The organism is Rhodococcus sp. BP-241 (assembly GCF_019836145.1).
Classification (GTDB): Bacteria; Actinomycetota; Actinomycetes; order Mycobacteriales; family Mycobacteriaceae; genus Rhodococcoides.
On the sequence record NZ_JABUEI010000004.1, the window covers coordinates 1 to 226464 of the forward strand.

Below are 226464 nucleotides of genomic sequence, written 5' to 3' on the forward strand. Positions count from 1 at the left end.
CGGCCTGGCGGTGCGCCGCCCCGCACCCCGCCGCTACGAACACCCCGCCCCCGGCGACCTGATCCACATCGACATCAAGAAACTCGGCCGGATCCCCGACGGCGGCGGGCACCGCAAACTCGGCCGCACGATCGGCAACCGGCACAACAAGAAACATGGCCGCGGCTACGCGTTCGTCCACCACGCCGTCGACGACCACTCCCGCCTCGCCTACTCCGAGATCCTCGGTGACGAACGCAAGGAGACCGCCGCCGGGTTCTACCGGCGCGCCGCTGCGTACTTCACCGACCACGGCATCACCATCGCCAGAGTGCTCACGGACAACGGATCCTGTTACCGGTCAACACTGTTCGCCGAAGCACTCGGATCGGTGGTGCACAAGCGCACCCGCCCCTACCGACCGCAGACCAACGGCAAAGTCGAACGGTTCAACCGCACCCTGAACCAGGAATGGGCCTACGCCCACACCTACCTCTCCGACGAAGCCCGCGCAGCGACCTACCAGGACTGGGTCCATCACTACAATCACCACCGACCCCACACAGGCATCGACGGCAAGTCACCCATCGAGCGACTCACCGTCCACAACCTCCCCGCGAAGAACAACTAGGCCGGCACCCCTTCGGCCCCCTCGCGAGTACGCCCATGATGTCGTGATTCAGTGCTCCACCCACGGCACTGTGGACGTACTCGCCGGGGGCGGGGCTCAGGAACGGACGAGGCGAGCGATCGCCTCGGACGCCTCCCTGACCTTCGCGTCCGCTTCGGGTCCGCCCTCGCGGGCCGCGTCCACGACGCAGCCCGCGAGGTGGGCGTCCAGCAACTTCAGCGACACGGACTGCAGCGCCTTGGTGACGGCCGAGACCTGCGTCAACACGTCGATGCAGTACCGGTCGTCGGCCACCATGCGAGAGATGCCGGCCACCTGTCCCTCGATGCGGCGCAGGCGCTTGAGGAGGTCGTCCTGATCGAAACTGCTCATGCGTCCAGAGTACCCCCAGGGGGTAACGGGTAGAGGTCAGCGCCGCCGTACGACGCGCATCACCAGGTACACCGCGACGGCCGCCGCGACCACGGAGAGAGCCGCCCACGGCCCCGCGACACGGGTCGAGTCGTACGTGACCGAGAACCCCTCGAACGACGACGTGGTGGGAAACTGCTCGGTCACGGTGGTCGTGGTCCTCGACTGCACCCACAGCACCACGGCCACCACGGCGAGGACGACCGCGACCACCACCGGAGCGAACCGGCGCATCACGCGTCGGGCTCCGCGTCGGTGGCGGGCGCCACGAGTGCGAGCAGTTCCTCGCGGAGCGTCTCGTCGTCCTTCGCCCACGCCTGGACCAGGCCGTTGCCCCGCAGCTTCAGGCCGACGCCGGTCCGCTTTCGCGGCACCCCGGACAGCTCCCCCAGCACTCGCGCGGCCTGCCACTTCTCCAGGGTGTTCCCGTTGGCGTCGTAGTCGGGCTCCGGGTATACCTCGAGGATGTCCGCGATGGCGACGTTCTCCGTGCCCTGGCTCAGCGTCGTCGGCGTCAGGATCACCGTGGCGTGCCGACGGGCGGCCACGATCTGCACGTAGGTGAAGGCCATGAGAACCAGCGCGATCACGACGAGCGCCACGTAGTGCACGACGGGTCCCGTGTAGATCTCGACGCCGAGAGCGATGAGACAGAAGATCGGCCCCCAGGCCAGGGCGCGCCACTTCGCGCCGTACTCGGCGAAGATCACCGGTTCCGTCTCGTCGCTCACGGGGCCTCCGGTGCCGCGAACCACGGCGCCGCGGACGGTCGGTACACGAGCACGCAGGCCACGAAGAAGAGGATCGCCCCGAGCGTCGCCAGCAGGGGCACGATGGCGAAGCCGACGGTCACCGAGCCCAGGAGCACCAGCCCGAAGACGATCGACAGGACCGTCAGTGCCCGGCGGAACCGCGGATCGCCGCGTCGACACGCGGGCCCCGCGAGGAATCCGATGGCCAGTCCGACGATGATCTCGAGGACACCGACCGTGCGCAGCACCGTGATGACGCTCTCCACGGCATCCGGCTCGCCCCCGGTCTCGGTCAGCTGGGTCCGCAGCGAGTCGGCCGGGAACGTCAGCGAGATGAGGCCGAGCAGCACGACGAGGACGGCCCCGAGAACCCACACGGCGAACGCGACGGTGACGATCCGGGGACGGGCGGGCGACGCGGGCTCGGGCTTCTCGACGTTCACTCGACCATCCTGCCAAGACGCCTCCACACGGTGGAGTCCAGGCGTCTCTCGATCAGGTGAGGACGGCCGGCAGAAGCACCGCGGCAGCCATGAGGATGCCCGTGGTCAGCACGATGGCGAGCAACCACAACTCACGTCGGCCACTGCTGCACTCGACGGTCTGCATACGAGTGCGAGGCGCCGTGGAACCGGCGGAGGTGGAGGAGAAATCGGCGGGCAACACTGTCTCCGTACTGATCAGAATGCTTGTGACAGTGGTCACGATACACCGATCGATGTTTGACGCAAAAAGACAGCCTGACCAGGCAGGACGGGCGTCTCAGGCGCCCGAGAAGCCGCTGGCGACGACGAGGACGACCACCACCACGGCAGACGTCAGGAGCAGCAGGGCGAACACCTCGGCGAGAGGGTTGCGGCGGTCGTTGGCGTCGTGCCCGACCGTCTGTCGTGGGGTCATGAAGATCCTCCGATCAGGGTGTGTCCGATCGTCAGAACCATAACGCCACTTCTGTAACTCAGGTCACATCTGTCACGGCGTGTCGCAGGTCAGCGCGGTGATCTCCGGGAGAGGAAGTACTCCGACGACTCGCGTCGATGCATCAGGTACACCGCACCCGCGGCCGCGACGGCCTGCAGGATCCCGAGCACCGCGGTGACCAGGGCGATCGCGCCTCCGGAACCGAGGCCGAACAGCGTGGGAATCGTGGTGACGACGATGACCACGCCGATTGCCGTGAGAACCGCGCGCGCCCAGAGCTTCCCGGCCCGCATCTTCCGCACCACCAGGAGGACGAGCCCAGCGATCAGCACCCCGACGATCAACGACAACACCATGGCCACGACGAGCACGGTGTCCGCGGTCTCGGGCGGCAGTGCCAACGACGGGTCCTGCGCCTCGAGGTCCGTCAGGAACGCGTCGAGAAAGGCGTCACGATCGGTGAACAGGGAGTAGAGCCCGATGAGCATCGAGAGCAGACCGATGCCGATCACGCCGAACCACAGGTGGCGCGCCGTCTCGATGTCGACCGGCGCCTCGCTGTTCTCCGGTGACCGCATCGGCTGCATCGCGCTCGGGGGCAGACCCTCGGGGTGCCAGTTGCCCTGCGGCTGCTGACCCCACTGCGGCTTCTGACCCCACTGCGGCTGACCCTGCGGATCGTGGGGGTCGTGACGAGGGTCCTCCGGGTTGCCGCCCGGGCGCTGGTCGTTCACAGCCGCGTCGCGATCTCGGTGGCCCAGTAGGTGAGGACGATGTCGGCGCCTGCTCGGCGAATACTGGTGACGGACTCCATGATCGCCGCGTCGCGGTCGATCCACCCGTTCTGCGCGGCGGCGGTGATCATCGCGTACTCCCCCGAGATCTGATAAGCGGCGACGGGCACGGGTGACGCGTCGGCCACGTCGCGCAGGATGTCGAGGTAGCTCATCGCGGGCTTCACCATCACCATGTCGGCACCCTCGGCGATGTCGAGGTCGAGTTCGCGCATCGACTCGCGCCGATTGGCCGAATCCTGCTGATAGGTCCGGCGATCGCCGCGCAACGTCGACCCGACGGCCTCGCGGAACGGGCCGTAGAACGCGGAGGCGTACTTCGCCGTGTAGGCCAGCTGGCCCACGTCGGCGAATCCGGCGGTGTCGAGGCCCTCGCGGATCGCGCCGATCTGCCCGTCCATCATGCCGCTCGGGCCGAGCAGGTGAGCGCCCGATTCCGCCTGCGCCACAGCCATGTCCACGTAGCGCACCAGCGTCGCGTCGTTGTCGACGCTGCCGTCCGCGGCGAGGACGCCGCAGTGACCGTGGTCGGTGAACTCGTCGAGGCACGTGTCCGCCATCAGGACGGTGCTGTCGCCGAGGTCGTCCCGGAGCCGACGCAGACCTGTGTTCAGGATGCCGTCGGGATCCGAGGCCATCGACCCCTGTCCGTCCTTGTCCTCCGGACGCGGAACCCCGAAGAGCATCAGACCGCCGACTCCGGCCCGCACCGCCTCGTCGGCAGCGGCGGACAGCGAGTCCAGGGTGTGCTGGACGACGCCCGGCATGGAGCTGATCTCGCGCGGGGCATCGAGGCCGTCGGCCACGAACATCGGCAGCACGAGGTGCCGCGGTTCGAGCGACGTCTCCGCCACCAACCGGCGGATGGCTGGGGTACGACGCAGTCGCCGGGGACGGTCTACGGGGAACACGGAACCCTCACTTCGTTCGGCCGTGCGCCCTTTGCGTATCCCTGGATGCGCAAAGGGCGCACGGGCGGGTCAGCGCCTACGAGACTTCTTGCGCGGAGGCGGCAGTGCACCCTCGGCGCGCAGTCGTGCAGCGTGCTCGGCCAGTGCCTCGACCAGCGGTCCGACCTGAGCCGTCTCGGGCTGCACGTCGACACGCAGGCCGAACTCGACGGCCGTCTCGGCGGTCTTCGGTCCGATGCACGCCACGAGGGTGCGCGCGTGCGGCTTGCCGGCGATGCCGACGAGGTTGCGCACGGTGGAGCTCGACGTGAAGCACACGGCGTCGAAGCCGCCGGTCTTGATCATCTCGCGGGTCTCGGCGGCCGGCGGCGCAGCGCGCACCGTGCGGTACGCGGTGACGTCGTCGATCTCCCAGCCGCGCTCGCGGAGGCCCTCGGCGAGAGTCTCGGTCGCGATGTCGGCGCGCGGCAGCAGGACCCGGTTGACGGGGTCGAAGACCTCGTCGTACGGCGGGAAGTCCTCGAGCAGCCCGGTGGAACTCTGCTCGCCGGACGGGACGAGCTCGGGGTTGATGCCGAACGAGCGGACCTTCTCGGCCGTCGCTTCGCCGACGCAGGCGATCTTGACGCCGGAGAACGCGCGAGCGTCGAGTCCGAACTCCTCGAACTTCTCCCACACCGCGCGCACCGCGTTGGTGGAGGTGAAGACGACCCACTGGTAGCGGCCGTCCACGAGGCCCTTGACCGAGCGCTCCATCTGCGCGGGGCTGCGCGGCGGCTCGACGGCGATGGTCGGCACCTCGATGGGGATGGCGCCGTGCGTCACCAGGCGTTCGCTCATCTCGCCGGCCTGGTCCTTGGTGCGCGGCACGAGGACGGTCCAGCCGTACAGCGCGCGGCTCTCCCACCAGGACATCCGGCTGCGCTGCGAGACGACCTTGCCGACCGTGACGATGAGCGATCCCACGAGCTCGGATCCCGCGTCGTTCAGCGTCGCGAGGGTCGCCTCGACGGTGCGCTGCTGACGCGTCGTACCGCGGACGGTGATGGCGACAGGCGTCTGCGGGGCCAGGCCGTGCTCGACGAGCGCGCTGGCGGTCTCGGCGAGGTGGCCGGACGTCGCGTGCAGGACGAGCGGTCCGGGTGCCGCGGCGAGCGACGCCCAGTCGACGTCGCCCCGGACGTCCGCCTCGGTGTGCTCGGAGCCCAGTGCCATGCCGGCGTAGCTCGGCACCGCGGACCCCGCGGGAAGGCCGGGAACGACCTCGAACTGCACCTGGGTCCGCGCCACGGCGGTGACCTCGGCGATGACGGAGTCTGTGGTCAGCGGGTCACCCGAGACGAGCCGCACCACGTCGTGGCCGTTCTTCGCCTCGGCGACCAGCGTCTTGGCCACCTCGGCGGGCTCGCCGAGCGCCGGACGCACGTCCACGCCGTTCTCGCCCGTCTCGGCGTCGGCCGGGACTGCGGTGCCCACCAGGGCGATGACACCCTTGTCGACGTCGGGATCGGTGAAGGCCATCTCGGCGATCGCCAGCGCGTCCCTCGCCCGGACGGTGAGCAGGGCCGGGTCGCCCGGTCCGGAGCCCACGAACAGGATCCGTCCCGGGGTGTTCTTGCGGACTCGGCTCATGATTCGTTCTCCAGTGCAGTCTGTTCCGCGTACTTGTCGCGGATGCGGATCTCGATCTCGGTGGCGGGACCCCGCTTGGGGATCAACCGCGATGTGGCGATGCGCTCGTACCGTCCCGGACGGGGTGTCACGCGTCGCCCGGGCAGGCCGCCACGTCTGTGTCGGCTCGCGGTCCCGACGACGCTCAGCGCCCTCTGCTCACGCATCGATCGACTCGCCTTTCTCGGTACCGCCCGGTCTCTGGGTCGAGGCGGCGGTGGACGAACTGGAGGGCTCGGTGACGGCGACCAGGTCTCGGGCGCCGAGATCGAGAAGTTCACGGGCGACGCGGCGGCCGATGCCGTCGGCGTCGTCGACGGGCCCCACTGCGGAGGCTCGGATCACGTCGGAGCCGTCCACCGCGGCGGCGCAGCCGCGCAGGGACAGTTCCTCGAAGACTCGGCCGTCCTCGTCGATGGACTCGACGACCTCGGCGATGGCCCCGACCGGAGCGGTGCAGCCGGCCTCGAGCTCGGCGAGCAGGGCCCGCTCCGCCGTCACCGAGGCGCGGGCCGCGGGATCGTCGAGGGTCGCGAGCACGGAGGCCAGATCGTGGTCGTCGGAGCGGCACTCCACTGCGAGCGCCCCCTGAGCGGGAGCCGGCAGGAACTGCACCGGCTCGAGAGCCTCGGTGACGACGTCCAGACGGTCGATCCGCGCCAGTCCGGCACGGGCCACGACGACGGCGTCGAGCTCACCCTTGGTGACCTTGCCGATGCGGGTGTCGAGGTTGCCGCGCAGGGGCTGCACGTCCAGGCCGAGGCCGAGTGCGCGCAGCTGGGCGATACGCCGCGGTGCGGACGTGCCGACGGTGGAACCGGCGGGCAGTTCGCCGAGCACCAGTCCGTCGCGCGCCACCAGGGCGTCACGCGCGTCCTCGCGCTGCGGGATCGCGCCGATGGTGAAACGCTCGTCCTCCGCCGTCGGAAGATCCTTGTAGGAGTGCACGGCGACGTCGATGGTCTTGTCCGCCAATGCTTCCCGGAGGGCGGCGGTGAAGACGCCCACGCCGATCTCCTGCACCGGTGCGGCCGACTTGTCGCCCGCGGTGGTCACGACGACCAGCTCGGTGCGGACACCGGCGGCCGTGATGGCAGCGCGGACGGTCTCGGCCTGCGTCGTGGCGAGCAAGCTGCCGCGGGTACCGATACGCACCACGCGATCACCCAGCGCAGCGGCGTTCGCGATCATTCCGTACCCCGCTCGTGGGAGAGGGTGAAGTCGTCCGCGAGGGCGGCGGTGGGATTGTCCGTGTCGACGGCGGTGGCGACCTCCATCGGCGACGCGACGGCCTGCACCGTGCTCGGCGAGAGCTCGAAGAGCTCCCGGAGCGCCTCGGCGTAGGAGTCGCCGCCCGGCGTGGTGGCCAACTGCTTCACGCGCACAGTGGGCGCGTGCAGCAGCTTGTCGACGACGCGGCGCACGGTGCGGGCAACCTCGTCGCGCTGCGGGTCGGCCAGATCGGGCAGTCGCGAGTCGAGCCGCATGAGCTCCGACTCGACGACCTCGGCGGCCCGCTGACGCAGCGCCGTGACGGTCGGGGTGACCTCGGCGAGGCGCTGTCCGGACAGGTAGGAGGCGAGCTCGGCGGCCACGATGTCGCGGGCCGCACGCTCGTCGGACGCCGCGGCGCCGGCCGCGGGATCGTGCTGCAGCGACTCCATGTCCAGGACGGTCACGCCGGGCAGGCCGGCGACGGCGTGCTCGACGTCGCGGGGCAGGCCCAGGTCGCAGATCACCAGCGGGCGAGCCTGCGTGTCGCGCTGCGCGAGCGCACGATGGGCGTCGGCGATGGTCACGACGGCACCCACCGCACCGGTACAGGTGACGAGGATGTCGGCGTCCGCCACCGTCGCGGAGAGCTGGTCGAGTGTGATCGCGAAAGACGTCACGCCGCCCGCGGCCGCGGTCCCGGACAGGTGCTGCGCGCGGCTCTGGGTGCGGTTGGCGACCGCGATGCTGCCGATGCCGGTGCGCGTCAGATGAGCGACGGAGAGACCGCCCATCGCGCCGGCGCCGAGCACGACGGCCTTCTTGCCCGCGAGACCACCGAGCACGTCGGAGGCGCGATCGAGCGCGACGGAGACCACGGAGGCTCCCGCCTTGTCGATGCCCGTCTCGGAGTGGACCTTCTTGCCCACGCGCAGCGCCTGCTGCGCCAGCTCGTGGAGCGCGCGGCCCGATGCCTGCTGAGCGTCCGACGCCGCGTAGGCGGCACGGATCTGCCCGAGGATCTGCTGCTCACCGATCACCATCGAGTCGAGTCCGCCGGCGACGGCGAACAGGTGCTCGGCCGCGGCCTCGCTGTAGCGCACGTAGGCGTACTTCGTGAGCTCGGCGAGCTCGAGACCGGAGTGCTCGGACAACAGTGCACCGAGATCGGTCAGGGCGCCGTGGAAGGCGTCGACTACCGCGTACACCTCGACGCGGTTGCACGTCGAGACGATCATGACCTCGGAGACATGCGGCGACATCATGATCTCGTCGGTCAGTTTCGGGCGTTCCGTGTCGCTGACGGCGATACGTTCGAGCACCGAGACGGGAGCGCTTCGATGCGAAATCCCGAGGAGAAGGACACTCACGGTGCTATCACCGATCCGTTTCTACTAGCGGGGGTGACCGTCCGGGGATCACGACAGACCGGGCGGGCGGGACGGATGCGCGGTGCCTTGTGGGCGTTCGCGAACGAGAGGACCTGCAGCTCCACGGCGAGATCGACGCGGCGGAGATCGACGTACGGGGGGGTCACCGGATCGGTGGACGCGAAACTGAGGATGCAGTCGATGTCGGCCTCGACGAGGGCGTCGACGGCGGACTGGGCGGCAGCGTCCGGCGTGGCGACGACGCCGACGGTGGCGCCGAGCTCGGCAGCGACCTCGACCAGCCGATCGACGTGCAGAACGGTGAGCTGCGAGTAACCGTCGTCGGCGTTGCCGACGGTGATCTCGCGGCCCACGACGGCCGGATCGCTGTCGAACAGGGCGACCATCGTGAAACCGCGACGACTGAACCCGTCGTACCCGACCAGTGCGGTGCCGAGGTTGCCGGTGCCCACCAGCACGACGCGGTGACCGCGATCCAGACCGAGCGCCAGCTCGATGCGCGCCCGCAGGCGAGCGACGTCGTATCCCACTCCGCGCACACCCATCGGGCCGAGGAACGAGAGGTCCTTGCGCAGCGTGGCCGAACCGACCCCGGCGGCCGTCGCGAGGTCCTCGCTCGAGACGATCATCACTCGGGTGTCGGTCAGCGAACTCAGTACCCGGAGATACCCCGCGAATCGGGTGACCGTAGCCTGGGGCACAGCGCGAGAGACCGCACCACCGTCACGAGACACAGCACCACCGTCGCGGCCGGAGTCGGACACGGCGCCGGAGCGCGCGATACCGACGCCGGGCAGGCGGCGTTGTGAGGTCACGTCGAAGGCTCCTCGTCCGACGGCACGCCTGATGACAGGCATGCGGTCTCCACGGTCATCCGAGGATCGGCGGGCCACGCACAGGACCGTGGTACCTGTGACGCAGGGTTCGTCGCCGACCCCTTTCTTCTCTCCACGGTAACCTCTCGTGGAGGGATGAACAAAGTCGCCGACCCGTGTAGTACGATCCCGCGCCCGGCGATCCGACGGCCGCGCGCACCGACGGTGACGAGCGGCCCGGGTCAGTTCTCCAGATCGCGCCGCAGCCGGGGCACGTCGACGTCCCAGTAGCTGTGTTCGCGGCCGTCCAGCAGCACCACCGGCAGCCGGTCCCCGTACTCCGCCCGCAGGTCAGGGTCCTGCGCGGCCACCGCGTCGACGTCGACCGACTCGCAGGCCACGCCGTACTCCGCACACAGGGGAACGAGCACGCGCAGGGCGGCGTCGCACGCCCCGCATCCGGCGCGTGTCAGCAACGTCACGGTGCGTACCGGGCTGGTCATGAGTCGAGTGTCTCACCGCCTCGCGCACGCGGTTAGGGTGGATCGGCAGGACCGGGACGGCCCGCGCCCGTGGGACGACCGGTCGAGGTGGGGAGGTGCACCGTGCCCGATCAGCATGATCCGGACGACGCACATGCTGCTGTCACGCCCGATTCGGAACTCACCGAGTCGCCCGAGGTGATGGACGAGTCGCGGGAACGTCGACTCGTCGACCCGGAGGCGGCCGAGAAGCAGGTCCGTCGACGGATCCGCAATCCCCTCGGCCCCACCGCCGCCCAGATCCGCGCCAAGCTCGCCGGCGAGGCGAGCGCCGATGCCGCCATCGCGCTGCAGGCCGAGAGCGCCGAGGCCGCCGACGACCACGTCAGTACGGTTCCGCGTGATCTCACAGCCGCCGCGTTCTTCGACGTCGACAACACGATGGTGCAGGGCGCGTCGATCATCCACTTCGCCCGCGGGCTCGCGGCCCGCAAGTACTTCACGTCCAAGGACGTCTCCGAGTTCGCCTGGCAGCAGATCAAGTTCCGCGTGTCCGGCAAGGAGAACCTGGGCGACGTCAGCACCGGCCGCGAGAAGGCACTGTCCTTCGTCGAGGGCCGCTCGACCGCGGAGATCGTGCGGCTCGGCGAGGAGATCTTCGACGAGATCATCGCCGACCGCATCTGGGCCGGCACCCGTGCTCTCGCGCAGATGCACCTCGACGCCGGCCAGCAGGTGTGGCTCGTCACCGCCACCCCGGTGGAGCTGGCGTCCATCATCGCCAAACGCCTCGGCCTGACCGGCGCGTTGGGCACCGTCGCCGAGAGCAAGGACGGCGTCTTCACCGGGCGCCTCGTCGGCGACATCCTGCACGGTCGCGGCAAGGCCCACGCCGTGCGGACCCTCGCCGTGCGCGAGGGCCTCGACCTGCGACGCTGCACCGCCTACTCCGACAGCCACAACGACGTACCGATGCTGTCCCTCGTCGGGACGGCCGTCGCGGTCAATCCCGACGCGGACCTGCGCGAGCTCGCGAAGAACCGCGGGTGGGAGATCCGCGACTTCCGCACCGGCCGCAAGGCCGCCAAGATCGGCGTCCCCACCGCTCTCGCACTCGGTGCCGTCGGCGGCGGCGTCGCCGCGGTGCTCGGCCGACGCAACGTATGAACCGACCGGCCTCCGGCCTACCTGTGAGAGCAGTCGTCATCGGTGCGGGTGTCGGCGGACTCGCCACGGCCGCCCGCCTGGCCCACCGCGGTGTCGAGACCGTCGTGCTCGAGCAGTCGCACGATCTGGGCGGGAAGCTCGGCATCGTCCGGCGGGACGGCTTCTCGTTCGACACCGGGCCATCACTGGTCACCATGCCGCACGTGTTCGATGATCTCTTCGCGCAGACCGGTGGGCCGTCGGACCTCACGTTCGACCGGCTCCCGGTCGCGTGTCGCTACCGCTTTCCCGACGGCACCGAGCTGGACATGCCCGGTCGCGCGGAGGAGATCCCCGCCGCTCTGGACTCGGCGCTCGGAGCCGGTGCCGGTGCGCAGTGGTCCCGGTTCTCCGAGCGTGCCGAGCAGATCTGGGACGCCACCCACGAGGCGTTCCTCGAATCGCCCATCGGCCCCCGCGAACTGGTGTCGTTGTCGCGACGGGTGGGCGACCTCCGCACCATCAGCCCGTGGTCATCGTTGCGTGATCTGGGTCGGCAGTACCTCACCGATCCGCGACTCGCGATGATGCTCGACCGCTACGCCACCTACACCGGCTCGGATCCGCGGCGCGCCCCGGCGGCCCTCGCCACGGTGCCGCACGTCGAGCAGCGCTGGGGATCGTGGCACGTTCCCGGTGGGCTGCACCGCATCGCCGAGGCGATCGCCGACCGCGCGACATCGCTCGGAGCGGAGATCCGCACGGGTGTCACGGTGACCGGCGTGCGCGTCGAGAACGGACGCACCACCGGCGTCGACACCACACACGGACCCGTCGCGGCCGACATCGTCGTCGCGAACGCCGATGCCGAGCAGGTCTACCGGTCTCTGGTCCCCGCCACGCGGCGCACCGCGCTCGCCCGGCGGCGCCTCGACGCGACCACCGCGAGCCTGTCCGGCTTCGTGATCCTGCTGGCTCTGCGGGACCGCGACGCCGACACCCCGCACCACCGGGTGCTGTTCCCGGACGACTACGACGCCGAGTTCGACGCCGTCTTCGGCACCCGCACGCGGCCGGCGCACACTGCCGACGCCCCGACCGTGTACGTCAGCGCCCCCGACGATCCGGCTCTGCGCCCGAACGACGACACCGAGGCCTGGTTCGTCCTGGTGAACGCCGCGCGACACGGCACCGGTTCCTCGGCACTGGTCGACTGGGACGCTCCCGAACTGTCGGAGGGCTACGCCGACCGCATCCTCGACGTCATGGCGGCGCGCGGAGTGGACGTGCGCGAGCGGGTGCTGTGGCGGGAGATCATCTCGCCGGCAGATCTGATGCGCCGCACCATGACTCCGGGCGGGTCCATCTACGGAACGTCGTCCAACGGGGCGACGGCCGCGTTCCTGCGCCCCGCCAATCGCTCGCCGATCCCCGGCCTGTTCCTGGTCGGTGGATCGTCGCACCCCGGCGGTGGACTCCCGCTGGTGACACTCTCGGCACAGATCGTCGACGAGCTGATCGCCGACGCCCTCTAGCCGAGGAAGACGTTCCGGCGACGGGTCAGCAGCCGGTAGAGCGTCTGCTGGATCGTCTCGCGCACGCGGTCGGTGACCTCGAACAGTTCCATCGGGTCGTCGGCGGCGGACGGCTCGTAAGACGTGGTCTCGATGGGCTCGCCGAACTCGATGTACCACTTCGACGGCAGCGGGACGAGACCCAGCGGACCGAAGTGCGGGAACAGCGGCGTGACCGGGAAGTACGGCATGCCGAGGACGCGTGCGAGCGTCGTCAGGTCACCGATCTTCGGGTAGATCTCCTCGGACCCGACGATCGAGCACGGGATGATGGGCGTCTGGGTGCGCAGCGCGGCGGAGACGAAGCCACCGCGGCCGAAACGCTGCAGCTTGTAGCGCTCACTGAACGGCTTGCCGATGCCCTTGAACCCCTCCGGGAACACCGCCACGACCTCGCCGCCACGCAGCAGTCGCTCGGCGTCGGGTTGGCAGGCCAGGGTGTGGCCGGCGCGGCGCGCGATGCTGCCGACCAGCGGGGTCTCGAACGCGAGGTCCGCGGCGAGCATGCGCAGCGCGCGGTGCTGCGGGTGGTGATCCCGCATGGCGACCGAGGCCATGAGTCCGTCGATCGGGATGACACCCGCGTGGTTCGAGACCACCAGGGCTCCGCCCTCGGCGGGTACGTTCTCGATCCCACGCACCTCGACGCGGAACCACTTCTCGAACAGCGGTCGCAACGCCGGAAGCCAGACGGAATCGGCGAAGTGGGGATCGTAACCGAACTCGTCGACCTCGTAGTCGCCCGACAGGCGCGTCCGCAGGAAGTCCGCTCCCCCGGCGACACGGTCGACGAGCGCACGCCGTACCGACTCGACGGCCGACGGGAACTCGCCGACGTCCGGCGTCGCATGCGGTGCTGCCGTCTCGGGCACGACCAGAGGCGTCGGCGCCTCGACACTCGGCACCATCGAGGGCGAGGGCGACGGGGACGCGTAGGACGAGGGGTGCCGACCGCGGACGTCCGCCGGGTCACTGCCGGCGCGTGGCCCACCGTCGGGCGTGGACTGCCGGAGGCGATCGAACGACTTACCGTGCAGCGGAATCACTTTGGCCACGTCGTTCACCTTCCCGCTCCGGCCGGCAACGACACGGGCGACGGGTGCGCCCCGGAGGTTGCACCGCCCAACAGTCCGATGACGCGATTCTCGATCGCGTCGACCCATTCACGCCGGATCACCGGCGTCAGCGCGACTCCGCGCACGAAGTCGTCGAACGCCTGCACGGTGGTCCACCGTGGGGTGAATCCGAGGACGTTCTTCATCCGGGTGGTGTCCACCCCGCATCCGAAGTTGAAGTAGTCGAGCTGCTCCGCCGAGAAGTCGCGCATCAGCGATCCCATCACCGCCTTGCCGGTGGTGCGGAACAGGGCCATGGGCACCGGCAGCTCCACGCGGCCGGCTCGGCGGATGGCCTGCGACAGCATGATGATGCCGTCGGCCGCGATGTTGAAGGTGCCCGCGGGGCCGGCCAACGTGGCGCGTTCGAGTGCGGAGAGCGCGTCCTCCTCGTGCAGCAACTGCATGCGCGCATCGCGACCGAGGATCGACGGTGTGACCGGCGAGGTGAGGTAGCGCGAGACGGATCCGTTCAGCCGGGGTCCGATCATGGGGGCGTTGCGCAGGATGCTGACGTCGATGTCCGGACGACGACGGCCCAGCCCACGGGCGTAGCCCTCGGTCTCGATGGCGTCGCGGGCGAAGCCGCCCTGCGGACGTGACCGCGCGCCCATCTCCTCGGTGAACTGCGCCGGATCCTTCGCACTGCAGCCGTACACCGCCGTCGACGAGCGCAGCACCACGTGCCGCACCGTCGGCGACTTCTGGCAGACGGCGAACAGCTGCATCGCCCCGAGCACGTTGAGGTCCTTCATCACCGTGCGGCCACCGCCGCTGGGCGGCCGGGACAGCAGCGACGCGTGCACGACGGTGTCGACGCCCGCGCTGCGGATGACCTTGCCGATCAACGGGTTCCGGATGTCCGCCCGCACGAATTCGGCGCGACCCATCCGCCGGATCATGTCCTTGGTGGGTGCCACGGCATCGACGGCGACGACCCGCTCGATCGACGGGTTCTGCGCCAGTCGCATGGTGAGGTATCCGCCCAGGAATCGGCTCGCTCCCGTGACGAGCACGACGCGTGGAGCGTCGCGCCCGGTGTCGTCAGAGCTCACCAGACCCCCTCGGTTTCTCCCGTGGCCACCGCTCGCGCGGCGCCGCACACGCCATGGTGTCACGAACCCCGCGTGCGCGCTCCGGCACGAGAAGAACCGGCACGCGACACCCGCGGGACCGGATACGACAACGCCCGCGAGGTCGGTCGAAACTCGATCCTCACGGGCGGAAGTCGTCGCGATCCCTAGCGGATCACTTACCCAATTTCCTGCGCTGAACGCGGGTGCGGCGAAGCAGCTTGCGGTGCTTCTTCTTCGACATGCGCTTGCGACGCTTCTTGATCACTGAACCCATGCGGGTGTCCTCGCGTTCTTTCGTCTCTGTACAGCTGCACTGCTGATACCGCTGCTGGTGCTGTTCGGTCGTCGGCGGACACGGCAGTGACGGGACTGCGCGCTCACGCGACTCAGCCCCATCATACCCAGCTCACACGACCACCCTCGACCGGCCTCCGCAGCAGCGGCGCACGCCCGAACCGTCCGATTCCGGTGAACCGTGCCGATGCCCTTCCCCGGGCATGCACCGTTCCACGTGGAACAGACGGGACGAGGCGTGCGTCAGCCTGCGTCGAAGTAGGACGTCTCCAGGTAGTCGTGCACCGCCTTCGCATGCACTCGGAACGAACGGCCCACACGAACGGCGGGCAGCTCGCCACCGTGCACCAGGCGGTACACGGTCATCTTGGACACCCTCATCAGTGAGGCAACTTCTGCCACCGTGAGGAACTGGGTTCCGGCCACAGCCGGTTGGCCGTCGTGGGACGAGCTCTTGCTCGACCCGGACGGCTTGTTGACGGATTCCATAAATCCACATACCTCCGGCACGCCCGCGCTGCCGGCTTCCCCTCCGGCAGAACAGACACGCACGTGCTGCAGCGAGCTTAGCGGGACTCGAGTGACAAAAGCGACGGGTGGGGGGACCAATATTTATTCGACCGGTGAACCGAGAGCCGTTCCCCGCGCCTTGGCGGCGTCGATCGCGTCGAGAAGCGCAGCTCGGAAGCCCTTTCGCTCCAGCTGGGCGATGGCCGCCGCCGTGGTGCCGCCGGGAGACGTCACACCGGCGCGGAGCTCCTGCGGTGACTCGTCCGAGCGATCGAGCATCGCCGCGGAGCCCACCATCGTCTGGACGACCAGTGTCGTGGCGGTGTCGCGAGGCAGTCCGAGACCCACGGCGGCGTCGATCATGGCCTCGGCCATGAGGAAGAAGTAGGCGGGTCCGGATCCGGAGACGGCGGTGACCGCGTCGATCTTGTCCTCGGACACGACGGCCGTCTTCCCGACGGTGCCGAGCAGCTTGCGCACCGTCTCGATGTGCTCCGAGCGGGCATGGCGGCCGGGGGCCAGCACGCTCATCGCCTCGCCCACCAACATCGGGGTGTTGGGCATGACACGGACGATCGGGATGCCCGCGGGCAGCTTCGGCTCGTAGCGCGACGCGGTGACGCCGGCGGCCATCGTCACGATGATCTGCTCGCGCTCCCCGTTGAGCTCGGCCTTGGACATCTGGGTGATCACCGAGTCGACGTCGTCGGGCTTCACCGCGACGACGATGACGTCGGCGCCCTCGATCGCGTCGATCACGCTGGTGGTCCGAATGCCGAACTGGGTGGCCACCGCGTCCGCGCGGGCCGGGTACTTCTCCGCCAGCACCACGTTGCCGGTGGGCAACCCGCCCTCGATCAGTCCTGCGATCAACGCCTCACCGATCCGGCCGCCGCCGATCACCGCAATTCTCGTCATGCGCTCAGCGTGCCATGCCGCGGGTGGCGATCGGCAGGGTGTCGCGGTCCCTCGGTCGGGCTCAGGTCGCGAGCGGCACCATGGCCAGCTGTCGGCTCTGCACCACCACGGCACCGGTGGAGTCGACGATGGTGTGGTCCTCCTCGAACCAGGAACCGCCGAGCACGGTGCTCGACGACTTCACGCGCAGCCAGCCGGGTGCCGGGGTGTGACGCAGGTACGTCGTGAGCTGGACCGTCGGAGCCCAGCCGAAGAGGCCGCGATTCATCGTCACGGGCGGGCAGATGTCGCCGGCCATGATGGCGAACAGCGCCGCGGTGACGGGATCGTTCTCGTCGTCGGGCCGCGGCCGGACCCACATGCGGATCTCCGCCGACCCCTGCTCGCCGGTCAGGAAGTGCGCGGCGGTGGGATCGAGACGCATGTCGCAGCCCGTGGCGACGTGGACGACGTCCGCCATCGGGTGACCGGGCGCCACTCGAGCGGCCGAGTCCGGCGGCTCGACGGCCATGTCGAGGACCGACGCCAGGGACGACTCGTGCTCCTGGTGCACGGGCGCTCCGCTGTCCGGCGTGCCGAGCGTGACCACGCTCCGCACCGCGGGACGACCGTTCTGCAGCAACACCGCGTCGACGTGCACCACGCGCCGACCACGCTTGAGCACCGTCGTCTCGACCGTCACCGGGCCGGGATCGGGCGCCGCGAGGTAGCTGGCGCTGACGGCGAGCGGAGTGAGCTCGATCGGGTCGTCGTCCAGCGCGAGACGCTGAGTGGCGGCCGCGGCACAGACACTCATCATGGCGCCGCCGTGCACCTTGGGGCCGATGGTCCACGTCGGGTCGATGCTGCCCTCGAACAGATCCGTGTCGGTGCGATCGAGTGTGGTGAGGGTGCGGAACGGGGCGTCGGTCACTGGTCGCTCGAATCTGTCGTCGGGTGGGGCCGGTCGGGAAGGCCGGAGGCCGGCCGGGTGAGTTGGTCGGGAAGGCCGGAGGCCGGCCGGGTGAGTTGGTCGGGAAGGCCGGAGGCCGGCCGGGTGAGTCGGTCGGGAAGGCCGGTCGGGGCGAAGTGCTGCTGGGCTAGATCGTGGTGCGCGAGGCGGCGCAGGGCGGTGACCACCGGTTCGTAGAGCACCGTCCCGAGGACGGCGAAGCGCACGGCGTCGCGTGGCTCGGTGTGGTCGAGCACCCGCGCCCACTCCCCCTCCGCGATCACGCGGACGGCACGGGCGTACGCGACGACGTCGTCGTCGGATAGCGGGACGCCCGCAGCGTCGGCGGCGGCGAGGGAGTGGTCGAGCTGACGAGCTGCCGAACTGTCGGTCGGGAGATCGGCGGCGGCGTGGCCGAGCCGTTCCAGGATCCGCGAGGTACGCGGCGCCAGACCCGGGTCGAGTCCGTCGTGCCCCGCGTCGTCGAGGTAGGGCGGGAGCGCACCGAGTGCCCGGCTCATCGCGGGATGGACGTCGCCGGTCGCCTCGTCGAGGGCCGCGAGCACCGTCCTGATCCGTCCGAGAGGAAGGGAGGCGCCGGTCAGGGCCTTGATCAACCGGAGGCGGTCGAGGTGCTCGTCGGTGTACTCGGACACCGTCGCCGCGCCGACCCCGGGCATGAGGAGCCCTTCGCGGAGGTAGAACTTGATCGTGGGTCGCGGGACCCCGGATCGTTCGACCAGCTCGGACATGCGCACCGGTCGAACTCTAGACCACAGTGGATAGTGCCACTATCCGAGGGTGCGATCTTCCGAGAGTGCGGACTTCAGAGGTGAGGGACGTCAGAGGTGCTGCCGGGCGAACGCCAACGATCGTTCGAGTGCGGCCGACCGCTCGGTGGCGGTCCGCGCGTTCTGGGTGTTGATCTCGAGCACGGCCTGACCGTCGAAGCCTCGCGCGACCAGCGCCTGGCAGACCTCCGCGACCGGCTGCGTGCCGTCGCCGGGCACGAGGTGTTCGTCGACGGAGGCGCCGCGGCCGTCCGCGAGATGCAGATGCTTGAGCCCGGCGCCCATGCGCTCGGACAGCGCCACGGCATCGAGCCCGGACGTCGCGGTGTGCGAGAAGTCCAGCGTGTAGTGCTGGTGGCCCACGTCGGTCGGGTCGTAGGACGGCGCGAACGCGGTGAACCCGATGCCGGGCTTCCCGCCGCGCTTCTCGAGCCGCTTCACCGAGCCGGTGCCCGCACCGAAGAGCCGGTCCGCACGCATCGGGAACATGTTCTCGACGGCGACGACCATGCCCTCGTTGTCGGACTCGAGCTCGGCGACCTGGTCGGGAAAACCGTCGGCGTAGATGCGTTGCCACCGGAACGGCGGGTGCACCACCACGGTGGATGCGCCGAGCGCCTCGGCAGCGTGGACCGAGCGCACCAGCTTCGAGACCGGATCCGAACCCCACACCCGCTGGGTGATCAGCAGGCACGGTGCGTGCAGCGCCAGAACCGGAACGCCGTACGCGCGGCTGAGCTGCTTGATCGCACCGACGTCCTGGCTGATCGGCTCGGCCCACACCATGAGCTCGATCCCGTCGAAGCCGAGCTCCGCGGCGAAGCGGAACGCGGACTCGGTGTTCTGCGGATAGACCGAGGCCGTGGACAACCCCACCGGAACGTGCCGGCGACCGGGCGTCGTCACGTGGTGCTGAGCATGAAGGCCAGCGGGCCCAGAGTGACGAATCCGCCCACGACCACCGCCAGCAGGATCGACACGATGTCGTCGGTGCGGCGCAGCACACGCACCACGGCCACGAGTCCGACGATGACGAAGAACGCAAGGACCAGAGCGACCCAGGGGAGCATCTCCCACAGTCGCTCGAACCCCTTGAACAGGAGCGCGCCGAGCACGATAGCCACGATGCCCTGGCCGATCAGCGACAACCACTGCTTGACCGGGCTGCGGGACTTCGACGGCGCCACCGGTGCGTCCTCGACGGGTTCCGCATCGGTGGGGGTCGCGGGATCGGCCTCGTCGGCCGTGTCGGTGGCGATCGTGTCCGGGGTCTCGGAATCCTCGGTCACTGCCGGGACGATCGTGGTCACCGCGTCGTTCTCGGCCGTGACCTCGTCGGCGTCGACCTCCGGCTCGGCCGGCGTCGACCGCTGTTGCTCGGGAGTGCCGGGTCGATCGGAAGCGGGACGCTCCTGCGCCGGCCGCTCGGGTGCGAGCGCACGCTCCTCGGTGGAGGCGCGCAGGCGGTCGACCGCCACGGACGGAGCGCCGGAGAACAGCGCGGGTTCGGGCCGAGCGGAACGGGCGGCACCGAACGCAGGGGTCGGGCGGGCCTGCTGCTCACGGCGGCGGTCGTCGATCCGGGGCGTGGACCGTGTGGGCTCGGGTGCCGGGGCGGGCCGCTCGGGCTCGGCGCCGCGGGTCGACTCCTCGGCCTCGGCCTGCCGAGGCTGGTCCTGCGGCGACTCGGTCTCGGGCGACGCGTCGGTCTCGTCGTCGGGCGCCTCGGCCGGGGTCTCGTCGCGGACGATCGGGATCTCGCCGGTCAGCTCGGCGACGGAGATACCGCCGGCCATGCCGCGTCGACGTCGACCGCCACCGGACTGCGTGTCCACCTTGGCGCCGTTGCGCGCGAGCAGTTCCGCCACCGACACCTGTCCGGTGTCGGCCGCGCCACTTCCGTTGTTGTCGTCACTCATGTCTCTCGAGTCTCCACCACATCGCCGAACGTCTCCGTGTCCAGCTTGCGCAGGATCAATCCCTCACGCAGCGCCCACGGACAGATCTCCAACGAATCGATCGACAGCGCGCGCATGCTCGCCTCGGCGACCAGTGCTCCGGCCACCATCTGTCGTGATCGATCCGCGCTCACGCCTTCCAATTCTGCACGGTCCGCCGAGGTCATCCTCGAGATGAACGAGATGACCTGACGCAGACCGTCGGCCGTCAGGGTCCTGACGACACGGGGGCCGGCAGCCGACGGAGCGGCGCCGGTCAATCGAGCCAACGAGCGGAACGTCTTCGACGTTCCCACCGCCCGGTCGGGCAGCCCCGGCTCGAGCAGCTTCTTCGCCGGTTCGACGAGTTCCGCGTCGAGCCAGTCACGCAGCACGGCGACCCGCCGCTTGCCGGGAGGATCCTCGGCCAGCCAGTCGCGCGTCAGTCGGCCGGCCCCGAGGGGAAGCGACATCGCCACGTCCGGGTTCTCGTCGATCCCGGTGCTGAGCTCGAGGGATCCGCCGCCGATGTCGAGGTCGAGGATGCGCCCGGCACTCCAGCCGTACCACCGACGCACGGCCAGGAACGTCAGTCGCGACTCGTCCTCGCCGGAGAGAACCTGCAGGCTCACGCCGGTCTCGTCACGCACTCGGTTCAGCACGGCGGTCGAGTTGCGTGCGTCGCGGACGGCCGACGTGGCGAAGGCCATGAGCTCGCCGCAGCCCGACGATGTGGCGATCGACGAGAAGTCGGCGACCGTCCGCACCAGTCGATCGGAGCCGGACTGGGTGATGTCACCGGCGTCGTCGGTGTTCTCCGCCAGGCGCAGGGCAGCCTTGGTGGAGCTCATCGGTGTCGGGTGACCGCCGCGGTGAGCGTCGACCACGAGCAGATGAACCGTGTTGCTTCCGACGTCGAGCACCCCTAACCGCACAGGGAACACCGTACTGGGTCTAGCGTCGTGGCTTGTGACACGTGCTGAGAAGGCGGGTAGGCCGGAGGCCGGCCGGGCCGCAAAGCAGACGACGAGCGTGGGCGACGAGGCCGGACGGCGGTCGGGCGAGGCCACCGGACGGCCCGCGGACGTGCTAAAACCCGCGGCGACCCACAAACTCGATCCCGCACCCGAGGTGGCGCCGGACTTCCCGCGCGAGTGGGTCGAGTTCGTCGATCCGACCAACCCCGAGCACGTCGTCCGCGCGGATCTGACGTGGTTGCTGTCGAGTTGGACGTGCGTCTTCGGAACCCCCGCGTGCCAGGGAACGGTCCCCGATCGGCCCGACGACGGGTGCTGCTCGCACGGAGCGTTCCTGTCGGACGACGACGACCACGCCAAGCTCGTCGCCTCCGTCGAGATGCTCACGCCGGATGACTGGCAGTTCTTCGACAAGGGACACGGCAAGAAGGGCTTCGTGGAGGTCGACGATCTCGAGGGCGAGCAGGCGCTGCGCACCCGCAAGTACAAGGGTGCGTGCATCTTCCTCAACCGACCGGGCTTCGAGGGCGGCATCGGGTGCGCACTGCACCGGATGGCGCTGCGCACCGGCGTCGAACCTCTCGAGGTGAAGCCCGACGTCTGCTGGCAGCTGCCCATCCGCCGCACCCAGGACTGGGTGACCCGCCCCGACGGTGTCGAGATACTGCAGACCGTCGTCGGCGAGTACGACCGACGCGGCTGGGGTGAGGGCGGCGCCGACCTCAGTTGGTACTGCACCGCCTCCCCCGACGCACACGTCGGCTCGAAGGCGGTCTGGCAGTCATACGCGCCAGAGCTGACGGAGCTGCTCGGCAAGGACGTCTACACCGAACTCGCCGCGCTGTGTCGGCGTCGGCAAGGCTTGGGGTTGATCGCCGTGCACCCCGCGACCCGCGAGGCTCAGCGCACGTAGTCCCATCAATGCCCCGCGAGTACGTCGAAAGTGCCGTGATCTCGGCGCTCGCCGCAGCACTTTCGACGTACTCGCCGGGGCTTGGTCACGCTTCATCCACAGGCACCCCGTCATCCCCACGGCACTGGCGAGTTGCTCGATCGACGCGGCGCCTGTCGGTGCAGCTCGTGACGGTCTGCGCCATGGACCCCACACTCGTCGACGCAATGAGAGCCAACGGCGGCTTCCTGCACACGACCGATCTCCTCCGACGCATGTCCCCGAGCCGCGTGCGGTGGCTGGTGCACACTCGTCAGCTGACCCGCGTACGGCACGGGCTGTACGCGGTCGGAAAGCTCCCTGTTTCGGCGCGACTCGACGCTCTGAGCATCGAGCTCGGAACGCGGGTCGCCGCATCCATGGACACGGCGGCGGCGATACACGGTGTCGATCTCGACCAGACGCAGCAATTACATGTGGTGGAGCCGGACGATCGGCGCATCGAGAGCAGACCAGGGGTGGTGGTGCACCAGCGACGGGGTGCGCCGCTCATGGAGATCGGCACCCGACTCGTCGTGGAGCCCGCCTGGACTGCTGTCGAGGTCGCACGGCAACGTTCTCCCGGTCGCGCGCTCGCCGTTCTCGATGCCGCGGCCCGGGTGGGCTGCGAACCCGGATCGCTGGAACGAGCAGTCGATGCGCAACGGGGGCGGCGGGGCATCGTCGAGGTCCGCCGTCTGGCACCGCTCGTCGACCGAAGATCCGGCTCACCGATGGAGTCGGAGACTTGCCTGGTTCTGCACGACGGCCACCTTCCGGCACCCGAGTTGCAGTGGCCCGTGATGCACGGACTCGGCATCTTCTATCTCGACCTCGCTTGGCCAGCACGACGATTCGCGGTGGAATACGACGGCGACGAATTCCACGGAACGCCCGATAGCGTGCGACGCGACAAGGCGCGCCTTGCACTGCTCGCAGACGAGGGTTGGCGAGTTCTGCAGATCACGTCGGACGATGTACGGCGCGAACCCGATGTCCTGGTCGGTCGTGTCCGCCGGCTACTCGCCGCCTGATACCCCCGCGAGTACGCCGAAAGTGCCGTGATTCAGTCTCCGCCAGCGACGTTTTGGACGTACTCGCCGAAACCGAACGGCCTCACTCCTCGAGCTTGTACCCCAGTCCACGCACCGTGACGAGGTGCACGGGCTTCGCGGGGTCCGTCTCGATCTTCGAGCGCAACCGCTTCACGTGGACGTCCAGCGTCTTCGTGTCGCCCACGTAGTCGGCGCCCCACACGCGGTCGATCAACTGTCCGCGGGTGAGCACTCGACCAGAGTTGCGGAGCAGGTACTCCAACAGGTCGAACTCTTTGAGCGGCAACGTGATCTGCTGCCCGCCGACCATGACGACGTGGCGCTCCACGTCCATGCGTACCGGTCCGGCCTCGAGGATGCTGTTGTCGTCGATCTCCTCGGTGTCGGATCCACGGCGCAGGACCGCGCGGATGCGGGCGATGAGTTCGCGCGACGAGTACGGCTTGGTGACGTAGTCGTCGGCACCGAGCTCGAGGCCGACAACCTTGTCGATCTCGCTGTCGCGCGCGGTGACCATGATGACCGGCACACCGGAGCGGCTGCGCAGGTGCTTGCACACGTCGGTGCCGCTCATGCCCGGCAGCATGAGGTCGAGCAGGACGATGTCCGCTCCCACGCGATCGAACTCGGCGAGGGCGGAGGGGCCGTCGCCGACGACGGTCGCGTCGAAACCTTCCTTGCGGAGCAGGAACGCCAGCGGGTCGGCCAACGATTCTTCGTCTTCGACGATGAGCACGCTCGTCATGGGGTGTCCTTCTCGGTCATGACGGCTCGCCGTCGTCTTCGATGTGAGCAGGAATGAGGAGCGTGAAGGTCGAGCCCGTCCCGGGCTTGCTCCACAGCTCGATGCGGCCGTTGTGGTTGGCGGCGACGTGCTTGGCGATGGCCAGTCCCAGACCGGTACCGCCGGTGGCCCGCGACCGCGCCTTGTCGACGCGGAAGAAGCGCTCGAACACGCGCTCCTGGTCCTCCTTGGCGATGCCGATGCCGCGGTCGGTGACCGAGAAGGCCACCATGCTCTGTGGGCCCGTCGCATCGTCGTCACGCAGGGACCGCGTCACCGACACGGGAGACCCCTTCGGGGAGTACGCGATGGCGTTCTCGACGAGGTTGGACAGTGCGGTGACCAGCAAGGTCTGATCGCCGAGCACCTCGAGTCCGCTCGGTCGGTCCGTCGTGACGACGATGCCCGTGGCCTCGGCCTTGAGGGCCGAACGCGAGAGCGCGCTCTTGACCACGGTGTCGACGTCGACGACGTCGAGATCGGGGAGCTTCTCGGCACCCTGCAGCCGGGACAGCGAGATGAGTTCGCTGACCATGTTGCCCAGGCGCGTGGACTCGTCGAGCATCCGCTCACCGAAGCGCTGCACCGACTCGGGATCGTCGCGCGACTGCAGCAGCGCCTCGGCCAGCAGGCTGATGGCGCCGACGGGGGTCTTGAGTTCGTGGCTGACGTTCGCGACGAAGTCCCGCCGCGTGGCCTCCATGCGGACCTGCTCGGAGTCGTCGTCGGCGAACAGGACGACGAACCGGCGATCCTCCTGGGAGAGCAGCTGCGCGTGCCCCTTCACGGCGATGCCGGCGCGCCCGCGGGCGTCGAGAACCGTGAGGTCGACCTCGACGTGGTCACCGGTCTCGAGGACCCTGGTGGCGGCCTTCCAGGCCCGATCGTCGAGCGACCGACCGCGGACGAGACCGAGCTCCTCGGCGCGCGGATTGAACAGCACGACGTCGTGGAACTGGTCGACGACGGCGATACCGCTGTGCGCGGCCAGCACGATGAGGTCGAGGACCTGGGACATCGTCAGCCCGTTGTCGCGGGTCTGACGCAGGACGTGGCGGGAGTTCAGATACGGGATCAGCACTCCACCGACGAGGTACCCACCGAACGCCGCGACGGCGGCGATCAGTACGACGGTCGGAGTGGTCACGGGCCGATCGTACGGTCACACGACCGTGCACCGACGCACGGTGGGCCGGGTTTTCCGGCCGTCACCGCACGTCCGGCGCACGTTCGCACCGCGTTCATCGAGTCGTTACTTCTTGCCCTGGTTCGCCACTGCCGCGGCTCCGGCCGCAGCAGCCTCCGGGTCGAGGTAGGTGCCGCCCGGCACGGTGGGAACGAGCTTGTCGCCCGACTCCGTGAGGTCGTACTGCAGCGGGATGCCGGTGGGGATGTTGAGCCCCGCGATGTCCGCGTCGGAGATGCCGTCGAGGTACTTGACGAGGGCGCGCAGCGAGTTGCCGTGGGCGGCGATCATGACCGTCTTCCCTGCCCGCAGCTCGGGGACGATGACGTCCTCGTAGTACGGAACGAAGCGTTCGACGACGTCCTTCAGGCACTCGGTCAGCGGCACGCTGTCGAGATCGGCGTAGCGCGGATCGGCGTCCTGGCTGTACTCGGAGCCGACCTCGATGGGGGGCGGCGGGGTGTCGTAGCTACGACGCCACAGCATGAACTGCTCGTCGCCGTACTTCTCCTTGGTCGCCGCCTTGTCGAGACCCTGCAGTGCGCCGTAGTGCCGCTCGTTCAGACGCCAGTCGCGGACGACCGGGATCCAGTGCCGATCGGCAGCGTCGAGCGCGAGGTTCGCAGTGCTGATGGCGCGACGCAGAAGCGAGGTGTACAGCACGTCGGGAAGTACACCGGCCTCCTTGATCAGCTCGCCGGCACGCTTCCCCTCCGCCTCACCCTTGGCGGTCAGGCGCACGTCCTGCCATCCGGTGAACTGGTTGGACGCGTTCCACTCGCTCTCGCCGTGGCGGAGAAGGATCAGGGTTCCGATGCTCATGCCGCCCAGTTTCTCACGATGCCGTCGGCGGGACGACCGGTCGGGCGCGCCGCAGGTCGTGCGGGGTGCGCAGCGGGAACTGCGCTTCCGCCGAGCCGAACCGGCGTGACCGCTAGCCTCTGCTGATGAGAACCCGCTGGACAGTGGCGCTGGCGGCGTGCGCGTGGGTCGCGTGCGCGCCGACCGCCACGGCCGATCCGCTGCCCGTCGACTACAACTTCTTCAGTGGCTTCCCGGCGGAGATCGCGAACCCGGGCGGATCGCTGCCCGGAACCAACGACTTCTCGTGCGCGCCGACGGCGGAGTACCCGAATCCGGTGATCCTGGTGCACGGCACGGGGACCGGGCAGCAGACAGGGTGGGGCGTGTACGCGCCGCTGCTGAAGAACGAGGGGTACTGCGTCTTCGCTCCGACGTACGGTGCGCTGCCGGGTGCGTGGCCGATCAGCGCGATCGGTGGCCTCGGGCCGGTTCCCGAGAAGGGAGCACAGTTCGCGGCGTTCGTCGACGAGGTGCTGTCCGCGACGGGCGCCGAGAAGGTCGACATCGTCGGACACTCGCAGGGCACGGTGCTGCCCAACTACTACGCGCAGGTGCTCGGCGGAGCGGACGACATCGACAGGTACGTCTCGCTGGCCCCGCTGTGGAAGGGGTCGGGCCCGTCGCAGTTCGCGTGGCCCGACGCGTCGTACCGCTACGCGCCGGGCATCACGTACACCAACATCATGACGCGGTACGACGAGGTGGTCGTGCCGTACACGGACGGCTACGTCGAGGCTCCGAACGCGACCAACATCGTCGTACAGGACACGTGCGACGTCGACTTCTCCGAGCATGCCGGCATCGTCGGGTCGCCGAGGGCCGCGGCGTTCGTGCTGAACGCTCTCGACCCCGCGCACCCGCGACCCGTGCCCTGCGAGTTCGTCCCGCCCTTCACCGGCTAGCGCGCACCGTCCCACACCGTGCGGGTGTCGGGCCGCGGGTCGTTCACCACGGCCGACTCCGTCCCGAACATCTTCACCGTGCGCTCGGACCCGTACTGCGCCCAGCCGGGATCGCCGTCGCGCACGAAGTCGACCCAGACGCGGTGCATCTCGTCGGCGACCGCCTGCGGCGGGTTCGGCCCCGTGATGCGGGCGGTCTCGGGCTTGCCCAGCATGTCGAAGACGAACGGGATCTCGAGCGCGTGGCACGCGCCGAGGTTCCCGTCGAACAGCGGTGAGCGCCAGGTGAACTCGTAGACGTGGGCCGGGTGCACCTCGGCGACGCGCACGGCGGGGATGCGGAAGAACCAGTCGGTCATGACCGAAATCATGAGTTCGCCGGGCGAGGCGTCCGGATACCGATCGCGGTACGTGTCCAGCACCGACGGGTCCAGTCGATACCCGGCGAGCACCGTCCGCAGGTAGTCCTCGGTGATGTGCGGAACGATGCCGGCGGGCACGAGGAAGAACGCGTGCTCCTCACTGGTGGTGCCGAGCAGGAGTTCGACGTCGGCGCCTGCACCGTCGGCGATGCGCGAATACGGCAGCGCAGGAACGACATCACCGTCGATGCACGGCTCGAACGCCATCATGTTCAGTGCCACCTCACCCCACGCGCCGCTCGACGCCTCCGCGGCGATGCGATCGGACAGGGTGCGCTGGGCGTCGACGAGGGCGTCGACGGGTACCGAGCCGAGCCCCTCCACCGTCGCCGGAACGCCGAGGGCCGACGCCAGCGCGGCCGAGACGGTGCCCGCGGTCTCCGCCGAGATGACGTGATGGCCGGCGCCGCTCTGCAGGACCGCGCGGTGGAACAGCCCCTCGGCGCGGGGCATCGACAGCAGCGTGCCGACGCTCATGGCACCCGCGGACTCTCCCGCGACGGTCACCCGCGCCGGGTCGCCGCCGTACGACGCGATGTGGTCCCGGACCCATTCGAGCGCCGCGACCTGGTCCAGCAGACCACGATTGGCGGGAGCGCCCTCGATCTGCGCGAAGCCGTCCACGCCGAGCCGGTAGTTGATCACCACGGCGACGACGCCGTCCCGCGCGAAGGCGGTGCCGTCGTAGGCGGGTACTGCGTTGCTGCCGTTCACGAAGGCGCCGCCGTGGATCCACACGAACACGGGCGCGGAGCCGGCGACGTCCGGCGAGTACACGGCGACGTTCAGGCACTCCTCGCCGGGCACCACGGGCTCGCTGAGGATCTCGCTGGTGGGCGGCCGGTACCCGACCTTCGGGACGGTGGCGCCGTGCTCGAGGGCGTCGCGCGTGCCGAACCACCGCGGCGGCGCGGTCGGCGCTTGGAATCGGTGCGGTCCGAACGGCGCCTCGGCATAGGGAACTCCGAGGAACGAGGCGATGCCGTTGTCGGTGCGACCGCGCACCTGGCCCTGGGGTGTATCGACGGTGATCGTGTCCATGGCTCATGAGTACCACCCCGAGTGCCCCCACACCCCTCACATGACGCGAACACCCTCTCCAGCACGCTGGAGAGGGTGTTCGGGTGGTACGGGGAGTGTCAGCCGGCGGCAGGCTCGGCCGCGCGCAGATCCTTGCGCAGGATCTTGCCGGACGCCGACTTCGGCACCGTGTCGATGAACTGCACGCGGCGAACCTTCTTGTGCGGCGACACCTTCTCGGACACGAACGTCATGACGTCGTCCTCGGTGAGCTCGGCGCCCTGCTGCAGCACGACGAACGCCTTCGGTACCTCTTCGCCCTCGTCGTCGAGCACGCCGATGACGGCCGCGTCGGCGATCTGCGGGTGCGTGAGCAGCAGCGACTCGAGCTCGGCGGGCGGCACCTGGTAGCCCTTGTACTTGATCAGCTCCTTGAGCCGGTCCACGATGCTGACGCACCCACGACCGTCGACGACGGCGATGTCGCCGGTGTGCAGGTACCCGTCCGCGTCGAGCGTCTCGGCCGTCGCAGCGTCGTTGTTCAGGTATCCGGCCATGACGTTCGGGCCCTTGATCCACAGCTCACCGGGCTCGCTGACCTTGTCCGAGCCGGGCTCCGGGTAGGCCACCTCCTCGCCGGTGGCCGGATCGACGAGCTTGTTCTCCGAGTTGGCGACGGCGGTGCCGCAGCTGCTCAGCGGCATGTCGTCACCGTCGAACGGGATGGCGTGCGAGACGGGGCTCAGCTCGCTCATGCCGTAACCCTGACGCACCTTGGTCTTCAGTCGCTTCGCGACGGCGTTGCCCAGGTTCTCGTCGAGGGCGGCAGCACCGGAGAACACCATCCGCACGCTGGAGATGTCGTACTGGTCCACCATCGGGTGCTTGGCCAGTGCGACGGCGACGGGCGGCGCGATGAAGAGGTAGGTGATCTTCTTCTCGGTGGTGAGGCTCAGGAACTGTTCGAGATCGAAGCGCGGCATCGTGACCAGCGACGCGCGCACCTTGAGGCCGAGGTTGAGCAGCACGGTCATGCCGTAGATGTGGAAGAACGGCAGCACGGCGAGCAGGACGTCGTCCCGGTTCGCGCCCATGCGCGGCTCGATCTGCGACACGTTGGCCACCAGGTTGCGGTGCGTGAGCATGACGCCCTTCGGCCGTCCCGTGGTGCCCGAGGAGTAGGGCAGCACCGCGAGGTGGGTCGACGGGTCGAAGCTGACGTCGGGCGCCTGTGCACCCTCGGTGAGGAGGTCACGCAGCGATTCGTGGCCCTCCGCGCCGTCGAGCACGACGATGCGATCGGCCGACAGACCGACCTGCTCCGCAGCGGCCTTCGCCTGCGGGAGCAGCGGCGAGACCGTGAAGATCATGGTCGCGGACGAGTCCGTGAGCTGCTTCGCGATGTCCTCGGCGTTGTACAGAGCATTGATCGTCGTGGCGATCGCACCGGCGCGCAGGATGCCGTGGAACACCGACGCGAACGCCGGCACGTTGGGCGAGTGCACCGCGACCACGTCGCCGACCTTCACTCCGCGCGAGGCGAGTGCGCCTGCGACACCGTTGATCTGACCGACGAGAGTGCGGTAGTCGGTGACGGCGCCGCTCGGGCCGTCGATCAGGGCGGGGCGCGCGAGGTCGTCCTCGGTCAGGTCACCGAAGAGGAACTCGTAGACGCTCTGCTCGGGAATCTCGACGTCGGGGTACGGGCTGCGGAAACTCATGGAACTCCTCGTGGCAGAGCAGGGACTTGGCACAGCAGGGGCAGAAAGGCAACCTTAATGTGTCGGGCAGTCACATAAACATCCATCGGACGCTCCGGGTGACAGCCATCACACGAAAGAGAGTACCTGCACGGTGTCCGAATCAGTCCCGGTCGTCGTCGTCCGCTCGGTCCGCCGACTGCACCCAGGACGTGGGCCCGTCGTCCGGCCTGCCGTTCACCAGATGCTCGAACGCCTTCAGGTTGTTCAGCGACTCGCCGCGCGAGACGCGCCACGCCCACTCGCGGCGGATGGACTCGGCGAAGCCCAGTTCGAGCAACACGTTGAAATCGCCGTCGGCCGCCTCGAGCACCTGCCCGAGGATGCGGTCGATCTCGTCTCCCGTGACCGCGTGCGTCGACATCTTGCCGACGAGGTAGATGTCGCCGATCTTGTCGATCGTGTAGTGCACTCCGTACAGACGACGGTTGCGCCGCAACAAGTATCGGTACACACCCTCGAAGTTCTCGTCGGGCTTGCGGCACACGAAGGCCTCGATGCGCACACCGTGGTTGCCCACGGTCAGCATCGTCGAGGTCTTGAGCTTCTTCTCCCCGGGGAGGTCCACGACGAACTGGGTGTCGGTGGCCCGGGTGTAGTCCAACTCTCGATCGGCCAACACCGAGTCGATCAGTTCCGTCACCTGGTCGATCGTCGTCACAGCGCTCTCACCGGTCCTGTCCGTCGTAGTCGCCACAGACCGCGGGGTCTGCGCGGCGAGAACTCGCCCGTCGGTCTCTCGACACCCGCGGTACGGCCGAATCTCCACGCCGCACGGGCGTAGGTGTCCAGCAACGCGTCCGAGGTGTGTTCCCACGAGAAGTTCTCGGCATGTCGTGAGGCATTCGACGCCATCACGGTGCGCAGACGGTCGTCGGCGAGCAACGACTGCACCGCGGTGGCCCAGTCGGCCGGATCGTGGCCCTGCACCAGCACGCCGGTCTCCCCGTCCCGCACGGCCACACCGAGGCCCCCGACGTCCGCGGCGACCACCGGGACACCGCAGGCCTGAGCCTCGATGGCGACGAGGCCGAACGACTCCGAATAACTCGGCACAGCAACGAGATCCGACGCACGGTAGACGTCCGCCAGCCTGCCCGGCGGTTGCGGCGGCAGGAACGTCACCCGGTCCTCGACACCCAGCTGCCGACTGAGCTCGATGAGGGAGTCCGGCCGTTCCAGACCGGTGCCCGACGGGCCGCCGACCACCAGCACGCGCACGCGCGACGACGGGTCCCGCCGGTGGATCTCGGCGACGGCCGCGACGAGGACGTCCGGCGCCTTGAGGGGTTGGATCCGTCCCACGAAGGTCACGAGAGGGTCGTCGCCGTCCAGACCCAGGGAGCGTCGAGCGGCGGCGCGATCACCCGGCCGGAACATGCCGAGGTCCGCTCCCGGAGCGACGACGTCGATCTTGTCCTCGGCCGCGTCGTACAGATCGACGAGGGCGCGGGCCTCGTCGAGCGTGTTGGCCGTGAGCCGGTCGGCTTCCTCGACTACCTGCTTCTCACCGATGCGGCGCGCTGCCGGTTCCGGCCTGTCCCCCGCGGCCACCGACAGGTTCTTCACCGCGGCGAGCGTGTGTGCGGTGTGCACCAGGGGCACCTTCCACCGGTCGCGGGCGAGCCAGCCGACCTGCCCCGACAACCAGTAGTGCGAGTGGATCATGTCGTAGTGGCCCGGCTCGTGCCGTGCCTCCTCGCGCAGGACACCCGCGGCGAAGGCACAGAGCTGGGTGGGCAGGTCGTGCTTGTCGAGCCCTTCGAACGGGCCGGCCGCGATACTGCGCACCAGCACGCCGGGCGCGGCCTCGACCACGGGTTCGTCGCGGGAGGAGGTGGCGCGGGTGAAGATCTCCACCTCGACTCCGCGGGCCGCCATCTGCACGGCGGTCTGCAGGACGTACACGTTCATACCGCCCGCGTCCCCCGTGCCGGGCTGAGCCAGCGGGGACGTGTGCAGCGACAACACGGCTACCCGATGCGGGCTGTGACGGCGGACCACACACCCAGTGTGCCCTGTCCGATTGCGCCGCAGGCCCCCGCCTACCCGGCCATCCCCCTACGAGCGTGCCGACACATGCGCGGGAACCCGCCGACATTCACAGCGCCGGGAACACGTACGCCACTGCCCCGCGGGAGTCATGGAAACATGTCGGAGGACCCTGCTACCTTCGCACACATGTTCGAACAGGGGTGGGCGACGCAGGATCCGGAGGCCATGGGCCTACCCGGAACGCTCCTCGACGCACCCGTGAACACCCTCCTGTCCACGATGTCCTACGCCTCGGCCGGACTGTCCTATCTCGAATGGACCCGATACCGGGCCGCAGCGGAACTGCACACTCAACTCGTCGTTCCTCACGAGATGTCCGACCACCGCCGGATGGATGCGACGACTCACTGCGCCGCCCGCATCTCGGCCGTCCTGTCCGTCAGCCAGGGCGCCGGAGAAGGCATCCTGACCCGCGCAATTGCACTCCGAGACCGGCTTCCCCGCGTAGCCGAGTGCCTCCGCGACGGCCTCATCGCCCCCAAACACGTCCACACCATCATCGGCCGAACCGACCTCGTCGACGGCACCACGTACGTGCGGGAAGTCGACACCGAGATCGCCGCGGCCCTACAGCGACGCGGCTCGTGGTCGGACAAACGCATGCGGGACATGATCGACCGCATCGTCTACCGCCACGATCCCGACGCCGTCAGGGAACGACGTGTGCTCGCCGAGAACAACCGCAGCTTCTGGATCGACGCGGGACCCGACGGCATGGCATACCTGGGCGCAACCATGACAGCCGACAATGCCGTCGTCGTCGCTACCGCGGTGGAGGAGTTGGCCGGACGCGTGTGTCGCAAGGATCCTCGCAGCAAGGGCGCCCGTTCCAGCGACGCCCTGTTCGCCCTCGCCACCCGCACAGCGTACGAGTGCCAGTGCGACGATCCGGACTGCTCCGCGCCCGGGTGGACCGGTGAGGACGGCCTGCTCACGTCATTCATCGTGCACGTCGTCACGGACTCCACCACCATGGCCGGCGACACCGCCGCCGACGGCAATCCAGGGTTCCTCGTCGGCCACGGCGTCATCTCGCCCGACCACGTCGCCGACCTCGCCGATCGTGCCGACGCCGTCATCCGTCCCGTCTCGACCACCAACCCCGCATCACAGCCCGCCGATCCGTACCGCCCCTCCAGCGCCCTCGACACGTTCGTGCGCATTCGCGACCAGTACTGCACCTGGCCCGGCTGCAACCGTGGGGTGTGGACCGGCGATCTCGACCACATCGCGGAGTACGACCATGAGAATCCCGACGGCGGCGGCCAGACGACCGACGTCAACCTCGGCGGCAAATGCAGGTTCCACCACAACGTGAAGACGTTCGGCGACTTCGTCGACGATCAGTACACCGAGGACGACACGGGACGCGTCGTCTCCACCGTCACCACGCCCGAGGGCCTCGTCGTCCCGGGGCCGGCGCACAACGGATACGACATCCACCCCGGACTCGCCGACGTCACCTTCAAGACGCCCGATCCTCCACCACCGAGTCCGCCCCGCACTCCCCCCAGCAGACGCCGCACACGTCTGGCGGACAAACATGCCCGCCGGAGGAACGAACGCAACCGCAACCGACGGGCCCGCGAAGTCGCCGACACCGACGACCCCCCACCGTTCTGACATGCATCACGTGTGTGGACTAACCCAGAGAGTCGACGAAACCCGCCAGCTCGGACAGGAAGCGGGCCGGGTCCGCGACGAACGGACCGTGATCGACGCCCTCCCACCACGAGGTCGACGCACCGGGCACGACGGAGGCGGTGTGCCGACCCGCGCCGACGTCCACCACCGTGTCCGCCGTGCCGTGCATCACCAGGGTGGGGACGTCCAGCGCCGCCAGCGTCTCGTCGTGTCCCACGTCGCGCCGGAACACCGCGGACCGCACGCGTGGACGCGTCGCCAGGCTGGCGCCGAACAGTGCCTGAGCTGCGGCGCCGTGTCCTTTGCCGGGTCCGGTGAGGGCGTTGCCGAAACTCGCGAGCGCCCTGATGGCCACGCGCGAGTCCTCGCTCATCGCGCCGGGGATCGCCGCACGCATCGCCGTGCCGACGGCGCCGCCGGGTCGGTCCGGACCGATCGCGGTGATCGCCGCGACGAAGACGACACCCGCCACCGCACCGGTGCCGTACACCGACAGGTAGTCGCACAGCACCAGACCGCCGTAGGACCAGCCCAGCAGGACCGCACCCTAGCTTATGCCCTCCTGCTCGAGAACGGCGTGCACGTCCCCGGCCCACAGCGCGGACCGGTCGTAACCGACGTCGGGGGCACCGGACATGCCGTGCCCGCGCAGGTCCACCGCGATGACGCGGTACCGCTCGGACAGGTCGGCGAGGAGGTCGTCGCCCCAGCAGGCTCCGGTCTGGGCCCAGCCGTGCAGCAGCACCAACGGTCGAGCCGAGACGTCTCCCGTGACGCGGTAGACCAGGGATGTTCCGTCGCGCCCGAGCGCCTCTCGTATTGCCATGCCACCAACATATTGGGCGCACGTTGTGGGATCTCAGAAGGGCTCGTGCAGCGGCCTGAGCAGCGTCGACTCGTCGGTAAAGTTCCGTCGTGACCGAAACACACCAGCGCTCCATCTCGCCGAAGACGGGCGAATGGCGTGACCTCAACCGGTACTACTGGCCGTGGGCTCTCATCGCTCCGATGCTTCCGCTCATCTCCGTGGGCATCGTCTTCGGGCTGCAGTGGTGGGCACCGGGAGTGTCACAGGTCGCGTGGTGGTCGGGTCCCCTGTTCCTCTACGTCGTGGTCCCCATCGCGGATCGCATCGTCGTGCCGTTCGACGAGAATCCGCCCGAGGATCTGGTCGAGTCTCTCGAGGCCGACTTCTGGTATCGCGGCTGCGTCTACGCCTACATCCCCATGCAGTTCTTCGGCATCGGGCTGTCGTCCCATCTACTGACGGCCGACGACCTCTCGTGGCTCGGGCTCGAGAACGGCCTGTCACTCGCCTCGAAGATCGGCGTGGCGCTGACCATCGGACTCGTCGGCGGCATCGGCATCAACACGGCGCACGAGCTCGGTCACAAGAAGGTCGAGTACGAACAGTGGCTCTCGCGCATCGTGCTCGCGCAGAGCTTCTACGGGCACTTCTACGTCGAACACAATCGCGGGCATCACGTCCGGGTCGCCACTCCGGAGGATCCGGCGAGCTCGCGTCTCGGTGAGACCCTGTGGCAGTTCTACCCCCGCAGCGTTCTCGGCGGATTCCGTTCCGGGTGGGCACTCGAGCGTGATCGTCTGCACCGCACCGGGAAGCGCACCTTCTCCTTCTCGAACGCGAATCTCACCGCCTGGCTCATGAGCCTCGCCCTGTGGGGTGCGCTGGTCGGCGTGTTCGGTGTCGAACTGCTGCCGTTCCTGGTTCTGCAGGCGGTGTACGGGATCTCGCTGCTCGAGGCCGTCAACTACCTCGAGCACTACGGGCTGCTGCGGCGCACCAAGGAGAACGGACGCTACGAGCGCTGCACTCCGGAACACAGCTGGAACAGCGACTACGCCGTCTCCGACATCTTCCTCTACCACCTGCAACGACACAGCGACCATCACGCCAACCCCACGCGCCGGTACCAGGTGCTGCGGAGCATGCCCGAATCTCCGCAGCTCCCAGCGGGTTACGCGCCACTGATCCTCGTGTCGTACTTCCCGTTCCTGTGGCGGGCGCTGATGGACAAGCGCGTGGTCGCGCACTACGACGGCGACCTCCGGCGCTCCAACATCCAGCCCGCGAAGCGGGAGAAGTACCTCGCGAAGTTCCCCGCGCCGACGCGGTAGCTACTTCTTCCGGCGCCGACTACCGCCGTGCCAGTCCTGCTGCACGCCCGCCTCGTCCTCGCTCACACCGAGAGCCCGCAGCTGGGGTAGCTCCCGCAGACTGCGCTTCAGCTCCGCGAATCCCGGGAACCGTGCCAGTCCCACGACGTGGTCCCACAACTCCACCGCGTCGTCGTCCGACGGGAGCCGGCTGATGACCGGGCCGAAGAACGCCACGCCCTCGGGCGGCTCGACGTGGATGATCGGTGTTCCGACGTCCTTGCCCGTGAGCGACAGCGCCTCGTCTGTCGACGCCTGGATCTCCTCGTCGAACGACGTGTCGTCCAGTGCCCGGACGTGATGCTCGGGCAGGCCGAGGCCGGCGAGGATCGGTGCGAGGAACTCGGCCGTTCCGCGGTGCGCGTGAGCACCGGCCTCGTCGGGCACCGGCTCCGCATCGAAGATCCGCGCGCCGAGCGCGGCGTACAGCGGGCCCATCGCCTCCCGGCCGTGCTCGGCCCGCACGCTCGCGGCAGCCCGGAGCAGCCGGAGCCCCGCAGTGTGTCCCGCCTCGTACTCCGGCGGGAAGTGCGTCGCGTAGTCGATGTGCGCGTTGAGTTGTCGCAGGGAGATGAAGCTCCAGTCGACGGTGTAGTCCCGTTGCGCCTGGACGAGGCGGACCCACCTGCTGGTCATCCAGGCGAACGGGCACACCGGGTCGAAGTAGAACCGGAGATCGGGTGCTGTCATGTCCGCAGTATTCCCCGTGCGATCAGCGCTGAGCGTCGATCTTCCGCATCGTCACCACGGGATCGGCGTAGAGCGAGCCGAGGGACACCGCCGCCGCAGCGTGGTCCTGCACGCGCTTGCCGAAGCTGGTGACCCGCACTCGCCGCGACGTCGCGACCGAACTGGAGGACTCGAACGCGGCCTCGACGCGCTCCATCGCCGCCGGATACGCGGTGAACGCCTGACCGCCCACCTGCACGCTGTCGGGGTTGACGACATCGTGCACCAACGCCAGTGCGCGACCCAGCGCATCGGCGCGGTCGTTCAGAAGTCCCTGTGCCACAGTGGAACCCGTGCGCGCCGCCAGGTACACCGCAGCGATGGAACGCTCCGACTCGTCCAGCAGTCCGGCGCGCTGCGCCGCGGCCACGACGGCCCGATCGCTCACGGTCGCCTCGAGGCATCCCGTACGCCCGCAGTCGCACACGGCGTCCGAGCCGGTCGGTAGATGAGCGATCGACCCCGGGCCGCCCGCGGGGGTGTGCACCCGACCGTCGATGGTCAGCGCCAACCCCGTCATCTCCCGCGCATAGAAGTACAGCGACGTACCCGGCCGGCCGCCGACAGACCCACCGGCCTCCGGCCTTCCCGCATCCTCGGGGGCCGACTCCGTCGCGAGCAGCAACTCCGACGCCGCCATCGCCTCGACGTGGGGCGCCACGGCCACCACGGCGCCGAGCCGCTCGCCCAGGACCGCGCCCACCGGGGCGTCGGACCAGGCGAGGCGAGGGTGATCGACGGTGCCCTTCTGCACGTTCACGCGGCCACCGATGGCGACACCCACGAACAGGATGCGGCGCCGGTGCCACCGTGCGGCGAAGGACGCGGCACTCTCCGCGATGGAGCGCAGTGCGCCGGCGTGCGGGCCGGAGGGTGTGGCGATCTCGACGCCGCCGAGCACGGTGCCGCGCAGGTCGACGGCGACGATGCGCGTGGTGGTCGCGCCGATGTGCACCCCGAGGGTGCACTGCCCCTCGTGGTCCACCTCCACCGGAACGCGGGGACGCCCGACGGCGCCGGACGTGGACAGATCGGCACGCTCACGCAGCAGCCCTGCGGCGATGAGCGCACTGACGTGGCGATTGACGGTGGCGGTGCTGATGCCGGTGGCCGAGACGATGACGTCGCGCGACACGGGGCCGCGCTGCACCACGGCGCGCAGGACGACGGCGGCTGGAGTGTCACTGACGCGCAGTTCGGGCGCGACGACGCGCGCCGGCCTCGGCCGGTGGGGACGTCCGTACGGGGACCGCGTGGCGGAACCCGGCGTACGAGGAGCAGAATTCTGGGCGAGAACGGTGGGGGCAGACATGGGAATCCCTCGAAAGCGAGACGGATGGGCCGGGAGCCTGGGAACGAGGCCGGTCACACCCGATCGTCGGACCTCACATGGAGGTCGTCCGTCGACGCGCGATCAGACTCGTGAGAGACCGCGTCGACAACAGAGTTCGCGAGCGAGAGGCAGACGGGAACCGAGCGCGGCGGTCACATACGTGACCCGCGGTGCGGACTTCCTCGCTGGTGCCATGACCGAAAAGTAGCACCGATGTCGCCGCGCTGCAGAATCGCCTGTTTCGCTCGAGGTGATTCGAAGGGTGGACAACCTGCGACTTCGGCATCACAGTGAGCCCATGAAGACCGTGAAACTGGGCGCGAACATCGGCGCACGCATCGACGACGTGCAGATCGGCGGCGATCTCCCCGACGAGATCGTGCACGAGATCAACGAGGCGCTGCTCGAGCACGAGGTCGTGTTCTTCCGCGGCCAGCATCACGTGGACGAGAAGGCGCAGTACGCGTTCGCCGAGCGACTCGGGATCCCCACCACCCCGCACCCCACGGTCCGGTCGCGTGGAACCCGCACTCTCGCCATCGATTCCACGTACGACAAGGCGGACAGCTGGCACACGGACGTGACGTTCGTCGACCGCGTGCCGAAGGCGTCGATCCTGCGGGCCGTGCACCTGCCCCCGTACGGCGGCACCACCACGTGGGCGTCGGCGACCGCCGGCTACGAGCAGCTGCCGCCCGCGATGAAGGCCCTCGCGGAGTCGCTGTGGGCCGTGCACACCAACATCTACGACTACGCGGCGACCGCTGCCGAGAAGTCCGTCACGTCGACGGCCGAGCGCTACCGCGCGGAGTTCCGCAGCGAGTACTTCGAGGTCGAGCATCCCGTGGTGCGCGTGCATCCCGAGACGGGGAAGCGCGCTATCCTGCTGGGCCACTTCGCCAAGTCGTTCCCGGGCCTCTCCTCCAAGGAGTTCCGCGCACTCTTCGAGCTGCTGCAGGACCGGGTGACCCGCCTGGAGAACAGCATCCGGTGGTCGTGGGAGCTCGGCGACATCGCCATCTGGGACAACCGGTCGACCCAGCACTACGCCGTCTCCGACTACGACGACCAGTACCGCCGCCTCGAGCGCATCACCCTCGCGGGCGACGTTCCCGTCAGCGTGCAGGGCGAGTACTCGCGCGTCGTCGCCGGCGACGCGTCGGGCTACAGCGCGATCGCGAGCTGACGCGATCTAGCCTGGTTCCCATGACCAGCGTTCCGACGACACCGTCGACCCAGACCGACCGCCCCACCGCCGTCGTCACCGGAGCCAGCTCCGGGATCGGCGCCGCCACCGCGCGGACACTCGCCGCCGGCGGCTATCACGTGGTCGTGGGCGCCCGCCGCGTCGACCGCCTCGAGGCACTGGCCGAGGAGATCGACGGCACCGCCCTCGCCCTCGACGTGACCGACGAGGACTCCGTCGCGGCCTTCACCTCGGTGCTGCCGCGTGTGGACGTCCTGGTGAACAACGCGGGCGGCGCGAAGGGCCTCGCCCCGATCCTCGAGGCGGACCTCGACGACTGGCAGTGGATGTGGGAGACCAACGTCGTCGGCACGCTGCGCATGACCAAGGCGCTGCTGCCCAAACTGATCGAGTCCGGCAACGGTCTCGTCGTGACCATCACGTCCATCGCCGCCTTCGAGACGTACGACAACGGCGCCGGGTACACCACGGCCAAGCACGCACAGGGCGTGCTGCACCGGACGCTCCGCGGCGAATTGCTGGGCACGCCCGTGCGTCTGACCGAGATCGCTCCGGGCGCGGTGGAGACGGAGTTCTCCCTCGTCCGCTTCGACGGTGACGAGGAGAAGGCCGCGAAGGTCTACGAGGGCATCGACCCGTTGGTGGCCGCCGACATCGCCGAGGTCATCGGCTTCGTGGCGTCCCGCCCCTCGCACGTGAACCTCGACACCATCGTCGTGCGCCCGCGCGATCAGGCCCCGAACGGCCGTTTCAGCCGCCGGACCTGATTCTCACGCGGCAGCCCAACTCTCACGCGGCAGTCAGGGCGCTCATGCTCTGCCATGTGGGCCAGTCGATCGCCCAGTCGTAGATGTCGCCGTCCGCCGCCGAGAGATCGATGCGCGTGCCGGTGACCTCGACGGGGTCACCGTAGACGGCCATCTGGAAGTACGTCTGCGCATCCTCGGTGGAGAGGTTGATGCAGCCGTTGGTCACGTTGGACGAGCCCTGTACTCCCGTGGTCAGCGGATTGGCGTGGATGAACTCGCCGTTGTTCGAGATGCGGGTGGCCCACCGTTCCCGCACGTTCTCGTAGTACGGCGGGTTGGACATCAGGAAGTCCTCGTACTTCTCGGTGACGACGTGGATGCCGCTGCGCGTGACGTTGCGATCCTCGTTGCCCTCGCCGTAACTCACCGGGATGTCCATGACGGTCTGGCCGTCGCGCACCACCTGCATGCGGTGGCTGGTCGCATCGGCGACGACGACCTGGCTCCGACCGATGGTGAAGTTCACCGTGACGTCCGAGTCGCCGTAGGCGCCGCCGCCGTAGTTCACGCCGTAGAGCTTCGCCGACACGTCGACGGTGGTGCCGGGGGCCCAGTAGTTCTGCGGACGCCAGTGCACGCGGGACCCGCCGTCGTCGGGCAGCCAGGCCCACGAGCCGGCCGTCGGCGGGTTCGTGGTCACCGTCAGCGCCTTCTCGACCGCCTTCTTGTCGACGATCGCGTCGTCGAACTTCAGGATGATCGGCGCCGCGACACCGACCTCCTGGCCGTCACCGATGTTGGTGGAGACCGACGTGATCGACTGCGGTGCCACCGTGCCGAGAGTGCCCTCGACCGGCACCGGCTTGCCGTCGCTGCCGACTGCCGTCCCTGCCCACGTGTAGACCGCGTCGTACCCGAGGGGCTCGGTGACGGTGAACGTCGTCTTCGCCGGGTCCAGCGTTCCCGCGACGGCGCGGCCGTCGGCGGTGGTGAGCGACACGGCCTCGAAGGTGCCGTTCGCGACCGAGACGGAGATCGGAGCGGTGGGTGAGACGTCGGTCGCACCGGCCGCCGGTGCGTAGGTCACCGCCGCCACGGGCGCGGCCTCGGTGGTCGGCGCGGCGCTCTCCGAGGACCCGGGTGTGCCGGAGCACCCCGCGACCAGCGCGATCACGAGTGCCAGCACGGCCAGGACGGCTGCGTACGGTGTTCTCCCCTGCATCTTCACGGGGACGACGTTACCTGTGGCAACAGACCGATCAGTCGAGCGTGCAGTTCACCAGGCGGCACTCGGGGATCAGCGTGATGCCGTACTTCTCCTGCACACCCGCGCGCACGTGCGACGCGAGGGCGGTGACGTCCGCTGCACTCGCGCCGCCCCGGTTGGTGACGGCCAGGACGTGGCGGGTGGAGAGGGTGGCCCGTCCGGTGCCGACGCGCTCGCCGTACCCGCGGGAGAACCCGGCGTGCTCGATGAGCCAGGCAGCACTGAGCTTGATGCCCTTCGGGTCCGTGAACTGCGGCGATCCGAGTGCCTCGGGCGGTACGGACGACACGATCGGGTTCAGGAAGAAGGACCCGACACTCCACGAGTCGTGCTCCGCCTCGTCCCACACCATGCCGCGATCGGTCCGCAGAGCGATCACGGCATCGCGCACCTCGCGCGCCGAGACGCTCTCTCCGATGCGCACGCCGAGCCGCTCGGCGAGCGCCGCGTAACGCACCGGTGCCGACTCGTCGCTGCGTCGGAGCGCGAACGTGACATCCACCACGACGTAGCGATCGGTGTACTTGAAGGCCGACGACCGGTGCGAGCCGAAGCCGCAGCGTGCGTTGTCCCACACCTCGACCTCCCCGCTCTCCCGGTCGAGCACCGTCACCGACTCGAGCCAGTCCGAGGTGGAGGCGCCGTACGCGCCGACGTTCTGCACGGGCGTTCCGCCGGTGCTGCCCGGGATGCCGGAGAGTGCCTCGATGCCGGCGAGCCCGTGATCGAGCGCGGTGCGGACGACCAGATCCCACTCGACTCCGGCGTCCACGTGCATCCTGGTGCCCTCGACCCGGAGCCCGGACGTCGCGACGCGGACGACGGTGCCGTCGAAACCGGCGTCTCCGACCAGCAGGTTCGAGCCGCCGCCGATGACGAGCACCGGAGTTCCGGCCGCGTCGGCGCTGCGTACGGCGTCGACGAGCTCCTGCGAGGTGGTCGCCTCGACGAGACGTCCGACGGGGCCACCGACGTGGATCGTGGTGAGGTCGGCGAAGGACACGGGGCGGTGCGCGGCCGTCGCGGAGCCGGGATCGCCGGTCTCCGGAGCCGTCGCGGACTGGAGGGGACTGCTCGTCACGGGGGTGAACGCTACCCGGCGCTGCCCCCACCTCGTCGTGAGCACCGGGTGTGCACGCCTACCATGGTCACCGAACCAGGTTCCATATTTCGGGAGGATTCACGTGCAGGTCACCAGTGTCGGACACGCGGGATTTCACATCCAGACGTCTGCGGGGTCCATCCTGTGCGATCCGTGGGTCAACCCGGCGTACTTCACGTCCTGGTTCCCGTTCCCCGACAACTCCCAGCTCGACTGGGACGAGCTCGGCAACTGCGACTACCTGTACGTCTCGCATCTGCACAAGGACCACTTCGATCCGAAGCACCTGGCGAAGCACGTCAGCAAGGACGCGGTCGTGCTGCTCCCCGACTACCCGGTGCCGGACCTGCGCACGGAGCTGGAGAAGCTCGGTTTCACCACGTTCTTCGAGACGACCGACTCGGTCAAGCACACGGTGTCCGGCCCCAAGGGCGACCTCGACGTCATGATCGTGGCGCTGCGCGCTCCTGCCGACGGACCCATCGGCGACTCGGGTCTGGTGGTGAGCGACGGTGAGACCACCGCGTTCAACATGAACGACGCCCGGCCGGTCGACCTAGACATGATGACCGAGGCCTTCGGACACATCGACGTCCACATGCTGCAGTACTCCGGCGCCATCTGGTACCCGATGGTCTACGACATGCCGCAGCGCGCCAAGGACGCGTTCGGGACGCAGAAGCGGCAGCGTCAGATGGACCGGTGTCGGCAGTACATCGAGCAGGTCGGCGCCACGTGGGTCATTCCGTCCGCAGGTCCCCCGTGCTTCCTCGACGACGAGCTGCGCTCGCTCAACGACGTCTACGGCGATCCGGCGAACATCTTCCCCGACCAGATGGTGTTCCTCGACCAGATGCGCCGCCACGGCCACGACAAGGGCCTGCTGATGATGCCGGGAACCACGGCGGACTTCTCGGGTTCCGACCTGAACGAGCTGGCGCACCCGCTGCCCACCGACGAGGTGGAGGCCATCTTCACCACCGGCAAGGCCGACTACATCGAGGCGTACGCGCAGCGCCAGGCCGACGTCATCGCGGCCGAGAAGGCATCGTGGGCGACCGCGGCGGGCGAGCCGCTGCTAGGGCCGTTGCGCGCACTGTTCGAGCCGATCATGGCGCAGACCGACCAGATCTCCGACGGCATCGGCTACCCGGTGGAGCTGAATCTGACGGGCAGGCCGGAGGCCGGTCGACCTCCGGTGGCTGCCGACAGAGTGGTGCTCGATTTTCCGAAGCGGATCGTCCGCGAACCGATCCAGGACGAGAAGTTCCGCTACACGTTCGAGATCCCGGCCGAGCTGGTCCGCACGGTGCTGCGGGACGGCGAGTCCGACTGGGTCAACTCGATCTTCTTGTCGACGCGGTTCCGCGCGAAGCGGGTCGGTGGCTACAACGAGTTCCTGTACACGTTCTTCAAGTGCCTCACCGACGAGCGCATCGCCTACGCGGACGGCTGGTTCGCCGAGGCACACGACGACACGGCCACCATCGTCAAGGACGGCTGGGAGATCCAGCGGCGCTGCCCGCATCTCAAGGCGGATCTGTCGAAGTTCGGTGTCATCGAGGGCACCACGCTCACGTGCAATCTGCACGGCTGGGACTGGAACCTCGAGACGGGCAAGTGCCTCACGTCGAAGGGCCACCCGCTGCGGGCAGAGCGCGCCTGACCCGACGGTCAGTCGGCCACACCGAGAACCCGGTAGATGCGCCAGACAGGTTGGTCCGCACCGTCGTTGGGTACCTCGACCACGAGCGACCCGACTTCGGCGCCGTTCTCCCAGATCGTGGGGTAACGGCGATTCAGCGCATCGGACTCGCCGCGGCCACTGTTCGGCACCGTGAGCATCAGCCGCACACCCGCCTCGGCGGGATCGTTGAGAACGGTCGTGAAGTCCTCGTCGGAGGGCACCACGAACTGCTTCGGGTGACGTGACGCCGCGACGATCGCGAAACCGTAGACGGAGTCCACCAGAACCGAACCGTCGGGCAGATCCTGCGCGTCCAGATTGTCGGCCAGGCCTCGCTCCGTCGAGAACGACGCGATGATCCGCTGCGCCTCGTCCGATCTCTGCCGACTCAGCAACTGGCCCAGCGCGTACTGCTGCGGTGACAGCGACGGCTGCAGGAGCACATAGGTGGTCACGGGCAGGGACCCCACGCACAGGATCACCGTGCCCGTCGCCACGATGCGGCGGAACCGGGTGCGATCCGTGGGCGCCTCGGCTCGGCGCCGCGAGTGTGCGAACGTTCCGGGACGGCGGCTCGGGACGGCGCCGCGTGCGGACAGCACCTGGATGCACCCGACGAGTGCCAGCGGGATCGCAGCGATGAAGAAGCGCAGGAACCCGAACGTCGATCCGCCGATGTAGGTGAGTGCCTGGAAAGCGAGAACCGCGCCGAACAAGGCCGGGGCCACGAGGAATTCGAGGTCGCGTCGCCGCCAGGACAGTCCGGCCACGGTCGGCAGCAGCAGCGGAATCGCCGGTCCCAACGCGAGGACGGCAGTGGCCACGTATGCCGCGTTGCCGATCGGGTCCCCGGTGGGCCCACCGGACTGCGCGAGGATCGCCGCGTTGCCGTACGTCGAGGAGAACTGAGCGAACGCCTGCCCGGTGATGATCCAACTGATCGCCGCCCACACCAGGAACGCGATCAGACCCGGCCCCGCCACCAACACCGCATCGAGCGCTGCTTGTCGACGCATCTCCCGCCAGTGCGAACGGCCCCGGCGCCACAGGGTCACGCCGAAGACGAGGAAGGCCGCCGCCGCGATGGCCGCGACCGCGTCGTAGCGCGTGAGATACGCCAGTGCGAGGGCGATTCCGGCGACGAGTAGATCGTGGACGTCGTCGGTGCTGATCCAGCGCAGCAGGCGGCGCGCGGTCCAGCAGAGGAAGAACAGGAAGACGGCCTCGCTCATACCGTTCGCACCGTAGAACACGATCATCGGATTCACCGCGAACACCAGTGTGAGAGCAGTGGTCTGGACGGGACCGCATCCGCGATCCAGACAGATCCCGCGCACCGTCGTCACCGCGCCCGCCATGAACACGGCGGACACCGCGATGCCGGAGAGGTTCCACCGGGTGATGACGGGCAGCAGGTCCGAGAACGCGACCACGGGGAGCTGCAGCAGCGCTGTCAACGGCGTGAAGACGAAGCCGATGGCCGACACGTGCGGATCCCGGCTGTGCAGCACCGCCTGCGCGGCGTACGTCCGGCTGAGGGCATCGCCCAGCAGATACCCGAAGCGCAGCGACAGGACTGCTCCCACGAGCCCGTAGGCGGCGGCGACGCACGTGAACCACCGGAGCGCCGTCGACGGTCCGCGCGCGTTCACTGCGGCGTGTCCTCGGTGAGCGCGGCGTCCTTCGCTGGTGTCGATAGCCCGTGGAAGGTCTTCTCCCAGTAGGACGGATTCCGCAGCAGCTGCCAACATCCCTTCAGTGCAGCGACACTCATCATCACCCAGTAGAGCGGCATGGTGAGGCTCGGGACCAGCAGGTAGGCATTGCCGCTCTCCCGACTCGCGACGAGATACATGTAGATGGTGGCGACGTTGCCAAGTATCAGCGAGACGAGCGAGAAGTAGTAGATGTACGGCGGGAACAGTGCCACGATCACACTCGGCTGACCCAGGATCCAGGCTGCGGTGGTGAACCAGAACACCATGTTGATGCAGGCGGTGACGGGCGTGCCGGCGAGCAGCAGAGTGAACCGATAGGTGCCCACCCAGCCGAGAGCGCGCACGGTCCGGCGCGGACGTCGCATGTGCACCAGCCAGGTCTGCAGATAGCCCTTGTACCAACGGGATCGCTGCCGCACCCAGTTGATGGGATCGCTGTTGGCCTCCTCGAGGGTGGTCGAGTCGAGGACAGCGGTGGAGTATCCGGACGCTGCGATGCGCACACCGAGATCGGCGTCCTCGGTCACGTTGAAACCGTCCCAGGCACCCACCTCGGCGATGACGTCGGCACGCAGATGATTCGACGTGCCACCCAACGGGATCGGCGATCGACTCTTCATGAGACCGGGCAGCAGGTACCCGAACCACAGTGCGTAGTCGGCGGTGAACCAGCCGGTGAGCAGATTCTGAGATCCGTTGTGGAAGGCCAGCTTCGCCTGCACGCACGCCACCGTCGACGGCAGCCTCGCGAAGGCCGCCACGACGCGCCGCAGCTGCAGCGGTTCGGGGAGATCCTCGGCGTCGAAGATCGTCACGATGGTGCCGGTGGCGAAGTGCAGGCCGTAGTTGCAGGCCTTGGGCTTGGTCCGGGGATCACCGGCGGGAACGAGCACGACCTCCACCACCCGACTGACGCCGGCACGCCTGGCCGCCTCGATGGTGACGTCGTCGTCCTCCTCGAGCAACAGGAGGACCTGCAGCTTCTCCGGGGGATAGTCCAGCGCGGTCATGGCGGCGATCAGATCGCCCACCACCTCCGGTTCGTCGTACGCCGGGACGAGAATGGTGTATTCCGGCAGGTCGTCGTCGGGCACGGCGAGCGCCTCGGCGTCGGTGATCGTGACGATGGCCGAGGCGTCGAGACCGCGCACGAAGAGCAGTACCCGGTCCACCATCATCGCGATGTACCCGAGCGTGCAGACGACGCTGACGGCCACGAGTGTGGCGATCGGCGCGAGGACGAGAGCCGCCACGACCACCACGAGGAAGCCCAGCCCGAGGTTGCGCTGCCACGGGACGAACGCCACCGCGGCGGAGGCCAGAGGGTCCCGGCGCGCGAGACCGTCGATCGCGTCCTCCAGTGCGGCGGCGCGGAACTCGGCGGTCTCGGTACCGATCCGCGGCGGTCGCGCCCTACCGATCTCGGCTGTCACCGGGGATCCTCCGCGCCGGCGGGGAACTGGGCGTCGACCAGGGACGCGCCCACCGATGCCAGCAGACCTCGATCGTCGAAGTCGGGGTCGTCGTCCCCGACGATGGTGTTGCCTCGCAGGAAGACCGCGAACACCGCCGAGAGGTTCGATGCCATGGACGGGGTGGGTTCGGGGAACTCCGCGCCCGGCTCGTGGTTGTCCACGCTGATCGCGGTGATCCGCTGGAAGACACCGTCGCGCACCCAGTCGAAGACGAGCTTGGTCCAGGTGAGCAGCAGCGTGTCGTCCACCGAGGTGTAGAGCGAGGCCGTCACGCCGTGCCCGAGCTCGACGGGCAGCGCCGTGCTGGTGCGCGTGCTCGCCAGGCGGTAGAGCGTCCGCTCCGGGTAGACGGCGAGCGTCGCGGCGTTCGTGGTGGTCAGCGTGTCCACGACGACGGTGCGCGGGCGCCCGCGCACGTCCCACTCCGGCGTCGCCACCGCCGCCTGCAGTTCCTGACGCACGAGGGACGCGCTCTGTCCGAAGTACGACCGGACCCACGGATACGACTCGTCGTCGATGAGCCGCCATCCGGTGGGCACGGCCAGCGCGGCCGCGACGGCTCCGGACGGACCGACCGTGTCCACGGGCGGCGGCGGGGCGGGCAGCGGTCTGGTGACCAGCGCGACCGCGACGACCACGAGCGTGACCACGGCCGATCGTGTGGTCTTCACCGACGGCGCACCGACCGGGCGGCCGAGCACCCGCTTCGACCGTCCGCGCCGAGCGAGGAAATAGAACAGGGTCCCCGTCGAGGCCGCGGCGCCGACGGTCGGGATCAGTTGCAGCGCGACGATGTCGATCGTCGGATCCAGGAACAGCAGCAGCCGCAGCACGGCGGCGCCGACAGCCACGGTGGTGAGGAACCCGAGCGCTGCACGCCCTCGGGTCCGTCCCACCGCGATGGCACCGGCGACTCCCGCGACGAGCACGAGGACCATGCCGTAGGCGAAACGGCTGCCGCCCATCGACACCGCGACGAGACGGTAGAGCACCGGTGACATGGCGAAGGCGAGCAGCAGGATCGGCCAGAAACGACCCACCGGCCGCAGACCGAAGAGCATGATCGCGCCGCTGAGCGTGAACAGCACGACGGCCGCGACGTCGATGTGCAACAGCGCATATTGATCCGAGTACCGCGGGAGCCACAGGGCCTGGACCGCGAGGGACAGCAGTGCACCGATACCGCCCACGATGAGATCGGTCTGGCGGTCGTGGATCGGCAGCTCTCCTTCGCGTCGACGGGCTATCCCCTGCCCCGCGACCACGGCGAGAACGGGGAAGACGAAGACGTAGGCGGTGACGGCGCCGCTGCGCGCCTCCTCGGCGAGACGGATCCAGGTCGGAGCGAACGCGAACCCGACGCACACGACGAGCACCGCCCACCGCAGCGCGAGAGTGCGGACCGGTCGTGTCACGGTGTCTCCGACGGGCCGCCGCTCACGTCGGGTCTCGTCGGCGGCACCTCGTCCTGGCGACCTCGACTTCGCACGTACACGAGCACCGCCGCGCCCACCCCGACGAGCAAGGCGACCAGCCCCGCCACCAGGATCGCCGTGACGCCGGTGGGGGCGGTCGATCCGGCGGCCACCGGCTCCGCCTCCGCCACGTCGGCGGACGACGACAGCGACACCGGTTCCCGCTCGCCTGCACCGAGCACCACGTCGCCGGTCAGGCGATCCCAGCGTGTCGGGTCCTCACCCAGCCAGTTCACCAGGCCGTCGAGTTGGACAGGGTCGGACGCCGTGGCCACGAGCAGGGTCCGGTCGTCGTCGCGGGCCACCTGCACGGAGGCGAACGGTACGTCGCTGTCGACGGTCACCTGAGCGCTGTCGGTCTCACCCGCCGCGTCGCGCAGGGTCAGGATGCTGGTCCCGGTCGTGGCGAGCGGCAAGGTCAGCTCGGAATCGACACCGAGATCGTCGACACCGTCGGGCGCCACCAGCAACCCCGGACCCGAACCGGTCAGCAGCTGCTCCACGGGAACCACGGCCGGCGACAACGCGCGAGCCGACAACCGCTGCAGTCCGGTCAGGAGGGTCGCGGCGCGGACGGTGTTCGGCAGATCCTGCTGCGCCAGTGCGACGTCCACGGTCGGCATGAGCGCCTGCGGGACGGAGGCGAAGCCGCGTGCGTCCGGCGTTCCACCCGAGCTCTCGATCGTCGTACCGCCGTCGACGGTCAGGGTCAGCGACCCGCCCGTGGAGCACGCGTCCCCGTTACCCGAGGTCTGCATGGCGACGTCCAGTGACGTCACCCGGTCGACCAGGTCCGCGGGGACGTCGACCCACTGATCGATTCTCCCGGTGTCGTCGGCGGGCCAGGTGACCAGATCGTTCGAGCCGACGGAGATCCGGAGTGCACCCGCTATCTCCGAGGACAGCGGGGTGTAGTCGCCCAGGACGTGCACACGCAGATTCGACGCCGCCCGTCCCAGGCGCGTCTGATCGACCGGGACGGCCACCGTCACCTCGCCGGACCCCGACGCCGTCAGTGGGCCGAGCGACATGTCGCGGAGAGTCATCGAGTCCGCGGCGAGGGTGGGTTGTTCGCGGGCGGCGCCGGCCGACACTCGGGTCGAGACAGCGAGCGCGGACACGTCGCTGGTCAGCAGCGCGATCTGATCGACGAGGGTGGCCCCGTCACCCGAGACGAACAGCTGCGGCGGTGCGCCGGGAGTCTCGGGGTAGATCAGACGGGCGTCGGGATCGGTGTTCTGCGTGAGCACGACCGATCGCTCGAACAGGCCGTCGGGGGCCGCGACCCCGAGCGCGCTCGCCGGGACGACGGTCACTCGAACGGGCTGCGAACCGTAGAAGTCGACCACCGAGGTGGCCAGGGTGAGTGCGGCGGTGGACTGGTCCGCGGTGGGCTCGTCCGGCACGAAGATCCGCAGTCCGGACAGCACGGGCGGGAGGAAATCGGCCACGACCGTGGGATTCGCGGGCGTTCCGACGACGTCCATCACGGGTTCCTGGAGCCGCACGGTCGACGACTCACGGGAGTCGAGGCAGTAGCCGGCCGACGGCACCACGGTGGTCGCCATCTCGAGGGTCACGGTGTCGTCCACGACGTCGAGACCGGTCAGAGGAACCTCGACCGGGGCGGTGGGCACTCCGGTGGGCAGATCGACCCGCCCCACGATTCGGCCGCGGTGCGTGACGTCCAGCCACCCGCGCTCGAGTCCGGCCGGGACCTCGACGGTGCCCCGCAGCGTGGCGGGAACCGTCCCGGGCGGCACCGGCACGGTGACGACGGCGGATCCGCGCTGACCGGAGAGAGCGATGGAGCCGCCGAGCCCCATCGCTCCGAAGCTCAGAGGCGTCGACACCGGCGCGGGTTCCGAGTCCTCCTGCGCGACGGCCGGACCGGGGGAGGTGAGAAGCAGGGAGACCGCGACGACGGACGCGGCAACGGCGCGTCGACGACTGAGAACCACACGCATCGGCGCAGCACGTCTTTCTCGAGAACGATGGGGAACGGAAACCGCACAGAAGGGCGAATTCGGTCGATCATAAACGAGACCGCCCGTATTCTCGCGCCGGCGCCGTAATGGTTGCCGTACGGAATTCACAGTGTCGCAACGGTATTACGACACGCGCCGAACAACGATACGAACCGTGTGATTCGAGAATGGCAGAAAAGTCGTCGATCGACCCGGTTGTGACACCCCGAACAGGGCGCCCGTCGCGTGCCGCGTCGCCATTTCCGTGGACACGTCCGGAGATACAGTGTCGCAATGTCATCCGCAGGCGCCGTGCTGCGCGCGGCCGTGGTCGTGGTTCTCCTCCTGACGAGTTGCGCACAGGCCGTCCCTTCCGTCGCGGCACCGCCGCAGACCTCGGCGCGCGTCGCGGCATCGGCCGACGGTCTGACACTCGACGGCCGACCCTGGTGGCCGTCCGGATTCAATGCCTATCAACTGGCGACGGACTGGTCGGTCAATCAGGGATGTGGGGCGATGGTCGATCTCGACCGATACTTCGCCGCACTGCCGCCACGCTCCGTCACCCGATTCGACGCCTTCCAGGCACTCGCGATCGACCGCACCACGGGCACGCTGAACTTCGCCCCGCTGGACGCTGTCATGGACGCCGCCCGGACACACGGCCAACTGGTCATACCCGTGCTCGCCGCCCAGGACGGCGCGTGCGAGGACGAGCAGTTCAAGGACCGCTACTGGTACGCGGAAGGGTGGCGGGACGTCGCCGACGCCCGCGCTGTGGTCAGCTTCGAGGAGTGGGTGACGCGGGCGGTCGACCGCTGGCGCGGGGACGCGGCGCTCGCGGCCTGGGAGGTGGTCGGCGAACCGGAACCGGGTGTCTGCGGGGAGTCCTGCGACTGGACCGACCGGACGTGCCCCGCCGACGCCGCGTCGGTGCTGCGTCGTTTCGTCGACGACACCGGGGCGCTGATCCGCTCTCTCGACGACTCCACGCCGATCACGGCCGGTCTGACCGGCGGTGGCCAGTGCGGCACTCAGGGCGACGAGTACCGCGACATCGCCGCGTCGCCGTACGTCGACATCGTCCAATATCACGATTACGGTGCGGACGGCGTGCCGCTTCCCGGTGATCGGTGGAACGGGCTCGAACGCCGTCTCGCACAGGCATCGGAGGTGGGAAAACCGCTGCTGATGGGGGAAATCGGTCAGAACGCAGGATCCTGCTCCTCACTGGATCACCGGGCCGAGAACATCGAGACCAAGGTGTCCGGCCAGCGCGCGGCGGGCACCGCCGGATTCCTGCTCTGGGCGTTCGTTCCCGATCCACGACCGGGCGAGTGCACCTTCGACATCGGCTACGACGATCCGCTCTGGTCGACCGTCACACGACTCGGCTCCGGCTGACCCCCGCTCCCCGCGTCGAGGTCATGACTGTCGAGATCCGGGCTCGAGGTTCGAACGACGTGCCACAGGCTAATCTCAGCTCATGCCACGCAGGTTCGATCACACGGTCCCGTCCACGCTCGCCGCGTCCGACGTCCACGCCGCCCTCACCACCGAGCAGTACTGGACCGATCGGCTCGAGGCCGTCGGCGGCCCCAAGGCACAGCTGAACGACGTGACCGTCGCAGGCGACGACGCGGACAGCCGCACGGTGTCGGTGTCGATGACCCAGGCCATCGCGGAGGAGTTCCTGCCCGGCGCCATCACCAGCATCCGCCCGGGCGATCTGATCATCCACCGGACCGAGTCCTGGGGTTCTCTCGACGCGCAGGGTGCCTCGGGCACCTTCGAGGCCAAGGTCGAGGGCGCCCCGGCGTCCATCACGGGCACCCTGGCACTGCGCTCGAAGGGCTCCGCATCGAGCCTGACGGCGACGGGTCAGGCCGAGGTCAAGGTGCCGATCTTCGGCGGCAAGATCGAGCAGGCGGTCATCGAGCAGGTTCTCGCGCTGATCGACGCCGAGCAGGAGTTCACCGACACCTGGGCGCCGGAGCACCTCTGACTCACCGGTAATCTCATCGACCATGGCACGTCGCATGAACTACTCGGCTCGTCTCCCGTTCACCACAGAGCAGGTGTACGGGGCGCTGACGACGCGTGACTACTGGGACGCGGTGATCGAGGAGCTGCGCAAGTACTCGGAGAACGAGCTCACGCGCTTCGAGGTCACGGCGGACGGTGTCGACGTGGTCATGCGGCACATCATTCCGCGCGACACGCTGCCCGACGTCGCGCAGGCGGTGATGAAGAAGGACATGGTCATCACCCGCAACATCCATCACGACGCGTACTCGGAGACCACCGCCGGGAAGTACGACGCGTCGATTCCCGCCGGCCCGGGCAGCCTCACCGGCACGACGTCCCTCTTCGCCACCGAGGCCGGCTCCACGTTGCGCACCACGTCCGAGGCCAAGGTGTACATCCCCTTCATCGGCGGAAAGCTCGAACAGTTGATGCTCGTCAACCTCGTCGATCTGTGGCGGGGCGAGGGCGAGGTCACGCACGACTGGCTCACGAAGAACGCCTGACCGGCGGGTAGGCCGGAGGCCGGTCGGGATGAGCGGAACGAACTGCTGGGCACTGTGATCTCCCGGATCGGTCCGGAGGGTGTGGTCACTCGCGGGACGACCAACATCAACCGGCTGCGGCGCAGTGATCGCCGACTGGTGCACGATCCCGACGTCCGAGCGTTGCTCCGCGGCGCGACGCGTCCCCTGGTCGTCGACCTGGGCTACGGCGCCAGTCCGGTCACCACTCTGGAGTTGGCCGCGCGGCTGCGCACCGTCCGTGCGGACGTCGCCGTCGTCGGGCTGGAGATCGAGCCGTCCCGCGTCGTCCCCGATCGGGACGGTATCTCCTTCCGCCGCGGCGGCTTCGAACTCGCGGGACTGCGGCCACACCTGGTGCGCGCGTTCAACGTGCTGCGTCAGTATCCCGAGGACGCGGTACCGGGTGCGTGGGCACGCATCACCTCCGCTCTCGCGGACGGCGGCCTCCTCGTCGACGGCACGTGCGACGAACTGGGGCGTCGGGCCACGTGGGTCACCGTGGACGCGTCGGGACCGCGCAGTCTGACCATCGCGTGGGATCCGTTCACGGTGGAGCGGCCGTCGGACATCGCGGAGCGGCTGCCGAAGGTCCTGATCCACCGCAACGTCGCGGGCGAGCGCGTGCACGAGGTGCTGCGGGCGGCCGATCGGGCGTGGGACGTGGCGGCGCCGCTGGCACCGTTCGGACCCCGCGTGCGGTGGCGTGCGGCGCTGACAGCCCTGGCGGCACAGGGACTTCCGGTCACCGTGCCGCGCCGACGACTGCGGGACAACGTGCTCGCATTACCGTGGTCGGCCGTCGCTCCCGCCGAGGACACGCAGTAGCGCGTCGGCCTTGAGGTGCATCTCGTCCACCTCGTCCTGCGGGTCGGACAGCGAGACGACGGCGCCACCCGTTCCCACCGACGCCCGGCCGTCCGCGAGCACCACGGTCCGGATGACGATGGACAGGTCCGCCGCGCCGGTGAGCGAGAACCAGCCCAGCGCACCGGAGTACACGCCGCGCGGCCCGCCCTCGAGGCGGTCGATGATCTCCATCGTGCGGCGCTTCGGGGCGCCGGTCATCGATCCGCCCGGGAACGCCGCGCGCACACAGTCGACGGCCGAGAGCCCCGGGCGCACCCGACCCTCGACCGTCGAGACCAGTTGGTGCACATGGGTGTGGCTCTCCACGTCGAAGAGCACCGGCACGTGCACCGACCCGGGCACGCACACCTGATTCAGGTCGTTGCGGACGAGATCGACGATCATGACGTTCTCGGCGCGGTCCTTCTCGCTCGTCGCCAGGTCGAGGCGCGCGGCCGCGTCCTCCGCCGGCGTGCGCCCGCGAGCCCGAGTTCCCTTGATGGGCTTGGAGTCCACGACGCCCGACGCCGTGATCCGCAGGAAGCGCTCCGGTGACGCGCTGAGTATCGCCAGCCCGGGGAAACGCAGGTACGCCGCGTACGGGGCGGGACTGGCGCGCCGCACCGCGAGGTAGAGGTCGGCGGCGTCGCCGTCGAACGGCACGCTCATCTCGTTGGTCAGACAGATCTCGTAGCTCTCCCCCATCGTGATCTGCTCCAGGCAGTCCGCGATCGCCGCGCGATACGCGCCGTCGTCGTGCCGGGTGTCGGTCACCGACGGCAGCGCGCCGAGGGGGGTGTCGGACACGGCCGGGCGACCGCGCTCCGAGCGGGGCATCGCGGTCACGGCCGCGGCGGTCTCGTCCAACCATCCGAGCGCCGCGGTGTCGTCGCCACCGACGAGTGTGAGGGTGAGCAGATAGGTGCACCGATCGCGGTGGTCGAGTGCGATGAGTCTGTCCGCGAACATCATTCGCGCATCGGCCGTCGGCGACGCATGCGCCGCCGCTCCGCCCGTCTCGGCCTTGAGCTCGTAGCCGAGGTGACCGACGTAGCCGAGGGCGAAGTCGAAGGGCACCGCGGGCACCCGGTCGACGGCCCGCGCCGCGATCTGTTCCCCGAGGTGGTCGAGGAACGACGTGACCGTCTCCTCGGTCGTGCCGTCGGCGGTCGTCGTCGTCACGCACGAGGTGGCGACGTCGTACGACACGTCCTCCGCCAGTGGGCCGTCACCGGGTCCGAGATAGGAGAACCGGGCACTGCCGTCGAGCTCGGCGCTCGAGTCGAGCCAGAACGTGGACCGTCCGCGGAGTGGGCGCGCCACCTCCTCGGGGTCCGGCAGAACGTCGAGACGGCGCACGAGCACCCGGTAGCGGGGGTCGCGCACGACCGGGTCACGCGGCGCCTCGGTCGGCGCGGAGGTGTGGGTGCTCGGGCGGGCGTCCCGCGCGAGGTCGAGAAAGTTGGCGATCACCTGCAGTCCACGTTCCGTGCCGATCGACTCGGGATGGAACTGCACTCCCCACAGCGGCCGTGACCGATGACGCAGCGCCATCATCACCCCGTCGTCGGTCCACGCCGTCGCCTCGAGCTCGTCGGGCAGGGCCGTGACGGTGAGGGAGTGATACCGCACCACGCGCAGGGGCGACGGCAGGCCGGCGAAGAGATCGGTGCCGTCGTGCCGCACGTCGGACATCCGGCCGTGCATGGGCTCGGGTGCCAGATCGACGACGCCACCACAGCTGTCCGCGATGCCCTGATGCCCCAGACACACCCCGAGAAGCGGCAGACCACCGTCCCGGATCACCCTGCTGCTGACGCCCATGTCGGCCGGGCGACTCGGGCGGCCCGGGCCTGGCGAGACGACGACGGCGTCCACCCGGTCCAGCGGGAGGGAGGACCACGGCACGTCGTTGTGCACGACGATGGGGGCGGTGCCGGACACCTGCTCCAGGTACTGGGCCAGGTTGTGGGTGAACGAGTCGTAATTGTCGATCAGCAGCGTGCGCATGAGAGGAACATCCTCTCAGCGCAGCGCCGTCTCCACCCGCTCGGCCACCCGGTCACCGCACTCCACAGCCTGCTCGAAGAGATCGTCGACGACCAGTCGTCCGAGCACCAGACCGTCGGCGACCACTTCGTCGAGGGTGAACTGCGAGATGCCGCCCGCCGCGAGATCCAGCACGGTGCGGACCGGCGTCGTCATGCGGAAGGCACCGGAGAGCTCGATGTCCGCGCCCGTCAGGCGTCCCCGATGGATCGCGAGGCGCTGGTCGTGCGCTCGGGCCGTCCCACTGACCCGGACGTGGACGAACTGCGGGTGCAGGCTGCCCATGCCGTGCAGCTCGGCCGCGCTCTGGTGGGAGATCACCGCGGTGGCGCCCAGCCACACGCACCACTTCGAGTACTCCTCGAGATCGTGGCTCGGCCAGTCCGACAACCGCAGCAGATCGGTCTCGACCCGCGTCCAGGATCCGTCGGCGACGTGCGCCTCGATCTCGCACGGCAGATACCCGGCATCGAGCGCGTGAGCTGCGGTGAAGTACCCGTCCTGTTCGGCGACCACGCCGTCCAGACGTTCCGCCACATCGTCGCCCGCCATGCTCGAAGAGCCTACGTGGTTGTGTCACGCGTCACAGAGAAATGGCGCTGTCGCCGTGCACCCGATCGGCCGGTCCACAGAGGAACCTCAGAGATGTCGTCCACACTGTCTCTCATGACTCACGACACCGCACCCAGACGACGCTCCCGGGTGCCTCTCATCGCCGGAGTGCTGGTCATCGTCGTCATCGCGGCACTCGTCGGCGGCGAGTTCTATGCCCGCAACCGCGTCGAGAACTGCCTCACGACCCAGTTCGAGAGCGAACTCGGCTCACAGATCGACGTCGGCCTCGGCCTGCAGCCCGTCCTGTTCTCCCTCGCAACCGAGAAGTTCTCGTCCGTCGACATCTCGAGCGACGACACGAAGTTCGGGCCCGCACAGGACATGCAGGTCCAGGCGACCGTGAACGACGTCGACCTCACCTCCACGGACACCACGTCCGGTCAGATCGGCAGCAGTTCGGCCGACGTCACGTGGTCGACCGGCGGCATCCTCGCGACCCTGCAGGAGCAGGGCGTCGGCAGCGTCGTGTCCGGTGTGACCAGCGATCCCGCCGCCGGAACGCTGAAGTTCGCCATCGTCGGTGGACTCGCGGAACTCACCGTGAAGCCCGTGGTGCAGGGCGACACGATCGAGGTCCAGACCACGGACGCGTCGATCCTCGGCATCGGCATTCCCACCGACCTCGCGGACAGCGTCGTCTCGGTGCTCACGGACAGCCTGCAGGCGTACCCGCTCGGCATGACGCCGGACGCCCTCGAGGTGACCGACACCGGGATCCACATGACCCTCAGCGGCGGCCAGTACACGATCCCCGCCGCGCAGGGCGGTCAGCAGCAGGTCACCTGCTAGTCGGCGAAGCCGTCCAACACGCTGCGGGTCCCGGACAGGCCCAGTCGGGTGGCGCCGGCCTCGATCATCGCTCGGGCGGTGTCCGCATCGCGGATGCCGCCCGACGCCTTGACACCCAGGCGGCCACCGACGGTGCGGGCCATCAGACTCACTGCCTCCGTCGACGCTCCACCCGCGGGATGGAACCCCGTGGACGTCTTGACATAGTTCGCGCCGGCCCGCTCCGCCGCCCGGCAGCACTCGATCACCGCGCGCTCCCCGTCCGCCGACGCGAGCAGCGCCGCCGACTCGATGATCACCTTCAGGACGGCGTTCTCGCCCATCGCCTCCCGGACGGTGATGATGTCCGCCAGGACGGCGTTGAAGTCACCCTCCACCGCGGCGCCGACGTCGATCACCATGTCGACCTCGCGCGCCCCGTGCTGCACCGCCAGACGCGCCTCCGAACCCTTGATCAACGAGTGGTGCTTTCCGGACGGGAACCCCGCCACCGCGGCGACCACCAGGTCACCCGTGTCACGAACCGGGAGCATCGACGGCGACACGCAGACCGCGAGGACGCCCAGATCCTTCGCCTCCGCGACGAGCGCCCGGACGTCGGCGACCGTCGCCTCGGGCTTGAGCAGAGTGTGATCGACCATGCGGGCGACGTCGGTGCGCGTGAGGGTTGTCATGCGCTCCACCTTTCCAGACGGAGGCCGGTCGGGATCGGTCAGGAAGGGACGGGTGTCAGTGAGACAATGGCGGTCATGCCGCCCGAATCTCCACGTTCCGACTCTCGCCGCTACGTCCTCACCCTGGGCTGCCCCGACCGCACGGGCATCGTCGCGCGCATCTCGACCTTCCTGGCCGATCTCGGGGGCTCGATCGTCGAGGCCGCCTATCACGCCGACGCGGACAGTGGCTGGTTCTTCACCCGTCAGGCCGTCGCGGCCTCGTCGATCGACATCGGAGTCGACGAGCTGCGCGCACGGTTCGCGGCGGTCGCCGCGGAGATCGGCCCGGAATCCGAGTGGTCGCTTCACGATTCCGGAGAGCGCAAGAAGGTCGTGCTCCTGGTGAGCAAGGAGGGACACTGCCTCCACGATCTGCTCGGGCGCGCCGCCGGCGGAGAACTGCCGGCGACCATCGAAGCGGTCATCGGAAACCACCCCGATCTCGAATCCGTCACGCGCGCACACGGTGTGCAGTTCCACCATGTTCCGTTCCCCAAGCACCCCAGCGAGCGCGGGACCTCCTTCGACGCGCTCCGCGACCTCGTCGACGGCTACTCCCCCGACGCGGTGGTGCTGGCGCGCTTCATGCAGGTGCTGCCGGAGTCGTTGTGCGAGCACTGGTCCGGGCGCGCGATCAACATCCACCACAGCTTCCTGCCGTCGTTCGTCGGCGCCCGGCCGTATCACCAGGCGTTCGCACGAGGGGTCAAGCTCATCGGCGCGACGTGCCACTTCGTCACCGCCGAGCTCGATGCCGGACCCATCATCGAGCAGGACGTCATCCGCATCGACCATGCGGACGCGGTCGCCGACATGGTCCGTCAGGGCCGGGACATCGAGAAGATGGTGCTCGCGCGCGGACTGCGCTGGCACCTCGAGGACCGTGTGCTGGTGCACGGCCGCAAGACAGTGGTGTTCGACTAGACGGCTGGTCGTATCAGCCGGCTGGGGTTCGACCCACCACGACGGTCTCGTTGTAGACGAACAGCTTTCCCACCGGACGCGGGAACGGGAACGAGGCGGACGTCGTGCGCTCGATGCCGGCGGCAGCGCAGAGGGCGAGCAGGTCGGCGGCGTCCAACCAGCTCGTGTGCGTCGGGTCGCTGGCGAACCCGACTTCCTGTGGGCACACGATCATGACGACGGAGTCCGGCTGCAGACACGGCAGGTACTCCGTCAGCACCTCACCCTCCGCGCCCGGCGGCAGGTGCTCGAGCAGGTGGGCCATGAGCATGCCGTCGAAGCCCGTGTCGCCGAGGGCGTGGAACTCCTCGGGTGTGTACGCGGTCATGCCCTGCGAGCGGCAGAACTCGACGGACGCGACGTTGTGATCGACACCGACGCTGCCCGCGGGAAGGTTGCGCAGATTCCGGCCGATGCCGCAGCCGACGTCGAGAACGCGCCGCCCAGCGAGATGGCGTCGAATGTTCCACTGATACGGAGCCTGCACGCGCAGAACGCGTTTCCACCGCGCACCCTGCAGCTCGCGCAGCCGCTCGGTGTAGGCGTCCCCTCTGGTGTCGTCGCTCATGCCGGCAGCTCCGCGAGCCGGACCAGCTCGGAGTCGAACTCCGCGATCGATTCCACCGAGCTCATGTGTCCGACACCGTCGAGTTCGAGGAACCGGCCCAGCACTCCGGCGCGGGAGAGTTGATCGGCGAGCTTGCGGGCGTGCACCGGCGGCGTCAGGCGGTCGCGAGTACCGACGATCACCGACGTCGGGACGTCGATGTTCTCCAGCGCGTCGTGAATGTCCAACGCGGACAGCGCCGATCCCCACATGCCCCGCGTTCGAGGGGAGCACTCGCGCACGATGCGTTCGCAGAACGCCACCTGCGCCGGAGTGGACTCGGCGCCCATCGTCACGTACTTCAGAGCACGAGCGGAGAACGGACTCGACGGGATGGGCAGTGCCGATCCGAGCACGCTCGACGCCACCCGCGCCGGCACCTGAGCGACACCGGGTGGCAACGGGATGACAGTGGTCTCGCGGACCAGACTGTCGGTGGCCGTGTTGGCCAGCAATATCGCCTTCACGTAGTGGCGCACCTGCGCGGGATACTGTGCCGCCCAACTCATCACGGACATGCCGCCCATGCTGTGTCCGGCGACGACGGCCTTGGTGTCCGAGTCGACCGTCGCGTCGAGCACCGCGGCGAGATCGTCCCCCAGGACGTCGGCACCGAGTGGCCGGGTCCCCACCTCACTGGCTCCGTGCCCGCGCTGGTCGTACACGACGACGCGGTACCGTCCGGCGAGGTCGTTGATCTGCGGCGCCCAGAAGTCGGCGGAGCAGGTCCATCCGTGACTGAGGACGATCGGGGCGGCGTCCGGGTCGCCGTACTCGCGCACGTGCAGCGCGGCACCGTCCTCGGCGACGACCGTGCGCACCCGTGGGGTGAGCTCCGGACGCGCCAGCAGTACATCGGTGTCCGCCATCCGCGCCGAGGGCGGTGACGCCCGTCGAGTCGCCCGGATCGAGGCTGCACCGGCCACCGCGACCGCGGCCACGGCAGCGGTCACCACTGCACCACGAGTGTTCATCGGTCTCCTGTCCTGCTGCTCGAGCTGGTGCTCGCGCCGTTGCCGTCACTGTCGTCGGTGTCCGCCGTGGCGGCGTCGCCGCTGTCCTCCGTGGCGGCGTCGCCGCTGAGCGCCTTCTCCATCGCGTGCACGATCTCGGCGTCCATGGTCTCGGAGAAGAGCGCCTGCACGGCACGGCTGGCCAGCGGACGCAGGGTGGTGATGAGGTCCGCCATGGCCGAGAGCTCGCTGGGGTCGAGCGTGAACGGATCGGCGCCGCCCGGAACGAACCTGTCGACGACCAGACGCACGAACTGCTGGGACACGCTCGTCAGGTCCTGGTGGACGCGCTCGGTGCGGGACAGGATGTCCGGCAGCGCGAGACCCGCGTCGAACAGCACCTTGGCCGCGCGGACCAGGGCGGGGTTCTCGATGCGGTAGCCGTCCCCGTCGCGGGAGAAGACGTCGAGCGCTTCCGCACGCGTCAGATCGTCGTCGCTGATCCGTCCGTCGAACATGGTGTCGATCTCGTCGCGGGTCAGCCGCGCCGGGTGGTCGACGTTGGCGGCGCCGTCGGGATCCTCGGTGCCCAGGACGTCCTCGACGCGGAGTCCGTACTGCGCCGCGGTGAGGAGTTCGCTGATGGTGACGAAGGTGTAGCCACGGTCGAGCATGCGCGAGATCATCTGCAGCCGAGCGAGGTGCGACTCGTCGTACCAGCCCGTCCGACCCACCTTGCGCGGGGGCGGCAGCAGACCGCGGTCCTGATAGACGCGCACGTTGCGGACGCTCACGCCGGCTTCCCTGGCGAGGTCGTCGATCCGGTACTCGGTCAGGCCGACTCGGCGGAGATCCCGGGGATCACGCGAGCGAGCATCGTCGAGTGGGGAGTCCGGCACCCTCAGACCTTAACCCTGCCGCCCTCCCGCACCAGTACCTATTGATTTTCGATAGATCCTGACCGATACTCGATGCATGATCACGGAAAGACGCGTCGTCGCGACACTCAGGGTGTTCCTCGCCGGCCTGTTCGCCCTGCTCGTCCTGTTCCAGGTCATGGCGCTGCCGGGACAGTTCGCGCACATGGCCCGCGAGAACCCGGAATCCGCGTACCTCCGATGGCCCCTCACCGCGCTCACCATCTTCTGGGTGGTGTGCGTGCAGATCGTCGTCATCGCCACCTGGAAGCTGCTCACTCTCGTCCGCCGGGATCGCATCTTCTCCGGTGCCGCGTTCGTGTGGGTCGACGCGATCGTCCGCGCGATCGTGGCCGCCGGTGTGTCGCTCGGTGTCGTGTTCCTCGTCGTCGGGTTCCGCGCGGACGATCCGGGGCCCGTGCTCCTGCTGTTCCTGCTCTGCATGATCGTCGGCGTCGCCGCACTGCTGATGATGGTCATGCGTGCCCTGCTGCGGAAGGCGAGCGACCTGCGCGCCGACCTCGAGGGCGTCATCTGATGCCCATCGTCGTCCGCATCGACGTGGAGCTGGCCAAGCGCAAGATGAGCGTCGGCGAGTTCGCCGAGCGCGTCGGACTGACCCCGGCCAACGTCGCCGTACTCAAGAACGGGCGGGCCCGCGCGGTGCGGTTCAGCACCCTGGAGACCATGTGCCGGGTGCTGGAGTGCCAGCCGGGTGACCTGCTCGAATGGGTGGACGACGAGACATGATGCGGGTGCCCTAACTTATCGGTACGGCCCGGCGAACATGATCGCGCCGGGTGCCCTACACTTCCGTCATGGTCGACCGCATCGGAACTCTTCTACCCACATCCGGAGGCATCACTCCCGTCCGGCTGTTCACGCTGCTCGGCCCCGCGTTCGTCGCCGCCATCGCCTACGTCGACCCGGGCAACGTCGCCGCGAATCTCACCGCGGGCGCGCGCTACGGCTACCTCCTCGTGTGGGTACTCGTGGCCGCCAATGCGATGGCGGTACTGATCCAGTACCTCTCGGCCAAGCTGGGCCTGGTCTCCGGACGATCACTGCCGGAGATGCTCGGCGACCGCATGCGTCCCTGGCCCCGCCGGGCTTTCTGGGTGCAGGCCGAGGCCGTGGCGATCGCGACGGACCTCGCCGAGGTGATCGGCGGCGCCATCGCGCTCAACCTCCTGTTCGGCGTTCCGCTCTTCGTCGGCGGTCTCATCACCGGCGTCGTGTCGATGGTGATCCTGGCCGTCCAGTCACGGCGGGGTCAGCGCACCTTCGAGTTCGTCGTCATCGGCATGCTCGCCATCATCACGATCGGCTTCCTCACCGGCCTGCTGTTCACCGACATCGACGCGGGCGGTGTCGCCGGCGGTCTCGTACCGGGGTTCGACGGCTCCGGATCGGTCCTGCTCGCGGCCAGCATGCTGGGCGCGACGGTCATGCCGCACGCCATCTACCTGCACTCCGCGCTCGCCCGCGACCGCCACGGCGTCGAGAAGGACTCCGGCAAGCTCGACCGCCTGCTGCGCGCGACCAAGTGGGACGTCACGTTCGCGCTCATCATCGCCGGCAGCGTCAACATCGGCATGCTGCTGCTCGCCGCATCGGCGTTCCGCGGCGAGGAGGGCACCGACACCATCGACGGCGCGCACGCGGCCATCGAGAACAATCTCGGGCCCGCGGTCGCCGCGATCTTCGCCGTCGGCCTGCTCGCCTCGGGTCTCGCGTCGACCTCGGTGGGCTGCGCCGCCGGTGCCGAGATCATGAAGGGACTGCTGCAGAAGCGGATCCCGATCCAGGTGCGCCGCGTCGTCACGTTGATTCCCGCGCTGGTGGTCCTGGGTATCGGCGTCGATCCGACGCTGGCGCTGGTGCTGAGTCAGGTGGTGCTGAGCCTGTGCATTCCGTTCGCGCTGATCCCGCTGGTGCGCATGACCTCCAGCAGCGCGGTGATGGGCGCCCGCATCAACTCACGGACCACCGTGGTCCTTGCCGTCGTCACCACCGGCCTGATCGTGGCGCTCAACGCGGCACTGCTCTGGCTCACGGTCACCGGCCAGGGGTAGCTACCAGCGCGGTCCGCGCTGGATGTCGTCGACCTTGGGCCGCACGTCCACGAGGTACACACCGATGGCGACGACGGCGATGATGCCGACGAAGCCCACCACCGGGAAGACGAGCAGGATCAGCAGCGCGACCGCGAGAATGGCCACCCACCCCGGCTTGTTCAGCTTGTCCGCGGCGGTGAAGGCGTCGGGGCGCTGGCGGATGGCGTGGAAGAGCGCGAACGCCACACCCACCAGAGCGATGAGTTGCAGGATGTTCATGATCGCGCTGGTCGCGCTGTACGCCATGGGCATGCGGTCATCCTAAACGACACCGACCCCCGCGCTTCGTCAGCGCGGGGGTCGGAATTGTCGCGATCGACTAGCTGGTCGACTTCTTGGCCGGAGCCTTCTTGGCCGGGGTGGCCTTCTTGGCGGGGGCGGGAGTCGAGGCCTTGGCCGGGGTGGCCTTGGCGGGAGCCGACTTCGTGGCCGGGGTCTTCTTGATGGGCGAGCCCGCGTTGTTGCGCGTCTTGCCCTCGACCGTGCCGGCTGCACCCGAGGCGCGATCCGACGCCTTCTGGCCTGCGGTCTTCGCCTTCTGGCCGAGCTCGTCGATCTTCTCGCTCAGCTCGTCGGCAGCCTCGTCGACATTGTCGACGGCGTCCTCGGCGCCTTCCTTGATCGCGTCGGTGGCCTCGTCGGCACCTTCCTGCACACGATCGGACGCGCGGCCCGCGAGGGCTGCGGCGCGCTCACCGACGGCGCGGGTCTGCGAGGCGACGGTGCCGAGGGTCTGCTCGGTGAGGTCGACAGCGTCGTTGGCGACGGCGTTGGCGCGCTCGAGACCGTCCTCGACCGCCGGGTTCTTGCGGATGCGCTCGACCGTCTCCTCGCCGCGCTCGGCGAGTGCGGTGTAGAGGTCCGACGCCACCTTGAGGTAGGCCTCGGCGACCTTGCGGAGCTCCTCGGGGGTGAAACGCTCGCGGAGATCGGCGATCTCGTCCGGCAGCTCCTGCGGCAGCGCGTTCAGGCGTCCGCGGAGCGTCTCGACGCTCTCGGTGACGTCTTCCTGCAGGTCGGCGAGGCGGGCGCGGGCGGTGTCGACGCGGTCGTTGACGTCGGCCTGCGTGCTCTCGGCGCGGTGGCGGACCTGGGCGACGACGTCGGCCACGGCCTGGACCACGGCATCACCGGCGCCGACGGCGGCGAACAGCGGGGTCTTGACGGTGTCGAACTTCGGGTCGGTCATGTGTGAACTCCTGATGTCGTTTCGTGGTTGATCTCTGATCGCAGCGTGGGGGTGCCGGTCTCGTTCTCGCGGCGGAACGAGTAGTAGATCTCGAGGAGCACCTGCTTCTGACGCTCCGTGATGGAGTCGTCACCGTGCACCGCGTCGATGATGGGACTGTGCGGCCGTTCCTCGAGCAGACCGGCTTGCACGTACAGGACCTCCGAGGACACACGAAGACCCTTGGCGATCTGACTCAGAACCTCTGCCGACGGCTTGCGCAGGCCCCGCTCGATCTGGCTGAGGTAGGGATTGCTGACGCCGGCGGAGAGTGCGAGTTGCCGCAGGGACACCTGGGCCGACTCTCGCTGTGCCCGAATGAAACTCCCGATGTCCTGTGTCGCCGTGCTGACGACGCGGGCGGCGAGATCTCCGGCTGCCGACACCACTGTGGTGTCGTCGCCTTCCTTCTCCTCGGATGCCATCTCGAACACTCCTGACTCATGTCGAATGCGCCTCGCCAACGACGATAACCAAGGGTGCTAGCAATTGCAAGCACTGTGCTAGCACCCACACCCGAGGGCACGCGGTGGTGGTGTCGACCAGCCACACACCCTGCTCGGCGCTGCGCACCCCGACCAGTCGGCGGAAAGGGGTGGGCACCTCACGCACCCCGTGCACGGCCGCGGCGGCTACCCGAACAACAGGTGCGAGATCGAATAGATCGCCAGACCCGCGAGCGAGCCGACCACCGTGCCGTTGATGCGGATGAACTGCAGGTCCCGTCCCACCTGCAGCTCGATCTTGCGGCTGGCCTCGTCGGCGTCCCATCGGGCGACGGTGTCGGTGATGACGGTGGTGATCTCGTCGGTGTAGTTCTCGACGATGTAGCGCACGCCGGCCATCAGCCAGCCGTCCGCCTTGCCGCGCATCGCGTCGTCGTCGCGCAGGCGGAGCCCGAACTTCTGCACGTTCTCGCTGATCTTGGCGCGCAGGGTGCTCTTCGGGTCGTCCACCGAGTCGACGATGAGCCGCTTGGCCACCTTCCACGATGCCGCCGCGAGGCCGGTGACCTCGTCGCGGCCCATGATCTCCGACTTGATCGACTCGGCCTTGGCGATGGTGTCGGGGTCGTTCTGCAGGTCGTCGGCGAAGTCGGTGAGGAACTTGTCGGCCGCGAGCCGCAACTCGTGCTGCGGGTTCGACCGGACCTTCCACGTGAACTCCACGAGTTCGCGGTGGATGCGTTCTCCGAGAAGCACATCGACGAACTTCGGCGACCAGGACGGAGAGTCCCTCGACACGATCCGGTCGATGGTCGGCAGGCTGTTCTGGGCCCATTCGTGTGCGCGCTCGGCGAGCAGGTCGATCAGTGGCTTCTGCCGGTTGTCCTCGAGCAGCGAGCCCAGGACGCGTCCGATCGGCGGCCCCCACTGCGGATCACCGAGGCGCTTGACGATGGTGTTGTCGATGACCTGCTGGATGTCCTCGTCGTCGAGCACGTCGAGGAAGCCGCGCAGCACGGTCGCCGTCTCCTCCGCGACACGGTCGGCGTGGGCCGGGTCGGCGAGCCAGGTGCCGAGGCGCAGCGGGATGCGCGCGGACTCGACCTTCTGCGACACGACGTCGACGGCGAGGAAGTTCTGCCCGACGAACGATCCGAGGCTGGTGCCGAGCTGGTCCTTCTTCCGCTTGATGATCGCGGTGTGCGGGATCTTCAGACCCATGGGGTGCTTGAAGAGAGCGGTGACGGCGAACCAGTCGGCGAGCGCGCCGACCATGCCCGCCTCCGACGCCGCCCGGACGAAACCGACCCAGCCGCCGGCGCCGCGGGACTCCTGCCACCGGCAGAAGAGATAGACGATGGAGGCGAACACCAGGAAGCCGGTGGCGACGATCTTCATCTTGCGGAGGTCGCGTCGTTTGACGTCCTCGTCGAATGTCATGAGCTGCACCGACTCCATTGTGCAGGGTCGGCGCGCGACTCGTGCCCCGACCGGCGACGACGTCTCGCCCGGACGCGGGTCCGACGGCGCCGGGCACTACTGTTGGAGTGGGCGACGTGACATGCGCCGCCGCACACGAGTGCGCCAGAAGCGCAGTCGGACATCGGGACGGAGTACACGCGCGTGGCGAGCAGATCGGCAGCGAGGAAGAGCGACGGGGACACCGCCGACCAGGACGCCGACGAGACCGGGGCCCGGAAGACCGGGCGAACCCGTTCCGCCAGGGCCGAGACGGTGAAGCCGGATTCCGACGACACCGCGACCGACGCCCGCACGGACAAGCCGGACGGCCGCAAGCGACGCTGGCGCGAGCACAAGATCGCCCGTCGCGAGGAACTGGTGGACGGCACTCTCGCCGCCATCCGGCTGCGCGGCCGCAACATCGGCATGGACGAGATCGCCACCGAGATCGGTATCTCGAAGACCGTCCTGTACCGCTACTTCCACGACAAGAACGATCTGACCAACGCGACGCTCGAGCGATATGTGGAGACGACTCTCGCACCGCGGATCTACGACGCGATCAGCGTCGAGCTCGACGAGTACAACCTCACCCGCCAGGTGGTCGCCGCGTACGTGGAGACCGTCGCGGACGACCCCGAGGTCTACCTGTACGCGATGTCGAACAGCTCGGGGCCGAACCGCGACGTGGTCGCCGAGTCGGAGCGCATGATCGCCGAACTGCTGGCGACGGTGCTCGGTGAGCGCCTGCGCCGGATGGAGATGGACTCGGGCGGATCGCTGCCCTGGTCGTACGGGATCGTGGGCGGCGTCCAGTTGGCCACGCACTGGTGGATCTCGAACCGGTCGATGTCGGCAGCGGACCTCATCGACTACCTCACCATGATGGTGTGGGGCGGCATCCACGGTGTCGCGGAAGCGGGCGGTTCGCCCTCACGCTTCAACGCGGTCGACCACCCACTCGTCGACGAATAGAGGCGCCTAGCGGTCGTGCTCGTCGTCGAGCGGGACGTCGCGACTCTGCTCGAGCAGGTCCGCGTCGGAGGCGTCGTACGTCACGGCGACCGTGGGCGTGACCGCGTCGGTGTCGTCGTCCCGCACCGTGTCCCGCTCCTGCTCGAGAGCGTCCTCGACGGGAAGTTCCGGGCTCGTGAAATCGGGCATCTGTCGTTCCCTCCCTCGGTGAGTCTGCGTGGGCCGTTCCGAGGTTACCGGCGCTCGACCGGAACCAACACCACGGCCATACCGGCCATACCGATCATGAGGACACCGACCAGGGCTCCCAGGGCGAAGGAGTTCACCGCGGCCGCCACGAAGGCCGCCATCCCGGCGCACAGGGCGACCATCAGGACGATTCCCGCCGTGGTGTGCTCGAAGAGGCAGGTCATCACGGGTGCCTCGGCGGCATCGCCGGCGGTGTCGGGCACGACCGCTCCGGCCGCGTCCACTGTCGGTGTGCTCACTGGTGTTCCCCTCTCCCGCGTCACCTCTCGGTGAACGCAGCGGTGCCTCGATCGGACGTGCTCACCATCCGGTCGAAGGGCAGATACCCGCGCCCGGGCCGATCCAACCCGCCGAGGGTGTGCCGTTTCCCACCACCGGGTGCCGGGTAGATCGGGACAGCCGCATCGCGTCCCGCGACACGGCGAGAACGAGAGAGGTTCACGATGACTGACACCCCGAACACCGACTCCGGGTCGGCCCGCCGCACCGTGGCGTTCCTCGCGACGGACGGTGTCGAGCAGATCGAGCTCACCGCTCCCCGCGAGGCACTCGATCAGGCCGGAGCGACCACGGTGCTGCTCTCGCTGACCCACGGTGAGATCCAGGCCTTCGAGAACGACACCGAACCTGCCGACACCTTCGCCGTCGACCAGTTGGTCGCCGAGGCCTCCGTCGACGACTTCGACGCGCTGGTCCTGCCGGGTGGAACGACCAACCCCGACACGCTGCGCCTCGACACCGACGCGGTGTCGTTCGTCCGCGACTTCGTGAACTCCGGCAAGCCGGTGGGGGTGATCTGCCACGGCCCGTGGACGCTCGTCGAGGCCGACGTCGTACGCGGTCGCACGCTGACCTCGTACCCGAGCGTGCGTACCGACATCAGGAACGCCGGCGGCACGGTGGTGGACGAGGAGGTCGTCGTGGACGGCAACCTGATCTCCAGCCGCAACCCGGACGACATTCCCGCGTTCTGCGAGGCCGTGGTCCAGGCCGTCACCGCTCTCGACGCGGCCGAGTGAGCCGGGGTCAGCCGTTCGACTCGTCGGCCGGCTGATCCTGCGCGGGCGGCGGGAATCCGCCGGTCGCGATCGGTCCCCACGTGTCGATGGCGATCCGGATGATCGACTTGCCCTGCGTCACCATCGCCTGCCGGTACTCGTCCCAGTCGGGGTGCTCGCCCGCGATCGCCCGGTAGTAGTCCACGAGCGGCTCGACGGAGTCGGGCAGGTCGATGACCTCCGCGGTGCCGTCGATCTGCACGTAGGGGCCGTTCCAGTCGTCGGAGTGGATGCAGAGCGTGACGGCCGAGGACCGACGGATGTTCACGGTCTTCGCGCGCTGCGGGTACGTCGAGACGACGATGCGCCCCTGCGCGTCGAGCCCGCAGGTCACGGGTGAGATCTGCAGTCCACCGGACTGCTTCGTGGTGACCAGGGTGGCGTGATGCCGCTCGGCGACGAAGCGATGCAGGGCATCGAGATCGACTCGGTCGGCTGTTGCGTACGTCGGTGCCATGATTCGAGGGTAGGTGCTCGCCCGCCGGGGGCTAGAATCGGTGCCGACAGACGACACTCGGTCCGGACTCACCGGCCACGCGGTTCCGGGGGTGCCGCGGTCGACCTTCCGCCCTCAGGACAGACCGTGACCGTTCCACCTCGTCCCCCCTCGATCGCACCGCCGCCCTCCGCGCTCTCCACCTTCGACGCCGCGGGCGCGGCCGTCGTCGCGTATCTCGACAGCATCGTTCCCGCGACGGCCTGGGCCGTCTCGCGCGTCGTCGACGACAAGCAGATCTTCCTGCGCACCAACACCAACGGCCTGGGGATCGACACCGGCCTCGTCGTGGGGTGGAACGAGTCGCTGTGCCATTCGATGACCGAGGGCGAGATCCCGTCCGTCGTGGAGGACCTCGACGACGCGGGCATCCCGCGCATCGGCGTTCCCGGGCACGACCCGGTCCGGTCGTACATCGGTGTGCCCATCCGGCGGGCGGACGGCTCGCTGTTCGGCACGATGTGCGGTTTCGGCTCGCGGCCGATCAGCGGGCCGCTGCCCGCCGGCATGACCGCGCTGCTCGATCTTCTGTCCGGTCTGCTCACCACGGTGTTCGAGACCGACCACGCCCGTGCGGTCGCGGAGCGGTCCGCCGAACTGGCTCGGCGCGAGGCGGAGACCGACCCTCTCACCGGACTCTTCAACAGGCGGGGATGGAACCGGGTGCTCGAGCCCGAGGACGCGCGCTGGACTCGCTTCGCCGACCCCGGCGCCGTGGTGGTCGTCGACCTCGACGGGATGAAGCAGGTGAACGACCGGCACGGCCATGCCGCGGGAGATAGGGTGATCCGACGCGCCGCCGAACTGCTGCGGGCGTGGGCTCACGAGTCGGACGTCGTGGCCCGTCTCGGCGGCGACGAGTTCGGAGTCCTGGTGTTCGACCGCGACGCCACCGACGTCGACGGCATGCTCACGGCCCTGGAGTCCTCCGCCCACGCGGCGGACGTGCCGATGTCGGTCGGCTGGAGCACGGTCACCGAGGCCGGCAGCATCACCGCGTCGTGGTCGCTCGCGGACGAGAACATGTACGTGTCGAAGCGTCGGTCACCGAGCAGGTCCGGCATCGACATTCATCCGACCCCCGGACGCCACCAGGGCGGTCACGTCGCCCGGCGGTAGTGGTCGCGCCATCAGGTAGCCCTGGGCGTAGCCGCATCCGCACCGGACGAGGCTGTCGAGTTGGGCCGTGGTCTCCACACCCTCGCCCACCACGTCGAGACCGAACGCGTCGGCCACCGACACGACGGCGCGGATGACCGCCTCCGACTGCTCGGTCGGCAGGTCGGCGACGAACGATCGATCGATCTTGATGGCGTCGAGAATCGGGAAGCGCGTCAGGTAGTCCAGCGAGCTGTGGCCGACACCGAAGTCGTCCAGCAGGATCTTGATGCCCATCCGGTGCAGCTCGTCGAGATTGTTCTTCACGGCGGACGTGTCCTCGAGCCACAGGGTCTCGGTGATCTCGATGCCCAGCAGATCCGGGGCGAGACCGGTCCGCTCGAGCGTGTCGGCGAGGGACGACGCGAACGTGCGCTGACGAAGCTGCAGCGGACTGACGTTGACGCGAAGTTCCACCGGATCACCGGTCTGCCAGCGCGCGGCCTCGGTGCACGCCCGGCGCAGCACCCAGCTGCCGAGCGGCCCGATCAGGCCCGCGCGTTCGGCGGCGGGAACGAATTCGTCGGGCCCGACGACGCCGAGACTCGACGTGGTCCACCGCGCGAGCGCCTCGACCCCGGTCATGCGTCCGGATCGGATGTCGAACACGGGCTGGTACGCCACGTCGAGGTCGTCGTTCTCGATCGCGGACCGGAGCTCCGAGGCGATGGTCAAGCGCCGCAACGCTTCTCCGCCCTGCACCTTGTCGTACAGCTCGTAGCTCCCCGGCCCCTCCTTCTTCGCGCCGCCCATGGCGACGTCCGCCTGGCGGACCATCTCCGCGGCGGTGTGCTCGCCGTACCCGACCGAGATGCCCATGCAGGCGGTGACGGTCGTCGTCCGGTTCCCGATGGTGAGCGGACGGCGGAACATGGCCAGCACACCCTGGGCGACGCCGATGGCGTCGAAGGTGCTGCGCAGGCCCGGGCACACGAGCAGGAACTCGTCGCCGCCGAAGCGGGCGACGGTGTCGGAGGGCCTGACGGTGCGGGTGAGCATCGGCGCCACCGCCGTGAGCACCGCGTCCCCCGCCCCGTGGCCGAAGCTGTCGTTGATGGTGCGGAAGTCGTGGAGGTCCACCAGGATCACCGCGGTGAGCGTGCCGTCCTCGCGCGAGACTCCGAGCGCGGAATCGATGCGTTGGTACGCGAGCGTGCGATTCGCCAACTGCGTCAGCGGGTCGTGCAGGCTGCGGTATCGCAGCTCGCGTTCGAGGTCGGACCGGCGCACGGCGGACGCCAGCACCGCGGCCACCGTGACGACGAAGGACAACGTGTCGGCCGACGGCGTGTGCGGCTCGGTGCGATAGACGACGAGGACACCCCACGTGCCGTCGCCCCCGCGGACGGGAGCCGCGATACCGCTGCGGAGGTCGTGGTCCTCGAGCAGGGTGACGTCGAAGCGGGTCTCGTCGCGGGTGTCCGCGCACACGATCACCTCCTCGCGCTCGAGCGCGTAGCCGGCCAGCGTCGCGGTGCCCGAGGGCAGGGTCTCCTCGTCGGGCGGCTCGAAGGTGGCCGCGTGGACGGCCAGGCGGTCCGCACCGCGTCGGCGGAACACCACGGCGTGCGTGGCACCGACAAGGTCCACGATGGACTGCAGAGCGGTGGCCACGAGGTCGTCGAAGGATCCGGTGAGCGCCGCACGGTTGAGCCCGGCGACGATGCGCTGCTCGCGCGCTCGGCGGCGGACGGCGGTGAGGGCGTCGACGAGCTCCTCCTCGCGCTCCTGCCGCTCGGAGCCGTCCACGAGTGTCGCGACCACGACCTCGTGGCCGTCGGTGGGCCCGAGTACCCAGGCGGACACCAGGATCGGTCGGGCCGGAGTTCCCACCGCGATCCGACCGGTCCAGGCTCCCGTGGCGTTCAGCTCGGAGAGAATGAGGTCGAGTGTCGAGGCCGCCGTGTCCGCGACGAGGTCTCGCGCGGACGGGTTCTCGTGGGCCGGGAACTCGAGGATGGTGCGGGCGGCGGCGTTGGCGTACCGCACGGAGGTGTTGCGATCGAAGACCACGACACCGTCCTGGGACGACTCGGAGATCGCCGTCAGCGCTGCCAGAACGGTGCGCCTGTCGCCGGCGTCGCCCGAGTCCGAACCACCAGAGTTCAGGCCACCCGAGTTCAGGCTTCCCGTCACCACGTCTCCGCCCCCAGACCCGTTTCCGCCCCCAGCAACACCTCGCGATTGTTCCACCTTCGACGCACTCTGCCCGTTCTTTGCCCGCTTTTCCTCTCGGGGACCGGTACCTGCCCGCGTCACGCTCCGTCCGACGACGCCCAGTCCAGCAACCGGTCGACCGGCCAGGTGGTGACGATACGGTCCGGCGGAACGCCCACCGCGGTGGCACGCGCACAACCGTGGCCGAGCCAGTCGAGTTGGCCGGGGGCGTGCGCGTCGGTGTCGATGCTGAACAGGCAGCCGATCTCCAGAGCGAGCTCCATCAACCGCTCCGGCGGGTCCTGGCGCTCGGGACGCGCGTTGATCTCCACCGCGGTCCCGTGGTCACGGCACGCCTCGAACACGGCACGGGCGTCGAACGTCGACTCGGGGCGGGTGCCGCGTCCGCCCTCGACGAGACGGCCGGTGCAGTGGCCGAGAACGTCGACCTGCGGGTTCGTCACCGCGGCGATCATGCGCGCCGTCATCGTGGCGCTGTCCGCGCGCAGGTGGGAGTGGACGCTCGCGACGACGATGTCGAGGTCGTCGAGCAGCTCCGGCTCCTGGTCCAGCGACCCGTCGTCGAGGATGTCGACCTCGATGCCGGTCAGCACCCGCATCGGCCGCCCGCCGTCGGTCTCGAACCGTCGCTGCACCTCGTCCATGACCTCGAGCTGGGCGCGAAGTCGGTCGGCGGAGAGCCCGTGGGCGACGGTCAGACGCGGTGAATGGTCGGTGAGCACCCAGTACTCGTGCCCGATCCTGCGCGCGGTCTCCGCCATCTCCTCGATCGGACTTCCCCCGTCCGACCAGTCGGAGTGCGTGTGCAGATCCCCGCGCAGAGCTGTTCGCAGTTCCTCGCCGCCGACACCGATGGGCTGTGCCTCGGCGCGCAGTTGCAGGAGGTACTCGGGAACCTCGCCGGCCGCGGCCGCCGCGGCGACCGCGGAGGTCTTCGGACCGATGCCGCGCAGGGTGGTCCAGCCGTCGGTGCGAGCGAGCTCGGCCACCCTGTCGGCGTCCAGTGCGGCCAGGACGTCGGCGGCGGTGCGGTAGGCCTTGACCCGGCGCGTCTCGGCCCGCGACCGCTCGAGCCAGAACGCCACCTCTCGCAGTGCGGCAACAGGTTCCATGCCGTCAGAGCCTACGGCCCCGGACATGACACTGCCCCTGCCACCGGGAACCGGCGACAGGGGCAGGGGGGAGCGACGACCCGGACGAACCGGATCACGCCGAGTTTCGGTGCAGCGTGGTCAGCGGACCACGCGTGCGGTGGGCTCCCACCGAGCGGCACCCATGACGCGGGTGACCGCGTCGCCGACCACGAGGGTCAGGTGGGAACCGTTCGCCGCGCTGCGGTCGTCGAGACCCGCCACGACGGAAAGTGCTGCGGTGCCGAAGAAGTCGACTCCGGACAAATCGAGCACGATGCTTCGTCCCGCCTCGACGTCGTTGCTCACGACGTCCGAGAAAGTGGACGAGTTGGACAGGTCCACACTGCCGGTGACGCGGTACGTGGTCTCCGAGTCGGTGCGCACGACGGAGATGAGTCCGCCGAGCATGACGACGTCGTCGCCGAGAGTGGTGGTGGTGGATGCGTGTGAAGTCGAAACAGTCATGATTCTCCAAATGCCGATCTAGCTGGAGAAGCAGAGCAATGGTGCTGCAGGTGAAAGAACCCGTCCGCGACTGCAGAATGAGTGGCGGTTGGTGGAAAGGAGTCCGAGCGACCATCGACGGTGCTTCGTACGTCGGCTGCTGACTCAACCTGTCTATGAACCTACGCTACCCGGAGCGGTCTGCCAACCACTTCGGTGAGGATCCTGGTGAACATCGAGCGACGCCGCGGGAGACGCCGCCGGTACGGTGCACGTTTTGCGACGACGGCCCCCGGGTAATCTCGACCGGTCGAACACGTACGAGGTTCGTCTGAACCGACACGCGACACGAAGAAGTGGGAGACCTCATGACACGGGCCATCACGACGGAGCCGAACACGGAGGGGGCCGACGCCACCATCGAACTCGGTGTCCACGCCGACGCGAGCCAGCTGTCGGTCACTCGCGCCGTGGCCGCGACACTCGCCGCCCAGGACGACTTCGATCTGGACAGCATCGCCGACATCCGGCTCGCCATCGACGAGTCCTGCAGCCGCCTCATCGTGCGTGCCACCCCGGGTGCCCGCATGGTGTGCCGTTTCCTCACCGCGGACGACGCCCTCCACGTGTCGGTGACGACGACGACCGAGGCCGGCGCCGATCTGGACGCCAGCGGTTTCGGCTGGCACGTTCTCAACGCCCTGACCGACTCCGTGTCGACGTCGCAGTCCGAGGACGAGCACGGTGTCGTCTCGACCACCATCGAGTTCACCAAGAGCAAGCACGGCTGGGACGAGTGACGACAAGCGAACGCAAGCCGAAGTCACGGCGCTCGGCGGACGAGTACGCCGACGTCGCCGAGCGCTTCACCCGCATCCGCACGCTGCCCGAGGGCGATCCCCTGCGAGGCAAGCTGCGCGACGAGCTGGTGACGCGGTGCCTGCCCCTCGCCGAACACATCGCCCGCCGATTCGACGGCCGCGGTGAGGCGCACGACGATCTGGTGCAGGTCGCCCGCGTCGGGCTGGTCAACGCGGTCGATCGCTTCGACGTCGAACGCGGATCCGATTTCGTGTCCTTCGCGGTACCCACGATCATGGGCGAGGTACGCCGACACTTCCGTGACGCGGGATGGGCCGTCCGCGTCCCTCGGCGCATGAAGGAACTGCACCTGCAGCTCTCCCGTGCCATCGCGGATCTGTCGCAGACGCAGGGGCGGTCACCGACCGTCTCCGAGTTGGCCGAGTATCTCGACCTGGACCGCGACGAGGTCGCGATGGGGCTCACCGCCGGCAACGCCTACCAGACACTCTCGGTCGACAGTGCTTCCAGCGGAAGCGATTCCGAGGGCCTGTCGTTGGCGGACACCCTCGGCGACTACGACAAGGAGATGGAGAACGTCGAGAACCACGAGGCTCTCCGTCCCCTGCTCGAGAAGCTCCCCGAGCGTGAGCGCAACGTGCTGCTGCTGCGCTTCTTCGGAAACATGACGCAGACGCAGATCGCCGAGAAGATGGGGATCTCGCAGATGCACGTCTCGCGTCTCCTCGCCCGGACACTCGCCCAACTCCGCGAGGAACTGCACTAGAGAAGCGGGCCGTACGCCTACGCTCGCGGGATGAGCAGCTCACCGTCGCCCGGCTTCACCACGAATCTGCCCGCGGCCCTGGCCGCGTCGGTCAGGTCGTGGTCGACGGTGGACGCCGCGTCGACGCCCGGTTTCGATCGCGACAAGGACGCCGGCAAGGAGTTGATGTCGGCGCGCGGCAAGATCCTGTCGGAACTTCAGGAGCGTCTGTACGCCTGCGGCAAGAGCGGCGACCACCGGTCGGTCCTGCTCGTGCTGCAGGGGATGGACACCTCGGGCAAGGGCGGCATGGTCCGGCACGTGCTCGGCATGGTCGAGCCCCAGGGTGTCGATCACGCGACCTTCGGCACCCCGACGGAGGAGGAGCGGGCACACCCGTTCCTGTGGCGCGTGGAGAAGAAGCTGCCGCGACCGGGCCAGATCGGGGTCTTCGATCGGTCCCACTACGAGGACGTCCTCATCGTCCGTGTGAACGAACTCGCTCCTCCCAGCGTGTGGCGCACGCGCTACGACGAGATCAACGACTTCGAGCGCCGCGTGGTCGAGAGCGGCACCACCATCGTCAAGGTGGCCATGGCGCTGTCGTGGGAGCAGCAGGGCAAGCGTCTCGCTCGTCGACTGCGCCGGCCGGACAAGTACTGGAAGTACGACCCGAGCGACATCGAGGCGCGCGAGAAGTGGGTCGACTACCAGGAGGCGTACCAGGCGGTCCTGGATCGCACCGACACGGAGTGGGCGCCCTGGTACGTGGTGCCGTCCGATCACAAGTGGTACAGCCGCCTCGCCGTCACGGAGCTGCTGACAGGAGCACTGACGTCGTTGGACCTGCAGTGGCCGCCCGCGGACTTCGACGTGGAGCACGAGAAGCAGCGTCTGGCGTCCCTGCCGCGGCCGTGAACGCCGACGGGCGCCGACCGCGAGGTCGGCGCCCGAAGGTGGTGTTCGCAGCTGTGTCGCTGCGCCTGTGGATCAGAGGGTGGCGGTGTCGATCACGAAGCGGTAGCGCACGTCCGACTTGACGACGCGGTCGTACGCCTCGTTGATCTGGTCGCCGGAGATGACCTCGATCTCGGCGCCGATGTGGTGCTCGGCGCAGAAGTCCAGCATCTCCTGGGTCTCGGCGATGCCGCCGACCATGGAGCCCGCGAACGAACGACGGTTCGCCAGCAGGTTGAAGGCCGGGACCTCGAGGGGCTTCTCGGGAACGCCCAACTCGACGAGCGTGCCGTTACGGGCGAGCAGGCCGAGGTAGTCGCCCATCGGCAGGTTCGCGGAGACGGTGTTGAGGATGAGGTCGAACTTCCCGCGCAGGTCCTTCAGCGCGGTGGTGTCCTTCGTGGCGTAGTACTCGTCGGCTCCGAGTCGCTTGCCGTCCTCCTCCTTGCTCAGCGTCTGGCTGAGCACGGTGACGTGAGCGCCGAGCGCGTGGGCGATCTTGACGCCGACGTGGCCCAGTCCGCCCATGCCGATGATGGCGACCTTCTTGTCGGGGCCCGCGCCCCAGTGCTTCAGCGGCGAGTAGAGGGTGATGCCGGCGCACAGCAGCGGCGCGGCGACGTCGAGCTCGACGCCCTCGGGGATGCCCAGCACGAACTTCTCGGTGACGACGATCTGCGTCGAGTAGCCGCCGTGGGTGAACTCACCCTCGTACGTCTTCGAGTTGTACGTCTGGACGACGCCCTTGGTGCAGTACTGCTCGTCGCCGTCCTTGCAGGCCTCACAGGTGCCACAGGAGTCGACGAAGCAGCCGACGCCGACGCGATCGCCGACCTTGCGGCTGGTGACGTCGGAACCGACCTCGGCGACGATGCCGGCGATCTCGTGGCCGGGGACGACGGGGTACGTGGTGCCGCCCCACTCGTTGCGGGCGGTGTGGATGTCCGAGTGGCAGATACCGGCGAACTTGACGTCGATCAGGATGTCGTTCGGACCGAGCTCTCGTCGCTCGATGGTGGTCTTCTCGAGCGGTGCGTCGGGTGCGGTGGCGGCGTATGCGGTTGCTGTGGACATGTACACATGTCTACCCGTGCATCGTTGACTCGTAAACCATGTCCGGTTCGTCCCCGGCGACGGATCAGCGAGCGGTGGCCATCCGGTACCCGAGGAAGCCGAGGTACCCCGCGAGCGCGACGAGACCGACCTTGCGCGTGGCCGGGACGGCGATGGCGGTGCCGATCACGAGCTCCGACGCACCGTTGCGGTAGGTCCACGTACGAGTGTCCTTCGGGAACGCCGGCTCGGTGATCGAGCGGAAGGCGTCGGGCGCCACGAAGTGCGCGGCACCTGTTGCAGCGAGACCGATTCCAGCGATGGTGGGCACCGTGATCGAAGCCATGACGTGACGTCCTCCCCTGTACGCGAACGGGTCCGACCGGACCCCGTCGGTCACAGTAGCAACGTCCGCACCGCCGTGGGCGTGGTCGCGCTAGCGTGGTCGGTATGGCCGAGACACCCGCGGTACGGCGGACCCGAGAACTGCTCCGAACGGGTGTCGACGCGTCGTCGCCGATGCGCGGAGTGCTCGACGTCCGGGTGACGGACTCCACAGCGCGAGAGGCGTCCCCCGCCTCCGCATCGTCCGTCGCCGGGCGCCTGATGACCTTCTCCCCCCTCGCGGCCGTCTACGAACGCGCGTGGCGGCCTCTGTTCCGCCTGTGGATGGGCGCCGGCGGGCCCTCCGTGGAGGAACAGCGGGCCTACGCGGTGCGTGACCTCGGTCTCGTGTCCCCCGACGTGTCGGTCGTCCTGGACGTCGCGTGCGGACCCGGCAACTTCTCGCGATCGCTGGCCGAGGCCATGCTCACCGGAGCGCACGGTCGGCCTCTCGTGACCGGGCTCGACGTGTCGGAGCCTCTCGTGATCGGCCTGGACGCGTCGGAGCCGATGATCGCCCGCGCGTCGGCGGACACCGACGACGACGAGCACGTCGCCTACCTGCTCGGGGACGCGCGAGAGATCCCGTTCGAGGACGACGCCGTGGACGCGGTGTGCTGCTACGCCGCGCTGTACCTGGTGCCGGAGCCGTACCGGGTCCTCGACGAGATGATCCGGGTGCTGCGACCGGGCGGCCGCATCGCGCTCATGACGACGGTGCGGCGCGGCCCACAGCCGGTCGGGGCGGTCACCGCCGCGGCAGCGAGCACCGTGGGACTGGAGATGTTCCGACGCGACGACATCACCGACGTCCTGCGGGAACGCGGGGTCGAGCATGTGGAGCAGCGCATCCACGGCGCAGCCCAGTTCGTCACCGGGCGGCTGAGCCGCAGCGATCAGGACGTGCCGGTGTCGGCTCCGTAGTCCGAGACCAACCACTCGTCGCCGGTGTGCTCGACGGTCACCGTCAGAAGCGTCGGCACGGCACCGGGTTCGGGCTGCTGCAGGTTCTGCGTGGTCTGGGTCGCGAAGACCGACACCGTGTAGGTGTCGCCCTCCTGCGCCGTGACCGTCGCTGCGTTCACCCGACCCGACGCCACCACCTGCGAGTCGGTCATGATCTGCGTGAGCACCTCGCGCACACCGTCGAAGCGCTCACGCAGAGCGTCGGTGGTGCCCTCCTCTACGCCCCCGAAGAAGCCGTCGATGTCCGTGTGGTCGTAGGTCAACGACCGCTCCGTGTACGCCCGCGCCGTGTTCTCGGCGGTGGCGCGGTCGGCATCGGCTCCGCGTTCCGCGGCCAGGGCCGAGTGGGCGGACTGCCACTGCACTCCTGCCACCACGGCAGCGACGGTCGCGAGCACGGCGACCACGGTGGCGACGATCGCCACGAGGCGCGTCCGGGACGACACCGCGGGCACCGCCGTGTCCGGCGCCGCGTCGTCCTCGGTCGAGGTGGTGTCGAGTTCTGTTGTCATGATGGCCTTCTCGTCGTCCGTCTGATGCAGGAGGGGTACGTCAGTTGCCGGGCAGGGTCACGGCCACCCGAGCCGGTCCGCCGCGCGGGAAGACCTGCTCGAGCATCGTCACCAGGGCGCCGGCATCGACCCGGAGCGGGCGGATCGGCTGTGTGACCGGGCGCAGCACGGTGGCGATGAAGCCGAGGTCCGGCGACAACTGACTCAGGTACTCGTCGATCTTGGGCACCAACCGGGCCAGTTCGCCGTCCCACACGGTCTCGCCGACGTACGAGTAGTCCTGGTACGAACCGATCAGGTGGTCGAGACCTGCTCCGGAGGCGTTCAGTTCGGGAACCGCGTCCGCGAGCCGCGGGCCCAGCGCATCGGCGTACGCGTTCTCGCCGAGCACCTGCAGGTTGCGATACAGCCGCCGGATCTCGTCCTTCTTGTCGGCCAACGTGAGGGACAGCAGCCGCAACACCTCGACGACGTTGTCGATGTCCGACTCCCGGCCCCGCGTGGCGGTGTCGACCGTGTCGACGATGCCGCCCAACGCATCGGTGTCGATCTCGCGCGTGAGTGCCTCGGCGACCGCGAGGGTGTCGCTGACGCTGGGAGCGACCGAGACGTCCGCCGCGTCCACCACGTCCCCGTCCGCCAGGTACGGCCCGGAGTCCGAGTGCGGACGGAAGTCGAGGAACTGTTCGCCCGCCGCGGAGAGATTCGAGACCCGCACCTCGGTGTCGACCGGAATCTTCTGCGCGGCATCCACTCTGACGACGGCACGGAGTCCACCGCCCTCGACGTCGATCCGCTCGACCCTGCCGATGGCGAATCCTCGCAAGGTCACCTGAGAGGTGTCGATCAGGCCGCCGGACGTCGTGAGCGGCACGGTGATCTCGGCGTGGTCGCGTCGCGGATCGATGTCCAGGACGTTCAACGACAGGTATCCGACACCCAGCACGGCGACCGCCGCGAGCGCCGTGGCGGACAGGATCGAACCCCTCATCGCACGAATCCGATCGATCGCAGAACCTGAATCATCTCGTCGGCTCGATCGAGGCCGTCGGCCGGCCTCCGGCCTTCCCGGTCGGGTGCTTCTCCCGCGGGCGTGTCGCCCGAGACGGAGGCGATGCGGACGTTCGGCGACGACGTGAAGAACGGCACCAGCTTCTCGCGCAGCAGGGCGTCCATGCGGGACGCCAGCATCGGCGCCGTCAGATCGGCCGTGGCGAGAGTGCGGATCATGGGCTGCAGAGTGGCGATCACGTCGTGCAGATCTCCCGCCACCGGGTTGATCACGGCACCGATGTTCCGCGACATGTACCCCAGATCGATCAGGGCGTCGACCACGACCAACAGGGCGTCCGCGAGTCCCGCGACACGTTCCGGACCACTCGTCAGGATGGTGTCGAGCGTGTCCGTCTTCTCGGCGAACGACCGGGTCACCGCCTCGGCGCCGCCCAGGATGCGGTCGAGCTCCGTCGTGTTGGTCGCCAGGTCCCGCAACGCCTCTCGGGCCTTGTCGTTGATGAGGTCGACCGTCGCCGGATCCGGCGGGATCGCCCGGTTGAACCGATCGATGGACCGCTGGAAGTCGACGATGTGCCCGCCGGCCACCACCTCGGAGAGCCCGCGCAGCACGTCTTCGACGTTGTCCGCCGGCGTCGTCCGCTCGAGCGGGATGACATCGCCGTCCTGCAGGGTGGCACCCGAAGTGTCGGATCCGTCCTCCGGACGCTGCAACGCGACGTAGATCTCGCCCAGGATCGTGCCCTGGCGCAGTTCCGCTCGCGTGAGCGCCGGCAGTGCGACGGTGCGATCGACGTTCACGGCGGCGACGGCGGTCGAGCCGGTGAGGGTGACCGACTCCAGGAGCCCGACGTCCACACCGTCGAGGACCACCTTGGCCCGCGCCGGCAGATTCAGCACACTCGAGAACTCGATGTCGACCCGGTAGGTCGGGCCCGGAACGTAACTGCCCGGCACGGGCAGGTCGGCGATCGAGGCACCGCAGCCCGACGCCGTCACGGCCGCGGCCGCCACGGTCAGCGCCGCCAGGAGCCGCTTCACCGGGACCCTGCCGATCCGAGCACGAGCGGGACCAGATCGACGTTCACGGTGGACCCACCCGCGACGGGCACCGCGAACTGCGGAGGTGCGAACGTCAGCCGGGCGGCCTGCGTGTCCGGATCCTGGAGGGAGGCGAGCTGTTCCGTCTGCTTCGGCACCCGCGACAGGATGCTCGCGATGTCGCCGACTCTGCTGACGATGATCGCCACGATCGGGACGACGACGTCGAGCACGCGGTAGAGCGTGGGTGCGAACTTCGGCAGCGTCTTCTCGAGGACGGGGAGGAACTCGACCGTCAGGTCGATCGCCTGGGCGAACCGCTCCGAGAAGTCGCCCGCGGCCCCGAGCCCCTGCTTCAGGTTCTCGATCAGCAGGGTGATGTCCGGCCACCGGTCCACCAGGGTCGCCGTCAGCGTGTCGACGTTGTCGACCATGCGGCGCACCTGGGTGTCCTTGTTCGCCGGATTGCCGACCAGATCGGAGACCTGGGACAGCGCGGTCCCGAGTTGCTCCCCGCTGCCGTCGAGTGCGGTGTCGAGCGAGCGCAGGGTGTCGCCGAGAATCTCCTCGTCCGGCGGCCGCGGGTTGTCCGGATCGGTCGTCGACGTCGTTCCGAGAAGCTCCGCGCCGAGCTTGTTCACCGCCTCGAGGGTGTCGCTGATCCCGATGGGGGTGCGGGTGCGCTCGAGCGGGATGCACTCGTCGCGATCGAGGGGCACGCCGTCGCGATACGGCGTGGTCAGTTCGAGCCGGCGATCGGTGACGATGGAGTCCGACATCGTCACCGCACCCACGTCGGCCGGCAACGTGAGCGAGTCCTCGACGGACATCGTGACCCGGACGTGGTCGCCGCGAGGCTCGATGCCGGTCACCTCGCCCACGGGGATGCCGAGGAGCGTGACGTCGTTCCCCTCGTAGAGACCGACCGAATCGGTCATCTCGGCGCACAGATCCGAGCGCGGGGTCCCGACGAGCTGGGCTGCGGACGACGCCGCGGTCCCGGCGCCGACCAGGACGACGGCGGCGACGGCCACTGCCACCACCTTGCTGCGAGCGGTCACGTCAGCACACCTTTCCGGGAACCGGGACACACAGCGTCGATCCGGTGACGACGGCGGCACTGCGGTCGATGACGGGCCCGGCGCCGGTGTCGAGAAGGCCGGCCATGGACTCGGAGAACTCGCGGCCCGCGGAGATCGCGTCGTCGATGGACCCCGTGCGCTCCTTCAGCGACGCCACGAGATTCTCGACCTCGTCGATCGTGGGGCCGAGCCCCTCGTCGAGCGCCATGATCGGTCGGTGCAGGAGCGAGAACAGCCGGTAGAGCTTGTCGGCGGCCGCGGCGACGTCGGCGCGCTTCGCGCCCAGCTTGGAGGTGATGATGCCGATCTGCTTCAGCAGCCCCAGCAGGATCTCGCGATCGGTCGCCAGTTCGCCGATGTACTCGTCGGCCACGTCGAGGCTCCGGTCGAGATCGTCCTGGCGATCGGCGATCGCACCGGTCATGGACGTCAGGGTCGTGGTGATGTCACGGATCGACTCCGGCTGAGCCTGCACGGCCCGATCGATCTCGGCGATGTTCTGCCGCAACGACGTTCCGTCCAGATCGCGGAGGATCGGCGTCGCCGCCTCGACCGTGTCGGACAGCGAGAACGGCACGCGGGTGTGCTCGAGCGGGATCTCCCCGTCCTGCAGCTCTCCGGTACCGCCGGGAGTCAGCGAGAAGTAGTGGCCCCCCACCGGCGTCAGCAGGCGCACCCCGAGCGACGTCGCGTCGCCCAGTTCGACGTTCTCGTCCACCTCGAAGGCCACCTGGACGTGGTCGCCGTCCAGCTTCATCGACGTCACCGATCCCACCGAGATACCGGCGATGCGGACGTCGTCCCCGGCGTGCGCTCCGCCGGTCGTCTCGAATGCCGCTGTGTACGTGCGATGCCCGATGGGAAGCGAGTACACGACGACGGCGGCCACCACGGCGACGACGAGCGCGAGCACGCCCACGATTCCCCAGACGGTCTGGCTTCCCTGACGCACGGAGCTCATCGGCACACCACCAGGCGCTGGGTTCCGAGCACGACCGAGCCGATGCCGGGAATCTCGGTGTCGCCGGCCGAGCACGCGGAGACCTGCCCCTCGGGGGCGTTGCGCACCGTCTGGCCGACACCGCGCAGCAGACTGGGCACCATCGCGAGCAGGTCCACCAGTTGCTGAGCTCCCGGTACGAGCCGCCTGAACGCCGAATCCACCGGGCCATACTCGGAGTCGTAGGTGTCGCGCAACTGCTCTCCGATCGAGATGAACGGTCCCTGACCGGAATTGATGTCGTCGACGGACGAGAGCAGGGTGTCGGCCCTGTCGGCGAACGTCGACACCACGCGGTCGAGTTCGGCGAACAGTCGACCCAGTTGCTCCGAGCGCTCGGCCACCACACCGGAGATGGCGCCCAGGTTGCGGATGAGCAGCACGATGAGGTCCTCGCGCTGCGAGGCATAGGTGGTCAGCCCGTCCAGGTCGCGCAGGACCGGCCCGAGGCCCGACCCGTCGCCCTGCACGAGATCGAGCACGTTCTGCGCGAACCGGTTCACCTGGTCGGTGTCGATGGTCTCGAAGATGGGCTGGAACCCGTCGAAGAGCGTCGTGATGTCGAACGACGGCACGGTCATGTCGTCCGCCAGCGAGGACCCCGGTGCCAACTCGGATCCCGAGTCGTCGGTGCTGATGAGCTCGAGATACCGCTGACCCAACAGGTTCTGGTAGCGCACAGCAGCTTTCGTGGTCGTGAGCACCGGCCGGTCGGAGTCGACCTCGAAGGACACCCTGGCCCGGTTCCCGTCGAGTTCGATGTCGTTCACCGACCCCACGAGCACGCCCGAGAGGCGGACGTCGTCACCGGCGTAGAGACCGGAGACATCGTCGAAACGCGCGTCGAACGTCGACCGGTCGTCGCCGCCGCCGTTGCGCAGCGCGCCGCCCACGAGGACGAGACACAACACGGCCACGAGCGCGAACGCACCGAGCTTCACCAGGGTCGCCACCGGCGTCCCCACCACCGACGAGCGCGTCACAGCACACCGCCCAGTCGCGCCGCGAAGGCTTCCGCCGGACCGGCCATGGCGGGCATGTTCTTCACGATCACCTGAAGTTGCAGCTGGGTCCGGCCGTCGACGTTCGGGAAAGCGTCCTCGACGCCGGAGATCACGTCGGGCACACGCTGGTATGCCGGCGCGAGCGTTCCCGCCGAGAGCGCCACCGGCAGCAACACGTCCAGCAGGGTGTCGAGCAGCGGGCGGAGGTACGGACCGTTGTCGCGCAACAGATCTCCCAGTGGGATCGAGAGGCCGGATCCGAGTCCGGACATGGCCTTGATCGCCCGCGCACTGTTCTCCGGATTCTCGAAGTACTTACTGCTGGTGACGACCTGGTCGATCACGTCGGTGACCGGTCCGATGGAGGCGCCCAGCCCGTCCGCCAACTCACCACCGCGGTGCAGCTTCCAGGCGAGCGGCGCACGCTGGGTCTCGGCCATCATCTGCGCGGTGTCGAAGAAGGGCTTCAGGCTGTCGCCGAACTCCGACGACACGCGGGACGCCAGGTCGAGCACCCGCTCGGTGTTGTCCGCGTCCAGCACGTCGGTCAGATCGGCGAGTCGGCGGAAGACGCCGGTGACCGTCGCCGTCTCGGTGTCGTCGCCCAGTGCCAGGACGGTGTCCTCGCGCAGCGGGGATCCCTGTCCCTCCGAGTACAATTCGATGACCGTCGCTCCGAAGACAGTCGCGGAGGAGAACCGCGCGGTGACGTCGTCGGTCAGGACCGAGGCGACGGCCGGCTCGATGTGGGCGTGCACTCGCTGCGATCCGAACCCGAGCGGCTCGATCTCGTCGACACGGCCTATGGGTAGTCCGCGGTACTTGATGTCCGACCCGACCGCGAGGCCGTCACCGACGGCGGTGCTGTCGATCGTGAGATCGAAACGGGACTCGAAGTCACCGGTGGCGTACTTGCCGAGCACCACACCGAGGACCACGAGCACGACGGCCACCACGAGGCCACGTACCCGGAGCGAGCGAGGGCCCGCGGATCTGCGGGACAGATCGTCGAAGACTGCCATGGTCCCCTACCCCGAGATCCTGATGCCGACGTCGACTCCCCAGATGACCACGGTGAGGATCATGTCGAGGACGACGATGACGATGAGCGACGCGCGGATCGCGCGGCCCGACGCACGGCCGACACCCTCGGGTCCGCCCGTCGCGTAGTAGCCCTGGTAGCCGTGGATCATGATGACGGCGCCGACGAAGATGGTGGCCTTGAGCAGCGAGTACAGCAGATCCGACGGCTGCAGGAACGCCGAGAAGTAGTGGTCGTACGTCCCCGACGACTGATCGCCGAACGCGGCGACGATGAACGCACACGAGACGTAGCTCAGGATCAGCGTGAGCAGGTACAGTGGGATGATCGTGACCACGCCGGCGATGACGCGCGTGGTGACGACGAACGGGATCGAGCGGATCCCCACCACCTCGAGCGCGTCGATCTCCTCGGAGATGCGCATCGCACCGATCTCCGCCGTCATGCGGCATCCCGCCTGGGAGGCGAACCCGATCGCGGCGATCATCGGGGCGAGTTCCCGCGTGCTGGCGTAGGCCGAGATGAAGCCCGTGAGAGGACCCATGCCGACGAGATTCAGGGCGTTGTAACCCTCGATCCCGATGGACGACCCCACGGCCACGCCGAGGATGACCAGCACCGAGACGGTACCGCCGCCGACCACGAGATTACCGCTGCCCCAGGTGATGTCGGTGAGCACGATCATGGTCTGGCGCCGGTAGGCACGCAGGGTGTGCGGGATCGCGACGAGCACCTGCCACACGAAGGTGAGCTGATGCCCGAGGTGCTCGACCAGCCCGAGCGGTACGCGAGCGATGCGCTTGCCGCCGCGGACGAGCGGCGCGGTGCCGGGCGGGGTGTAGCGGGCGACGGTCATGGCGTCACCCGAGCCGCTGCGGAAGGAACATCGACACCAACTGGGTGGCGAGGACGTTGACGATGAAGGCCGACAGCACACCGACGACGACCGAGGCGTTCACCGCGTTCGCGACACCGCGAGGGCCCGACGTGGCCTCGAATCCGCGCTGGCACGCGACGAGAACCACGATGATGCCGAAGATCTCGGCCTTCACCATCGCGACGACCAGATCGGTGGTCGAGGCGAAGGACGCGAAGGAGGACAGGTAGCTGCCCGGCGTACCGCCCTGGAACCCGACGTTGACGACGTACCCGGACACCAGACCCATGAAGATGACCAGCGAGCACAGCAGCGGTGCGACGACGAGCATGGCGGCGAGCCGGGGAGTCGCGAGCCGACGCACCGGGTCGATGCCCATGACGCGCATCGCGTCGATCTCCTCGCGCACCGTGCGGGCACCGAGATCGGCCGCGATCGCGGATCCTGCTGCGCCGCCCAGCAACAGCGCGGTCACGATGGGCGCTCCCTGGCGGATGACTCCGAGGCCGCCCGCGGCGCCCGCGATGGACGTGGCACCGATCTGATTGGTCAGGCTGCCCACCTGGACCGAGACGATGACACCGAACGGCACCGAGACGAGCACGGCGGGAAGCACGGTGACCGTGACCATGAACCACGCCTGGTCGAGGAACTCGCGCCAGGCGAAGCGCAGGCCCGCCAGGTCCCGCACCAGGTGACCGAACGCAGCGACCACGAGGTCGGCGAAACGACCCAGCGTGCGGGTGCCCGTGGTGACGCGGGAGACGAGCGGCATGCTGCGCGCCATGTCGATCCCCCCGTACGTCTCGAGTCAGTCGGACGCAGGTGGTGCGCCGCGCTGAAAACTAGCGCGGCAGAACGGGGATCGAGTCGGTTTCTCGGGAGTTCAGTGACGCCTGACAAACATCGGGCCCCGGACTAGGTCGCGATGCGACCGTTGACGTACTCGTAGAACCCGGCACTGGTCTTCTTGCCCAGCAGGCCGGCCTCGACCATGCGGAGCAGGAGAGGCGGCGGCGCGTACAGCGGTTCCTTGTACTCGGCGTACATCGAGTCGGCGATCGACTTCACGGTGTCGAGCCCGATGAGGTCCGACAGTGCGAGCGGGCCCATGGGATGCGCGAGGCCCAGCACCGTGGCCTTGTCGATGTCGTCGCGCGTGGCGAAGCCCGACTCGACCATGCGGATCGCCGAGAGGAGGTACGGCACCAGCAGAGCGTTGACGACGAAGCCGGACCTGTCCGCCGCGCGGACGACCTGCTTGCCGAGGACGTCCGCCGCGAAACGTTCCGCGCGTGCCAGGACGGCATCGGACGTCTTCAGCGACGAGATGAGTTCCACGAGAGGAAGAACCGGCACCGGGTTGAAGAAGTGCATGCCGATGACCCGCTCGGGGCGGGTCGTGGCCACGCCGAGCTTCATGATCGGGATCGACGAGGTGTTGGAGGCGAGCACCGCGTCGGGATCCGTGACCACCCTGTCGAGCTCGACGAAGAGGGCCGTCTTGATCCCCTCGTCCTCGAGCACGGCCTCGACGACGATCTCGCGATCGGCGAAGTCGGACAGCTCGGACGTGAAGGTCAACCGTGCGGCGGCCTGCTCACGTTCGCGCTCGGTGATCTTGCCGCTGCTGACGCCGCGGTCGAGCGACTTCAGGATGCGCGCCTTGCCCGCGGCAGCCAGTTCCCGTGTCTGCTCGAACACGATCACGTCGACGTGGGCGCGTGCGCACACCTCGGCGATTCCGGCCCCCATCTGTCCAGCGCCGACGATCCCGACACGTTCGATCTTCTCGCTGCTCACGTTTCTCCTTCACGATGCACGACTCCCCGCGCGGAGGCGAGGCGAGGGTGACTCTGCTGGGGCACGGGCGAAGCCGGGCCGATACGAGACAGGCGGCCCGCAACGAATGTCGCGAGCCGCCTGACTAGTGCGCAGAAAGCGCCGAGTGGGGGTTAATGAAACTGGCCCTCTTCGGTGGAGCCCTTCAGGGCTGCGGTCGACGTGTTGGGGTCGACGGTGGTGGCGATGCGGTCGAAGTAGCCGGCGCCGACCTCACGCTGGTGCTTGATGGCGGTGAAGCCACGCTCCTCGGCCGCCTTGAACTCGCGCTCCTGCAGGTCGACGAACGCCGTCATGCCCTCGCGGGCGTAGCCGTGCGCCAGATCGAACATGCCGTAGTTGAGCGAGTGGAAGCCGGCGAGGGTGATGAACTGGAACTTGAAGCCCATCGCGCCGAGCTCCTTCTGGAACTTCGCGATGGTCGCGTCGTCCAGGTGCGCCTTCCAGTTGAAGGAGGGCGAGCAGTTGTAGGCGAGCAGCTGGTCGGGGAACTCGCTGCGGACCGACTCGGAGAACTTCTTGGCGACCTCGAGATCCGGCACGCCGGTCTCCATCCAGATGAGGTCGGCGTACGGGGCGTAGGCCTTCGCACGGGCGATGCAGGGCTCGATGCCGTTCTTCACGCCGAAGAAGCCCTCGGCGGTGCGGGTTCCGTCCAGGAACTCCTGGTCGCGCTCGTCGACGTCCGAGGTGATCAGCGTGGCTGCCTCGGCGTCGGTGCGGGCGATGATGACGGACGGCACGTCGGCCACGTCCGACGCGAGACGCGCGGAGGTCAGGGTGCGGATGTGCTGCTGGGTGGGGATGAGCACCTTGCCACCGAGGTGGCCGCACTTCTTCTCCGAGGCGAGCTGGTCCTCCCAGTGCACGCCTGCGGCGCCGGCCGCGATCATGGCCTTCTGCAGCTCGTAGGCGTTGAGCGCGCCACCGAAGCCGGCCTCGGCGTCCGCGACGACGGGCGCGAGCCAGTTCTTCACGGACGAGTCACCCTCGACCTTGGCGATCTCGTCGGCGCGCAGAAGAGCGTTGTTGATGCGACGCACGACGCTCGGAACCGAGTTGGCCGGGTAGAGGCTCTGGTCCGGGTAGGTGTGGCCGGAGAGGTTGGCATCACCGGCGACCTGCCAGCCGGAGAGGTAGATGGCCTGGAGGCCGGCGCGCACCTGCTGCACGGCCTGGTTGCCGGTGAGGGCGCCCAGCGAGTTGATGTAGTCCTCGTTGTTCACGAGATCCCAGAGGATCTCCGAGCCGCGACGCGCGAGCGTGGCTTCCTCCACGACGCTGCCCTGCAGGTCGGACACCTGCTGTGCGGTGAAGTTGCGGGTGACGCCCTTCCAGCGGGGATTGGTGTCCCAGTCCTTCTGGATCTCTTCCGTGGTCTTCGGTGTGCCGGTGGTCGACATCGAAAAGCTCCGTCTCTGTTGCGTCTGCGTCGGCAGCGTGCTCGTGCTTCGCAGGCTTGCCAGGCATATCGGATGTACGACCCCACGATGGCACAGAGAAAAAGTGGTGTCTACCTGCTGAGACTGTAAATCTACGCTAAGCAGTACGCGCGTTCTGCGAATATTGCGAAGAACGTCGCGAGTGTCGTGGCGGCTCCGTACCCGTCAGTAACCTGATAACCGCAGTTCGGGAACGAAATGCACGCAATGCCGAACACCGACGAGATCGCCGTGCGACACGCTCACTCCCGGCGTCGCCCGCGGCCGGCTGTGACCACCGTCACCGTACGTTCGTACTGTTTTCTGGTGCGTCAGGCTGTCGCAGCGACCCGACGACGCTCGGTCAGCACTCCCAGGACACCCATCGCCGCGATCACGACGCCGCCGACGAGCGCGTAGTAGTCCGCCGTGCTCGCACCGGCGGGGAATGCGAGGACGACGGGTGACGTCGCCAGCACGACACCGAGTACGACGTGGGCCCAATGGCTCGAGCGCGATGCACTGCCCATGGCCCACAGCGCCGAGAATGCCGCCAGCAGACCCAGCACGAGGATGGCGCCGGCCACCTCGCTGCGGTGGGGCACCGGGAGCCAGAGCGTCGACAACACCAGAACGGTGCCTGCCACCAGCACCACCGCGTCGCGGGCAATTTCCTGTCGTACCGAGTGGGCCATCTCGCTTCTCCTCACAGTCGTCTCTCACGTGCACTGCACATCTGCCCCCTGCAACGCCCAGTGTGCGCCCGTCTTCCCCGGCGCGCCCGTGTGTGACAGACCAGACCTGAAACCCGTCTCACCTGCAAGGACCTGGCAAAGACGGGGAAATGCCGGGGGCGTCCTAGACTGTCCGCATGGCACGGACCTACGTCGGCGGCCGGCTTCGCCAACTGAGGGTCGAGCGAGGGTTGAGCCAAGCGGCGCTCGCCAAGCAGCTCGCGATCTCGGCCAGCTACCTCAACCAGATCGAGCACGACGTCCGACCGCTGTCGTCAGCGGTGTTGACGCGCATCACCGCAGTGTTCGGAGTCGACACCACGTTCTTCTCCACCCAGGACGACACGAGGCTCGTCGCCGAACTCCGCGAGGTGACCCTGGACCAGGACGTCCAGGTCGACGCGGACATCGACGAACTCGCCGACCTCGTGGCGGCGCACCCTGCGATGGCACGCGCGATGGTGAACATGCATCGCCGGTACCGCAACACCACCGCCCAACTCGCGGCGGCGACCGAGGACCGCTTCGCCGACGGCAGCGGCAGCGGATCCATCTCGAAACCGCACGAGGAGGTCCGCGACTACTTCTACCAACGCCAGAACTACCTCGACGCACTCGATCGTGCGGCCGAGGACCTGGCGAACCGATTGCGCTTCCACCGGGCGGACGTCGCGGCCGAGATAGCCAAACGGCTCCGCAATCTGTACGACGTCCAGGTCATCGAGCGCATCGACCTGGGCGAGAACGTCCTGCACCGCTTCGACGCGCGGACCCGTGTTCTCGAGATCTCCCCGCGACTGTCGGCCGGCCAGAAGGTGTTCCGCTTCGCGGCCGAACTCGCGTACCTGGAGAACGGCGACCTGATCCGCAGCATGGTCGAGGACGGGGGCTTCACCGGCGCGGAGTCGCGGGCACTCGCACGACTCGGCTTCGCCAACTACTTCGCCGCGGCGACCGTGCTGCCGTACGCGCGCTTCCACGAGGTGGCGGAGGATTTCCGGTACGACATCGAACGACTCTCCGCCTACTACGCGGTGAGTTACGAGACCATCTGTCACCGGCTCTCGACGCTGCAGCGGCCGTCGCTCCGCGGGGTCCCGTTCTCGTTCGTCCGGGTCGACCGTGCCGGCAACATGTCCAAACGCCAGTCGGCCACCGGGTTCCACTTCTCGTCGAGCGGCGGCACGTGCCCGCTGTGGAACGTGTACGAGACGTTCGCCTACCCGGGCAAGATCATGACCCAGATCGCCGAGATGCCCGACGGTCGGCGCTACCTGTGGATCGCGCGCACGGTGGAGCGGCGAGCGGCGCGCTACGGCGAACCCGGCAAGACCTTCGCCATCGGTCTGGGATGCGAAGTGCGTCACGGAAATAGGTTGGTCTACGCCGACGGCCTGGAGTTGGACGGATCCTCCGTGGCGACGCCGATCGGCGCCGGATGCCGCGTGTGCGAGCGTGCCCACTGCCCGCAGCGTGCGTTCCCGCCGCTGGGCAAGGAACTCGACATCGACGAACATCGAAGCTCGGTGTCGCCGTACACCATTCGCTGACTCAGCCCTCTTCGGTCTCGAACTGCTGCTTGCGACGGCGGCTGCGCCGGATCATCAGCGCCACCGCTCCGCCGCCGACGATCCCCCCGACCACCAGGCCCGCCCACGTGTCGGCTCCCGCGCGGCTCGGCAGGTACTTGTCGGGAGCGAGCGTCACGCCGATGCCGACGAATGCGACGAGCATCAACGCGGCAGTCACGTTGGCGCGCGCCGTGAACCACCGCGACTCTGCGAACAGGTCGACGTTCTTGGACTTGGCGTACCCGATGGTCGCGTAGTTCACGACCGCACCGAAGACGATGATGCCCAACGCGATCCACGCACCTGTCGGACCGGCAACCCATGGGAGGACGGCGGCGGCGATCAGCCCGCCGAAGATGTGCAATTGCAGACCCACGGCGGCTGCCTCGTTCCACACGTCTCTCTGACGCTCGTCGTCATAGAACTCGCTGTCCAGATCGCCGACCATTCGCATTGACGAGGTGAAGATGCTCATGTCGATTCCTCCTCAGGTTCGAGCCGATCATCGGGGGTGAGCGGGAAGAGATCCTCGACCGTCGAGTCGAGCGCTCCCGCCAGCTTCAGGGCCAGGTACACGCTGGGCGAATAGTCGCCACCCTCGACCGAGACGATCGACTGCCGGCTCACTCCGCACGCCCGCCCCAGTTCCGCCTGGGTCAGGCGCGACGACTTACGGAACTCCCGCACCCGGTTCGTCACGACCATGATCCGAGTCAACTCCACTTGTCATTACGTGTCAAGAGCTCTTGACATCAGACCACCGAGCGGGGGACGACTCGGGTGTTAGCCTCAGCGACGTGACAGGACACCGCACCCCTCCGGCCACCCTCCGCTCGCTGCGTCCCGTCAACTGGGGCATCGCCCGACTGGCCGGCGCGGTCACCCGCACCGGCGACATGCACCTGTTCTCCACTCTGGGACAGACGGGCGGCCTGTTCCGCGCCTGGCTGTTCTACAGCGGCCGCCTGATGCCGTTCGGTGGGTTGCCCCGCAAGGACACCGAGACGGTGATCCTGCGGGTCGCCGCACTCCGCGACTGCCGGTACGAACAGGACCATCACCTCCGTCTGGGCGCGCGCGCCGGCATCGACGACGCCCTCGCCGACGCCATCGCCGCCGGTCCCGACGCTCCGGGTCTCGACAGTCGGACCGCCCTGATCCTGCGGGCGGTGGACGAGCTGGTGTCGAACCGCGATCTGTCCGACGCCACGTGGACCGAGCTGACGACGGTCTGGTCGTCCCGATCGCTCATCGAGTTCGTGCTGCTGGTGACCCAGTACGACGGACTCGCCACCACGATCACGACACTGCGCATCCCCCGCGACTACCAGTAGCTGCGCAGACGAGAACACCCCGGTCGCTCGTGAGCGGCCGGGGTGTTCTCGTCGGGAGATCAGAAGTTGATCATGTGCCCTGCGAGGCCGTGGATGGCCTCCTGCAGTGCCTCGGACAGCGTCGGGTGCGTGTGCACGTTGCGCGCGAGTTCGGTGGCCGTCAGGTCCCACTTCTGCGCGAGCGTCAGCTCCGGGAGGAGCTCCGAGACGTCGGGTCCGATGAGGTGCCCGCCGAGCAGCTCGCCGTGCTTCGTGTCGGCGATGAGCTTGACGAAGCCTGTGGGATCGCCGAGTCCGTGTGCCTTGCCGTTCGCCGTCATGGGGAACGTCGCGACCTTGATGTCGTGGCCGGCGTCCTTGGCCTGCTGCTCGGTGAGACCGAAGCTGGCCACCTGGGGCTGGCAGAAGGTCGCGCGCGGCATGAAGCGGTAATCGTCGATGGGAAGCGTCTCGGCGCCGCCGATGGTCTCGGCCGCCACGACACCCTGTGCCTCGGCGACGTGGGCGAGCTGCAGCTTCGCCGTCACGTCACCGATCGCGTAGATGTGCGGCACGTTGGTGCGCATGACCGAGTCGATGGCGATGGCCCCGCGATCGGTGACCTCGACGCCCGTCTTGTCGAGCCCGAATCCCTCGACACGAGGAGCGAATCCGACGGACTGCATGACCTTGTCGACGGTGACCGTCTCGGTCTCGCCGCTCTTGTTGTTCTTGATCGCGACGGTGACCTTGCTGCCGTCGTCGTCGATGCTCTGCACCGCGGCGCCGGTCATGATCTTCACGCCGAGCTTCTTGTACTGCTTGGCGATCTCCTTGGAGACGTCCTCGTCCTCGTTCGGGAGCGCGCGATCGAGGAACTCGACGATGGTGACGTCGACGCCGTAATTCTTCAGGACGTACCCGAACTCCATGCCGATGGCGCCCGCGCCGACGATGAGGATGGAGCCCGGGAGCTCCTTCGTCATGATCTGCTCCTCGTACGTCACGACGTTCTCGCTCAGCGACGTTCCGGGCAGCAGCTTCGTGGTGCTGCCGGTGGAGATGATCGCATTGTCGAAGGTGACGGTCTCGCTGCCACCCTTCGTCAACTCCACCTCGATGGTGTTGGCGTCGGTGAACGACCCCTTGCCGTCGAGCTGGTCGATCTTGTTCTTCTTCATCAGGAAGTGGATGCCCTTGACGCGACCGTCCGCGACCTTGCGGCTGCGATCGTAGGCAGCGCCGAAGTCGAACGACACGTCACCGGAGATGCCGAACTGCTTGGCTTCCTTGGTGAACAGGTGCGCCAGTTCGGCGTTGCGCAGCAAAGCCTTGGACGGGATGCAGCCCACGTTGAGGCAGACACCGCCCCAGTACTTCTGCTCGATGATGGCGGTCTTCAGGCCCAGCTGCGCCGCGCGGATGGCTGCGACGTACCCACCGGGTCCGGCTCCGAGAACGACGACGTCATAGTGTGAGGTCACGGTTGCCCACCTTAGTCCCGTCGATCCGGACACACACCGAAAGGTCCGGCTACTGGCTGGTAACCGGACCTTTCGTGTCTTTATTTCAGCGGCTCTATTCAGTCGGGGATCATGTCGAACGTATCGGGGTTGGGGCCGGTGCGGCCGTCCTCACCCTTGTCCAGCGCCGAGATGTCGGCGATCTGACGGTCGTCGAGTTCGAAGTCGAAGATGTCGAAGTTCGCCTCGACGCGCTCCCGCGTGACCGACTTCGGGAAGATGATGTCGCCGCGCTGGATGTGCCAGCGGAGGGTGACCTGCGCGGTGGTCTTGCCGACGTCCTTCGCGATGCGCTCGAGCTCGGGGTCACCGAGAACCTTGCCCTGCGCGATGGGTGACCACGCCTCGGTGGCGATTCCGTGCTCCGCGCCGTACGCGCGCACCTGGTAGTTCGAGAAGTACGGGTGGACCTCGATCTGGTTGACCGACGGGACGGTCTCCGTCTCCCGCGCCAACTTCTGGAGGTGCGGCACCTGGAAGTTCGAGACACCGATGCTGCGCGCCCGTCCGTCCTTCGTGAACTCCTCGAGCACCTTCCAGGTGGAGACGTAGTCACCGTCGTACTGCGTCGGCAGCGGCCAGTGGATGAGGAACAGGTCGATGTAGTCGGTGCCCAACTTCTCGAGTGTCTCGTCGAACGAGCGACGGGCGTCGTCGGGGCGGTGGAAGCCGTTGTTCAGCTTGCTGGTGATCCAGACGTCGTCACGGGAGACGCCCGAGTCCTTCACTCCCTGGCCGGTCTCCTTCTCGTTGCCGTACATCTGCGCGGTGTCCAGGTGGCGGTAGCCCACCTCGATCGCGGTGCGGACGGCATCGGCGGTCTTCTCCGGCTCGATCTGGAAGACGCCGAAACCCAGCTGGGGGATGGACCGGCCGTCGTTGAGGGAGAGGGAAGGAACGTGGCTCATGTGCGTGAACTCCTGTTCGTTGTTCGTGATCCGAGTTCGTGCTCGTGTGCGCGGAGTACCCCGCGACGGGGGCGGTGAAGCCACCCGCGGGCGCCCCGCTCCTCTGGTGCAACGGGTGTGTCGAACCGTTATTCCGGATCGATGGTCGTCGCGACGACGAGGACACCAGAATGACCACCATGAGCGACTTCAACTCGATGGTCATCGCGGAGTTCCGCGACAACGGTGGACACGTGGCGACAGCCGGGTTCGGCGACAACCTCGTGGTGCTGCACTCGATCGGTGCACGTAGTGGCGAGGTGCGGCTGAACCCGCTCTTCGCGATCTCCGAGAACGGCACCTGGTTGGTGGTGGGCTCCGCGGCGGGGGCGGTGAAGGATCCCGCATGGGTGCACAACCTCCGGGCTCACCCACGCATCGACATGGAGGTCCCCGGCGACGACGCGACCGTACGCACCATCGCCGTCGACGTCACCGAGGTGCCCGACGACGACTGGGAGACTCACTGGGCGAAGTTCACCTCGGCGTCCCCCGGCTTCCTCGAGTACACGACGACGGCGGAGGGGCGACAGTTCCCGATCTTCCGCCTGACGCCCGCCTGACAGGGTCGGGTCCAGCCGGCGTCAGGTCCACACGGCGTCGGCCACGCGGCGGAAGTTGCCGCCGAACACAGCCGCCACCGCACTCTCGTCCCAGCCGCGCTCGGCGAGCACGGCCGGGAGCGTGTGGGTGTCCTCGGGCGGAACCCACTGCAGTGCCCCGTATCTCGTGTACTCCTCGGAGAACGCCTCGGGGTGGAGCGCCAACTCGGTGTTGAAGTCCTCGTGGTCGAAGGAGTAGTCGCTGCCGACACCGATGTGATCGATCCCGACCAGGTCGACTCCGTACTCGACGTGGTCGGCCATGGCGCGCACCCGATCCGCGCGACGTTCGGGTTCGTTGACGCCGAGGAAGATGCCCACCCCGTTGATGCCGACCACGCCGCCGGTGTCGGCGCACGCACGCGCCTGCTCGTCGGTGATGTTCCGCAGATGTTCCCACAGCGCAGCGAAATTGGAATGACTGTAGATCATCGGCCGGGACGTCGTCGCGGCGATGTCGAGCCCCGTCCGCCGGGAACAGTGCGACCCGTCCGCTGCCATGCCCGCCTCGTTCATCGCCCGGATCAGGTCGCGTCCGTGGGCGGTGAGACCCGTGTCGACGGCGTCGAGGCATCCGCATCCCGCGGCGTTCGCATGGTTGTAGGTGGGCAGCATCGAGCGCACGCCCAGTTCGACGAAGTAGCGCACGTTGTCGAGGTCGCCGTCCAGAGGAGCGGAGTCCTCGAGGTCGAAGGCGAGGGCACGCAGTCCCCGTCGTCGGGCCTCGTCGATGTCGGCCACGCTCCGGGCCGGAAGGAAGCGACCGTCCGCGAGTGCCCGCGCACTCCACGTCGTGGCCAACTCCGTCGCCGACGCCTTCGTGTGGGGCGAGTAGCCGACGTTGACGGAGAGGTAACTCCCCGCCTCGTACCGCGCCAGTTCGGTGATGTCGGTGTCCGCGTACAGCGGCAGGCAGGTGTGCTGCTCCCACAGCGCTGTCACCGCGCACCCCCGGCCAGCGCGCGAGAGAGCAACGGGGCGAACAGCATCGCGAGCAGTGCGTAGAGGCCCACCGACGGGACGAGCAGCGCCACCGCGGAGACCACCAGGAACAGAGCGACCGGAACCCAGGGCACCGCCGCGCCGCGCACACCGGGACGCAGATCTCCACGCAGGAAGCCCGCAGCGCGCACGCGTGCTGCGAGGAGACGGGACACGATCATGGTCACGGCGATGACCCCGAGGTACAGCCCCACCGACAACGGGTCCCCGTGGGGAGCCGCGACCTCCAGCACGGTCGCCACGGGCATCAGCACGATGCCGGCGAGCCACAGGAGGTTGAGCCGCACGACGACCTCGTCGTACCCCGTGACACGAGTGAAGAGCGCGTGATGATCGCGCCAGAACCCCGCGATGACCGCGAAACTGATGCCCGCGGCGACGAGTGCGTAGCCGTTCTCCCGCAGGAACGCTCCCGCACCCTCCGGGGTGTCGCGGGCACTGTCCACGAGGGGGAGCACGACGAGCGTGATGGCGATCGCCACCACCGCGTCGGAGAAGAACACGATGCGGTCCAGCCCCTGCTGAGAGCGCACCTCGGTGTCGGGTTCGGTCACCTCGACACTGTAGGTGCGCCGTCCTGCTCGCGCGAGGGCGACCGCGGGCAGAATGGGCGACGTGACCGACAAGTACGAGTGGCTCGAAGACGTGACCGGCGACGCCGCCCTCGTGTGGGTGCGCGCCCGTAACGAGCGCACGGTCGACGAGTTCACCGCGAACGACGAGTTCCGGACGCTCGAGACCGACATCCGGAGCATTCTCGACACCGACGCGCGCATTCCGTACGCGCGCAAGCGCGGCGACCACCTCTACAACTTCTGGAAGGACGCGTCGCACCCCCGCGGGCTGTGGCGGCGCACCACCATGGAGGAGTACCGGAAGGACAGTCCCGCCTGGGACGTCATCATCGATCTCGATGCTCTCGCCGAGGCCGAGGGCGAGAACTGGGTGTGGAAGAGCGCGCAGGTGCTCCGTCCGTCGTTCGACCGCGCGCTGATCTCCCTGTCGCGCGGCGGCGCGGACGCATCGGTGATCCGCGAGTACTCGCTCACGTCCCGCTCCTTCGTCGCACCCGACGAGGGTGGCTTCGTCGTCCCCGAGGCCAAGACGGACATCGACTGGATCGACGCGGACACGGTCTTCGTCGGCACAGATCTCGGACCCGGGTCGCTCACCGATTCCGGGTACCCCCGGCGCGCACACCGGTGGCTCCGTGGAACTCCTCTCGCGGAGGCTCCCGTCGTGTACGAGGGTGAGCAGACCGACGTCGCGGTGTCCGCCTCGCACGATGCGACGCCCGGCTTCGAGCGCAGCCTGGTCCAGCGCGCCACCGACTTCTTCAATGCCGTCACCTCCATTCTTCACGACGACGGATCGACCACGGTCCTCGAGGTGCCCACCGATGCCTCGGTGTCCCTGCACGAGAACTGGTTGACCGTTCGCCTGACGACCGCATGGACCGTCGACGGCACCGAGTACGCCGCAGGGTCGCTGGTGGCCGCGAAGATCGACGAGTTTCTCTCCGGTGCAAGGGATCTGATCGTCGTCTTTGCTCCCGACGCCCGCACGTCGCTGCACCAGTACGCGTGGACCGAGAACCATCTGCTGATGGTGCTGCTCGAGGACGTCCGTTCCAGCGTCCACGTGGTGACGCTGGGCGACACGGTCACCTCCGAACGCCTGCAGGGACTCCCGGACGCAGTCGACGTCACCGTCATCGGCACCGACCCCGAGTTCGGCGGTGACGAGTACTTCCTCGACGCGAGCGGCCACCTCACTCCGTCCACTCTTCTGGTGGGCACCGTCGGGACCGATCCCGAGGTCCTGAAGTCCGCTCCCGCGTTCTTCGACACCACGGGCCTCGCGGTCGAGCAGTACTTCGCCACCTCACTCGACGGCACACGCGTGCCCTACTTCGTCGTACGGAACCCCGGAACGCAGGACCGTCCGACGGCCGCAGGCCCCACCCTCCTCTACGGATACGGCGGTTTCGAGGTCTCACTCACCCCCTCGTACAGCGGCGTGGTCGGCGCGGCCTGGCTGGCTCGGGGCGGTACCTACGTGGTGGCGAACATCCGCGGCGGCGGCGAGTACGGGCCGTCGTGGCACACCGAGGTGCTGAAGTCCGGTCGACACAAGGTGCACGAGGACTTCGCGGCGGTCGCGAGCGATCTGGTGGAGCGCGGCATCACCACCCCGGACCAGTTGGGCGCGCAGGGCGGCAGCAACGGCGGCCTGCTCATGGGCATCATGCTCACCAAGTACCCGGAGTCGTTCGGCGCCATCGTGTGTCAGGTGCCGCTCCTGGACATGAAGCGGTATCACCGCCTGCTGGCCGGGGCGTCGTGGATGGCCGAGTACGGAGATCCCGACGATCCCGACGAGTGGGCCTTCATCTCCGAGTACAGCCCGTACCAGAACGTCTCACCGCCGGGGAACTCGATCGGTGTGTATCCGCCGATCCTCATCACGACGTCGACGAGGGACGACCGTGTGCACCCCGGGCACGCGCGCAAGATGGACGCCCTCCTCGAGGAGTACGGGTACGACGTCTCCTACTACGAGAACATCGAGGGCGGCCACGGCGGTGCGGCCGACAACGCGCAGGCCGCATTCAAGTCCGCGCTGGCGTACACGTTCCTGTGGCGGACGCTCGGGGGCGGTACCCGCTAGGTCAGTCGGTGTCCGGTTCCGCAAGTCCGACGATGGACGGATCCGGGCGCCCCACCACCTCGTGGTCCTTGTTCGAGTAGTCGAAGCTGTTCAGCACGAAGCGCATCGCCTCGAGGCGGGCGCGTTTCTTGTCGTTGCTCTTCACCGTCGTCCAGGGGGCGTGATCGGTGTGGGTGAACCGGATCATGTCCTCCTTGGCCCTCGTGTACGCGTCCCACTTGTCCAGGGAGGCAAGGTCCATGGGCGAGAGCTTCCACTGCCGTACCGGATCGACCTGGCGGATGGCGAAGCGCGTCCGCTGTTCGAGCTGGGACACCGAGAACCAGAACTTGGTCAGCTGCACTCCGTCGTCGACGAGCATCTGCTCGAACAACGGTGCCTGGTGGAGGAATCGGTGATACTGCTCGTCGCTGCAGAATCCCATCACACGTTCCACGCCGGCCCGGTTGTACCAGGAGCGGTCGAACAGGACCAGCTCTCCGGCAGCCGGTAGGTGGGTGACGTACCTCTGGAAGTACCACTCCGTCGACTCGCGTGGCGACGGCTTCTCGAGTGCCACCACCCGCGCGCCGCGAGGGTTGAGATGCTCCATGAAGCGCTTGATCGTGCCGCCCTTGCCGGCGGCGTCGCGACCTTCGAAGACGATGACGTGGCGGCCACCGGTCTCCTTGATCCACATCTGCAGCTTCAGCAACTCGATCTGCAGAAGACGTTTCGTACCTTCGTATTCCGCGCGCGGCATCCGTTCGTCGTACGGGTACGCCTGGCGCCAGGTGTCCACCGGGACTCCGTCACCGGTCAGCAACACGGGGTCGTCGTCGTCGTCCCGCACGCTGAACGACGAGGTGTCCGAGAGGTCCACGATCCGGGACAGGGCGAAGTCATCGAGAGCGGTCACGCCAGGAACCTACGAGCCGCCGGAGACGGGACGGTGATCACGGGGTGAACAGCAGATGCCGTGACAGGCGGAGTTTCAGGGTACGTCTCGGGGTGGTCACCGATGGTGCAGCGCCCGGGCGGAACTCAGGATGGAGACATGACATTCCACGAGAGCAACTCCACCGTCCACCCGAACCCGAACCACACCACGCAGCTGACGCGAAGCCGAGACGACGCCTGGATCGCCGGGGTCTGCGGCGGTGTCGCCGCCTACACCGGATGGGATCCCAGCCTGGTGCGCGCCCTCACCGTGGTCGGCGCCCTCGTCTCGTTCGGCACCGTCGCCCTGCTCTACCTCGCGATGGTCATGCTCGTTCCCCGAGCATGACCATCGCGGGGCGTCGCGGAGATCAGCTGCCGCTACCGGTCCCGCCGGTTCCGAGAAGACCGTCGAGCAGTCCTCCCACACCGTCGAGCACAGAATCCAGTGCGCCACCGAGCAGTCCACCACTCAGCAGGCCACCGTCGGTCCCACCACCGAGAATCAGATCGAGAAACATCCGTCGTCCCTTCTCCTACACCGCGCCAGGAATGACGGCGACGGCCCCGATGGCCGTGGGCTGGACTGTAAATGCCCGCGACCGTGAAAGGAATGGTTTCCTGCCGTAAAAGTCCGGATTCTCGGGAGCGGTCGACCTTACCGTCGAGTCACTTGTCTCCGGTCACCAACCAACCACAGGGAGAGGCCAAGTCGTTCGCTGCCTCGGGTCCCATCGAGCCGGGCTCGTACGGGAGCACGGCCGGCGGAGAGGTCAACAACGGTGCGGCGACCTCCCACACGTGAGCCAGTCCGTCGGGACGGGTGAACAACGACCGGTCACCGTCGAGTACGTCGAGAATGAGTCGTGAATAGGGCGACAGCGGCTCGGCGTCCGACACCGTCGACAGGTCGAGCGACATCCGACCGATCCCGAGGTCCTCGCCGGGGCCGGGCTCCTTGACCGTCATGGCGATGTCCACTCGGCCGTCGCCCGACAGGTCGAACGTCAGCACGGCGCCGTCGGCCGGCAGGTGCTTCACCGGTCCCTCGGGGCGACGGAACACCAGCGACACCCGCTGCGTGCTGGTTCCCAGCATCTTGCCGGTGCGCAGGACGAAGGGAACGTCGCGCCACCGGTCGGTGTCGACCCACATGCGTGCGGCGACGAACGTGTCGGTCGACGAATCGTCCGCGATCCCCTCGACGTCCTGGTAGCCGCGGTACTGACCGAGGACCACCTCGGACGTGTCGAGCGGGCGGAACGCCGCGATGACCGACTCGCGGGCAGTCTGCAGGTCGTCCGCACCGAGGCTGAGTGGGGGCTCCATGGCCACCTCCGCCGCGACCTGGAACAGGTGCGTCACCAACATGTCGAGCACGGCACCCGTGGCGTCGTAGAACTCGGCACGGTCGTCGATGTCCAGCGTCTCCGGCACGTCGATCTGCACCTGCTCCACGTGTTCCCGGTTCCAGATCCCCTCGATCATCCCGTTCGCGAAGCGCAGGATGTGCAGGTTCTGGGTGTTCTCCTTGCCGAGGAAGTGGTCGATCCGATAGACCTGCTTCTCGTCGACGATGGCATGGACCGCCTCGTCGAGCTTCTCGAAGTTCTCCTGCGACGTGCCGAACGGCTTCTCGTAGACCACCCGCGCGCCCTCGGCGAGATCGTGTGCGCCGAGCGCCTCGGTGTAGTCGATGAAGGTCGAGGGCGGCAGCGCGATGTAGTGCACGAGCTGCACGTCGCCGCCCAGCTCGTCCTTCACGTCTCCGATGACCGACGGCAGGTCACCCGGATCGTCGGCGGTGAATCCGTTGCCCGCGAAGCGAACACGGTCCGCGAACGACGACCACACCTTCTCGTCGATGCTGTCGACACCCTCCCCGGGACCGAACTCCTCGAGCGCCGCGCGGATGTGCTCGCGGAACTCGTCGTCGGTCTTTTCACCTCGACCGTTGCCCACCAACGCCCACTGCTCGGGCAGCAGTCCTTCCTGCGCAAGTTCGTAGAACGCCGGCAGCACCATGCGCTTGGCAAGGTCTCCCGTCGCCCCGAAGAGCACGAAGATGGTCGGAGCCCCGCCGGATTCGGATGTCGCAGTGTCAGCCATGCCTCCATGATGCCCAGTCGGGGGCTCCCCCGAACCTCGATCGCCTCACAGTGCCGCGTCGACGCTACTGTCGAGCCGGTGACACGATCGATCTTCGACGGCGACATCGCCGGTCTCGGGACCTCCAGCGGAACCAGGATCGTCGTCGGCCACTGGACGTCGTCGCCGCTGGGCGACTTCACCGATGTCATGGTCGAGTTCGCGGACGGCGAGCGCCTTCTGCTGGCACCGTCCGACGCGGTCCGCGAGTTCGTCACCGCGACCTACCACTTCGACACGACGACCATCACCGACGTCTCGTATCACCGCCGAGGTGACCGAGTCGGCGTCTCCGCGGGTGATCTCGAGGTGTCCTTCCAGATCGGCGGCCCGACCCTGCTGGGTCGACTGCTCACCCTCGCACCGACGTCGGTGGTCACCGCACCCTGGTTCTGTACGGTGAGCGACCCGATCGCGCGGGTCGTGATGCGCGGCGTGCGGACCAGGGGCACCGCCGGCGGTGGGCGGCGCGAATACTACGGAGCGCGAGGGCAGCGCAGCATCGTCGGCGCGACGGCATCGTGGAAGGGCGACGATCTGGGACACCTGTCGCCGGTGGAGCCGCCGGTGCGGTTCGGATTCGGGTCCACACCCGCGGCCCCGTCGACGACGCGGATACGCACGACGATCGACCACCGCTGACCGAGGTCACCGCAGGGTGGTGTTCTCGTCACGGGAGAGGAAGAACGCGTTCGAGCCGACGCGGGCGCACGCGACTCCGTCCTCCCGAGAGACGCAGAAGCTCTGCCCCGTGTTGATCACCTCGCCGTACTGCAGTGTGCGGATGTTCTCCGAGCCGGTGAAATAGCCCTGATTCGTGCAGTAGTGGATCGGCCCGGTGCTCTCCACGCGGACGGCGTACCTGCTGGTGGCACCGTTCGAGCAGACCTCGCCCTCGTCGGGAGCGACACTGGACACGGCCTGGCATCCCAGGAATCCGACCGAGGTTCCGTTCGGGAAGAGCCCGCACGACACATTCCCCGACGGTGTCCAGAAGTAGTACCCCTCACCCGCCCCGCCACTGTCGCGGAAGAGCTCGGGATCCACCGACACCTCCTGCGACCCCGGACGCGGAAGTGCGTCCGCCGGGTCTGCCGACTCTGCCGACGGCGACTGCTCGACCGGCTGTTCCTCTGCGCCCGGCTGATCCGACGCTGCACCGGTGGGCGGCTCGATCGGCGCCACGACCGATGTCCCCGTCGGCGTCACGACCGAGGTGTCAGCGGGCGCCGGAACCGCCGTCGCCGACGTCACCTGGTCCGGAGCCGAACATGCCCCCAGCACCGCGGCGCCGGCGACCAGGGTGGCCGCGACGGCAGCCCGTGTGCTCATCGAGAACGACATGTCGACTCCTGTCCGGAGCCGGCCGATCGCCGCCCCCTCTGACATACCCATCGGTCTCTTTCGTGGCGTCGTTACCTGTACTCACGTCACGATCAGGACACGAGCCGGCTAACTGCCGTCGAGGGGTGCGATGCCGGCGATGAGTTGGTACGGAGTCAGCGAGAAACCACGCTGAGGTCCGAACCAGCGAATGCAGTCGACCAGGATCGTGGTGCCCTTGGCGCGCTCCGCAGCAGCGACGTCCGGACACGTGGGGAAGATCCCCGGCACCACCTCGTAGTACAGCGGCCCGACGTAGGTCGGCTCCGCGGAGGCGGTTCCCGCCCCTGCCAGCACCGATCCCGCCGTGATGGCTCCGGCGGCGAGCACTCCACCGACCACTCGCCGTAGTCCGATTCGCACCATGACACACACCTTCCGATGGGAGAGCCCCGGCCTTCGAAAACCGTACCGTGCGGACTGTTACGGGGGAAGAGGCATGCGGGAACGCAGGCACGGTTGCCGTAAAATACGAGGGTCCACCAGGCACTTGTTTCGATCAGGGGAGTCACGTGACCGCGCACGTCGAAGAAATGCAGTTCCAGGCCGAGACCCGGCAGCTGTTGGATCTGATGATCCACTCGGTCTACTCCAACAAGGACTCGTTCCTCCGCGAGTTGGTGTCCAACTCGTCGGACGCGCTGGACAAGCTGCGACTCGAGTCGTTCCAGAACAAGGATCTCGGCGCCGACACCTCCGATCTCCACATCGACCTGGAGATCGACAAGGAGAACCGCACCCTCACCGTGCGGGACAACGGCATTGGCATGTCGCGCGACGAGGTCGTCGATCTCATCGGCACGCTCGCGAAGTCGGGCACCGCCGAGGTCCGCGCGAAGCTGAAGGAAGCGAAGGACGCGGCCGCGTCCGAGGAGCTCATCGGCCAGTTCGGCATCGGCTTCTACTCCACGTTCATGGTGGCCGACAAGGTCACCCTCGTGACCCGGCGCGCGGGTGAGGACTCCGCGACGCGCTGGGAGTCCAGCGGTGAGGGCACGTACACCATCGAGGAGGTGTCCGACGCGCCTCAGGGCAGCGCCGTGACCCTGCACCTGAAGCCGGCCGACGATGAAGACCACCTCTACGACTACACGTCCGAGCACAAGATCCGCGAACTGGTGAAGCGGTACTCGGACTTCATCGCGTGGCCCATCCGCATGCAGGTCGAGAAGACCACCGGCGAGGGCGACGACGCCACGACGGTGCTCGAGGACGAGACGGTCAACTCGATGAAGGCGCTGTGGACGCGCTCGAAGGACGAGGTCTCGGACGAGGAGTACACCGAGTTCTACCGCCACGTCAGCCATGCATGGGACGAGCCGCTCGAGGTCATCCCCATGAAGGCCGAGGGCACCTTCGAATACCAAGCGCTGCTGTTCATTCCGTCGCGCGCACCGTTCGACCTCTTCATGCGGGAGTCGAAGATCGGCATCCAGCTGTACGTGAAGCGCGTGTTCATCATGGACGACTGCGAGGAGCTGGTGCCCGAGTACCTGCGCTTCGTCAAGGGTGTCGTCGACGCGGCGGACCTGTCCCTCAACGTCTCTCGCGAGATCCTGCAGCAGGATCGCCAGATCCGCGCCATCCGGCGCCGCCTGACGAAGAAGGTGCTGAGCACAGTCAAGGATCTCCAGGCGAACCAGCCGGAGAAGTACAGCACGTTCTGGACCGAGTTCGGCCGCGCCCTCAAGGAGGGCCTGCTCTCCGACCACGACAACCAGTCCACTCTCCTCGAGCTGTCGTCCTTCGCCAGCACCCACAGCGACGAGAAGCCGACCACGTTGGCGGAGTACGTCTCTCGCATGAAGGACGGCCAGGACGCGATCTACTACATGACCGGTGAGTCGCGTCAGCAGGTGGAGAACTCTCCGCACATGGAGGCGTTCACCGCCAAGGGGCTCGAGGTGCTGATCCTCACCGACGCCGTCGACGAAATGTGGACCGGGTCCGTCCCCGAGTTCGACGGGAAGCCGTTCCGCTCCATCGCGAAGGGTGCCGTGGACCTGGGTGACGACGAGGCGGAGACCGAGGAGAAGGACGCACGAAAGGCGCAGTTCGCCGACCTCACCTCGTGGATGGCCGAGACGCTGTCCGACGACGTGAAGGAGGTCCGCCTGTCCTCACGCCTGACCACCTCACCCGCGTGCATCGTGGGCGACGACTTCTCCCTGAGCCCGCAGCTCGAGAAGATGTACCGCGCCTCCGGCCAGCCGGTCCCCAAGACCAAGCGCATCCTCGAGCTCAACCCGGACCACGCGCTGGTCACCGCGCTGGAGAAGGCCCATGCGGAGAAGAAGGACGAGATGGCGCTGGCCGAGACCGCCAAGCTGCTCTACGGCACAGCCCTGCTCGCCGAGGGTGGCGAGCTGGACGACCCGGCGTCGTTCGCGAAGTTGTTGGCGGAGAGGCTGACACGCACGATGTGACCTGAGGACATATGCCCACCCGTAGGGTGGGCATATGTCGGGGGACGTGGTCGTGATCGGGGCGGGGCTCAGCGGGTTGGTGGCAGCACGGGAGCTCGAGCGAGCGGGTCGGTCCGTCACGGTGCTCGAAGCTGCCGATCGCATCGGCGGGAAGGTGCTCACCCGAGATGTCGACGGGCACCACGTCGACTACGGCGCGCACTGGGTCGGCGGGGACCAGACGGCTGTCCTGGACCTCGCCGACGAACTCGGCATCGCCACCGCACCCGAACCGCGTCGTCGACGTGGTGCCGACGAGCTCTTCGCTGCCGCTGGACGCGTCCACCGATATCACGGGCAAGTGCCACCGATACCGGCACGGGAGTGGCTGCCGGTGGGACTCGGAATCGCAGGACTTGACGTGGCAGTGCGACGCAGCCGCAGTACCCCGGTCCCCGTACTCGACGCCTGGCGTCCCGGCGAGCACGACATGTCGAACGCGATCGGCGATCGACTGTTCCGGTCCGCGTACGGGCGCGACATCCTCACCTGCTTCTATCGCCTGATCTTCGGAGCCGACCCCGACGAGGTCCCTGCCCGCGCCGCGCTCGAATACTTGCGGGCGGCCGGCAGCCTGCGCGCAATCGCGGAAGTACGCGACGGCGCGCAGGAACGCTACTTCGTGGGCGGCGCCGGGGCTCTCGTCGCCGCTGTGGCACAGCAACTCTCGTCGGAGCCTCGTCTACGGACACCCGTCACCGCCGTCCGCGCCGATGGGTCGGGAGTCGACGTCGTCACCGAGGACGGAACTCTACGAGCGTCCGCCGTGGTGATCGCGGTACCCCTGCCCCGCGCTGCGGACATAGACGGCGCACTCCCTGCCGGCGCCGGTGATCGGATGCGGAACTCACGCATGGGCGAGTACGCGAAGACCATCGTGGTGTACGACGAGCCGTGGTGGCGCGAGGACGGGCTCACCGGAACCGTCCTCGACGTCGACGGACCCGTGCAGATGGTCGTCGACGGTAACCCCGGCGCGGACGATCCCGGCGTCCTCGTCGCCTTCAGCGGTGGGCGAGCGGCGTCGGACCTGTTCTCCCGCAGTGACCGTCGTGAGACCGTCGTCGCGGAGCTGGTCCGCCTGTTCGGCGCGCATGCGGCGTCCCCACACCTGGTCGACGACATCACCTGGTCGGAGCAACCGTGGCTGGGCGGCGCACCCACCGCCATCCCCCCGTACGGCGGCATCTTCGAGGCCGCCGACCTGACCACCGGCCGAGTGCACTGGGCGGGAACGGATCTGGCGGATCGGTGGCCGGGCTACCTCGACGGAGCCGTGCGGTCCGGTCGGCGAGCGGCCCGCGAGATCATTCGTCCGGTTCGGTGAGCCCCGCCCGCTCGTCGCGCTCGGCCCACTCGATCAGCGGGGCGATCGAGTACACGGCATCGTCGATTCCTGCGTGCAGATCACCGAGATCCGCGAATCGGGACGGCACCGTGTACATGGTGAGGTCCCGCGGCTCCACGTCGGCGATCTCGTCCCACGTGATCGGCGTCGACACCGTCGCGTCCTGATTGCCGCGCACGGAGTACGCGCTCGCGATGGTGTGGTCGCGGGCGTTCTGGTTGTAGTCGACGAACAACTTCGTCGGGTCGCGGTCCTTGCGCCACCACGTCGTGGTCACGTCGTCCGGCGCGCGCCGCTCCACTTCCCGAGCGAACGCCAGTGCGGCCCTGCGGACATCGGCGAAGCCCTGCTCCGGCGCGATACGCACGTACACGTGCAACCCGTTGCCGCCCGACGTCTTCGGCCACCCGACGGCACCGAGTTCGTCGAGCACCTCGCGCGTCACCGCCGCCACCCGGCGCACCCGGTCGAAGGAGCAGTCCGGCATCGGATCCAGATCGATGCGCCACTCGTCCGGACTCTCCACGTCGGCGCGCCGGCTGTTCCACGGATGGAACTCCACCGTCGACATCTGCACGGCCCAGATCACGTGCGCCAGTTCGGTGACGCAGAGTTCGTCCGCGGTGCGGTTGTAGCGCGGGAAGGTGACCCGCACCGTCTCCATCCAGTCCGGAGCGCCTTTCGGCAACCGCTTCTGGTGCACCTTCTCCCCGGCGAGACCGTCGGGGAACCGGTGCATCATGCAGGGCCGCTCCCGCAGCGCGCGCACGATTCCGTCGCCGACAGACAGGTAGTACTCGACCAGATCGCGCTTGGTGGCTCCGCTCGCCGGGAAGTACACGCGGTCGGGGTTAGACACCCGCACCGTGCGTCCGCTGACCTCGAGTTCGATCGCCGGTGACGTGGCTGCCATGACGCGATACTAGTGCGGCCCGAGGGGGTACACAGGAACACGTCGGAGTTCGTACGAGCGAAGGAGCACCCCTTGATCTTCATCACCGCCAAGTTCCGAGTGAAGGCAGAGCACGCGGACGACTGGCCCGAGATCTCGCGGGCCTTCACCGAGGCCTGCCAGGCGGAGGAGGGATGCCTCTGGTACTTCTGGTCGCGCACACTCGACGATCCCACCGAGTACGTCCTCGTCGAGGCCTTCCGCGACCCGGATGCCGGCGCGGCGCACGTTCAGTCGGACCACTTCAAGCAGGCGCAGAAGGATCTCCCGCCCTACCTGCAGGAGACCCCGAAGATCATCAGTCAGGAAGTGGACGGGACCGACTGGAACGAGCTGGGAGAGCTCGCGGTCGACTAGTTCTCCGCCAGCGTCCGTACGGCGTCGGCGAACTGTCCCGGGAGTTCCTGGGGCGGATTGTGCCCGGCGTCGACGGCGCGGACGTCGATCAGATCGGTGAAGTGCGCCGAGTGGTCGGATGTTCCGTACAGCGCCGCCACGGTGTCCTCCGTCGGATCGACAACGATGGTGGGCACCGTGATTCGCGGCTGTTCCGCCAACAGCTGTTCGGTCTCGGCGTAGGCGTCGTCGCCAAGTACCAGGCCGTACCGGTGGCGGTACGAATGGACTGCCACGTCCACGAAATCTGGATTGTCGAACGACGGTGCCGTGGCGGCGAACTCGGAGTCACCGAACCTCCACGTCGGCGACCAGTCGGTCCACAGCGTCTGCGCGATCTCTGCGCGGTAATCGGCCAGACCGGCGCGACCTCGCTCGGAATGGAGGTAGTACTGGTACCAGTAGCGCTTCTCCAGATGCGGTGGGGCCGGCGTCGTGGCGGCCGCCGCACGGTCCTGCACCAGGTATCCGGACACGCTGACAAGACCCGACACCGACTCCGGCCAGACAGCGGCGACGACGCACGCAGCCCGGCCGCCCCAGTCGTACCCGGCGACGAGTGGCCGATCGAGGCCCAGCGCCGCGATCAGTTCACGCAGGTCGTGACCGAGCGCCGCCTGCTCACCCGAACGCATCGTTCCGGCGTCGGCAAAGCGTGTCGGGCCGAAGCCGCGCAGATACGGAACGACCACATCGAATCCCTGCTTCGCCAGGATGCGCGCGACGTCGTCGTAGCAGCGGGGGTCGTACGGGAAGCCGTGCAGCAGCACCACGGCCCGGCCGGCCGGATCGCCGTAGCGCTCGTAGGCGACGTCGAGCACCCCGGCCCTGACGGCGCTGATCACTGGTGCCATGGGTCCATCATGCCCGTCGACCACCGCGGCCGGCGGAGGTAACGACACCGATGCAGTGGTCGACGAACCGCTGCCGATCGACCTCGATTCCGCCGTCGAGGTACATCGTGAACAGAGCCGTGAGCGCCCCCACGACCCCGGTCGCCGTCAACTGCCGGTCCACCTCGTCGGACTCGAGCTGCTCGCCCACCACCGACACGAAGACGGGCATCGTCGTCATGCCCAGCGTGCTCAACGCGGGATCGACGAACGGCGCTGTCAGAAGCACTCGGCCACGAGCCGGTTCGTCGATCATCAACTCCACGAACGCCGTGACGGCACGGCGGGCGCGCTCGTCCGGGCGACGGGCCTGACCCACGGCTGTGACCAGTGCCTCGCGCGCACCCTCGGCGACATCGCGATAGACGGTGCGCACGAAAGTATCCCGATCGGTGAAGTTCTCGTAGAAGTAGCGTTCGGTGAGCGACGCGCGCGAACACACCGAGCGCACGGTGACTGCGGGCCGACCGACCGAGCCGAGAAGTTCCACCCCGACCGCCAGCAAGGTTGCGCGCCGCTGCTCCCGCCGCGCCTCGAGCGTGGTCACGTTGCGACACCTCACTGTTGACGACCGTCCACCCTGCACCTTACGGTGACAACATGCGTAGTCAGTCGTTGGGGCCGGAGTCACTCACCTGGCGATACTTCGGGGACTGGCGCGGCATGCTGCAGGGGCCCTGGGCCGGCTCCATGCAGAACATGCACCCGGCACTCGGCGCTGCCGTGACCGAGCACTCGACCTTCGAGTCCGAGCGATGGCAGCGCGTGATGCGGTCGCTGTACCCCATCGGCGGCGTGGTCTTCGACGGCGACCGTGCGGCGGACACCGGCGCCCGAATCCGCAACTATCACAAGGACATCAGCGGTTTCGACGCCCACGGGAAGCCGTACCACGCCCTCGATCCCGATGTCTTCTACTGGGCGCACGCCACGTTCTTCGTCGGCACGATGCTCACCGCCGACTACTTCATGGGCGGGATCAGCGAGGCCGAGCGTGAGCAACTGTTCGTCGAACACCGGCAGTGGTACTCCCTGTACGGCATGAGCATGCGCCCGGTTCCCGACACCTGGCCCGACTTCCAGCGCTACTGGGACCACATGTGCCGCGAGGTACTCGAGGACACCGCCGCCGCACGCTCGGTCCTCGACATGTCGGCCCTCCCCCGGCCGCCCTTCCTCCCCTGGTTGCCCCAGCGAGTGTGGGCCCTTCTGCTCCCCGGCATCGAGAAGTCCGCGGTGCGGATGACCGTCGGTCTCTACGACCCGGCGGTCCGAGATCTCCTGGGCTACACCTGGACCGACAGGGACGAGCGGTGGCTTCGCCGTGTCGGCACGCTGGTGAACCTCGCCTTCCGCATGGTCCCGGCGCGCCGGCGTATGCATCCCCGGGCCCGAGCCGGCGTCGACATTGCTGCCGGTCGGCAGCCCGCGAACTCGCCGCTCGCGGAGACCCCCGACCGCAACCTGCCGCCTCTCGGGCGTCGGGACAACCCCCGGCATTACGTACCCGGCCGCTGATTGCACGTCAGTGCACCCGATCGCGGACGAATCGGCGGAATGGCAGATTCCGGCACCATAATGTGGCTCCAGATGCAACAGCCGCTGGAGGGCTCTTGATGAGCGATCGGTAGTCCACAGGGGCACCTCCTAGTTGGACTACCGCCACTACGGGCGTCGCGACACTGTTGCGATGGACGTATTCACCTGGCACCAGCTCATCGCCGGCGGAATCGACGGCTCGACGGTGAGCCGGCGGGCGGCACGCGGCGCCCTTCACCGTGTGCTTCCCGGTGTCTACTCGTCGGAAGTGCCTACGTACACCACACGATGCGAGGCAGTGAGGCTCTGGAAGCCCGACGCAGTGTTCAGCCACGACACCGCGGCGTGGATGTAGGACCTTCTCCCCGAGGAGCCGGCCCTGGTGCACGCCACTGTTCCGAGGACCGGCACCACGAGGGGTCCCGACTGGGTGAGGTTGCATCGTCGAACCCTGACGAACGTCAGATGGTTGGGGGACATACCTGTCGTGTCCCTCGAACACGCGATCCTCGACGTCGCCGGCACGTTGACCCGGCCGCAGTTCGAGAAGGTGATCGACAGTGCGCTCTCACGAGCGGTGAGCTGGCGTTCCCTGGCTCAGCTGTGCGACGAGGCTGCCGGGAAGACAGGCATGCGGATGCTGCGCGAACAGTTGCGTCGAGCCTGCCCGCACACACTGTCCGAACCCGAGCGCATGGTGGCGCGAGCTCTCACCGCCCGCAACATGCACCTGGAGATCAATGGCAAGGTCGGCCCGTACTACGGAGATCTGGTGGACCGGCGCGGGCGCGTGGTGGTGGAGATCGATGGGCGTGAGTTCCACACGGCTGCAGACGTCTTCACCAGCGATCGTCGCCGACAGAACGCACTGGTGTTGGACGGCTGGCTGGTTCTGCGGTACTCCGCTGCCACGGTGAAGGCGAGCGTGGCTGCAGTCGCGGACGAGATCGTTCAGACGGTACGCCGACGACGATCGCTCGCGCGAGGGTGAGCACACACGATCACCGGTGATTCTGCGGATGCGCGGGATCGTCGACGATCGTGTGGCTACAGGCGCATCGACGCCACCACCTCCCCGACGGCACCCTCGAACTGGTGCCCACCCCGCTGGTGCTCGACCACCCGAGCGCCCGGGAGCCGCGCGGAGGCCAGTGCCAGGTGCGCGAACGGCACCACGTCGTCGTCGCGGCAGTGGTGCAGCGTCAGGGAGACCTCCGGCGGGACGGTCGGCCACTCGTACTGGCGGACGTCCCAGCCCGCGGCACTCCAGTCGGGCATCGCGAGCAACGTGGCGGCGGGAACCCGGAGCGAGGCGAGCACGTGCAGCAGGACGGTGGCGCCGAAGGAGTGGGCGATCACGACGTCGGGACTCGCCTCGAGGCCGCGGCGTATCGGTCCTGCCCACGCCTCGACGCTCATGTCGTCGCTCGGGATGCGGGGCATGTCGACCGTCGCGCCGAGCAGCGCGCCGAACTCCTCCGCCATCGGCTCGTCGTCGTCCTCGCCGCCGGCGCCGTGGACGAACAGCAGTCTCGTCATACCGATATCGACTCGACGGGGCGCCGGAACTCACCGCGGAACGCCGAGAGCCGGCCACCCGTGAGGGTGACCGGCTCTCGTGCGATCAGGGAGCGGGACTCAGAAGTCCATGCCGCCCATGCCGCCGGTCGGATCGCCCGCGGGCGCTCCGGCCTTCTCCGGCTTGTCGGCGACGACGGCCTCGGTGGTGAGGAACAGAGCCGCGATCGACGCTGCGTTCTGCAGTGCCGAGCGGGTGACCTTGACCGGGTCGTTGATGCCGGCGGCGAGCAGGTCCTCGTACTCGTTGGTCGCGGCGTTGAGGCCGTGGCCGAGGGGGAGGTTGCGCACCTTCTCCGCGACGACGCCGGGCTCGAGGCCGGCGTTGAACGCGATCTGCTTCAGCGGTGCCTCGAGGGCGACGCGAACGATGTTCGCGCCGGTGGCCTCGTCGCCCGTGAGGTTGAGGTTCTCGAGTGCGGGAGCCGACTGCAGCAGCGCGACGCCACCACCGGCGACGATGCCCTCCTCGACTGCTGCCTTGGCGTTGCGCACGGCATCTTCGATGCGGTGCTTGCGCTCCTTGAGCTCGACCTCGGTGGCGGCACCGGCCTTGATGACTGCAACGCCACCGGCCAGCTTGGCCAGGCGCTCCTGCAGCTTCTCACGGTCGTAGTCCGAGTCGGAGTTCTCGATCTCGGAGCGGATCTGCGAGACACGACCCGCGATGGCGTCGGCGTCGCCGGAGCCCTCGATGATGGTGGTCTCGTCCTTGGTCACGACGACCTTGCGAGCCTGGCCGAGCAGCTCGAGTCCGGCACCCTCGAGGGAGAGGCCGACCTCTTCGCTGATGACCTCGCCACCGGTGAGGATGGCGATGTCGGCGAGCTGCGCCTTGCGACGGTCACCGAAGCCCGGTGCCTTGACGGCGACGGACTTGAAGGTGCCACGGATCTTGTTCACGACGAGGGTGGAGAGCGCTTCGCCCTCGACGTCCTCGGCGATGATCAGGAGCGGCTTGCCGGACTGGATGACCTTCTCCAGCAGGGGCAGCAGGTCCTTGACGGTGGAGACCTTCGAGCTGACGAGCAGGATGTACGCGTCTTCGAGGACGGCTTCCTGACGCTCGGCGTCGGTGACGAAGTATCCCGAGATGTAGCCCTTGTCGAAGCGCATGCCCTCGGTGAGCTCGAGCTGCAGGCCGAAGGTGTTGGACTCCTCGACCGTGATGACGCCTTCCTTGCCGACCTTGTCCATGGCCTCGGCGATGAGCTCGCCGATGGACGCGTCGCCTGCGGAGATACCAGCGGTCGCAGCGATCTGCTCCTTGGTGTCGATCTCCTTGGCGGACTTCAGCAGGGACTCGGTGACAGCGGCGACGGCTGCCTCGATGCCGCGCTTGAGGCCGAGCGGGTTCGCGCCGGCTGCGACGTTGCGCAGGCCTTCGCGGACGAGTGCCTGAGCGAGAACGGTCGCGGTGGTGGTGCCGTCACCTGCGACGTCGTCGGTCTTCTTGGCGACCTCTTTGACCAGCTCTGCGCCGATCTTCTCGTACGGGTCCTCCAGCTCGATCTCCTTGGCGATGGACACACCATCGTTGGTGATCGTGGGGGCGCCCCACTTCTTCTCGAGTACGACGTTGCGACCCTTGGGGCCCAACGTCACCTTGACTGCGTCGGCGAGGCTGTTCAAGCCCCGTTCGAGGCCACGGCGTGCCTCTTCGTCGAACGCGATGATCTTGGCCATTGCGAAGTGATCCTCCGGATTGGGGGTGACACACGAAGCGACCGCGGGTGGGTCGCTCCCTTTCCACATCCGGCCGAGTCGGTGCCCGCGACGGACGACCAGGGGTGTCGATGATTCCCGATCTCACCTCTTCGACCTGGCACTCACAGTACGCGAGTGCCAACCAGATTTCTAGCAGTCGAGGTGGTCGAGTGCAAGGTCGTCGTCGAGTGGTCGCGATTCACACGGTGTTCACGTGCCGGAACGACGACCGACTCACGCGTGAGAAGAATGTGTGACGCGACCAGTTGTCGCGCGCCACAACAGAATCCACGCGAATCGGACCTATACACCCGCCCACCCCTGCGGACGAAAGGACCACATCGTGTCCGATGCAGTCGACACCGGTTACGACAACTCGGCGATGGCACACGAGGAGGAGGGCTACGACAAGGGCCTGAAGCCTCGGCAACTGCAGATGATCGCCATCGGCGGCGCGATCGGCACCGGCCTGTTCCTCGGCGCGGGCGGCCGCCTCGAGTCCGCGGGCCCGGGCCTGTTCATCATCTACGCCGTCTGCGGCGTCTTCGTCTTCTTCATCCTCCGAGCGCTCGGCGAGCTGGTGCTCCACCGCCCGTCCTCCGGATCGTTCGTCTCCTACGCCCGCGAGTTCTACGGCGAGAAGGCCGCCTACGCGGCCGGGTGGATGTACTTCCTCAACTGGGCGATGACGGCGATCGTCGACGTCACGGCCGTCGCGACGTACATGCACTACTGGGGCGCCTTCAAGGGCATCCCGCAATGGACCATCGCCCTGATCGCACTGGCCATCGTGCTCGCCGTGAACCTGGTGTCGGTGAAGTGGTTCGGCGAGATGGAGTTCTGGGCGGCCATGATCAAGGTCGCGGCGCTGGTGACGTTCCTGGTCGTCGGCACCGTCTTCCTCGCCGGTCGTTTCGACGTCGACGGCCAGTCGACCGGCTTCGGCGTCATCTCGGGCAACGGCGGCCTCTTCCCCACAGGGGCGTGGCCGCTGGTCATCGTCACGTCGGGTGTCGTCTTCGCCTACGCGGCCGTCGAGCTGGTGGGGACCGCGGCCGGAGAGACCGAGAACCCGGCGAAGGTCATGCCGCGGGCCATCAACTCCGTCATCTTCCGCATCGCGGTGTTCTACGTGGGATCGCTGATCCTGCTGGCGCTGCTGCTGCCGTACACGACCTACCGGGCCGGGGAGAGCCCCTTCGTCACGTTCTTCTCCCGTATCGGCGTCGACGGCGCCGGCACGATCATGAACATCGTCGTGGTCACCGCGGCGCTGTCCAGCCTCAACGCCGGGCTGTACTCGACGGGCCGCATCCTGCGGTTGATGGCGATGAACGGCAGCGCGCCGTCGTTCACGGCGCGGATGAGCCGGAACGGTGTCCCCTACGGCGGCATCCAGCTCACCGGCGCCCTGACACTGCTCGGCGTGGCGCTCAACGCGTTCAAGCCCGGCGAGGCGTTCGAGATCGTGCTCAACATGTCGGCCCTCGGCATCATCGCCTCGTGGGCGACCATCGTGCTCTGCCAGCTGCAGCTCTACCGGTGGAGCCGCAAGGGCATCCTCGAACGGCCGTCGTTCCGGCTCTTCGGGGCGCCGTACACGAGCTACGCGACGCTCGCGTTCCTCGCCGCGGTGCTGGTTCTCATGGCGCTCGACGCGCCGATCGGGACGTGGACCGTCGCCACACTCGTCGTCATCGTGCCGATGCTCATCGGCGGCTGGTTCCTCGTCCGGGCCCGCGTCCTCAGCGTCGCCGAGGAGCGGATGGGCTACACGGGCAAGTACCCCGTCGTCGCGAACCGGCCGACGGATCCCGAGACGCCGAGCGACTAGCGACGTCGGTACCAGGGCCGGCCGGGCTCAGGTGGCGGGGAGGCCGGAGGCCGGCCGGGCTCAGGTGGCGTGTGGTCCCTCAGGGCCCGCGCCACCGCCACGCTCAGGTCGTGGCACGACGCGAACCGGTCCGGCGGCTCCTTGGCCAGCGCGCGCTGCACGACGGCGTCGAGGCGGGTCGGCAGGTCGCCCCGACGCGAGCTGACGGACGGCGGGGTCCGCCTCAGCTGGGCGTCCATGACGGCGAACGGAGTGGCCAGCGGGAACGGCGGCCGTCCCGTGAGCAGTTCGACGAGGGTGGCACCGAGCGCGTAGATGTCGGTGCGGGCGGTGAGCGTGCCGCCCCGCAGCAGTTCGGGTGCCGCGTAGCCGATCGATGTCAGCACCGTCCCGTCGTCCGACACCAGCGGTGTCGGCGAGGTCGTCAGCCGCGCGATTCCCCAGTCGGACAGCAGAACCTGCTCCCGGGTGTCCGCATCGGCGACACTCGCGAGCAGGATGTTGGCCGGCTTGACGTCCCGGTGGACGATCCCGAGCCCGTGCGCGTGATCGAGGGCTCTCGCCACGCCGTCGACGATGCGGGCGGCTCGGTGGACGTCGAGTGGGATCTGTCCGCGCGCGACGAGGCGGGCGGCGCTGTACCCGTCGACGTGCGACATCGACATCCACGGCCGCCCGCGGAACTCGCCGTGATCGTGCGCCGCGACGATGTTCGGGTGCTGCAGCAGGGCCCCGATCCGCACCTCGGCCGCGAACGCGTCCCGCGGGGCGTCCGCACGCAGGATCTTCAGGGTCTCCGGCGGTGCCGATCCACGTCGGGCGAGATACACCTCGGCGGTGCCGCCGTGACCGAGCAGTCTCTCGATGCGGAACCCCGCGAACTCGGATCCCGGCCGCAGGACCACTACCGACCGATCTCCAGCACCGCCGGCAGGTCCGCGACGGAGTCGACGACGAACGCCGGTTGCATCGCGTACTGGTCGCGTGCGTGCCGGTCGAGGCGTTCCTGACGGAACTTGCCCGTGCGGACCAACATGCCGCGCATGCCGACGACCTGGGCGGCGAGCACGTCGTTGTCGAGATCGTCCCCGACCATCACCACCAGGTCCGGATCGACGCCCATGCGTTCCGCCGACGTCTGGAAACCGAGCGGCGCCGGCTTGCCGACGGCCGTCGCCGTGCGGCCGGACGCCGATTCCATGCCCGTCAGATACATGCCCGTGTCGATGCGCAGCCCCTCGGCCGTGGTCCACATGAGGCTGCGGTGCATCGCGACGACGGGCACGCCCTGACACATCCAGTCGTAGACCCGGCTGAGCGCCTCGTGAGTGAACTGCTCGCCGGCGCCGCCGAGCACCACCACGTCCGGATCGCTGTCGACCCACTCCACGCCGGGCAGATCGTCGGCGATCCGGCCGCTGTTGAGGAGGACGCACCGCGCACCGGGGTACCGCGTCCTCAGGTGGTCGGCGGTGAGAGTGGCCGCGGTGACGATCTCGTCGGCGTGCACCTCGATGCCCGCATCGGTGAGCGCGTCGGAGATCTGCTCCCGCGTCTTCGACGTCGTGTTGGTCAGGAACGCGCACGCCACGTCGTTGCTGCGCAGCGTGCTCACCGTCTCCGCGGCCCCGGGCACGGGACGCCAACTGGTCATGAGCACACCGTCGATGTCGAACAGCACCCCACCGATCGGACTCATGCGACGAGCCTAGTGCCGCTACGGGTTCGGGGCAGGATGGGCGGGTTCGACGTCCTCGGCCGCGCCCGCGGACCGGGCCAGGGCCACCGCCGAGACCACCACGAGAATCAGGGCGGCGACCAGCACCACCGTGACCTCACGATCGGCGTCGAGGTACTCGCCCAGCACGACGAATCCCAGCAGCGACGCGACCATCGGTTCCATCACGGTCGTCGCGGGCAGCGAGGCCTGCAACGCACCCACCTGGAAGGCCGACTGCTGCAGCGAGATCGCGACCACGGCCACGGCGACGAGCGCGTACGGCTCGACCGAGGTCAGCAGCGGCTGCGGTCCGCGTCCGGCGAGGTGGACGACACTCTTCGTCAGCACGGCCGCGACGCCGAACAGCGCACCGCCGGCCAGTCCCAGCAGTAGGGCGCGCCGGGACCGGGAGCCGCTGCGCGCGCCGAGAACACAGGCGAGAACGAACGGGATTCCCACGCAGAGAACGACGACCCAGTGCCGCGTCTCGGCGCGTTCCACGCCGGGCCGCGGATCGCCCACGACGACGAGGACCGCGATGGCTGCCGTCAGCGCCGCAGCCCACAGCCAGTCCTTCGCCGGCACGGTGCGGCCGGAGAACCGAGCACCCAGCGGCAGCGCGAACAGCAGGGACAACACGAGGAGCGGCTGCACCAGGAGAAGAGATCCGAGCCCCAACGCCGCCGCCTGCAGGCCGTAGCCGCCGATGCCGACGACCGTGCCGATCCACCACAGCGGCTCGCGGATCAGCGTGGTGATGGGTCCCAGCCGACCGACGGACTCGTCGGGAATCGACGCCGCCGACCGCTGGCGGACGACGGTACCGACAGCGATGCACACCGCCGCCCCGACGGCGCAGAGCACCGCCAGGACGGTGGCGTTCACGACGGTTACAGACCGGCGATGCAGGACCGCCCGGTGGAGAGGTCGAGAGCGAAGGAGTTGAGACCGGCGCAGTTCACGCCCGTGACCGTGCTGGCCGTCGCGCCGCCGCCGTACCCGGCGATGGCGACGGAGGTGGCTCCGTTCGTGGCGAAGGACTGCGAGATGCCGCCACCGAGGGAGTACGAGTACGAGGTACCCGCTCCCAGAACGGCACTCAGCGCGGTGCCGAAGCCGGTGGCGTTCGACGTCGAGCGCCCGCCGTCGGCGACGCTGACCGCGGTACCGCTCTCGGACGCCGACGACGTGGCGACGCCGGCGCCGGTGGCCTTGGCTCCGCAGCTGGCCGTGTCGCTCACCTGGATGTCGTTGGCCGCGGGCGGGGACACGCAGGTGACCGGAGCCGCGGACGCCACCCCGGTACCGAGGATCGCCCCTGCGGCGATGGTGGCGCCGACCGCGACGGCCGCGCCGAATCGCGTTGCACGAGAGGAACTTCGATCCGAGCGCGTGGCGTTGGAGAAGAAGGACGAGGTGGGGATGAACGACACGGACGGCTCCTGAGGCTGTGCGAGAGAATGCATCGTGCAATGCACCGCAGACCTTACCGCCCGCTCGTCCCTACCGGCGGGTAACTCCATAACGATTCGATGTTGGGTTCAGCGGACGTGGCGCTGCCAGTCCCAGGGGACCCGAGACGACGGTCCGGGCACCGTCTGGTCCATCGGATGATGCTGCGGCGCAGCGAGTTCGGGACCGTCGAAGCCCTCCTCGGTGACGTAGTTCCAGAACCACGTCTCGCCGGGTTCGAACGACTGCACGACGGGGTGATTGCTGGTCGCGGCATGGGCACTCGCGTGCTGCGACGGTGAGGAGTCACAGCATCCGACGTGGCCGCACTGAGCGCACCGGCGCAGGTGCACCCACCACCCGTCGGTGGCGTCGCACTCCACGCAGCCCGTGCCGCTGGGCGGTACCGCGGTGTCGATTCCGTTCGTGCTCATCCGACTTCCTCCTCTGCGGTCGGCATCGGCGCCCCGGCCGGGCCGTCGATCGGTATTCGTACCTGGAACCGGGTGTCTCCCGGCTCCGACAGCAACCGTAGGTCGCCGCCGTGCTTCTTCACCACGATCCGCCACGAGATGTCGAGGCCCAGACCGGTGCCCTCGCCCACAGGCTTGGTGGTGAAGAACGGTTCGAAGATGCGGGACCGGATCGCCTCGGGAACCCCCGGGCCGGTGTCCCCGATCTCGATGAGGGCCGTGTCGTTCTCCCGCGCGGTGCGCAGAGTGAGCGTTCCGTGGCCGTCCATGGCCTGTACGGCGTTGTCGATGAGGTTGGTCCACACCTGGTTGAGCTCCGCGGCGTACGCCGCGACGGGAGGCAGCGCCGGGTCGAAGTCCTTTACCACCGTGATGTCGTCGCCGATCTTGCGACCGAGCATCACCAGGGTGCTCTTGAGGAGGACCCGCAGATCCACCTTCTGGAACGGCGCACGGTCCATCTGCGAGTACTGCTTCGCGGCGTTGACCAGCGTCGACACCCGTGTGGTGGAATCGGAGATCTCGTTCATGAGCAGTTCGGTCTCGATGGTGTAGTTCAGCCAGCGGATCGTGCTCTCGAGAAGCTCCGCCCCCGTGTCCGCGGCGACGCGCTCGAGCCAGTCGGCCTCGATGCCGGCCTGCACGAAGGTCGGGGCGAGGTCCCACCCGTCGGAGATGCCGTGGTCCTCGAACCACTCCCCCAGCGCGTCCTCCCGGTCGGAGGCCTCCATGGGAGTGAGCTCCGGCGCTTTACCCACCAGTTCGGCGGCCTCGTCCTGCAGGCGGATCAGACCCGTCAGGGAGTCGGTGTCGTAGACGCCCGACGCGATGACGCCGAGTTTGCGGCGCATGTGCGACACCCGGTCCCGCAGCGCCGCCGTCGCACGGACCGCCGCGGCGGCCGGGTTGTTCAGCTCATGTGTCAGACCGGCCGACAGCGACCCCAGCGCCAGCAACCGCTCCCGCTGGTCGATGACCTGCTTGCTGCTCTGCTGACCGAAGAACAGTCCCTCGAGCATGTGGACCGCCATGGGGAACCACTCTCGAACCAGGTCTCCGAACCGCTCGGCGTCGAGCACGAAGAACCGGGACGGACGCGTCACGTCCATGCCCGACATGTACTTCTGCGGGGCGCGGTCCCCGAGGTACGCCTGCCACGCACCCGCGTAGACGCCCCGCGACGACGTGCGGTTCACCTCGATCTTCTCGCCGCCGGACATCTTGGTCAGCACCAGTTCCCCGTCGAGGAGCACGTAGAAGCACGTGGCGTCGTCGCCCTCCGCGAACACGGGACCGGCCTCGATCATCTCCACGTGCCCGTTGGCACACAGTTGCTCGAGCTGCTCGTCGTCGAGCGACTCGAAGAGGAACAGCGTCTTCAGTTCCTCGGTGCTGCAGTCGAGTTCGGTCATGATGATCCAGCTTCCGGGACGCGTGCGGGGGTCAGGGTTGGGCGAGATAGCGGTGGACGAGCATGACGGCCATCGCACCCTCACCGACGGCCGACGCGACGCGCTTGGCGGAGTCCGCGCGCACGTCGCCCGCCGCGAAGATGCCGGGCACGCTGGTCTCGAGATGGTGCGGTGCGCGGTCGACCGACCAGCCCGGCGGGCGGGCCCCGTCGACCGTGAGGTCCTGACCCGAGACGACGAAGCCGTGGCGGTCGCGCACCACCACGCCGTCCAGCCACTCGGTCCGCGGCGCCGCCCCGATGAAGAGGAACAGGTAGCCCGTGTCGACGGTCTCTTCGTCGCCGGAGACCTTGTCGCGCAGGGTGATCTGTTCGAGGTGGCCGTCGCCGTGCGCGGCGGTCACCTCGGTGCAGGGGCGGACGGAGATGACGGGGTTCTTCTCGATCTGCTGCACGAGGTAGTACGACATGGAGGCCTCCAGCGACTCGGCGCGCACCACGATGGTCACCGACCGCGCCCACTTCGACAGGTACATCGCTGCCTGACCGGCGGAGTTCGCGCCGCCCACGATGTACACGTCCTGATCGGTACAGCCGACCGCCTCGGTGACCGCGGAGCCGTAGAAGACGCCGCGACCGGCGAACTCGTCGACCCCCGGCGCCGGATGCCGGCGGTAGGAGACACCCGTGGCGAGGATGATCGAGTGCGCGGCGATCGCACTGCCGTCGGTCAGACGCACCACGCGCGCCGGCCCGTCGACCTCGACACCCGCGACCTCGCGGGTGGTGACGAGTTCGGCGCCGAACTTCTCGGCCTGCCGACGTGCACGCTCGGCCAGCTGTGCGCCGGACACCCCGTCCGGGAAACCGAGGTAGTTCTCGATGCGCGAGCTCTGGCCCGCCTGCCCACCCGTCGCGGTGCGCTCGACGAGGACCGTCCGGAGACCCTCGGACGCGCCGTAGACGGCCGCGCCCAGGCCGGCGGGCCCGCCGCCCACGACGACGAGGTCGTAGAAGTCCTCCGTCGGCGTGGTGCCCAGACCGAAGTACTCGGCCAACTCGGTGTCGGTGGGGTCGAGCAGACACGACCCGTCCGCGCACACCACCACCGGCAGCGTGCGATCGTCGTGACCCGCCGCCGCCAACAGACGCGCTCCCTCGGGCTCGTCCGCGAGGAACCACCGGTACGGCAGCCTGTTGCGGGCGAGGAACTCGCGCATCTCCGACGATCGAGACGCCCACCGACCCGCGATGATCTTGGTCTCCAGGATGGGCCGGATGTCGGCGGCGTGCCACGCGTCGAGCAGCGTGTCCACCACCGGGTACAGCTTCTCCTCCGGCGGATCCCACGGCTTGAGCAGGTAGTAGTCGAGGTCGACGACATTGATCGCCTCGATGGCGGCGTCGGTGTCCGCGTACGCCGTGAGGAGCACGCGGCGCGCGAACGGGAAGATGTCCATGGCCTGCTCGAGGAACTCGAGACCGCTCATCGACGGCATGCGGTAGTCCGCGAGCAATACCGCGACCTGGTCACCGCGCAACGCGATCTCTCGCAACGCCTCCAGGGCGGACTCGCCGGACTCCGCCCGGATGATGCGGTACTTCTCGCCGTACTTGCGCCGCAGATCGCGGGCGACGGCGCGGGACACCCCGGGATCGTCGTCCACGGTGAGGATGGCCGGCTTGCTCGCGCCGGCCGAACTTCGGGGAGCTGGGTCGCTCACGAACCCGCCTTTCCACTCGTCACGACGGCGACAGTATGTCAGCGTCGTCGGCGGGGCACCTGACTTCGCTTGGCGGCCGGCCCCGGAGCAGCTGCCTTCTTCTTCTTCCTCGGCGGTGTCCCGCGTTCGGACTCGGTACGCGAGCTGTGCGCGGCCCGTCCGCGCACCACCCCCAGGAACTCCTGCGGCAGGTCGAGTGTTCCCTCCTCGGGTGCGGCGACCGATGTGGGCCAGGCCAGGAAGATCCGGGTGGGGTCCGCGTCGGTGACGGGCCGGTAGAGCAGGTCCTTGCGACTGTGCAGTCGGGCCAACGAGTGCGGCACGAGCACCGGGCCGACACCTGCGGCCACCATCTCGAGCGTCGTCGGCAGCGTCGCCTCGGATCGGTCGGAGCCGTCCTGCAGCGACTCGCCCTCGAGATCACCGAGCGTGACGGCGTCGTAGGCCGCGGCCGGATGGTCCTTGGGCACCACCACGACGGCGACCTCGGAGTACAGCGGGACGCAGTGCAGCCCCTCCCGCTCGGCGGGCTCCCGCACGAAGCACATGTCGACCACACCCGTCCGCAGCGCGTGGAGCTGGTCCGACTCCTCGACGACGACCGTCTGCAGGTCGGTGCCGGGGTGGCGATCCGCCCAGATCCGGGTCCATTTCGTGACTGTCACTCCCGGAACGAAACCGACCCGCAGCGTCGGCCGCGCCGGCGCTGCCGCAGCCTCCTCGGCGCGGCGGCGATCGTCCTCCGCCACGATGTCGCGGGCCCGGTCGAGCAGAGCCCGTCCGGCCTCGGTGAGTTCGGTGGGCCCGTCGCCCGGAACGAACAGGGGTTCGCCGACCTCGTCCTGCAGTTCCTTGACCGCGGCACTCAGTCGGAGCCGGGAGATGTTCAGCGCCTTCGCCGCGCGCCCGAACGCGAGCGTCTCGGCGACCTCGATGTACCAGCGCAGGACGGTCGCATCGTTCACCGGGCCAGCGTAGTCCCCGCTGCGCTCGGCCGACTTCCCGCTGCGCTCGGCCGACTTCCCGCTGCGCTCGGCCGTGGTCGGCCGTGCGGGCGCTACGCTGGCGCGGTGAGCCAGGACCTGAACGCCCAGACGATGAAGCCTCTGACGGCTGCTGCCAAGCTCGGGATCTTCCTGCCGGCGGCGCCGGAGGAGTTCCGCTCCCAGCCCATCACGCGAGGCGACCTCGAGGCTCTGCGCCAGAACCCGCCGCAGTGGTTGAGCGATCTGTGGACGGCGGGGCCGTTCCCCCGCGACGTCGTGGCGCGCAAACTCGGCGTCACCAACACCGCACTGGCGCGCAACGACGTGTCCGACTCGATGACGCAGGCCGAGATCGACGCGCTGTCCGCCGAGGAACCGGACTGGCTGAAGGCCGAACGCGAGAACTACGCGGAGGTGCAGCGCGAGGCCGTCCGCGTGAAGGAGAAGGAAGAGGCGCGCCGGGCGCAGACCAACAGGCCCCCGAAGAACCGCTGACGGACGCGCGGCCCGGCGAGCCGGGTCAGCCGACGAAGCGCTGGGCGACCACGTCGACCTGCGGAGCCTGATGTGCCGAGCGGCGCCGCCCGACCTCGTCGATGCCGCCCATGAGCGCGGCGACCAGACCTGCGGGGTCGGTGTTCCACTGGCGCTCGATGGCCTCGATCTCACCCGGCAGGAACAGGCCGGTGAACCGCAGATCGGACACCCACTGCCCGATGTCGCCGCACGATATGGTGGTCAGGACGTCCTGGTCCACGCCGATCTCGAACTCGTCGCAGAAGACCGCGCGGATCATCTCGGTGTGGCCGGTGTTGACCGCGTGTGAGCGGTGCGCCAGAAGGTCGTGCATGTGGTTCTCCCCGACACGAGGGGCGTCGACACGACGCCGAATCTGTGTGTAACGAAGCGGGATCGTGGAGCGATACGCCATCTCGTCCGTGGGCCGAAGCGTACGCGCCGGACGAGGGTCCCGGGGCTCCTGTGACAACTTCGTGAGAAAACACAACTGGTGCTGGTCCCGTGCCGTGTGGCAGGTGCGGCGCATACTGACCGGCATGACCGCCGTCGCTGCTGTTCTGGCCGCTCTCGCCGCCGCGCTCCACGTGTACATCTTCGTTCTGGAGTCCTTGGTCTTCCGCACCAAGGGCCGTCACGTCTTCGGCGTGCGGGAGGACTCCCACGTCGACGTCGTCGAGCGGTGGGCCTTCAACCAGGGCTTCTACAACCTGTTCCTCGCGGTGGGTGCCGCGGTCGGCGCGGTGAACCTGGCGGCGGGGAATCACACCGTCGGCGCCGTCCTGGTGTTCGTGTCCGCGGGATCGATGGTCGGCGCCGGCAGTGTTCTGCTCGGCACCGACCGTCGGATGATGAAGGGCGCGCTCGTGCAGATCGTCCCGGCAGGACTGGCCGTCGTGGCCACCGCACTCGCGCTCTGAGCCGCGAGGGTCAGGCCGAGAGCAGTACCCGAACGCCGACGGCACCGTCGCCGACGACCGACGCGACCGCGCTGCGCACGTCCGTCAACTTCTCCGCCACGGTGCGCAGCGATGCGGACTCCTCGGCCCGCACCACCACGGTGATCACCGGGACACGGCGACCGTCGGACCGCTCGTGACGCAGACGCGCACGCGCGGACTTCACCCCGTCGACCTCGCGGGCGGTGTCGGCCGCCCTGTGAGCGACCGATCGCAGATCGACGGTCACGCGGCCGTCGGGATCGCCGGTGACCGGCAGCGACAGGGTGCGCCCCGCTGAGGACGGCAGCCTTCGTACCAGTGAGAACACCACGAGCAGCGCGATCAGCACTCCGGCGCCGAGGAGAGCCCACGGCCACCACTGCTGGTCCTGCGCGTCGGTCACCACCGACGCGTCGACCTCGGTGAGTTCGAACGGGAGTCGATCGCGCTGCCACAGTGCGGCGCCACCGCCGACGGCCACGAGCGCGAGTCCGATGATCAGGACACCGAGGCGGTCGAAGAACACCGTGGTCCGCTTCATTTCTCGCCTCCTGCGACAGTCGGGGTGGCCGTGGTCTCGGGTGCGGCCGCCACCGTGGGTTCCGGCTCGGTCACCTTCGCCAGGTCGGCCTTGTGCACCCACACGTCGTCCGCGATCCCGCTGGACCGGTACCGACGGGCGCGCCACTTGAGCGAGGCCAGGACGACCAGAACTCCGACGACCGCCACGGCGATGCCCGCGGGGAACATCCAGGACAGGGGTGTGAGTCCGTCGATCCAGTCGAGTGCGCTCGCCGTCCACTCTCGACCGCTGATGACGGAGAATCCGACCAGCGCGTCGCGGATCAGCACACCCGCCCCGGCGAGGAGCAGCAGCGACACCACGATCGCGATCGGGGTCGCGGCCGGAGCCGCGAGCGGCCGGGTGGTCGGCGCCGGAGTCGCGCCCGACGCCGGCGCGGCGGACGAGGACACGGAACCGAAGTCGCCGACGTGTACGTCGACGGAATCCGTGCGCAGGCCCGAGTCGGTCATGCCGCGCGCGATGTCGCGGCGGAGATCGTCGGCCACGGACGCCGCCGAGCGCGGCCACGCCACGGTCACGTCGACGGCGGCGCGTACGCGGTCGTCCTGCTTCGTCACCTTCACACGGGACGGTTTACGGCCGAAGCTCCCGCCGGAGGTGACGACACCGTCGGTGCGACCGAGGGAGGCGTCGGCGATGGACTCCACCGCGCGATCGAGGACTGTGAGCGACCCACGCTGCGCGGGGTCGATCGTCCCGGGGTCGGGCCTGTCGGACAGGTCTTTCGAGACGGTGTCCGCCGCGTCCGCCGTGTCGCTCGGGGCGGTGTCAGCCACGGCCGCGACCTCGCAGGAGTGCCTCGGGGTCGAAGTTTCCGTCGCGGTACGCGCCGACGGCGAACCCGATCGCACCCAGGACGAGAGCGACGAGGAATCCGGTGAATCCGCCGGCTGCGGCAGCGACTGCCAGAAGGAGGCCGGCGAGAAGGCCGATGGTCGAGGAAGTCATGGTGCTCCGATCGTGGAGAGCGGTCAGTTCTCCCGGGAGGGAGAACGTGGGTCCGTGGGTCTGGGTGGCCGGTCGGCCGAGCTCGTGGGCAGGTCGACGTAAGTGCGCCGCGTGGGCAGCAGTCGCCGGACCCGGGACAGGCGGCGAGCGGCGAGCCGTCGTCGGGAGACGCCGACGACCACCTGCGTCGCGACGGTCCCGCGGGAGAACTTCGCGTCGATGTCGCGCAACGCACGGATGAGCGACTCGGCGTCGCCCCCGGCGTCGGGATGGTGCGCTCTCGCCGCCGCACGCCGAGCCTCGCGATAGGCGGGGTCGGCGTGCGGCGGACGAGGCTGGGTCACGGGCGGAGAGTACCCCCGGGAGCCGAGGTCGACCCCGGCTCGGAGGACTCGGTCGGTTCCGGTCCGGAGGACCCTGTGTCGGCGCCGCCGTCCGACGGCGACGCCACGTCCTCGACCACGACGTGCACCGGGGCATCGACCACCGCACGGACGGCGCGGCGAACCGCGTCGGCCGTCTCGCGTACGACGGCGTCCGGGGTCACGGCGATGTGGATCTCGGTCCCGTCGTCCCGGATCGCGACCCCGGCGACGCGCCTACCGGGAAGGTAGGTGCCGATCTCGCCGAACATCCCGCCGTGCAACGAGGCGACTCCGTCCACCGCGACGACCGCGTCCGCGACGAGATCGGCGCGATCGCTGCCCGACGGTGCCGCGGGGCTCATCGAACGCGTGCGGGTGCTGCGTCGTCGCGCTCGTCTTCTTCCTCGAACAGGAAGACGTCGTGCACGGTGATGTTGACCTCGGTGACCTGCAGGCCGGTCATCCGCTCGACCGCGTCGATCACGTTGCGACGGATGCCCGCCGCGAGATCCGCGATGGACACGCCGTAATCGGCCACGATGTCGATGTCGACGGCTGCCTGACTCTCGCCGACCTCCACGGACACGCCCTGCGAGTGGTTGACCCGGGCGCCGGGGATGCGCTCGCGCAGTGCACCGATGGCGCGGGTCGCGCCGCCGCCCACGTCGTGCACGCCCTGGACCTCACGGGTGGCGATGCCGGCGATCTTGGACACGACGACGTCCGCGATGGTGGTGCGGCCGTCGGACGCGACCAGTGCACCGGTGGAGTCGGTCTTCTTGTCCAGCGCACCGTTCGAGCCGGTGGCGGTGGTGGACGTGGTGGATCCCTGTGCTGTCGTCATCTACGTCATCCTTTCGGGTTCGTTGTGTCGGGAGTAGGTCGAGGCGGACCGAGGAAAACGTATGCGGATGTGATGTATGCCACACCACTGTCGTTTCACACCCGCTGGTTCGAATCTGCTCCGTGGACAGCGATGCGGCTCTCGTCGACGCTGCGGTCATCGGTGACCGCAACGCGTTCGAGGAGATCGTCCGCACGCACGGTCCCGCGATGTTCCGGTACGCCCGCAACATGTTGCGTGACGACGGCGTCGCGGAGGAGGTGGTCCAGGACGCGTTCGTCGCGGCCTGGAAGAGCCTCGGCAACTACCGGTCCGACTCGGCGCTGCGCACATGGCTGTTCGGTATCACCGCACACAAGGCCATCGACGCCACGCGGCGCCGCATCCCCCGTCCGCACGAGGAGTGGCTGTTCGACGACGCCGTCAGCGACGTGTCGGACGATCCGGAGGTACGGGCGACGGAATCGGGGTTCCTCGCCGAGCTGCGCGTGGCCCTCGGGGCACTGCCACAGATGCAGCGCTCGTGCTGGTTGCTCCGCGAGGTCGAGGGAATGACTCATGTCGAGATCGGGGAGATCCTGTCCATGTCGCCGTCCGCGGTGCGCGGTCAGGTCACCCGCGCACGAACCACTCTGAGCGAGAGGATGGCGTCATGGCGTTAGACACGGCGGACGAGCCGGACGATCCCGTGCTCAGCCGCGCCGCACAGGAACTGCGCGATGAGGAGGTGCCGTCCTGGGTCGAGGCCAGCACGGCGATCCTCGCCGCACTCCGCGCGACGGCTCGGCGGACACGCGCGCTGGACGCCTCGCACCCGGGTTTCGTCGACGGCGACTCGCTGCGGGTGGGCGACCACCTGGTGCTCCTGTCCATCGCCCACGCCCTGTCGGAACTGCCCTGCGGGGTCAAGGGCATCGAGCTCGACGTCGACGGACGCCGGTGTACCGGGGTGTCCCTGGACATCGCCGTGACGTACGGCCAGGACATGGCCGCGCTGGCGGTGACACTGACCGGGAGGACGGCCGACGCGGTGAACACCACGCTCGGCACCGCTCTCACGGCGGAGGACGTCGCGGTGCACGTCGTGGACGTCCTACTACCCTGACGGCGACACCACCCAGCCTGCCTGAACACACCGGGAGAACTCCATGGCCACACCCCTGTCCGTCAGCGTCGACATCGATGCACCGCCGAGCGCGGTCTGGTCCGTGGTGTCCGACCTGAAGCGCATGGGTGAGTGGAGCCCCCAGTGCGCGGTGATGAAGGTGTTCGGCCCACTGCGCGTGGGCACCCGCACGCTCAACGTCAATCGGCGCGGACCCCTCGTGTGGCCCACGACGTCGCGGGTCGTGCGCCTCGAGCCCGAGCGACTGCTCGCGTTCCGCATCACCGAGAACCACACGGTGTGGTCCTACTTCCTGGAACCGACCGAGACGGGCACACGCGTGACCGAGCGTCGCGAGGCACCCGGCGGCACCACCAAGGTCTCCGACACCGCGGTGCGACTGGTGCTGGGCGGCACACGCAACTTCGAGGCCGAACTCGAGCGGGGCATGGCGTCCACCCTGGCGAAGATCAAGGACGCGGCCGAGAGTTCTGCTCGTACCGTGAAGTGATGACCCCTCGCGCCCGCACGACCCGCGCCCTCGCCGGCCTCGCCCTGTCCGCTGCTCTGGCGACGACGGCGTGCTCGACCACGACCGAGTCCGACGCCTCCCCCGCGGCCGGCACCCCCGAATCGCCGACATCGCAGGCAACGACACCGGGACCGATGTCCGCGGACGCCGCGAGCGCCGTCCCGAACGTCGTCGTCTCCTCACTGGCCACCGGGCTCGATCACCCGTGGGACGTGGTCCGGGCGCCGGACGGCACCGTGATCTTCGACGAGCGCCCCGGCCGCTTCACCGCGATCCGGCCCGGTGGTGAGCCGACACCGATCAGCGCCGATCTCGGCGATCTGTTCGTCGGATCGGAGACCGGTCTGATGGGCCTCGCACTGTCACCGACCTTCGAGACCGATCGGACCCTGTACTCCTGCCAGGGCATTCGAGGCGACGACCCCACCATCGGCGTGGTCGCATGGACCGTGGCCGACGACTACGCGAGCCTCACGCGTGAGCGCACCGTCGTCTCCGGGTTCCCGGTCACCTCCGGTCGCCACGGCGGATGCCGGGTGCTGGCGAACGCCGACGGCACCCTGTTCATCGGCACCGGCGACTCGGCTCAGGGCACCGTTCCGCAGGACCCGACGTCGCTCGGCGGCAAGGTCCTCCGGGTCGACGCCGCCACGGGCGCACCGGCCGCAGGCAATCCCGACCCCGCGAGCCCGGTCTTCACACTCGGCCACCGCAACGTCCAGGGACTGGCCGCCCGGCCCGGCACCGATCAGATCTTCTCCGTCGAACAGGGCACGTCGCGGGACGACGAGGTGAACCTCCTCGCGGCGGGCGGCAACTACGGGTACCGCCCGGACCGCGGCGGCGGCTACGACGAGTCCGTCGCGATGACCGATCCGGAGCGTGTACCCGGCGCCCGGAACGCGGTGTGGAGCTCGGGCCCGAGCACCATCGCCACCGCGTCGGCCACGTTCCTCGACGGTGACGCCTGGGGCGCGTGGAACGGCATGCTCGCCGTCGGCGTGCAGAAGGGTCAGGAGGTCCTGCTCCTCGACCTCTCCGACGACGGCACCACGGTGGACGCGCAGTCGACGATTCCCGCTCTCAGCGAGTACGGCCGCATCCGCACGGTGTCGGCACAACCGGACGGGACGCTGCTCGTGACGACCGACAACGGCGACACCGATCAGATCCTGCTGGTCACGCCGCAGTAGGCCCGCCGTCACGCAGTCGAGGCCGGATCGTGATGTGCCGTCGTCCGACTTAACGTTTGCTGAGTATCGGGGCCGGGTACAGAAGGTCAGTAGTCATGCCCGGTCCACGGGCAGCAAAGCTGATCTGAAAGAGGTTCCATCATGTTGGGTCTGGGCATCATCGGTTGGATCATCATCGGCGGACTCGCCGGATGGATCGGCAGCAAGATCATGAAGACGGATGCGCAGCAGGGCATCATCCTCAACATCGTCGTCGGCATCATCGGCGGCCTGCTGGGTGGATTCCTGCTCCGCGCGTTCGGTGTCGACGTCCAGGGCGGCGGCATCATCTTCAGCTTCGTCACGTGCCTCGTCGGCGCGATCATCCTGCTGTTCATCGTCAAGGCAGTCACGGGACGCGGTTCGCGCGTCTGACGCAGACCCCACCTCTCGGGGCCCCTCACGTAATCTGTGAGGGGCCCCGAGTCGTGTCCGCACATCCCTCGGGCCGTGAGAGTGTGCCCGAATCGACGTAAGAGGAGCCCGTGGCCCGCAGACCTGTCCCCCCTGGTACGCCTGAACCGACCGGAGCAGGACACATCGTGGACCTGGTGCGGCGCAGCATTCCGCCGCTGCATCCCGCCGGTGCCCCGTTCGTCGCGGTGCCGTTGGCGCTCGCCGGACTCGGCCGCCGCCACCGGGTCGTCCGCACCGCCTCGCTGCTCACCGCCGGAGCCATGGCGGGCTTCTTCCGCCACCCTCCGCGCGTCCCGCCGAATCGGGCCGGGGTTGTCGTGGCCCCCGCCGACGGTGAGGTCGCACTCGTCGACCACGCGGTGCCGCCCGCCGAGTTGAACCTCGGCACCGCTCCGCTGCCGCGGGTCAGCATCTTCCTGTCCGTGCTCGACGTCCACGTCCAGCGCGTCCCGGTGTCCGGCACGGTCGAGGCCGTGGTGCACAAGGCCGGACAGTTCCTGTCGGCCGACCTCGCCGACGCCAGCGAGGTCAACGAACGCACCAGCATGCATCTGCGCACACCATCGGGTCACGACCTGGCGGTCGTACAGATCGCCGGACTGCTCGCGCGACGCATCGTCAACACCACGTCCGTGGGCGATTCGCTCACCATCGGCGACACCTACGGACTGATCCGCTTCGGTTCGCGCGTCGACACCTACTTCCCGGAGGGGTCGCGGACGGCGGTGATCGTCGGGCAGCGCGCCATCGGAGCCGAGACGGTTCTGGCCGAGCTTCCGTGAGCGCGGCACGCGAGCAGGCCGACGAGTCCACCGGCCGCCAGGGCGCGGTCCGCCTGTTGCCCAGCGCCGTCACGGTGCTGGCGATGTGCGCAGGACTGTCCGCCGTGAAGTTCGCGCTCGACGGTCGACTCGGGTTGTCGCTGGCCATGATCGGCGCAGCCGCCGTCTTCGACGCCCTCGACGGTCGCATCGCACGCATGCTCGACGCGACCAGCCGGATGGGAGCCGAGCTCGACTCGCTCGCCGACGCCATCTCCTTCGGCGTCGCGCCGGCCCTGGTGCTGTACGTGACGCTCCTCGAGGGCAGCAGCGGCGGGTGGGTCATCGCCCTCATCTACGCGGTGAGCATCGTGCTGCGCCTCGCCCGGTTCAACACACTTCTCGACGACGACTCCCGGCCCGCGTTCGCCGGCGAGTACTTCGTGGGTGTCCCCGCTCCGGCGGGGGCCCTGGTCACACTCCTCCCGCTCGCTGCGGAGGAGCAGTGGGGCAACGGCTGGTGGTCCTCGTACTACGTCGTCGCCACCTGGGTGGTGCTGTCGGCCCTACTCATCGTCAGCCGTATCCCGACGATGGCGTTCAAGACCGTCTCGGTTCCGCCGAGAATGGCGACGTTGCTGCTGATCCTCGTCGGCCTGGCGGGCGCGGCACTGATCACGTTCCCGTTCGTGCTGCTCATGGTACTGATCGTGTTGTATCTGCTCCACATCCCGTTCGCGGTGCGGTCGCAGCGATGGGTGGCCGCGCGGCCCGAGACGTGGGAGGCCAAGCCCGCCGAGCGACGGGCCGTACGACGAGCGATGCGCAAGGACCGCCCGGCACGCACCGGTATCGCGCGGCGGCGGCGTCCCGCCCGCGCCACGGCGAGTTCGGCTCGGCTCCGACTTCGGTCACCGAGCGCCCGAGCAGCCGACGTCCCGCCCCGCGACGAGATCTAGCTGGACACTCCCGCACGAGCGAGGACCGCGTCGATCAACCGGGAGCAGGCCTCGATGGAGGCCTGCTCCCGGCGCGCGACCTCCGCGCGGATCGCGGGGACGTCCACACTCGCCTCCACCTCCGCCCGCACTCCCCGTGCGTCCCACCCCTCGATCCACGACTCGAACACGTCGACCGTGATCTCCGGGTGGAACTGCAGACCGATGTGCGGTCCCGAGACGAAGGCCTGCAGTGCGGCCGCCGTGGTCGCGAGCGGCTCGGCGCCCGGCGGGAGCGTGAACGTGTCGTCGTGGAACTGCATCCAGGGACCCTGCGGGATCAGCTCGTCGGACTCCGTCCGTACGGTCACGAATCCGTGCTCCGACTCGGCCGCACGTGTGACGGTCCCGCCGAGCACCCGCGCGAGCAGCTGACCACCGAAGCACACACCGAGAACCGGAACGCGCTGCGCGACAGCATCACCGAGCCAGGTGATCTCCTCCGCCAGCCACGGGAGCGCATCGTCGTAGGCGGCGTCGGGTGAGCCCATCAGCACGATCAGGTCGAACGACGAGGCCGTGGGCCGGTCCGCATCGCGGCTGTCACCCTCGAACGAGAAGGTCGTCGTCTCGAACCCACGATCGCGGAGAGCCGGGCCGATCGAGCCGACGTTCCGGACGCCGAGGGCGTGATCACGTTCGTGGAAGACGAGGGCGGCACGGGTCATGCGCGCAGCATAAACGGGCCAGGCTGCACACGCTGGAGCGAGAGCCCGGGCCGGTCGGCTCGATAGGCTCGGGGAGTGAGCACCCCCGATCTCGCCCTGACCGTTCGCCTCACCACCTCCGCCGCCGATGCCCGCCGCGGGGTGGTCCGCGTGCACGCGGAGGTGCTCACCGCGCTCGGACTGCGCGAGTGGGACGCCGTCGAGTTGATCGGCGCGAGGCGTACCGCCACCGTGGTGGCACAGGCACCGGCCGGAACGCCCACGGGGATCGTGCTGCTCGACGACGTGACGATGTCGAACGCGGGACTGACGGAGAACGCGTCGGTCGTCGTCGCTCCCGTCTCGGTGCAGGCGGCACGCACCGTCCTGGTGCACGGATCCGCGACGACCACCGCGCTCGACGACGCGACGCTGCGCCGAGCACTGCTGGGAAAGGTGGTCGTCGCGGGCGACGCCGTGTCGCTCCTGCCCCGCGACCTGGGGCCGGGCACCTCCACCGCGTCGGTCTCGCAGACGCTCTCGCGCACGGTCGGTGTCGCGTGGACCACCGAACTGCTCACCGTCACGTCGACCGACCCGGCCGGCATCGTCAGCATCCAGCCCACGACGGCCGTGACGCGCGGCGCCGCTGCCCGCGGACAGTCGCACGACCGCGCGACACCCCAACCTGTCGAGGCTCCGCCCCAGCCCGTGATTCCGGTGGACGACCTGGTCGGTGTGCGCGACCAGGCGGCGAAACTGACGGAGTGGCTAGAACTCTCGCTCGATCGCCCCGAGCTGCTCCGCACTCTCGGCGCGTCGGCCCAGCTCGGCGTCCTGGTCACCGGGCCGGGCGGCGTGGGCAAGTCCACCTTCGTCCGCGCCGTCGCCGCCGGTCGCAGGCTGGTGGAGATCGACGGTCCGTCGGTCGGGTCGCTCGCCCCCGAGGACCGGTTGGCCGCAGTGGTCGCCGCGGCCGATCGACTGACCGACAGTCCCACCGGTGCAGTGCTTCTCGTCGGTAACGTGGATGCGCTGCTCCCCCTGTCCGCCGACGGACGGGGCTCTGCGGCGGATCCGGTGTCGACTCTCGTCCTCGATCGCCTGCGACAGGTGGTGCAGACACCGGGAACCGTCCTGATCTGCACGACGTCACGGCCGGACGCCGCTGATCCGCGTCTGCGCGGACCTGATCTGTGCGATCGCGAGCTCGCACTCCCGCTTCCGGGGTCGGTCGAGCGCGCCGCGTTGCTCGAAGCGCTGCTACGTGATGTTCCGACCCGGAAGATCACCCCTGCCGAGATCGCCCTGCGCACACCCGGATTCGTCGTCGCGGACCTCGCTGCCCTGTGCCGGGAGGCAGCCGTCCGGGCCGCGGTGCGTGCCCACCGGGACTCGGCCGAGCCCGTTCTCACACAGGACGATCTGGTCGGGGCCTTGTCGGTGATCCGGCCACTCTCCCGGTCGGGCACCGAGGAACTCGCGGTCGGCAGCCTGACCCTCGACGACGTCGGCGACATGGTGGAGACGAAGCGGGCGCTGACCGAAGCGGTGTTGTGGCCGCTACGCCATCCCGACTCCTTCGCGCGGCTCGGTGTCGAGCCGCCGCGGGGCGTGTTGCTCTACGGCCCGCCGGGGTGCGGCAAGACGTTCGTCGTCCGGGCACTCGCCAGCTCGGGGCAACTCAGCGTGCACGCCGTCAAAGGCGCGGAGTTGATGGACAAGTGGGTCGGCTCGTCGGAGAAGGCCGTCCGCGAACTGTTCCGGCGAGCACGAGACTCGGCACCGTCGCTCATCTTTCTCGACGAGGTCGACGCCCTGGCACCGCGCCGCGGGCAGAGCAGCGATTCCGGCGTCGGCGATCGCGTGGTGGCCGCGTTGCTCACGGAGATGGACGGTGTCGAGCCGCTGCAGGACGTCGTGATCCTCGGCGCGACCAACAGGCCCGAGCTCATCGACCCGGCACTTCTGAGGCCCGGACGACTGGAGAAGTTGGTGTTCGTACCGCCGCCCGACGCCGAGGCACGTCGCGCGATCCTCGCGACGGCCGGAGCCTCGGTGCCGCTGGCGGACGACGTCGATCTCGACTCCCTGGCCGAGAATCTCGACGGGTACTCCGCCGCGGACTGTGCGGCACTGCTGCGCGAGGCGGCTCTCGCCGCGATGCGCCGCGACGTCGACACCGCCGTCGTGACAGCGGACGACGTCGCGACCGCGCGCGACGCCGTCCGGCCGTCACTCGATCCGGTGCAGGTGGCCGCTCTTGAGGCCTACAGCACGAGGGACTAGGTCACGCCCAGTCGGCGAGCACCTCGTTCGCGCGCTCGGCGAGCACCATCTGGAAGATCGGGCCGAAGCTGACACGGCCGACACCCAGCTGCGCGAGGGCGGACTTCGAGTTCTTCACAGGGTGGCCGATGGCGTTGACCGGCAACGGGAGCTCCGCGGTGAGTCGCTTCTGATCGTCGTCGCTGTGGAAGCCGACCGGGTAGAGCACGTCGGCACCGGCAGCGGCCGCCAGCTTCAGGCGGGCGATGGCGCGATCCACGCGATCGTTCTCGTCACCGATCTGCTTGACGAAGAGGTCGGTACGGGCATTGATCACCACGTGGACGTCGGTGGCATCCGAGGCTGCGCGCAGTGCACCGACGAAGTCGGCGTGCTCCTGCGCCTCACGCAGACGGCCGCCCTCGCTGTGCACGGTGTCCTCGATGTTCAGGCCCACCGCACCCGCGTCGATCAGTCCCTCGATGAGACGCTTCGGGTCCTCGCCGTAGCCCGACTCGATGTCGACGGAGATCGGCACGTCGACGGCGGCAGTGATCTGGCGGATGCGAGTGAGCAACTCGTCGAAGGTGATGCCCTCGTTGTCCGGCTTGCCGATCGAGTCGGACACCGGGTGCGAGCCGACGGTCAGGGCAGTGAAACCCGCGCTCACCGCGAGGTTCGCCGACCAGGCGTCCCAGACGGTCGGAAGGATCACCGGGTTTCCGGGGACGTGCAGTTCGAGGAGGGTCGTGGCCTTCGTTGCGAGTGTCATGCTCGGGGCAACCGAGGGGGGCCGCTGTCGATTCCCGAAACCGGATGAAGACCGATAGGTTCGCCGCGTGAGCGCATCCGGTGGACGTCTCGACGCCGTGTCGACGCCGATCGCCCTCGTCGTCGGTGCGGGCACCGCCGTGCATGCCGTGACGTCGCCCGATCTCGTCGCCGACACCGGCAACGGCCCCGCAGCGGTGGTGGCAGCCGTGGCCGTGGCCGCGCTGCTCACGGGGCGATCGAGCAGAGCCGCACCCGCGGTCCTCGCTGCCGTCGGCGGCGCAGCGCTGGTTCTGGGCACTCTCGGATCCTCGGCCGCCCTGTCCCTGCTGGGGGCGCTCGGCAGTGGCGTCGTCCTCGGCGTGCTCGCGGTCCTCGCCTCGGTCCGACGCCTGTGGGTCGCCGCGTTCGGAGTCGCGTCGACCGTCTCTCTGGTCCTGAGCATCACCGTCGTCGCGATACCGCGGCGCTACGCCTCCTACGTCGACACCGACACGACGACGTCCCGCACCATCGCACTCGTCGCCGCGATGGTGGTGACAGTGCTCGCGATCGGTCTGCAGTCGAGGACGCAGCGCTCGTCCCGGAGTTCCTCGACTCGCACCGCCCTGACGGCAGTGATCGTCGCCCTCGTCGGACTCGTCCCGGTGCTGGTCACGAACCTGACGGCCGCCGCCGGAGCAGCCGGGCTGGGCGCGGTGACCACGACGGCCGCGTGGTCGGTGTCGACGATCGTCGTCACGCTGGTGCTCGTCGGTGTCGCTCTGGCACTGCCGAGCGGCGGCGTCCTCGTCGTCGCGGGCACCGTGCTGTGGTTGTCGACGCGGCCGGCCTCCGTCGTCGTCCTCACGACGGCGGGCACCACGGCCCTCCCCCTTCTCCTCGTCGTCGGGGTCGCACTCGCCTGCGCCGTGGGCGCCGCGGCAGGCGCCCGTGCACGACCCGCGGTGGGCACACCGCTGGCCCTCCTGTGCTGCGCGGCCGTGGTGGCGGCGATCCACCTCGGGACGTCCTTCACCGGAGTGGCCGTCATCGCGGCGGCGCTCGCGACCGGCGCCGTCGTCGGGGCCGGCGCCGCGTCCGTCGACGTGCCGTCACCCGCCGCCGTCGTCGGCGCCGGCCTGCTCGTCCCCCTCGCTCTGACGACCATGCCCTCGTCCCCGATCTCGGCGGACTTCGGCTGGACGGCGTACACGCCCCTCACCCTGCAGTCGGGGTCCGTCACCCTCACCGAGCCCACGGCAGGGACACTGGTGACGGTGACCTGCCTCGCTCTGTGCGCCGTCGGCGCCGAACTGATCCGACGGCGCCGCGGGTGAGACACCACATCGCCGTCGCCGCCTCACTCCTCGCAGCCGCGCTCGTCGGAGCTCTCGGCGCTCTCGCGTGGTCCGGCCCCCGCAGCGACACGTGGCCGTTCGCGGCCACCGTCGACGATCTGATCGGGTGGTCGTCCACCCAGTCCACCGCCACCGTGGTCGGGCAGGTGCTGGTGGTGGTCACCGTCGCGCTGGCCGTCGGACTGCGGATGCCGACACGCATCGCCCCCTGGGTGTGTGCGGCCCTGCTGGTCGTGGTGCTCGCCTTCACCAAGGTGGCGATTCCCGAAGCGGCGAGCCTGGCCGTCTTCACCGCACTGCACATTCTCAAGTCGTGCGTGGCCGGCGTCCTGGTCGGCCTCGTCCTGCACGCCACCCGGCGATCCGCCGCCGGATGGGTGGCCCTCGCGACCGGCGTGCTCGGCGGAACGCTGCTCGCCTCCGTCGGAACGACTGCCGCGTCCGCCGCCTTCGTGGCGACGCGTCTCGACAGCACCAGTGTGTTCGGCGAACCGGCCTGGTGGTTGATCGGCTCCGCGTTCGCGGCGTGCATCGTCGCCGCCGTTCTGCATCGACCGGCCGCTGATGCCGACGAGGACCCGACCGCCCGCGAACTGGTGCGGCTCACCGTCTACGCGGTGATCGTCGCCGTCGTCTGCCGCGTGGGTGTCGAGATCGTCGGCACCGGCGAGTACGCACTGTGGAAGGCGATCGTCGTGCTGATCGTGGCACTCGTCGTCGTGGACCGCGTCGCCGCACGGTGGGAGTCCGCCGATGCACGAACGGTGCTGGTCGCGATCCTCGTCACCGCCGCTGCCGTCGCGATGTGGAACGTGGGCGCCCGCACCCTGCTCGACTCCCGGCTGCTCACCGTGGTGGGCGTGGGCGGACTGGTCCTCGGCGCCGTCCTGGCCTGGCGGCTCCCGGTCGGACGCATCACGTCCTGGCTCGCGGCCCTGGCACTCACCGCGCTGCCGATGGGCGCTGCCCTCGTGAGCGTCGACGAGGTGTCCGCGGCAGCACTCGGGGTGGTGGCCGCGCTCGTTCCGATCGCCGTCACCGCGGATCCGCACGCGACGGTGCGGCCATTGGCGGCGGCGCTGCCCGGGATCGCGATCCTCTTCAGTGCGGCGGCGCCGGTACCGGCGCAGACACTCGACCCCGAGTGGCTGAATCAGCTGTCGATCGGGTCCGACCAGTCCACCGGGACCACCGGCAGCGTGTCCGTGCTCGGTTACGACAACCTCGACAGACTGCTGTCGGAGAACACGTCCACCGACCTCGTCTCCGCCTACCTCCTGCTCGGGGTGGCCGCGCTCTGCACGCTCCGCATCGTGTGGCTGTCCCGGCGCACAGATGCCCCCGAGCCGGACGCCGAGCCCCCTCCACCCCATGCGTGAGCACAGGTTCCTCAGATCACCAGGCCCCGCGCCTGGAGGTGCCGGAAGACCCGCAGCGATCCCGGCGCGACGTCCGGCATGGCGGCGTACTCGGCGACGGTGAACCACCGCAGATCAGCGATCTCGCTGGTGGCCCGAGGTTCGCCGGTGAGGTCGGCGGAGAAGCACGTCATGTGCAGATCACGGCCGAGGGGGTCGCCGAACGCCGGGCACTCGACGACGCACAGCAGGTGCACCGACGACTCGACGACGTCGACACCCAGTTCCTCCCGCACCTCGCGGTGCAGCGCCTGGAGTGGTGTCTCACCGGGATCGATCTTGCCGCCGACCATGTAGAACGCACGCTTGCCGACCGACCGGGCCTGCAGCATCCGGCCGTCACGGACGAGGGCGAGGGCGGCGGTGCGCAGTGGTTCGGTCATCGCCCGGAGACCATACCCGTACCGGGGGTGGGTATCGCTGACTGAGAGGGCGTGGACCCGCACCGGTAGTATGGAGTGGACGACGTCTCGTGCGTCCGACACCCCGCCGCCCCGACGTCCACGACGGAGTGCCTCTTGCTTTCCATTCTCGTTGCCCACACGGTGGCCGCGCTGATCGCGCCGCTTCTCGTGCGTCTGTGGGGACGACAGGCTTTTCTTCCGCTCGCCGCGGTGCCGGCCGCCTCGCTCGTGTGGGTGGCCGCGAACTGGAACACCGAGCAGCGACTGTCCATCGAGTGGGTCCCCGGACTCTCCATGAACATCGATCTGCGCTTCGATTCCCTGGCCGCGGTCATGTCCACGCTGGTGCTCGGCATCGGCGCACTGATCCTGCTCTACTGCGCTCGCTACTTCGAGGACGACGAGCCCCGTCTGGGCATCTTCGCCGCGGAGCTCGTCGCGTTCGCCGGAGTCATGTTCGCGCTGGTCACCAGCGACAACATGCTGATGCTCTACATCTTCTGGGAACTGACGACGGTGCTGTCGTTCCTGTTGGTCGGGCACTACGCCGAGCGCGCCTCGAGTCGACGTGCCGCGACGCAGGCTCTGCTGGTCACCACGGCCGGCGGTCTCGCCATGCTGGTCGGCATCATCGTGCTGGGCCAGATGGTGGGCAGCTACAACCTCTCCGACGTCATCGAGGCGGCTCCGCGCGGCTGGTTGGCGGGCACCGCCCTGGTCCTGGTCCTGGTCGGTGCGCTGAGCAAATCGGCCATCGTTCCTCTGCACTTCTGGTTGCCCGGCGCCATGGCCGCGCCGACACCCGTCAGCGGGTACCTGCACGCCGCGGCGATGGTCAAGGCCGGCATCTACCTGGTGGCGCGTCTCGCACCGGGCTTCGCCGACGCCGGGCCCTGGCGCTTCACCATCCTCACGCTCGGTCTGGCGTCGATGCTCGTCGGCGGCTACCGCGCACTGCGTGCATACGACCTCAAGCTCGTGCTCGCCTTCGGCACGGTGAGCCAGCTCGGCTTCCTCGTCGCCATCGTCGGCATCGGTTCGCGGACGGCGATGCTCGCGGGCCTCGCGATGGTCCTCGCCCACGGCTTCTTCAAGGCCGCGCTGTTCATGGTGGTGGGCATCATCGACCACTCGACCGGCACCCGAGACGTGCGCAAGCTCGCGCATCTCGGGGACCGGTCACCCGTTCTCGCCGCGACGGCCGTGATCGCAGCGGCGAGCATGGCGGGCCTTCCGCCGTTCCTCGGTTTCATCGGCAAGGAGACCGCGTTCGAGTCGACGCTCGACTCGGACGCGATGGGTCCGCTCTCGTCTGCGCTGGTGCTGGCCGCGATGGTCGTCGGCTCGATCCTGACCGTCGCCTACAGCCTGCGCTTCGTGTGGGGCGCCTTCGGTCGCAAGAAGCTGCGGCAGCCCAGCGCCGCCGTCGCCTCGATGCACGCACCGGGATGGTTCTTCCTCTTCCCGCCCGTGCTGCTCGCCGTCCTCGGACTGGTGGCCGGCCTCGCCGCGCCGGTCGTCGACACCCTGATCGCGCCGTACAGCAAGACCCTGCCGTCCTACGGCGCGGAGGACTACCACCTCGCGCTGTGGCACGGCGTCAACCTCCCGCTGGGTCTGACCGTCGTCGTCATCCTCGTCGGCGTCTTGCTCTACCGAGTGCACAAGGCGATCGCGCGAACGGTCCCGGCCGTGCCGCTGAACGCCGACCGGGTGTACGACCGCGTCCTCTACCTGATGGACCTGCTGTCGCTGCGCCTCACCGGAACCACCCAGCGCGGTTCGCTTCCCGGCACGCAGGCGACCATCCTCGCCACCCTCGCTCTGTTCCCGCTCGTGTCGCTGATCGTCTACACCCGTACCGGCGTCGAGAGTCGTCTCGCCGACTCCCCGATCCAGCTCATCGTGGGCGCCATCATGGTCGCGGCCGCGATCGGCGCCGTGGTGATGAGGAACCGTCTGGCAGCGGTGCTGCTCGTCGGTGTCACCGGCTACGGCTGCGGTGTGCTGTTCGCGGTGCACGGTGCGCCTGACCTCGCGCTGACCCAGTTCCTCGTCGAGACGCTCACGCTGGTCGTGTTCGTTCTCGTGTTGCGCAAGCTGCCGGCGGAGATCGACGAGGGGCGCGCGTTCGGCCGCAAGCCGGCACGCGCTGCCCTGGCCGTGCTCGTCGGCATCACGGTCACGCTGGTGGGAGCGTTCGCGATGAACGCACGTAGCACCCGCCCCATCGCGGAGTTGCTCCCGGACGCCGCATACAACTTCGGTGACGGCAGCAACGTGGTCAACGTGATCCTGGTCGACATCCGCGCCTGGGACACCCTCGGCGAGATCTCGGTGCTGCTCGTCGCGGCCACCGGCGTCGCCAGCCTGGTGTTCCGCAATCGTCGCTTCGGCAGTGCGCCGCGCGTGTCCGACGCCCCGTCGGCGATGGACGGCCAGCAGGTCGCGTCCGAGATCACGTGGCTCAGCGGCAGCGATCTCATCGACCCCAAGCACCGCGTCCTGGTCCTCGAGATCACCACTCGCCTGGTGTTCCCGACGGTCATGATGCTGTCCATCTACTTCTTCTTCGCCGGCCACAACGCGCCCGGCGGCGGCTTCGCGGGTGGACTCACCGCCGGCCTCGCCCTCGTGCTGCGCTACCTCGCCGGTGGCCGCTACGAGCTCGGCGAGACGGTGCCGTTCGACGCCGGGAAGATTCTCGGCATCGGCCTCCTGTTCGCCGGCGGTACGGCCCTCGCCTCGTTGTTCCTCGGAGCACCGGTGCTGTCGTCCGCCACCTTCGAGGTGACGCTCCCGATCCTCGGCGACATCAAGATGGTGACCGCCCTGTTCTTCGACCTGGGTGTCTATCTCATCGTCGTCGGACTGGTTCTCGACGTCCTTCGAAGCCTCGGAGCGCGCCTCGACGCGCAGATCGAAATGAGCCGCCAGTGACCGCGAACATCGGAATGCTCGTGGTCGTCGCCGCGCTGATCGCGGCCGGGGTCTACCTGCTGATCGAACGCAGCATCATCCGGATGCTGCTCGGCGTGCTGCTGATGGGCAACGGGCTGAACCTGCTGATCCTCACCTCCGGCGGTGGGTCGGGCAATCCACCCGTGGTCGGACGCGTGTCCGAGGTCGCCGACGGTGACGCGGATCCGTTGGCGCAGGCCCTGATCCTCACGGCCATCGTCATCACGATGGGCATCGCCGCCTTCGTGCTGGCCCTGGCGTACCGGTCGTACACGATCAACATCGCGGACGTCGTCGAGAACGACCCCGAGGACACCAAGGTGCTCACGCGTCGCAGCCTCGCGGACGCTCCGGACCGCGACAAGTCCGACGATCCGATCACCGGCGAGCCCGGCGAGGCCGGAGACGCCTTCGACAAGGACGGAAACCCGATTCCTCTCGACCAGATCGCCAACCGCGAGGACCTCGAGTGCTACGAGGATCTCCACGAGGGCAAGTTCCGTGACCGGGACGACGTCTCCACGCCGGCGGGTGACTCCTGATGACGCTGTCGCCGACCATCATCGGAACCCTCACCCCGCTCCCGGTCCTCATCCCGCTGCTCGCGGCCGCCCTGTGCCTCGTGCTCGGTCGGAAGCCACGCGCGCAGCGGGCGGTCACCATCGTCGCGCTCGTCGCCGTGACCGCCGTCTCGTGCGTCCTGCTCTACCTGGCGGACCGGGACGGCACCACCGCGCTGCAGGTCGGCGGGTGGGAGGCGCCGATGGGCATCACCCTGGTGGTCGACCGCCTGTCCGCTCTGATGCTGGTGGTCTCGTCGATCGTGCTGCTGGCCGTCATCGTCTACGCCGTCGGGCAGGGCATCCGCGACGGTGACGCCAATCAGCCGGTGTCGATCTTTCTACCGACGTACCTGGCGCTCACGGCGGGTGTGTGCAACGCGTTCCTCGCCGGTGACCTGTTCAACCTGTACGTGGGGTTCGAGGTCCTGCTCGTCGCGTCGTTCGTGTTGCTGACGCTCGGTGCCAGCGCCGAACGGGTGCGTGCCGGCGTCTCGTACGTCATGGTCTCCGTCGTCTCGTCGATGATCTTCCTGGCGGGCATCGCCGCCACGTACGCGGCCACGGGCACTCTGAACTTCGCCCAGCTCGCGCTGCGTTTCGACGACATCCCGCAGGGCACGCGGCTCGCGATCTTCTCGATCCTGCTCGTCGCGTTCGGCATCAAGGCCGCGGTCTTCCCGCTGTCGGCCTGGCTCCCCGACTCCTACCCGACGGCGCCCGCGCCGGTCACCGCCGTGTTCGCGGGCCTGCTCACCAAAGTGGGTGTGTACGCGATCATCCGGACCCACACGCTGCTCTTCCCGGACGGCGCCATGGACAACGTGCTGCTGGTCGCCGGTCTGCTCACGATGGTCATCGGCATCTTCGGTGCCATCGCCCAGAGCGAGATCAAGCGTCTGCTCTCGTTCACGCTGGTCTCGCACATCGGCTACATGATCTTCGGTGTCGCGCTGTCGACGAAGGCCGGTCTCTCCGGGTCCGTGTACTACGTGGCCCACCACATCCTGGTGCAGACCACGCTGTTCCTCGTGGTCGGTCTCATCGAGCGCCAGGCCGGGTCGTCGTCGCTGCGCCGGCTCGGTGGTCTCGCCGCGGCCAGCCCGCTCCTGGCCATCCTGTTCCTCGTTCCCGCGCTCAACCTCGGCGGCATCCCCCCGTTCTCCGGCTTCATCGGCAAGGTGGCGCTGCTGCAGGCCGGTGCGGACAAGGCGAGCGTGCTGGCCTGGGTCCTCGTCGCGGGCGGCACGATCACCAGCCTGCTCACGCTCTACGTCGTCGCCCGTGTGTGGACGAAGGCGTTCTGGCGCGCCCGCGCCGACGCCCCGGACGGCGAGATGTCGGACGACTCCCCCACCGCGCTGCTCGACAACGCCAACGACGTCGACTTCGACAGCCGCGTCGATCCGGGCCGGATGCCGGTCGGGATGCTCGTCCCCACGGTGGGACTGGTGCTCGTCGGACTGTCGCTCACCGTGTTCGCCGGACCGTTCATCGGGATCAGCGACCGCGCCGCCGACGACCTGCGTGACCGCAACGTCTACATCTCGGCCGTGCTGGGCACCGTCGACGATCCCGTCACCTACGCGGACGGACGCGACGCACCGGCGGAGGGAGGACGATGACCCTCATGAGTCGCGACGTCGCCCTCAAGGCCGCGTTGCTCGCATGGCTCACCGGCGTGTGGGTGCTGTTGTGGGGCAACGTCTCCGCGGCCAACATCCTGGGCGGTCTCGCGGTCGGCACGTTCGTGATGACCGTGCTCGCGCTCCCGCGCGTTCCGGTCGAGGGCCGGGTGCACCCCCTGTCGGTGGTGCGACTGATCGGCGTGCTCGTCTGGTACGCGGCGGTGTCCAGCGTCCAGGTCGCCTGGGCCGCGATCCGTCCCGGACCGTCACCCGTCAACGCGGTGCTGCGCTACCCGGTGCAGATCAAGTCCGACCTGGTGCTGACGTTCATGGTGGACGCGCTGAACATGGTGCCCGGCACCATGGTGCTCGACATCGACCGCGAGGATCGGGTGCTGTACATCCACGTCCTGGACGTCGCGAAACCCGATGCGGTGGACCAGTTCCGCACCATCGTGCGTGCCTACGAGACGGCCTTCATCTCCGCGTTCGAGCGCGACCCGGAATGGCACCCGGCCACCGAGATCGAATCGATGGCGGACACCGACGTGGACAGCGTGGCCGACACCGTCGACGACATCAGCACCGACTACTCCGACAAGTCCGGCGACGAGAGTTCGTCCGCCCGCAGGTCGGACCGGAAGGAGGACCGGTCGTGACCGTCGTCCTGATCGTCTCCGGCGTGATGCTGCTGTCCGCCGCCGTCATCACCGCGTATCGCCTTCTCGCCGGCCCCAACTCGCTCGACCGCCTCGTCGCCGTCGACACGCTCATCGCGCTCACGGTCTGCGGGGTGATGGTGTGGGCGGTGTACTCCCGCGACACCACGCTGGTGCCGTCCATCGTCGCGCTGTCGGTGGTGGGCTTCGTCGGGTCGGTGAGCGTGGCGCGGTTCCGCGTCGCCGACACACCCGAGACCCGGCGCGCCGCGGCCGCCGCCACGGCGCGGACCCCGCACCCACCCCGCGGAGACGAGTCCCGCGACCGACGGCAGGGGAAGTCATGACACTCGTCCTCGACATCATCAGCGGCACGATGATCATCCTGGGATCGATCCTCGCGCTCACGGCGGCCATCGGAGTCGTCCGCTTCCCGGACACGTTGTCCCGCATGCACGCCGCCACCAAGCCTCAGGTGGTGGGGTTGATCCTGATTCTCATCGGCGCGTTCATCAGCCTGCGCGGCAACGTCGACATCTGGATGATCTTCCTCGTCGGCGTCTTCACGGTGCTCACGGCGCCGATCATCGCGCACACCGTGGGCCAGGTCGCCTATCGCGAGCAGAGCAGCCGTGACGACCTCTTCATGGTCGACGAGCTGCGCGCGGACGAGCGCAACGACCGAGCCTGATCAGCGACGTTCTGGTCAGCGAAGTTCGGAGATGAGCGAGTCGACGACGGCGATGAGGTCGCCCCCCGACCTCTCCGCCACGGCACGCTGACGCTGATACGACGCACCCTGGCGCGGGATGTCCGCGACGCGGCCCAGCTCGTCCGCACAACCGAGCCGTACGGCGATCGGGGTGAGCTTCTCCAGGAGGTCGAACAGGTCGTCGGTCATGAGCCGCTCGTTGCTGTCGGCGTCGAGCACGATCTCGGCGTCCAGGCCGTATCGCGCGGCGCGCCACTTGTTCTCCTGCACGTGCCACGGCGGGATCGTGAGCAACGGCTCGCCGGCATCGAGCCGTTCGTCGAGATACACCACGAGGCAGTGGATCAGGGCGACCAGGGCACCGAGCTCACGCTTGGTGGACACCCCGTCGCACACTCTGATCTCGATGGTGCCGAGCCGCGGCACGGGACGGATGTCCCAGTGCATGCCGCCGAGCTGCGAGATGACGCCGGTCTTCATCTGGTCGTGCACGAAACCCTCGAACTGCGACCAGGTCTCGAACTGGAACGGCAGTCCCGCGGTGGGGAGCTGCTGGAACATGAGCGCGCGGTTGCTGGCGTAGCCGGTGTCCGACCCGGCCCACATCGGGGACGACGCGGACAGCGCGAGCAGGTGCGGGTACTGCAGCAGGATCGAGTTGAGAATCGGGAAGACCCGGTCGGCCGAGCGGAGTCCGACGTGGACGTGGACGCCCCAGATCAGCATCTGCCGACCCCACCACTGTGTGCGCTCGATCAGCTCGTCGTAGTGCGGGGCCGCGGTGAGCTGTTGCGACGACCACTCGGCGAACGGGTGTGTCCCGGCGCAGAACAGGTCGACTCCCAACGGATCCGCGGCGCGGCGCACCAGATCCAGCGACTCGCTCAGATCGTCGATCGCTTCACCGACGGTGTCGCAGATGTCGGTCACCAACTCGACCGTGTTGCGCAGGAGTTCCTTCGTCACGCGCGGAGTGTGCGCTCCAGCGAGTTCCACGACGCCGTCCATCACCTCGGACGCGGTGTTCGACAGATCCCGCGACACGCGGTCGACGAGCGCGATCTCCCACTCGACGCCGATGGTCGGACGCTCCGACCCGGCGAACGGCACCGTGGTCGATCTCGACTCGTTCTTCAGGGGGACGTGCCCGTCTACTCGGACTCGACGACCGCGCAGGCGACGCGGCTGCCGGCGTCGCCCGTGCTGAGGGTCGTCGCGTCGGGAACGGGCTGGCCGTCGGGCAGCGTGTAGCGCGTCGGGATGTTGGCGAAGTTGTCGGCGCCCGAATGGACGATGACGGCCACGCCGCCGCGCAGGTCGTCGAGCGTGACCGAGTCGGTCGTCGTCGTGAGGTCGGCGGTGCCGTCCTCACGCACCTGCAGCGAGGTCAGGTCGCCGCTGGCCGGATGGCCGGTGTTGCCGTTCACCTGCAGGTGACCGCCGGCGGACAGGAATGCGCCGGGCTCGCCGCCTGTGGGAGCGACCGAATCGGGCTCGCACACGGGGTTCTGATGCATGTGCAGGCCGTGGAAGCCGGGGGTCAGACCCTCAGCCTCGACGGTGACCTCGAGGTGTCCGTCGACCTCGGCGAAGGAGACCGTGCCCATGGTCTCGCCCTCGGGGCTGCGCAGGTCGCCGGTCATCGCGGCCTCGGTCGCCGAGCCCCCGCCCTCGGAACCCTCGCCGCCCGCGCTGTGGGACTCCTCGCCGTGCTCGGAACCCGCGGGCGCGGCGGAGCTGGTGAAGACGGGCGGGGTCGTGCCGGCGACGTCGCTGGCTTCCTCGCCGTTGCTGCAGGCCACCATGCCGAACAGGGCTACTGCGGCGAGAGGCGCCACGACGAGGGTGCGAGGTGCGACTCGGCTGCGCTTCCAGCTGGCCATGGTGAAGGTCTCCTAGATGTGTGGGGACGTGCTGACCTGAACTGTAGTCACCCGGTGACGATGACGATGATGCCGGGCGTGGAGGACTCGATGCCCTCGAAACGTGGTTCGACACCGAAGCCCAGTGTGGTCGCGATGCGTTCGGCCTCAGCCTGCTGACCGGACACCGACGGGTCGTAGTAGACCGTGGAGGCCGCGATGGTGCCGCTGCTGTAGTTGCCGGTCTCGCCGACCGTGAATCCGGCCGACTCGAGCGTCTGCGCCACCTCGGCGGCCAGTCCGCTGACATTGCTGTTGTTGAGGACGCGCAACGACTGTGCCGCGGCCGTGGTGGAGGACGGCGCACTGGTCGTCGTCGTGGCGGCCGACCCGGCGCTCGCGTCGGACTGCGGCGCGGCGGGTGCTGCGGCAGCGGCGGTGGTGGTCACGGCCGCTGCGGTGGAGGTGGGCGTGTCCTCGCCCGAGCCCGTGAGGGAGAAGAAGCCGAGACCTGCGAAGACGACGGCCAGCGACAGCAGAACCATGGCCAGCGCTCGCAACGGTGGGCCGGACGAGTCCGGGGTCGGAGTGCTCGCGGGGGTCTGATCAGTCACGCTGCGAGCCTAGCGACTCGGCCGAACCGTGTGACCCGGGGCGGCGCGGGACGACACCCGTCAGATCTCGAAGCCGAGTCGACGCGCAGCGCGTGCCTTCTGCCGGCTCGCGCGCAGACGTCGCAGGCGCTTCACGAGCATCGGGTCCGCGGCCAGCGCCTCCGGCTTGTCCACCAGGGCGTTGAGCACCTGGTAGTAGCGGGTCGCCGACATGTCGAACAGTTCCTTGATCGCTTCTTCCTTCGCGCCGGCGTACTTCCACCATTGGCGCTCGAACGAGAGAATGTCGTGTTCCCGGCGGGAGAGTCCGTCACTCGGCTCGTCGGCCCCGTCGGCTCGCCCGTGACTTCGCGCTGCAGCGCTGTCCATCTCACTCCTGTCGTCTGTGCCGCCCTCGGCATCGCGTCTCGCGAGCTCTGCCGTCGACCTCGGGCTGTGCCGTGTGAACCCGGCCGTGACCGTGTTCTCGCGCGTCCCCCGGACCCGAAGAGGTCCGCGCACGGCGGTGAATCACATCCGTGTCGTTCGCCGCCAATCTAACCACGGACCGGGCTCCGGGATGCGGCGACACCGCGGCGCGTCTCGGCCCGGCCGACCGGACCAGAAATCGTCCACCGGGCGGGCAGTATCCTTCTGGACCATGGCAATTCTCCCCATCCGTATCGTCGGTGACCCGGTGCTGCACACCCCCACCCAGCAGGTCACGGCGTCGCCCGCGGAACTCGAGACGTTGATCGCGGACATGTACGACACGCTCGAGGCCGCCAAGGGTGTCGGACTGGCCGCCAACCAGGTGGGTGAACCGCTCCGACTGTTCATCTACGACTGCCCCGACCACAGCGAGGACGGCACGGTGACGCGCCGCCGCGGCGAGGTGATCAACCCGGTTCTCGAGACGTCGGAGATTCCCGAGACGATGCCCGATCCGGACGACGACGACGAGGGGTGCCTCTCGGTTCCCGGCGAGCAGCACCCGACGGGTCGGGCCGAGTGGGCGCGTGTCACCGGAACCGATGCGAAGGGTGAGCCCGTCGACATCGAGGGGCACGGTTTCTTCGCGCGCATGCTGCAGCACGAGGTGGGCCACCTCGACGGTTTCCTCTACGTCGACGTGCTGGTCGGACGCAACGCGCGGGCGGCGAAGAAGGCCATCAAGAAGAACGGGTGGGGCGTACCCGGGCTGAGCTGGATCCCCGGCACCGTCGCGGATCCGTTCGGCCACGACGACGAGTGACTCGGGACGCCCCGGTTCCGGGCTCGCGGGTGGTGCTGCGGTACCGCCTGCCGGACGGGTCGACCCCGCCGTTCACCGACGTGATCGGCATCCTCGCGGCGTCCGGCACCGCGGTGACCGTGCAGCCGGAGTCCGGTGACCCGGTGACCGTGCCGGCCGAGCGCATCGTCGCACTCAAGGCGTTGGCACCTCGGCCCGTCCGCAATTCGGAGATCCGCGGTCTCGAGAGTGCGGCGGCCGATGCGTGGCCGGGCCTCGAGCAGGAGTGGATCGGTGGATGGCTGCTCCGCGCCGGCGCCGGCGTGACACGACGAGGCAATTCGGCGAGCCCCCTGCGTCCCGACGCGTCCGCCGTCGACCTGCCGGCCGTCGCCGCCTGGTACCGCGACCGGGACCTGCAACCCTCACTGTCGTTGCCGGACCGACTTCTCCGGGCGCCGGCGGGATGGAGCCTGTCGGCCGAGGCACTGGTGCTGACGCTGCCGATCCCGTCGTCGACCGGGCCGGACACGGACACGGACACGGACACCGAGCGCATCGCCGCGCCCGACGACCGATGGCTGGCGCACCATCCCCGCTACCGGGATCGTCCGGACCTTCTCATCGCGGTCCACGACGGTGTCGTGATCTTTCTCCGACGAGGCGACACGGCGGTCGCCCGCGCTGCCGTCACCGCATCGCCGACCGGACGACGCTGGGTCGGCATCACCGCGGTGGCCACTCGACCCGACGAGCGTCGGCGCGGTCACGGGTCCGCGGTGTGTGCCGAAGCGATGCGGTGGGGAGCCGACCACGGCGCGACGCACGCCTACGTCCAGGTCGAGGTGGACAACGACGAGGCGCGATCGCTGTACGAGCGCCTCGGCTTCACCGAGCATCATCGCTACCGCTACGCGAGCCCGGAGGGTGTCACCGCCCCGGGCTAGGGTCGCTCACCGTGCGCCTGGCTACCTGGAACGTGAACTCCGTCCGCTCGCGAGTCGACCGCATCGTCGACTGGCTCGAGCGCTCCGACGTCGACGTTCTCGCGATTCAAGAGACGAAGTGCAAGGACGAGCAGTTCCCGTACCAGCGCTTCACCGACATCGGGTACCAGGTCGCGCACGTGGGCACGAGTCAGTGGAACGGTGTCGCCATCGCGTCACGCGTCGGGCTCGACGACGTGCAGATCGGGTTCGAGAACCAGCCGGGGTTCAGCAAGGACCCGGAGGTCCCGCCCGCCGACGAGGCCCGGGCCATCGGCGCGACCTGCGGGGGCGTACGCGTCTGGAGCCTGTACGTCCCCAACGGACGGTCCCTCGAGGACCCGCACTACCGCTACAAGCTCGACTGGCTCGCGACCCTGCGCGACGACGCCCGGTCGTGGCTCGCCGCCGATCCGCAGGCACGCATCGCGTTGGTCGGTGACTGGAACGTGGCCCCCACCGACGACGACGTCTGGGACCCGGCGCTGTTCGAGGGCCGCACGCACACCTCGGGACCGGAGCGCGACGCGTTCCGAGCCATCGTCGACGAAGGATTCGCGGACGTGGTGCGACCGTTCACCCCCGGCCCCGGTGTCTACACCTACTGGGACTACACGCAGCTGCGTTTCCCGCGCCGCGAAGGTCTCCGCATCGACTTCGTGCTGGCCTCACCCGCACTCGCGGCGCAGGTCACCGACGCCTCGATCGATCGTCAGGAGCGCAAGGGGAAGGGCGCCAGCGACCACGCGCCGGTCGTCGTCGAGCTGGGCGGGGACGCCGCGGTGACCGAGCCGGCCGGGGCCTGATCGGCCACCATGGCGAGGTACTCGATATTCGCGCCGATGAATCGACGCACGTAGGAACACTGGGGCCAGATCGACAGGTCACCGATACGCAGGATGTCGAGGGCGCCGCGCACGAGGACCGCTGCCCACCCGTGGTCGCCGAACTCCTCCTTGACGACGGTGTGCTGGAGCACGACCGTGTCGCTGTCGGGGGCGACCTCGTACGCGAGGATGCCGACGAGCGCATCGCCGACGGTCAGGACGAAGCGCGAGTTGCTCGGATCGTCCGACACGAGACTGGTGTCCATGACAACAGTTCATCACCGATGTTGTGACGGATGGTGTTCCTGTGATTGTTGATGCGCAATCGCGACGAAGTCGTCACGGTGTCGAGATCAGTCGGCGGTCACCATGTCGCGGTACTCGGGGTTCTCGGCGACGAAGCGCTGCACGTAGGTGCAGACCGGCTTCACCTTCCAGCCGTAGCCGCGAGCAGCGTCGAGGGAGTTGCGGACCATGATGGCGGCGAGGCCGCGATGCCCGAAGTCCTCGGTGATGACGGCGTGCATGAAGCTGACGACGGGCTGACGACGCGCACCGCGTCCGACGGAGTCGACGGGGAAGTACCCGACGATCCCGACGAGGTCACCGTTGAGCCGGAGCTCGAACCGGTTCTGGTGCGGGTTGTCTGTCACATCGGTGACGGGCGCATCCGACAGCATCATTCTTCTCCTGGCGGCCGTGGGGCTCACCCGGTTCCTGTGCGAACCCGGGCGCGGGGCGGGACACGAGCAGCCTCGTCGCCGCGGTCGTGTGCATCACATGGGTGCATGTGACGTAGACCACTATTGCACAGGATTCGCGTCTTCGCCGGGGGAGCGGGTGAATATGTGGCGAACTCACGGGAAAAGCGCTCGAGTACAGTTCGGCGTGTGACAACGCTGCCTCTGGCACCTTCCGGGACGACGCCACTGCGCGTCCTCACCATCGCCGGCACCGACTCCGGCGGCGGCGCCGGAATCCAGGCCGACTCGCGCACCATCGCTCTGTGCGGACTGCACGCCTGCGTCGCGGTCGCCGCCGTGACGGTGCAGAACACGGTGGGAGTCAGTGGTTTTCACGAGATCCCGCCCGCCGTGGTGGCCGACCAGGTACGAACGGTGGTGTCGGACATCGGCATCGGCGCGGCCAAGACCGGCATGCTGGCGTCCACCGCTATCATCGAGGCCGTCACCGACGTGTGCACCGAGGTCGGGATCGGCCGCGGTGGCTCGGTACCGCTCGTCGTGGACCCGGTCTCGGCGTCGATGCACGGCGATTCCCTCCTGCACGCCGATGCGCTGGATGCGTTGCGCACCAGACTCATTCCCCTCGCCACGATCGTCACGCCCAACCTCGACGAGGTCCGACTGCTCACCGGCATCGACGTCGAGGACGAGGTGACGGCGCGACGGGCCGCCGAGGCACTGCACGCTCTCGGCGCCCAGTGGGCCGTCGTCAAGGGTGGGCACCTGCGGACCTCGTCGTCGAGCACCGATCTGCTCTTCGACGGTGAGCGGATGCTCGAGTTCACGAACCCTCGTATCGACACGGGCAACGATCACGGCGGCGGCGACACCCTCGCCGCAGCGCTGGCGTGCGCCCTCGCCCACGGCTACGCGGTGCCGGACGCGTTCGAGTTCGCGAAGGAGTGGGTCACGAAGTCGCTCGAGGCCGCGTACGACCTCGGCCATGGGCACGGCCCGGTCTCACCGCTCTGGCGACTGCACCAGTCGGCTGATGCGTAGATCCTCGGGCACACCGGTCAGCTTCGGCGAGAACAACCCGCGCCGGTAGGGCTTGGTGGCCAGCCCGACGGTGTCCAGCACCTCGGGTGACACCAGATCCAGCGCGGCGTTCGAGATCATGACGTTGCCGTCGGCACCGGTCTGCATGACGCGCGCGGCCACGGTGACGTCGACGCCGAGCCAGTCCGACCCGACGGCGCGCGGGCAGCCGGTGTGGATGCCGACGCGCATCCGCGGGGTGTAGCCGTTCACGTCGACACGGGCCAGAGCGACCTGTGCCTCGAAGACGGCCCGCACCGCGTTGTCTGCGCTGGGGAAGACAGCCATCAGCCCGTCTCCCAGGCGTTTGACGATGTGACCGCCGCGATCGAGCATGGGCCGCTCGACCGCACGGGCCACCTGCTTGAGCAGCACCAGCGTGGTGGCGTCACCGGCGGACAGCGACCACGTGGAGAAGCCGACGAGATCGGTGAAGACGATGGTGACCTCGCGCTCGCCCCGCCCGCGACCCGCGCGTTCGAGCACCGCCTGCCACACCTGCAGCGCACCCAGCGAGAGTTCCTTCGACGCGCCGGGAGCGTCGCCCTGCAGCCGGTCGGTGACCCGCGCGACCATGCGCGCGGCTCCGGGTCCGGCCGTCGAGAGCGGATCGCCGAACGACGGATCACCGGGCAGCACTCCGCGTACGCGGCGGACCAGTTCGACGACCCGCGGCGTCCGATTGACGGTGCGGGCAGCGTCGGCGGCCCGACGGGCGGCGTCACCTGCGCTGATCTTCACCACTCGACCATATCTTGTCGTTACTCCGAGTGACAGTAAACGTCACTCGGCCTGACGGGCGGCGTCTCGATCGGCACCCACGGGGACGCCGTTCGGGCCCGTCACCGACTCGGCGTACGTGCCGATGCCGTAGGCGACGGCCTTCGAGTTGATGCCGAGAGCCTCCCGGTCGACGTTTTCGAGCGTGTCCTCGGCGGTGTGGTAATTCGGGTCGAAGGGCTCGTTCGCCGTCCCGCCCCAGCGCGCGGCCTGCTCCTCGGTCTTCACGTCGTCCGCGCCGCTGAAGACGCCGCCCGAGGGGATGCCGACCTCGATGAAGGGGCCGTAGTCCGAGCGCCCGTCGAAGTCGGTGCCGTCGGCGTCCTGCGTCGTGAGCTGCTCCTCGAAGACTCGCTCGATCGCGTCCGAGCCGGTGGGGCCGGCGGGCTCGCCGACCTGATCCGAGTCGTCTCCGTCGTAGACGAGGTAGCCGGCGTTGTTCGACCCGACCATGTCGAAGTTCAGGTAGAGCGCGATCGCGGCCTTGTCCTCGTCGGACAGTCCCTCGACGTACTTCGTGGATCCGACCAGACCGAGTTCTTCCGCGCCCCAGAACCCGAACCGCACGGCGTTGGTCACGTCCGGCGAGCCACCCATCTGCAGAGCAGACTCGAGCACGGCGGCGGTACCGGTGCCGTTGTCGTTGATGCCCGGGCCCTCGGGAACCGAGTCGAGATGCGCTCCTGCCATGACGACGTTCTCGGTGGATCCCGTCGTGGTCTGCGCGAGAATGTTGCGGCTGGTCGTGGTCTCGGTCTCCGCGGCGAGCGTGATCTGCGCGGTGGTCGGGGCCGCGGCCAGAGAGGCACCGTCCTCGCGGCTGACACCCACCGACGGGATGCGGGCATCCTCCTTCGCGCCGAGCGTGCCGGCGTCGAGCGGACCGTCCTCGTTGTTGGACACGATGATCGCGGCGGCGCCGCGCTCGGCGGCGATCTGCCCCTTCTGCGCGAAAGAGCACACCCCGCGGGGGACCAGAGCGACCGCGCCGGTCAGCGTGAGGCCGTCGTAGTCGGTGGCCTCGCAGCCGGGTGAGTCGTCGGCAGGTGCTGCCACGATCGGACCGGAGACCCCACCGGCGGGCGTGGCCGGTGAGTACGTGAACGCGCTCACCGGCACGTCGCGGTCGGCAGCGCGCAGCGCCACCGAGTCGAGGGTGTAGCTGTCGAACGAGAACTCGGGCGTCTCGACGTCGAAGCCCGCGTCCCGCAGTGTGCCGGCCACGTAGTCGACGCTGGCGTCGTATCCGGCGGTGCCGGCGGCGCGATTCCCGTCGTGCGCGTCGGCGATGTCGGAGAGCTCCTGCAGGTGGCTCACCACCGCGTCGAGGGTGACGGCCTCGGACAGCGAGGAACCCGTGACCGGTGCGGCCACGGGTTCCTCGGACGGGGTGGCTTCCTCACCGGACGAGCCGGAGGAGCAGGACGACAGCGCGAGCACTCCCGCCGCACAGATCGCGATGGACAGGGTCGATCGTGTCGTCCGCATGAACGTCACCCTAACGAAAGAGCGGTCACGCGTCTCGCTTGTTCACCACCACCACTGCGGCGCCGAAGACGACGGCGACGAAGGCCGCGAAGTAGGCCAGGCTGCCCCACGGTCCCCAGTGGTACTCCACTCCACCGGGCGAACCGAGGAAGTTGTTCGCGTTCATGAACGGGAGGAAGGGCATGATGTCGCGCCCGATGCTGCCGAACAGGTTGAACAGCGACTCGATCAACAGCGGCCACAGGAGCAGCAGTGCGATCGCGGCGGCCGACTGTCGCAGCAGCGCACCGACTCCCACGGCGAGGACGACGCACAGGAAGGCGTAGATCGGGACACCGTAGATGGCACGCCACGCGTCCGAACCCTCGAGCACGAGTGCGGCGCCCGCATCGGGACCGGCCGTGGCCTTCGCGATGTAGAACGCGCCCAGCGTGAGCACCAGGGACAACACCGCACCGAAGACGCCGATGAGCAGTGCTTTCACGCCGAGTACCGAGGCACGGCTGGGGATGGCCTGGAACGTGGTCCGGATGATGCCGAAGCGATACTCGCTTGTGATCGACAGCGCCGCGAGAATCATGAGCACGAGAACACCGAACCCGCTGACGCCGGCAACGGCGTCCGCGAGGGTCGGCAGGTACGGCTCGAAGCCGGGGTCGTTTCCGGCGGCGATGTCGTTCTGCACGGTGGTGACCGTCGACTTGGCCGTGATGCCGATGACGGCACCGATGCCCAGCCCGAGCGCCACGATGATGACGGTGCACCACCACGGCGACTTCGTCGAGGTGAGTTTGATTCGTTCCGCTGCAAGCACACTCATCGCAGTGCCCCTCCCATCACGTCAGTATCGGTACCGGTACCGGCGCCGTGGTACTGCACGTCGTCACCGGTGAGTTTCATGAACGCGTCCTCGAGCGAACCGTGCTGGGACGCCAGCTCGTGCAGGACGATGTTGTGGCGCGCGGCGATCTCGCCGATCGCCTCCGTGGTGGACTCGGCCACCACGAGGGTCGGATGCACCTGATCGAGGCTGCTGGGCTCCTTGACCGTCAGACCTGCCGACGTGAGCGCGCTGCGCAGGGCGTCGAGCTGGGGGCTGCGGACGCGGACCGACGCCTCCGAGGCGCGGTCGACGAACTCCTGCACGGACGAGTCCGAGATGAGCCGACCGCGGCCGATGACGATCAGTTGTTCTGCGGTGAGCGCCATCTCGGAGAGCAGGTGCGAGGACACCAGCACGGTCCGCCCCTCGGCGGCGAGGCGCTGCATGAACTTGCGGATCCAGACGATGCCCTCGGGATCGAGTCCGTTGACCGGCTCGTCGAACATCAGGACCTTCGGGTCACCGAGCAACGCACCGGCCAGACCGAGTCGCTGCGACATGCCGAGGGAGAACCCGCCGGCCTTCTGCTTGGCCACCTCGGACAGACCGACGAGGCGGAGCACCTCGTCGACGCGGGACGAGGCGATGCCGTTGGAGGCCGCCATCCACTGCAGGTGAGCGCGCGCGGATCTGTTGGGGTGCACCCACTTCGCGTCGAGCAGAGCGCCGACGGTGCGAATGGGATTCTTCAGCTCACGGTAGGGCCGACCCTCGATGAGTGCCGTTCCGGACGTGGGCTGATCGAGCCCGAGGATCATCCGCATCGTGGTGGACTTGCCGGCACCGTTGGGGCCGAGGAAGCCCGTCACGATACCCGGGCGCACCGTGAAGGAGAGATCGTCCACGGCTTTCTTCGCGCCGAACTGTTTGGTCAAACCTGTCACTTCGATCATGTGCATCAGGATGCCCGAGCGGGACCACCGACCACATCGCTCCCGGGTCTCGACCCGGGTCATCCGAAGGGATGACGCGACCCTGAGCCGCCCCCGGGGTGGTCAGTCGACGTCGGGCGAGGACGCCTGCGCCCAGAACCGTTTCGGGATCCGGCCCGCCAGCGCCGCCGATCGTCCGCCGCGCACCGCATCGGCCATGGCGGAGGCCATCATTCGCGGATCACGAGCGCGTGTCACCGCGGTGGCGAGCAGCACCGCCGAGCACCCCAGCTCCATGGCGAGTGCCGCGTCGCTCGCCGTGCCGATGCCGGCGTCGAGCACCACGGGAACCCCTGCGGCCGAGGTGATCATCTCGATGTTGTGCGGATTCGCGATGCCCAGTCCCGTCCCGATGGGCGATCCGAGCGGCATGACCGCAGCGCACCCCACGTCCTCGAGGCGACGCGCGAGCACCGGATCGTCGGTGGTGTAGGGCAACACGACGAAATCGTCGTCGACGAGTTGCTCCGCGGCGCGCACCAGCTCGATGGCGTCGGGCAGGAGGGTCCGCTCGTCCGCGATCACCTCGAGTTTGATCCAGTCGGTCTCCAGCGCCTCTCGCGCCAACTGCGCGGTGAGCACGGCCTCGGCGGCGCCGCGACATCCCGCCGTGTTGGGCAGCAGGGCGATGCCGAGGCGCGTGAGGAGATCGAGCACCCCGGTGCCGCCCGAGGCGTCGACACGGCGCAGAGCGACGGTGGTGAGTTCCGTCCCCGATGCGACGAGGGCCTCCTCCAGCACTGCGAGGTTGGCCGCGCCCCCGGTCCCCATGATCAGGCGAGACGTGAAGGTACGGTCGGCGATGGTCAGCTGATCAGCCACCCTGCACCGCCGTCAGCACCTCGATGGTCCAGCCGCGGCCCACGTCCTCGCCCCACCGCGAGCGCGGCAGCACGATTCCGTCCACCGCCACGGCGATGCCCTTCTCGGGAAGACCCAGCTGGGTCAGCATGTCCTGCACCGTCGTGCCGGGCTCGAGGTCGTGATCCGCACCGTTGACGGTGACACCCACTGCGGTCATGTTCGTCTCCTACCGTGCCCGAGTCCGCGTGAGACTCGAAAACCGTTCGGGGAGAGCGCATGCCGCTTCCGTCAACGGCTCGCCCTCCAGTTCTGCCACCACGGCGTCCGCCGTGACGGGCGCGAGCAGCACCCCGTTGCGACCGTGCCCGGCGGCGACGATCACGCGGTCGTCCAGCCGCCCGACCACGGGGATGTTGTCGGGGCTCCCCGGCCGCAGGCCCGCCGCCGTCTCCGCCAACTCGTAGTCACCGACGGCCGGGAACACGGCCTCGGCGTCCGCGAGGAGGTCGCGGACGCCGGCGACGGTCACGGCGGTGTCGTCACCGTGCTCGTACTGCGTCGCACCGACCACCAGACCGTCGCCACGGGGGACCAGGTACACCGCGCGACCGTTGACGCTCGCGCGGACGGTACGCGTCGGCGCACTCGCCGAGCCGGGTCGCGCACGCAGGCGCAGGATCTCGCCCTTCACCGGCCGCACCGGGACGTCCGGCAGCAGACGGGACGTCGACCACCCCGCGGCGACCACCACACGATCGGTGGCGAGCGCGTCGAGGTCGGTGACGGGAGCACGCTCGATCCGCACTCCCCGGTCGCGGACCGCGGACTCCAACGCGAGCACCAACGCCCGGTTGTCCACTGACAACTCCCCCGGCGCCGACAGGCCCAGACGAACGCGCGGCGAGAGTGACGGCTCCAGGGTGCGCACCTCGCTGCGCGAGAGGATCTCGAGATCGTGGCCCTGCGCACCCACCCAGTCGGCGACAGTGCGCAGGTCCGCAGCGTCGGCCGAGTCGAACGCGACGGTCAACGATCCACTCGACACGACGACGCCCCGACCCTCCAGGTCCGCGCGCAGCACCGGATCGTGCCACCGCCGCAGCGACGCGGAACCGAGTGCCAAGAGTGCGTGTTCGCCGGGCCAGCCCTCGGACAGCGGCGCGAGCATGCCGCCCGCCACCCAGCTGGCGGCGCCGTCGCCGACAGCGCGTGCACCGAACGTCGGGTCGTGCAGGGTGACGGACCATCCCGCCGCCGCGGCGGCGCGGGCGCAGAAGAGGCCGATCACCCCACCGCCCACGACGGAGACGGATCGCTGCATGAAACTCACTTCCTCCGCCGGCATGACCCGGGTCAGGTGGTTACGGTCTGGGCGGCCTCGCCCACTCTCAGCCCCGTCCGGGACTCCCGTGTTCGTTCCCCTTCACCCTAACCGGCTGATGACCCGACCGGCCTCCGGCCTTCCCGCCATCACCCGACCGGCCTCCGGCCTTCCCGCAGAAAATGTGGGTACTACATTCACACTCGTGACGACTTCGAGGACCACCGCCCGCGAGCGGCTCGCCACCGCCCGTCTGTACCTCTGCACCGACGCCCGCCGAGACACCGGCGACCTGGCCAAGTTCGTGGACGCGGCGCTGTCCGGGGGCGTCGACATCGTGCAGCTCCGCGACAAGGGGTCGGCGGGCGAGAAGAAGTACGGCGCCATCGAGGCGAAGGACGAGCTCGCCGCTCTCGCGGTCATCTCCGCCGCGTGCCGCCGTCACGGCGCGCTGATGGCCGTCAACGATCGTGCCGATCTGGCGCTCGCCTCGGGCGCCGACGTGCTGCACCTCGGCCAGAACGATCTGCCGGTGCACTACGCGCGCCGCATCGTGGGCCCGGACGTCGTCATCGGGCGCTCCACGCAGAACCGGGCACAGGCCACGCTCGCCGACATCGAGGACGGCGTCGACTACTTCGCCACGGGACCGGTGTGGGCGACTCCCACCAAGCCGAACCGTTCGGCCGCGGGCCTGGACGTCGTGCGTGAGGTCGCCGAATCGCATCCCACCCGGCCGTGGTTCGTCATCGGCGGGGTCGAGGAGAACAACGTCGCGCAGGCGCTCGAGGCGGGCGCGTCCCGCATCGCGGTGGTGCGGGCGATCACGCAGGCTCGCGACCCCGAGGCGGCGGCCCGTCGACTGCTCGATCTGCTGCCGTCGGTCTGACCGTCAGAGTCCGTCCGGCGACAGGACGGTGACGTCGGCGGGAACCGCCGAGCGCACCGCGTCGTCGGCCGTCACGACGACGACGCGCAGGTCGGTGTCGTTCCGGACGGCGGCGAGCGCCGCGTCCACGTTCTCGGCCCGTACGGTGTCGACGATCCACCCGAAGCTGCCGACGGCGAGTCGTACGGTGCGCGCCGGGAGATCGTCGGGGGCGTCGGCGGCCAGGACGGCGCGGACGGGCACGGTGCGCAGCGACGGCCAACTCTCGGCGAAGGCGGGGTGCAGCGGCAGCGAGTCCACCTCGTGCTCGGCGACCCAGCGCAGTTCGGTGCTCTCACCGTTGGGAACCGTGTCGAGTTCGCGCTCCGCGTCGGCGATCACAGTGGTGTAGGACCACCCTGAGTCCTCGATCTTGGTGACGTGCTCGTCCCGCACGGTCAGCAGGTCGTCCGTGATGCCCGCCTCCTCGCCGGCCTCGCGTACGGCCGCGTGGACGGCGCTCTCGTGACTGTCCCTGGCACCACCGGGCAGCGCCCACGTCCCGCCCTGATGACTCCAGGCCGCACGGTGCTGCAGCAACACCACGGAGCCCGCCGACCCGGTCGGAGCCCGCAACAGCAGACCGGCCGCGCCGTGTCGTCCCCAGTGCCGGCTCCCGTCGCTGCTGAAGACCCAGCCGTCCCCGTCACCGCGCATGGTTCACCGTCCGCATTCCCCCACCTTATTGCTCCTCGCGTTGCCTGTGCTCGGACCACGGTGGGCCTATGCTCGAATCCGGACATGAGGGCGACCGATCGCGCGGGAAGGGGTCGAGGTGTCACAGCAGACGAGTGCGCTGACTCTGCGCGCGCCCGTCGACACCCGCTCCGAACGGTCGGAGTTCCTCCGTTCCACTCCCGTCCGGCTGTTGGCGGTGGGTCTACTGGTGGTCGCGACGCTCGTGACCACCGCTCTCGTGACGACGCTGTCGGTGTCGGACCGCCAGCGCACCCTCGAACTTCTGCTCGCGCGCACCGAGCCGCTGTCCGATGCGGCGCAGAACCTGTACGTGCAGCTGTCGGTCGCGGACGCGACGGCGGCGACGGCCTTCCTCTCGGGCGGTCTGGAACCCGGTGACGTCCGTGGTCGGTACACGGACTCGCTCGGAGCGGCGGCGGGCGAGGTGGTCCGCGCGTCCACCGGACTCGCGAGCGACGACGCGACGTCGCGGCAACTGCTGGCGACGATCTCCACGAACCTGCCGCTGTACGCCGGCATCATCGAGACCGCGCGGACGAACAACCGCGTCGGCAATCCGGTGGGTTCCGCGTATCTGGCCGAGGCGTCGACCCTCATGCAGAACACGATCCTGCCGTGGGCCGAGGAACTGCACGCGGAGAAGTCCGGTGACGTGTCGGATGCGCAGCGCCAGTTCGCGACACCGCCCTGGTCGGCGTTCGTCGTGCTGGGCATCACCGTGCTCGTGCTCGTCGGCGCGCAGATGTTCCTGAGCCGGAAGACCAAGCGCACCGTCAACGTCGGTTTCGCGGGTGCCACGGTGGGCGTCGTACTGCTGCTCGGCTGGATGCTCGTCGCCGGGCTCATCTCCTCGACCGCCACCGACCGCGCTCTGGTGCGCGGCGCGGAGCCCCTGGACCTGCTCACCACCAGCCGGATCCTCGCCCAGCAGGCACGCGCCGACGAGACCATCGGCATGACGCGGCGCGGCGGCTTCGCCGACTACGAGAAGTCGTACTCCGACGCGGTGTCCGGCCTCGCCGACACCCTCGGCACACTCGCGCACGACGACGACACGCACAGTCCCCGGATGGACGACGCCCGTGCGCTGGTGTCGCTCTGGACCAGCTCGCACGACCGGATGAACGCGTCGCTGGACGTCGGCGACTTCGACACTGCCGTCACCATCGCCACCGGAACGGCTGCCGGCGACTCCAGCGACGTGTTCGGTCGGCTCGACTCGGCTCTCGTCGAGGAGATCGAGGCGTCCCGCGCGTCCCTGCGGGACGACGTCCAGCGTGCGTCGGGCGTGCTGGCCGGCCTCACCGTGGGCACCGGCATCGTGTGCGGCCTGGCCGTGCTCGCCGTCGTGGGCGGTATGTGGTCGCGTATCCGGGAGTACCTGTGATGCGCCGCGCGGCCGTGATCGCCGCCGCGCTCCTCCTCGTCCTGACCGGCTGCGCGGACACCACGCCGGTGCCGGAGGCGCCGGACCGCGCCACCGTCGCCGAACCGCTGCCCGACGGGGCCACCGGCGTCACCCCGGGCGCACCGATGCCACCGGCAGAGGACTGCGGCGACCCCCGCGCGAGCCTGCGGCCCAACTACGCGGCTCCCGACGGCGCACCCGTGCCCGCTCCGAACGTCGACGCGATCCGTGCCCGCGGGCGCCTCGTCGTCGGGCTGGACACCGGCAGCAATCTGTTCAGCTTCCGCGATCCCGTGAGCGGTGAGATCGTCGGCTTCGACGTCGACATCGCCCGCGAGGTCGCCCGCGATCTGTTCGGGGACCCGGACCGGCTGGAGTACCGCATCCTCGCGTCCGCCGAGCGGATCGACGCCCTGGCCGAGGGCGAGGTCGACATCGTCGTCAAGACCATGACCATCACGTGTGCCCGGCGCGAACGGGTGACCTTCTCCACCGTGTACTACCAGGCGGATCAACGAGTCCTGGCCGTCAAGGGCTCGGGCATCACGGGTGTCGGTGACCTCGGCGGTCGGCGCGTGTGCGCCGCGGCGGGCACCACGTCGTTGCTGCGCATCCAGCGTCTGCAGCCCAGTGCCCAGATCGTCAGCGTGCCCAGCTGGGCGGACTGTCTCGTGGTGCTGCAGCAGGGCGGTGTCGACGCCGTCAGCACCGACGACGCGATCCTCGCCGGACTCGCCGCCCAGGATCCGTACCTGGAGATCGTCGGGTTCTCCATCGCCGCGGAGCCGTACGGGATCGGCGTGACGCTGGGTCACGACGACCTCGTGCGCGTCGTCAACAGGACGCTCGAACGCATTCGCGGCGACGGCACCTGGAACCGCATCTACACCCAGTGGTTGTCCGTCCTCGGCCCGTCTCCCGGCGCGCCCTTTCCCGTCTACAACGGCTGATCATGAGTACCGAACCCGATCTCGAGGCGACCCGGGCCTCGTTGCGCGACGAGGATCCCGACGCCACCCGCGCCGCCCTGCGCGAGCAGGACTCCGACGCGACGAGGGCCTCGGTGCGCCCCGAGGAGGACGACGCCACGCGGGCCGCGCTGCGCGAGGACACCACCGGGCGCACCTCCCGGCCGAGCCGCCGCGTACGAACCGGAAAGCGTCGTCGCCTCGGTGGTGGGCTGGTGGAACTGCCGCGCATTCCCGAGGTCGATCCCGCGACCGCTGTCATGTCGGACCCCCGCGTCCCGGAGAGCAAGCGGTTCTGCTGGAAGTGCAACGCCCCCGTCGGGCGGAGCGTCGACGGCCGGCCCGCCCACCCGTCAGGTGACTGCGACAGGTGCGGAACGCATTTCGACTTCTCCCCGCTACTCGAACCCGGTGAGATGGTGGCCGGGCAGTACGAGGTGCAAGGGTGTATCGCGCACGGCGGACTCGGGTGGATCTACCTCGCCATCGATCGCAACGTCAGCGATCGCTGGGTCGTGCTCAAGGGCCTGCTGCACTTCGGCAACGCCGAGGCACACGCGGTGGCGATGGCGGAACGCCAGTTCCTCGCCGAGGTGACCCACCCCGGCATCGTCAAGATCTACAACTTCGTGGAGCACCCCCGCCCCCTCGCGCCCGGTTCGCAGGAGGTGCCGTCGTCGACGGGGTACATCGTCATGGAGTACGTCGGCGGTCGCACGCTGCGCCAGATCATGACCGACAACCCGGCGCGCACGAAACTGCCTGTGCAGGAAGCCATCGCCTACCTCCTCGAGGTGATGCCCGCGCTGGCCTACCTGCACTCCATCGGTCTGGCGTACAACGATCTGAAACCCGAGAACGTCATGGTGACGCAGGACCAGATCAAGCTGATCGACCTGGGCGCGGTGAGCCAGCTCGAGGACTACGGGTACCTCTACGGCACGGCCGGATACCAGGCACCGGAGATCGTGCGGACCGGACCCACGGTGGCGTCCGACATCTTCACCGTGGGGCGCACTCTCGCGGTCCTGACGCTCGAGATCGCCTCGGAGCACGGGCGGTACGTGGACGGCATCCCGGAGGACGCGCCCGTCCTGCAGGAGTACCAGTTCTTCGCCCGGCTTCTCCGACGCGCGACGGCCGCCGACCCGCTCACCCGGTTCCGCAGCGCCGACGAGGCGGCGAGTCAGCTCAGTGGTGTTCTGCGCGAGATCCTCTCGCAGCAGACGGGTGACAGCCACCCGTCGCTCTCGTCGGTGTTCAGCCCGCAGCGCACCACCTTCGGCACCGACGAGCAGGTCGCCGTCACCGACGTGTACATCGACGGACGGCACCGCGTGGCCAGGCTGGATCCGCGCGACGTGGTGGCCGCGCTTCCGGTTCCCCTGATCGACACGTCGGACCCGAGCGCGCAGCTCATCGCCGCGGCCGTGCACAGCGAACCGCACCAGACGCTCGACTCGCTGCGCCTCGCTCGCGAGAACGGCCTCGATCGCACCGTGGGCGACGACTCCATCGGGTCCGTGGAAGCGGTGCTGACCGAGGCCCGCGCGTATCTCGATCTGGGCGAGGGAGATTCGGCCGCGGAGGTGATGCGCAGGCTGGACGACGTGACGGGCAACTGGCGTGTCGACTGGCACCGCGGCACCATCGCGCTGCTGTGCCGTAACTTCGTCGACGCCGCCGACAAGTTCGACTCGGTGCTCTCCGCGATGCCCGGCGAGGTCGCACCCAAGCTCGCGCTCGCGGCGACGGCGGAACTGTTGGCGCAGCAGACCTCCGACGACGGCCACGACACGTGGTGCGCCCTGGCCGAGACGATGTACACCACGGTGTGGCGGACCGATCGCACCATCGTCAGCGCCGCGTTCGGTCTCGCCCGCAGACTCGCGGAACGGGGTGCGCTGCTCGACGCCATCATGACTCTCGATCTGGTGCCCGCCACGTCACGGCACTACTCGATGGCACGGATGACCGGCGTACTCACACTGCTCTCCGGCTCCGCGGCCGACATGGACGAGGGTGCGCTCTACGAGGCGGCGCGGCGCGTCGAGGCGCTGCCGGCGCGCGAACCCCGTGCGCTGCAACTGCGGACGGTCGTCCTGGGCACCGCGCTCGAATGGATGGAATCCGGGCACACGCCCGAGTCCACGGTGCCGCTGCTCGGCGTGCCCTTCACGCGGGACGGCCTCCGGACGGGCGCCGAGACCGCCCTGCGATCCCTCGCCCGGACCGCGCGGACCCGGTCGCACCGCTTCGCCCTGGTGGACCTGGCCAACGCGGTGCGGCCCAAGTCCCTCTTCTGATCAGCCGATCAGGGCCACCGCGGCGCGGGCGATGGCCAACTCCTCGTTGGTGGGCACCACGAGGACCGTCACCGGGGAATCGTCCGTCGAGATGACCCGGATTCCCTTGCCGCGCTCGGCATTGCGCTCCTCGTCCAGTTCGATCCCGTACATCTCGAGGTCCGCCAGGGCCGCTGCGCGCACCTCGGCCGAATTCTCGCCCACGCCGGCGGTGAACGTGACGACGTCCACGTGGCCCAGCTCGATCATGTACGCGCCGAGGTAGCGCCGCAGGCGATGGACGTACACGTCGAAGGCCAGGGCCGCGGCCTCGTCACCGTCGTCGATGAGGCGCCGGAGCTCACGGAAGTCGGTGACACCACTCAGTCCCTTGATACCGGAGCGGCGGTTGAGCAGTTCGTCGATGGCATCGACATCCATGTCGGCACTGCGCCGCAGGTGCATCACGATGCCGGGATCGATGTCGCCGCTGCGGGTTCCCATCACGAGCCCCTCGAGCGGGGTGAGGCCCATGGACGTGTCCACCGCGACGCCGCCGCGCACGGCCGATGCCGAGGCGCCGTTGCCGAGGTGCAGCACGATCTGGTTCACGTCCGACGGCGACCGTCCCAGATGCTCTGCCACGCGGCCACTCACGTACTCGTGGGACGTGCCGTGCATCCCGTACCGCTTGATGTCGTGTTCGGCGGCGGTGGCCGCATCGATGGCGTACGTCGAGGCGGCGGCGGGGAGGGTGTGGAAGAACGCCGTGTCGAACACGGCGACCTGCGGCACGTCGGGCAGCTCCCGGCGCGCCACCTCGATCCCACGCAGGTTGGCCGGATTGTGCAGGGGCGCCAGCGCACTGAGCTCGTCGATGGTGGCCACGACCGAGTCGTCGATGAGGGTGGGCTCGCTGAAGACGGTGCCGCCGTGCACCACTCGATGCCCCACTGCCGTGATGCCCGCCTCCGCCAGGGGCAGTCCCGCGTCGGCCATCATCTCGAACGCCAGCCGGAGGCCCGTGACGTGATCGGGGATATCGGTCGTCTTCTCCGTCGTGTCGTCGCCGCGGGTGACGGCCACGCGCCCGTCGGCGTCCCCGATGCGCTCGACGATGCCCTGCAGGACGCTGTGTCCCGAGTCGGGGTCCACCACCTGGAACTTCACCGACGACGATCCCGAGTTGACGACCAGCACCGTGCTCACTTCGCGACCTCCAGACCGTCGGTACCGGACTGGGCCTGGATGGCGGTGATCGCCACGGTGTTCACGATGTCCTGCACCAGGGCTCCTCGACTGAGATCGTTGACGGGCTTGCGCAGTCCCTGCAGGACCGGTCCCACCGCCACGGCGTTGGCGCTGCGCTGCACCGCCTTGTACGTGTTGTTGCCGGTGTTGAGGTCGGGGAAGACGAACACGGTCGCCCGGCCCGCCACCTCGGAGTCGGGCAGCTTGGACTTCGCCACCGACGGGTCGATGGCCGCGTCGTACTGGATCGGCCCCTCCACCAGCAGATCCGGCGCCCGGTCGCGGACGAGGTCGGTCGCCGTCCGGACCTTGTCCACGTCGGCACCCGATCCGGAATCGCCGGTGGAGTAGCTCAGCATCGCCACCCGCGGCTCGATGCCGAACATCGACGCGGTGGCCGCGGACGAGACGGCGATGTCGGCGAGCTGCTCCGACGTGGGATCGGGAACCACGGCGCAGTCGCCGTAGGCGAGCACCTTGTCCGCGAGACACATCAGGAAGATGCTCGAGACCGTCGAGACCCCGTCCATGGTCTTGATGATCTCGAAGGACGGCTTGATGGTGTGCGCCGTGGTGTGCGCGGCGCCCGAGACCATACCGTCGGCAATACCCTTGTGCACCATCATGGTTCCGAAGTACGAGATGTCGGACATGATGTCGCGGGCCTTGTCCTCGGTCATGCCCTTGTGCTTGCGCAGCTCGACGTACTCCGCGACGAAGTCGTCCGTGTACTCCGAGTTCGTCGGATCCAGCACGGTGGCCTCGGACAGGTCCACCCCCAGTTCCCCGGCCCTGCGCGTGATCGCCGCCTCGTCGCCGAGGATGGTCAGATCCGCGACCTGCCGTTGCAGCAGTCGTCCGGCCGCGCGCAGGATCCGGTCGTCCGACCCCTCGGGCAACACGATGTGCTTGCGGTCGGCGCGGGCCCGGTCGATGAGCTGGTACTCGAACATCTGCGGCGTCACCACCGACGGCATCGCGACGTCGAGGCGGCCCAGGATCTCGGCGGCGTCGACGTGGCGCTCCATGAGCGCCAGCGCCGTGTCGACCTTGCGTTGCGATCCGACGGCCACCCGCCCGCGAGTGGACGCGGCCACACTCGCGGTGTCGAAGGTTCCGAGTTCGGTGGTGAGGATCGGTAGTCGGGGCTGCAGACCCTCGATGAGCTTGGCGATCATGGGATGCGGTGTCAGTCCGCCGTTCATGACGATGCCGGCGAGCGACGGAAACCCCTCGGCCTCGTGGGCGTTGACGAGCGCGAGCACGACGTCGGAGCGGTCGGCCGGAGCGATGACGACGACTCCCTCGGTGAGTCGCTCGAGAATGTGCTCGGCCGTCATGCCGCCGACCATCACGCGCAGGGCCTCCCGTTGCAGCAGTTCGGCGTCGCCGCTGTAGAGCTCGCCCTTCATCGCGTGCAGCAGTTCGTCCATGGTCGGTGCGACCAGCAGCGGTACCTCGGGCAGAGCCCACGCCGGCACGTCCTCGGTCGAGAGCTGCGCGATGACGTCGTCCAACGCGTCGGGATCGCACCGGTTGGCGACGATGCCGGCCAGATGGGCGCGGTGCGTCGACAGTTCCGATCGACACACGTCGGCGAGGTGGGCGATCTCCTCGGGCGTGCGTTCGGAGCCACGCAGCGCGAGGAGCACCGGGGCGCCCAGGTTCACGGCGACGCGCGCGTTGAATCCCAGCTCGCTGGGACTGGCGATGTCGGTGTAGTCGCTGCCCACGATCACCACGGCATCGCACTGGGACGCGACGTCGTGGTAGCGGCGCACGATCTCGGCGAGCGCGGCGTCGGGATCCGCGTGCACCTCGTCGTAGGTGACGCCGAGCGACTGCTCGTACGTGGTGTCCGCGGTGGTGTGGTCGATCATGAGCTCGAGGATGTAGTCGGTCTCGGACGACGACCGAGCGATCGGCCGGAACACACCGACCCGAGCCGTCGAGGCACCGAGCATGCGCAGCAGCCCCAACGCGATGGTCGACTTGCCGGTGTCCCCCTCGGGCGACGCGATGTAGATGCTGGAGACGGGCGAACTGGGCGTGTCTGCGGGCGCGGCGACCATGGTCTCAGCCTAATGGGCGCGCCGCCGCGGTCGTCCGAGACGATGTCCCGCGGTCGGGCTGTGATCCCGGGAACAACTCCGCACTTTCTTAGCCTACGCAAGCATAATACTTGTGTGCCCACAACTGTCGCGTCAGGCGGTCTCGACCAGCGTCACAAGATGATCGTGCTGGCCACGTGCTGCCTCAGCCTGCTCATCGTGTCGATGGACGCCACCATCGTGAACGTCGCGCTGCCCGCCGTCCGCACCGAACTCGGCGCATCCGTGTCCCAGCTCCAGTGGACCATCGACGTCTACACACTGGTGCTCGCCAGTCTGCTGCTGCTGTCCGGCACCACCGCGGACCGTGTGGGGCGGCGCCGTGTCTTCCAGATCGGACTCGTCAGCTTCGCCGTCGGCTCGCTGCTCTGCAGCCTCGCCCCCACCGCCCCGGTCCTCATCCTCGCGCGCATGATCCAGGCGATCGGTGGGTCGATGCTCAACCCCGTCGCCATGTCGATCATCACGCAGGTCTTCACCGGGAAGGCCGAGCGTGCCCGGGCGATCGGTATGTGGGGCGCCGTGGTCGGCATCTCCATGGCCCTCGGTCCCATGCTCGGCGGACTGTTGATCGAGATCTCCGGGTGGCGGTCCGTCTTCTGGATCAACATCCCGGTCTGCCTCGCAGCGTTCGTTCTCGCCGCCGTGTTCGTCCCCGAGTCGCGGTCGCCCGTCGTGCGCGCGTTCGATCCGGTCGGTCAGCTGCTCGGTGTCGTCATGCTGGCCTCCCTGGTGTTCGGCCTCATCGAGGGTCCCTCGCTCGGATGGTCGTCGCCCATCACCCTCGCGGTGTTCGCCCTGTCCGCCGGCTCGTTCGTCGCGTTCGTCCGCTACGAGAACAGGCGCGTCGATCCGTTCATCGATCTGCGCTTCTTCCGCAGCATCCCGTTCTCGTCGGCGACGATCGTGGCCGTGTGCGCCTTCGGCGGATACGGAGCGTTCCTGTTCCTCATGTCTCTGTACCTGCAGGAGGTGCGCGGCTTCAGCGCGATCGGCACGGGAGCGTCCTTCCTTCCGCTCGCACTCGCCTCGCTGATCTGCTCGCCGCTGTCCGGGCGGATGGTGGCGCGGTGGGGTGCCCGCCCCTCGATGACCATCGCCGGTGTGGTCATCGCCGTCGCCGGCCTGACCCTCACCCGCCTCTCCGCCACCACCCACGTCAGCGCACTGCTGGTCATGTTCGCGATCTTCGGGGTCGGCTTCGGGCTGGTCAACGCCCCCATCACCAACGCGGCCGTCGGCGGGATGCCCCGCGATCGCGCGGGTGCGGCGTCGGCGGTCGCATCGACCAGCCGCCAGATCGGTGTCAGCATCGGCGTCGCGCTGTGCGGGAGCCTCACCACCGCGGGCGCCGCGTCCGGCATCGACGCGGGGTTCGCCGCCTCCACACACACGGTCTGGTGGGCTCTGGCCGCCATCGGTGTGATCGTCGCGGGCCTCGGGCTGGTCAGCGCCAGCAGACGGGCCACGCGGACCGCGGACGACGTGGCCGCACTGTTCCGCACACCGGAGCCCGCCCGTGCCTGACCGCCGGAGCCGACCGATAGACGAGGCCTGGGCCGCGATGACCTCGCTGGTCTTCGAGAACCGCGACACCTGGCGCCGACGGGTGGCGGCCGAGGTCGACATGCCGTTCAGCCGGGTGCGGGTGCTACGGCGCCTGGTCGACGGACCGCTGACGATGAGCGCGGTGGCCACCGCGGCGACGATGGACGCACCGGCGACCACGGTGTGCGTCAACGAACTCGAGTCTCGCGGCTACGTCCGCCGCACCGTCGACGACAGCGATCGTCGCAGCAAGCGCGTCACGATCACCGACGACGGCCGCGCCCTTATGGACCGCGTGCACACGATCACCGACCCGGTACCCGACTCGCTCGCCGACCTCGGCGACGAGGACGCCGCGGTGCTGCACCGGATCCTGTCGGGCGCGGTGTCCTCCGGCGTCGTCAGCCCAGTCGGCGCAGACGGGGCTCCAGATCGGTCTTGAACAACTCCAGGAACCGACGCTGATCGTGACCCGGCGCGTGAAAGACAAGGTGGTTCAGGCCTGCATCGACGTACGGCTTGACCTTCTCCACCGCCTCGTCCGGATCGGAGGCGACGATCCACCGCTTCGCCACCTGCTCGATCGGCAGCTCGTCCGCGGCCTTCTCCATCTCGATCGGATCGTCGATGGAGTGCTTCTGCTCCGGCGTCAGTGACAGCGGCGCCCAGAAGCGCGTGTTCTCCAGCGCCGCATCAGCATCGGTGTCGTACGAGATCTTGATCTCGATCATGTGGTCGATGTCGCCCACGGACCGGTTCATCTTCTCCGCACCTTCCGCCACCGCGGGGATCAACTTGTCGGTGTAGAGCTCCATACCCTTGCCGGACGTACAGATGAAGCCGTCGCCGCTGCGTCCGGCGTAGCGCGCGACCACGGGACCGCCGGCCGCCACGTACACCGGGACCCCACCCTCGGGAACGTCGTAGATCGAGGCGCCCTTGGTCTTGTAGTACTCGCCCTCGAAGTCGACGCGATCGCCCAGCCACAGCTCGCGCATCAGCGACACAGCCTCGCGCAGACGCGCGAACCGCTCCTTGAACTCCGGCCACTCACCGTCGAATCCGGTGGCGATCTCGTTCAGAGCCTCACCCGTACCCACTCCGAGCATGATCCGGTTCGGGTACAGGCACGCCATCGTCGCGAAGGCCTGCGCGATGACGGCCGGGTTGTAGCGGAACGTCGGGGTCATCACCGACGTGCCCAGCTGCAGAGTCTTCGTGCGCTCACCGACCGCAGTCATCCACGCCAGCGAGAACGGTGCGTGGCCGCCCTCGTGGCGCCAGGGCTGGAAGTGGTCGCTCACGGTCGCCGAGTCCATGCCCGACGCCTCCGCCTGCACCGCGATCTCGACGAGCTCACGTGGACCGAACTGCTCGGCCGACGCCTTGTATCCCAGCTTCAGTTCCTGTGCCACGCCGAACTCCCTCGTCTACCGCCGAACCCCGGTCACCGTCATGTCTATCAGTCGGGGCCTCCGATCCGCCCGAGGCCTTCGAATCGCAGTGCGCGCAACCCTGTCACCGAGGCGGGCGGCCCGGCACCGTGGGAGGTTGCACGAGCGCGAGGAGGCTGTGGTGCGCTTTCAGGTCCTGGACATCGTCTTCAATCCGCCCCACCCCGTCACCGGGGAGGTGGTACCCGCTGCCGAGCGGCTCGACCGAGTGGTCGACCTCGCCGTGCTCGCGGACCAGCTGGGAATCGACTCCTTCGCGGTCGGCGAGCGTCACGCCGGGGACGTCCTGTCGTCGAGCCCCACGGTGATCCTCGGCGCGCTGGCACAGGCCACGAACCGGATTCTGCTGTCGACCGGCGTCACGGTGCTCTCGGTACTCGACCCCGTGCGTCTCGCGGAGGACCTCGCGACCGTCGACCAGCTGAGCCAGGGGCGGCTCGAGATCGTCGTCGGCAAGGGCAACGAGGCGTGGCAGTACCCATTGTTCGGGAAGGACATCGCGCGCCAGTACGAGTACCTGACCGAGAACTACGAGTTGTTCCGTCGACTGATCCGCGAGGAGAACGTCACGTGGTCCGGGCAGCACCGGACTCCGCTCGAGAACGCCACCACTCTGCCGCGGCCGTTCGCCGGTCCCTTCCGCGTCTGGCACGGGTCGGCGACGTCGACACACGCCGTCGACCTCGCGGCCCGGTGGGGTGACCCCCTCGTCACGGCCAACGCATTCCAGCCGCGGGAGAACTACGCCGTCCTCGTCGACCGCTACCGGGAGAAGTACGCCGAGGCCGGGCACGATCCCCGGTTCGCCTTCGTCGGGTCCGGCTCGGGAGGGCTGTTCCTCGCGGAGACGACCGATCAGGCCGTCGAGCAGTACCGCCCGCTCTACGAGGGTGCGGTGGCACAGGCCGACCAGCGTCGGCACGATCCCGGGGCGGTGGGCAAGGTGACGAGCTTCCGCTCGATCGAGGAGGCCGTGGATCGCGGTCCCGCGCTCGTCGGGTCGTCGGAGCGCGTCGCCGAGAAGATCGTGGACTACCACCACGCATACGGGCATGTCCTGCAGTCGGTGTCGATCAACCACCTGCTCGAACCGGAGCACCAGAAGGACATCCTCCGCCAGTTCGCCGAGGAGGTGGTGCCGCGAGTGCGCAAGGAACTTCCCGAACCACTGCTGTGGGGCGAGGACGATTCCCGGCGCGCTGCGGGCTTCACGGCGGGACCGTACTCGTGATCATCGCGTTCGTGGGCGGAGGACCCCGCGCGACCGGCATCCTCGAGCGGATCGTCGGCCGGGCCGACGAGCTGACCGAACCGATCGACGTCCATGTCGTCGACCCCCACCCGCCGGGTGCAGGGCGGATCTGGCGACGGAACCAGGACCCCCTGCTCTGGATGAACTCCGTCGCGGCGGACGTGGCCATGCTGCCCGACGGGTCGGGCGGTCCCACCCTCGCGGAGTGGGTGACGGCGAACCGGGACACCCTCGTCACGGATCCGGCTCTGCGGGAGGAGATTCTCCGTTTCACCCCGTCGTCGTTCGCGTCCCGGTCGCTGCAGTCCCACTATCTCGCTCACGTCTTCGAGAGCGCGGTGAAGGCGCGGCCGGATCGTGTTCGAGTGCACGTGCACCGGGCCTGCGTCGTCGACATCGAGGATCGGGGTGCCCACCAGCGCCTGATCCTCGACGACGGCATCGTGCTCGAGGTGACCGATGTCGTTCTGGCGCAGGGCCAACCCGACACTCTGCCGCCGGCGGACGTCCAGGCATTCACCGCCCATGCCGAGACCCACGGTCTCCGGTACATCGGGCCGGGATACACAGCCGACCTCGATCCGGCGCTGGTTCCCGAGGCCGAACCCGTCCTGATCTCGGGCCTCGGTCTCGCCTTCGTGGACTGGATGGTGCTGCTCGCGGAGTCACGCGGCGGCACCTTCTCGCGCTCCGGTGACGGCACCCTGGTGTACACGGCCTCCGGCCGGGAACCCCTGGTGTACGCCGGATCTCGACGCGGGGTTCCGTACCACGCCAAGATCTCGTACTCCATCGCCGATGCGGCACCGCCTCTCCCGAGGTTCTTCGTACCCGAGGCTTTTCCCGGGACGGAGACGCTCGACTTCCGTACGGCGGTCTGGCCTCTCGCGGTCGCGGAACTTGCGTGGGCGCACTATCACGAGCTGTTCCGCTCCCACCCCGACCGTGTCCGCGGGCCGTTCATCGAACTCGAGGCCGCCCTGGGCCGTGACGGCGCCCGTGCAGTCGGTGAACTGGTCGAACGAATGGTCCCCGATCCCGAGGACCACTTCGACATCGACACGCTCGACCGACCGCTGCGGCACGCCCGATTCGACTCAGCGGCCGATGCCGCAGAGCAGGTGCACCGCTACATCGAGGCAGACCTGGCACGACGGCGCGACCCCCGCTTCAGCGCGGACGCCGCCGTGTTCTCGGCCCTGCTGTCGGTGTATCGGACTGTGGGAGAGCTCGTTCGGACAGAGCGACTGCGCCCGGACGACGTCGCGTCGCAGGTGGAGGGACAGCTGCATTCCTTCTTCAGCTTCCTCGCGAGCGGTCCCCCGCCCGAGCGCCTGGAGCAGCTGCTCGCACTCGGCCGCGCCGGAGTCATTCGCTACCTCGGCCCCGAGGTGCGGTTCGAGGCGGACGGTGACGGCTTCCGGGCGACCTCGCACGTGCACCACGACGTGGTGCGAGCGAGGACGCTCATCGAAGCCCGACTGCCCAGCGCGTCCATCTCGCGCAGCGCCGACGCCCTGCTGCGATCGCTGCACGAGCGCGGTGAGGTCCGCGAGGTGAGTGCGTCTCCGACGAGTCCGGCCAAACTGGCCGTCGACGGCTCGTCCCGCGTGATCGACGCATCGGGCACGGCGCACCCCCATCGGTACGCGGTGGGAATGTGGGTGGCGGGCCACGCCTGGTCCGGCGCCTTCGCCCGGCCCGGCATCGACGCCGGCTTCTTCCGGCACAACGACGCGATCGCCGCGGATCTCGTGGCCGGCCACCGTGCCGTGTCTCACCCGGCTCGACGCTGAACGAGCAGCTCGTACAGCTGCGTCTCCACCATCGTGGTGGGAAGCGGCAACGGTACTGCCGGCGGAGCCGAGTCGTAGGTGTGGCCCGTCGGCGTCCGGAATCTGACGATGTGGCCGCCGTCGACGTGCTCGACGACCCGCTGGGCCTCCCACCCCTCCGCGTCCTTCGCGTAATTGCAGGCGGCGCACAGTCCCATGCCGTTCTCCGCCGTCGTCGGGCCACCGAACCTGAAGGGGCGTATGTGGTCGTGGTGTCGGATCGGCGCATCGCACCACGGTGTGCGGCACGCCCGGTCGCGGACGTCGATGTAGTGACCGAGTCCCGCCGGGAACACACGCGCCGTCGAGTCCATCGCCGTGAGCTGTCCCGTCGACGGGACGGCGTAGAGCCGCCGCAGGGTCGCACCGACACTCCCGCCGTCGATGCGGTCGGCCACCGCACGGCGGGCCACTTCGGCGGGAACCATGCCGTAGCCGGGAACGTGCGCGGCCTCGTCACCGCCGGCGAGCAACGACTCGTCGGACATGACCAGCTGCACCGCCACCGGGGGACCCGCCGCTGCATCTCCCCCGGTCACGCGCTCGAACAACAGGTCCGCCATCACCTGATCACGCGTTCGACCCTCGGCACGGCCGGCTGCGACGAGCGCGTCCGCGTCTCGGCGCAACGTGGCGTACACGCACACCGCCTTGTCCATCGGCAGCAGCGCCGTCGCGTATCCCATGAAATCCGGAGCCGGACGCACGCTCACGCGGCGCTGCGCAGCCGCACGCGCGTTCCTCCGCACCACGGCCGCGGCATCGAGCTCGACCGCCGCGGCCACCGCGAGCGCGACCACCTGCTTGTCGCCCTTCCCTTCCAACGTCGAGGCGTCGGCGCACAACCGGCGATCGACCTCCCGCCGGTCCGCCACGGTGAGGTGCGCCGTCTCCCGCACCAGCAGCATCGCGCGGTACTCGCTCAGGCGGCCTTCGCGCATCGACTGCAGGGTGTACGGCATCTCGTGCACCAGTGCCCGTGCGAGTCCGAGGTATGTGCCACCACGCCGGTGTGACTCGCGACGTGCCAGACCCACCTGTGACGCGATCCCGAGATCCCACTGCTTCCTCGGCAGCCCGCGATCACGCCTATCGGCTCGGACGCTCGCCGCCACCCCGGCGGTCACTACCGCCTGCGTCGCCGCGCCCACGCACTTCAGGGCTTCGATGGCCGTCACGGCATCGATTCCTTCCCGCGCCGACCCGCCGTCCTCCACCAGCCCCAAACGCGCTGTGAACAGCCGTATCTCGTCCACCGACGGTGGGTGCAGCTCTACCGTGTCGTTCATCGATCTCCCCCCGGATCCTCGATTCCTGCAGAAGGTAACTCGAGGGTCCGACACCCTCCGCGCGCCGTAGAGTCGAGCCCATGAGCCCGCTCCGCGCCTGGTCCGACCCGCTCGCCGAGCACATCGTCGGCACGTATTTCGCGTTGCGCGCGGCGATGGCGATCATGGCCGTCGGGTTGCCTCTCCTGCTCGTCGCCTGGTCGCTGCTCGATCCCGACCTTCCCGTGCTCGGATCGATGAGCGAGTACTACTACAGCCCGGCCCGCGACGTGTTCGTCGGAGTGCTCTCCGGGACCGGTATCGCGTTGATCTGCTACCGCGGTCACGGGCCGCTCGAGAACAGACTGCTGAACGCGGCCGGCGCCTTCCTCGTCGTCGTCGCGCTCGTGCCCACGGATCCACCGGGGCAGAGCGACTTCGGCCTGCGTATGACGGTCCACGCCGTCGCCGCCGTGGCCTTCTTCGTCAGCTTCGCGGTGTCGGTCTGGCGGTGCGCGGACGACACCCTGGATCCGTCCCGGGACTCCGAACGGCGAATCCGCCGTTACCGCAGGGCCTATCGAGTCGTGGCGGTCGTGGTCGTCGTCGCTCCGGCGTCGGCGCTCGCCCTGGTGCTCGTCCTCCGCCAGGGCGCGCTCGCGGTACTGGTGGTGGAAGCGGTCGCAGTGATCACCTTCGGCGCGTACTGGACACTGAAGTCCTACGAGCTGCGGGGCACCGAGCTGGCCGAGCAGCCGTGAACCCCGAGCACCGTCAGCGGCGACATCGCACCCGGGTGGACTGGGGCCTGCGCGGAGCCGAGGCGATCGCGTCGGACGCCGACATCGCCGTGATCGTGGACGTCCTGTCGTTCACCACCACGGTGAGTGTCGCTCTCGACCGAGGGATCGGCGTCGTCCCGCACGCGGGCGCCGACACCGAGGAGGTCGCCCGACGTCACGACGCGTCCGTGGCGTTCCGCCGCTCGCAATCGGCTCCGGGCCGCATCACATTGTCCCCCGGATCGATCCGGTCCGCGCGCGACGTGCCCGCCCGGCTCGTTCTTCCGTCACCCAACGGATCGACCATCGCCGAGGCGCTGGCGGCGACACCCGTCCTGGCAGCGGCGTCCCTGCGCACGGCGACGGCGATCGCGCACTGGATCGCGCGCACCGCGGGACCGGACGACTCCGTGGCGATCATCGCTGCGGGCGAGAGATGGCCGGACGGATCGCTACGCCCCGCGATCGAGGACTTCTGGGGAGCGGGTGCAGTCGTCGCGGCACTCGCCGCCGTCGGGCGTCTTCTCGACCCGTCTCCCGAGGCCGACGCGGCGCAGGCAGCCTGGACGGCGGTGGCCGATGATCCGTCGACGGCACTGCGTGACTGCAGTTCCGGTCGCGAGCTGATCGCCCTCGGATTCGACGGCGATGTCGCGGTGGCAGCGGAGGTCGGGGAGAGCGCCGGCGTTCCGATTCTCCGTCAGGGGATCTTCGTCGATGCTGCGAGCGGCGGCCTCAGCGCCTGATCCCGTGGTGCTTCTCGGCCACGTCCGGGTGTGCACGGGTACGCGATTTCCACGCGTTCTCGCCGTAGGTCCGGAAGAGGTGGTTGTCCGGATCAGTGTCGACGCCCCGGGACCGCGCCGCCAACTCGGGTGGAAGGTCGATGAGCGGCACGCGCGCATCCAGTGCGGGGCTGAGGAAGTAGGGAACGGACACCCGGTCCGTGCCAGGCGTCGGCGCGAGGACGCGATGCCGAGTGGCACGCAGGTACCCACCCGTCGCGACCTCGAGCAGTTCCCCGACGTTGACGATGAACGCGCCGGCCACGGGCGGTACGTCGATCCACTCGCCGCCGCGCAGCTCCACCTGCAAGCCGGTCGACTCCGGCTCCACGAGAAGCAACGTCAGCACCCCCGAGTCCTTGTGCGCGCCCACCCCCTGCGGGTTCTCGGTGCTGCCGGGATACCGCACCACCTTGATCAACGTCGCGGGGAGCTCGGCGAAGGCGGCATCGAATGTGTCCTCGGCCGCGCCGAGGGAGACTGCCCAGTGTCGGAGCAGCCGCAGCCCGACGTCCGACAGGGCGGCGTCCCAGGCCTCGAACGCGGGACGCAGTTCGGGTAGCGCGGACGGCCACTGGTTGGGGCCCTGCAGGTTCCAGTATCCCTGCGCCGCGGGAATCACCTCGCGCTCCGGACCGATGTCGATCTGCTCTCGCCAATCGACGGCGCCGTTGGTCAGCTCGCCGCCGAGCCGACTGTAGCCGCGGAACTGGGGCGAGTTCAGTTGACTGATATCGTCTTTGGCGTCTGCCGGCAGCGCGAAGAAGGTGCGCGCCAGCGACAGGACCGTCGACACGAGCTCGGGGTCGACACCATGACCGGTCAGGTGGAAGAAGCCGTGGTCGTGGGTGGCCTCGCGCAATGCCGAACGAAACCCGTCGACATCCGCGGTCGACATGTCGAGAACGGGCAGCGCTGTCACCTGATCGGAAGCTTCTCGCCGGCCTCCACCGCGACGGTCAGCCGGTTCTCGGGAGGCGCCACCGGGCACGTCGCGTAGTCGGTGAGGGCGCACGGCAGGTTGGACGCGCGGTTGAAGTCCAGTGTCACCAGGCCGTCGGCGTCCGCATCGCCGACCGCGAGGGACCGGCACGCGGGGTAGGTGCTCACGCCGCTGGTCTCGTCGGTGAAGAGGATGTGGAAGCCGCCCGCCTTCCCTCGGAATGCGACGAACTGTTGCGGTGCGTTCCCGAGCGTGAAGTCGATGACGCCCAGCCCGGCGTGGTGGTGCTCCAGACCCTCGACGACGGCCGCGGTGGTGACCGTGCGCTCGGAGTCATACGGCGTGAACGTGCCACTCACGCGCCACTTCTCGTCGGGTGCGAAGGTGGGGATCCCGCCGAACGACGCCAAGGTGGGGGCCGCGGGGTCGTGCACGCGCAGGGCCACCGAGCCGGTACGGCGAATCACCTCGACGCGCCGCTCACCGGCGGCCACGAGGAGGCCGGGAGCCCCCTCGACGGGGTGCAGAGCGACAGTCCCGTCCACGACCACCCCGTCGACCGACAACCCGTCGCCCGTGCTCGCGGTGACGTGCAGAGTGTCGTCGTCGGCGCGCCACACACCGGGCAGATCTCCCACGGCCGCGTCGGTCTCGGTCAACCAGTACAGACCTGTGAGCGCGACCCAGCCCAACGGATCGCGGAAGTACTCCTCGCGATCGGAATGCCATGCAGCCCAGTCCTTCTCGAACGTGGTGACGGATGTTGTCATGATGCGTACTCCTTCTCGGACGGTGACGATGCGATTCTGCCGAGGACACCGTCGCCGACGTGACGTGCCTCCTCGAGATGGGGGTACCCCGACAGGATGATCTCGTCGACACCTGCCTCGCGATACTCCTCGATGCGGGCCACCACCTCGTCGTGGCTGCCGACCAGCGCGGTGCCGGCGCCGCCGCGGACGAGACCGATGCCCGCCCACAGGTTGGGGCCCACCACCAGGTTCCGACGATCACCGCCGTGCAACGCCAGCATGCGTCGCTGGCCTTCCGATCCCACGGCGCCCAGTTGCGCCTGTCGGGTCCGGACGGTCGCGTCGTCGACATCGGCGATCAGGTCCTCGGCTCGAGCCCACGCATCTTTCGCGCGCTCGCGGGTGATCACGTGCATCCGCAGTCCGAAACGCAGGGTGCGGCCGCGGGCAGCCGCCCGCTCCCGCACGTGGGAAATCTTCTCGGCCACCGCCTCGGGAGACTCGCCCCACGTGAGAAAGACGTCGGCATGCTCGGCGGCGACATCCAGTGCAGCGTCCGATGATCCGCCGAGATAGACGTCGGGAAGCGGCACCGGAGGATGCCCGCCGAAACCGCCGCCGTTCGGTCGGTCCACAGCGTAGTGGTCGCCGGACGGCCGCACCGGCCGGCCGTCGGAGACGGCGCGCGCGATGCCGAGGAACTCACCCGCCCGCGCGTAGCGGCCCTCCTTCGCCAGACGGTCGCCGTAGGACCGCTGCTCGACGTCGTCGCCCCCGACCACCACGTTGAGGAGCACTCGGCCACCGGACAGTCGATGGAATGTACTGACCATCTGCGCCGACGTCACGGGCGAGACCTGGCCCGGCCGGAAAGCCACCAGGAACTTCAGACGAGTGGTCGCCGGGATCAGCGCCGCGGTGACCAACCACGCGTCCTCGCAGTGTCCGCCCGTCGGAGTGAGCACTGCCTCGAAACCGAGTTCCTCGACGGTCACGGCCAATTCGGTCAGGTAGTCGAGTGTCGCGTCCCGATGTCCCGCACCCGCTGCCGAGGCGCCCCCACCGCCGATGGCGACTCCGTGCGAGCGCGCACCGAGCCTCTCGTCGTCACCCCCGGTGGGGAGGAACCAGTGGAATCTCACTCGCCGATGCGGGGTCGACGCAGCCCGAGGTGCTCCCGCAAGGTCGACCCCTCGTAGGCGGCCGGGTACGAACCACGTTCCTGCAGTTCGGGAACCAGCTTGTCGACGATGTCGTCGAGCCCGCTCGGCACGAGGTACGGCGTGATGTTGAAGCCGTCGCTCGCCCCTCCGCGGACCCACCGGGTGAGCTCGTCCGCGACCTGGCTCGGCGTACCCGCGAATCCGGTACGCGCCGACGTCTCGATGACGACCTGCCGCAGCGACAAGTTCTTCGCCTCGGCGAGCGACCGCCACTCTCGTACACGCGCATCCACGTCGATGCCGTTGAACGCCGACCCGCGAGCGCCGACGACACCACTGACGATCGGGTCCTCGGTGGGGAGTGGTCCGTCGGGATCACGATCGGACAGATCGCGCCCCCACACCTGGCCGGCGATCGACAGCGTCGTCGGGCCGGTGAACTGACCCTCCTTGACCCAGCGCACCTTCTCGTCCACGTCCCGCTCGTGGTCCGCGAGGACGATCTGGGTGCCGGGCAGGATCTTGATGTCGTCGTCCGGTCTCCCTCGGGCCACGAGTCGCGCGCGGATGTCGTTCGCGAAGTCGAGTGCGTCGTCGAAGTGGGTGCCGTGCGCGGAGAAGATCACGTCGGCGTGCTGGGCGGCGAAGTCGCGACCGGTGCTGGAATCTCCCGCCTGGAAGATCACCGGGTGGTCCTGAGGACTGCGGGGAATCGGTGCAGCAGAGGCGATGTCGAACTGCGAGGACTGGATGCGCACGGAGTCGGGCGTGCCTCCTGCGTTCCACAGGGCTCTGGCGGCGTCGAGGAACTCTCCGGCGCGCACGTAGCGGTCCGCGTGGTCGAGGTAGCCACCGCGTCGGAAATTCTCGCCCGTCCACGCGTTGTCCGTCGTCACGACGTTCCAGCCGGCGCGACCACCGGACAGCACGTCCAGTCCCGACAGTCGACGCGCGAGGTCCACCGGTTCGTTGTAGGTGGTGTTCTGGGTGGCCACCAGTCCGATGTTCGTGGTGATGCCGGCCAGCGCCGCCAACTGTGTGATGGCGTCGGGACGACCGGCGATGTCCAGGTCGAGGATCTTGCCGCCCTGCTCGCGCAGTCGGAGCCCCTCACCGAGGAAGAAGGCGTCGAACAGTCCGCGCTCGGCGGTCGTGATCAGCCGACGGAACGTCTCGAAGTCGATCTGCGAGCCACTGGCCGGGTCCGACCAGATCGTCGTGTGGTTGACGCCCTGGAAGAAGACACCCAGGTGGACGGTGGCGTCGGGACGGAAGAGAGCGGTCATCGCGCAGCCTCGAATCGGTTGACCGGGCGGGCCAGGCCCAGAGTGGAACGCAGCGTCGTGGCCGGGACCGGCCGATGGGCCAGGTCCCGCTCGAACAGTTGAGGAAGGACGTAGCGTGCGGCGACGCGGAGATCGTCGTCGATCAGGTCAGGACGCAACCTGATCCCGCCGATCGCGTCGTCGAGGGCAGCAATGCGCTCGACGAGAGCCGCTGCGGCCGTCGGGCTTCCGGGGGCCTCGACGTCGAGAACGACGTGCGCCCCGGTCACCGCGCGCGCGTCCGCTTCGTTCTCCACCAGGACGACGTCGAGCAGGTCGGTGTCGATCTCGCCGAACCGGCCGAACACCACCACCTGACCCTGCGGCGGGCGAGGCACGATCGCGGGGCCCTTCACCGAGTACTTCTCCCCGGCGAAGTCGACGTAGTGCAGCTTCTGCTGGTTCAGGAACCGGCCCGTCGGGAAGTCGCGGATCACCGCGTCGTCCTCCCACGAGTCCCACAGTCCACGCGCCACGGTCACCGAATCACGCTGTTCACGAACCAGATCGGTATCGGCCGAGACGACTTCGCGACCCCATGCTGCCGCGACGTCGGGTGCCAGCGACCGGGATGCCACCCAACCCGCCCGGCCGCGGGACGCGTAGTCCAACGACGCGAGCTGCGACGACAGGTGGAACGGCTCCGAGTAGGTGGTGCTGGCGGTGGCGACGAGGCCCACCGTGCTGGTGGTCGCGGCGACGAAGGCCGCGCGCGTGACGGCGTCGACACCACCCGTCGCCAGATCGCCGTCGTCGAACGTGACGTAGCCGAATCCTGCGTTCTCGGCCGCGGTCACCGTGGCGGCCACGGCTCGTCCGTCGGCCGAACCGACCCCGACGTCGAAGCCGAGTGTCACCGTCCTGGTCATCGTGCGCTCCCTCGTATCGCCCCCGGACACCCGAGGTTAGGAGGGATCCGCACCCGGCACACGGGTTGGAATCGCAGAGATCGGAGGGGAATGTGCGTCAGAAACCGACGCCGGCGAAGGGCGCCGACGCGGTCCGGAACAGAGCATCGGCCGCCGCGGGGTCGCCCTGCGCCAGGCCCGCGGTCACCAGAGCGGACCACGACGTCCCGCCGAGCAGCACCGACGCCAGATCTCGGACGTGCACCGTCAGATCCGGCGCCGCGTCGACCACCCGCACGCCGTCCGGTGCGACGGCGTAGGTCCCGGCGTTCTCCGGCAGGTCCGGGTCCTGCACGGCGATGGTCACAGCGTCCCCGGGCCCGTACGTGCGCGCGGACAGTGCCGCGGACACGTCGAGGATGCGCAGCCAGGTCTCGTCCTCGGTGCGATCGAGCCGTACGGATCGGCGATCGTGCATCAGCAGTGGCAGCACGGTGTCGACGGGCAGTGCGGGAAACGTGATGCGGTCGACGAGGTCGAGTCGCAGGAGGAAGCGGACCAGGTCGGCGAACACCGCGTCGTCGGGCGCATGGAGGTCCTCGACGACCACCCGGCGGTCGTTCCCGGACCACCACGTCCGCGGGTCGCGCGGGCGGTACCGGACGTATCCATCGTCGACCCCGCCGGTGGAGTGCACCGCGTTCCACACCGGATCGGTGTCGGTCCGCCCGCGCAGCCTCGACGCGTTCCACCAGACGGGCAGTCGGGTGATGGTGCCCGGTCGACTCGACGGGTGCGACGCGACGATGCCGGCCTGCACGTCGAACACGTCCCCGTCGTCGACGAGGCGGACGGTGCCGCTGGACACGGCCTCGTCCCGCACCGACGCACGCGCGGTGACGACCTCGGCGGACACGGACGAGGTGGCGACGCCGTAGCCGTAGCGGCCGTAGATGACAGCCTCAGACGCACGGAGCGAGGCGACGACGTCCCCGGCATCGCGCGCGTCCCGCAGCTGGCGTCGCAGCAGAGCGGACACCACACCGCGGCGGGTGTGGGTCGGCAACACCCCGACGTGGGTGACGGCCAGGTGGGAAACCCGAGCACCGCCCGGCAGCGTCAGGGTTCCGCGGGCCGAATCGGTGGTCCCGACGAGTCGATCGCCGTCGAAGGCGCCGTAGGTCCGACCGGGCTCGCGCAGACTCGCGATCTCGTCCTCGGTGACCTGCTGCGTGGGCAGTCCCACCATCGCGGCACGGAAGACGCGCTGCGATTCCAGCAGATCCGACCGCGACTCGAGAATGCGGATGTCGACCATCAGGCGACCTCGGCGATCGTCAGGGTGGTCTGTCGGCGGAGTACGAATCCGAGGGTGTCGTAGAGCGCGACGGCGCGGGTGTTGGTCACACTCGTGTGCAGGAACGGCATCTCGCCCCGCTCCCGGATGCCGTACCCGACAGCGCGGATGAGGCGGGTCGCCAGGCCCTGCCCTCGGTACTCGGGGTCGGTGCACACGGCGCTGATCTCGGTCCAGCCGTCGGGATGCATGCGCTCCCCGGCCATGGCGACGAGCCGCGACCCGTCCCGGACGCCCAGGTACGTGCCCATCTCGACGGTCCGCGAGCGGAACGGTCCCGGCCGGGTGCGGTGCACGAGATCGAGCATCTCCGGCACGTCGTCGGCGGTGAGCACCTGCGCGGCCGGTTCCGGCTCGACCACCAGCGCGGATCCGTCGAACTGCAGCAGCCCGATGCGGTCGAGAACACGCCACCCGGCGGGCGGGGTGATGCCGTCGCCCCGCAGTGCAGCCTGCTCACCCACCGGGAGCAGGGCGCCGAGATCCGCCCAGTCCTCCGCCGTCATGTCCTCGGGGTGACCGAAGAACCCGGCCACCTCGGGGTGGTAACGCGCGATCCGGCCCCGCCATTCGGCGAACCGGGAGTGGGCGCCGACGAGGGACGATCGGATGGGATCGTCCAGCGGATGCGCGTCGGGGAGGGTCGGGATCACCGGAACTCGGTCGTCGCACTGCACCAGGCCACTGTAAGGGTCGGCTCCGACGCCGCGGCGCGTTGTACTCGCGACGATTCCGGAGGGGCAGAATGGTGTCGTGAGCCCCGACAGAGTGAGTCCTGACGACGCCGTGCGACCTGACGATGCTCCGTCCACGACGGGGACACCCCCGTGGACGTACCTGATGGACATGGACGGTGTCCTGGTGCACGAGGAGCACCTTGTCCCCGGAGCGGACCGCTTCCTGAAGGAACTCCAGGACACGAACACCCCGTTCATCGTCCTGACGAACAACTCGATCCGCACCCGTCGCGACCTGCAGGCACGCCTGCGACGGACCGGCCTCGAGATCCCCGAGGAGTCGATCTGGACGTCGGCACTCGCCACCGCCACCTTCCTGGGGAACCAGCGGCCGAACGGTACCGCCTACGTGGTCGGGGAGTCCGGCCTGACGACGGCCCTGCACGACATCGGCTACATCATCACGGACATCGATCCCGACTACGTGGTGCTCGGCGAGACCCGCACGTACTCCTTCGAGGCCATCACCACCGCCATTCGGCTGGTCGAACGCGGAGCCCGTTTCATCGCCACCAATCCCGACGCCACCGGCCCGTCACGCGAGGGATCGCTGCCCGCCACCGGATCCGTCGCCGCGCTCATCACGCGCGCGACCGGACGTGAGCCGTACTACGTGGGCAAGCCGAACGCGCTGATGATGCGGTCCGCTCTGCGGGCCATCGGCGCGCACTCGGAGAACACGCTGATGATCGGTGACCGCATGGACACCGACATCGTGTCCGGGCTCGAAGCCGGTCTCCAGACCATCCTCGTGCTCACCGGTATCTCGACCCCCGCCAGCGTCGAGATGTTCCCGTTCCGCCCCACCCGTGTCATCGAGTCGGTCGCCGACCTCATCGGGCACACCGCGAACCCGTTCGGATGAGATTCGTCTACTCCCGGCCCGACCGCAGCGTCGAGGCGACGGGCACCCGGCAGGCGTTCGATCACATCGACGACGCGCGCGAGGCTCTCGAGGACGGGTCGGCGCGGGTTCTCGTGGGGGCCATCGGGTTCGATGCGTCCACGCGGTGTGCACTCGTCGAACCGTCGACGTTCGACCGGCGCGACAAGCCGCGCACACCGGAGCAGAGCACCCTGCCCGGAGCTGTGATCGCCTCCCAGAACCCACCACCCGACAAACACGTCGCGCGGGTGCAGCGTGCCCTGACGGTGCTGAACCATCCCGGATCCGCACTACGCAAAGTGGTTCTCGCGCGGTCGATCACGCTGGTGTTCGATGCCGCGCTGTCCCCGACGGCGTTCGCGGACACGCTCATCGAGGCGAATCCGATGCACAACGGTTTCGCCGTCGATCTCACCGCGGCGGGTGGTCCGTACTTCGGCCGCCATCTGGTGGGCTCGAGCCCGGAACTCCTCGTGCGGCGCACCGGAACCCAGGTGATCTGCCGACCGTTCGCCGGAACTGCTGCACGACAACAGGATCCGGTGGCGGACGAGCAGGCGGGCGCCGACCTGCTCGCCAGCGCCAAGAACCTGGCCGAGCACCGCTTCGTCGTCGACGCCATCGCCGAGGCCCTGGCGCCACTGTGCTCGGAGGTGTCCGTCCCCGACGGGCCGACGCTGACCAGCACGCCAGCCGTGTGGCATCTGGCGACCCCGATCACCGCGACACTGGCCGACCCCGCCACCACGGCACTGGATCTCGCGCTCGCACTGCACCCGACACCCGCGGTCGCGGGCAGCCCCACCGACCTGGCGCTCCAGACCATCGATCTGCTGGAGTCCGGACGCAACCGCGACTTCTACGCCGGCATGGTGGGGTGGTGCGACGCGTCGGGCGACGGTGAGTGGATGGTGGCCATCCGCTGCCTGGACATCGCCGCCGACGGCCTCAGCGGGGTCGCGACCGCGGGTGGCGGCATCGTCGCCGCCTCGGACGCGAGCGCCGAGCTGGAGGAGACGACAGCGAAGTTCGCGACGGTGCTCAGGCCCTTCGGCCTCTGACGTCGATCCGGTGCGCCGAGCCGCGGATACCGCGGCTCAGCGCACCGAAGCCGGCCGTTGATGCACTCGGCTCTACCGGGCGAGCGCTCCCGCCAGATCGCCGAGCAGGTCCTCGAGGTCCTCCAGGCCCACGGAGATGCGCACGACTCCGTCCGTGATGCCCACGGCTGCACGGCCTTCCGGACCCATGGCCCGGTGGGTGGTGGTGGCGGGGTGCGTCGTCATCGACTTCGCGTCGCCGAGGTTGTTGGAGATGTCGATGATGCGCAGCTTGTTCAGGAACTCGAAGGCGCGCGCCTTGCCGCCCTCGAGCTCGAACGTGACGACGGTGCCGCCGCCGCTCATCTGCGAGACCGCGAGATCGTGCTGGGGGTGCGACGGCAGGTACGGGTACTTCACCCATCCGATACCCGGCTGCGCCTCGAGGAACTCCGCGACGGCCAGCGCCGAGGCGTTCATGTGCCGCACGCGGAGCGGCATCGTCTCGAGACCCTTCAGCAGAGTCCAGGCGTTGAACGGGCTCAGCGCGGGACCGGTGTGGCGCATGAGCGTCTGCACAGGACCGTCGATGTACTCCTTCGATCCCAGGATGGCGCCCCCGAGCACGCGCCCCTGTCCGTCGATGTGCTTGGTCCCCGAGTACACCACCACGTCGGCACCGAGGTCGAAGCTGCGCTGCAGCACGGGCGTCGCGAAGACGTTGTCCAGCACCACCTTCGCACCGGCCGCATGCGCCATCTCGGTCACGCGCCGGACGTCGACGAGCGACTGCATCGGGTTGGACGGCGTCTCGAAGAACACCGCGGTGGTGGGCACGGCGAGCGCCTGTTCCCACTGGTCCAGGTCGTCGCCGTCGACGAAGACGGTCTCGACTCCCCAACGCGGCAGGATCTCGTTGCACACGACGAAGCACGAGCCGAACAGGCTCCGCGCCGCGACGAGTCGGTCGCCGGCCTTCAGCAGCGCTCCGAGCCCGGTGAAGACCGCGGACATCCCGCTCGAGGTGCCGAAGGCCGCCTCGGCGCCGTCGAGCAACCGCAGCCGCTCCTCGAACATGGTGACGGTCGGGTTGCCGTAGCGCGAGTAGACGAAATGGTCGATGTCGCCGGTGAACGCCTGCTCGGCGGCCTCGGCGCTCTCGTACACGAAACCCGAACTGAGATAGAGGGCCTCGGCGTTCTCCTCGAACCCCGAGCGGTTCAGACCGCCGCGGACACCGAGAGTTCCCTGCCCGACCCCGTCGGGCAGGGGTTTGGAGAACCCGCCGCCGGTGGGGATCACTTCTGCCGCCAGGGCAGTCCGACGGCGCGCCACCCGGCGCTGCCGCGGTGACCCTCGGCGTCGGTCGCGCCCTCGAAGCCGTCGAGCACGTTGTAGGCGGGTCCGAGCCCCGCAGCGGTCGCGGCCTCGGCGGCACCGATGGACCGCTGCCCGGAGCGACACAGGAAGACCACGGGTCCTCGTTCGACCCCGGCGGCACGGACCTCGTCGACGAAGTTCTCGTTCCTCGCGCCGTCCGGGTAGCCGACCCACTCGACGAAGGCCGTCGGCTTGTCCAGCGACGAGATGTCCGGGACACCCACGTAGCTCCACTCGGCGTGGGTGCGGACGTCGACGAGCGAGGCCTCCGGATCGGTGCTGAGAAGTTCCCAGGCCTGCTCGGGCGTGATGTCTCCTGCGTAGCTCACGACGCCAGTTTCTCACATGGTCGGCTCGGCCCGATATGTCCGATAGTCGCAGCGTACGGCCTCGAGGGGGCAGGATGAGCCGATGACGGACGACACACTGCGCCCTGCGACGGGCGCCGGCTCACCACAGCCGGACACGAGCGGCGACACGGGGCAGTTCACCCATCGCCAGATCATGACGATCATCTCCGGTCTGATGCTCGGCATGTTCCTGGCCGCGCTCGACCAGACGATCGTCTCGACGTCCATCCGCACCATCGCGGACGACCTGCAGGGCTTCTCCGTTCAGGCGTGGGTCACCACGGCGTACCTGATCACGGCCACCATCTCCACGCCGCTGTACGGGAAGCTCTCGGACATCTACGGGCGCAAACAGTTCTTCCTGACCGCGATCACGATCTTCGTCATCGGATCGGCACTGTGCGGCTTCGCCACGTCGATGTACCAACTCGCGGCCTTCCGCGCGTTCCAGGGCCTCGGTGCCGGCGGCCTGTTCTCGCTCGCACTGACCATCGTCGGCGACATCGTCCCGCCGCGGGAGCGGGCCAAGTACCAGGGCTACTTCCTCGCCGTGTTCGGCACGTCCAGCGTGCTCGGTCCGGTCATCGGCGGCGTGTTGTCGGGCCAGTCCGAGATCCTGAACATCACCGGCTGGCGCTGGGTGTTCTTCGTCAACGTGCCCATCGGCATCGTCGCTCTGTTCGTCGTCGCCAAGGTGCTGAATCTGCCGCGTCGACACGGCAGCGCGGTCGTCGACTGGGGCGGCGCCGCGGCGCTGGCCGTCGGACTGGTGCCGCTGCTGATCATCGCCGAGCAGGGACGCACGTGGGGATGGGGCTCCGGGCGGGCCATGATCTGCTACGCCATCGGCGTCCTCGGCGTCGCGGCCTTCATCGCCATCGAGATCAGGATGAAGACGAACGCACTCATCCCGATGCGCTTCTTCCGCAACTCGACGTTCAGCGTCGGACTCGTGCTCTCGGTCATCACCGGTGCTGCGATGTTCGGCGGCATCACGCTGCTCCCCCAGTACCTGCAGGTGGTCAAGGGCTCGTCGCCGACGCTCGCCGGGTTCCAGATGCTCCCGCTGGTGCTGGGCATCATGGTCGCGTCGATCTTCTCCGGCCAGATGATCTCCCGCACGGGCCACTACCGTCCGTATCCCATCATCGGCACGACTCTCATGACGGTCTGCATGTTCGCGTTCTCGTTCATCGAGTACGACACACCGCTGTGGATGATCATGATCGCGATGTTCGGTTTCGGGTTCGGCCTGGGCAATCTGATGCAGCCTCTGACCCTCGCGATCCAGAACGCACTGCCGCCGCAGGACATGGGCGTCTCCACCTCGTCGGCCACGTTCTTCCGGCAGATCGGCGGCACCATCGGCGTCGCGGTGTTCCTGTCCCTGCTCTTCTCGCGCGTGACCGACGCCATCGCGTCGGCTCTGCGTTCCGCCGCGGAGACTCCCGAGTTCCGCGAGGCGGTGGGTCAGGCCGCGTCCAGCACCGATCCCGCGGTGTCCGGCCTCGCGCAGGGGCTCGTGCAGGGCAACGGGTCGGCCGCCGGGGGCATCCTGGACGACACGTCCTTCATCCAGAAGCTGCCCGACGCGGTGGCGGCGCCGTTCCAGATCGGATTCTCCGACGCGATGGACTCGGTCTTCGTCGTGGCCGGGTTCGTGCTGGCGCTGGCCTTCGTGATCAACCTGTTCTACAAGGAGGTCCCGTTGCGCACCCAGGGCGGCCTCGCAGCTCAGGCGTCGGAACGCACGGCGAGCAAGGACACGGCCGAGTAGAGCTCGTCAGGGACTGCAGAGCAGCCAGTCGTCACCGGACCGCACCGCGTTCCACGTGAGGCTCTGCTCGCTGCCGTCGAGGCTGACTCGCACGTCGGCCTCGGCGGCGTCACCCTTGACCCGCACCTCCTCGATGTTCTCGAGATCCACCGACGTACCCGCATCCGCCAGCGGTGCGTCGGTGATGCCGGGGCACTGCAGTGCGGTGACAGCGGCGGTGTCGCCGGACTTCACGGCCTCGACGTAGGCGGCGACGGCGGTCCCGACGCGCTGGTTGTCGCTGACGTTCTCGTCGGGCGACCCGGTCAGCGACAGGATCGCGATGATCACCGCCACGACGACCACCACCGCAGCGGCCGCGATGAAGGGCGCTGCGGTGGTGGGTCTCGGATCCTCTTCGGAGCTCATGCTCCGATCATGTCAGCTCGATGCAGCTCAGCCCTCGAGCGACGGGTAATCGGTGTAGCCCTCGGCGCCGCCGCCGTAGAAGGTGCTCTCGTCGGGTGTGTTGAGCTCGGTGTCGTGGGTCCACCGGGTCACCAGGTCGGGGTTGGCGATGAACGGCCGACCCACCGTGACGGCGTCGGCGATCTCGTCGGACACCAGCTTCTCGGCCTCGTCGCGAGTGGTCATCGCGGCGAAGCCGGTGTTGAGCACGAACGGGCCGCTCCAGGCCGAACGCAGCTTGCCCAGGAACGGATCCTCGGCGTCGACGAGCACGTGCAGGTACGCCAGGCCGAGGCCGTCGATCTGCGACAGCAGCGCCTCGTAGGCACCCGTCGTGTCGTCCTCGGTGATACCGCTCGCGGTGCCTCCGGGCGAGATGCGGATGCCGACCCGGCCCGCGCCGATGGCGGCGGAGACGGCGCGCACGACCTCCACAACGAGGCGCGCACGGTTCTCGGGGCTGCCGCCGTAGGAGTCGGTGCGGTGGTTCGCGCCGTCCGCCAGGAACTGGTGGAGCAGGTAGCCGTTGGCGGCGTGCAGCTCGACACCGTCGAGACCGGCCTCGATCGCACGGGTCGAGGCGTCGACGAACACGTCGACCACGCGAGCGATCTCGTCCGCGGCGATCTCGCGCGGCGCGGGGATCTCCTTCGACCCACCCTTGGTGAACATCTCGATACCGGGCGCGATGGCGGACGGTGCGATGGCCTCGAGGCCCGAGTTGTCGGGGTGGGACACCCGACCCGCGTGCATCAGCTGGACGACGATCTTGCCGCCCTCACCGTGCACCGCGTCCGCGATCTTCGCCCAGCCGGCCTGCTGCTCGTCGGTGTGCAGGCCCGGGGTGTTGGTGTAGCCCTTGCCGACGGCGGAGGGCTGCGTTCCCTCGGACACGATGAGGCCGGCACCCGCACGTTGGCGGTAGTACTCGACGACGAGGTCACCGGGCACACCGTCGTCACCACTGCGGCTGCGCGTGAGCGGCGCCATGAGGACACGGTTGCGGGCGTGGATGTCGCCGAGTTCGAGCGGCTGGAGCAGGGGTGATTCGGGACTGAGTTCGGTCACGTCGATCGGCCTTTCGAAGGTGCTGACTGTCGAGCTGTCCTCTGACGCAAGCCCGAGGGGTCCGCGATCCATGCCCGACTGTGTGCCGCATCACTCGGTGGAATCCCGATGTTCACCCGGTTCTCTGTGCACACGTCACGGCCACCTGGCGCACCGGAAGCGCCGCCTCGTCACTTATGCTGGGGTGTCCGCCTCCCTGCGGCCACGACGCCCGCTCCGAGCTCGATGGGCGGCCGGCCGACGACGATGTTAGGTAGATCCACGCTGATGACTGACCAGACCCGCCCGCTCCGAGTGGCCATCGTGGGTGCAGGCCCGGCCGGCATCTACGCCGCCGACGCGTTGATGAAGTCGGACCACAACGTCTCCGGCCCCGGCGTGAGCATCGACCTCTTCGAGCGCATGCCCGCTCCGTTCGGTCTGATCCGCTACGGCGTCGCACCGGATCACCCGCGCATCAAGGGCATCATCACCGCGCTGCACAAGGTGCTCGACAAGCCGCAGGTCCGCCTGCTGGGCAACATCGACTACGGCACCGACATCGACCTCGAGACGATGCGCCGCTTCTACGACGCCGTCATCTTCTCCACCGGCGCCAACGCGGACCGCGCGCTGAACATCCCCGGCATCGACCTCGACGGCAGCTACGGCGCCGCCGACTTCGTCTCCTGGTACGACGGTCACCCCGACGTGCCACGCACCTGGCCCCTCGACGCCGAGAAGGTCGCCGTCCTCGGCGTCGGCAACGTCGCGCTCGACGTGGCCCGCGTACTGGCCAAGACGGGCGACGAGCTGCTGCCCACCGAGATCCCCGCGAACGTCTACGAGGGCCTGAAGGCCAACAAGGCCGTCGAGGTGCACGTGTTCGGCCGCCGCGGCCCCGCCCAGGCCAAGTTTACGCCGCTCGAGCTCCGCGAGCTGGACCACTCCCCCAACATCGAGGTCATCGTCGCTCCCGAGGACATCGACTACGACGAAGGCTCGGAGAAGGCCCGCCGCGAGTCCAAGCAGGTCGACATGGTCGCGAACACGCTGCAGGACTGGGCGATCCGCGATGCCGGCGACCGCCCGCACAAGCTGTTCCTGCACTTCTTCGAGTCGCCGCACGAGGTGCTCGGCCAGGACGGCAAGGTCGTCGGACTGCGCACCGAGCGCACCGAACTCGACGGCACCGGCAACGTCAAGGGCACCGGCAACTACACCGACTGGGACGTCCAGGCCGTCTACCGCGCGGTGGGCTACCTGTCGCAGAACATCGCCGACCTCCCCTTCGACGACCTCGCGGGCACCATCCCCAACGAGGCCGGCCGCGTGAAGAACAACGACGGCACCCCCGTCGACGCCACGTACGTCACCGGCTGGATCAAGCGCGGACCCGTCGGCCTCATCGGCCACACCAAGGGTGACGCCAACGAGACCGTCGCGAACCTCCTCGCCGACGCCCCGTCGTTCGCGGGTGCCACCGACCCGTCCGAGGACGCCGTCGTCGCGTTCCTCGAGGACAAGAAGGTCCCGTTCACCACGTGGGACGGCTGGTACCGCCTCGACGCGCACGAGCGCAGCCTCGGCGAGCCGCAGGGCCGCGAGCGCGTCAAGGTCGTCGAGCGCGAGGACATGCTGCGCGCCAGCGAGCCCGACAAGGCCTGACCCCAGCAGCTGAAGCACCGAAGCCCCGAGGATGTCCTCGGGGCTTCGTGCGTGTCAGATCCGGACGGACAGCAGCCGTCCCTCGCGCTCGTCCTTGCGGGCGTGCTCGTTGAAATCGGGTGCGGCGCAGACGAACAGGGTGCGGCCGTCGTCGCCGCCGAATCCGCACGCGAACACCCCGGTGTCGAAGGTCAACTCGTCGACCACTCCCTCGCCCTCGCGAATCTGCACGATGCGCTGCCCCAGTGCGTCGGCCGCCCACAGCGTGCCGTCCTGCGCGAGAGCGCAACCGTCGGGCGCCACCACCACCTGGCCGATGCCCTCGGCCATGTCCGTCGACTCGGGCATCGGACCGAGCACAGCCCAGTCGCGGCGCGGTCCGAGGACACCGTCGTCGCCGATCGCGAAGGCGCTGATCCGGTTGCCGAGCGTCTCGTCGACGAGGAGATCGCCGCCTGCGGTGACGGCCATGCCGTTCGGGAAGTGCAGATCGGTGGCGTCCTCGTGCACACTGCCGTCGGGCTCGACACGCAGCAGGGAGGCCGTCTCGATGGGCGCCATGTTCATGAGATCGAATCCGAAGTTGCCGACGTAGGCGCGCCCGTCCGCATTCACGTGCATGTCGTTGGCGTTGCCGGTCGCGTGCGCGGACAGGTCAGCGTGCACCACGAGGTCGCCGTTCTCCTCGCGCCGCAGAACGGTCTGATCTCGCATCGAGACGACCAGGAGCCGACCGTCGGGAAGCCACCCGAGCCCGGACGGCTGGTGCGGCACCTCGGCCTCCACCCGGACGAGGCTGCCGTCCTCGTTCGCCGACAGCACCTGGTGGGTGTAGAAGTCGGAGACCCAGACACGACCCTCCCGCCACCGTGGGCACTCGAAGTAGGTGTAGCCCTCCAGGACCACGGTCGGCTCTGCCTTCATGTGTAGCTCCTCGCACGACGAGACGGATGATCGAATGTGACGTACGCCTCATCACATCATGAGGCATCCTGGCAGACGTGTTCGACAGCCACGTCCACATCATCGATCCGCGGTTCCCTCTCGTGTCGAACGGCGGATACGAACCCCCCGTGTTCACTGCCGACGACTATCGCGAGGAGACCGACGGGCTGGGGGTCGTGGGCGGCGCCGTCATCGCCGGGTCGTTCCAGGGCAGCGACCAGAGCTTTCTGCTCGCGGCGCTGACCGAACTCGGTGACGGATGGGTGGGCGTGACCCACCTGCCGTGGGACGCCGAGGACGAGGACATCATCGCGCTCGACGACGCGGGCGTCCGAGCGCTCAGATTCAATCTGCGGCGCGGCGACACCGACGTGTCGACCCTCACCGAGCAGGCCGTCCGCGCGCACGAGATCGCCGGATGGCACGCCGAGTTCTACGCGGACGCCGGATTGTTGCTGTCCCTGGAGCCGGTCCTGTCCAAACTGCCGGCCATCAGCATCGACTACCTCGGCATGGCCGAGGACGCCATGCCGTACCTCCTCGATCTCGTCGACAGGGGAGCACGGGTCAAGGCGGCGGGCTTCGGCCGCATCGGCCACGACCCGGTGGAGGCGATGAGTAGGATCCATGCCGTCAACCCCGAGGCACTGATGTTCGGGACCGACCTGCCCGGCACGCGCTCCCCGCGACGCTTCGTCCCCTCCGACATCGACCTGGTGACCGAGGCAGTGGGCGGCGATCTCCAGAAGGTGCTGTTCAGGAACGCGAGGGCCTGGTACCGGGAGCGTTAGAGCACGATGACGGCAACGACCCACACGCCGGCCGCGAGCAGACCACCGAACAGCTCGACGAGGATCGACAGGCCGACGGCCTTGGTCGCGTGCACGGTCGACTGCCAGGCCGAACCCGACGTGCGCGCCCGTGGCAGCTCCGCCAGGTACACACCGAGGGGGAACCCGAGGAAGAGTCCGACGACCGGGACGACGAAGAATCCGACGATGCCGACGACGCCGCCCGCGACGATGGAACGGGTGGGCACTCCGGCCGTCTTCAGTCGTCTGCCCGGCCACAGGTACTTGACGACGCCCGATGCCACCAGCAGCGCCGTCGCGATGCCGAACACCGTCCACGCCGATGCGGTGCCGACGACGAAGGCCCAGACGCCGATCGCGGCGAAAATCAGGACGACACCGGGGAGCACCGGGACGACGATCCCGATCAGGCCGATCAGGACGACCAGTCCGACGAGGACCTCGGCACCGGCGGTCACCGTGCCGAGACCGGACGCACGCGGCTCGCGGCGTCGCGTGCACGCTCCCGCGCGGTCTCGACGTCCGGACCGGTCGACACGGCGACGCCCATCCGGCGCTTCGCGAAGCTCTCCGGCTTGCCGAACAGGCGGATGTCGGTCTCCGGGACGCGGAGCGCCTGCTCGACGCCCTCGAAGGCGATGCCCACCTCGTCGAGACCGCCGTAGATCACCGCGGACGCGCCGGGTGTCAGCAGCGTGGTGTCCACCGGAAGCCCGAGGATGGCGCGCGCGTGCAGCTCGAACTCCGACAGCCGCTGGGTGCCGAGCGTGACCAGGCCCGTGTCGTGCGGTCGTGGGCTGACCTCGGAGAAGTACACGTCGTCGCCCTTGACGAAGAGCTCGACGCCGAAGATGCCGCGGCCGCCGAGTGCCGCGGTGACCGTGCGGGCGACCTCGCGTGCAGCGTGCAGAGCGGCCGCCGACATGGGCTGGGGCTGCCACGACTCGATGTAGTCGCCGGACTTCTGGAGGTGGCCGATGGGCTCGCAGAAGGAGGTCTCGTCGGCGCCGTTCTCGTCGACCGCGCGGACGGTGAGCTGGGTGATCTCGTAGTCGAAGTCGACGAAGCCCTCGACGATGACCCGGCCCAGCGCGACTCGTCCCCCGGCCTGAGCGTGGTCCCAGGCCCGCTGGACGTCGTCGTCGCTCGTCACGACCGACTGCCCCTTGCCCGACGACGACATCACCGGCTTGATCACCGCCGGGAAGCCCGTGTGCTCGAGCGCCGCGCGAACCTCGTCCACACTGTCGGCGAACGCGTACGGCGACGTGGGCAACCCCAGCTCCTCGGCCGCGAGCCTGCGGATGCCCTCGCGGTTCATCGTCAGCTGGGTAGCCCTGGCCGTCGGCACGACGGTGGTGACCCCGCGGTCCTCGACCACGGAGAGCGCCTCGGTGGCGATGGCCTCGATCTCCGGCACGACGAAGTGCGGCGCCTCGGACTCGATGACGGCGAGCAGGGCGTCCGGATCGCTCATGTCCACCGTGTGGGCGCGGTGCGCGACCTGGTGGCCGGGGGCGTCCGCGTACCGGTCGACGGCGATCACCTCGACGCCCAGGCGCTGGAACGCGATGATCACTTCCTTGCCGAGCTCACCGGAGCCCAGCAGCATCACCTTGGTGGCCGACGGAGAAAGTGGAGTACCGATGCGGAAGGACGTCACTCTTGGAATGCTATCGGGCATGGCGGACACCGAGGACCTGCTCACCTACCTCCAGCGAGGACGGGACGCGGTGGTGTGGAAACTCGACGGCGCGTCGGAGTACGACATCCGTCGGCCCCTCACGTCGACCGGTACCAACCTGCTGGGAATCGTGAAACACCTGGCCATGACCGAGGCGGGGTACCTCGGGTCCACGTTCGGGCGACCGTTCCCCGAACCGATCCCGTGGTCCGACCCGACACTCGAACTCAATGCCGACATGTGGGCCACACCCGACCAGTCCCGCGATTCTCTCGTCGACCTCTACCGCCGGGTGAACGCCCATGCCGACGAGACGGTGCGCACCCTCGGACCGAGAGCGGAGGGGACGGTGCCGTGGTGGACGGCGAAGAACCCCGTGACCGTCGAGTACATCCTGGTGCACCTGATCGCGGAGACACACCGCCATGCCGGCCACGCCGACATCGTGCGCGAACTCGCCGACGGCAGCGCCGGACTGGCTCCCGGCAACTCCAACCTGGCGGACGGTGACGCCGACTGGTGGGGTGACTACCGGTCGCGGGTGGACGACGCCGCGTCGGAGTTCCTCTGAGTCTCCCGACCCGCACAGTCCGGTCCTGTCGTCGGGCAGGTTCCGGTGGATAAGGTCGCGCCATGACTACTGCAGGTGGACCTCTCGCCGGAATCAAGGTCGTGGAACTCGCGGGCATCGGCCCCGGACCGCACACCGCGACGCTGCTGGCCGACCTCGGCGCCGACGTCGTGCGCGTCCAGCGTGCGGGCGCGCTGCCGGCCGAGGGATCACCGGGCGACCCCCTGCTCCGCAACCGCCGCATCGTCGAGGCGAACCTGAAGGATCCGGCCGAGCTGGAACGGGTGCTCGACCTGATCTCCCGCGCCGACGTCCTCATCGAGGGCTTCCGTCCGGGGGTCACCGAGCGCATGGGTCTGGGACCCGACGTCGTCGCCGAGCGCAACCCCGGTCTGGTCTACGGACGCATGACGGGGTGGGGCCAGGAGGGTCCGTGGTCGCAGGTCGCGGGACACGACATCAACTACATCTCGGTCACCGGAGTGCTGCACGCGATCGGACGCGAGGGTGAGCGCCCGGTACCCCCGATGAACATGGTCGGCGACTTCGGCGGTGGATCGATGTTCCTCGTCATGGGCATTCTCGCAGCGCTGGTCGAGCGCGGTCGGTCCGGGAAGGGCCAGGTGATCGACGCGGCCATGGTCGACGGCACCGTCGCGTTGTCGCACATGATCTGGGGGTGGCGCGGGATCGGCATGTGGTCCGACGAGCGCGGCACGAACCTGCTGGACACCGGTGCCCCGTTCTACGACACGTACGAGACGTCCGACGGCAAGCACGTCGCCGTCGGCGCGCTGGAACCCCAGTTCTACGCCGCGATGCTGCAGGGACTCGGGCTCGATCCGTCGGCCTTGCCGCACCAGCTCGACCGTGAGCAGTGGCCGACGCTGCGGTCGACCTTCACGGAGGTGTTCGCCTCCCGCACGCGCGACGAGTGGGCCGCCGTCTTCGACGGCACGGACGCCTGCGTCACCCCCGTGCTGACCTTCGACGAGGCCACGCGCCACCGCCACATGGCCGAACGCGGCAGCCTCATCGACATCGACGCGGTCACCCAGCACGCCCCGGCGCCGCGTTTCGGGCGTACCGCCACGTCCACGCCGGCGGGTCCGGCCCGCTCGTCCGTCGACCCCGACTCGGTCTGGACCTGAGTGGACGCCGCGGCCTGGGACGCCAAGTACGAACGCGCCGAACTCATCTGGGGCGCACCGCCGAACGACATGGTCGTCGAGTTCTGCACCTCCCTGCCGCGCGGCCGGGCGCTCGATCTCGCGTGCGGCGAGGGGCGCAACGCCCTCTGGCTCGCCACGCGCGGATGGAGTGTCGACGCCGTCGACTTCAGCAGCGTGGCGCTGACCAAGGCGGTCCGCATCGCCGCCACGGCCACCGCGTCGATCCGCGAGCGAGTGCGGTGGGTCCACGCGGACGTGACCACACTCACACCCGAGCAGGATTATGATCTCGTTGTCATCGCCTACCTGCATTTATCGCGGACCGAGCGTGAAAACGTCCTCGCGACTGCCGTCCAGGCGTTGAAACATGAGGGAATCCTCGTGATCGTGGGTCACCATTCTGCCAATCTGAAGAATGGCGTCGGCGGTCCTCAGGATCCCGAGATCCTTTACAGCCCAGACGATCTGGTCGCGGACATCGGCGACAGGATGCGCATTCTCGTCGCCGAGGACAGGGTGCGGCACGTAGGTGATTCCGCAGCGATCGACGCCCTTGTGGTGGGACGAGTTACCGACGAGTAGACCCCTATTGGCAGTGTTCCCGATCCGGCGTAACATAGCCGTATGTTACTGGCGAGTAGGTAGCGCCGGGCCACACAGGCGGTACCGAGGCCGGACCGCACCACTGAGACGGAGAACGCATCACCATGGGTCATTACAAGAGCAATCTTCGCGATCTCGAGTTCAACCTGTTCGAGTTGTTCGCCCTGGACAAGACGCTCGAGTCCGGACAGTTCGGCGATCTCGACGTCGACACCGTGCGTGACATGCTCTCCGAGGTCCGCCGCCTCGCCGAGGGCCCGCTCGCGGAGTCCTTCGCCGACGCCGACCGCAACCCGCCGACCTTCGACCCCGAGACGCACACCGTCACCCTCCCGGAGTCGTTCAAGAAGTCGTACCGCGCGCTGCAGGAAGCCGGCTGGGATCACCTGGGCCTCGACGAGGAACTCGGCGGCATGCCGGTACCGCGCCAGGTGTTCTGGGCCGTCGCCGAGATGATCCTCGGATCGAACCCCGCCGCCTTCATGTACTCCGCCGGCCCGGGCTTCGCGCAAATCCTCTCCGACAACGGCAACGAGCAGCAGAAGAAGTGGGCCGTACTCGCCTCCGAGCGCAACTGGGGCGCCACCATGGTCCTCACCGAGCCCGACGCGGGTTCGGACGTGGGCGCCGGCCGCACCAAGGCCGTCGAGCAGGCCGACGGCAGCTGGCACATCGAGGGCGTCAAGCGCTTCATCACCTCGGCCGACTCGGACGATCTCTTCGAGAACATCTTCCACCTCGTGCTCGCTCGCCCCGAGGGCGCCAAGCCGGGCACCAAGGGACTGTCGCTGTTCTTCGTCCCGAAGTTCCACTTCGACAGCGAGACCGGCGAACTCGGCGAGCGCAACGGCGTGTTCGTCACCAACGTCGAGCACAAGATGGGCCTCAAGGTCTCGGCCACCTGTGAGCTGACCCTCGGCGGACACGGCGTCCCCGCCAAGGGCTGGCTCGTCGGCGACGTCCACAACGGCATCGCGCAGATGTTCGACGTCATCGAGCACGCTCGAATGATGGTGGGCACCAAGGCCATCTCGACGCTGTCCACCGGGTACCTCACCGCGCTCGACTACGCCAAGCAGCGCATTCAGGGTGCTGACCTGACGCAGATGACCGACAAGGCCGCGCCCCGCGTCTCCATCACGCATCACCCCGACGTCCGTCGCTCGCTGATGACGCAGAAGGCGTACGCGGAGGGCCTGCGCGCGGTGTTCCTCTACACGGCCGCTCACCAGGACGAGGTTGCCGCACTGCACGTCTCGGGCGCCGACAAGGACACCGCGTTCCGCGTCAACGACCTGCTGCTCCCCATCGTCAAGGGTGTGGGTTCCGAGGTCGCGTACGAGCAGCTGGCGCAGAGCCTCCAGACGCTCGGTGGCTCCGGCTTCCTGCAGGACTACCCCATCGAGCAGTACATCCGCGACGCCAAGATCGACTCGCTGTACGAGGGCACCACGGCCATCCAGGCGCAGGACTTCTTCTTCCGCAAGATCGCCCGGGACCGCGGCGTCGCACTGGCCCACGTCGCCGGCCAGATCAAGACGTGGATCGACAGCGAGGCGGGCAACGGTCGCCTCAAGAGCGAGCGTGCCTTGCTCAACACCGCCCTCGAGGACGTGCAGGGCATGGTCGCCACACTCACGCAGCACCTCATGGGTGCCCAGGAGCAGCCGACCGAGCTGTACAAGGTCGGCCTCGGATCCGTCCGCCTGCTCATGAGCGTCGGCGACCTGATGATCGGCTGGCTGCTGCTGCGTCAGTCCGAGATCGCCATCGCCGCACTCGACAACGGCGCCGGCGAGAAGGACAAGGCGTTCTACGAGGGCAAGATCGGCGCAGCGTCGTTCTTCGCCAAGAACATCCTGCCCCGCCTGACCTCCACCCGTCAGATCCTGTCCGACCTGGACAACGACGTCATGGAGCTCGACGAAGCGGCGTTCTGATCCGCTGAATCCCCACTGCGGCCCGGCTGGTACTCCAGCCGGGCCGCAGTGCTGTGTGGTGGGGGCGCTTCCCGGCCGCTCTCGCGGAGTCGGCCCGACACCGCGTTTATCGCGACGCCCACCGGCTACACCTCGCGTTGCGCAGTGGGACAGGCCCACTCGCGACAGGAGAGGATCCACCATGGCGAACACGAACAGAGCGGGCCGTACCGTGGTCCGCCGGTCACCGGTTCAATGGGGAGCACTGATCGTCGGCGTCGTGTTCCTTCTCGTCGGTGTGCTCGGGTTCGTCCCGGGCATCACGACGGACTACGACATGCTCACCTTCGCGGGCCACCACAGCGGGGCGATGCTCCTGGGCATCTTCGAGGTGTCGATCCTGCACAACATCGTGCACCTGTTGTTCGGCGTCGCCGGGATCCTGCTGGCCCGCGCACCGTCCTCGGCGAGGCTGTACCTCATCGGCGGCGGCATCATCTACCTGGTGCTCTTCGTGTACGGGCTCGTCATCGACCACGAGAGCAGCGCCAACTTCGTGCCGCTGAACGACGCCGACAACTGGCTGCACCTCGTGCTCGGCGTCGGCATGATCGGGCTGGGTCTCGCGTTGCCGCGCGTCGTCACGGGTACCACCGCGACACCGACTCGCTAGCCGAGTCCCCGCAGGATGCGGTCGGCGTGCCGGATCACCGGCGCGTCGACCATCCTGCCGTCGACGGTGAACACTCCGCGCTCGGTGGCGGCGGCAGCCACGACCCGACGGGCCCAGTCCACCTGATCGGCTGTGGGGGTGTAACACTCGCGGATCACGGCGGCCTGCGTCGGGTGCAGCGCCACCTTGGCGTCGAACCCCACCGCGACGGCGTCCTCCGACTCGGCGCGCAGTCCGTCGAGATCGGCGATGTCCAGATACACCGAGTCCAGAGCCTGGCGCCCGAAGGCCTTGGCCGCCAGCAGAGCGGTCGAGCGTGCGTGCACGGCCACGTCGCGATACGACCCGTCGCCGCGACGCGAGGAAGCTCCGCCGAGCGCGGCCACCAGGTCCTCCGCGCCCCACATCATGCCCTCGCACCCGTCGGCTGCGCAGATCTCCGCAGCGTGCAGGATCCCGAGTGGGGTCTCGACGAGGGCGACCACCGATCGTGGGGCCAGTGCCGAGACGTCCTGCGCCGATTCACACTTGGGCACCATCACGCGGTGGTAGACCGTCTCGGACAGGGCTGCCAGATCAGCCTCGAAGTACGGCGTCGATCGCGCGTTGACGCGGATCACGGTGCGGTCCGGATCGAGTGGGGTGTCGACGACGGCCTGCCGCGCCGCTTCCTTGTCACCGGGGGCCACCGCGTCCTCGAGGTCCAGGATCACCACGTCTGCTGCCGCGGCGGCCTTCCGGTAGCGCTCGGGCCTGTCGGCCGGGCAGAACATCCAGACCGGACCGAGCCCCGTCACGACGCGGGAGCCATCCGGACGAGGGTCTTCCGCACGGCGCGCGCGACGACGTCGCCGTGCTGATTGCGGCCCGTGTGCTCGAACGTCACGACGCCTTCTCCGGGTCTCGACGCCGACTCTCGCTTGTCCGCGATCACCGTCTCGCCGTAGAGGGTGTCACCGTGCAGCATCGGCTTCGGGAAGCTGATCTCCGAGAACCCGAGGTTCGCGACGATGGTGCCCTGCGTCAGCTGGGCGACGGAGAGCCCGACCAGCGTGGAGAGCGTCCACATCGAGTTCACGAGCCGCTCCCCGAACGCGGTGTCCACGCTGTACGCGGCGTCGAGATGCAGCGCCTGCGTGTTCATCGTGAGGGTGGTGAACAGGACGTTGTCCGCCTCGGTGACGGTGCGCCCGGGCCGGTGCTCGTAGACGGTGCCCACCGTCATCTCGTCGAACCACAGGCCGCGCTGGACGATGCGCTCCGGTTCGGTCACAGCCCCACCTGGCGCGCGATGAGCATCAGCTGCACCTCCGTGGTGCCCTCGCCGATCTCGAGGATCTTGCTGTCGCGGTAGTGCCGCGCGACCGTGTACTCGTTCATGAACCCGTATCCGCCGTGCACCTGCGTGGCGTCGCGCGCGTTGTCCATCGCGGCCTCCGACGAGATCAGCTTGGCGATGGCCGCTTCCTTCTTGAAGGGCTTGCCCGCCGACATGAGCGCTGCAGCGTCGTAGTAGGCGGTCCGGGCGGCGTAGGCGCGCGCCTCCATGCGGGCGATCTTGAATGCGATGGCCTGGTTCCGGCCGATGGCGGTACCGAACGCCTCGCGCTCCTTCGCGTACTTCACACTCTCGTCGACGCACCCCTGCGCCACACCGACGGCGAGCGCGGCGATGGCGATACGGCCCTCGTCGAGGATCTGCAGGAACCCGGCGTAACCACGGCCCTCGTCGCCGAGCAGATTCTCCAGCGGCACACGAACATCGGTGAACGACAGGGGGTGAGTGTCCGAGGCGTTCCACCCGACCTTGTCGTACGCGGGACCGGCCTCGAAGCCGGGGGTGTCCGTCGGCACGATGATCGAGGAGATCTGCTTGCGCCCGGAGGCATCGGTTCCGGTCACGGCGGTCACCGTCACCAGCTCGGTGATGTCGGTGCCGGAGTTCGTGATGAACTGCTTCGACCCGTTGATCACCCAGTGATCACCGTCGCGCACCGCGGTGGTGCGCGTACCGCCGGCGTCGCTGCCGGCACCGGGCTCGGTGAGGCCGAACGCGCCGAGCGCCCGGCCCGACGTCAGCTTGGGGAGCCACTCCTTCTTCTGCGCGTCCGTACCGAAGCGGTACACGGGCATCGCGCCCAGGGAGACACCGGCTTCGAGCGTGATCGCGACGCTCTGATCCACCTTGCCCAGCTCCTCGAGGGCGAGGCACAGCGCGAAGTAGTCGCCGCCCATGCCGCCGTACTCCTCGGGGAACGGCAGTCCGAACAGTCCCATGTCCGCCATGCCGCGGACCACCTCGTAGGGAAACGTGTGATCGCGATCGTGCTGCGCGGCGACGGGCGCCACCACGGTGCGAGCGAAGTCGCGCACCGAGGCGATCAGCTGCTGGTGCTCGTCGGACAACAGGCTGTGTCCCGCGACGGTCGATGTGCTCATGCTGCATCCTCTTTCGGGTCCGTGGTCATGCGTGCGAGTACCTGGTTCACGGCGACCTGGTCGCCTGTCGCCACCGTCACCTCGACGATGCCGTCCGCGGGAGCAGTGAGGGCGTGCTCCATCTTCATGGCTTCCACGACCACGAGAACGGTTCCGGCCGTGACGGTGTCACCGTTCGCCACCTCGACGGCGATCACGGTGCCCGGCATGGGGCTGCGCACCGTGTCCTCGAGCTCCGCCTCGCCCCCGGCGGCGAGGTCGATCTCCGCGGCGGGGCGCAGATGCCACACACCACCGGAAGCCGCGAGCCAGAGCCCGTCCGCGTCCCGCGCAGCCGTGTACGTCGTCCGGCGACCGTCGATCGCGACCACGAGAGTCGCACCGTCGAGAGTCACCGTCAGCGACCGAGCATCTCCGCCGTCGACGGTCACCGCCGCGTCGCTCGGCGACCCGGTCACCGCGACGGTGCGCTGCCGCCCGGCGTCCTCGACGAGGACTGTCGTCGGTGCGCTCCGACCACCGAGACGCCACCCGTTCGGAACGGTCCACGCGCCGTCGTCCTGCGCGGGCCAGGCTGCGCACCAGTCGAACACGGCTGCGGCGGCGATGACCTCGTCCGTCGCGACGGGCGCCGCGTAGTCGGGTGCGACCCGGTCCAGCAGGCCCGTGTCCAGACGGCCGGCGGTGACGTCGGGATCGGCCAGCAGGTACGAGAGGAAGTCGATGTTGGTGCCCACGCCGAGCACCGCCGTCTCGCCGAGCGCCCGCCGCAGGATGCGCAGTGCCTCGGCGCGGTCCCGACCGTGCGCGATGACCTTGGCCAGCATCGGGTCGTAGTCGCTGCCCACCACCGTGTCCGGTGCGAGCGACGAGTCCACGCGGACACCGGTGCCCGCCGGTTCATGCAGTCCGATCACTCGGCCGCCGGTGGGCAGGAAGCCATGGCCCGGATCCTCCGCGTAGACACGCGCCTCGATCGCGTGACCGGTCAACGTCACATCCTCCTGCTGCAGCGGCAGCGTGTCGCCCGCTGCCATCCGTATCTGCAGCTCCACGAGATCGATGCCGGTGACCTCCTCGGTCACCGGATGCTCCACCTGCAGACGGGTGTTCATCTCCATGAAGAAGAAGTCGTCGGGCGCGTCGGCGGAGACGATGAACTCGACGGTGCCGGCGCCGACGTAGTCGACACTCCGAGCGGTCGCACACGCGGCCTCGCCGATCCGCGCCCGCGTCACCTCGTCGAGCAGCGGCGACGGCGCCTCCTCGATCACCTTCTGGTGACGGCGCTGCAGCGAGCACTCGCGCTCACCGAGATGGACCACATGGCCGTGGGCGTCCGCCATCACCTGCACCTCGATGTGCCGGGGACGCAACACGAATCGTTCGAGGAAGAGGGTGTCGTCGCCGAACGACGACGCCGCCTCTCGCCTGGCCCGCACCAGTGCCGCCGCCAGGTCCTCGGCTCGTTCGACCAGATGCATGCCCTTGCCGCCGCCACCGGCCGACGGCTTGATCAGCACGGGGTAGCCGATGTCGGCCGCGGCCGCGATCAGTTCGTCGTCCGTGAGTCCGGGTTCCGCGATACCGGGCACCACCGGCACGTCGAACGCGGAGACCGCCTTCTTCGCCGTGATCTTGTCGCCCATGGTCTCGATCGCACGTGTCGGCGGGCCGATGAACGTGATGCCGTTCTTCTCGCACGCCGCCGCGAATGCCGCATTCTCCGAGAGGAACCCGTATCCGGGGTGGATCGCGTCGGCGCCGCTGGCGAGAGCCGCGTCGATCACCTTGTCGATGTTCAGATAGCTCTCGCGTGCGGGCGCCGGACCCAGTCGTACCGCGGTGTCCGCGGAGCGCACGTGCAGCGCGTCGGCGTCCGCGTCGCTGTACACCGCGACGGAGCGAATTCCCATGGTGCGCAGTGTCCGGAACACCCGGACGGCGATCTCACCGCGATTCGCGACGAGCACCGTGTCGATCGTGGTCATCACACTCACATCCTGAAGACGCCGTAGGACACCGGCTCGAGCGGTGCGTTGGCGCACACCGACAGAGCAAGTGAGAGAACAGTTCTGGTGTCGGCCGGATCGATGATGCCGTCGTCCCACAGCCGCGCCGTCGAGTGGTACGGGTTGCCCTGCTCCTCGTACTGACGGCGGATGGGTTCCTTGAACCGCTCCTGCTCGTCCTCGGTCCACGGCTCGCCGGACGCCGACCGCTGATCGCTGCGCACGGTCGCGAGCACCGACGCCGCCTGCTCCCCGCCCATGACGGAGATGCGCGCGTTCGGCCACATCCACAGGAAGCGCGGCGAGTACGCCCGGCCGCACATCGAGTAGTTGCCCGCGCCGTAGGACCCGCCGATGACGACCGTCAGCTTCGGTACCCGGGCACACGCCACCGCGGTGACCATCTTCGCGCCGTGCTTGGCGATGCCGCCCGCCTCGTACTCCCGCCCGACCATGAAGCCGGTGATGTTCTGCAGGAACAGCAACGGCACTGACCGCTTGTCGCACAACTCGATGAAATGTGCTCCCTTGACGGCGGATTCACCGAACAGGACACCGTTGTTGGCGACGATGCCGACCGGGTGTCCGTTGATGTGGGCGAAACCGGTGACCAGCGTGGTGCCGTACTCGGCCTTGAACTCCTGGAACTGCCCACCGTCCACCAGGCGGGTGATCACCTCGTGCACGTCGTACGGGGTGCGCGGATCTGTCGGCACCACGTCGTACAGCTCCGACTGGTCGCTCGCAGGCAACGGTGTGCGTACCTCCCACGGCGACGGCGTGCGGGGGCCGAGGGTGGCCACGATCGCGCGGACCCGGCGGAGCGCGTCACGATCGTCGGTCGCGAGGTGATCCGTCACGCCCGAGATCTTGGAGTGGACGTCGCCGCCACCGAGGTCCTCGGCCGTGACCACCTCGCCGGTGGCCGCCTTCACCAGCGGCGGTCCACCCAGGAAGATGGTGCCCTGGTTGCGGACGATGATCGCCTCGTCGCTCATCGCGGGCACGTACGCGCCACCGGCGGTGCAGGACCCCATCACCGCCGCGATCTGGGCGATGCCCTTCGCACTCATCGTCGCCTGGTTGAAGAAGATCCGGCCGAAGTGTTCCCGGTCGGGGAACACGTCGTCCTGCATCGGCAGGAACGCGCCACCCGAGTCGACGAGGTACACGCAGGGCAGCCGGTTCTGCAGGGCGATCTCCTGCGCGCGCAGATGCTTCTTGACGGTCATCGGGTAGTACGTGCCGCCCTTGACCGTGGCGTCGTTGGCCACGACCATCACCTCGCGGCCCGACACCCGGCCGATTCCGGCGATCACACCAGCGCCCGGGCACGCATCGTCGTACATGCCGTTCGCGGCCAGCGGGGCGATCTCGAGGAACGGGCTGCCGTCGTCGAGCAGCGTGTCGACACGGTCGCGCGGAAGCAGCTTGCCGCGGGAGACATGGCGCTCTCGGGAGGCGTCACTGCCGCCGCGGGCAGCGGCCGCCATGGCTCGGTGCAGCTCGTCGACCAGCGCGAGGTGGTCGTCCCGCCTGCTCGTGCGCTCGGTTCGAGCACCGTCCAGCATCGTCATCGCTCAGCCCGTCCGTCAGTTAACACTCACTAACCAGGACAGTAAACGATGATTAACTGAAAGTCCACGGCGGATGCGTGGATCGCCAGGCGCGCGTCCGGAGCCACCCGATCGCTCGGAAATCTGCGGATCCGCGGATTCTCGCTCGACATCGGAGGACGAGACTCAGCGCTGCTCGACGACCAGCTTTCGGAAGCGGCTGCCCTGGAACACGATGGGCGCGACGTCGGAGTGCACCTCGAGACCGTGCACGCGCAGCAGGACGATGGCGTGATCACCCGCCGGCAGCTCCTGCTCGATTGTGGTGTCGAGCCACGAGGACGCGCCGTCGATGAAGATGGCCCCGTCGGGCGTCGTCTCCAGCGTCAGACCAGCGAACCGGTCACCCGTCTTCGCTGCGAGGCTGCGCGCGGCCACGTCGTGGGCCTCGCCGAGAACGCTGATGCCGATGTGCGTCGCGTCGCGGAACTTGGGCCACGTGGACGACGTGTTCTGGATGCACACCGCGACCAGCGGCGGGTCGAGGGAGACCGACACGAAACTGCTCGCGGCCAGACCGACCGGCACGTCGCCGATGCGAGCCGCGATGGCAACGACCCCACTCGGGAAAGTGCCGTACGCCTGACGGAGGGTCGCCTGGTCGAGCTCGGAGGCTGCGGTCTGACTCATGGAACCCCACGGTAGGGCCGCGCGCCATCCGCCGCCACCATCGCGGGCCCGGCACTGGGCAAGGTCACAGCCCCTGGATTCGGATCACGCCGAGCCCAACGGCGGGCCTCACTCGCAGCGGACGATCGGCACCGGGTCGTAGCGCACCGTGCGCGTGTTCCGCGAGATCTCCGCACCCGTCGCCGCGTCGCGGATGATCCGGGTGTCGCTGGTGGTGAAGCCGGGCGCTCCGCTCGACGCGACACATTGGTCTCCGCGCGGCAGCCGGACGGTGTCCGGCGTGGTGGGTCGGCTGCGGGAGCCGGTGATCGACTCCACCTCGACGGTCTTGGTGCCCCACAACCGCACGGTGACGGAGGATCCGTCGGCGAACGACTCGACGACCACACCCGTCGACGCCGGGTTCCGGAACTGCAGATCGATCGCGCCCTCGAAGACCGTCGCCTCGCGGGCCTCGGGGTAGCGGCTGATGTAGTAGCTGTGTTCGGTGTGATCGACGTCGTCCATGCCGCCGAAGTAGCCGGCGTTGTACAGGGTGGTGGCGAACTGGCTGATGCCTCCGCCGACGGCGCGATCGGGTCGGCCGTTGTCGATGATGCCCGACTCGACGAACCCCTGCGCCGTCCCGCGGGGGCCGGTGTAGCCGTTGAGTGAGAACGTCTCCCCCGGCTTCACCACAGCGCCGTTCACGATGTCCGCCGTGAGACCGATGTTGACGCCCGACGCGTACTCGAACCCGCCGGTCGTGTACTCGCTGATCACTTCCCGGATTCCGAGAGCGTTCGCCGCGTCCGTGGTCAGTGCCGCCGGACGCTTTCCGTACTGCGCGACGGTGGTGCGCGCGTCACCGGACGCCGCCAGCAGGTCCGGCAGGGTGGCCAGTGTCTCCGGCCAGCGCACCTCGGTGCCGTCGACGGACGGAACCACCACGGGTCGGCCCCCGGAGAAGTCGAAGCGCGCGTCGACGGGCCGGGTCTCGGTGGCCGCCAGCCCGGGCGCGAGGATGCCGATCGCGGCATTCGTGTCGTACACCGGCCGCAGACCGCCGTCGTCGTCCGGTTCGAAGCTCAGGACCTCGCCGACGCGATCGGGTGCGAGCGTCGTCGTCGCACCGTCCTCGCCGTTCACGACCACCGGCGCCGACACCGCGGGCGTCGCCACGTCCTGGATCGCCGCGTCGATCGCGGCAGCGTCGACCTCGACGTCCTCGACGACGACGGGGAGCTCCACCGGACCGCCCTCGGCCCAGTCGGTGCGGAACGCGGAGGCCGCACCCGGTACGTCGAGCGTGCGTCCGGGAACGGGTCCGACGGCGCGGGGCACGCCGGCCTCGATGACCACGTCGCCCTCCACCGCGGGGCGGTCGACCTGCGGGGACAACGATCCGACGGCGGCGGTGAGTGCCGCGTCGTCGACAGTGGACACGACACCGATCTCGCGGGTGCCGAAGAACGACGCGAGCCTGGTGAACGGGGAGAGAGGCTGGTCGCCGGCACGATCGAGGGTTGCTGCCCAGTCGATTCCGAGACCGGCCGCGGCCGGGGTGAGGGTGGCGGCGACATCGTCCGCGCGCACGTCCACCGGGGCGTCGGTGCGCGGACCCAGGGCGTCGCGGAGCCGGTTGTCCGCCTCCGCCACACTGCGGCCGCCGACCTCGACGCCCGCGACGGTCACGCCGCGGGGGATGTCACCGGTGGAGGTGAACCAGTCGGCGGCGTACAGGAGCGCGGCCACGGCGACGACGCCGCCGGCCGCGGACAGCGCGATCGTGCGCCGGCGGGTGGAGCGCGTGCCCTCGGGGGCGGTCCGGTGCTCGTGCTGCGCCGGTACGTCCTCGGTCACCCGGCTCCCTTCCGTCGTGCTGAACAGGCGCGTTCGCCCTCTGCTCGAGCCTACCCACTGGGGTCGGTGCCCTACTCCTCACGAAGACGGCTCCGCACCGCTGCCGGGTCGGGGGTCAGGCAGCGATGCGGAGCCATGAGGAGTATCGCCGGACGACCGCACTCGTTACAACTCGAATCAGACCGAACGTCCCGGATCTGTCAGGAGTCCCAATCGACTCGTTCCGCCATGGCCAGAAGTCGTGACCGCCGCGAAGGACTGCTTTCGCCGATCCAGGCGATCTGCCCGTACACCGAGGCACGGAAGTCCGGTACACCTGCACGATTCTGGGCAGCGGCACCGGTACGAACACTGTTGTGGAGCAGCGCGCGGAGAGCGTCGTAGCGGTCGCGGGGCGCCGCGGCACTCTCGTTCACCACCAGCCCGGCCAGCGTCTGCCGACGGTGTGCACGCGCCACGTGAGTCTTGTCACCGTTCACCACGAAGCCCTCGTCGCGCACGATGCGGTCGAGCGCCCAGAGGATCGTGCCCACATCGGTGTCCGACGGGCCCGACAGCGCCAGGTCGTCGGCGTAGCGGGTGTAGACGAGCCCACGGGCGCGGGCGAGACCCGCGACGCGACGGTCGAGTCCGCGGGCCACCAGATTGGCGAGCGCAGGCGAGGTCGGTGCCCCCTGCGGGAGGTGCGGGACGCGCAGCAGTGCCGCCTGAGTCCGGGGCAGACCGGCGACCTCGTCGACCGGCATCGCGGTGGTGCAGATGCCGGCGAGGACCGACGCCACCCGGTACGGGTACCCGCAGGCCTCGAAGACGGCGCGCACGCGCGGCCTCGTCACCGTCGGGAAGAAGTCCGCGAGATCGACCCGGACGACGACGTCCCGGCCCTCGTGTGGGCGCGCGAAGGTCACGGCACTCCGACCGGCCCGGAAACCGTGAGCGGCAGGATGCGGCACCACGTGATCGAGGACGCGGTGGAGCACGCGCCGCTGCATCTCGCGCAGTCTCGGCTTGGGAATCTCCAGGATGCGCGTCCCGCCGCGACTCTTGGCCACCTCACGAGCCCGGTAGTGGCGCAGCGGCGGAGCCGCCCGACGCAACCAGCCGCCGACGTCGGCGAACCAGTCGAGTTCGGAGACGGTGACGTCCAGGGACGCGGCGAGCTCGGCGGTCGTCGCGAACGCGGGAACCCCGAAGCGCACCGCCGGAGTGGGACGGACGGGCGGCGCGGGGAGGACGAACGGATCACCGGGATACCCGATGACCTCGAGGAGTTCGGCGGCGACCTCCGTCGAATCGGGTGCATGGTTGCGCCGCTCGAGGAGCCTGGTGATGAGAGTCTCGACGTCCGCGACGTGCTCGAACCGGGCCAGCACCTCACCGAGCTCGGTGCTGTTCCACGCGATGTCGACCAGGCGCGGTGCGATCATCCGCGCCGTGCGGTGATGCCAGAACGACTCGGACATCAGCGAGCAGTGGACCGAGGACGTGCGGCGGGGCGAGGCGACCTGAGACTCTCGTCGTCGTCGCAGGCCAGCACGCGAAGCGTGCATCGCTGCGTCGGACGCAGTGCCCGATTCCGTGAATGTTCCCGAGGGTTGCCCTCGAGGAGGGTCGCGCAGGACCCACTCTCGCCTCGCCACCGCTGCACCCCGCCACTGTGCCAGACGCAGACCGCTCGGTCCGGGAAACGGCAGAGGACCCGGCCACCCCTCGCAGCCGGGTCCTCGTGTTCGGTACGGGAGGCTCAGGCCTCCACGATGGCCGTGATGCCCTGGCCACCGGCGGCACAGATGGAGATGAGTCCGCGGCCGGAACCCTTCTGCGCCAACATCTTCGCGAGTGTGGCCACGACGCGTCCGCCGGTCGCCGCGAACGGGTGACCCGCGGCCAGCGAGGAGCCGTTCACGTTCAGCTTGCTGCGATCGATCGATCCCAGCGCACCGTCGAGACCCAGACGCTCCTTGCAGTACTCGTCGCTCTCGAAGGCCTGCAGCGTCGCGAGCACCACGGAGGCGAAGGCCTCGTGGATCTCGTAGTAGTCGAAGTCCTGCAGCGTCAGGCCGTTGCGCTCGAGCAGACGCGGGATGGCGTACGTCGGCGCCATGAGCAGGCCGTCCTTGTACGAGCCGTTGCCGTGGATGTAGTCCACGGCCGCGAACTCCGAGTCGACGAGGTGCGCGAGCACCGGCAGGTTGTGCTGCGCGGCCCACTCGTCGGTGGACAGCAGCACGGAGGACGCGCCGTCGGTGAGCGGCGTCGAGTTGCCGGCCGTCATCGTGGCGTCGCCCAGCGAGGTGCCGAACACGGGCTTCAGCTTGGCCAGCTTCTCGGCCGTGGAGTCCGGACGCAGGTTGTCGTCGCGGGTCAGACCGAGGTACGGGGTGACCAGGTCGTCGAAGAAGCCACTGTCGTAGGCCTTCGCCATGTTCTGGTGGCTGGCCGCGGCGAGGGCGTCCTGGTCCTCGCGGCGCACGCCGAACTCCTTGGCCGTGACGGCGGCGTGCTCGCCCATCGACATGCCGGTGCGGGGCTCGCCGTTCTTCGGGATCTCGATCCCCAGCATCGACGGGCGGACGCCCGCGAGCAGCTTGAGGCGGTCGGCGGTGCTCTTCGCCCGGTTGAGCGTGAGCAGGAACTCGCGCAGCTCGTTGTTGACGCTGATGGGCGCGTCGGACGTGGTGTCGACACCGCTGCCGATTCCCACGTCGATCCGGCCCGACGCGATGGCATCGCCGACGGCGATGACCGTCTGCATGCTCGTGCCGCAGGCCTGCTGCAGGTCGAACGCCGGGGTGTACGGGCTCAGTGCGCTGCCCAGGACGACCTCGCGGGTGAGGTTGAAGTCGCGGCTGTGCTTGAGCACCGCACCACCGGCCACGAGGCCGAGCCGCTCACCCTGCAGGTTGAAGCGGGAGACGAGACCGTCGACGGCCGCCGTCAACATGTCCTGGTTCGAGGCGTTGGCGTACACCTTGTTCGAGCGCGCGAACGGTATTCTGTTTCCACCGAGGATCGCGACGGGGCGCTTCTCTTTGCTGGTCATCGAACGATTCTCCCTGTGCGCAGATGGCGCGGCCACAGTCGGGGCCGCTTCGTCGTGGACTCTATTCTTACTCACGAGTAAGTTACTTGTCGATACCGTTCGACATACCCGACACGAAGGTAGGAACATGGCAGCCACCAAGGGAGCCCCTGACCTCTACTCGCAGTTCCTCTCCTCTGCTCCCGGCGCGTTTCTCGCCAAGCAGGCGGGACTGCCGAAGCCGGAGACTCTGCGTCGCTACCAGCCGGGTGAGCCTCCGCTCGCCGGCCCGGTCCTGATCGGCGGCAGCGGTCGCCTCGTCGAGCCGCTGCGCGTGCTGCTCTCGGACTACCCCGCCGCGAGCCCGCACGACGACAAGCTGGGCGGCCTCGTGTTCGACGCCACCGGCATCGAGAACATCGAGCAGCTCGAGCAGCTGTACCAGTTCTTCCAGCCCGCGGTCCGAAACCTCGGACCGTCGAGCCGCGTCGTCGTCCTCGGCACCACGCCCGAGGAGACCGGCGACATCGAGGAGCACATCGCTCAGCGCGCGCTCGAGGGCTTCACCCGCAGCGTCGGCAAGGAACTGCGCCGCGGCGGCACCGCGCAGCTGGTCTACGTCTCCCCCGACGCCGCGCCGGACCTGTCCGGTGTCGAGTCCACCCTGCGCTTCCTGCTCTCGGCCAAGTCCGCGTTCGTGTCCGGCCAGGTCATCGCCGTCGGCAAGGACGGGTCCACGGCCCCCGCCTCGTGGGACCGGCCGCTCGAGGGCAAGGTCGCTCTGGTCACCGGCGCCGCCCGTGGCATCGGCGCCACCATCGCCGAGGTTCTCTCACGCGACGGCGCGCACGTCATCTGCGCCGACATCCCCGCGGCCGGCGAGGCCCTCTCGCAGACAGCCAACAAGGTCGGCGGCACGTCGCTGGCACTCGACGTCACGGCTCCCGACGCCGCCGAGGTGCTCGAGAAGCACGTGAAGGAGCGCCACAGCGGCGGCCTCGACATCGTCGTCCACAACGCCGGCATCACGCGCGACAAGCTCCTCGCCAACATGGACGACGGCCGGTGGAACTCCGTCATCGGCGTCAACCTCGCAGCGCCGCACCGCCTCACCACCGCTCTGGTGAAGTCCGGCACGCTGAACGACGGCGGCCGCGTGATCGACGTGTCCTCCATCGCGGGCATCGCCGGCAACCGCGGCCAGACCAACTACGGCACGTCCAAGGCCGGCGTCATCGGCCTGGTGCACGCCGAGGCACCCGAACTGGCGAAGAAGGACATCACCATCAACGCGGTGGCGCCCGGCTTCATCGAGACGGCCATGACCGCGGCCATTCCGTTCGCCACTCGCGAGGCCGGCCGCCGGATGAGCTCGCTGCTGCAGGGCGGCCAGACCGTCGACGTCGCGGAGACCATCGCGTACTTCGCGAGCCCGGCCTCCAACGCCGTCACCGGTCAGGTCGTCCGCGTGTGCGGCCAGTCCCTGATCGGAGCGTGAGCGACGTGGCCACGGTGATCCCGCTCGACGGCCCGCCGAGGATCCGCGACATCTACACCCGCGCGGCTCTCGACTCGCTGCCGATCATCGGCGGCGGCAAGCGCACGCCGACGGCACCGGACGCGACGTACACCCTCGGCGGAATCCGGATCGATCGGGACAATCTCGCGACGTACGCCAAGGTGACCGGCCTCCGTCTCAGCGACACCCTGCCGCTGACCTACCCCTTCACCCTGGTGTTCCCCACCGTGATGTCCCTCATGGTGTCCAAGGACTTCCCGTTCGCAGCCATGGGATCGGTGCACGCGGAGAACGTGATCGAGAGCTTCCGCCCCATCGGGACCTCGGAGCCGCTCGACATCGCGGTGCACGCGGAGAACGTCCGCGAGCACCGGAAGGGGCTGCTCGTCGACGTCGTCAGCGACGTGTCGGTGGGCCGTGAGCTGGTGTGGCGTCAGACGTCCACCTTCCTCAGCCTGCAGAAGACGTCGCTGTCCGGTGGACCTCGCGAGGCACCGCCGGCCGACGAGGTCCCGCCGCCGCCCACCTCGACTCTGCGGGTGGACCAGAAGACCATCTCGCGCTACGCGGCGGTGAGTGGTGACCGCAACCCGATCCACGTCTCGTCGCTGGGCGCCAAGGCCTTCGGCTTCCCGCGCACCATCGCTCACGGGATGTGGAGTGCGGCGGCCGTACTCAGCGCCGTCGACGGCAAGATCCAGGACCGTGTCACGTACTCGGTGCGCTTCGGCAAGCCGATCGTGTTGCCCGCCAAGATCAACGTGTACGCCGAGCGGGTGGGCACGGGCGTCGGGCCGGGGCAGTGGGACGTGGCGCTGAAGCACCCGAAGAAGGGCTACCCGTTCCTGACGGGCACCCTGCGCTGACTCCTCGTCGTAATTCCTCCTCCGCACCCCTCCTCGACTCGCCGGTTCCGCGGGTTCGGGGAGGGGTGCGGTCGTCGGTCGGGCACATCTGAGTCGGTCAGTCGTATGAACGACTGGTCAGACCGACTCGGCCACTCTAGATTCGAACTCATCACCCGCGACATGCCGTTCCAGCAGGATCGAGGTCGGTTTCGGGGAGGACGTGAGCGGTCAGGGGAGAAATGGGCATCGCCACGGGGGCCCGGCGTGAGCACGCCGACAGTGAGACCGGACCGTACGTTCATCCTGCCGCGCTGTGCGAGAGCACGCACGTCGGTCCCGGCACCCGGGTCTGGGCCTTCGCGCACATCCTCTCGGGCGCGGTCGTGGGCTCGGACTGCAACATCTGCGACCACGTCTTCGTCGAGGGCGGTGTACGGATCGGCGACGGTGTCACCGTGAAGAACCGCGTCCTGCTGTTCGACGGCGTGACGGTCGAGGACGAGGTCTTCCTGGGTCCCGGCGTCACCTTCACGAACGATCTGCGCCCGCGCGCTCACATCAGCCGATCAGGGGAATCGTTGTCGTCCACTCTGATCCGGCGTGGTGCGACGCTGGGTGCCGGTGTCGTCGTCGTGTGCGGGGTGACGGTCGGGGAATCGTCCTTCGTCGGAGCCGGAGCAGTGGTGAACCGCGACGTGCCGCGCCACGCTTTCGTCGTCGGCAACCCGGCCCGGCAGATCGGATGGGTGTGCCGATGCGGTGCCCGTCTCGCGGAGGACCTCACGTGTGAGTGCGGGGTCGCACACGAACTGCGCGATGACGGCGTGTACCCCTCGGCCACCCCACTCCGACCGTGATCGCCCCTCCTGCACGGCCGGACTCCCTCGTTCGACAGGATCGCTTCACCACGGACGAGTCGACGGCCGATGTCGCCGTCGTGATCGTGACATACCGCAATGCGGACTCGATCAGCACGCTCGTCGACAGTCTGCGGTCGGAGGCCGCGGTGTCGTCGATACGAGTGGTGGTGGTCGACAACAACTCCGGAGACGGCACGGCGTCGACTCTGGCCGCCCACGATGACGTCATCGTGGTCGCCGGAGAGGTGAATCTGGGGTACGCGGGCGCGATCAACGTCGCGCGGTCACGCATCGGGGCCACTCGCGCCGTGCTGATCCTCAATCCAGACTGCGTCGTGCAGCCGGGCTGCGTCACCGCACTGCGTGCCGCCCTGCGTGAACCGGGCGTGGTCGCCGCTGTCCCGCGTCTGCACGACGTCGACGGCCGACTGTCGTTCTCTCTCCGACGTGAGCCTCGCCTGCCCGCCACCCTCGTCGACGCGATGCTGGGCGCCCGCCTGCCTCGCAGGCCTGTGTGGGCGAGCGAGACGATCCGCGACGTCGCGGTCTACGACCGCGCCCATTCCATCGAGTGGGCCACCGGGGCGGCGATGATGATGTCGGCGGGAGCGCTCGACGCGGTAGGCCCGTGGGACGAACGCTTCTTCCTCTACTCGGAGGAGACCGACTACTTCCGCAGGCTTCGTTCCCACGGACTCGTCCTGTACGTTCCCGAGGCCCGGGTGGAGCACACCGGCGGCGGGTCCGGGAGCTCACAGGCGCTGGCAGATCTACTGACCGTCAACAAGATTCGCTACGTCCAGAAGTATCACGCACGGCCGTTCGTCGTCGCGTTCCACGCGGTGACCCTGCTCGGTGAGGCCTTGCGCTGCTGGTCATCGGGGCACAGGGCAACCTACCGGGCTGTTGCCAGGCGCCACGAGTGGTCGAACCTCCTCCGAGCCGAGACCCCCGGTCCGACAGAGTGTCGGGACATGGGCTCGGTCGTCATCCCGGCGCACAACGAGTCCCGCGTCATCGCCCGGACGCTCGACGCACTCGCCGACCTGGCCGCCCGAGGTGTCGTGGAGGTGATCGTCGCGTGCAACGGCTGCACCGACGACACCGCTCGCATCGCAGCAGGTCGCCCGGGTGTCCGTGTTCTCGACCTGGGCGTCGCGTCGAAGACAGCGGCGATGAACAGCGCGGACGAGGTGGCCGAGCTGTGGCCACGCGTGTATCTAGATGCCGACGTCGTCATCACACCTGCGGCCGTCGTCGATCTGGTGACCGCCCTGGCCGACGGCACGCTGCTCGCTGCCCGACCCGCGTCGCGGTACGACGCGACGGGGGCGGGCCACCTGGTCCGGCGTTACTACCGCGCGCGGTCCTCGCTCCCCCTCGTCCGATCCCACCTCTGGGGCGCGGGCTGCTATGCCCTGTCCGAGGAGGGTCACGCGAGGGTGGGCCGGTTCCCCGACGTGGTCGCCGACGACGTCGTGGTGGACGCGGCGTTCGCGACCGACGAGAAGACCGTCGTGGACACCGATCCCGTCGTCGTGCTCGTTCCCCGCACTCCTGCAGCCTTGATCGCCGTACTGTCGCGCAACTACTCGGGCAACCGCGACGCCCCTGCCACCACCAGCTCGACCGGGACGCTCCGGCACGTCGCCGGTACCGTCCACGGTCCCGGAACACTGCTGGACGCGGCGGTGTACTGCCTCTTCGCCGCCCTGGGCCGACGCGCGTCTCGGCGCACGTCCGCCCGATGGGCCCGCGACGACACGAGCAGGTCGTGAACGATCCGTACTCTTCGTCGACGCCCGCGATCTCACCCTCTCCGAGACTCGGTAGAGACGATGCCATCGACGTCGTCCGCGGCCTCTGCGTTCTCAGCATGGTTCTGACGCACCTCTCGTCGGGGTCGACGGTGTGGAGAATCGTGCATTTCCAACCCTGGGTGGACGGTGCCTCGGGTTTCGTCCTCATGTCCGGTCTCGTCCTGGGCATGGTGCACGGGAGGACCGCGCGCGCGCACGGTGTCGCGGCGCTCCGCACCCGACGGCTGAAGCGCACCGCCCTCCTCTACGTCGCCCACATCGCCATCGTGGGTCTCGCGATCGTCGACGGATTCCTCGCCCATCTCGACGGACTCCCGGATCGAGGACCCGAGTCGTTGTCCCGCTTGATCTTCTGGACGCTCACACTGCAGGTGAATCCCGGCAACGTCGACATGCTGTCCATGTACGTCGTGCTGCTTCTCTCCACAGCCGTCAGTGCGCCGTTACTGGCTGCCAGACGAGGTGTGCTCGTCCTCGTGCTGAGCGCTCTGGTGTACACGGCGGGGTCGGTGTCGACGCACGGCGCTCTTCCCAATCGCCCGTACGGTGACGCGTTCTTCGATGTCGCCTGCTGGCAATTCCTGTTCACGGGCGCCTACCTGCTCGGGTGGCGATGGCCGACCGTCGTCGCAGTCCTCCGTGGCCCTCGCGCCCTGTCTGCTGCGATCGTGACAGGAACGGTGGTGGCTGCGATCGCTGTCCTCCTGCCGAACGACGGCGTGCAGGAGGTGGTGTTCGGGAAGGCCGAGTGCGGTCCCGGTCGCATCGTTCTCGCGTGGTGCGCCTTCGTCGTGCTATACCAGTGCGCCAGAACGGCCGTGTCCCGTGCCCCTGCAGCGGTGCGGGCCGTACGGATCATCGGGTCGCGGAGCCTCGCGTGCTTCATCGCACAGTGTCTGGTCAATCTGGTTCTCCCTCTGGCCATCGGCGAGGACCCGACCACTGTTGCCGCTCAGATCGCCGGCATCGGCGTCGCGCTGGCCATGTATCCGGTCGCGCTGGCCCGAGAACTGGTGGGACGAAGTCTGTCCGCTCTGCGCGACGATCTCACCTCACGACGGCAGACACTGCCGGACCAGCCTGTGCCGCCGGCGGGAGTCACCGAGCCAGACGGGCGATCACGGACTCGGTGAGATACCGCCGCGTCTCCGGCGTCGTGCACGAGGTGGACTGGATCTGGACGGCGATGTCGGACGGGCGTGCCGCCGACGCGAACGCGAGCCCGTCGCTTTCCATCAGGGTGTCGGTGCTCCAGTGGCTGAGGCACCGCGGATCATCGGACAGGAACGATCGGTCACGTGTATCGGCGAGTTCGGCGACGTACGTGCCGTACAGGATGAACTCGGACACATGACGTTCCGCGGTGACACAGCGGATCCAGTGACGACCGCCCACGGCGGCGATGTGGTCCACCATCGAGCGCACGAGGCGTGGGTCCCACGCGACGAGGCCACAGATGTGATCCGGCAACGGAGGGGTCACAGTCTCGTCCAGGCCGAGCAACCGGCGAGCCGACCGATGCCAATCCAGATGATCCGCCATTCCGGCATGTACCCCTGTTGCTCTCGAGTACAGGCGGACGACACCGTCACGCAGAAAGTCGTCCGCCGCCACTGTGGACACGAACGCCAGGTCCGAATCCGCCAGCAGGACCACGGATGCCGTGGACTCCGCCGCGATGGCGATCTTCACGACCTGTTGCACGATCCATCCCCGTACCGGGAGCCACGGGCGCGTCAGATCCAGTTGTTGGATCTTTCCTATCGCCGACACCCGGCTGAGCCGCCGGACCATGTCGGTCACGGCGGCGACCGACACGAATGACGCCGGCAGGACATCGTCGACGGTCGAGACCACCAGACGAGCGGACCCGATCGCCGTGAACAGCGCCTCGTCCCGGCGCGGCACGATCACCCTGTGCCGAACCTCGCCGGCAGTGAATCGCACCACCGAACTGTGCAGGTCCTCGAAGAGCGCCAGATCGGGTGCATAGGACGGTGTCACGATCTCGATCGTCCGCGTCAGGTCAGACATGCTGCGCCGCCCGGCAACTGGTAGACGTGGACGGCGTTGCCGTCCTCGAACGTGTCCGAGATGCGGCCGTCGGTGATCGGGACGTCGCGACCCTCGCCGACCACCGACGCCGTCGACACCGCGCAGTCGACGGTGATCTCCGCGTCGACCGGACCCGGCTCGGTGGATCCGGCGAGAATGTAGAGCGCATCACCGTGGATGCGGGTCGACGTCGCGATCCGGGAGTCGTGATGCACCAGTCCGTCCACCGAGGGGGAGTTCAGGACCGGGGCGAGTTCCGCGACCTCCCGACCGGTTCTCGCGATTCCCTCCCTCAATTCGCTGCCGCAGTCACGAATCGCGTGCTGGGTGGGACAGGGCCCCCCGAAGTTGTGAACGAAGTAGGTGATTCCGCGGGCTCCGGCGATGAGACTGCTCCACACGGCGGCTCGGATCTCCGGCACCGTGATGGTGGGGGCCCACTCCTCACGGAACGGATGTCCCACCTCGACGAATCCCCACACCGGTCGGCTTCCCGGCGGATCGACGAGCGACCGAACGCGCTCCACCGTCCGCCCGTAGTTGGCGGCGAGACGGCACCTGTCGTCCGGAACGGTCTCGCCGTCGTTGACCAGCCCGCCGCCCTCGGTCCCGGCGCACACCGAGGGGTCGGTGAACCAGTACACGTCCGCGGACACCACGTCCTGGTACTCGTTCACGAAGCGGCCGGCCTGCTCGTCCGACTCCCAGTACGCGACTCCCTTGCCGTAGTTGGTGAAACGCAGAGCCCCGTCCGGCGCGCCCTCGGCGGCCTTCGCCATCACCGAGTACCCGCACGGCTCGTCGGACGGTTCGCAGACATCCCCTTCGCCCGGCCTGAGTCCGGTAGCCGCAGCACTTCCGGGTCCCGCCCACATGTCCGCCTCGTCGGCGGTGAAGTAGCCGGCCACCGGGCCCTCCGGTGTGCTCGAGCTCGTGATCGCGTACATACCGTTGTCGGCGATGCGTTGCAGGTCCGTGTCCGCCGTCGGCTCGAGATACACGTTGATGCCGGCGGCCTTCTCCACGGGCCACCCCGTGTCGTCGACCACCGACTCGGACCACACCGCCATGGGGAAGAAGTCGGGGTCGTCGGGCAGAGAGTCGGTGAAGCGCGAGTAGAAGTCGGGACCACCGTCGACCTGACGCACGACCACGGACGAGGACGAGACGGGCGTGGGAGACGCGGTCGACGTCCCCGGCGGTTCGATCGCGGTGCACCCGCTGATCGCGAGGACCAGGACCGCGAGAACCGTGCCGACTCGTGTGCGTCTCATGACGGAGAACCTCTCGGAAGTCGAGCACCGTAATACACACCCGACGAGCGGCGGTGTCTCGTTGTGGGGCCCACTGTTCCATCTCTCGAACCCGGAAACCATACCGATGGGCAAGGTGTCATTCGATCGATCGATCCTTCTCCTCGGAACCGACCCGAAGAGCAGTCGTGCGGTATGTTATCGACGACGGTTGGTTCATCGGGGGGTGCACGACCGACCTCACCGCTCTGCGCGGCCGATCGCGAGGAACCACCACATGGTAAGCAGCACAGTGCCTCCGGGACGTCGCGCCGGCCCGGAGTCGTCAGTCGGTGCGATCCCGCTGTTGCTTCGGATCATCGTCGTGGCGGCTCTGGTGCTTCCCGCCAACATGGTGTTCGCACCCATCGGGGCCGTGGGATACGCCGCGATGCTGGTTGCCATCGCGATGTTCGTCGTGTGGGCCGCTGCCGTGGTGTGGCGCGCACACGACCCCATTCCTCATCGCCACCCCGCACGGATCGGACTCGCAGCACTGTGGCTGTCGTCCGTCCTGTCCTACATCCGCATGTCCGACGTCGACGAGGTGCAGCGAGCGTCCGCGGATCGGTGGATCCTGACGATGTTCGCGATCACGGCCCTCATCGCCGTCACCGCGGAGACCGTCCGCACCCTGGACCACGCGATGACACTGTCGCGTACCTTCGTTCGCGCGGCGACGGTGTGTGCGGCCGTCGCGCTGTACCAGTTCGTCATGAAGACGGACCCGCTCGACCACGTCCGCACTCTGATGGTCGGGATGACGGACAACGGTGGAGCGACGACCTTCCAGGCGCGCGGTCTGCTGACTCGGGTCGCCGGCAACACCTTCACTCCGATCGAACTGGGACTCGTCCTCGCGATGGTCCTTCCGCTCGCGGTGTGGCGGGCGCTCCACGACCCGTCCGGACGGGCCTGGGTGCACTGGACCCAATGTGGTGCAATTGCATTCGCTTCCGTCATCACGGTGTCGCGGTCAGCCATTCTCGGTCTGGTCGTCGGGGCGATCGTCACTGTGCCGTTCCTCCCCCGTTTCGCGCGTCGCTGGTCGGCGATCGCCATCCCCTTCGTCGTGGTGGTTCTCTTCGTGTCCGTACCCGGTCTGATCGCCACGCTTCGGGCCACGCTGTTCGCGGACGCCGAGTCGGATCCGTCGCTGCTCACGCGCGTGAACAACTACCCGAGAATTCAGGCGATGATCGAACGTCACCCGTTCTTCGGTAGCGGACCGGCAACCTACATGCCGACCAATGCCCTGCAGATCCTGGACAACGAATACCTCAACAGTGCCATCGAACTCGGGCTCGTCGGCGTGGTCGCACTGATGCTCTTCATGCTCACGCCCGTCGTAGCGGCTGTGGGAGTGGCGTTCTGGTCGAGTGAGCCGTCGCTTCGGTTGCTGGCGGCAAGCGTCGGGGCCGCGTGCGCCGTCGCCGCCGTCGGTTCGGCAGTGTTCGACTCGCTGTCGTTCCCGGTCTTCACCATCGTCTTCCCGATCTTCGTCGGGTTGTCCGGAGCGGTCTGGATGATCGCTCGGAACACGGCACCTCGCGGATCGGCCGCACCCTCATGATCACCGAAAGGCTCTCGCTATGGATCCGATGACAGTCGTGCGCATCGTGTGGCGTCACAAGTACATCGCCCTACCGTTCGCCGTGCTCGCCGGTGCACTGGTCGTGGGAGCGCTCTTCTTCGGTCCGCGCGCGTACCAGGCATCGTCGTCCTACGCGATGATCACCCCGTCGCTGCCCAGCGATCTCGCGATCGACGCGGACCCGGAACTCGGTGCCAGAGCTGACAATCCGTATCTCCGATCCACCGATCCCACACTCGTACTCGAGGTCGGTCGCACTCGTCTGTCGTCGGAGGACGTCGGTTCGATCCTCGAGAACGAGGGGCTGTCGACCGAGTTCACTGTCGGCCAGGGCCTCGCCACCACCGCTCAGATCCTGACCATCACCGCGTCGGCACCCGACCCT

The 226464-nt window shown here is 68.8% G+C and carries 233 protein-coding genes, 2 pseudogenes and 1 riboswitch (1 of these 236 only partly in view); of the genes and pseudogenes, 88 read left to right on the forward strand and 147 right to left on the reverse strand.

Annotated elements, in window-relative coordinates:
• Window positions 1-610 (forward strand): IS481 family transposase (locus tag HQ308_RS09140; protein WP_222646237.1); only part of this gene is annotated, 610 nt, incomplete at its 5' end.
• A gap of 96 nt (window positions 611-706) precedes the next feature.
• On the opposite strand, the gene HQ308_RS09145 is transcribed toward HQ308_RS09140, so the two are convergent.
• The 14 genes from HQ308_RS09145 to HQ308_RS09210 all read right to left on the reverse strand — a co-directional run bounded on the left by HQ308_RS09145 (window position 707) and on the right by HQ308_RS09210 (window position 9991).
• A complete protein-coding gene (locus HQ308_RS09145) occupies window positions 707-982 on the reverse strand; it encodes a metal-sensitive transcriptional regulator (RefSeq protein WP_027504515.1) in 276 nt (91 codons plus the stop codon).
• A 36-nt stretch (window positions 983-1018) separates the two neighbouring features.
• Entirely contained in the window at window positions 1019-1258 is a 240-nt protein-coding gene (locus tag HQ308_RS09150; protein ID WP_156380452.1) for a hypothetical protein, read from the reverse strand.
• Complete coding sequence (locus HQ308_RS09155; protein WP_027504513.1) at window positions 1255-1752, reverse strand: hypothetical protein; 498 nt, start codon at window positions 1750-1752, stop codon at window positions 1255-1257. The genes HQ308_RS09150 and HQ308_RS09155 overlap by 4 nt, the downstream gene beginning before the upstream one ends.
• The gene (locus HQ308_RS09160) at window positions 1749-2216 is read right to left on the reverse strand and encodes a hypothetical protein (RefSeq protein ID WP_051613085.1); all 468 of its coding nucleotides are present in this window, start codon (window positions 2214-2216) and stop codon (window positions 1749-1751) included. The genes HQ308_RS09155 and HQ308_RS09160 overlap by 4 nt, the downstream gene beginning before the upstream one ends.
• A gap of 52 nt (window positions 2217-2268) precedes the next feature.
• Window positions 2269-2478, reverse strand: a complete 210-nt coding sequence (locus tag HQ308_RS09165; RefSeq protein ID WP_222646238.1) for a hypothetical protein — start codon at window positions 2476-2478, stop codon at window positions 2269-2271.
• A 57-nt stretch (window positions 2479-2535) separates the two neighbouring features.
• Window positions 2536-2673 (reverse strand): hypothetical protein, encoded by a 138-nt coding sequence (locus tag HQ308_RS09170; protein ID WP_155956937.1) that lies wholly within the window; start codon window positions 2671-2673, stop codon window positions 2536-2538.
• Window positions 2674-2762: 89 nt separating this feature from the next.
• Complete coding sequence (locus tag HQ308_RS09175) at window positions 2763-3428, reverse strand: DUF5336 domain-containing protein (protein WP_222646239.1); 666 nt, start codon at window positions 3426-3428, stop codon at window positions 2763-2765.
• Complete coding sequence (hemB, locus tag HQ308_RS09180; RefSeq protein ID WP_027504510.1) at window positions 3425-4399, reverse strand: porphobilinogen synthase; 975 nt, start codon at window positions 4397-4399, stop codon at window positions 3425-3427. Before hemB ends, HQ308_RS09175 begins: the two co-directional genes overlap by 4 nt.
• Window positions 4400-4468: 69 nt before the next feature.
• Window positions 4469-6031, reverse strand: a complete 1563-nt coding sequence (locus HQ308_RS09185; protein ID WP_027504509.1) for a bifunctional uroporphyrinogen-III C-methyltransferase/uroporphyrinogen-III synthase — start codon at window positions 6029-6031, stop codon at window positions 4469-4471.
• Entirely contained in the window at window positions 6028-6237 is a 210-nt protein-coding gene (locus HQ308_RS09190; protein WP_222646240.1) for a hypothetical protein, read from the reverse strand. The genes HQ308_RS09185 and HQ308_RS09190 overlap by 4 nt, the downstream gene beginning before the upstream one ends.
• Window positions 6230-7228, reverse strand: coding sequence for a hydroxymethylbilane synthase (hemC, locus tag HQ308_RS09195; RefSeq protein WP_222638119.1), 999 nt, complete (start codon window positions 7226-7228; stop codon window positions 6230-6232). Before hemC ends, HQ308_RS09190 begins: the two co-directional genes overlap by 8 nt.
• A gap of 29 nt (window positions 7229-7257) precedes the next feature.
• The gene (locus HQ308_RS09200) at window positions 7258-8652 is read right to left on the reverse strand and encodes a glutamyl-tRNA reductase (protein ID WP_222646241.1); all 1395 of its coding nucleotides are present in this window, start codon (window positions 8650-8652) and stop codon (window positions 7258-7260) included.
• On the reverse strand, window positions 8649-9530 hold the full coding sequence (locus HQ308_RS09205; RefSeq protein ID WP_222646242.1) for a redox-sensing transcriptional repressor Rex: 882 nt from the start codon (window positions 9528-9530) through the stop codon (window positions 8649-8651). The genes HQ308_RS09200 and HQ308_RS09205 overlap by 4 nt, the downstream gene beginning before the upstream one ends.
• A 200-nt stretch (window positions 9531-9730) precedes the next feature.
• Window positions 9731-9991: a glutaredoxin family protein gene (locus HQ308_RS09210; RefSeq protein WP_027504505.1), complete on the reverse strand. Its 261-nt coding sequence runs from the start codon at window positions 9989-9991 to the stop codon at window positions 9731-9733.
• A gap of 180 nt (window positions 9992-10171) precedes the next feature.
• Between HQ308_RS09210 and HQ308_RS09215 the strand changes: the two genes are divergently transcribed.
• Both HQ308_RS09215 and HQ308_RS09220 read left to right on the forward strand, forming a co-directional pair.
• The gene (locus HQ308_RS09215) at window positions 10172-11137 is read left to right on the forward strand and encodes an HAD family phosphatase (RefSeq protein ID WP_222631034.1); all 966 of its coding nucleotides are present in this window, start codon (window positions 10172-10174) and stop codon (window positions 11135-11137) included.
• A gap of 23 nt (window positions 11138-11160) precedes the next feature.
• Entirely contained in the window at window positions 11161-12651 is a 1491-nt protein-coding gene (locus HQ308_RS09220; protein WP_308115730.1) for a phytoene desaturase family protein, read from the forward strand.
• Here the strand turns inward: HQ308_RS09220 and HQ308_RS09225 are convergent.
• From HQ308_RS09225 to HQ308_RS09270, 10 genes are all read right to left on the reverse strand, one after another.
• On the reverse strand, window positions 12648-13754 hold the full coding sequence (locus HQ308_RS09225; protein ID WP_222638074.1) for a lysophospholipid acyltransferase family protein: 1107 nt from the start codon (window positions 13752-13754) through the stop codon (window positions 12648-12650). The genes HQ308_RS09220 and HQ308_RS09225 overlap by 4 nt on opposite strands.
• Window positions 13751-14860, reverse strand: coding sequence for an NAD-dependent epimerase/dehydratase family protein (locus tag HQ308_RS09230; protein WP_155956935.1), 1110 nt, complete (start codon window positions 14858-14860; stop codon window positions 13751-13753). The genes HQ308_RS09225 and HQ308_RS09230 overlap by 4 nt, the downstream gene beginning before the upstream one ends.
• Window positions 14861-15053: 193 nt before the next feature.
• A complete protein-coding gene (locus HQ308_RS09235; protein WP_003402602.1) occupies window positions 15054-15155 on the reverse strand; it encodes a 30S ribosomal protein bS22 in 102 nt (33 codons plus the stop codon).
• Window positions 15156-15418: 263 nt separating this feature from the next.
• Window positions 15419-15664, reverse strand: coding sequence for a helix-turn-helix domain-containing protein (locus tag HQ308_RS09240; protein ID WP_027504502.1), 246 nt, complete (start codon window positions 15662-15664; stop codon window positions 15419-15421).
• A 123-nt stretch (window positions 15665-15787) separates the two neighbouring features.
• Window positions 15788-16603 carry a pyrroline-5-carboxylate reductase gene (gene proC, locus HQ308_RS09245; protein WP_056441616.1) on the reverse strand — a complete coding sequence of 272 codons (816 nt, stop codon included), beginning with the start codon at window positions 16601-16603 and terminating at the stop codon, window positions 15788-15790.
• Between the two features lie 61 nt (window positions 16604-16664).
• Window positions 16665-17516, reverse strand: a complete 852-nt coding sequence (locus HQ308_RS09250) for a thioesterase family protein (RefSeq protein ID WP_222646244.1) — start codon at window positions 17514-17516, stop codon at window positions 16665-16667.
• Window positions 17513-18286, reverse strand: coding sequence for a MerR family transcriptional regulator (locus HQ308_RS09255; RefSeq protein WP_261775968.1), 774 nt, complete (start codon window positions 18284-18286; stop codon window positions 17513-17515). Before HQ308_RS09255 ends, HQ308_RS09250 begins: the two co-directional genes overlap by 4 nt.
• Before the next feature lie 90 nt (window positions 18287-18376).
• Window positions 18377-19231 carry a sugar phosphate isomerase/epimerase gene (locus tag HQ308_RS09260; protein ID WP_231476212.1) on the reverse strand — a complete coding sequence of 285 codons (855 nt, stop codon included), beginning with the start codon at window positions 19229-19231 and terminating at the stop codon, window positions 18377-18379.
• Complete coding sequence (locus HQ308_RS09265) at window positions 19228-20244, reverse strand: Yip1 family protein (protein WP_222646246.1); 1017 nt, start codon at window positions 20242-20244, stop codon at window positions 19228-19230. The genes HQ308_RS09260 and HQ308_RS09265 overlap by 4 nt, the downstream gene beginning before the upstream one ends.
• Window positions 20241-21197 carry a Ppx/GppA phosphatase family protein gene (locus tag HQ308_RS09270; RefSeq protein WP_027504497.1) on the reverse strand — a complete coding sequence of 319 codons (957 nt, stop codon included), beginning with the start codon at window positions 21195-21197 and terminating at the stop codon, window positions 20241-20243. The genes HQ308_RS09265 and HQ308_RS09270 overlap by 4 nt, the downstream gene beginning before the upstream one ends.
• Before the next feature lie 151 nt (window positions 21198-21348).
• Here HQ308_RS09270 and HQ308_RS09275 point away from each other — a divergent pair, with 151 nt between their 5' ends.
• Together HQ308_RS09275 and HQ308_RS09280 are read left to right on the forward strand one after the other, a co-directional pair.
• Window positions 21349-22152 (forward strand): hypothetical protein, encoded by an 804-nt coding sequence (locus HQ308_RS09275; RefSeq protein WP_222646463.1) that lies wholly within the window; start codon window positions 21349-21351, stop codon window positions 22150-22152.
• Window positions 22153-22334: 182 nt separating this feature from the next.
• Window positions 22335-23204 carry a DUF559 domain-containing protein gene (locus HQ308_RS09280; protein WP_222646247.1) on the forward strand — a complete coding sequence of 290 codons (870 nt, stop codon included), beginning with the start codon at window positions 22335-22337 and terminating at the stop codon, window positions 23202-23204.
• An 82-nt stretch (window positions 23205-23286) separates the two neighbouring features.
• Here HQ308_RS09280 and HQ308_RS09285 read toward each other — a convergent pair whose 3' ends face one another.
• The 3 genes from HQ308_RS09285 to HQ308_RS09295 all read right to left on the reverse strand — a co-directional run bounded on the left by HQ308_RS09285 (window position 23287) and on the right by HQ308_RS09295 (window position 26017).
• Window positions 23287-23970, reverse strand: a complete 684-nt coding sequence (locus HQ308_RS09285) for a response regulator transcription factor (RefSeq protein WP_027504494.1) — start codon at window positions 23968-23970, stop codon at window positions 23287-23289.
• 16 nt (window positions 23971-23986) lie between these two features.
• A complete protein-coding gene (locus tag HQ308_RS09290) occupies window positions 23987-25156 on the reverse strand; it encodes a cell wall metabolism sensor histidine kinase WalK (protein ID WP_027504493.1) in 1170 nt (389 codons plus the stop codon).
• A gap of 105 nt (window positions 25157-25261) precedes the next feature.
• A complete protein-coding gene (locus HQ308_RS09295) occupies window positions 25262-26017 on the reverse strand; it encodes a phosphoglyceromutase (protein ID WP_027504492.1) in 756 nt (251 codons plus the stop codon).
• Between the two features lie 125 nt (window positions 26018-26142).
• Between HQ308_RS09295 and HQ308_RS09300 the strand changes: the two genes are divergently transcribed.
• Window positions 26143-26961, forward strand: coding sequence for a triacylglycerol lipase (locus HQ308_RS09300; protein WP_222646248.1), 819 nt, complete (start codon window positions 26143-26145; stop codon window positions 26959-26961).
• Here the strand turns inward: HQ308_RS09300 and HQ308_RS09305 are convergent.
• The 4 genes from HQ308_RS09305 to mshA form a co-directional block, all read right to left on the reverse strand.
• A complete protein-coding gene (locus tag HQ308_RS09305; protein ID WP_222646249.1) occupies window positions 26958-28424 on the reverse strand; it encodes a carboxylesterase/lipase family protein in 1467 nt (488 codons plus the stop codon). The two genes, HQ308_RS09300 and HQ308_RS09305, sit on opposite strands and share 4 nt — an antisense overlap.
• A gap of 98 nt (window positions 28425-28522) precedes the next feature.
• Window positions 28523-30124, reverse strand: a complete 1602-nt coding sequence (locus tag HQ308_RS09310; protein WP_027506349.1) for an AMP-binding protein — start codon at window positions 30122-30124, stop codon at window positions 28523-28525.
• Between the two features lie 142 nt (window positions 30125-30266).
• Complete coding sequence (locus tag HQ308_RS09315; RefSeq protein WP_222631030.1) at window positions 30267-30815, reverse strand: YbjN domain-containing protein; 549 nt, start codon at window positions 30813-30815, stop codon at window positions 30267-30269.
• Window positions 30816-30820: 5 nt separating this feature from the next.
• Complete coding sequence (gene mshA / locus HQ308_RS09320) at window positions 30821-32200, reverse strand: D-inositol-3-phosphate glycosyltransferase (RefSeq protein ID WP_261775970.1); 1380 nt, start codon at window positions 32198-32200, stop codon at window positions 30821-30823.
• Between the two features lie 144 nt (window positions 32201-32344).
• On the opposite strand from mshA, the gene HQ308_RS09325 reads away from it, so the two are divergent.
• Window positions 32345-33841 carry a DUF222 domain-containing protein gene (locus HQ308_RS09325; RefSeq protein ID WP_222646251.1) on the forward strand — a complete coding sequence of 499 codons (1497 nt, stop codon included), beginning with the start codon at window positions 32345-32347 and terminating at the stop codon, window positions 33839-33841.
• Window positions 33842-33860: 19 nt separating this feature from the next.
• Here the strand turns inward: HQ308_RS09325 and HQ308_RS09330 are convergent.
• Window positions 33861-34688: pseudogene (locus tag HQ308_RS09330) on the reverse strand (alpha/beta fold hydrolase).
• Window positions 34689-34777: 89 nt separating this feature from the next.
• On the opposite strand from HQ308_RS09330, the gene HQ308_RS09335 reads away from it, so the two are divergent.
• The gene (locus HQ308_RS09335) at window positions 34778-36001 is read left to right on the forward strand and encodes an alkane 1-monooxygenase (protein WP_307108226.1); all 1224 of its coding nucleotides are present in this window, start codon (window positions 34778-34780) and stop codon (window positions 35999-36001) included.
• On the opposite strand, the gene HQ308_RS09340 is transcribed toward HQ308_RS09335, so the two are convergent.
• Window positions 36002-36730 carry a hypothetical protein gene (locus HQ308_RS09340; protein WP_056441587.1) on the reverse strand — a complete coding sequence of 243 codons (729 nt, stop codon included), beginning with the start codon at window positions 36728-36730 and terminating at the stop codon, window positions 36002-36004.
• Between the two features lie 22 nt (window positions 36731-36752).
• Window positions 36753-38081, reverse strand: a complete 1329-nt coding sequence (locus HQ308_RS09345) for an ROK family transcriptional regulator (RefSeq protein ID WP_222646252.1) — start codon at window positions 38079-38081, stop codon at window positions 36753-36755.
• A 319-nt stretch (window positions 38082-38400) separates the two neighbouring features.
• Here HQ308_RS09345 and HQ308_RS09350 point away from each other — a divergent pair, with 319 nt between their 5' ends.
• Both HQ308_RS09350 and HQ308_RS09355 read left to right on the forward strand, forming a co-directional pair.
• On the forward strand, window positions 38401-39288 hold the full coding sequence (locus tag HQ308_RS09350; protein WP_222646253.1) for a TauD/TfdA family dioxygenase: 888 nt from the start codon (window positions 38401-38403) through the stop codon (window positions 39286-39288).
• Window positions 39289-39308: 20 nt separating this feature from the next.
• Window positions 39309-40076 carry an SDR family NAD(P)-dependent oxidoreductase gene (locus HQ308_RS09355; protein WP_027506342.1) on the forward strand — a complete coding sequence of 256 codons (768 nt, stop codon included), beginning with the start codon at window positions 39309-39311 and terminating at the stop codon, window positions 40074-40076.
• Window positions 40077-40098: 22 nt separating this feature from the next.
• Here HQ308_RS09355 and HQ308_RS09360 read toward each other — a convergent pair whose 3' ends face one another.
• Together HQ308_RS09360 and HQ308_RS09365 are read right to left on the reverse strand one after the other, a co-directional pair.
• Window positions 40099-41280 carry an Ig-like domain-containing protein gene (locus tag HQ308_RS09360; protein ID WP_037186261.1) on the reverse strand — a complete coding sequence of 394 codons (1182 nt, stop codon included), beginning with the start codon at window positions 41278-41280 and terminating at the stop codon, window positions 40099-40101.
• Between the two features lie 37 nt (window positions 41281-41317).
• Entirely contained in the window at window positions 41318-42406 is a 1089-nt protein-coding gene (locus tag HQ308_RS09365) for a UDP-N-acetylmuramate dehydrogenase (protein ID WP_222646254.1), read from the reverse strand.
• 103 nt (window positions 42407-42509) lie between these two features.
• Between HQ308_RS09365 and HQ308_RS09370 the strand changes: the two genes are divergently transcribed.
• The gene (locus tag HQ308_RS09370) at window positions 42510-44093 is read left to right on the forward strand and encodes a Rieske 2Fe-2S domain-containing protein (RefSeq protein WP_222646255.1); all 1584 of its coding nucleotides are present in this window, start codon (window positions 42510-42512) and stop codon (window positions 44091-44093) included.
• Between the two features lie 8 nt (window positions 44094-44101).
• Here the strand turns inward: HQ308_RS09370 and HQ308_RS09375 are convergent, their stop codons facing one another.
• From HQ308_RS09375 to HQ308_RS09390, 4 genes are read right to left on the reverse strand one after another with little or no spacing between them, the layout of a single operon-like run.
• Window positions 44102-45766: a glycosyltransferase family 39 protein gene (locus HQ308_RS09375; RefSeq protein WP_308115731.1), complete on the reverse strand. Its 1665-nt coding sequence runs from the start codon at window positions 45764-45766 to the stop codon at window positions 44102-44104.
• Complete coding sequence (locus HQ308_RS09380; RefSeq protein ID WP_222646257.1) at window positions 45763-47265, reverse strand: glycosyltransferase; 1503 nt, start codon at window positions 47263-47265, stop codon at window positions 45763-45765. The genes HQ308_RS09375 and HQ308_RS09380 overlap by 4 nt, the downstream gene beginning before the upstream one ends.
• Window positions 47262-48722: a hypothetical protein gene (locus tag HQ308_RS09385; RefSeq protein WP_222638061.1), complete on the reverse strand. Its 1461-nt coding sequence runs from the start codon at window positions 48720-48722 to the stop codon at window positions 47262-47264. The genes HQ308_RS09380 and HQ308_RS09385 overlap by 4 nt, the downstream gene beginning before the upstream one ends.
• On the reverse strand, window positions 48719-50749 hold the full coding sequence (locus HQ308_RS09390; RefSeq protein ID WP_222646258.1) for a hypothetical protein: 2031 nt from the start codon (window positions 50747-50749) through the stop codon (window positions 48719-48721). The genes HQ308_RS09385 and HQ308_RS09390 overlap by 4 nt, the downstream gene beginning before the upstream one ends.
• Before the next feature lie 294 nt (window positions 50750-51043).
• Between HQ308_RS09390 and HQ308_RS09395 the strand changes: the two genes are divergently transcribed.
• The 4 genes from HQ308_RS09395 (at window position 51044) to HQ308_RS09410 (ending at window position 54126) form a co-directional block, all read left to right on the forward strand.
• Complete coding sequence (locus HQ308_RS09395) at window positions 51044-52153, forward strand: beta-mannosidase (protein ID WP_261775935.1); 1110 nt, start codon at window positions 51044-51046, stop codon at window positions 52151-52153.
• 82 nt (window positions 52154-52235) lie between these two features.
• Window positions 52236-52754 (forward strand): DUF2505 domain-containing protein, encoded by a 519-nt coding sequence (locus tag HQ308_RS09400; RefSeq protein ID WP_056441577.1) that lies wholly within the window; start codon window positions 52236-52238, stop codon window positions 52752-52754.
• A 22-nt stretch (window positions 52755-52776) separates the two neighbouring features.
• Window positions 52777-53280, forward strand: a complete 504-nt coding sequence (locus HQ308_RS09405) for a DUF2505 domain-containing protein (protein WP_027506337.1) — start codon at window positions 52777-52779, stop codon at window positions 53278-53280.
• Window positions 53281-53334: 54 nt separating this feature from the next.
• A complete protein-coding gene (locus tag HQ308_RS09410) occupies window positions 53335-54126 on the forward strand; it encodes a class I SAM-dependent methyltransferase (protein WP_374198526.1) in 792 nt (263 codons plus the stop codon).
• On the opposite strand, the gene pabB is transcribed toward HQ308_RS09410, so the two are convergent.
• Together pabB and HQ308_RS09420 are read right to left on the reverse strand one after the other, a co-directional pair.
• On the reverse strand, window positions 54085-56157 hold the full coding sequence (pabB, locus tag HQ308_RS09415) for an aminodeoxychorismate synthase component I (protein ID WP_222646259.1): 2073 nt from the start codon (window positions 56155-56157) through the stop codon (window positions 54085-54087). The genes HQ308_RS09410 and pabB overlap by 42 nt on opposite strands.
• 15 nt (window positions 56158-56172) lie before the next feature.
• Window positions 56173-56748, reverse strand: a complete 576-nt coding sequence (locus HQ308_RS09420; RefSeq protein WP_222646260.1) for a hypothetical protein — start codon at window positions 56746-56748, stop codon at window positions 56173-56175.
• Window positions 56749-56862: 114 nt separating this feature from the next.
• On the opposite strand from HQ308_RS09420, the gene HQ308_RS09425 reads away from it, so the two are divergent.
• Window positions 56863-57600: a DUF2993 domain-containing protein gene (locus tag HQ308_RS09425; protein ID WP_027506333.1), complete on the forward strand. Its 738-nt coding sequence runs from the start codon at window positions 56863-56865 to the stop codon at window positions 57598-57600.
• Here the strand turns inward: HQ308_RS09425 and deoC are convergent.
• The gene (gene deoC / locus HQ308_RS09430; RefSeq protein WP_222646261.1) at window positions 57597-58274 is read right to left on the reverse strand and encodes a deoxyribose-phosphate aldolase; all 678 of its coding nucleotides are present in this window, start codon (window positions 58272-58274) and stop codon (window positions 57597-57599) included. The two genes, HQ308_RS09425 and deoC, sit on opposite strands and share 4 nt — an antisense overlap.
• A gap of 75 nt (window positions 58275-58349) precedes the next feature.
• Between deoC and purU the strand changes: the two genes are divergently transcribed.
• A complete protein-coding gene (gene purU / locus HQ308_RS09435) occupies window positions 58350-59240 on the forward strand; it encodes a formyltetrahydrofolate deformylase (RefSeq protein WP_222646262.1) in 891 nt (296 codons plus the stop codon).
• A 13-nt stretch (window positions 59241-59253) separates the two neighbouring features.
• On the opposite strand, the gene HQ308_RS09440 is transcribed toward purU, so the two are convergent.
• Genes HQ308_RS09440 through HQ308_RS09450 form a run of 3 tightly spaced genes read right to left on the reverse strand, consistent with a single transcriptional unit; the run spans window position 59254 to window position 61738 of the window.
• On the reverse strand, window positions 59254-59847 hold the full coding sequence (locus HQ308_RS09440) for a bifunctional 2-polyprenyl-6-hydroxyphenol methylase/3-demethylubiquinol 3-O-methyltransferase UbiG (protein WP_222631965.1): 594 nt from the start codon (window positions 59845-59847) through the stop codon (window positions 59254-59256).
• On the reverse strand, window positions 59844-60860 hold the full coding sequence (locus HQ308_RS09445) for an alpha/beta fold hydrolase (protein WP_261775936.1): 1017 nt from the start codon (window positions 60858-60860) through the stop codon (window positions 59844-59846). The genes HQ308_RS09440 and HQ308_RS09445 overlap by 4 nt, the downstream gene beginning before the upstream one ends.
• A complete protein-coding gene (locus HQ308_RS09450; protein ID WP_231476397.1) occupies window positions 60857-61738 on the reverse strand; it encodes a MerR family transcriptional regulator in 882 nt (293 codons plus the stop codon). The genes HQ308_RS09445 and HQ308_RS09450 overlap by 4 nt, the downstream gene beginning before the upstream one ends.
• A gap of 76 nt (window positions 61739-61814) precedes the next feature.
• Between HQ308_RS09450 and HQ308_RS09455 the strand changes: the two genes are divergently transcribed.
• From HQ308_RS09455 to HQ308_RS09465, 3 genes are all read left to right on the forward strand, one after another.
• Window positions 61815-62294: a DUF2975 domain-containing protein gene (locus tag HQ308_RS09455; RefSeq protein ID WP_222646263.1), complete on the forward strand. Its 480-nt coding sequence runs from the start codon at window positions 61815-61817 to the stop codon at window positions 62292-62294.
• Window positions 62294-62506, forward strand: coding sequence for a helix-turn-helix transcriptional regulator (locus tag HQ308_RS09460; protein WP_027506327.1), 213 nt, complete (start codon window positions 62294-62296; stop codon window positions 62504-62506). Before HQ308_RS09455 ends, HQ308_RS09460 begins: the two co-directional genes overlap by 1 nt.
• A 68-nt stretch (window positions 62507-62574) precedes the next feature.
• Window positions 62575-63831, forward strand: a complete 1257-nt coding sequence (locus tag HQ308_RS09465) for an Nramp family divalent metal transporter (RefSeq protein WP_222646264.1) — start codon at window positions 62575-62577, stop codon at window positions 63829-63831.
• Here the strand turns inward: HQ308_RS09465 and HQ308_RS09470 are convergent, their stop codons facing one another.
• The 4 genes from HQ308_RS09470 to HQ308_RS09485 all read right to left on the reverse strand — a co-directional run bounded on the left by HQ308_RS09470 (window position 63832) and on the right by HQ308_RS09485 (window position 67005).
• Window positions 63832-64125 (reverse strand): DUF2516 family protein, encoded by a 294-nt coding sequence (locus tag HQ308_RS09470; RefSeq protein WP_027506325.1) that lies wholly within the window; start codon window positions 64123-64125, stop codon window positions 63832-63834. It abuts the gene before it with no gap.
• 67 nt (window positions 64126-64192) lie between these two features.
• On the reverse strand, window positions 64193-65062 hold the full coding sequence (locus HQ308_RS09475) for a heparin-binding hemagglutinin (RefSeq protein WP_056441562.1): 870 nt from the start codon (window positions 65060-65062) through the stop codon (window positions 64193-64195).
• Window positions 65059-65526 carry a helix-turn-helix domain-containing protein gene (locus HQ308_RS09480; RefSeq protein WP_222646265.1) on the reverse strand — a complete coding sequence of 156 codons (468 nt, stop codon included), beginning with the start codon at window positions 65524-65526 and terminating at the stop codon, window positions 65059-65061. Before HQ308_RS09480 ends, HQ308_RS09475 begins: the two co-directional genes overlap by 4 nt.
• A gap of 207 nt (window positions 65527-65733) precedes the next feature.
• Window positions 65734-67005: a DUF445 domain-containing protein gene (locus HQ308_RS09485; protein ID WP_027506323.1), complete on the reverse strand. Its 1272-nt coding sequence runs from the start codon at window positions 67003-67005 to the stop codon at window positions 65734-65736.
• Between the two features lie 276 nt (window positions 67006-67281).
• Here HQ308_RS09485 and HQ308_RS09490 point away from each other — a divergent pair, with 276 nt between their 5' ends.
• Window positions 67282-67983: a TetR/AcrR family transcriptional regulator gene (locus HQ308_RS09490; protein ID WP_027506322.1), complete on the forward strand. Its 702-nt coding sequence runs from the start codon at window positions 67282-67284 to the stop codon at window positions 67981-67983.
• 6 nt (window positions 67984-67989) lie between these two features.
• On the opposite strand, the gene HQ308_RS09495 is transcribed toward HQ308_RS09490, so the two are convergent.
• Both HQ308_RS09495 and HQ308_RS09500 read right to left on the reverse strand, forming a co-directional pair.
• Entirely contained in the window at window positions 67990-68172 is a 183-nt protein-coding gene (locus HQ308_RS09495) for a hypothetical protein (protein ID WP_027506321.1), read from the reverse strand.
• A 44-nt stretch (window positions 68173-68216) separates the two neighbouring features.
• Window positions 68217-68471 (reverse strand): hypothetical protein, encoded by a 255-nt coding sequence (locus HQ308_RS09500; RefSeq protein WP_155957058.1) that lies wholly within the window; start codon window positions 68469-68471, stop codon window positions 68217-68219.
• 204 nt (window positions 68472-68675) lie between these two features.
• Here HQ308_RS09500 and HQ308_RS09505 point away from each other — a divergent pair, with 204 nt between their 5' ends.
• Window positions 68676-69251 carry a type 1 glutamine amidotransferase domain-containing protein gene (locus HQ308_RS09505; RefSeq protein ID WP_155957057.1) on the forward strand — a complete coding sequence of 192 codons (576 nt, stop codon included), beginning with the start codon at window positions 68676-68678 and terminating at the stop codon, window positions 69249-69251.
• 7 nt (window positions 69252-69258) lie between these two features.
• Here the strand turns inward: HQ308_RS09505 and HQ308_RS09510 are convergent, their stop codons facing one another.
• Window positions 69259-69747, reverse strand: coding sequence for a PPOX class F420-dependent oxidoreductase (locus HQ308_RS09510; protein WP_037186134.1), 489 nt, complete (start codon window positions 69745-69747; stop codon window positions 69259-69261).
• 126 nt (window positions 69748-69873) lie between these two features.
• Between HQ308_RS09510 and HQ308_RS22920 the strand changes: the two genes are divergently transcribed.
• Window positions 69874-70905 carry a GGDEF domain-containing protein gene (locus tag HQ308_RS22920; RefSeq protein WP_222646266.1) on the forward strand — a complete coding sequence of 344 codons (1032 nt, stop codon included), beginning with the start codon at window positions 69874-69876 and terminating at the stop codon, window positions 70903-70905.
• Here HQ308_RS22920 and HQ308_RS09520 read toward each other — a convergent pair.
• From HQ308_RS09520 to HQ308_RS09530, 3 genes are all read right to left on the reverse strand, one after another.
• Window positions 70831-73080 (reverse strand): EAL domain-containing protein, encoded by a 2250-nt coding sequence (locus HQ308_RS09520; protein ID WP_222646267.1) that lies wholly within the window; start codon window positions 73078-73080, stop codon window positions 70831-70833. The genes HQ308_RS22920 and HQ308_RS09520 overlap by 75 nt on opposite strands.
• A 119-nt stretch (window positions 73081-73199) precedes the next feature.
• Window positions 73200-74234, reverse strand: coding sequence for a PHP domain-containing protein (locus tag HQ308_RS09525; protein ID WP_222638054.1), 1035 nt, complete (start codon window positions 74232-74234; stop codon window positions 73200-73202).
• Window positions 74235-74354: 120 nt separating this feature from the next.
• The gene (locus tag HQ308_RS09530; protein WP_037186133.1) at window positions 74355-74720 is read right to left on the reverse strand and encodes an STAS domain-containing protein; all 366 of its coding nucleotides are present in this window, start codon (window positions 74718-74720) and stop codon (window positions 74355-74357) included.
• A gap of 347 nt (window positions 74721-75067) precedes the next feature.
• On the opposite strand from HQ308_RS09530, the gene HQ308_RS09535 reads away from it, so the two are divergent.
• From HQ308_RS09535 to HQ308_RS09545, 3 genes are read left to right on the forward strand one after another with little or no spacing between them, the layout of a single operon-like run.
• The gene (locus HQ308_RS09535; protein ID WP_056442299.1) at window positions 75068-75499 is read left to right on the forward strand and encodes an ATP-binding protein; all 432 of its coding nucleotides are present in this window, start codon (window positions 75068-75070) and stop codon (window positions 75497-75499) included.
• Window positions 75496-76287: a SigB/SigF/SigG family RNA polymerase sigma factor gene (locus HQ308_RS09540; RefSeq protein ID WP_027506315.1), complete on the forward strand. Its 792-nt coding sequence runs from the start codon at window positions 75496-75498 to the stop codon at window positions 76285-76287. The genes HQ308_RS09535 and HQ308_RS09540 overlap by 4 nt, the downstream gene beginning before the upstream one ends.
• Window positions 76288-76317: 30 nt before the next feature.
• Window positions 76318-77184 carry a PPK2 family polyphosphate kinase gene (locus tag HQ308_RS09545; RefSeq protein WP_222646268.1) on the forward strand — a complete coding sequence of 289 codons (867 nt, stop codon included), beginning with the start codon at window positions 76318-76320 and terminating at the stop codon, window positions 77182-77184.
• 72 nt (window positions 77185-77256) lie between these two features.
• Here the strand turns inward: HQ308_RS09545 and HQ308_RS09550 are convergent, their stop codons facing one another.
• Together HQ308_RS09550 and HQ308_RS09555 are read right to left on the reverse strand one after the other, a co-directional pair.
• Window positions 77257-78297 carry an NAD(P)-dependent alcohol dehydrogenase gene (locus HQ308_RS09550; RefSeq protein ID WP_027506313.1) on the reverse strand — a complete coding sequence of 347 codons (1041 nt, stop codon included), beginning with the start codon at window positions 78295-78297 and terminating at the stop codon, window positions 77257-77259.
• Window positions 78298-78361: 64 nt separating this feature from the next.
• The gene (locus HQ308_RS09555) at window positions 78362-78622 is read right to left on the reverse strand and encodes a hypothetical protein (RefSeq protein ID WP_027506312.1); all 261 of its coding nucleotides are present in this window, start codon (window positions 78620-78622) and stop codon (window positions 78362-78364) included.
• A 104-nt stretch (window positions 78623-78726) separates the two neighbouring features.
• Between HQ308_RS09555 and HQ308_RS09560 the strand changes: the two genes are divergently transcribed.
• Entirely contained in the window at window positions 78727-79584 is an 858-nt protein-coding gene (locus HQ308_RS09560; protein ID WP_261775939.1) for a class I SAM-dependent methyltransferase, read from the forward strand.
• Here HQ308_RS09560 and HQ308_RS09565 read toward each other — a convergent pair.
• From HQ308_RS09565 to HQ308_RS09620, 12 genes are all read right to left on the reverse strand, one after another.
• Window positions 79557-80138 (reverse strand): hypothetical protein, encoded by a 582-nt coding sequence (locus HQ308_RS09565; protein WP_051613463.1) that lies wholly within the window; start codon window positions 80136-80138, stop codon window positions 79557-79559. The genes HQ308_RS09560 and HQ308_RS09565 overlap by 28 nt on opposite strands.
• A 40-nt stretch (window positions 80139-80178) precedes the next feature.
• Complete coding sequence (locus HQ308_RS09570) at window positions 80179-81129, reverse strand: MlaD family protein (RefSeq protein ID WP_037186130.1); 951 nt, start codon at window positions 81127-81129, stop codon at window positions 80179-80181.
• The gene (locus tag HQ308_RS09575; protein ID WP_222631988.1) at window positions 81126-82193 is read right to left on the reverse strand and encodes an MlaD family protein; all 1068 of its coding nucleotides are present in this window, start codon (window positions 82191-82193) and stop codon (window positions 81126-81128) included. The genes HQ308_RS09570 and HQ308_RS09575 overlap by 4 nt, the downstream gene beginning before the upstream one ends.
• On the reverse strand, window positions 82190-83254 hold the full coding sequence (locus tag HQ308_RS09580) for an MCE family protein (RefSeq protein ID WP_222646269.1): 1065 nt from the start codon (window positions 83252-83254) through the stop codon (window positions 82190-82192). Before HQ308_RS09580 ends, HQ308_RS09575 begins: the two co-directional genes overlap by 4 nt.
• Before the next feature lies 1 nt (window position 83255).
• On the reverse strand, window positions 83256-84236 hold the full coding sequence (locus HQ308_RS09585) for an MlaD family protein (protein ID WP_156380447.1): 981 nt from the start codon (window positions 84234-84236) through the stop codon (window positions 83256-83258).
• A complete protein-coding gene (locus tag HQ308_RS09590; RefSeq protein ID WP_307091129.1) occupies window positions 84233-85258 on the reverse strand; it encodes an MCE family protein in 1026 nt (341 codons plus the stop codon). Before HQ308_RS09590 ends, HQ308_RS09585 begins: the two co-directional genes overlap by 4 nt.
• Entirely contained in the window at window positions 85255-86301 is a 1047-nt protein-coding gene (locus HQ308_RS09595) for an MlaD family protein (RefSeq protein ID WP_222646270.1), read from the reverse strand. The genes HQ308_RS09590 and HQ308_RS09595 overlap by 4 nt, the downstream gene beginning before the upstream one ends.
• A gap of 6 nt (window positions 86302-86307) precedes the next feature.
• Window positions 86308-87177, reverse strand: coding sequence for an ABC transporter permease (locus tag HQ308_RS09600; protein ID WP_056441517.1), 870 nt, complete (start codon window positions 87175-87177; stop codon window positions 86308-86310).
• Window positions 87178-87181: 4 nt separating this feature from the next.
• Window positions 87182-87985, reverse strand: a complete 804-nt coding sequence (locus HQ308_RS09605) for an ABC transporter permease (RefSeq protein WP_222646271.1) — start codon at window positions 87983-87985, stop codon at window positions 87182-87184.
• Window positions 87986-88116: 131 nt separating this feature from the next.
• Window positions 88117-89001 (reverse strand): 3-hydroxybutyryl-CoA dehydrogenase, encoded by an 885-nt coding sequence (locus HQ308_RS09610; RefSeq protein ID WP_222631992.1) that lies wholly within the window; start codon window positions 88999-89001, stop codon window positions 88117-88119.
• A 152-nt stretch (window positions 89002-89153) separates the two neighbouring features.
• Window positions 89154-90443 carry an isocitrate lyase gene (aceA, locus tag HQ308_RS09615; protein WP_027506305.1) on the reverse strand — a complete coding sequence of 430 codons (1290 nt, stop codon included), beginning with the start codon at window positions 90441-90443 and terminating at the stop codon, window positions 89154-89156.
• 350 nt (window positions 90444-90793) lie between these two features.
• Window positions 90794-91156, reverse strand: coding sequence for a hypothetical protein (locus HQ308_RS09620; protein ID WP_037186125.1), 363 nt, complete (start codon window positions 91154-91156; stop codon window positions 90794-90796).
• Between the two features lie 176 nt (window positions 91157-91332).
• Between HQ308_RS09620 and ramB the strand changes: the two genes are divergently transcribed.
• Window positions 91333-92745 (forward strand): acetate metabolism transcriptional regulator RamB, encoded by a 1413-nt coding sequence (gene ramB / locus HQ308_RS09625; protein WP_222646272.1) that lies wholly within the window; start codon window positions 91333-91335, stop codon window positions 92743-92745.
• 1 nt (window position 92746) lies between these two features.
• On the opposite strand, the gene HQ308_RS09630 is transcribed toward ramB, so the two are convergent.
• Together HQ308_RS09630 and HQ308_RS09635 are read right to left on the reverse strand one after the other, a co-directional pair.
• Entirely contained in the window at window positions 92747-93241 is a 495-nt protein-coding gene (locus HQ308_RS09630; protein WP_222631997.1) for a DUF2029 domain-containing protein, read from the reverse strand.
• Window positions 93238-93471, reverse strand: a complete 234-nt coding sequence (locus tag HQ308_RS09635; protein WP_027506302.1) for a helix-turn-helix transcriptional regulator — start codon at window positions 93469-93471, stop codon at window positions 93238-93240. Before HQ308_RS09635 ends, HQ308_RS09630 begins: the two co-directional genes overlap by 4 nt.
• 92 nt (window positions 93472-93563) lie before the next feature.
• Here HQ308_RS09635 and HQ308_RS09640 point away from each other — a divergent pair, with 92 nt between their 5' ends.
• Entirely contained in the window at window positions 93564-94100 is a 537-nt protein-coding gene (locus HQ308_RS09640) for a carboxymuconolactone decarboxylase family protein (protein WP_308115732.1), read from the forward strand.
• Between the two features lie 59 nt (window positions 94101-94159).
• Here the strand turns inward: HQ308_RS09640 and lpdA are convergent, their stop codons facing one another.
• Together lpdA and HQ308_RS09650 are read right to left on the reverse strand one after the other, a co-directional pair.
• Window positions 94160-95563 carry a dihydrolipoyl dehydrogenase gene (lpdA, locus tag HQ308_RS09645; RefSeq protein ID WP_027506300.1) on the reverse strand — a complete coding sequence of 468 codons (1404 nt, stop codon included), beginning with the start codon at window positions 95561-95563 and terminating at the stop codon, window positions 94160-94162.
• Between the two features lie 98 nt (window positions 95564-95661).
• Window positions 95662-96510 carry an aldo/keto reductase gene (locus HQ308_RS09650; RefSeq protein WP_222646273.1) on the reverse strand — a complete coding sequence of 283 codons (849 nt, stop codon included), beginning with the start codon at window positions 96508-96510 and terminating at the stop codon, window positions 95662-95664.
• 179 nt (window positions 96511-96689) lie between these two features.
• On the opposite strand from HQ308_RS09650, the gene HQ308_RS09655 reads away from it, so the two are divergent.
• Window positions 96690-97112 carry a nitroreductase/quinone reductase family protein gene (locus HQ308_RS09655; protein ID WP_222646469.1) on the forward strand — a complete coding sequence of 141 codons (423 nt, stop codon included), beginning with the start codon at window positions 96690-96692 and terminating at the stop codon, window positions 97110-97112.
• Between the two features lie 21 nt (window positions 97113-97133).
• On the opposite strand, the gene HQ308_RS09660 is transcribed toward HQ308_RS09655, so the two are convergent.
• Window positions 97134-98093, reverse strand: a complete 960-nt coding sequence (locus HQ308_RS09660; RefSeq protein WP_222646274.1) for a dipeptidase — start codon at window positions 98091-98093, stop codon at window positions 97134-97136.
• A complete protein-coding gene (locus HQ308_RS09665) occupies window positions 98090-98707 on the reverse strand; it encodes a TMEM175 family protein (protein ID WP_222646275.1) in 618 nt (205 codons plus the stop codon). Before HQ308_RS09665 ends, HQ308_RS09660 begins: the two co-directional genes overlap by 4 nt.
• Window positions 98708-98759: 52 nt before the next feature.
• On the opposite strand from HQ308_RS09665, the gene HQ308_RS09670 reads away from it, so the two are divergent.
• Window positions 98760-100823 (forward strand): prolyl oligopeptidase family protein, encoded by a 2064-nt coding sequence (locus tag HQ308_RS09670; RefSeq protein ID WP_222646276.1) that lies wholly within the window; start codon window positions 98760-98762, stop codon window positions 100821-100823.
• A 1-nt stretch (window position 100824) separates the two neighbouring features.
• Here the strand turns inward: HQ308_RS09670 and ppk2 are convergent, their stop codons facing one another.
• Window positions 100825-101697 (reverse strand): polyphosphate kinase 2, encoded by an 873-nt coding sequence (gene ppk2 / locus HQ308_RS09675; protein ID WP_222632634.1) that lies wholly within the window; start codon window positions 101695-101697, stop codon window positions 100825-100827.
• Window positions 101698-101859: 162 nt separating this feature from the next.
• Here ppk2 and HQ308_RS09680 point away from each other — a divergent pair, with 162 nt between their 5' ends.
• A complete protein-coding gene (locus HQ308_RS09680; protein WP_037186123.1) occupies window positions 101860-102090 on the forward strand; it encodes a PspC domain-containing protein in 231 nt (76 codons plus the stop codon).
• A gap of 22 nt (window positions 102091-102112) precedes the next feature.
• Here HQ308_RS09680 and HQ308_RS09685 read toward each other — a convergent pair whose 3' ends face one another.
• Window positions 102113-102262, reverse strand: coding sequence for a hypothetical protein (locus tag HQ308_RS09685; protein WP_222632006.1), 150 nt, complete (start codon window positions 102260-102262; stop codon window positions 102113-102115).
• Between the two features lie 148 nt (window positions 102263-102410).
• Complete coding sequence (locus tag HQ308_RS09690) at window positions 102411-103850, reverse strand: glucose-6-phosphate dehydrogenase (NADP(+)) (RefSeq protein ID WP_222632008.1); 1440 nt, start codon at window positions 103848-103850, stop codon at window positions 102411-102413.
• 78 nt (window positions 103851-103928) lie between these two features.
• On the opposite strand from HQ308_RS09690, the gene HQ308_RS09695 reads away from it, so the two are divergent.
• The gene (locus HQ308_RS09695; protein WP_027506292.1) at window positions 103929-104531 is read left to right on the forward strand and encodes a hypothetical protein; all 603 of its coding nucleotides are present in this window, start codon (window positions 103929-103931) and stop codon (window positions 104529-104531) included.
• 6 nt (window positions 104532-104537) lie between these two features.
• Here HQ308_RS09695 and HQ308_RS09700 read toward each other — a convergent pair whose 3' ends face one another.
• On the reverse strand, window positions 104538-105284 hold the full coding sequence (locus HQ308_RS09700) for a hypothetical protein (RefSeq protein WP_222646277.1): 747 nt from the start codon (window positions 105282-105284) through the stop codon (window positions 104538-104540).
• A 57-nt stretch (window positions 105285-105341) separates the two neighbouring features.
• Entirely contained in the window at window positions 105342-105638 is a 297-nt protein-coding gene (locus HQ308_RS09705; protein WP_222646278.1) for a hypothetical protein, read from the reverse strand.
• Window positions 105639-105784: 146 nt separating this feature from the next.
• Between HQ308_RS09705 and htpG the strand changes: the two genes are divergently transcribed.
• Window positions 105785-107698 carry a molecular chaperone HtpG gene (gene htpG, locus HQ308_RS09710; RefSeq protein ID WP_222646279.1) on the forward strand — a complete coding sequence of 638 codons (1914 nt, stop codon included), beginning with the start codon at window positions 105785-105787 and terminating at the stop codon, window positions 107696-107698.
• Between the two features lie 34 nt (window positions 107699-107732).
• Window positions 107733-109064: an NAD(P)/FAD-dependent oxidoreductase gene (locus HQ308_RS09715; RefSeq protein WP_222646280.1), complete on the forward strand. Its 1332-nt coding sequence runs from the start codon at window positions 107733-107735 to the stop codon at window positions 109062-109064.
• Here the strand turns inward: HQ308_RS09715 and ligD are convergent.
• Window positions 109045-109998, reverse strand: coding sequence for a non-homologous end-joining DNA ligase (ligD, locus tag HQ308_RS09720; protein ID WP_222630123.1), 954 nt, complete (start codon window positions 109996-109998; stop codon window positions 109045-109047). The two genes, HQ308_RS09715 and ligD, sit on opposite strands and share 20 nt — an antisense overlap.
• A gap of 72 nt (window positions 109999-110070) precedes the next feature.
• Between ligD and HQ308_RS09725 the strand changes: the two genes are divergently transcribed.
• Window positions 110071-110394: a putative quinol monooxygenase gene (locus HQ308_RS09725; RefSeq protein WP_222646281.1), complete on the forward strand. Its 324-nt coding sequence runs from the start codon at window positions 110071-110073 to the stop codon at window positions 110392-110394.
• On the opposite strand, the gene HQ308_RS09730 is transcribed toward HQ308_RS09725, so the two are convergent.
• Entirely contained in the window at window positions 110391-111287 is an 897-nt protein-coding gene (locus HQ308_RS09730; protein WP_222646282.1) for an alpha/beta fold hydrolase, read from the reverse strand. The genes HQ308_RS09725 and HQ308_RS09730 overlap by 4 nt on opposite strands.
• Window positions 111288-111294: 7 nt before the next feature.
• Window positions 111295-111873: a TetR/AcrR family transcriptional regulator gene (locus tag HQ308_RS09735; protein WP_222646283.1), complete on the reverse strand. Its 579-nt coding sequence runs from the start codon at window positions 111871-111873 to the stop codon at window positions 111295-111297.
• A gap of 53 nt (window positions 111874-111926) precedes the next feature.
• Here HQ308_RS09735 and HQ308_RS09740 point away from each other — a divergent pair, with 53 nt between their 5' ends.
• Window positions 111927-112844 carry an oxygenase MpaB family protein gene (locus tag HQ308_RS09740; protein ID WP_222646284.1) on the forward strand — a complete coding sequence of 306 codons (918 nt, stop codon included), beginning with the start codon at window positions 111927-111929 and terminating at the stop codon, window positions 112842-112844.
• 508 nt (window positions 112845-113352) lie between these two features.
• Entirely contained in the window at window positions 113353-113856 is a 504-nt protein-coding gene (locus HQ308_RS22925; protein WP_308115733.1) for a DUF559 domain-containing protein, read from the forward strand.
• A 56-nt stretch (window positions 113857-113912) separates the two neighbouring features.
• Here HQ308_RS22925 and HQ308_RS09750 read toward each other — a convergent pair whose 3' ends face one another.
• Both HQ308_RS09750 and groL read right to left on the reverse strand, forming a co-directional pair.
• Complete coding sequence (locus tag HQ308_RS09750; RefSeq protein ID WP_222646285.1) at window positions 113913-114404, reverse strand: alpha/beta hydrolase; 492 nt, start codon at window positions 114402-114404, stop codon at window positions 113913-113915.
• Between the two features lie 99 nt (window positions 114405-114503).
• Window positions 114504-116129: a chaperonin GroEL gene (gene groL, locus HQ308_RS09755; RefSeq protein WP_027506274.1), complete on the reverse strand. Its 1626-nt coding sequence runs from the start codon at window positions 116127-116129 to the stop codon at window positions 114504-114506.
• A 403-nt stretch (window positions 116130-116532) separates the two neighbouring features.
• On the opposite strand from groL, the gene HQ308_RS09760 reads away from it, so the two are divergent.
• Window positions 116533-117984 carry an amino acid permease gene (locus HQ308_RS09760; RefSeq protein ID WP_222646470.1) on the forward strand — a complete coding sequence of 484 codons (1452 nt, stop codon included), beginning with the start codon at window positions 116533-116535 and terminating at the stop codon, window positions 117982-117984.
• On the opposite strand, the gene HQ308_RS09765 is transcribed toward HQ308_RS09760, so the two are convergent.
• The 8 genes from HQ308_RS09765 to HQ308_RS09800 form a co-directional block, all read right to left on the reverse strand.
• Window positions 117981-118889, reverse strand: a complete 909-nt coding sequence (locus tag HQ308_RS09765) for a serine/threonine-protein kinase (protein ID WP_222646286.1) — start codon at window positions 118887-118889, stop codon at window positions 117981-117983. The genes HQ308_RS09760 and HQ308_RS09765 overlap by 4 nt on opposite strands.
• Entirely contained in the window at window positions 118889-119683 is a 795-nt protein-coding gene (locus HQ308_RS09770; RefSeq protein WP_027506272.1) for an HAD-IIA family hydrolase, read from the reverse strand. Before HQ308_RS09770 ends, HQ308_RS09765 begins: the two co-directional genes overlap by 1 nt.
• Before the next feature lie 18 nt (window positions 119684-119701).
• Window positions 119702-120589, reverse strand: a complete 888-nt coding sequence (locus tag HQ308_RS09775; RefSeq protein WP_222646287.1) for a DMT family transporter — start codon at window positions 120587-120589, stop codon at window positions 119702-119704.
• A gap of 5 nt (window positions 120590-120594) precedes the next feature.
• Window positions 120595-121170, reverse strand: coding sequence for a DUF6764 family protein (locus HQ308_RS09780; protein ID WP_037186116.1), 576 nt, complete (start codon window positions 121168-121170; stop codon window positions 120595-120597).
• Between the two features lie 75 nt (window positions 121171-121245).
• Complete coding sequence (locus tag HQ308_RS09785; protein WP_222646288.1) at window positions 121246-121590, reverse strand: UBP-type zinc finger domain-containing protein; 345 nt, start codon at window positions 121588-121590, stop codon at window positions 121246-121248.
• Entirely contained in the window at window positions 121587-123041 is a 1455-nt protein-coding gene (locus HQ308_RS09790) for an ATP-binding protein (RefSeq protein WP_222646289.1), read from the reverse strand. Before HQ308_RS09790 ends, HQ308_RS09785 begins: the two co-directional genes overlap by 4 nt.
• 31 nt (window positions 123042-123072) lie before the next feature.
• Window positions 123073-124764 (reverse strand): FAD-dependent oxidoreductase, encoded by a 1692-nt coding sequence (locus HQ308_RS09795; RefSeq protein WP_027506267.1) that lies wholly within the window; start codon window positions 124762-124764, stop codon window positions 123073-123075.
• 38 nt (window positions 124765-124802) lie between these two features.
• Window positions 124803-125729: a LysR family transcriptional regulator gene (locus tag HQ308_RS09800; RefSeq protein ID WP_222646290.1), complete on the reverse strand. Its 927-nt coding sequence runs from the start codon at window positions 125727-125729 to the stop codon at window positions 124803-124805.
• Between the two features lie 105 nt (window positions 125730-125834).
• Here HQ308_RS09800 and HQ308_RS09805 point away from each other — a divergent pair, with 105 nt between their 5' ends.
• Window positions 125835-126245: a DUF5997 family protein gene (locus HQ308_RS09805; protein WP_056441446.1), complete on the forward strand. Its 411-nt coding sequence runs from the start codon at window positions 125835-125837 to the stop codon at window positions 126243-126245.
• Between the two features lie 25 nt (window positions 126246-126270).
• Here the strand turns inward: HQ308_RS09805 and HQ308_RS09810 are convergent, their stop codons facing one another.
• Window positions 126271-126600 (reverse strand): hypothetical protein, encoded by a 330-nt coding sequence (locus tag HQ308_RS09810; protein WP_155957051.1) that lies wholly within the window; start codon window positions 126598-126600, stop codon window positions 126271-126273.
• Between the two features lie 205 nt (window positions 126601-126805).
• On the opposite strand from HQ308_RS09810, the gene HQ308_RS09815 reads away from it, so the two are divergent.
• On the forward strand, window positions 126806-127186 hold the full coding sequence (locus tag HQ308_RS09815; protein WP_027506264.1) for a DUF1304 domain-containing protein: 381 nt from the start codon (window positions 126806-126808) through the stop codon (window positions 127184-127186).
• Between the two features lie 10 nt (window positions 127187-127196).
• On the opposite strand, the gene HQ308_RS09820 is transcribed toward HQ308_RS09815, so the two are convergent.
• Genes HQ308_RS09820 through HQ308_RS09845 form a run of 6 tightly spaced genes read right to left on the reverse strand, consistent with a single transcriptional unit; the run spans window position 127197 to window position 129950 of the window.
• Window positions 127197-127748, reverse strand: a complete 552-nt coding sequence (locus tag HQ308_RS09820; protein WP_027506263.1) for a hypothetical protein — start codon at window positions 127746-127748, stop codon at window positions 127197-127199.
• Window positions 127745-128569 (reverse strand): Asp23/Gls24 family envelope stress response protein, encoded by an 825-nt coding sequence (locus HQ308_RS09825; protein WP_222646291.1) that lies wholly within the window; start codon window positions 128567-128569, stop codon window positions 127745-127747. The genes HQ308_RS09820 and HQ308_RS09825 overlap by 4 nt, the downstream gene beginning before the upstream one ends.
• Window positions 128562-128741 carry a DUF2273 domain-containing protein gene (locus tag HQ308_RS09830; RefSeq protein ID WP_027506261.1) on the reverse strand — a complete coding sequence of 60 codons (180 nt, stop codon included), beginning with the start codon at window positions 128739-128741 and terminating at the stop codon, window positions 128562-128564. Before HQ308_RS09830 ends, HQ308_RS09825 begins: the two co-directional genes overlap by 8 nt.
• Window positions 128742-128764: 23 nt before the next feature.
• On the reverse strand, window positions 128765-129085 hold the full coding sequence (locus HQ308_RS09835) for a hypothetical protein (protein ID WP_222646292.1): 321 nt from the start codon (window positions 129083-129085) through the stop codon (window positions 128765-128767).
• Entirely contained in the window at window positions 129082-129468 is a 387-nt protein-coding gene (locus HQ308_RS09840; protein ID WP_231476392.1) for a hypothetical protein, read from the reverse strand. Before HQ308_RS09840 ends, HQ308_RS09835 begins: the two co-directional genes overlap by 4 nt.
• Complete coding sequence (locus tag HQ308_RS09845) at window positions 129465-129950, reverse strand: Asp23/Gls24 family envelope stress response protein (protein ID WP_056441439.1); 486 nt, start codon at window positions 129948-129950, stop codon at window positions 129465-129467. Before HQ308_RS09845 ends, HQ308_RS09840 begins: the two co-directional genes overlap by 4 nt.
• Window positions 129951-130072: 122 nt before the next feature.
• Between HQ308_RS09845 and HQ308_RS09850 the strand changes: the two genes are divergently transcribed.
• From HQ308_RS09850 to HQ308_RS09880, 7 genes are all read left to right on the forward strand, one after another.
• Window positions 130073-130612 (forward strand): RNA polymerase sigma factor, encoded by a 540-nt coding sequence (locus HQ308_RS09850; protein ID WP_308115734.1) that lies wholly within the window; start codon window positions 130073-130075, stop codon window positions 130610-130612.
• Complete coding sequence (locus HQ308_RS09855; RefSeq protein WP_222646293.1) at window positions 130603-131055, forward strand: hypothetical protein; 453 nt, start codon at window positions 130603-130605, stop codon at window positions 131053-131055. The genes HQ308_RS09850 and HQ308_RS09855 overlap by 10 nt, the downstream gene beginning before the upstream one ends.
• A 43-nt stretch (window positions 131056-131098) precedes the next feature.
• A complete protein-coding gene (locus HQ308_RS09860; RefSeq protein ID WP_027506258.1) occupies window positions 131099-131566 on the forward strand; it encodes an SRPBCC family protein in 468 nt (155 codons plus the stop codon).
• The gene (locus tag HQ308_RS09865) at window positions 131566-132780 is read left to right on the forward strand and encodes a sorbosone dehydrogenase family protein (protein WP_056441432.1); all 1215 of its coding nucleotides are present in this window, start codon (window positions 131566-131568) and stop codon (window positions 132778-132780) included. The genes HQ308_RS09860 and HQ308_RS09865 overlap by 1 nt, the downstream gene beginning before the upstream one ends.
• A 141-nt stretch (window positions 132781-132921) precedes the next feature.
• Window positions 132922-133194: a GlsB/YeaQ/YmgE family stress response membrane protein gene (locus HQ308_RS09870; RefSeq protein ID WP_056073977.1), complete on the forward strand. Its 273-nt coding sequence runs from the start codon at window positions 132922-132924 to the stop codon at window positions 133192-133194.
• 110 nt (window positions 133195-133304) lie between these two features.
• Window positions 133305-134018, forward strand: coding sequence for a phosphatidylserine decarboxylase (locus tag HQ308_RS09875; protein ID WP_056441430.1), 714 nt, complete (start codon window positions 133305-133307; stop codon window positions 134016-134018).
• An 83-nt stretch (window positions 134019-134101) separates the two neighbouring features.
• Window positions 134102-134956, forward strand: a complete 855-nt coding sequence (locus HQ308_RS09880) for a phosphatidylcholine/phosphatidylserine synthase (RefSeq protein ID WP_231476405.1) — start codon at window positions 134102-134104, stop codon at window positions 134954-134956.
• Here HQ308_RS09880 and HQ308_RS09885 read toward each other — a convergent pair.
• Window positions 134953-135663 (reverse strand): type 1 glutamine amidotransferase, encoded by a 711-nt coding sequence (locus HQ308_RS09885; RefSeq protein WP_222632068.1) that lies wholly within the window; start codon window positions 135661-135663, stop codon window positions 134953-134955. The genes HQ308_RS09880 and HQ308_RS09885 overlap by 4 nt on opposite strands.
• Window positions 135664-135738: 75 nt before the next feature.
• Between HQ308_RS09885 and HQ308_RS09890 the strand changes: the two genes are divergently transcribed.
• Window positions 135739-137931: an AAA family ATPase gene (locus HQ308_RS09890; protein WP_222646294.1), complete on the forward strand. Its 2193-nt coding sequence runs from the start codon at window positions 135739-135741 to the stop codon at window positions 137929-137931.
• A gap of 1 nt (window position 137932) precedes the next feature.
• Here HQ308_RS09890 and HQ308_RS09895 read toward each other — a convergent pair whose 3' ends face one another.
• Window positions 137933-138682 (reverse strand): isocitrate lyase/phosphoenolpyruvate mutase family protein, encoded by a 750-nt coding sequence (locus HQ308_RS09895; RefSeq protein ID WP_027506251.1) that lies wholly within the window; start codon window positions 138680-138682, stop codon window positions 137933-137935.
• A 67-nt stretch (window positions 138683-138749) separates the two neighbouring features.
• Here HQ308_RS09895 and HQ308_RS09900 point away from each other — a divergent pair, with 67 nt between their 5' ends.
• Window positions 138750-140000: a hypothetical protein gene (locus tag HQ308_RS09900; protein ID WP_222646295.1), complete on the forward strand. Its 1251-nt coding sequence runs from the start codon at window positions 138750-138752 to the stop codon at window positions 139998-140000.
• A complete protein-coding gene (locus HQ308_RS09905; RefSeq protein ID WP_222646296.1) occupies window positions 139997-141400 on the forward strand; it encodes a hypothetical protein in 1404 nt (467 codons plus the stop codon). Before HQ308_RS09900 ends, HQ308_RS09905 begins: the two co-directional genes overlap by 4 nt.
• A gap of 11 nt (window positions 141401-141411) precedes the next feature.
• On the opposite strand, the gene HQ308_RS09910 is transcribed toward HQ308_RS09905, so the two are convergent.
• A complete protein-coding gene (locus HQ308_RS09910; RefSeq protein ID WP_222646297.1) occupies window positions 141412-141822 on the reverse strand; it encodes an NUDIX domain-containing protein in 411 nt (136 codons plus the stop codon).
• Between the two features lie 135 nt (window positions 141823-141957).
• Between HQ308_RS09910 and HQ308_RS09915 the strand changes: the two genes are divergently transcribed.
• The 6 genes and pseudogenes from HQ308_RS09915 (at window position 141958) to mnhG (ending at window position 148342) form a co-directional block, all read left to right on the forward strand.
• The gene (locus HQ308_RS09915; RefSeq protein ID WP_222632078.1) at window positions 141958-144783 is read left to right on the forward strand and encodes a Na+/H+ antiporter subunit A; all 2826 of its coding nucleotides are present in this window, start codon (window positions 141958-141960) and stop codon (window positions 144781-144783) included.
• The gene (locus HQ308_RS09920; RefSeq protein WP_222646298.1) at window positions 144780-145346 is read left to right on the forward strand and encodes a Na(+)/H(+) antiporter subunit C; all 567 of its coding nucleotides are present in this window, start codon (window positions 144780-144782) and stop codon (window positions 145344-145346) included. The genes HQ308_RS09915 and HQ308_RS09920 overlap by 4 nt, the downstream gene beginning before the upstream one ends.
• Window positions 145346-146989: a Na+/H+ antiporter subunit D gene (locus tag HQ308_RS09925; RefSeq protein WP_037186104.1), complete on the forward strand. Its 1644-nt coding sequence runs from the start codon at window positions 145346-145348 to the stop codon at window positions 146987-146989. Before HQ308_RS09920 ends, HQ308_RS09925 begins: the two co-directional genes overlap by 1 nt.
• Entirely contained in the window at window positions 146986-147651 is a 666-nt protein-coding gene (locus tag HQ308_RS09930; protein ID WP_235578870.1) for a Na+/H+ antiporter subunit E, read from the forward strand. The genes HQ308_RS09925 and HQ308_RS09930 overlap by 4 nt, the downstream gene beginning before the upstream one ends.
• Window positions 147648-147899, forward strand: a pseudogene (locus HQ308_RS09935) (monovalent cation/H+ antiporter complex subunit F); the annotation flags it as partial. The gene HQ308_RS09930 and the pseudogene HQ308_RS09935, both read left to right, overlap by 4 nt.
• Window positions 147900-147994: 95 nt before the next feature.
• Window positions 147995-148342 carry a monovalent cation/H(+) antiporter subunit G gene (gene mnhG / locus HQ308_RS09940; protein WP_027506245.1) on the forward strand — a complete coding sequence of 116 codons (348 nt, stop codon included), beginning with the start codon at window positions 147995-147997 and terminating at the stop codon, window positions 148340-148342.
• A 15-nt stretch (window positions 148343-148357) separates the two neighbouring features.
• Here mnhG and HQ308_RS09945 read toward each other — a convergent pair whose 3' ends face one another.
• The 4 genes from HQ308_RS09945 to HQ308_RS09960 form a co-directional block, all read right to left on the reverse strand.
• Window positions 148358-149473: a glutamate--cysteine ligase gene (locus HQ308_RS09945; protein WP_037186102.1), complete on the reverse strand. Its 1116-nt coding sequence runs from the start codon at window positions 149471-149473 to the stop codon at window positions 148358-148360.
• Window positions 149474-149514: 41 nt separating this feature from the next.
• Window positions 149515-150246 (reverse strand): superoxide dismutase family protein, encoded by a 732-nt coding sequence (locus tag HQ308_RS09950; protein ID WP_027506243.1) that lies wholly within the window; start codon window positions 150244-150246, stop codon window positions 149515-149517.
• Window positions 150247-150293: 47 nt separating this feature from the next.
• Window positions 150294-150770, reverse strand: coding sequence for a LytR C-terminal domain-containing protein (locus HQ308_RS09955; protein ID WP_222646472.1), 477 nt, complete (start codon window positions 150768-150770; stop codon window positions 150294-150296).
• 129 nt (window positions 150771-150899) lie between these two features.
• A complete protein-coding gene (locus HQ308_RS09960; protein ID WP_027506241.1) occupies window positions 150900-151208 on the reverse strand; it encodes a DUF3263 domain-containing protein in 309 nt (102 codons plus the stop codon).
• A gap of 271 nt (window positions 151209-151479) precedes the next feature.
• On the opposite strand from HQ308_RS09960, the gene HQ308_RS09965 reads away from it, so the two are divergent.
• The 3 genes from HQ308_RS09965 to HQ308_RS09975 are packed head-to-tail and all read left to right on the forward strand — an operon-like array spanning window position 151480 to window position 153844.
• Window positions 151480-152073: a peptide deformylase gene (locus tag HQ308_RS09965; RefSeq protein ID WP_222638013.1), complete on the forward strand. Its 594-nt coding sequence runs from the start codon at window positions 151480-151482 to the stop codon at window positions 152071-152073.
• Window positions 152070-152999 (forward strand): GNAT family N-acetyltransferase, encoded by a 930-nt coding sequence (locus HQ308_RS09970; protein WP_222646299.1) that lies wholly within the window; start codon window positions 152070-152072, stop codon window positions 152997-152999. The genes HQ308_RS09965 and HQ308_RS09970 overlap by 4 nt, the downstream gene beginning before the upstream one ends.
• An 11-nt stretch (window positions 153000-153010) precedes the next feature.
• Window positions 153011-153844 carry an exodeoxyribonuclease III gene (locus tag HQ308_RS09975; protein ID WP_056441401.1) on the forward strand — a complete coding sequence of 278 codons (834 nt, stop codon included), beginning with the start codon at window positions 153011-153013 and terminating at the stop codon, window positions 153842-153844.
• On the opposite strand, the gene HQ308_RS09980 is transcribed toward HQ308_RS09975, so the two are convergent.
• Window positions 153751-154131 carry a GNAT family N-acetyltransferase gene (locus HQ308_RS09980; protein ID WP_222646300.1) on the reverse strand — a complete coding sequence of 127 codons (381 nt, stop codon included), beginning with the start codon at window positions 154129-154131 and terminating at the stop codon, window positions 153751-153753. The genes HQ308_RS09975 and HQ308_RS09980 overlap by 94 nt on opposite strands.
• Window positions 154132-154218: 87 nt before the next feature.
• The gene (locus tag HQ308_RS09985) at window positions 154219-154545 is read right to left on the reverse strand and encodes a GNAT family N-acetyltransferase (protein WP_056442260.1); all 327 of its coding nucleotides are present in this window, start codon (window positions 154543-154545) and stop codon (window positions 154219-154221) included.
• 210 nt (window positions 154546-154755) lie between these two features.
• Between HQ308_RS09985 and thiD the strand changes: the two genes are divergently transcribed.
• Complete coding sequence (gene thiD / locus HQ308_RS09990; protein WP_027506237.1) at window positions 154756-155610, forward strand: bifunctional hydroxymethylpyrimidine kinase/phosphomethylpyrimidine kinase; 855 nt, start codon at window positions 154756-154758, stop codon at window positions 155608-155610.
• Here the strand turns inward: thiD and HQ308_RS09995 are convergent.
• The 7 genes from HQ308_RS09995 to thiO form a co-directional block, all read right to left on the reverse strand.
• Window positions 155572-156390 carry an adenylate/guanylate cyclase domain-containing protein gene (locus tag HQ308_RS09995; protein ID WP_308115735.1) on the reverse strand — a complete coding sequence of 273 codons (819 nt, stop codon included), beginning with the start codon at window positions 156388-156390 and terminating at the stop codon, window positions 155572-155574. The genes thiD and HQ308_RS09995 overlap by 39 nt on opposite strands.
• A 42-nt stretch (window positions 156391-156432) precedes the next feature.
• Window positions 156433-157917: a M28 family peptidase gene (locus HQ308_RS10000; protein WP_222646301.1), complete on the reverse strand. Its 1485-nt coding sequence runs from the start codon at window positions 157915-157917 to the stop codon at window positions 156433-156435.
• Window positions 157918-157942: 25 nt separating this feature from the next.
• Entirely contained in the window at window positions 157943-158737 is a 795-nt protein-coding gene (locus HQ308_RS10005) for an ABC transporter permease (protein WP_027506235.1), read from the reverse strand.
• A complete protein-coding gene (locus HQ308_RS10010) occupies window positions 158734-159693 on the reverse strand; it encodes an ABC transporter ATP-binding protein (RefSeq protein ID WP_056442255.1) in 960 nt (319 codons plus the stop codon). The genes HQ308_RS10005 and HQ308_RS10010 overlap by 4 nt, the downstream gene beginning before the upstream one ends.
• A 102-nt stretch (window positions 159694-159795) precedes the next feature.
• Window positions 159796-160554 (reverse strand): thiazole synthase, encoded by a 759-nt coding sequence (locus HQ308_RS10015; protein WP_027506233.1) that lies wholly within the window; start codon window positions 160552-160554, stop codon window positions 159796-159798.
• Window positions 160547-160753, reverse strand: coding sequence for a sulfur carrier protein ThiS (gene thiS, locus HQ308_RS10020; protein ID WP_027506232.1), 207 nt, complete (start codon window positions 160751-160753; stop codon window positions 160547-160549). The genes HQ308_RS10015 and thiS overlap by 8 nt, the downstream gene beginning before the upstream one ends.
• A gap of 9 nt (window positions 160754-160762) precedes the next feature.
• On the reverse strand, window positions 160763-161857 hold the full coding sequence (thiO, locus tag HQ308_RS10025; RefSeq protein ID WP_222646302.1) for a glycine oxidase ThiO: 1095 nt from the start codon (window positions 161855-161857) through the stop codon (window positions 160763-160765).
• A riboswitch (TPP riboswitch) is annotated at window positions 161850-161957 on the reverse strand. Its footprint overlaps the gene before it by 8 nt.
• 105 nt (window positions 161958-162062) lie before the next feature.
• Between thiO and thiE the strand changes: the two genes are divergently transcribed.
• Window positions 162063-162746 carry a thiamine phosphate synthase gene (thiE, locus tag HQ308_RS10030; protein WP_056442251.1) on the forward strand — a complete coding sequence of 228 codons (684 nt, stop codon included), beginning with the start codon at window positions 162063-162065 and terminating at the stop codon, window positions 162744-162746.
• 3 nt (window positions 162747-162749) lie between these two features.
• Here thiE and HQ308_RS10035 read toward each other — a convergent pair whose 3' ends face one another.
• Complete coding sequence (locus HQ308_RS10035; protein WP_222646304.1) at window positions 162750-163442, reverse strand: NUDIX hydrolase; 693 nt, start codon at window positions 163440-163442, stop codon at window positions 162750-162752.
• Window positions 163443-163560: 118 nt separating this feature from the next.
• On the opposite strand from HQ308_RS10035, the gene HQ308_RS10040 reads away from it, so the two are divergent.
• Genes HQ308_RS10040 through HQ308_RS10050 form a run of 3 tightly spaced genes read left to right on the forward strand, consistent with a single transcriptional unit; the run spans window position 163561 to window position 168166 of the window.
• Window positions 163561-164871 carry a hypothetical protein gene (locus tag HQ308_RS10040; RefSeq protein WP_051613449.1) on the forward strand — a complete coding sequence of 437 codons (1311 nt, stop codon included), beginning with the start codon at window positions 163561-163563 and terminating at the stop codon, window positions 164869-164871.
• On the forward strand, window positions 164871-165842 hold the full coding sequence (locus HQ308_RS10045; RefSeq protein WP_222646305.1) for a glutamate ABC transporter substrate-binding protein: 972 nt from the start codon (window positions 164871-164873) through the stop codon (window positions 165840-165842). Before HQ308_RS10040 ends, HQ308_RS10045 begins: the two co-directional genes overlap by 1 nt.
• Before the next feature lie 2 nt (window positions 165843-165844).
• The gene (locus HQ308_RS10050) at window positions 165845-168166 is read left to right on the forward strand and encodes a serine/threonine-protein kinase (protein ID WP_222646306.1); all 2322 of its coding nucleotides are present in this window, start codon (window positions 165845-165847) and stop codon (window positions 168164-168166) included.
• Here HQ308_RS10050 and HQ308_RS10055 read toward each other — a convergent pair whose 3' ends face one another.
• The gene (locus HQ308_RS10055; protein WP_027506225.1) at window positions 168167-169354 is read right to left on the reverse strand and encodes an acetate kinase; all 1188 of its coding nucleotides are present in this window, start codon (window positions 169352-169354) and stop codon (window positions 168167-168169) included.
• Window positions 169351-171468 carry a phosphate acetyltransferase gene (gene pta, locus HQ308_RS10060; protein WP_027506224.1) on the reverse strand — a complete coding sequence of 706 codons (2118 nt, stop codon included), beginning with the start codon at window positions 171466-171468 and terminating at the stop codon, window positions 169351-169353. The genes HQ308_RS10055 and pta overlap by 4 nt, the downstream gene beginning before the upstream one ends.
• Window positions 171469-171627: 159 nt before the next feature.
• On the opposite strand from pta, the gene HQ308_RS10065 reads away from it, so the two are divergent.
• Window positions 171628-173034: a DHA2 family efflux MFS transporter permease subunit gene (locus tag HQ308_RS10065; protein ID WP_222646474.1), complete on the forward strand. Its 1407-nt coding sequence runs from the start codon at window positions 171628-171630 to the stop codon at window positions 173032-173034.
• Window positions 173027-173497, forward strand: a complete 471-nt coding sequence (locus tag HQ308_RS10070; protein WP_308115736.1) for a MarR family transcriptional regulator — start codon at window positions 173027-173029, stop codon at window positions 173495-173497. Before HQ308_RS10065 ends, HQ308_RS10070 begins: the two co-directional genes overlap by 8 nt.
• Here the strand turns inward: HQ308_RS10070 and fgd are convergent.
• Window positions 173457-174470: a glucose-6-phosphate dehydrogenase (coenzyme-F420) gene (gene fgd, locus HQ308_RS10075; RefSeq protein WP_027506222.1), complete on the reverse strand. Its 1014-nt coding sequence runs from the start codon at window positions 174468-174470 to the stop codon at window positions 173457-173459. The two genes, HQ308_RS10070 and fgd, sit on opposite strands and share 41 nt — an antisense overlap.
• Window positions 174471-174630: 160 nt before the next feature.
• Between fgd and HQ308_RS10080 the strand changes: the two genes are divergently transcribed.
• Together HQ308_RS10080 and HQ308_RS10085 are read left to right on the forward strand one after the other, a co-directional pair.
• On the forward strand, window positions 174631-175740 hold the full coding sequence (locus tag HQ308_RS10080) for an LLM class flavin-dependent oxidoreductase (protein ID WP_222646476.1): 1110 nt from the start codon (window positions 174631-174633) through the stop codon (window positions 175738-175740).
• Window positions 175737-177557 (forward strand): FAD/NAD(P)-binding protein, encoded by a 1821-nt coding sequence (locus HQ308_RS10085; protein ID WP_308115737.1) that lies wholly within the window; start codon window positions 175737-175739, stop codon window positions 177555-177557. Before HQ308_RS10080 ends, HQ308_RS10085 begins: the two co-directional genes overlap by 4 nt.
• Here HQ308_RS10085 and HQ308_RS10090 read toward each other — a convergent pair.
• The gene (locus HQ308_RS10090; RefSeq protein WP_222646308.1) at window positions 177539-178885 is read right to left on the reverse strand and encodes an HNH endonuclease signature motif containing protein; all 1347 of its coding nucleotides are present in this window, start codon (window positions 178883-178885) and stop codon (window positions 177539-177541) included. The genes HQ308_RS10085 and HQ308_RS10090 overlap by 19 nt on opposite strands.
• 80 nt (window positions 178886-178965) lie before the next feature.
• On the opposite strand from HQ308_RS10090, the gene HQ308_RS10095 reads away from it, so the two are divergent.
• Together HQ308_RS10095 and HQ308_RS10100 are read left to right on the forward strand one after the other, a co-directional pair.
• Entirely contained in the window at window positions 178966-179625 is a 660-nt protein-coding gene (locus HQ308_RS10095; RefSeq protein ID WP_051613446.1) for a DUF998 domain-containing protein, read from the forward strand.
• Window positions 179622-180392 (forward strand): 2-phosphosulfolactate phosphatase, encoded by a 771-nt coding sequence (locus tag HQ308_RS10100; protein ID WP_222646309.1) that lies wholly within the window; start codon window positions 179622-179624, stop codon window positions 180390-180392. Before HQ308_RS10095 ends, HQ308_RS10100 begins: the two co-directional genes overlap by 4 nt.
• Here the strand turns inward: HQ308_RS10100 and HQ308_RS10105 are convergent.
• From HQ308_RS10105 to HQ308_RS10135, 7 genes are all read right to left on the reverse strand, one after another.
• Window positions 180382-181353, reverse strand: coding sequence for a 2-oxoglutarate and iron-dependent oxygenase domain-containing protein (locus HQ308_RS10105; protein WP_308115738.1), 972 nt, complete (start codon window positions 181351-181353; stop codon window positions 180382-180384). The two genes, HQ308_RS10100 and HQ308_RS10105, sit on opposite strands and share 11 nt — an antisense overlap.
• The gene (locus HQ308_RS10110) at window positions 181350-182144 is read right to left on the reverse strand and encodes a DUF1684 domain-containing protein (RefSeq protein ID WP_222646310.1); all 795 of its coding nucleotides are present in this window, start codon (window positions 182142-182144) and stop codon (window positions 181350-181352) included. Before HQ308_RS10110 ends, HQ308_RS10105 begins: the two co-directional genes overlap by 4 nt.
• On the reverse strand, window positions 182141-183268 hold the full coding sequence (locus HQ308_RS10115; RefSeq protein WP_222646311.1) for an LLM class flavin-dependent oxidoreductase: 1128 nt from the start codon (window positions 183266-183268) through the stop codon (window positions 182141-182143). Before HQ308_RS10115 ends, HQ308_RS10110 begins: the two co-directional genes overlap by 4 nt.
• Window positions 183265-184575 (reverse strand): LLM class flavin-dependent oxidoreductase, encoded by a 1311-nt coding sequence (locus HQ308_RS10120; RefSeq protein ID WP_027506216.1) that lies wholly within the window; start codon window positions 184573-184575, stop codon window positions 183265-183267. The genes HQ308_RS10115 and HQ308_RS10120 overlap by 4 nt, the downstream gene beginning before the upstream one ends.
• On the reverse strand, window positions 184572-185483 hold the full coding sequence (locus HQ308_RS10125) for an LLM class flavin-dependent oxidoreductase (protein ID WP_222646312.1): 912 nt from the start codon (window positions 185481-185483) through the stop codon (window positions 184572-184574). The genes HQ308_RS10120 and HQ308_RS10125 overlap by 4 nt, the downstream gene beginning before the upstream one ends.
• A gap of 97 nt (window positions 185484-185580) precedes the next feature.
• Complete coding sequence (locus tag HQ308_RS10130; protein WP_222646313.1) at window positions 185581-186780, reverse strand: GNAT family N-acetyltransferase; 1200 nt, start codon at window positions 186778-186780, stop codon at window positions 185581-185583.
• Window positions 186780-187496 carry a GNAT family N-acetyltransferase gene (locus HQ308_RS10135; RefSeq protein WP_231476389.1) on the reverse strand — a complete coding sequence of 239 codons (717 nt, stop codon included), beginning with the start codon at window positions 187494-187496 and terminating at the stop codon, window positions 186780-186782. Before HQ308_RS10135 ends, HQ308_RS10130 begins: the two co-directional genes overlap by 1 nt.
• A 163-nt stretch (window positions 187497-187659) precedes the next feature.
• On the opposite strand from HQ308_RS10135, the gene HQ308_RS10140 reads away from it, so the two are divergent.
• Window positions 187660-188421, forward strand: coding sequence for an HAD-IIA family hydrolase (locus HQ308_RS10140; RefSeq protein ID WP_037186095.1), 762 nt, complete (start codon window positions 187660-187662; stop codon window positions 188419-188421).
• Complete coding sequence (locus tag HQ308_RS10145) at window positions 188418-189503, forward strand: isochorismate synthase MenF (RefSeq protein WP_222646314.1); 1086 nt, start codon at window positions 188418-188420, stop codon at window positions 189501-189503. Before HQ308_RS10140 ends, HQ308_RS10145 begins: the two co-directional genes overlap by 4 nt.
• Before the next feature lie 72 nt (window positions 189504-189575).
• On the opposite strand, the gene HQ308_RS10150 is transcribed toward HQ308_RS10145, so the two are convergent.
• Both HQ308_RS10150 and HQ308_RS10155 read right to left on the reverse strand, forming a co-directional pair.
• Window positions 189576-190781: an O-succinylhomoserine sulfhydrylase gene (locus HQ308_RS10150; RefSeq protein WP_027506211.1), complete on the reverse strand. Its 1206-nt coding sequence runs from the start codon at window positions 190779-190781 to the stop codon at window positions 189576-189578.
• On the reverse strand, window positions 190781-191191 hold the full coding sequence (locus HQ308_RS10155) for a rhodanese-like domain-containing protein (protein ID WP_222646315.1): 411 nt from the start codon (window positions 191189-191191) through the stop codon (window positions 190781-190783). Before HQ308_RS10155 ends, HQ308_RS10150 begins: the two co-directional genes overlap by 1 nt.
• Window positions 191192-191273: 82 nt before the next feature.
• Between HQ308_RS10155 and HQ308_RS10160 the strand changes: the two genes are divergently transcribed.
• The gene (locus HQ308_RS10160) at window positions 191274-192989 is read left to right on the forward strand and encodes an MDR family MFS transporter (RefSeq protein WP_222646316.1); all 1716 of its coding nucleotides are present in this window, start codon (window positions 191274-191276) and stop codon (window positions 192987-192989) included.
• 6 nt (window positions 192990-192995) lie between these two features.
• On the opposite strand, the gene HQ308_RS10165 is transcribed toward HQ308_RS10160, so the two are convergent.
• Window positions 192996-193397: a hypothetical protein gene (locus HQ308_RS10165; protein WP_051613444.1), complete on the reverse strand. Its 402-nt coding sequence runs from the start codon at window positions 193395-193397 to the stop codon at window positions 192996-192998.
• A gap of 27 nt (window positions 193398-193424) precedes the next feature.
• Complete coding sequence (locus tag HQ308_RS10170; RefSeq protein ID WP_308115739.1) at window positions 193425-194504, reverse strand: alkene reductase; 1080 nt, start codon at window positions 194502-194504, stop codon at window positions 193425-193427.
• A gap of 267 nt (window positions 194505-194771) precedes the next feature.
• Between HQ308_RS10170 and HQ308_RS10175 the strand changes: the two genes are divergently transcribed.
• Window positions 194772-196151 carry an FAD-dependent oxidoreductase gene (locus HQ308_RS10175; protein WP_027506208.1) on the forward strand — a complete coding sequence of 460 codons (1380 nt, stop codon included), beginning with the start codon at window positions 194772-194774 and terminating at the stop codon, window positions 196149-196151.
• A 54-nt stretch (window positions 196152-196205) separates the two neighbouring features.
• On the opposite strand, the gene HQ308_RS10180 is transcribed toward HQ308_RS10175, so the two are convergent.
• Entirely contained in the window at window positions 196206-197075 is an 870-nt protein-coding gene (locus tag HQ308_RS10180; RefSeq protein WP_222646318.1) for an SMP-30/gluconolactonase/LRE family protein, read from the reverse strand.
• 77 nt (window positions 197076-197152) lie between these two features.
• Here HQ308_RS10180 and HQ308_RS10185 point away from each other — a divergent pair, with 77 nt between their 5' ends.
• Window positions 197153-197887 carry an amidohydrolase family protein gene (locus HQ308_RS10185; RefSeq protein ID WP_222632134.1) on the forward strand — a complete coding sequence of 245 codons (735 nt, stop codon included), beginning with the start codon at window positions 197153-197155 and terminating at the stop codon, window positions 197885-197887.
• Here the strand turns inward: HQ308_RS10185 and HQ308_RS10190 are convergent.
• Together HQ308_RS10190 and purT are read right to left on the reverse strand one after the other, a co-directional pair.
• A complete protein-coding gene (locus HQ308_RS10190) occupies window positions 197884-198366 on the reverse strand; it encodes a DUF456 domain-containing protein (protein ID WP_027506205.1) in 483 nt (160 codons plus the stop codon). The two genes, HQ308_RS10185 and HQ308_RS10190, sit on opposite strands and share 4 nt — an antisense overlap.
• Window positions 198363-199592: a formate-dependent phosphoribosylglycinamide formyltransferase gene (purT, locus tag HQ308_RS10195; protein ID WP_222646319.1), complete on the reverse strand. Its 1230-nt coding sequence runs from the start codon at window positions 199590-199592 to the stop codon at window positions 198363-198365. Before purT ends, HQ308_RS10190 begins: the two co-directional genes overlap by 4 nt.
• Here purT and HQ308_RS10200 point away from each other — a divergent pair.
• From HQ308_RS10200 to HQ308_RS10220, 5 genes are all read left to right on the forward strand, one after another.
• Window positions 199591-200163 carry a DinB family protein gene (locus HQ308_RS10200; RefSeq protein WP_222646320.1) on the forward strand — a complete coding sequence of 191 codons (573 nt, stop codon included), beginning with the start codon at window positions 199591-199593 and terminating at the stop codon, window positions 200161-200163. The genes purT and HQ308_RS10200 overlap by 2 nt on opposite strands.
• 62 nt (window positions 200164-200225) lie before the next feature.
• Window positions 200226-201314, forward strand: a complete 1089-nt coding sequence (locus HQ308_RS10205) for a CaiB/BaiF CoA-transferase family protein (RefSeq protein WP_027506202.1) — start codon at window positions 200226-200228, stop codon at window positions 201312-201314.
• Window positions 201315-201917, forward strand: a complete 603-nt coding sequence (locus tag HQ308_RS10210; RefSeq protein ID WP_222646321.1) for a bifunctional 2-polyprenyl-6-hydroxyphenol methylase/3-demethylubiquinol 3-O-methyltransferase UbiG — start codon at window positions 201315-201317, stop codon at window positions 201915-201917.
• 125 nt (window positions 201918-202042) lie between these two features.
• Complete coding sequence (locus tag HQ308_RS10215) at window positions 202043-203878, forward strand: acyl-CoA dehydrogenase (protein ID WP_027506200.1); 1836 nt, start codon at window positions 202043-202045, stop codon at window positions 203876-203878.
• Between the two features lie 181 nt (window positions 203879-204059).
• The gene (locus HQ308_RS10220; RefSeq protein WP_222632151.1) at window positions 204060-204530 is read left to right on the forward strand and encodes a DUF4383 domain-containing protein; all 471 of its coding nucleotides are present in this window, start codon (window positions 204060-204062) and stop codon (window positions 204528-204530) included.
• Here HQ308_RS10220 and HQ308_RS10225 read toward each other — a convergent pair.
• The 9 genes from HQ308_RS10225 to HQ308_RS10265 form a co-directional block, all read right to left on the reverse strand.
• Window positions 204527-205303 carry a CoA ester lyase gene (locus tag HQ308_RS10225; protein WP_056442231.1) on the reverse strand — a complete coding sequence of 259 codons (777 nt, stop codon included), beginning with the start codon at window positions 205301-205303 and terminating at the stop codon, window positions 204527-204529. The genes HQ308_RS10220 and HQ308_RS10225 overlap by 4 nt on opposite strands.
• A gap of 20 nt (window positions 205304-205323) precedes the next feature.
• The gene (locus tag HQ308_RS10230) at window positions 205324-205803 is read right to left on the reverse strand and encodes a MaoC family dehydratase (RefSeq protein ID WP_027506198.1); all 480 of its coding nucleotides are present in this window, start codon (window positions 205801-205803) and stop codon (window positions 205324-205326) included.
• Window positions 205800-206969, reverse strand: a complete 1170-nt coding sequence (locus tag HQ308_RS10235; protein WP_027506197.1) for an acyl-CoA dehydrogenase family protein — start codon at window positions 206967-206969, stop codon at window positions 205800-205802. Before HQ308_RS10235 ends, HQ308_RS10230 begins: the two co-directional genes overlap by 4 nt.
• Window positions 206966-208960 (reverse strand): acetyl/propionyl/methylcrotonyl-CoA carboxylase subunit alpha, encoded by a 1995-nt coding sequence (locus HQ308_RS10240; protein WP_222646322.1) that lies wholly within the window; start codon window positions 208958-208960, stop codon window positions 206966-206968. The genes HQ308_RS10235 and HQ308_RS10240 overlap by 4 nt, the downstream gene beginning before the upstream one ends.
• A gap of 5 nt (window positions 208961-208965) precedes the next feature.
• Window positions 208966-210552, reverse strand: a complete 1587-nt coding sequence (locus HQ308_RS10245) for a carboxyl transferase domain-containing protein (RefSeq protein ID WP_056442225.1) — start codon at window positions 210550-210552, stop codon at window positions 208966-208968.
• A gap of 171 nt (window positions 210553-210723) precedes the next feature.
• Window positions 210724-211227 (reverse strand): flavin reductase family protein, encoded by a 504-nt coding sequence (locus tag HQ308_RS10250; RefSeq protein WP_027506194.1) that lies wholly within the window; start codon window positions 211225-211227, stop codon window positions 210724-210726.
• A 108-nt stretch (window positions 211228-211335) separates the two neighbouring features.
• Window positions 211336-213069, reverse strand: a complete 1734-nt coding sequence (locus HQ308_RS10255; RefSeq protein ID WP_308115741.1) for a VanW family protein — start codon at window positions 213067-213069, stop codon at window positions 211336-211338.
• Between the two features lie 200 nt (window positions 213070-213269).
• Window positions 213270-214532 (reverse strand): reverse transcriptase family protein, encoded by a 1263-nt coding sequence (locus HQ308_RS10260; protein WP_261775942.1) that lies wholly within the window; start codon window positions 214530-214532, stop codon window positions 213270-213272.
• A 281-nt stretch (window positions 214533-214813) separates the two neighbouring features.
• On the reverse strand, window positions 214814-216112 hold the full coding sequence (locus HQ308_RS10265) for an acetyl-CoA C-acetyltransferase (RefSeq protein ID WP_056441321.1): 1299 nt from the start codon (window positions 216110-216112) through the stop codon (window positions 214814-214816).
• Window positions 216113-216239: 127 nt separating this feature from the next.
• Here HQ308_RS10265 and HQ308_RS10270 point away from each other — a divergent pair, with 127 nt between their 5' ends.
• The 5 genes from HQ308_RS10270 to opgC all read left to right on the forward strand — a co-directional run bounded on the left by HQ308_RS10270 (window position 216240) and on the right by opgC (window position 222271).
• A complete protein-coding gene (locus tag HQ308_RS10270) occupies window positions 216240-217589 on the forward strand; it encodes a 3-oxoacyl-ACP reductase (RefSeq protein WP_056441320.1) in 1350 nt (449 codons plus the stop codon).
• A gap of 5 nt (window positions 217590-217594) precedes the next feature.
• A complete protein-coding gene (locus HQ308_RS10275; RefSeq protein ID WP_051613473.1) occupies window positions 217595-218476 on the forward strand; it encodes a MaoC/PaaZ C-terminal domain-containing protein in 882 nt (293 codons plus the stop codon).
• 221 nt (window positions 218477-218697) lie between these two features.
• Entirely contained in the window at window positions 218698-219315 is a 618-nt protein-coding gene (locus HQ308_RS10280) for an acyltransferase (protein ID WP_056441315.1), read from the forward strand.
• Window positions 219312-221096: a glycosyltransferase family 2 protein gene (locus tag HQ308_RS22930; RefSeq protein WP_082544287.1), complete on the forward strand. Its 1785-nt coding sequence runs from the start codon at window positions 219312-219314 to the stop codon at window positions 221094-221096. The genes HQ308_RS10280 and HQ308_RS22930 overlap by 4 nt, the downstream gene beginning before the upstream one ends.
• Window positions 221066-222271: an OpgC domain-containing protein gene (opgC, locus tag HQ308_RS10290; protein WP_261775944.1), complete on the forward strand. Its 1206-nt coding sequence runs from the start codon at window positions 221066-221068 to the stop codon at window positions 222269-222271. Before HQ308_RS22930 ends, opgC begins: the two co-directional genes overlap by 31 nt.
• Here opgC and HQ308_RS10295 read toward each other — a convergent pair.
• Both HQ308_RS10295 and HQ308_RS10300 read right to left on the reverse strand, forming a co-directional pair.
• Window positions 222237-223142, reverse strand: a complete 906-nt coding sequence (locus HQ308_RS10295; RefSeq protein ID WP_222646324.1) for a DUF6492 family protein — start codon at window positions 223140-223142, stop codon at window positions 222237-222239. The genes opgC and HQ308_RS10295 overlap by 35 nt on opposite strands.
• Window positions 223143-223159: 17 nt before the next feature.
• On the reverse strand, window positions 223160-224467 hold the full coding sequence (locus HQ308_RS10300) for a hypothetical protein (protein WP_056441306.1): 1308 nt from the start codon (window positions 224465-224467) through the stop codon (window positions 223160-223162).
• 256 nt (window positions 224468-224723) lie between these two features.
• Here HQ308_RS10300 and HQ308_RS10305 point away from each other — a divergent pair, with 256 nt between their 5' ends.
• Window positions 224724-226058, forward strand: coding sequence for an O-antigen ligase (locus HQ308_RS10305; RefSeq protein WP_222646325.1), 1335 nt, complete (start codon window positions 224724-224726; stop codon window positions 226056-226058).
• Between the two features lie 28 nt (window positions 226059-226086).
• A protein-coding gene (locus HQ308_RS10310) for a hypothetical protein (RefSeq protein ID WP_222646326.1) crosses the window boundary here: on the forward strand, window positions 226087-226464 show its 5' end (the start). It continues 828 nt past the right edge of the window; the window shows 378 of its 1206 coding nt (coding positions 1-378); it begins with the start codon at window positions 226087-226089; its stop codon lies beyond the right edge, outside the window.

What these genes read in the sequence shown, in the direction of transcription:
- HQ308_RS09555 (WP_027506312.1), bottom strand. Translation starts at nt 78,622, where the DNA reads ATGGCTTCGATCACGGTGCCCACCATCGCTGGAATCGGTCTCGCTGCA.
- HQ308_RS09425 (WP_027506333.1), top strand. Translation starts at nt 56,863, where the DNA reads ATGACTCACGACACCGCACCCAGACGACGCTCCCGGGTGCCTCTCATC.
- HQ308_RS09830 (WP_027506261.1), bottom strand. Translation starts at nt 128,741, where the DNA reads ATGACTTCCTCGACCATCGGCCTTCTCGCCGGCCTCCTTCTGGCAGTC.
- proC (WP_056441616.1), bottom strand. Translation starts at nt 16,603, where the DNA reads ATGACGAGAATTGCGGTGATCGGCGGCGGCCGGATCGGTGAGGCGTTG.
- HQ308_RS09930 (WP_235578870.1), top strand. Translation starts at nt 146,986, where the DNA reads ATGACCCTCATGAGTCGCGACGTCGCCCTCAAGGCCGCGTTGCTCGCA.
- HQ308_RS10130 (WP_222646313.1), bottom strand. Translation starts at nt 186,780, where the DNA reads ATGGTCGACATCCGCATTCTCGAGTCGCGGTCGGATCTGCTGGAATCG.
- HQ308_RS09405 (WP_027506337.1), top strand. Translation starts at nt 52,777, where the DNA reads ATGGCACGTCGCATGAACTACTCGGCTCGTCTCCCGTTCACCACAGAG.
- HQ308_RS10120 (WP_027506216.1), bottom strand. Translation starts at nt 184,575, where the DNA reads ATGACCGCTCTCTTCCGTCCCGACGCCACCGTCCACCTGGGTGTCTTC.
- HQ308_RS09535 (WP_056442299.1), top strand. Translation starts at nt 75,068, where the DNA reads ATGACACGGGCCATCACGACGGAGCCGAACACGGAGGGGGCCGACGCC.
- HQ308_RS09870 (WP_056073977.1), top strand. Translation starts at nt 132,922, where the DNA reads ATGTTGGGTCTGGGCATCATCGGTTGGATCATCATCGGCGGACTCGCC.
- HQ308_RS09350 (WP_222646253.1), top strand. Translation starts at nt 38,401, where the DNA reads ATGAAGACCGTGAAACTGGGCGCGAACATCGGCGCACGCATCGACGAC.
- HQ308_RS09680 (WP_037186123.1), top strand. Translation starts at nt 101,860, where the DNA reads ATGACATTCCACGAGAGCAACTCCACCGTCCACCCGAACCCGAACCAC.
- HQ308_RS10245 (WP_056442225.1), bottom strand. Translation starts at nt 210,552, where the DNA reads ATGCTGGACGGTGCTCGAACCGAGCGCACGAGCAGGCGGGACGACCAC.
- pabB (WP_222646259.1), bottom strand. Translation starts at nt 56,157, where the DNA reads ATGCGCACGCTGCTGATCGACAATTACGACTCGTTCACCCACAACCTG.
- HQ308_RS10125 (WP_222646312.1), bottom strand. Translation starts at nt 185,483, where the DNA reads ATGACCAGGACGGTGACACTCGGCTTCGACGTCGGGGTCGGTTCGGCC.
- HQ308_RS10220 (WP_222632151.1), top strand. Translation starts at nt 204,060, where the DNA reads ATGGCGAACACGAACAGAGCGGGCCGTACCGTGGTCCGCCGGTCACCG.
- HQ308_RS09985 (WP_056442260.1), bottom strand. Translation starts at nt 154,545, where the DNA reads ATGCTGTCGGATGCGCCCGTCACCGATGTGACAGACAACCCGCACCAG.
- HQ308_RS09760 (WP_222646470.1), top strand. Translation starts at nt 116,533, where the DNA reads ATGGCACACGAGGAGGAGGGCTACGACAAGGGCCTGAAGCCTCGGCAA.
- HQ308_RS09205 (WP_222646242.1), bottom strand. Translation starts at nt 9,530, where the DNA reads ATGCCTGTCATCAGGCGTGCCGTCGGACGAGGAGCCTTCGACGTGACC.
- HQ308_RS09705 (WP_222646278.1), bottom strand. Translation starts at nt 105,638, where the DNA reads ATGGTGCGAATCGGACTACGGCGAGTGGTCGGTGGAGTGCTCGCCGCC.
- HQ308_RS09960 (WP_027506241.1), bottom strand. Translation starts at nt 151,208, where the DNA reads ATGGACAGCGCTGCAGCGCGAAGTCACGGGCGAGCCGACGGGGCCGAC.
- HQ308_RS09310 (WP_027506349.1), bottom strand. Translation starts at nt 30,124, where the DNA reads ATGAGTTTCCGCAGCCCGTACCCCGACGTCGAGATTCCCGAGCAGAGC.
- HQ308_RS09600 (WP_056441517.1), bottom strand. Translation starts at nt 87,177, where the DNA reads ATGACCGTCGCCCGCTACACCCCGCCCGGCACCGCGCCGCTCGTCCGC.
- deoC (WP_222646261.1), bottom strand. Translation starts at nt 58,274, where the DNA reads ATGACAACCCTCACGCGCACCGACGTCGCCCGCATGGTCGATCACACT.
- thiO (WP_222646302.1), bottom strand. Translation starts at nt 161,857, where the DNA reads ATGCAGCGATCCGTCTCCGTCGTGGGCGGTGGGGTGATCGGCCTCTTC.
- HQ308_RS09605 (WP_222646271.1), bottom strand. Translation starts at nt 87,985, where the DNA reads ATGGCGCGCAGCATGCCGCTCGTCTCCCGCGTCACCACGGGCACCCGC.
- HQ308_RS10010 (WP_056442255.1), bottom strand. Translation starts at nt 159,693, where the DNA reads ATGATCGAAGTGACAGGTTTGACCAAACAGTTCGGCGCGAAGAAAGCC.
- HQ308_RS09300 (WP_222646248.1), top strand. Translation starts at nt 26,143, where the DNA reads ATGAGAACCCGCTGGACAGTGGCGCTGGCGGCGTGCGCGTGGGTCGCG.
- ramB (WP_222646272.1), top strand. Translation starts at nt 91,333, where the DNA reads ATGGCACGGACCTACGTCGGCGGCCGGCTTCGCCAACTGAGGGTCGAG.
- HQ308_RS09345 (WP_222646252.1), bottom strand. Translation starts at nt 38,081, where the DNA reads ATGTCTGCCCCCACCGTTCTCGCCCAGAATTCTGCTCCTCGTACGCCG.
- HQ308_RS09815 (WP_027506264.1), top strand. Translation starts at nt 126,806, where the DNA reads ATGACCGCCGTCGCTGCTGTTCTGGCCGCTCTCGCCGCCGCGCTCCAC.
- HQ308_RS10000 (WP_222646301.1), bottom strand. Translation starts at nt 157,917, where the DNA reads ATGCGGACGACACGATCGACCCTGTCCATCGCGATCTGTGCGGCGGGA.
- HQ308_RS09495 (WP_027506321.1), bottom strand. Translation starts at nt 68,172, where the DNA reads ATGCCCGATTTCACGAGCCCGGAACTTCCCGTCGAGGACGCTCTCGAG.
- HQ308_RS10240 (WP_222646322.1), bottom strand. Translation starts at nt 208,960, where the DNA reads ATGACCACGATCGACACGGTGCTCGTCGCGAATCGCGGTGAGATCGCC.
- HQ308_RS09585 (WP_156380447.1), bottom strand. Translation starts at nt 84,236, where the DNA reads ATGAGCTCCGTGCGTCAGGGAAGCCAGACCGTCTGGGGAATCGTGGGC.
- HQ308_RS10165 (WP_051613444.1), bottom strand. Translation starts at nt 193,397, where the DNA reads ATGAGCTCCGAAGAGGATCCGAGACCCACCACCGCAGCGCCCTTCATC.
- HQ308_RS09565 (WP_051613463.1), bottom strand. Translation starts at nt 80,138, where the DNA reads ATGACAACAGAACTCGACACCACCTCGACCGAGGACGACGCGGCGCCG.
- HQ308_RS10235 (WP_027506197.1), bottom strand. Translation starts at nt 206,969, where the DNA reads ATGAGCACATCGACCGTCGCGGGACACAGCCTGTTGTCCGACGAGCAC.
- HQ308_RS09210 (WP_027504505.1), bottom strand. Translation starts at nt 9,991, where the DNA reads ATGACCAGCCCGGTACGCACCGTGACGTTGCTGACACGCGCCGGATGC.
- HQ308_RS10160 (WP_222646316.1), top strand. Translation starts at nt 191,274, where the DNA reads ATGACGGACGACACACTGCGCCCTGCGACGGGCGCCGGCTCACCACAG.
- HQ308_RS09550 (WP_027506313.1), bottom strand. Translation starts at nt 78,297, where the DNA reads ATGTCCACAGCAACCGCATACGCCGCCACCGCACCCGACGCACCGCTC.
- HQ308_RS09950 (WP_027506243.1), bottom strand. Translation starts at nt 150,246, where the DNA reads ATGGCCAGCTGGAAGCGCAGCCGAGTCGCACCTCGCACCCTCGTCGTG.
- HQ308_RS09670 (WP_222646276.1), top strand. Translation starts at nt 98,760, where the DNA reads ATGGGCGACGTGACCGACAAGTACGAGTGGCTCGAAGACGTGACCGGC.
- HQ308_RS09295 (WP_027504492.1), bottom strand. Translation starts at nt 26,017, where the DNA reads ATGAGCATCGGAACCCTGATCCTTCTCCGCCACGGCGAGAGCGAGTGG.
- HQ308_RS09965 (WP_222638013.1), top strand. Translation starts at nt 151,480, where the DNA reads ATGGCAATTCTCCCCATCCGTATCGTCGGTGACCCGGTGCTGCACACC.
- HQ308_RS10050 (WP_222646306.1), top strand. Translation starts at nt 165,845, where the DNA reads ATGAGTACCGAACCCGATCTCGAGGCGACCCGGGCCTCGTTGCGCGAC.
- HQ308_RS10280 (WP_056441315.1), top strand. Translation starts at nt 218,698, where the DNA reads ATGGGCATCGCCACGGGGGCCCGGCGTGAGCACGCCGACAGTGAGACC.
- HQ308_RS09650 (WP_222646273.1), bottom strand. Translation starts at nt 96,510, where the DNA reads ATGAGCCACGTTCCTTCCCTCTCCCTCAACGACGGCCGGTCCATCCCC.
- HQ308_RS10215 (WP_027506200.1), top strand. Translation starts at nt 202,043, where the DNA reads ATGGGTCATTACAAGAGCAATCTTCGCGATCTCGAGTTCAACCTGTTC.
- HQ308_RS09730 (WP_222646282.1), bottom strand. Translation starts at nt 111,287, where the DNA reads ATGGCACCAGTGATCAGCGCCGTCAGGGCCGGGGTGCTCGACGTCGCC.
- HQ308_RS09820 (WP_027506263.1), bottom strand. Translation starts at nt 127,748, where the DNA reads ATGAAGCGGACCACGGTGTTCTTCGACCGCCTCGGTGTCCTGATCATC.
- HQ308_RS09570 (WP_037186130.1), bottom strand. Translation starts at nt 81,129, where the DNA reads ATGAGGGGTTCGATCCTGTCCGCCACGGCGCTCGCGGCGGTCGCCGTG.
- HQ308_RS09470 (WP_027506325.1), bottom strand. Translation starts at nt 64,125, where the DNA reads ATGCCCATGGCGTACAGCGCGACCAGCGCGATCATGAACATCCTGCAA.
- HQ308_RS09620 (WP_037186125.1), bottom strand. Translation starts at nt 91,156, where the DNA reads ATGGCCCACTCGGTACGACAGGAAATTGCCCGCGACGCGGTGGTGCTG.
- HQ308_RS09280 (WP_222646247.1), top strand. Translation starts at nt 22,335, where the DNA reads ATGGACCCCACACTCGTCGACGCAATGAGAGCCAACGGCGGCTTCCTG.
- HQ308_RS09390 (WP_222646258.1), bottom strand. Translation starts at nt 50,749, where the DNA reads ATGCGTGTGGTTCTCAGTCGTCGACGCGCCGTTGCCGCGTCCGTCGTC.
- purU (WP_222646262.1), top strand. Translation starts at nt 58,350, where the DNA reads ATGCCGCCCGAATCTCCACGTTCCGACTCTCGCCGCTACGTCCTCACC.
- HQ308_RS09190 (WP_222646240.1), bottom strand. Translation starts at nt 6,237, where the DNA reads ATGCGTGAGCAGAGGGCGCTGAGCGTCGTCGGGACCGCGAGCCGACAC.
- pta (WP_027506224.1), bottom strand. Translation starts at nt 171,468, where the DNA reads ATGGTCGCCGCGCCCGCAGACACGCCCAGTTCGCCCGTCTCCAGCATC.
- HQ308_RS09840 (WP_231476392.1), bottom strand. Translation starts at nt 129,468, where the DNA reads ATGAGCCCCGCGGCACCGTCGGGCAGCGATCGCGCCGATCTCGTCGCG.
- HQ308_RS09770 (WP_027506272.1), bottom strand. Translation starts at nt 119,683, where the DNA reads ATGAGTCCGATCGGTGGGGTGCTGTTCGACATCGACGGTGTGCTCATG.
- HQ308_RS09240 (WP_027504502.1), bottom strand. Translation starts at nt 15,664, where the DNA reads ATGGAATCCGTCAACAAGCCGTCCGGGTCGAGCAAGAGCTCGTCCCAC.
- HQ308_RS09460 (WP_027506327.1), top strand. Translation starts at nt 62,294, where the DNA reads ATGCCCATCGTCGTCCGCATCGACGTGGAGCTGGCCAAGCGCAAGATG.
- HQ308_RS09700 (WP_222646277.1), bottom strand. Translation starts at nt 105,284, where the DNA reads ATGGGTATGTCAGAGGGGGCGGCGATCGGCCGGCTCCGGACAGGAGTC.
- HQ308_RS09530 (WP_037186133.1), bottom strand. Translation starts at nt 74,720, where the DNA reads ATGACTGTTTCGACTTCACACGCATCCACCACCACCACTCTCGGCGAC.
- HQ308_RS09980 (WP_222646300.1), bottom strand. Translation starts at nt 154,131, where the DNA reads ATGGACACCAGTCTCGTGTCGGACGATCCGAGCAACTCGCGCTTCGTC.
- HQ308_RS10035 (WP_222646304.1), bottom strand. Translation starts at nt 163,442, where the DNA reads ATGCGCGGTGACGGGGACGGCTGGGTCTTCAGCAGCGACGGGAGCCGG.
- HQ308_RS09325 (WP_222646251.1), top strand. Translation starts at nt 32,345, where the DNA reads ATGTTCGAACAGGGGTGGGCGACGCAGGATCCGGAGGCCATGGGCCTA.
- HQ308_RS09780 (WP_037186116.1), bottom strand. Translation starts at nt 121,170, where the DNA reads ATGCATTCTCTCGCACAGCCTCAGGAGCCGTCCGTGTCGTTCATCCCC.
- HQ308_RS09690 (WP_222632008.1), bottom strand. Translation starts at nt 103,850, where the DNA reads ATGGCTGACACTGCGACATCCGAATCCGGCGGGGCTCCGACCATCTTC.
- HQ308_RS09340 (WP_056441587.1), bottom strand. Translation starts at nt 36,730, where the DNA reads ATGACAGCACCCGATCTCCGGTTCTACTTCGACCCGGTGTGCCCGTTC.
- HQ308_RS10305 (WP_222646325.1), top strand. Translation starts at nt 224,724, where the DNA reads ATGGTAAGCAGCACAGTGCCTCCGGGACGTCGCGCCGGCCCGGAGTCG.
- HQ308_RS09355 (WP_027506342.1), top strand. Translation starts at nt 39,309, where the DNA reads ATGACCAGCGTTCCGACGACACCGTCGACCCAGACCGACCGCCCCACC.
- HQ308_RS10005 (WP_027506235.1), bottom strand. Translation starts at nt 158,737, where the DNA reads ATGAGTGTGCTTGCAGCGGAACGAATCAAACTCACCTCGACGAAGTCG.
- HQ308_RS09790 (WP_222646289.1), bottom strand. Translation starts at nt 123,041, where the DNA reads ATGACCGAACTCGACTGCAGCACCGAGGAACTGAAGACGCTGTTCCTC.
- HQ308_RS09885 (WP_222632068.1), bottom strand. Translation starts at nt 135,663, where the DNA reads ATGACCCGTGCCGCCCTCGTCTTCCACGAACGTGATCACGCCCTCGGC.
- HQ308_RS10260 (WP_261775942.1), bottom strand. Translation starts at nt 214,532, where the DNA reads ATGTCCGAGTCGTTCTGGCATCACCGCACGGCGCGGATGATCGCACCG.
- HQ308_RS09360 (WP_037186261.1), bottom strand. Translation starts at nt 41,280, where the DNA reads ATGCAGGGGAGAACACCGTACGCAGCCGTCCTGGCCGTGCTGGCACTC.
- mnhG (WP_027506245.1), top strand. Translation starts at nt 147,995, where the DNA reads ATGACACTCGTCCTCGACATCATCAGCGGCACGATGATCATCCTGGGA.
- HQ308_RS09465 (WP_222646264.1), top strand. Translation starts at nt 62,575, where the DNA reads ATGGTCGACCGCATCGGAACTCTTCTACCCACATCCGGAGGCATCACT.
- HQ308_RS09595 (WP_222646270.1), bottom strand. Translation starts at nt 86,301, where the DNA reads ATGGCAGTCTTCGACGATCTGTCCCGCAGATCCGCGGGCCCTCGCTCG.
- HQ308_RS09475 (WP_056441562.1), bottom strand. Translation starts at nt 65,062, where the DNA reads ATGACCGACCCGAAGTTCGACACCGTCAAGACCCCGCTGTTCGCCGCC.
- groL (WP_027506274.1), bottom strand. Translation starts at nt 116,129, where the DNA reads ATGGCCAAGATCATCGCGTTCGACGAAGAGGCACGCCGTGGCCTCGAA.
- HQ308_RS09685 (WP_222632006.1), bottom strand. Translation starts at nt 102,262, where the DNA reads ATGTTTCTCGATCTGATTCTCGGTGGTGGGACCGACGGTGGCCTGCTG.
- HQ308_RS09785 (WP_222646288.1), bottom strand. Translation starts at nt 121,590, where the DNA reads ATGAGCACGAACGGAATCGACACCGCGGTACCGCCCAGCGGCACGGGC.
- HQ308_RS10140 (WP_037186095.1), top strand. Translation starts at nt 187,660, where the DNA reads ATGGACATGGACGGTGTCCTGGTGCACGAGGAGCACCTTGTCCCCGGA.
- HQ308_RS09440 (WP_222631965.1), bottom strand. Translation starts at nt 59,847, where the DNA reads ATGAGCGACGACACCAGAGGGGACGCCTACACCGAGCGGCTGCGCGAG.
- HQ308_RS09215 (WP_222631034.1), top strand. Translation starts at nt 10,172, where the DNA reads ATGGACGAGTCGCGGGAACGTCGACTCGTCGACCCGGAGGCGGCCGAG.
- HQ308_RS09255 (WP_261775968.1), bottom strand. Translation starts at nt 18,286, where the DNA reads ATGTCCGAGCTGGTCGAACGATCCGGGGTCCCGCGACCCACGATCAAG.
- HQ308_RS09560 (WP_261775939.1), top strand. Translation starts at nt 78,727, where the DNA reads ATGGCCGAGACACCCGCGGTACGGCGGACCCGAGAACTGCTCCGAACG.
- HQ308_RS10265 (WP_056441321.1), bottom strand. Translation starts at nt 216,112, where the DNA reads ATGACCAGCAAAGAGAAGCGCCCCGTCGCGATCCTCGGTGGAAACAGA.
- HQ308_RS09925 (WP_037186104.1), top strand. Translation starts at nt 145,346, where the DNA reads ATGACGCTGTCGCCGACCATCATCGGAACCCTCACCCCGCTCCCGGTC.
- HQ308_RS10300 (WP_056441306.1), bottom strand. Translation starts at nt 224,467, where the DNA reads ATGAGACGCACACGAGTCGGCACGGTTCTCGCGGTCCTGGTCCTCGCG.
- HQ308_RS10065 (WP_222646474.1), top strand. Translation starts at nt 171,628, where the DNA reads ATGATCGTGCTGGCCACGTGCTGCCTCAGCCTGCTCATCGTGTCGATG.
- HQ308_RS09485 (WP_027506323.1), bottom strand. Translation starts at nt 67,005, where the DNA reads ATGGAGTCGGTGCAGCTCATGACATTCGACGAGGACGTCAAACGACGC.
- HQ308_RS09880 (WP_231476405.1), top strand. Translation starts at nt 134,102, where the DNA reads ATGTGCGCAGGACTGTCCGCCGTGAAGTTCGCGCTCGACGGTCGACTC.
- HQ308_RS10145 (WP_222646314.1), top strand. Translation starts at nt 188,418, where the DNA reads ATGAGATTCGTCTACTCCCGGCCCGACCGCAGCGTCGAGGCGACGGGC.
- HQ308_RS09170 (WP_155956937.1), bottom strand. Translation starts at nt 2,673, where the DNA reads ATGACCCCACGACAGACGGTCGGGCACGACGCCAACGACCGCCGCAAC.
- HQ308_RS10110 (WP_222646310.1), bottom strand. Translation starts at nt 182,144, where the DNA reads ATGACAACATCCGTCACCACGTTCGAGAAGGACTGGGCTGCATGGCAT.
- HQ308_RS09895 (WP_027506251.1), bottom strand. Translation starts at nt 138,682, where the DNA reads ATGACACTCGCAACGAAGGCCACGACCCTCCTCGAACTGCACGTCCCC.
- HQ308_RS09265 (WP_222646246.1), bottom strand. Translation starts at nt 20,244, where the DNA reads ATGAGTGACGACAACAACGGAAGTGGCGCGGCCGACACCGGACAGGTG.
- HQ308_RS09635 (WP_027506302.1), bottom strand. Translation starts at nt 93,471, where the DNA reads ATGGTCGTGACGAACCGGGTGCGGGAGTTCCGTAAGTCGTCGCGCCTG.
- HQ308_RS09630 (WP_222631997.1), bottom strand. Translation starts at nt 93,241, where the DNA reads ATGAGCATCTTCACCTCGTCAATGCGAATGGTCGGCGATCTGGACAGC.
- HQ308_RS09845 (WP_056441439.1), bottom strand. Translation starts at nt 129,950, where the DNA reads ATGACGACAGCACAGGGATCCACCACGTCCACCACCGCCACCGGCTCG.
- HQ308_RS09455 (WP_222646263.1), top strand. Translation starts at nt 61,815, where the DNA reads ATGATCACGGAAAGACGCGTCGTCGCGACACTCAGGGTGTTCCTCGCC.
- HQ308_RS09145 (WP_027504515.1), bottom strand. Translation starts at nt 982, where the DNA reads ATGAGCAGTTTCGATCAGGACGACCTCCTCAAGCGCCTGCGCCGCATC.
- opgC (WP_261775944.1), top strand. Translation starts at nt 221,066, where the DNA reads ATGGGCCCGCGACGACACGAGCAGGTCGTGAACGATCCGTACTCTTCG.
- HQ308_RS09400 (WP_056441577.1), top strand. Translation starts at nt 52,236, where the DNA reads ATGCCACGCAGGTTCGATCACACGGTCCCGTCCACGCTCGCCGCGTCC.
- HQ308_RS09740 (WP_222646284.1), top strand. Translation starts at nt 111,927, where the DNA reads ATGCGTAGTCAGTCGTTGGGGCCGGAGTCACTCACCTGGCGATACTTC.
- ligD (WP_222630123.1), bottom strand. Translation starts at nt 109,998, where the DNA reads ATGGCAGCCACGTCACCGGCGATCGAACTCGAGGTCAGCGGACGCACG.
- HQ308_RS09185 (WP_027504509.1), bottom strand. Translation starts at nt 6,031, where the DNA reads ATGAGCCGAGTCCGCAAGAACACCCCGGGACGGATCCTGTTCGTGGGC.
- HQ308_RS10180 (WP_222646318.1), bottom strand. Translation starts at nt 197,075, where the DNA reads ATGAAGGCAGAGCCGACCGTGGTCCTGGAGGGCTACACCTACTTCGAG.
- HQ308_RS09285 (WP_027504494.1), bottom strand. Translation starts at nt 23,970, where the DNA reads ATGACGAGCGTGCTCATCGTCGAAGACGAAGAATCGTTGGCCGACCCG.
- HQ308_RS10250 (WP_027506194.1), bottom strand. Translation starts at nt 211,227, where the DNA reads ATGAGTCAGACCGCAGCCTCCGAGCTCGACCAGGCGACCCTCCGTCAG.
- HQ308_RS09855 (WP_222646293.1), top strand. Translation starts at nt 130,603, where the DNA reads ATGGCGTTAGACACGGCGGACGAGCCGGACGATCCCGTGCTCAGCCGC.
- HQ308_RS10205 (WP_027506202.1), top strand. Translation starts at nt 200,226, where the DNA reads ATGACTACTGCAGGTGGACCTCTCGCCGGAATCAAGGTCGTGGAACTC.
- HQ308_RS09480 (WP_222646265.1), bottom strand. Translation starts at nt 65,526, where the DNA reads ATGGCATCCGAGGAGAAGGAAGGCGACGACACCACAGTGGTGTCGGCA.
- HQ308_RS09510 (WP_037186134.1), bottom strand. Translation starts at nt 69,747, where the DNA reads ATGGCACCGACGTACGCAACAGCCGACCGAGTCGATCTCGATGCCCTG.
- HQ308_RS09750 (WP_222646285.1), bottom strand. Translation starts at nt 114,404, where the DNA reads ATGACGAGACTGCTGTTCGTCCACGGCGCCGGCGGCGAGGACGACGAC.
- HQ308_RS09305 (WP_222646249.1), bottom strand. Translation starts at nt 28,424, where the DNA reads ATGGACACGATCACCGTCGATACACCCCAGGGCCAGGTGCGCGGTCGC.
- HQ308_RS10045 (WP_222646305.1), top strand. Translation starts at nt 164,871, where the DNA reads ATGCGCCGCGCGGCCGTGATCGCCGCCGCGCTCCTCCTCGTCCTGACC.
- HQ308_RS09865 (WP_056441432.1), top strand. Translation starts at nt 131,566, where the DNA reads ATGACCCCTCGCGCCCGCACGACCCGCGCCCTCGCCGGCCTCGCCCTG.
- HQ308_RS09235 (WP_003402602.1), bottom strand. Translation starts at nt 15,155, where the DNA reads ATGGGTTCAGTGATCAAGAAGCGTCGCAAGCGCATGTCGAAGAAGAAG.
- HQ308_RS09395 (WP_261775935.1), top strand. Translation starts at nt 51,044, where the DNA reads ATGTCATCCGCAGGCGCCGTGCTGCGCGCGGCCGTGGTCGTGGTTCTC.
- HQ308_RS10225 (WP_056442231.1), bottom strand. Translation starts at nt 205,303, where the DNA reads ATGTTCTGCCCGGCCGACAGGCCCGAGCGCTACCGGAAGGCCGCCGCG.
- HQ308_RS09810 (WP_155957051.1), bottom strand. Translation starts at nt 126,600, where the DNA reads ATGCACGACCTTCTGGCGCACCGCTCACACGCGGTCAACACCGGCCAC.
- HQ308_RS10095 (WP_051613446.1), top strand. Translation starts at nt 178,966, where the DNA reads ATGAGCCCGCTCCGCGCCTGGTCCGACCCGCTCGCCGAGCACATCGTC.
- HQ308_RS09910 (WP_222646297.1), bottom strand. Translation starts at nt 141,822, where the DNA reads ATGACCGAACCACTGCGCACCGCCGCCCTCGCCCTCGTCCGTGACGGC.
- HQ308_RS09955 (WP_222646472.1), bottom strand. Translation starts at nt 150,770, where the DNA reads ATGGTTCTGCTGTCGCTGGCCGTCGTCTTCGCAGGTCTCGGCTTCTTC.
- HQ308_RS10090 (WP_222646308.1), bottom strand. Translation starts at nt 178,885, where the DNA reads ATGAACGACACGGTAGAGCTGCACCCACCGTCGGTGGACGAGATACGG.
- purT (WP_222646319.1), bottom strand. Translation starts at nt 199,592, where the DNA reads ATGCCCGATAGCATTCCAAGAGTGACGTCCTTCCGCATCGGTACTCCA.
- aceA (WP_027506305.1), bottom strand. Translation starts at nt 90,443, where the DNA reads ATGTCGACCACCGGCACACCGAAGACCACGGAAGAGATCCAGAAGGAC.
- HQ308_RS09505 (WP_155957057.1), top strand. Translation starts at nt 68,676, where the DNA reads ATGACTGACACCCCGAACACCGACTCCGGGTCGGCCCGCCGCACCGTG.
- HQ308_RS09420 (WP_222646260.1), bottom strand. Translation starts at nt 56,748, where the DNA reads ATGGCGGGCGACGATGTGGCGGAACGTCTGGACGGCGTGGTCGCCGAA.
- HQ308_RS09545 (WP_222646268.1), top strand. Translation starts at nt 76,318, where the DNA reads ATGAGCAGCTCACCGTCGCCCGGCTTCACCACGAATCTGCCCGCGGCC.
- HQ308_RS10175 (WP_027506208.1), top strand. Translation starts at nt 194,772, where the DNA reads ATGACTGACCAGACCCGCCCGCTCCGAGTGGCCATCGTGGGTGCAGGC.
- HQ308_RS09655 (WP_222646469.1), top strand. Translation starts at nt 96,690, where the DNA reads ATGAGCGACTTCAACTCGATGGTCATCGCGGAGTTCCGCGACAACGGT.
- HQ308_RS09525 (WP_222638054.1), bottom strand. Translation starts at nt 74,234, where the DNA reads ATGGAACCTGTTGCCGCACTGCGAGAGGTGGCGTTCTGGCTCGAGCGG.
- HQ308_RS09715 (WP_222646280.1), top strand. Translation starts at nt 107,733, where the DNA reads ATGTCGGGGGACGTGGTCGTGATCGGGGCGGGGCTCAGCGGGTTGGTG.
- HQ308_RS09860 (WP_027506258.1), top strand. Translation starts at nt 131,099, where the DNA reads ATGGCCACACCCCTGTCCGTCAGCGTCGACATCGATGCACCGCCGAGC.
- HQ308_RS09445 (WP_261775936.1), bottom strand. Translation starts at nt 60,860, where the DNA reads ATGAACACTCGTGGTGCAGTGGTGACCGCTGCCGTGGCCGCGGTCGCG.
- HQ308_RS10200 (WP_222646320.1), top strand. Translation starts at nt 199,591, where the DNA reads ATGGCGGACACCGAGGACCTGCTCACCTACCTCCAGCGAGGACGGGAC.
- thiS (WP_027506232.1), bottom strand. Translation starts at nt 160,753, where the DNA reads ATGACCGCAGTGGGTGTCACCGTCAACGGTGCGGATCACGACCTCGAG.
- HQ308_RS10270 (WP_056441320.1), top strand. Translation starts at nt 216,240, where the DNA reads ATGGCAGCCACCAAGGGAGCCCCTGACCTCTACTCGCAGTTCCTCTCC.